The organism is Burkholderia pulmonis (assembly GCF_984667975.1).
Genome location: NZ_OZ480186.1, coordinates 114,110 through 342,364, shown reverse-complemented (window position 1 = coordinate 342,364; position 228,255 = coordinate 114,110). Strand labels below are relative to the sequence as shown.

The 228,255-nt window shown below is 66.1% G+C and carries 198 protein-coding genes, 8 tRNA genes, 3 rRNA genes, 1 pseudogene and 3 riboswitches (2 of these 213 only partly in view); of the genes and pseudogenes, 90 read left to right on the top strand and 120 right to left on the bottom strand.

What is annotated here, in order from left to right; genetic code table 11:
- The 27 genes from rplP to AC5LXK_RS01440 all read right to left on the bottom strand — a co-directional run.
- Positions 1–68, bottom strand: partial view of a 50S ribosomal protein L16 gene (gene rplP / locus AC5LXK_RS01570; protein ID WP_006752927.1) — the 5' portion only. Its footprint begins 349 nt before the window's first position; only the first 68 of its 417 coding nucleotides appear in the window; the start codon lies at positions 66–68; the stop codon falls past the left edge of the window.
- A 2-nt stretch (positions 69–70) separates the two neighbouring features.
- Entirely contained in the window at positions 71–871 is an 801-nt protein-coding gene (gene rpsC / locus AC5LXK_RS01565; protein ID WP_006482899.1) for a 30S ribosomal protein S3, read from the bottom strand.
- A gap of 11 nt (positions 872–882) precedes the next feature.
- Positions 883–1,212, bottom strand: a complete 330-nt coding sequence (rplV, locus tag AC5LXK_RS01560; protein ID WP_004199272.1) for a 50S ribosomal protein L22 — start codon at positions 1,210–1,212, stop codon at positions 883–885.
- Positions 1,213–1,224: 12 nt separating this feature from the next.
- Positions 1,225–1,500, bottom strand: coding sequence for a 30S ribosomal protein S19 (rpsS, locus tag AC5LXK_RS01555; RefSeq protein ID WP_004199273.1), 276 nt, complete (start codon positions 1,498–1,500; stop codon positions 1,225–1,227).
- 10 nt (positions 1,501–1,510) lie between these two features.
- A complete protein-coding gene (gene rplB, locus AC5LXK_RS01550) occupies positions 1,511–2,338 on the bottom strand; it encodes a 50S ribosomal protein L2 (protein ID WP_309286205.1) in 828 nt (275 codons plus the stop codon).
- A gap of 2 nt (positions 2,339–2,340) precedes the next feature.
- Positions 2,341–2,655, bottom strand: coding sequence for a 50S ribosomal protein L23 (gene rplW / locus AC5LXK_RS01545; protein WP_004199275.1), 315 nt, complete (start codon positions 2,653–2,655; stop codon positions 2,341–2,343).
- Complete coding sequence (rplD, locus tag AC5LXK_RS01540) at positions 2,652–3,272, bottom strand: 50S ribosomal protein L4 (protein ID WP_011350675.1); 621 nt, start codon at positions 3,270–3,272, stop codon at positions 2,652–2,654. The genes rplW and rplD overlap by 4 nt, the downstream gene beginning before the upstream one ends.
- Positions 3,272–3,922: a 50S ribosomal protein L3 gene (rplC, locus tag AC5LXK_RS01535; RefSeq protein ID WP_006482922.1), complete on the bottom strand. Its 651-nt coding sequence runs from the start codon at positions 3,920–3,922 to the stop codon at positions 3,272–3,274. The genes rplD and rplC overlap by 1 nt, the downstream gene beginning before the upstream one ends.
- Positions 3,923–4,099: 177 nt before the next feature.
- Positions 4,100–4,411: a 30S ribosomal protein S10 gene (gene rpsJ / locus AC5LXK_RS01530; protein WP_004199280.1), complete on the bottom strand. Its 312-nt coding sequence runs from the start codon at positions 4,409–4,411 to the stop codon at positions 4,100–4,102.
- A gap of 286 nt (positions 4,412–4,697) precedes the next feature.
- Complete coding sequence (tuf, locus tag AC5LXK_RS01525) at positions 4,698–5,888, bottom strand: elongation factor Tu (RefSeq protein WP_129513512.1); 1,191 nt, start codon at positions 5,886–5,888, stop codon at positions 4,698–4,700.
- A gap of 39 nt (positions 5,889–5,927) precedes the next feature.
- On the bottom strand, positions 5,928–8,030 hold the full coding sequence (gene fusA, locus AC5LXK_RS01520; protein ID WP_493390039.1) for an elongation factor G: 2,103 nt from the start codon (positions 8,028–8,030) through the stop codon (positions 5,928–5,930).
- A gap of 123 nt (positions 8,031–8,153) precedes the next feature.
- Complete coding sequence (rpsG, locus tag AC5LXK_RS01515) at positions 8,154–8,624, bottom strand: 30S ribosomal protein S7 (RefSeq protein ID WP_006477195.1); 471 nt, start codon at positions 8,622–8,624, stop codon at positions 8,154–8,156.
- Between the two features lie 172 nt (positions 8,625–8,796).
- Positions 8,797–9,177, bottom strand: a complete 381-nt coding sequence (gene rpsL / locus AC5LXK_RS01510; RefSeq protein WP_006400662.1) for a 30S ribosomal protein S12 — start codon at positions 9,175–9,177, stop codon at positions 8,797–8,799.
- A 227-nt stretch (positions 9,178–9,404) separates the two neighbouring features.
- Positions 9,405–11,252, bottom strand: a complete 1,848-nt coding sequence (gene recQ / locus AC5LXK_RS01505; RefSeq protein ID WP_493390038.1) for a DNA helicase RecQ — start codon at positions 11,250–11,252, stop codon at positions 9,405–9,407.
- Between the two features lie 234 nt (positions 11,253–11,486).
- Positions 11,487–15,728 (bottom strand): DNA-directed RNA polymerase subunit beta', encoded by a 4,242-nt coding sequence (rpoC, locus tag AC5LXK_RS01500; RefSeq protein ID WP_493390037.1) that lies wholly within the window; start codon positions 15,726–15,728, stop codon positions 11,487–11,489.
- A 21-nt stretch (positions 15,729–15,749) separates the two neighbouring features.
- Positions 15,750–19,856, bottom strand: coding sequence for a DNA-directed RNA polymerase subunit beta (rpoB, locus tag AC5LXK_RS01495; protein WP_493390036.1), 4,107 nt, complete (start codon positions 19,854–19,856; stop codon positions 15,750–15,752).
- 381 nt (positions 19,857–20,237) lie between these two features.
- Positions 20,238–20,612: a 50S ribosomal protein L7/L12 gene (gene rplL, locus AC5LXK_RS01490; RefSeq protein ID WP_006477198.1), complete on the bottom strand. Its 375-nt coding sequence runs from the start codon at positions 20,610–20,612 to the stop codon at positions 20,238–20,240.
- 63 nt (positions 20,613–20,675) lie between these two features.
- Positions 20,676–21,173: a 50S ribosomal protein L10 gene (rplJ, locus tag AC5LXK_RS01485; RefSeq protein ID WP_011546647.1), complete on the bottom strand. Its 498-nt coding sequence runs from the start codon at positions 21,171–21,173 to the stop codon at positions 20,676–20,678.
- Between the two features lie 308 nt (positions 21,174–21,481).
- Positions 21,482–22,177, bottom strand: a complete 696-nt coding sequence (rplA, locus tag AC5LXK_RS01480) for a 50S ribosomal protein L1 (protein WP_124456905.1) — start codon at positions 22,175–22,177, stop codon at positions 21,482–21,484.
- Entirely contained in the window at positions 22,178–22,609 is a 432-nt protein-coding gene (gene rplK / locus AC5LXK_RS01475; RefSeq protein WP_006477201.1) for a 50S ribosomal protein L11, read from the bottom strand.
- A gap of 142 nt (positions 22,610–22,751) precedes the next feature.
- A complete protein-coding gene (gene nusG, locus AC5LXK_RS01470; protein WP_006400672.1) occupies positions 22,752–23,309 on the bottom strand; it encodes a transcription termination/antitermination protein NusG in 558 nt (185 codons plus the stop codon).
- Between the two features lies 1 nt (position 23,310).
- Positions 23,311–23,691: a preprotein translocase subunit SecE gene (secE, locus tag AC5LXK_RS01465; protein ID WP_006482892.1), complete on the bottom strand. Its 381-nt coding sequence runs from the start codon at positions 23,689–23,691 to the stop codon at positions 23,311–23,313.
- A 42-nt stretch (positions 23,692–23,733) separates the two neighbouring features.
- Positions 23,734–23,809: transfer RNA gene (locus AC5LXK_RS01460), tRNA-Trp, on the bottom strand.
- A gap of 59 nt (positions 23,810–23,868) precedes the next feature.
- Complete coding sequence (gene tuf, locus AC5LXK_RS01455; protein WP_129513512.1) at positions 23,869–25,059, bottom strand: elongation factor Tu; 1,191 nt, start codon at positions 25,057–25,059, stop codon at positions 23,869–23,871.
- 66 nt (positions 25,060–25,125) lie between these two features.
- Positions 25,126–25,200, bottom strand: a tRNA-Thr gene (locus tag AC5LXK_RS01450).
- Positions 25,201–25,224: 24 nt separating this feature from the next.
- A tRNA-Gly gene (locus tag AC5LXK_RS01445) sits at positions 25,225–25,298 on the bottom strand.
- Positions 25,299–25,341: 43 nt separating this feature from the next.
- Positions 25,342–25,427, bottom strand: a tRNA-Tyr gene (locus tag AC5LXK_RS01440).
- 544 nt (positions 25,428–25,971) lie between these two features.
- Between AC5LXK_RS01440 and AC5LXK_RS01435 the strand changes: the two genes are divergently transcribed.
- Positions 25,972–26,922: a hypothetical protein gene (locus AC5LXK_RS01435; RefSeq protein ID WP_493390035.1), complete on the top strand. Its 951-nt coding sequence runs from the start codon at positions 25,972–25,974 to the stop codon at positions 26,920–26,922.
- A 790-nt stretch (positions 26,923–27,712) separates the two neighbouring features.
- Here the strand turns inward: AC5LXK_RS01435 and rrf are convergent.
- From rrf to AC5LXK_RS01405, 6 genes are all read right to left on the bottom strand, one after another.
- Positions 27,713–27,825, bottom strand: a 5S ribosomal RNA gene (gene rrf, locus AC5LXK_RS01430).
- 188 nt (positions 27,826–28,013) lie between these two features.
- Positions 28,014–30,895 (bottom strand): 23S ribosomal RNA (locus AC5LXK_RS01425).
- A 303-nt stretch (positions 30,896–31,198) separates the two neighbouring features.
- A tRNA-Ala gene (locus AC5LXK_RS01420) sits at positions 31,199–31,274 on the bottom strand.
- 87 nt (positions 31,275–31,361) lie between these two features.
- Positions 31,362–31,438, bottom strand: a tRNA-Ile gene (locus AC5LXK_RS01415).
- Positions 31,439–31,500: 62 nt separating this feature from the next.
- A 16S ribosomal RNA gene (locus AC5LXK_RS01410) occupies positions 31,501–33,033 on the bottom strand.
- Together the 16S, 23S and 5S rRNA genes with 2 tRNA genes alongside form the textbook arrangement of a ribosomal RNA operon.
- Before the next feature lie 567 nt (positions 33,034–33,600).
- Entirely contained in the window at positions 33,601–34,866 is a 1,266-nt protein-coding gene (locus AC5LXK_RS01405) for an SGNH/GDSL hydrolase family protein (protein WP_493390034.1), read from the bottom strand.
- Between the two features lie 200 nt (positions 34,867–35,066).
- Between AC5LXK_RS01405 and paaA the strand changes: the two genes are divergently transcribed.
- The 8 genes from paaA (at position 35,067) to AC5LXK_RS01365 (ending at position 41,337) form a co-directional block, all read left to right on the top strand.
- Positions 35,067–36,065 (top strand): 1,2-phenylacetyl-CoA epoxidase subunit PaaA, encoded by a 999-nt coding sequence (paaA, locus tag AC5LXK_RS01400; protein WP_493390033.1) that lies wholly within the window; start codon positions 35,067–35,069, stop codon positions 36,063–36,065.
- A gap of 36 nt (positions 36,066–36,101) precedes the next feature.
- A complete protein-coding gene (gene paaB / locus AC5LXK_RS01395; RefSeq protein ID WP_034188015.1) occupies positions 36,102–36,386 on the top strand; it encodes a 1,2-phenylacetyl-CoA epoxidase subunit PaaB in 285 nt (94 codons plus the stop codon).
- Between the two features lie 10 nt (positions 36,387–36,396).
- Complete coding sequence (paaC, locus tag AC5LXK_RS01390) at positions 36,397–37,200, top strand: 1,2-phenylacetyl-CoA epoxidase subunit PaaC (RefSeq protein ID WP_493390032.1); 804 nt, start codon at positions 36,397–36,399, stop codon at positions 37,198–37,200.
- A 25-nt stretch (positions 37,201–37,225) separates the two neighbouring features.
- On the top strand, positions 37,226–37,789 hold the full coding sequence (paaD, locus tag AC5LXK_RS01385) for a 1,2-phenylacetyl-CoA epoxidase subunit PaaD (protein WP_493390031.1): 564 nt from the start codon (positions 37,226–37,228) through the stop codon (positions 37,787–37,789).
- A gap of 2 nt (positions 37,790–37,791) precedes the next feature.
- Positions 37,792–38,880, top strand: a complete 1,089-nt coding sequence (paaE, locus tag AC5LXK_RS01380) for a 1,2-phenylacetyl-CoA epoxidase subunit PaaE (RefSeq protein WP_493390030.1) — start codon at positions 37,792–37,794, stop codon at positions 38,878–38,880.
- Positions 38,881–39,008: 128 nt separating this feature from the next.
- Complete coding sequence (locus AC5LXK_RS01375) at positions 39,009–39,833, top strand: DUF1835 domain-containing protein (RefSeq protein WP_493390029.1); 825 nt, start codon at positions 39,009–39,011, stop codon at positions 39,831–39,833.
- A 16-nt stretch (positions 39,834–39,849) separates the two neighbouring features.
- Complete coding sequence (locus AC5LXK_RS01370) at positions 39,850–40,455, top strand: TetR/AcrR family transcriptional regulator (protein ID WP_174382527.1); 606 nt, start codon at positions 39,850–39,852, stop codon at positions 40,453–40,455.
- A gap of 234 nt (positions 40,456–40,689) precedes the next feature.
- Positions 40,690–41,337, top strand: a complete 648-nt coding sequence (locus AC5LXK_RS01365; RefSeq protein WP_493390028.1) for a GNAT family N-acetyltransferase — start codon at positions 40,690–40,692, stop codon at positions 41,335–41,337.
- Positions 41,338–41,394: 57 nt separating this feature from the next.
- Here the strand turns inward: AC5LXK_RS01365 and AC5LXK_RS01360 are convergent, their stop codons facing one another.
- Complete coding sequence (locus tag AC5LXK_RS01360) at positions 41,395–41,919, bottom strand: Lrp/AsnC family transcriptional regulator (RefSeq protein WP_059528294.1); 525 nt, start codon at positions 41,917–41,919, stop codon at positions 41,395–41,397.
- A gap of 214 nt (positions 41,920–42,133) precedes the next feature.
- On the opposite strand from AC5LXK_RS01360, the gene hppD reads away from it, so the two are divergent.
- Positions 42,134–43,231: a 4-hydroxyphenylpyruvate dioxygenase gene (gene hppD, locus AC5LXK_RS01355; protein ID WP_493390027.1), complete on the top strand. Its 1,098-nt coding sequence runs from the start codon at positions 42,134–42,136 to the stop codon at positions 43,229–43,231.
- Between the two features lie 132 nt (positions 43,232–43,363).
- Here hppD and AC5LXK_RS01350 read toward each other — a convergent pair whose 3' ends face one another.
- Positions 43,364–43,558: a hypothetical protein gene (locus AC5LXK_RS01350; protein ID WP_493390026.1), complete on the bottom strand. Its 195-nt coding sequence runs from the start codon at positions 43,556–43,558 to the stop codon at positions 43,364–43,366.
- A 331-nt stretch (positions 43,559–43,889) separates the two neighbouring features.
- Between AC5LXK_RS01350 and AC5LXK_RS01345 the strand changes: the two genes are divergently transcribed.
- The gene (locus tag AC5LXK_RS01345) at positions 43,890–47,480 is read left to right on the top strand and encodes an indolepyruvate ferredoxin oxidoreductase family protein (protein WP_493390025.1); all 3,591 of its coding nucleotides are present in this window, start codon (positions 43,890–43,892) and stop codon (positions 47,478–47,480) included.
- Between the two features lie 145 nt (positions 47,481–47,625).
- On the opposite strand, the gene AC5LXK_RS01340 is transcribed toward AC5LXK_RS01345, so the two are convergent.
- Positions 47,626–49,896: an NADP-dependent malic enzyme gene (locus tag AC5LXK_RS01340; RefSeq protein ID WP_493390024.1), complete on the bottom strand. Its 2,271-nt coding sequence runs from the start codon at positions 49,894–49,896 to the stop codon at positions 47,626–47,628.
- Positions 49,897–50,356: 460 nt separating this feature from the next.
- Between AC5LXK_RS01340 and AC5LXK_RS01335 the strand changes: the two genes are divergently transcribed.
- The 7 genes from AC5LXK_RS01335 (at position 50,357) to AC5LXK_RS01305 (ending at position 57,833) form a co-directional block, all read left to right on the top strand.
- On the top strand, positions 50,357–51,043 hold the full coding sequence (locus AC5LXK_RS01335) for an orotate phosphoribosyltransferase (protein WP_011546659.1): 687 nt from the start codon (positions 50,357–50,359) through the stop codon (positions 51,041–51,043).
- A 241-nt stretch (positions 51,044–51,284) separates the two neighbouring features.
- Positions 51,285–51,881: a YbhB/YbcL family Raf kinase inhibitor-like protein gene (locus AC5LXK_RS01330; RefSeq protein WP_493390023.1), complete on the top strand. Its 597-nt coding sequence runs from the start codon at positions 51,285–51,287 to the stop codon at positions 51,879–51,881.
- 183 nt (positions 51,882–52,064) lie between these two features.
- Entirely contained in the window at positions 52,065–52,637 is a 573-nt protein-coding gene (locus AC5LXK_RS01325; protein ID WP_493390022.1) for a flavodoxin family protein, read from the top strand.
- Positions 52,638–52,791: 154 nt separating this feature from the next.
- Positions 52,792–53,742, top strand: coding sequence for an N-acetyl-gamma-glutamyl-phosphate reductase (gene argC / locus AC5LXK_RS01320; RefSeq protein ID WP_493390021.1), 951 nt, complete (start codon positions 52,792–52,794; stop codon positions 53,740–53,742).
- Between the two features lie 435 nt (positions 53,743–54,177).
- Positions 54,178–55,599 (top strand): DUF2957 domain-containing protein, encoded by a 1,422-nt coding sequence (locus tag AC5LXK_RS01315; RefSeq protein ID WP_493390020.1) that lies wholly within the window; start codon positions 54,178–54,180, stop codon positions 55,597–55,599.
- A 140-nt stretch (positions 55,600–55,739) separates the two neighbouring features.
- Positions 55,740–56,981 (top strand): DUF2957 domain-containing protein, encoded by a 1,242-nt coding sequence (locus AC5LXK_RS01310; RefSeq protein WP_493390019.1) that lies wholly within the window; start codon positions 55,740–55,742, stop codon positions 56,979–56,981.
- Positions 56,982–56,999: 18 nt separating this feature from the next.
- On the top strand, positions 57,000–57,833 hold the full coding sequence (locus AC5LXK_RS01305) for an OmpW/AlkL family protein (RefSeq protein WP_493390018.1): 834 nt from the start codon (positions 57,000–57,002) through the stop codon (positions 57,831–57,833).
- Positions 57,834–58,017: 184 nt separating this feature from the next.
- Here AC5LXK_RS01305 and AC5LXK_RS01300 read toward each other — a convergent pair whose 3' ends face one another.
- Positions 58,018–58,947 (bottom strand): LysR family transcriptional regulator, encoded by a 930-nt coding sequence (locus tag AC5LXK_RS01300; RefSeq protein WP_493390017.1) that lies wholly within the window; start codon positions 58,945–58,947, stop codon positions 58,018–58,020.
- 97 nt (positions 58,948–59,044) lie between these two features.
- Here AC5LXK_RS01300 and AC5LXK_RS01295 point away from each other — a divergent pair, with 97 nt between their 5' ends.
- Positions 59,045–60,328: an MFS transporter gene (locus tag AC5LXK_RS01295; protein ID WP_493390016.1), complete on the top strand. Its 1,284-nt coding sequence runs from the start codon at positions 59,045–59,047 to the stop codon at positions 60,326–60,328.
- 89 nt (positions 60,329–60,417) lie between these two features.
- Here the strand turns inward: AC5LXK_RS01295 and AC5LXK_RS01290 are convergent, their stop codons facing one another.
- The 3 genes from AC5LXK_RS01290 to AC5LXK_RS01280 all read right to left on the bottom strand — a co-directional run bounded on the left by AC5LXK_RS01290 (position 60,418) and on the right by AC5LXK_RS01280 (position 62,412).
- Positions 60,418–61,059: a LysE family translocator gene (locus tag AC5LXK_RS01290; RefSeq protein ID WP_175846883.1), complete on the bottom strand. Its 642-nt coding sequence runs from the start codon at positions 61,057–61,059 to the stop codon at positions 60,418–60,420.
- Positions 61,060–61,131: 72 nt separating this feature from the next.
- Positions 61,132–62,118 carry an NAD(P)-dependent oxidoreductase gene (locus tag AC5LXK_RS01285; RefSeq protein ID WP_493390015.1) on the bottom strand — a complete coding sequence of 329 codons (987 nt, stop codon included), beginning with the start codon at positions 62,116–62,118 and terminating at the stop codon, positions 61,132–61,134.
- Between the two features lie 60 nt (positions 62,119–62,178).
- Positions 62,179–62,412 (bottom strand): hypothetical protein, encoded by a 234-nt coding sequence (locus AC5LXK_RS01280; protein WP_493390014.1) that lies wholly within the window; start codon positions 62,410–62,412, stop codon positions 62,179–62,181.
- A gap of 345 nt (positions 62,413–62,757) precedes the next feature.
- On the opposite strand from AC5LXK_RS01280, the gene AC5LXK_RS01275 reads away from it, so the two are divergent.
- The 4 genes from AC5LXK_RS01275 to AC5LXK_RS01260 are packed head-to-tail and all read left to right on the top strand — an operon-like array spanning position 62,758 to position 67,016.
- Complete coding sequence (locus tag AC5LXK_RS01275; protein ID WP_493390013.1) at positions 62,758–63,963, top strand: efflux RND transporter periplasmic adaptor subunit; 1,206 nt, start codon at positions 62,758–62,760, stop codon at positions 63,961–63,963.
- Positions 63,964–63,970: 7 nt separating this feature from the next.
- A complete protein-coding gene (locus tag AC5LXK_RS01270; RefSeq protein ID WP_241301981.1) occupies positions 63,971–64,669 on the top strand; it encodes an ABC transporter ATP-binding protein in 699 nt (232 codons plus the stop codon).
- 21 nt (positions 64,670–64,690) lie between these two features.
- A complete protein-coding gene (locus tag AC5LXK_RS01265) occupies positions 64,691–65,845 on the top strand; it encodes an ABC transporter permease (protein ID WP_493390012.1) in 1,155 nt (384 codons plus the stop codon).
- 4 nt (positions 65,846–65,849) lie between these two features.
- Positions 65,850–67,016, top strand: a complete 1,167-nt coding sequence (locus AC5LXK_RS01260; protein WP_493390011.1) for an ABC transporter permease — start codon at positions 65,850–65,852, stop codon at positions 67,014–67,016.
- 13 nt (positions 67,017–67,029) lie between these two features.
- Here AC5LXK_RS01260 and AC5LXK_RS01255 read toward each other — a convergent pair whose 3' ends face one another.
- From AC5LXK_RS01255 to AC5LXK_RS01245, 3 genes are all read right to left on the bottom strand, one after another.
- Entirely contained in the window at positions 67,030–68,361 is a 1,332-nt protein-coding gene (locus tag AC5LXK_RS01255) for a carotenoid oxygenase family protein (protein WP_493390010.1), read from the bottom strand.
- 13 nt (positions 68,362–68,374) lie between these two features.
- Complete coding sequence (locus AC5LXK_RS01250; protein ID WP_493390009.1) at positions 68,375–69,001, bottom strand: DUF2239 family protein; 627 nt, start codon at positions 68,999–69,001, stop codon at positions 68,375–68,377.
- Positions 69,002–69,124: 123 nt separating this feature from the next.
- Positions 69,125–69,856 (bottom strand): glutathione S-transferase family protein, encoded by a 732-nt coding sequence (locus tag AC5LXK_RS01245; RefSeq protein WP_493390008.1) that lies wholly within the window; start codon positions 69,854–69,856, stop codon positions 69,125–69,127.
- A gap of 40 nt (positions 69,857–69,896) precedes the next feature.
- On the opposite strand from AC5LXK_RS01245, the gene AC5LXK_RS01240 reads away from it, so the two are divergent.
- The 4 genes from AC5LXK_RS01240 to AC5LXK_RS01225 all read left to right on the top strand — a co-directional run bounded on the left by AC5LXK_RS01240 (position 69,897) and on the right by AC5LXK_RS01225 (position 74,322).
- Positions 69,897–70,871 (top strand): LysR family transcriptional regulator, encoded by a 975-nt coding sequence (locus tag AC5LXK_RS01240; RefSeq protein WP_493390007.1) that lies wholly within the window; start codon positions 69,897–69,899, stop codon positions 70,869–70,871.
- A 212-nt stretch (positions 70,872–71,083) separates the two neighbouring features.
- Positions 71,084–72,424: an MFS transporter gene (locus tag AC5LXK_RS01235; protein ID WP_493390006.1), complete on the top strand. Its 1,341-nt coding sequence runs from the start codon at positions 71,084–71,086 to the stop codon at positions 72,422–72,424.
- 62 nt (positions 72,425–72,486) lie between these two features.
- A complete protein-coding gene (locus AC5LXK_RS01230) occupies positions 72,487–73,884 on the top strand; it encodes an enolase C-terminal domain-like protein (RefSeq protein WP_493390005.1) in 1,398 nt (465 codons plus the stop codon).
- Positions 73,885–74,010: 126 nt separating this feature from the next.
- Positions 74,011–74,322 (top strand): hypothetical protein, encoded by a 312-nt coding sequence (locus AC5LXK_RS01225; protein ID WP_493390004.1) that lies wholly within the window; start codon positions 74,011–74,013, stop codon positions 74,320–74,322.
- A gap of 36 nt (positions 74,323–74,358) precedes the next feature.
- Here the strand turns inward: AC5LXK_RS01225 and AC5LXK_RS01220 are convergent.
- From AC5LXK_RS01220 to AC5LXK_RS01155, 14 genes and pseudogenes are all read right to left on the bottom strand, one after another.
- A pseudogene (locus tag AC5LXK_RS01220) lies at positions 74,359–74,451 on the bottom strand (PAAR domain-containing protein); the annotation flags it as partial.
- 9 nt (positions 74,452–74,460) lie between these two features.
- Positions 74,461–75,927, bottom strand: coding sequence for a virulence factor (locus tag AC5LXK_RS01215; RefSeq protein WP_493390003.1), 1,467 nt, complete (start codon positions 75,925–75,927; stop codon positions 74,461–74,463).
- The gene (locus AC5LXK_RS01210; protein ID WP_493391169.1) at positions 75,924–78,107 is read right to left on the bottom strand and encodes a T6SS effector phospholipase Tle3 domain-containing protein; all 2,184 of its coding nucleotides are present in this window, start codon (positions 78,105–78,107) and stop codon (positions 75,924–75,926) included. Before AC5LXK_RS01210 ends, AC5LXK_RS01215 begins: the two co-directional genes overlap by 4 nt.
- A 198-nt stretch (positions 78,108–78,305) precedes the next feature.
- Positions 78,306–81,098: a type VI secretion system Vgr family protein gene (locus AC5LXK_RS01205; protein ID WP_493390002.1), complete on the bottom strand. Its 2,793-nt coding sequence runs from the start codon at positions 81,096–81,098 to the stop codon at positions 78,306–78,308.
- 689 nt (positions 81,099–81,787) lie between these two features.
- Complete coding sequence (locus AC5LXK_RS01200; protein WP_493390001.1) at positions 81,788–83,392, bottom strand: type I restriction-modification system subunit M; 1,605 nt, start codon at positions 83,390–83,392, stop codon at positions 81,788–81,790.
- Positions 83,389–84,483: an AAA family ATPase gene (locus AC5LXK_RS01195; RefSeq protein ID WP_493390000.1), complete on the bottom strand. Its 1,095-nt coding sequence runs from the start codon at positions 84,481–84,483 to the stop codon at positions 83,389–83,391. The genes AC5LXK_RS01200 and AC5LXK_RS01195 overlap by 4 nt, the downstream gene beginning before the upstream one ends.
- Positions 84,480–85,736, bottom strand: coding sequence for a restriction endonuclease subunit S (locus AC5LXK_RS01190; RefSeq protein ID WP_493389999.1), 1,257 nt, complete (start codon positions 85,734–85,736; stop codon positions 84,480–84,482). The genes AC5LXK_RS01195 and AC5LXK_RS01190 overlap by 4 nt, the downstream gene beginning before the upstream one ends.
- 13 nt (positions 85,737–85,749) lie before the next feature.
- Positions 85,750–88,722: a type I restriction endonuclease subunit R gene (locus AC5LXK_RS01185; RefSeq protein ID WP_493389998.1), complete on the bottom strand. Its 2,973-nt coding sequence runs from the start codon at positions 88,720–88,722 to the stop codon at positions 85,750–85,752.
- Positions 88,723–89,978: 1,256 nt separating this feature from the next.
- On the bottom strand, positions 89,979–90,881 hold the full coding sequence (locus AC5LXK_RS01180; RefSeq protein ID WP_493389997.1) for a site-specific integrase: 903 nt from the start codon (positions 90,879–90,881) through the stop codon (positions 89,979–89,981).
- Between the two features lie 120 nt (positions 90,882–91,001).
- Positions 91,002–91,077 (bottom strand) — tRNA-Ala (locus tag AC5LXK_RS01175).
- Positions 91,078–91,143: 66 nt separating this feature from the next.
- Complete coding sequence (locus AC5LXK_RS01170; RefSeq protein WP_493389996.1) at positions 91,144–91,506, bottom strand: c-type cytochrome; 363 nt, start codon at positions 91,504–91,506, stop codon at positions 91,144–91,146.
- A complete protein-coding gene (locus AC5LXK_RS01165; protein WP_493389995.1) occupies positions 91,503–92,303 on the bottom strand; it encodes a BON domain-containing protein in 801 nt (266 codons plus the stop codon). Before AC5LXK_RS01165 ends, AC5LXK_RS01170 begins: the two co-directional genes overlap by 4 nt.
- A gap of 17 nt (positions 92,304–92,320) precedes the next feature.
- Entirely contained in the window at positions 92,321–92,905 is a 585-nt protein-coding gene (locus AC5LXK_RS01160; protein ID WP_493389994.1) for an SIS domain-containing protein, read from the bottom strand.
- 126 nt (positions 92,906–93,031) lie between these two features.
- The gene (locus AC5LXK_RS01155) at positions 93,032–93,460 is read right to left on the bottom strand and encodes a YraN family protein (protein WP_493391168.1); all 429 of its coding nucleotides are present in this window, start codon (positions 93,458–93,460) and stop codon (positions 93,032–93,034) included.
- A gap of 46 nt (positions 93,461–93,506) precedes the next feature.
- On the opposite strand from AC5LXK_RS01155, the gene rsmI reads away from it, so the two are divergent.
- Entirely contained in the window at positions 93,507–94,385 is an 879-nt protein-coding gene (gene rsmI, locus AC5LXK_RS01150) for a 16S rRNA (cytidine(1402)-2'-O)-methyltransferase (RefSeq protein ID WP_493389993.1), read from the top strand.
- 78 nt (positions 94,386–94,463) lie between these two features.
- On the opposite strand, the gene AC5LXK_RS01145 is transcribed toward rsmI, so the two are convergent.
- The gene (locus AC5LXK_RS01145; RefSeq protein ID WP_493389992.1) at positions 94,464–95,075 is read right to left on the bottom strand and encodes a septal ring lytic transglycosylase RlpA family protein; all 612 of its coding nucleotides are present in this window, start codon (positions 95,073–95,075) and stop codon (positions 94,464–94,466) included.
- 655 nt (positions 95,076–95,730) lie between these two features.
- On the opposite strand from AC5LXK_RS01145, the gene AC5LXK_RS01140 reads away from it, so the two are divergent.
- From AC5LXK_RS01140 to AC5LXK_RS01130, 3 genes are all read left to right on the top strand, one after another.
- The gene (locus tag AC5LXK_RS01140) at positions 95,731–96,375 is read left to right on the top strand and encodes an MBL fold metallo-hydrolase (protein ID WP_493389991.1); all 645 of its coding nucleotides are present in this window, start codon (positions 95,731–95,733) and stop codon (positions 96,373–96,375) included.
- A complete protein-coding gene (locus AC5LXK_RS01135; RefSeq protein WP_493389990.1) occupies positions 96,372–97,031 on the top strand; it encodes a 3'-5' exonuclease family protein in 660 nt (219 codons plus the stop codon). The genes AC5LXK_RS01140 and AC5LXK_RS01135 overlap by 4 nt, the downstream gene beginning before the upstream one ends.
- Before the next feature lie 79 nt (positions 97,032–97,110).
- The gene (locus AC5LXK_RS01130) at positions 97,111–97,581 is read left to right on the top strand and encodes an Lrp/AsnC family transcriptional regulator (protein ID WP_006477376.1); all 471 of its coding nucleotides are present in this window, start codon (positions 97,111–97,113) and stop codon (positions 97,579–97,581) included.
- Between the two features lie 48 nt (positions 97,582–97,629).
- On the opposite strand, the gene AC5LXK_RS01125 is transcribed toward AC5LXK_RS01130, so the two are convergent.
- The 3 genes from AC5LXK_RS01125 to AC5LXK_RS01115 all read right to left on the bottom strand — a co-directional run bounded on the left by AC5LXK_RS01125 (position 97,630) and on the right by AC5LXK_RS01115 (position 100,342).
- On the bottom strand, positions 97,630–98,787 hold the full coding sequence (locus AC5LXK_RS01125) for a cation diffusion facilitator family transporter (RefSeq protein ID WP_493389989.1): 1,158 nt from the start codon (positions 98,785–98,787) through the stop codon (positions 97,630–97,632).
- A gap of 241 nt (positions 98,788–99,028) precedes the next feature.
- Positions 99,029–99,322 carry an H-NS histone family protein gene (locus AC5LXK_RS01120; RefSeq protein WP_006491875.1) on the bottom strand — a complete coding sequence of 98 codons (294 nt, stop codon included), beginning with the start codon at positions 99,320–99,322 and terminating at the stop codon, positions 99,029–99,031.
- Between the two features lie 360 nt (positions 99,323–99,682).
- Positions 99,683–100,342, bottom strand: a complete 660-nt coding sequence (locus AC5LXK_RS01115) for a HugZ family pyridoxamine 5'-phosphate oxidase (RefSeq protein ID WP_493389988.1) — start codon at positions 100,340–100,342, stop codon at positions 99,683–99,685.
- Positions 100,343–100,529: 187 nt separating this feature from the next.
- Between AC5LXK_RS01115 and AC5LXK_RS01110 the strand changes: the two genes are divergently transcribed.
- Positions 100,530–101,747 (top strand): MFS transporter, encoded by a 1,218-nt coding sequence (locus AC5LXK_RS01110; protein WP_493389987.1) that lies wholly within the window; start codon positions 100,530–100,532, stop codon positions 101,745–101,747.
- 89 nt (positions 101,748–101,836) lie between these two features.
- On the opposite strand, the gene AC5LXK_RS01105 is transcribed toward AC5LXK_RS01110, so the two are convergent.
- Positions 101,837–102,979 carry a branched-chain amino acid ABC transporter substrate-binding protein gene (locus AC5LXK_RS01105; RefSeq protein WP_493389986.1) on the bottom strand — a complete coding sequence of 381 codons (1,143 nt, stop codon included), beginning with the start codon at positions 102,977–102,979 and terminating at the stop codon, positions 101,837–101,839.
- 419 nt (positions 102,980–103,398) lie between these two features.
- The gene (locus AC5LXK_RS01100) at positions 103,399–104,475 is read right to left on the bottom strand and encodes an NAD(P)H-dependent flavin oxidoreductase (protein ID WP_493389985.1); all 1,077 of its coding nucleotides are present in this window, start codon (positions 104,473–104,475) and stop codon (positions 103,399–103,401) included.
- A gap of 225 nt (positions 104,476–104,700) precedes the next feature.
- On the opposite strand from AC5LXK_RS01100, the gene AC5LXK_RS01095 reads away from it, so the two are divergent.
- Positions 104,701–105,393 (top strand): dienelactone hydrolase family protein, encoded by a 693-nt coding sequence (locus AC5LXK_RS01095; protein ID WP_493389984.1) that lies wholly within the window; start codon positions 104,701–104,703, stop codon positions 105,391–105,393.
- An 81-nt stretch (positions 105,394–105,474) separates the two neighbouring features.
- Complete coding sequence (locus AC5LXK_RS01090; RefSeq protein ID WP_493391167.1) at positions 105,475–106,953, top strand: amidase; 1,479 nt, start codon at positions 105,475–105,477, stop codon at positions 106,951–106,953.
- Positions 106,954–107,047: 94 nt separating this feature from the next.
- Here the strand turns inward: AC5LXK_RS01090 and metF are convergent, their stop codons facing one another.
- The 9 genes from metF to AC5LXK_RS01045 form a co-directional block, all read right to left on the bottom strand.
- Positions 107,048–107,878 (bottom strand): methylenetetrahydrofolate reductase [NAD(P)H], encoded by an 831-nt coding sequence (gene metF, locus AC5LXK_RS01085; RefSeq protein ID WP_493389983.1) that lies wholly within the window; start codon positions 107,876–107,878, stop codon positions 107,048–107,050.
- A gap of 34 nt (positions 107,879–107,912) precedes the next feature.
- Positions 107,913–108,266, bottom strand: coding sequence for a phage holin family protein (locus tag AC5LXK_RS01080; protein ID WP_006477367.1), 354 nt, complete (start codon positions 108,264–108,266; stop codon positions 107,913–107,915).
- Between the two features lie 98 nt (positions 108,267–108,364).
- On the bottom strand, positions 108,365–109,783 hold the full coding sequence (gene ahcY / locus AC5LXK_RS01075; protein ID WP_493389982.1) for an adenosylhomocysteinase: 1,419 nt from the start codon (positions 109,781–109,783) through the stop codon (positions 108,365–108,367).
- 32 nt (positions 109,784–109,815) lie between these two features.
- Positions 109,816–109,938: riboswitch (S-adenosyl-L-homocysteine riboswitch) on the bottom strand.
- Positions 109,939–110,036: 98 nt separating this feature from the next.
- Positions 110,037–110,771, bottom strand: coding sequence for an RNA polymerase sigma factor FliA (locus tag AC5LXK_RS01070; protein WP_493383202.1), 735 nt, complete (start codon positions 110,769–110,771; stop codon positions 110,037–110,039).
- Between the two features lie 18 nt (positions 110,772–110,789).
- Positions 110,790–111,608 carry a MinD/ParA family ATP-binding protein gene (locus AC5LXK_RS01065; RefSeq protein WP_493389981.1) on the bottom strand — a complete coding sequence of 273 codons (819 nt, stop codon included), beginning with the start codon at positions 111,606–111,608 and terminating at the stop codon, positions 110,790–110,792.
- Positions 111,601–113,352, bottom strand: coding sequence for a flagellar biosynthesis GTPase FlhF (gene flhF, locus AC5LXK_RS01060; RefSeq protein WP_493389980.1), 1,752 nt, complete (start codon positions 113,350–113,352; stop codon positions 111,601–111,603). The genes AC5LXK_RS01065 and flhF overlap by 8 nt, the downstream gene beginning before the upstream one ends.
- Positions 113,349–115,448: a flagellar biosynthesis protein FlhA gene (gene flhA, locus AC5LXK_RS01055; RefSeq protein WP_493389979.1), complete on the bottom strand. Its 2,100-nt coding sequence runs from the start codon at positions 115,446–115,448 to the stop codon at positions 113,349–113,351. The genes flhF and flhA overlap by 4 nt, the downstream gene beginning before the upstream one ends.
- Positions 115,445–116,644 carry a flagellar biosynthesis protein FlhB gene (flhB, locus tag AC5LXK_RS01050; protein WP_493389978.1) on the bottom strand — a complete coding sequence of 400 codons (1,200 nt, stop codon included), beginning with the start codon at positions 116,642–116,644 and terminating at the stop codon, positions 115,445–115,447. Before flhB ends, flhA begins: the two co-directional genes overlap by 4 nt.
- A 330-nt stretch (positions 116,645–116,974) precedes the next feature.
- Entirely contained in the window at positions 116,975–117,355 is a 381-nt protein-coding gene (locus AC5LXK_RS01045) for a DUF805 domain-containing protein (RefSeq protein ID WP_493389977.1), read from the bottom strand.
- A 378-nt stretch (positions 117,356–117,733) separates the two neighbouring features.
- Here AC5LXK_RS01045 and AC5LXK_RS01040 point away from each other — a divergent pair, with 378 nt between their 5' ends.
- On the top strand, positions 117,734–117,901 hold the full coding sequence (locus AC5LXK_RS01040) for a hypothetical protein (protein ID WP_493389976.1): 168 nt from the start codon (positions 117,734–117,736) through the stop codon (positions 117,899–117,901).
- Positions 117,902–117,906: 5 nt separating this feature from the next.
- Here the strand turns inward: AC5LXK_RS01040 and AC5LXK_RS01035 are convergent, their stop codons facing one another.
- The 16 genes from AC5LXK_RS01035 to flhD all read right to left on the bottom strand — a co-directional run bounded on the left by AC5LXK_RS01035 (position 117,907) and on the right by flhD (position 132,851).
- Positions 117,907–118,404 carry a VOC family protein gene (locus AC5LXK_RS01035; RefSeq protein ID WP_493389975.1) on the bottom strand — a complete coding sequence of 166 codons (498 nt, stop codon included), beginning with the start codon at positions 118,402–118,404 and terminating at the stop codon, positions 117,907–117,909.
- A 164-nt stretch (positions 118,405–118,568) separates the two neighbouring features.
- Positions 118,569–119,798: a DUF3443 family protein gene (locus AC5LXK_RS01030; RefSeq protein WP_493389974.1), complete on the bottom strand. Its 1,230-nt coding sequence runs from the start codon at positions 119,796–119,798 to the stop codon at positions 118,569–118,571.
- A 16-nt stretch (positions 119,799–119,814) separates the two neighbouring features.
- Positions 119,815–120,318, bottom strand: coding sequence for a DUF2844 domain-containing protein (locus tag AC5LXK_RS01025; RefSeq protein ID WP_493389973.1), 504 nt, complete (start codon positions 120,316–120,318; stop codon positions 119,815–119,817).
- Positions 120,319–120,566: 248 nt separating this feature from the next.
- On the bottom strand, positions 120,567–121,298 hold the full coding sequence (cheZ, locus tag AC5LXK_RS01020; RefSeq protein ID WP_493389972.1) for a protein phosphatase CheZ: 732 nt from the start codon (positions 121,296–121,298) through the stop codon (positions 120,567–120,569).
- A 1-nt stretch (position 121,299) separates the two neighbouring features.
- Positions 121,300–121,695: a chemotaxis response regulator CheY gene (gene cheY, locus AC5LXK_RS01015; protein ID WP_493389971.1), complete on the bottom strand. Its 396-nt coding sequence runs from the start codon at positions 121,693–121,695 to the stop codon at positions 121,300–121,302.
- Between the two features lie 67 nt (positions 121,696–121,762).
- Complete coding sequence (locus AC5LXK_RS01010) at positions 121,763–122,854, bottom strand: protein-glutamate methylesterase/protein-glutamine glutaminase (RefSeq protein ID WP_493389970.1); 1,092 nt, start codon at positions 122,852–122,854, stop codon at positions 121,763–121,765.
- On the bottom strand, positions 122,851–123,615 hold the full coding sequence (gene cheD, locus AC5LXK_RS01005; protein ID WP_493389969.1) for a chemoreceptor glutamine deamidase CheD: 765 nt from the start codon (positions 123,613–123,615) through the stop codon (positions 122,851–122,853). The genes AC5LXK_RS01010 and cheD overlap by 4 nt, the downstream gene beginning before the upstream one ends.
- A complete protein-coding gene (locus AC5LXK_RS01000) occupies positions 123,612–124,604 on the bottom strand; it encodes a CheR family methyltransferase (RefSeq protein ID WP_493389968.1) in 993 nt (330 codons plus the stop codon). The genes cheD and AC5LXK_RS01000 overlap by 4 nt, the downstream gene beginning before the upstream one ends.
- A gap of 3 nt (positions 124,605–124,607) precedes the next feature.
- Positions 124,608–126,548 carry a methyl-accepting chemotaxis protein gene (locus AC5LXK_RS00995; RefSeq protein WP_493389967.1) on the bottom strand — a complete coding sequence of 647 codons (1,941 nt, stop codon included), beginning with the start codon at positions 126,546–126,548 and terminating at the stop codon, positions 124,608–124,610.
- A gap of 37 nt (positions 126,549–126,585) precedes the next feature.
- A complete protein-coding gene (gene cheW, locus AC5LXK_RS00990) occupies positions 126,586–127,101 on the bottom strand; it encodes a chemotaxis protein CheW (protein ID WP_059232701.1) in 516 nt (171 codons plus the stop codon).
- A gap of 47 nt (positions 127,102–127,148) precedes the next feature.
- On the bottom strand, positions 127,149–129,374 hold the full coding sequence (cheA, locus tag AC5LXK_RS00985) for a chemotaxis protein CheA (RefSeq protein ID WP_493389966.1): 2,226 nt from the start codon (positions 129,372–129,374) through the stop codon (positions 127,149–127,151).
- 33 nt (positions 129,375–129,407) lie between these two features.
- The gene (locus tag AC5LXK_RS00980) at positions 129,408–129,785 is read right to left on the bottom strand and encodes a response regulator (protein ID WP_493389965.1); all 378 of its coding nucleotides are present in this window, start codon (positions 129,783–129,785) and stop codon (positions 129,408–129,410) included.
- Between the two features lie 29 nt (positions 129,786–129,814).
- Positions 129,815–130,834 (bottom strand): flagellar motor protein MotB, encoded by a 1,020-nt coding sequence (motB, locus tag AC5LXK_RS00975; protein ID WP_493389963.1) that lies wholly within the window; start codon positions 130,832–130,834, stop codon positions 129,815–129,817.
- A gap of 13 nt (positions 130,835–130,847) precedes the next feature.
- The gene (gene motA / locus AC5LXK_RS00970) at positions 130,848–131,708 is read right to left on the bottom strand and encodes a flagellar motor stator protein MotA (RefSeq protein ID WP_493389962.1); all 861 of its coding nucleotides are present in this window, start codon (positions 131,706–131,708) and stop codon (positions 130,848–130,850) included.
- Between the two features lie 174 nt (positions 131,709–131,882).
- A complete protein-coding gene (flhC, locus tag AC5LXK_RS00965) occupies positions 131,883–132,437 on the bottom strand; it encodes a flagellar transcriptional regulator FlhC (RefSeq protein ID WP_011350591.1) in 555 nt (184 codons plus the stop codon).
- Between the two features lie 93 nt (positions 132,438–132,530).
- Positions 132,531–132,851, bottom strand: a complete 321-nt coding sequence (flhD, locus tag AC5LXK_RS00960) for a flagellar transcriptional regulator FlhD (RefSeq protein WP_039346834.1) — start codon at positions 132,849–132,851, stop codon at positions 132,531–132,533.
- On the opposite strand from flhD, the gene AC5LXK_RS00955 reads away from it, so the two are divergent.
- Together AC5LXK_RS00955 and AC5LXK_RS00950 are read left to right on the top strand one after the other, a co-directional pair.
- On the top strand, positions 132,850–133,287 hold the full coding sequence (locus AC5LXK_RS00955; protein WP_493389961.1) for a hypothetical protein: 438 nt from the start codon (positions 132,850–132,852) through the stop codon (positions 133,285–133,287). The genes flhD and AC5LXK_RS00955 overlap by 2 nt on opposite strands.
- A gap of 228 nt (positions 133,288–133,515) precedes the next feature.
- Positions 133,516–134,580: a glycosyltransferase family 4 protein gene (locus AC5LXK_RS00950; protein ID WP_493389960.1), complete on the top strand. Its 1,065-nt coding sequence runs from the start codon at positions 133,516–133,518 to the stop codon at positions 134,578–134,580.
- Between the two features lie 103 nt (positions 134,581–134,683).
- Here AC5LXK_RS00950 and AC5LXK_RS00945 read toward each other — a convergent pair whose 3' ends face one another.
- Positions 134,684–134,980, bottom strand: coding sequence for an H-NS histone family protein (locus AC5LXK_RS00945; RefSeq protein WP_493389959.1), 297 nt, complete (start codon positions 134,978–134,980; stop codon positions 134,684–134,686).
- A gap of 299 nt (positions 134,981–135,279) precedes the next feature.
- Between AC5LXK_RS00945 and aqpZ the strand changes: the two genes are divergently transcribed.
- The gene (aqpZ, locus tag AC5LXK_RS00940; protein WP_493389958.1) at positions 135,280–136,020 is read left to right on the top strand and encodes an aquaporin Z; all 741 of its coding nucleotides are present in this window, start codon (positions 135,280–135,282) and stop codon (positions 136,018–136,020) included.
- Positions 136,021–136,153: 133 nt separating this feature from the next.
- Here the strand turns inward: aqpZ and AC5LXK_RS00935 are convergent, their stop codons facing one another.
- Positions 136,154–136,978 carry a Cof-type HAD-IIB family hydrolase gene (locus AC5LXK_RS00935; RefSeq protein ID WP_493389957.1) on the bottom strand — a complete coding sequence of 275 codons (825 nt, stop codon included), beginning with the start codon at positions 136,976–136,978 and terminating at the stop codon, positions 136,154–136,156.
- A gap of 137 nt (positions 136,979–137,115) precedes the next feature.
- Positions 137,116–137,997: a glucosamine kinase nucleotide-binding domain-containing protein gene (locus AC5LXK_RS00930; RefSeq protein ID WP_493389956.1), complete on the bottom strand. Its 882-nt coding sequence runs from the start codon at positions 137,995–137,997 to the stop codon at positions 137,116–137,118.
- A gap of 143 nt (positions 137,998–138,140) precedes the next feature.
- On the opposite strand from AC5LXK_RS00930, the gene AC5LXK_RS00925 reads away from it, so the two are divergent.
- Positions 138,141–138,743 carry a DNA-3-methyladenine glycosylase I gene (locus tag AC5LXK_RS00925; RefSeq protein WP_493389955.1) on the top strand — a complete coding sequence of 201 codons (603 nt, stop codon included), beginning with the start codon at positions 138,141–138,143 and terminating at the stop codon, positions 138,741–138,743.
- 62 nt (positions 138,744–138,805) lie between these two features.
- On the opposite strand, the gene AC5LXK_RS00920 is transcribed toward AC5LXK_RS00925, so the two are convergent.
- Positions 138,806–140,041, bottom strand: a complete 1,236-nt coding sequence (locus tag AC5LXK_RS00920; RefSeq protein WP_493389954.1) for a PepSY-associated TM helix domain-containing protein — start codon at positions 140,039–140,041, stop codon at positions 138,806–138,808.
- Positions 140,042–140,271: 230 nt separating this feature from the next.
- Here AC5LXK_RS00920 and AC5LXK_RS00915 point away from each other — a divergent pair, with 230 nt between their 5' ends.
- A complete protein-coding gene (locus AC5LXK_RS00915) occupies positions 140,272–142,395 on the top strand; it encodes a TonB-dependent siderophore receptor (RefSeq protein WP_493389953.1) in 2,124 nt (707 codons plus the stop codon).
- A 160-nt stretch (positions 142,396–142,555) separates the two neighbouring features.
- Here AC5LXK_RS00915 and rpsU read toward each other — a convergent pair whose 3' ends face one another.
- On the bottom strand, positions 142,556–142,768 hold the full coding sequence (gene rpsU / locus AC5LXK_RS00910; protein ID WP_006401410.1) for a 30S ribosomal protein S21: 213 nt from the start codon (positions 142,766–142,768) through the stop codon (positions 142,556–142,558).
- Between the two features lie 237 nt (positions 142,769–143,005).
- Positions 143,006–143,290, bottom strand: coding sequence for a hypothetical protein (locus tag AC5LXK_RS00905; RefSeq protein ID WP_493389952.1), 285 nt, complete (start codon positions 143,288–143,290; stop codon positions 143,006–143,008).
- On the opposite strand from AC5LXK_RS00905, the gene AC5LXK_RS00900 reads away from it, so the two are divergent.
- The 5 genes from AC5LXK_RS00900 (at position 143,289) to vioA (ending at position 150,203) form a co-directional block, all read left to right on the top strand.
- Positions 143,289–144,446, top strand: a complete 1,158-nt coding sequence (locus AC5LXK_RS00900) for a flagellin (RefSeq protein WP_493389950.1) — start codon at positions 143,289–143,291, stop codon at positions 144,444–144,446. The two genes, AC5LXK_RS00905 and AC5LXK_RS00900, sit on opposite strands and share 2 nt — an antisense overlap.
- A gap of 132 nt (positions 144,447–144,578) precedes the next feature.
- Positions 144,579–146,087: a flagellar filament capping protein FliD gene (gene fliD / locus AC5LXK_RS00895; protein ID WP_493389949.1), complete on the top strand. Its 1,509-nt coding sequence runs from the start codon at positions 144,579–144,581 to the stop codon at positions 146,085–146,087.
- 25 nt (positions 146,088–146,112) lie between these two features.
- On the top strand, positions 146,113–146,412 hold the full coding sequence (gene fliT / locus AC5LXK_RS00890; protein ID WP_493389948.1) for a flagellar protein FliT: 300 nt from the start codon (positions 146,113–146,115) through the stop codon (positions 146,410–146,412).
- A 250-nt stretch (positions 146,413–146,662) separates the two neighbouring features.
- Positions 146,663–149,032 carry an O-linked N-acetylglucosamine transferase, SPINDLY family protein gene (locus tag AC5LXK_RS00885; protein WP_493389947.1) on the top strand — a complete coding sequence of 790 codons (2,370 nt, stop codon included), beginning with the start codon at positions 146,663–146,665 and terminating at the stop codon, positions 149,030–149,032.
- A gap of 28 nt (positions 149,033–149,060) precedes the next feature.
- Positions 149,061–150,203, top strand: coding sequence for a dTDP-4-amino-4,6-dideoxy-D-glucose aminotransferase VioA (vioA, locus tag AC5LXK_RS00880; RefSeq protein ID WP_493389946.1), 1,143 nt, complete (start codon positions 149,061–149,063; stop codon positions 150,201–150,203).
- Between the two features lie 10 nt (positions 150,204–150,213).
- Here the strand turns inward: vioA and AC5LXK_RS00875 are convergent, their stop codons facing one another.
- The 4 genes from AC5LXK_RS00875 to AC5LXK_RS00860 all read right to left on the bottom strand — a co-directional run bounded on the left by AC5LXK_RS00875 (position 150,214) and on the right by AC5LXK_RS00860 (position 155,543).
- Complete coding sequence (locus tag AC5LXK_RS00875) at positions 150,214–150,876, bottom strand: acetyltransferase (RefSeq protein ID WP_493389945.1); 663 nt, start codon at positions 150,874–150,876, stop codon at positions 150,214–150,216.
- A 93-nt stretch (positions 150,877–150,969) separates the two neighbouring features.
- A complete protein-coding gene (locus AC5LXK_RS00870; RefSeq protein ID WP_493389943.1) occupies positions 150,970–152,910 on the bottom strand; it encodes a tetratricopeptide repeat protein in 1,941 nt (646 codons plus the stop codon).
- Between the two features lie 39 nt (positions 152,911–152,949).
- The gene (locus AC5LXK_RS00865; protein ID WP_493389942.1) at positions 152,950–153,693 is read right to left on the bottom strand and encodes an LbetaH domain-containing protein; all 744 of its coding nucleotides are present in this window, start codon (positions 153,691–153,693) and stop codon (positions 152,950–152,952) included.
- A 242-nt stretch (positions 153,694–153,935) separates the two neighbouring features.
- A complete protein-coding gene (locus AC5LXK_RS00860; RefSeq protein WP_493389941.1) occupies positions 153,936–155,543 on the bottom strand; it encodes a TIGR04222 domain-containing membrane protein in 1,608 nt (535 codons plus the stop codon).
- Between the two features lie 562 nt (positions 155,544–156,105).
- On the opposite strand from AC5LXK_RS00860, the gene AC5LXK_RS00855 reads away from it, so the two are divergent.
- The 20 genes from AC5LXK_RS00855 (at position 156,106) to AC5LXK_RS00760 (ending at position 171,585) form a co-directional block, all read left to right on the top strand.
- A complete protein-coding gene (locus tag AC5LXK_RS00855; protein ID WP_493389939.1) occupies positions 156,106–156,312 on the top strand; it encodes a tail protein X in 207 nt (68 codons plus the stop codon).
- A 16-nt stretch (positions 156,313–156,328) separates the two neighbouring features.
- On the top strand, positions 156,329–156,673 hold the full coding sequence (locus AC5LXK_RS00850) for a putative holin (RefSeq protein ID WP_493389938.1): 345 nt from the start codon (positions 156,329–156,331) through the stop codon (positions 156,671–156,673).
- Between the two features lies 1 nt (position 156,674).
- Positions 156,675–156,941: a phage holin family protein gene (locus tag AC5LXK_RS00845; RefSeq protein ID WP_493389937.1), complete on the top strand. Its 267-nt coding sequence runs from the start codon at positions 156,675–156,677 to the stop codon at positions 156,939–156,941.
- A gap of 3 nt (positions 156,942–156,944) precedes the next feature.
- Entirely contained in the window at positions 156,945–157,790 is an 846-nt protein-coding gene (locus AC5LXK_RS00840) for an N-acetylmuramidase domain-containing protein (protein ID WP_493389935.1), read from the top strand.
- Positions 157,787–158,227: an Rz-like lysis system protein LysB gene (gene lysB, locus AC5LXK_RS00835; RefSeq protein ID WP_493389934.1), complete on the top strand. Its 441-nt coding sequence runs from the start codon at positions 157,787–157,789 to the stop codon at positions 158,225–158,227. The genes AC5LXK_RS00840 and lysB overlap by 4 nt, the downstream gene beginning before the upstream one ends.
- Positions 158,109–158,351: an Rz1-like lysis system protein LysC gene (lysC, locus tag AC5LXK_RS00830; protein ID WP_493389933.1), complete on the top strand. Its 243-nt coding sequence runs from the start codon at positions 158,109–158,111 to the stop codon at positions 158,349–158,351. The genes lysB and lysC overlap by 119 nt, the downstream gene beginning before the upstream one ends.
- A complete protein-coding gene (locus AC5LXK_RS00825; RefSeq protein WP_493389932.1) occupies positions 158,344–158,793 on the top strand; it encodes a phage tail protein in 450 nt (149 codons plus the stop codon). Before lysC ends, AC5LXK_RS00825 begins: the two co-directional genes overlap by 8 nt.
- Positions 158,794–159,298: 505 nt before the next feature.
- The gene (locus AC5LXK_RS00820; RefSeq protein ID WP_493389931.1) at positions 159,299–159,985 is read left to right on the top strand and encodes a phage baseplate assembly protein V; all 687 of its coding nucleotides are present in this window, start codon (positions 159,299–159,301) and stop codon (positions 159,983–159,985) included.
- Positions 159,982–160,344: a GPW/gp25 family protein gene (locus tag AC5LXK_RS00815; RefSeq protein WP_493389930.1), complete on the top strand. Its 363-nt coding sequence runs from the start codon at positions 159,982–159,984 to the stop codon at positions 160,342–160,344. The genes AC5LXK_RS00820 and AC5LXK_RS00815 overlap by 4 nt, the downstream gene beginning before the upstream one ends.
- Complete coding sequence (locus AC5LXK_RS00810) at positions 160,341–161,255, top strand: baseplate J/gp47 family protein (protein WP_493389929.1); 915 nt, start codon at positions 160,341–160,343, stop codon at positions 161,253–161,255. Before AC5LXK_RS00815 ends, AC5LXK_RS00810 begins: the two co-directional genes overlap by 4 nt.
- Entirely contained in the window at positions 161,248–161,790 is a 543-nt protein-coding gene (locus tag AC5LXK_RS00805) for a phage tail protein I (protein ID WP_493389928.1), read from the top strand. The genes AC5LXK_RS00810 and AC5LXK_RS00805 overlap by 8 nt, the downstream gene beginning before the upstream one ends.
- A gap of 6 nt (positions 161,791–161,796) precedes the next feature.
- Positions 161,797–164,433 carry a phage tail protein gene (locus AC5LXK_RS00800; RefSeq protein ID WP_493389927.1) on the top strand — a complete coding sequence of 879 codons (2,637 nt, stop codon included), beginning with the start codon at positions 161,797–161,799 and terminating at the stop codon, positions 164,431–164,433.
- Between the two features lie 17 nt (positions 164,434–164,450).
- Positions 164,451–165,134 (top strand): tail fiber assembly protein, encoded by a 684-nt coding sequence (locus tag AC5LXK_RS00795; RefSeq protein ID WP_493389926.1) that lies wholly within the window; start codon positions 164,451–164,453, stop codon positions 165,132–165,134.
- 55 nt (positions 165,135–165,189) lie between these two features.
- Positions 165,190–166,362: a phage tail sheath protein gene (locus AC5LXK_RS00790; protein ID WP_493389925.1), complete on the top strand. Its 1,173-nt coding sequence runs from the start codon at positions 165,190–165,192 to the stop codon at positions 166,360–166,362.
- A 27-nt stretch (positions 166,363–166,389) separates the two neighbouring features.
- Positions 166,390–166,899: a phage major tail tube protein gene (locus tag AC5LXK_RS00785; RefSeq protein ID WP_493383157.1), complete on the top strand. Its 510-nt coding sequence runs from the start codon at positions 166,390–166,392 to the stop codon at positions 166,897–166,899.
- A gap of 83 nt (positions 166,900–166,982) precedes the next feature.
- Positions 166,983–167,354: a phage tail assembly protein gene (locus AC5LXK_RS00780; protein ID WP_493389924.1), complete on the top strand. Its 372-nt coding sequence runs from the start codon at positions 166,983–166,985 to the stop codon at positions 167,352–167,354.
- 8 nt (positions 167,355–167,362) lie between these two features.
- On the top strand, positions 167,363–167,476 hold the full coding sequence (locus tag AC5LXK_RS00775) for a GpE family phage tail protein (RefSeq protein WP_006484104.1): 114 nt from the start codon (positions 167,363–167,365) through the stop codon (positions 167,474–167,476).
- Between the two features lie 15 nt (positions 167,477–167,491).
- Entirely contained in the window at positions 167,492–170,062 is a 2,571-nt protein-coding gene (locus AC5LXK_RS00770; protein ID WP_493389923.1) for a phage tail tape measure protein, read from the top strand.
- A gap of 24 nt (positions 170,063–170,086) precedes the next feature.
- The gene (locus AC5LXK_RS00765) at positions 170,087–170,518 is read left to right on the top strand and encodes a phage tail protein (protein WP_493389922.1); all 432 of its coding nucleotides are present in this window, start codon (positions 170,087–170,089) and stop codon (positions 170,516–170,518) included.
- Complete coding sequence (locus AC5LXK_RS00760; RefSeq protein ID WP_493389921.1) at positions 170,515–171,585, top strand: phage late control D family protein; 1,071 nt, start codon at positions 170,515–170,517, stop codon at positions 171,583–171,585. The genes AC5LXK_RS00765 and AC5LXK_RS00760 overlap by 4 nt, the downstream gene beginning before the upstream one ends.
- Positions 171,586–171,769: 184 nt before the next feature.
- On the opposite strand, the gene AC5LXK_RS00755 is transcribed toward AC5LXK_RS00760, so the two are convergent.
- Together AC5LXK_RS00755 and AC5LXK_RS00750 are read right to left on the bottom strand one after the other, a co-directional pair.
- Positions 171,770–172,066: a hypothetical protein gene (locus AC5LXK_RS00755; protein ID WP_493389920.1), complete on the bottom strand. Its 297-nt coding sequence runs from the start codon at positions 172,064–172,066 to the stop codon at positions 171,770–171,772.
- A gap of 318 nt (positions 172,067–172,384) precedes the next feature.
- Positions 172,385–172,804: a transcriptional regulator gene (locus tag AC5LXK_RS00750; protein WP_493391166.1), complete on the bottom strand. Its 420-nt coding sequence runs from the start codon at positions 172,802–172,804 to the stop codon at positions 172,385–172,387.
- Positions 172,805–172,965: 161 nt separating this feature from the next.
- On the opposite strand from AC5LXK_RS00750, the gene AC5LXK_RS00745 reads away from it, so the two are divergent.
- The 5 genes from AC5LXK_RS00745 (at position 172,966) to AC5LXK_RS00725 (ending at position 177,171) form a co-directional block, all read left to right on the top strand.
- Positions 172,966–173,181 carry a hypothetical protein gene (locus AC5LXK_RS00745; protein WP_175846959.1) on the top strand — a complete coding sequence of 72 codons (216 nt, stop codon included), beginning with the start codon at positions 172,966–172,968 and terminating at the stop codon, positions 173,179–173,181.
- Positions 173,182–173,363: 182 nt separating this feature from the next.
- A complete protein-coding gene (locus AC5LXK_RS00740; protein WP_006485448.1) occupies positions 173,364–173,612 on the top strand; it encodes an Ogr/Delta-like zinc finger protein in 249 nt (82 codons plus the stop codon).
- A gap of 126 nt (positions 173,613–173,738) precedes the next feature.
- Positions 173,739–174,005 carry a hypothetical protein gene (locus AC5LXK_RS00735; protein ID WP_493391165.1) on the top strand — a complete coding sequence of 89 codons (267 nt, stop codon included), beginning with the start codon at positions 173,739–173,741 and terminating at the stop codon, positions 174,003–174,005.
- 5 nt (positions 174,006–174,010) lie between these two features.
- A complete protein-coding gene (locus tag AC5LXK_RS00730) occupies positions 174,011–176,803 on the top strand; it encodes a toprim domain-containing protein (protein WP_493391164.1) in 2,793 nt (930 codons plus the stop codon).
- A complete protein-coding gene (locus AC5LXK_RS00725; RefSeq protein ID WP_493389919.1) occupies positions 176,800–177,171 on the top strand; it encodes a hypothetical protein in 372 nt (123 codons plus the stop codon). The genes AC5LXK_RS00730 and AC5LXK_RS00725 overlap by 4 nt, the downstream gene beginning before the upstream one ends.
- Before the next feature lie 51 nt (positions 177,172–177,222).
- Here the strand turns inward: AC5LXK_RS00725 and AC5LXK_RS00720 are convergent, their stop codons facing one another.
- A complete protein-coding gene (locus AC5LXK_RS00720; protein WP_493391237.1) occupies positions 177,223–177,483 on the bottom strand; it encodes a hypothetical protein in 261 nt (86 codons plus the stop codon).
- Between AC5LXK_RS00720 and AC5LXK_RS00715 the strand changes: the two genes are divergently transcribed.
- Positions 177,376–177,630: a helix-turn-helix domain-containing protein gene (locus AC5LXK_RS00715; protein WP_493391163.1), complete on the top strand. Its 255-nt coding sequence runs from the start codon at positions 177,376–177,378 to the stop codon at positions 177,628–177,630. The genes AC5LXK_RS00720 and AC5LXK_RS00715 overlap by 108 nt on opposite strands.
- Positions 177,543–178,613: a tyrosine-type recombinase/integrase gene (locus tag AC5LXK_RS00710; protein WP_493391162.1), complete on the top strand. Its 1,071-nt coding sequence runs from the start codon at positions 177,543–177,545 to the stop codon at positions 178,611–178,613. Before AC5LXK_RS00715 ends, AC5LXK_RS00710 begins: the two co-directional genes overlap by 88 nt.
- A gap of 15 nt (positions 178,614–178,628) precedes the next feature.
- On the opposite strand, the gene AC5LXK_RS00705 is transcribed toward AC5LXK_RS00710, so the two are convergent.
- Positions 178,629–178,704: transfer RNA gene (locus tag AC5LXK_RS00705), tRNA-Arg, on the bottom strand.
- 251 nt (positions 178,705–178,955) lie between these two features.
- Between AC5LXK_RS00705 and AC5LXK_RS00700 the strand changes: the two genes are divergently transcribed.
- Positions 178,956–179,849 (top strand): c-type cytochrome, encoded by an 894-nt coding sequence (locus AC5LXK_RS00700; RefSeq protein WP_493389918.1) that lies wholly within the window; start codon positions 178,956–178,958, stop codon positions 179,847–179,849.
- 104 nt (positions 179,850–179,953) lie between these two features.
- Here the strand turns inward: AC5LXK_RS00700 and AC5LXK_RS00695 are convergent, their stop codons facing one another.
- On the bottom strand, positions 179,954–182,041 hold the full coding sequence (locus AC5LXK_RS00695) for a UvrD-helicase domain-containing protein (RefSeq protein WP_493389917.1): 2,088 nt from the start codon (positions 182,039–182,041) through the stop codon (positions 179,954–179,956).
- Positions 182,042–182,318: 277 nt separating this feature from the next.
- Between AC5LXK_RS00695 and AC5LXK_RS00690 the strand changes: the two genes are divergently transcribed.
- The 10 genes from AC5LXK_RS00690 to AC5LXK_RS00645 all read left to right on the top strand — a co-directional run bounded on the left by AC5LXK_RS00690 (position 182,319) and on the right by AC5LXK_RS00645 (position 195,887).
- Positions 182,319–183,026: an SGNH/GDSL hydrolase family protein gene (locus AC5LXK_RS00690; RefSeq protein ID WP_493389916.1), complete on the top strand. Its 708-nt coding sequence runs from the start codon at positions 182,319–182,321 to the stop codon at positions 183,024–183,026.
- Positions 183,027–183,262: 236 nt separating this feature from the next.
- Entirely contained in the window at positions 183,263–184,315 is a 1,053-nt protein-coding gene (locus AC5LXK_RS00685) for an oxidoreductase (RefSeq protein WP_493389915.1), read from the top strand.
- A gap of 201 nt (positions 184,316–184,516) precedes the next feature.
- Positions 184,517–184,879: a hypothetical protein gene (locus AC5LXK_RS00680; protein WP_493389914.1), complete on the top strand. Its 363-nt coding sequence runs from the start codon at positions 184,517–184,519 to the stop codon at positions 184,877–184,879.
- Positions 184,880–184,993: 114 nt separating this feature from the next.
- Positions 184,994–185,096: riboswitch (glycine riboswitch) on the top strand.
- 32 nt (positions 185,097–185,128) lie between these two features.
- A riboswitch (glycine riboswitch) is annotated at positions 185,129–185,262 on the top strand.
- Between the two features lie 83 nt (positions 185,263–185,345).
- Positions 185,346–186,464, top strand: a complete 1,119-nt coding sequence (gene gcvT, locus AC5LXK_RS00675; protein WP_493389913.1) for a glycine cleavage system aminomethyltransferase GcvT — start codon at positions 185,346–185,348, stop codon at positions 186,462–186,464.
- A 118-nt stretch (positions 186,465–186,582) separates the two neighbouring features.
- Positions 186,583–186,966, top strand: a complete 384-nt coding sequence (gene gcvH, locus AC5LXK_RS00670) for a glycine cleavage system protein GcvH (protein ID WP_493389912.1) — start codon at positions 186,583–186,585, stop codon at positions 186,964–186,966.
- A 148-nt stretch (positions 186,967–187,114) separates the two neighbouring features.
- Entirely contained in the window at positions 187,115–190,042 is a 2,928-nt protein-coding gene (gene gcvP / locus AC5LXK_RS00665) for an aminomethyl-transferring glycine dehydrogenase (RefSeq protein ID WP_493389911.1), read from the top strand.
- A gap of 151 nt (positions 190,043–190,193) precedes the next feature.
- On the top strand, positions 190,194–191,336 hold the full coding sequence (locus tag AC5LXK_RS00660; RefSeq protein ID WP_493389910.1) for an alginate lyase family protein: 1,143 nt from the start codon (positions 190,194–190,196) through the stop codon (positions 191,334–191,336).
- Between the two features lie 30 nt (positions 191,337–191,366).
- Positions 191,367–192,755 (top strand): L-serine ammonia-lyase, encoded by a 1,389-nt coding sequence (locus tag AC5LXK_RS00655; protein ID WP_493389909.1) that lies wholly within the window; start codon positions 191,367–191,369, stop codon positions 192,753–192,755.
- A gap of 337 nt (positions 192,756–193,092) precedes the next feature.
- Entirely contained in the window at positions 193,093–194,796 is a 1,704-nt protein-coding gene (locus tag AC5LXK_RS00650; RefSeq protein ID WP_493389908.1) for a thiamine pyrophosphate-binding protein, read from the top strand.
- Positions 194,793–195,887, top strand: coding sequence for a glycosyltransferase family protein (locus AC5LXK_RS00645; RefSeq protein WP_493389907.1), 1,095 nt, complete (start codon positions 194,793–194,795; stop codon positions 195,885–195,887). The genes AC5LXK_RS00650 and AC5LXK_RS00645 overlap by 4 nt, the downstream gene beginning before the upstream one ends.
- 94 nt (positions 195,888–195,981) lie before the next feature.
- Here the strand turns inward: AC5LXK_RS00645 and AC5LXK_RS00640 are convergent, their stop codons facing one another.
- The 3 genes from AC5LXK_RS00640 to exaC form a co-directional block, all read right to left on the bottom strand.
- On the bottom strand, positions 195,982–197,013 hold the full coding sequence (locus tag AC5LXK_RS00640; RefSeq protein ID WP_493389906.1) for a helix-turn-helix domain-containing protein: 1,032 nt from the start codon (positions 197,011–197,013) through the stop codon (positions 195,982–195,984).
- A gap of 212 nt (positions 197,014–197,225) precedes the next feature.
- A complete protein-coding gene (locus AC5LXK_RS00635) occupies positions 197,226–197,771 on the bottom strand; it encodes a hypothetical protein (RefSeq protein WP_493389905.1) in 546 nt (181 codons plus the stop codon).
- A 168-nt stretch (positions 197,772–197,939) separates the two neighbouring features.
- Positions 197,940–199,466: an acetaldehyde dehydrogenase ExaC gene (exaC, locus tag AC5LXK_RS00630; RefSeq protein WP_309291033.1), complete on the bottom strand. Its 1,527-nt coding sequence runs from the start codon at positions 199,464–199,466 to the stop codon at positions 197,940–197,942.
- A gap of 321 nt (positions 199,467–199,787) precedes the next feature.
- Here exaC and AC5LXK_RS00625 point away from each other — a divergent pair, with 321 nt between their 5' ends.
- A complete protein-coding gene (locus AC5LXK_RS00625; RefSeq protein ID WP_493389904.1) occupies positions 199,788–200,216 on the top strand; it encodes a pyridoxamine 5'-phosphate oxidase family protein in 429 nt (142 codons plus the stop codon).
- A gap of 108 nt (positions 200,217–200,324) precedes the next feature.
- Here the strand turns inward: AC5LXK_RS00625 and AC5LXK_RS00620 are convergent, their stop codons facing one another.
- Positions 200,325–201,938 carry an MFS transporter gene (locus tag AC5LXK_RS00620; RefSeq protein ID WP_493389903.1) on the bottom strand — a complete coding sequence of 538 codons (1,614 nt, stop codon included), beginning with the start codon at positions 201,936–201,938 and terminating at the stop codon, positions 200,325–200,327.
- 155 nt (positions 201,939–202,093) lie between these two features.
- On the opposite strand from AC5LXK_RS00620, the gene AC5LXK_RS00615 reads away from it, so the two are divergent.
- Positions 202,094–202,978 carry a LysR family transcriptional regulator gene (locus tag AC5LXK_RS00615; RefSeq protein WP_493389902.1) on the top strand — a complete coding sequence of 295 codons (885 nt, stop codon included), beginning with the start codon at positions 202,094–202,096 and terminating at the stop codon, positions 202,976–202,978.
- Here the strand turns inward: AC5LXK_RS00615 and eutC are convergent, their stop codons facing one another.
- From eutC to AC5LXK_RS00595, 4 genes are all read right to left on the bottom strand, one after another.
- The gene (gene eutC / locus AC5LXK_RS00610; protein WP_493389901.1) at positions 202,979–203,770 is read right to left on the bottom strand and encodes an ethanolamine ammonia-lyase subunit EutC; all 792 of its coding nucleotides are present in this window, start codon (positions 203,768–203,770) and stop codon (positions 202,979–202,981) included. It abuts the gene before it with no gap.
- On the bottom strand, positions 203,767–205,164 hold the full coding sequence (locus tag AC5LXK_RS00605) for an ethanolamine ammonia-lyase subunit EutB (protein WP_493389900.1): 1,398 nt from the start codon (positions 205,162–205,164) through the stop codon (positions 203,767–203,769). Before AC5LXK_RS00605 ends, eutC begins: the two co-directional genes overlap by 4 nt.
- Positions 205,165–205,270: 106 nt before the next feature.
- Positions 205,271–206,683, bottom strand: coding sequence for an ethanolamine permease (gene eat, locus AC5LXK_RS00600; RefSeq protein ID WP_493389899.1), 1,413 nt, complete (start codon positions 206,681–206,683; stop codon positions 205,271–205,273).
- A 185-nt stretch (positions 206,684–206,868) separates the two neighbouring features.
- Complete coding sequence (locus AC5LXK_RS00595; RefSeq protein WP_493389898.1) at positions 206,869–208,332, bottom strand: mechanosensitive ion channel; 1,464 nt, start codon at positions 208,330–208,332, stop codon at positions 206,869–206,871.
- Positions 208,333–208,607: 275 nt separating this feature from the next.
- Here AC5LXK_RS00595 and AC5LXK_RS00590 point away from each other — a divergent pair, with 275 nt between their 5' ends.
- Positions 208,608–209,486, top strand: coding sequence for an AraC family transcriptional regulator (locus AC5LXK_RS00590; protein ID WP_493389897.1), 879 nt, complete (start codon positions 208,608–208,610; stop codon positions 209,484–209,486).
- A gap of 83 nt (positions 209,487–209,569) precedes the next feature.
- Here the strand turns inward: AC5LXK_RS00590 and AC5LXK_RS00585 are convergent, their stop codons facing one another.
- Together AC5LXK_RS00585 and AC5LXK_RS00580 are read right to left on the bottom strand one after the other, a co-directional pair.
- Positions 209,570–209,944 carry a zinc ribbon domain-containing protein gene (locus AC5LXK_RS00585; protein WP_493389896.1) on the bottom strand — a complete coding sequence of 125 codons (375 nt, stop codon included), beginning with the start codon at positions 209,942–209,944 and terminating at the stop codon, positions 209,570–209,572.
- Positions 209,945–209,954: 10 nt separating this feature from the next.
- Positions 209,955–212,615: a heavy metal translocating P-type ATPase gene (locus AC5LXK_RS00580; protein ID WP_493389895.1), complete on the bottom strand. Its 2,661-nt coding sequence runs from the start codon at positions 212,613–212,615 to the stop codon at positions 209,955–209,957.
- An 83-nt stretch (positions 212,616–212,698) separates the two neighbouring features.
- Here AC5LXK_RS00580 and cadR point away from each other — a divergent pair, with 83 nt between their 5' ends.
- Both cadR and AC5LXK_RS00570 read left to right on the top strand, forming a co-directional pair.
- Positions 212,699–213,130 carry a Cd(II)/Pb(II)-responsive transcriptional regulator gene (gene cadR / locus AC5LXK_RS00575; RefSeq protein ID WP_493389894.1) on the top strand — a complete coding sequence of 144 codons (432 nt, stop codon included), beginning with the start codon at positions 212,699–212,701 and terminating at the stop codon, positions 213,128–213,130.
- A 68-nt stretch (positions 213,131–213,198) separates the two neighbouring features.
- Positions 213,199–213,771 carry a PadR family transcriptional regulator gene (locus AC5LXK_RS00570; RefSeq protein WP_493389893.1) on the top strand — a complete coding sequence of 191 codons (573 nt, stop codon included), beginning with the start codon at positions 213,199–213,201 and terminating at the stop codon, positions 213,769–213,771.
- Positions 213,772–213,816: 45 nt separating this feature from the next.
- On the opposite strand, the gene AC5LXK_RS00565 is transcribed toward AC5LXK_RS00570, so the two are convergent.
- From AC5LXK_RS00565 to AC5LXK_RS00550, 4 genes are all read right to left on the bottom strand, one after another.
- The gene (locus AC5LXK_RS00565; RefSeq protein ID WP_493389892.1) at positions 213,817–215,235 is read right to left on the bottom strand and encodes an FAD-binding oxidoreductase; all 1,419 of its coding nucleotides are present in this window, start codon (positions 215,233–215,235) and stop codon (positions 213,817–213,819) included.
- Between the two features lie 12 nt (positions 215,236–215,247).
- Positions 215,248–216,036 (bottom strand): ABC transporter substrate-binding protein, encoded by a 789-nt coding sequence (locus AC5LXK_RS00560; protein WP_493389891.1) that lies wholly within the window; start codon positions 216,034–216,036, stop codon positions 215,248–215,250.
- Between the two features lie 60 nt (positions 216,037–216,096).
- Positions 216,097–217,251, bottom strand: coding sequence for a pyridoxal phosphate-dependent aminotransferase (locus tag AC5LXK_RS00555; protein WP_493389890.1), 1,155 nt, complete (start codon positions 217,249–217,251; stop codon positions 216,097–216,099).
- Between the two features lie 209 nt (positions 217,252–217,460).
- Positions 217,461–218,129 carry a TetR/AcrR family transcriptional regulator gene (locus AC5LXK_RS00550; protein WP_493389889.1) on the bottom strand — a complete coding sequence of 223 codons (669 nt, stop codon included), beginning with the start codon at positions 218,127–218,129 and terminating at the stop codon, positions 217,461–217,463.
- Between the two features lie 120 nt (positions 218,130–218,249).
- Between AC5LXK_RS00550 and AC5LXK_RS00545 the strand changes: the two genes are divergently transcribed.
- A complete protein-coding gene (locus tag AC5LXK_RS00545; RefSeq protein ID WP_493389888.1) occupies positions 218,250–219,902 on the top strand; it encodes an acyl-CoA dehydrogenase family protein in 1,653 nt (550 codons plus the stop codon).
- Positions 219,903–219,937: 35 nt separating this feature from the next.
- Positions 219,938–221,446: a class I adenylate-forming enzyme family protein gene (locus AC5LXK_RS00540; RefSeq protein ID WP_493389887.1), complete on the top strand. Its 1,509-nt coding sequence runs from the start codon at positions 219,938–219,940 to the stop codon at positions 221,444–221,446.
- Positions 221,447–221,570: 124 nt separating this feature from the next.
- On the opposite strand, the gene AC5LXK_RS00535 is transcribed toward AC5LXK_RS00540, so the two are convergent.
- The 3 genes from AC5LXK_RS00535 to AC5LXK_RS00525 form a co-directional block, all read right to left on the bottom strand.
- A complete protein-coding gene (locus AC5LXK_RS00535) occupies positions 221,571–222,710 on the bottom strand; it encodes a branched-chain amino acid ABC transporter substrate-binding protein (RefSeq protein WP_493389886.1) in 1,140 nt (379 codons plus the stop codon).
- Between the two features lie 84 nt (positions 222,711–222,794).
- Complete coding sequence (gene putA / locus AC5LXK_RS00530) at positions 222,795–226,727, bottom strand: trifunctional transcriptional regulator/proline dehydrogenase/L-glutamate gamma-semialdehyde dehydrogenase (RefSeq protein WP_493389885.1); 3,933 nt, start codon at positions 226,725–226,727, stop codon at positions 222,795–222,797.
- A gap of 376 nt (positions 226,728–227,103) precedes the next feature.
- On the bottom strand, positions 227,104–228,255 hold the 3' portion of the coding sequence (locus tag AC5LXK_RS00525) for a primosomal protein N' (protein WP_493389884.1). Its footprint extends 1,110 nt past the window's final position; only the last 1,152 of its 2,262 coding nucleotides appear in the window; its start codon lies beyond the right edge, outside the window; it ends in the stop codon at positions 227,104–227,106.

The following is a 228,255-nucleotide window of genomic DNA, read 5'->3' as shown; positions in this document are numbered from 1 at the left end:
CGCGTCGCCTTGCCGGTGTTACGACCCTTCTGCTCTTTACGATACTTCCTGCGTTTCGGTTGCAGCATCGTTATTCTCCAGTCTTGCCGTCTTCGGGCTTGCCGGCGCCACGGCGCGGTGCGCCACGGCGAGCACCCGGAGCGCCGCCTTCGCCGTCACGGCGCGGACGACGGTCGCCCGGACGCGCATTGCGACGCGGACGCTTGTCTTCGGCTACTTCTTCCACCACCGGTGCGTCGTTGCGGCCGAGCGTATCGCCCTTGTAGACCCACACCTTGACGCCGATGATCCCGTAAGTCGTCTTCGCTTCCGAGGTCGCGTAGTCGATATCGGCACGCAGCGTGTGAAGGGGCACGCGACCTTCGCGATACCACTCCGTACGAGCGATTTCGATACCGTTCAGACGGCCAGCGCTCATGATCTTGATGCCTTGAGCACCCAGACGCATCGCGTTCTGCATCGCACGCTTCATCGCGCGACGGAACATGATCCGGCGCTCGAGCTGTTGCGTGATCGAGTCAGCGATCAGCTGAGCATCGGTTTCCGGCTTGCGGATTTCTTCGATGTTGACGTGGACCGGAACGCCCATGCGGCGTTGCAGTTCCGTCTTCAGCTGCTCGATATCCTCGCCCTTCTTGCCGATGACCACACCCGGACGCGAGCTGTAAATCGTGATGCGCGCGTTCTTCGCCGGACGCTCGATGACGACCCGACCGACCGAAGCGTTCTTCAGCTTCTTCTTCAGGTATTCACGAACACCGATGTCTTCCTGCAGCATCGCCGCGAAATTGTTGTTGTTCGCGTACCAACGCGAAGCCCAATTACGGCTGACAGCCAGGCGGAAGCCAGTCGGATGAATTTTCTGTCCCATCGTATGGCTCCTTAATTCCCGACCGTCACAGTGATGTGACAGGATTGCTTCTCGATGCGGTTACCGCGGCCCTTGGCGCGCGCGGTGAAACGCTTGAGCGATGCAGCCTTGTCGACGTAGATGCTCTTGATCTTGAGCTCGTCGATATCGGCGCCTTCGTTGTGCTCCGCATTCGCGATTGCCGACAGCACAACCTTCTTCACGATGCCAGCCGCTTTCTTCGGCGAGAACGTCAGAACGTTCAGCGCCTTGTCGACCGGCAAACCGCGGATCTGGTCAGCCACAAGGCGCGTTTTTTGCGCCGAGATGCGGGCACCGCGATGAATTGCTTTCACTTCCATCTTGATTGCCCCTTATTTCTTGGCCTTCTTGTCGGCTGCGTGACCCTTGAACGTACGGGTCAGTGCGAACTCGCCAAGCTTGTGGCCGACCATGTTTTCCGAGATGTACACCGGAACGTGTTGACGGCCGTTGTGAACAGCGATCGTCAGGCCGATGAAATCCGGCAGAATCGTCGAGCGACGCGACCAGGTCTTGATCGGCTTTTTGTCGCGCGAAGCTGCAGCCGCCTCAACTTTCTTCAGCAAATGGGCGTCGCAGAACGGACCTTTTTTAACAGAACGTGCCATTGCCTACTCCTTAACGCTTGTGACGGCGCTGGACGATCATCGTCGTCGTGCGCTTGTTGCTACGGGTGCGATAACCCTTAGCCGGCGTACCCCACGGGCTCACCGGATCGCGACCTGCAGCCGTCTTGCCCTCACCACCACCGTGCGGGTGATCAACCGGGTTCATCGCAACGCCACGCACCGTCGGGCGGATACCGCGCCAGCGGTTCGCGCCAGCCTTGCCGATCTGGCGCAGGCTATGCTCTTCGTTACCGACTTCACCGATCGTTGCACGGCACTCGATGTGCACGCGGCGGATTTCGCCCGAACGCAGACGAACCTGCGCGTAGACGCCTTCACGTGCCAGCAGCATGGCGGACGTGCCAGCCGAACGCGCCATTTGCGCGCCCTTGCCCGGCAGCATCTCGATGCAGTGGATCGTCGTACCGACCGGAATGTTGCGGATCGGCAGCGTGTTGCCTGCACGGATCGGCGCTTCCGAACCCGACATCAGCTGTTGGCCGACCGTCAGGCCCTTCGGGGCGATGATGTAGCGACGCTCGCCGTCTGCGTAGAGCACCAGCGCGATGTTCGCGCTACGGTTCGGGTCGTACTCGAGACGCTCGACCTTTGCCGGGATGCCATCCTTCGTGCGACGGAAATCGACGATACGATAGTGCTGCTTGTGACCACCACCCTTGTGACGCGTGGTGATACGACCGTTGTTGTTACGGCCGGCGGTCGAGCTCTGCGAGTCGAGCAGTGCCGCGTGCGGCTTGCCCTGGTGCAGGTTCTTGTTGACCACCTTGACCATCGCGCGGCGACCCGGCGATGTCGGCTTAACTTTAACGATTGCCATGATTACTTGGCCTCCGCTTCAAAGTTGATTTCCTGGCCGGGCTTCAGGCAAACGTACGCCTTCTTCACGTCCTTGCGGCGGCCCATCGAACGGCCAAAGCGCTTTTGCTTGCCCTTCTGAACCAGCACGTTGACGGAATCAACTTCAACCTTGAACAGCAGCTCGACAGCCGCCTTCACTTCCTGCTTCGTGGCATCCGGTGCGACTTCGAACACGACTTGCTCGTTCTTGTCGGCAACCAGCGTCGCCTTTTCCGAGATCACCGGTGCGAGCAGGACCTGCATCAAACGATGATCGTTCTTGCGAATCTCGCTCATGACAGCAACTCCTCGATCTGGGCGACCGCAGCCTTCGTGACCAGCACTTTCTTGAAGTAGATCAGCGACAGCGGGTCAGCGTAGCGCGGCTCGACAATTGCCACGTGCGGCAGGTTGCGCGATGCCAGGTACAGGTTTTCGTCAACCGTGTCGGTGATGATCAGCACGGAGTCGAGACCCATGGTCTTGAATTTTTCGGCCAGCAGCTTGGTCTTCGGCGCTTCGAGGATGATGTCCTCGACGACCGACAGACGGCCTTCACGGGCCAGCTGCGAGAAGATCGAGCAGAGACCTGCGCGATGCATCTTCTTGTTGACCTTGTGCGAGAAGTTTTCTTCCGGCGAATTCGGGAAGATACGACCACCGCCACGCCACAACGGGCTCGACGACATACCGGCACGAGCGCGGCCCGTACCCTTCTGACGCCACGGCTTCTTCGTCGTGTGCTTGACTTGCTCACGGTCCTTCTGTGCGCGGTTACCCTGGCGAGCATTCGCCTGGTAAGCGACGACGACCTGGTGGATCAGCGCTTCGTTGTAGTCACGACCGAACACGACGTCCGATGCGTTGACCACTGCACCTTCCTGACCATTTTCGTTCAGGAGCTTGAGTTCCATTATTTCGCCCCCTTGGTCTTGACGGCCGGCGTCACGAAGACCTTGCCGCCCTTCGCGCCCGGAATCGCACCCTTCACGAGCAGCAGCTTGCGCTCTGCGTCGATACGCGCGATCTCGAGGTTCTGCACCGTCACCGTCACGTCACCCATGTGACCCGTCATGCGTTTACCCGGGAAAACACGACCCGGATCCTGCGCCATACCGATCGAGCCCGGCACGTTGTGCGAGCGCGAGTTACCGTGCGTGGCACGGCCGGAGGAGAAGTTGTAACGCTTGATCGTACCGGCGTAGCCCTTACCGATCGACACGCCTTGCACGTCGACCTTCTGGCCCACTTCGAAAAGATCTGCACCGACCACGGCGCCATTCGACAGCTCAGCTGCCTTGGCCGCGTCAATGCGGAATTCCTTGAGGATTTCACCGGCTTCGACACCGGCTTTGGCGAGATGACCTGCCAGCGGCTTCGTCACGCGCGATGCACGACGGGAGCCGAATGCAACCTGCACGGCCGTGTAGCCGTCGGTTTCAACAGTCTTGATCTGCGTCACGCGGTTGTCCGACACGTCCAGCACGGTGACGGGAATCGAATCCCCTTCAGCCGTGAAGATACGGGTCATGCCAACCTTGCGACCTACGAGTCCAAGGCTCATCATTTTCTCCATTCCCGACTGCGATTGGTCGGGGCTGATTTACAAAATGCCAGGCACGCAAGGCCCAACTTTTTTACGCGAATACGCGAAAAGCCAAGCATTATAGCCCGACCTCACGTTTTCTGCAAGCAATCAAAGACTTAGCGCCACCCGGCAAGCCGACCGGCGCTGGAAGCCTTACTGCAGCTTGATTTCCACGTCGACGCCAGCCGGCAGGTCGAGCTTCATCAGCGCGTCAACGGTCTTGTCCGTCGGGTCGACGATGTCCATCAGGCGCTGGTGGGTGCGGATTTCGAGCTGATCGCGCGACGTCTTGTTGACGTGCGGCGAACGCAGGATGTCAAAACGCTGAATGCGCGTCGGCAGCGGCACCGGGCCACGGACGATTGCGCCAGTCCGCTTCGCGGTATCGACGATTTCGGCAGCCGATTGATCGATCAGACGATAGTCGAATGCCTTCAGGCGAATGCGGATTTTCTGTTGCTGCATGACAATTCCTTGAAAAGAGCGAGGCGATGTTGCATCGCCGAACACTAAAAGAACGTGAAACATGACACCTGCGGGGAGCGAAGCATCAGGTTCCGGACAGTACTTCTACTGCTAAGCCCGCGATTCTACACGAAATTCTGAAATCGTGGCGTGTGTTTCTCGACGCGCGCAACGCGCCGCCGGAAAAACAAAACCGGGCGCCAGCGCAAGCTGGACACCCGGTTTCGACGGTACAACTGCATACCGCGGAATCGCGGACCCCGTCGGGATCCGCGGATCGTCGAGCTTACTCGATGACCTTGGCGACGACGCCGGCGCCGACCGTACGGCCGCCTTCGCGGATTGCGAAGCGCAGACCTTCTTCCATCGCGATCGGAGCGATCAGCTTCACCGTGATCGACACGTTGTCGCCCGGCATCACCATTTCCTTGTCCTTCGGCAGCTCGATCGAGCCCGTCACGTCCGTCGTACGGAAGTAGAACTGCGGACGGTAGTTGTTGAAGAACGGCGTGTGACGGCCGCCTTCGTCCTTGCTCAGCACATACACTTCAGCCGTGAAGTGCGTGTGCGGCGTGATCGAACCCGGCTTCGCCAGAACCTGGCCACGCTCCACGTCTTCACGCTTCGTGCCGCGCAGCAGGATACCAACGTTGTCGCCTGCTTGACCTTGGTCCAGCAGCTTGCGGAACATTTCAACGCCCGTGCAGGTCGTCTTCACCGTCGGCTTGATACCGACGATTTCGATTTCTTCGCCGACCTTCACAACGCCACGCTCGATACGACCCGTCACCACCGTGCCGCGGCCCGAGATCGAGAACACGTCTTCCACCGGCATCAGGAACGCGCCGTCAACTGCACGCTCCGGCGTCGGGATGTACGTGTCCAGCGCGTCGGCCAGGCTCATGATCGCCACTTCGCCCAGCTCGCCCGTGTCGCCTTCCAGCGCCAGCTTCGCCGAACCCTTCACGATCGGCGTGTCGTCGCCCGGGAAGTCGTACTTCGACAGGAGTTCGCGAACTTCCATCTCGACCAGCTCGAGCAGTTCCGCGTCGTCCACCATGTCGCACTTGTTCAGGAACACGATGATGTACGGAACGCCAACCTGACGGGCCAGCAGGATGTGCTCACGCGTCTGCGGCATCGGGCCGTCAGCTGCCGAGCAAACCAGGATCGCGCCGTCCATCTGTGCCGCGCCCGTGATCATGTTCTTCACATAGTCAGCGTGGCCCGGGCAGTCGACGTGTGCGTAGTGGCGGTTAGCCGTTTCGTACTCGACGTGTGCCGTGTTGATCGTGATGCCGCGCGCCTTTTCTTCCGGTGCCGCGTCGATCTGGTCGTATGCCTTCGCTTCGCCGCCGAACTTCTTCGTCAGAACCGTCGTGATCGCTGCCGTCAGCGTCGTCTTGCCGTGGTCAACGTGACCAATCGTACCAACGTTCACGTGCGGCTTGGTCCGCTCGAATTTACCTTTTGCCATGATTCTCTTCTTTCAAAAATAATCGATTGTGATAACGAATTACTTCGTCTTCGCGCTGATGATCGCTTCTGCAACGTTCTTCGGAGCTTCAGCGTAGTGCTTGAACTCCATCGTGTACGTTGCGCGACCCTGCGTCAGCGAACGCAGCGACGTGGAATAGCCGAACATTTCCGACAGCGGCACTTCGGCGCGCACGATCTTGCCGCCGCCTACCATGTCGTCCATGCCCTGGATGATGCCGCGACGACCCGACAGGTCGCCCATGACGTTACCCATGAAGTCTTCCGGCGTTTCCACTTCCACGGCCATCATCGGCTCGAGCAGAACCGGATCAGCGCGGCGCATCGCTTCCTTGAACGCCATCGAACCAGCCATGCGGAACGCATTTTCGTTCGAGTCAACGTCGTGGTACGAACCGAACGTCAGCGTGACCTTCACGTCGACAACCGGGAAGCCTGCCAGCACGCCGCTCTTCAGCGTTTCCTGGATACCCTTGTCAACCGACGGGATGTATTCGCGCGGAATCACGCCGCCCTTGATCGCGTCGACGAACTCGTAGCCCTTGCCCAGTTCGCTGCGCTCGAGCGTGATGACCGCATGGCCATACTGACCACGACCACCCGACTGCTTGACGAACTTGCCTTCGACGTCCGCGGCCGACTTGCGAATCGTTTCGCGGTACGCAACCTGCGGCTTGCCGACGGTTGCTTCCACGCCGAATTCACGCTTCATCCGGTCGACCAGAATTTCGAGGTGGAGCTCGCCCATACCCGAAATGATCGTTTGACCCGATTCTTCGTCGGTCTGCACACGGAACGACGGATCTTCCTGAGCCAGACGGTTGAGCGCCAGGCCCATCTTTTCCTGGTCAGCCTTCGTCTTCGGCTCGACGGCCTGCGAAATCACCGGCTCCGGGAAAATCATGCGTTCGAGCACGATCGGGTGAGCCGGATCGCACAGCGTGTCGCCCGTGGTCGCTTCCTTCAGGCCGACCGCAGCAGCGATGTCGCCTGCGCGAACTTCCTTGATTTCTTCACGCTGGTTCGCGTGCATCTGCAGAATACGGCCGAGACGTTCCTTCTTGTCCTTGGTCGCATTGAGCAGCGTGTCGCCCGAATTGACGACGCCCGAGTAGACGCGGAAGAAGATCAGCTGGCCGACGAACGGGTCGGTCATGATCTTGAACGCGAGTGCCGCGAACTTCTCGTCGTCGGCAGCACGGCGTTCCGTCTTCTCGCCGTTTTCGAGTTCACCCGTAACCGGCGGGATATCGACCGGCGACGGCAGGAAATCGATCACGGCGTCGAGCATACGCTGCACGCCCTTGTTCTTGAACGCAGTACCGCACAGCATCGGCTGGATTTCGCACGCGATCGTACGGTCGCGCAGACCCTTGACGATCTCGGCTTCCGACAGCTCGCCTGCTTCCAGGTACTTGTTCATCAGGTCTTCGTTCGACTCTGCAGCCGCCTCGACCATCTTTTCACGCCATTCGTTGCACGTGTCGACGAGTTCCGCCGGGATGTCGACGTAGTCGAACTTGGTACCTTGCGACGCTTCGTCCCAAACGATCGCCTTCATCTTGATCAGATCGACGACGCCCTTGAAGCCTTCTTCCGCACCGATCGGCACCACGACCGGAACCGGGTTCGCCTTCAGGCGCAGACGGAGCTGGTCATAGACCTTGAAGAAGTTCGCGCCGGTACGGTCCATCTTGTTGACGAACGCGAGACGCGGCACCTTGTACTTGTTTGCCTGGCGCCACACCGTTTCCGACTGCGGCTGCACGCCGCCCACTGCGCAGTACACCATGCATGCGCCGTCGAGCACGCGCATCGAGCGTTCGACTTCAATCGTGAAGTCGACGTGGCCCGGGGTGTCGATGATGTTGATGCGGTGTTCCGGATAGTTGCCGCCCATGCCCTTCCAGAAGGCCGTGGTAGCAGCGGACGTGATCGTGATGCCACGCTCCTGTTCCTGCTCCATCCAGTCCATCGTGGCTGCGCCGTCGTGGACTTCACCGATCTTGTGGTTCACACCGGTGTAAAACAGAATGCGCTCGGTCGTCGTCGTTTTGCCGGCGTCGATGTGAGCGCTAATACCGATATTGCGGTAGCGCTCGATAGGAGTCTTGCGAGCCACTTTGATCCTCTACTGGGATGACGCGATGCAGCTCAGCTGCATCACGCTTCAACACAAACGGGCGAGGCGCCTGAAAAGCGCACCCGCCCGGAATTTATTTCCGCTAACAGCCCAGCCAGGCGCTTAGAAACGGAAATGCGAGAACGCGCGGTTGGCTTCTGCCATGCGGTGAACTTCGTCGCGCTTCTTCATCGCGCCGCCACGGCCTTCGGCCGCTTCGGAGAGTTCACCTGCCAGGCGCAGGGCCATCGACTTCTCGCTACGCTTCTTCGCAGCCTCACGCAGCCAGCGCATCGCCAATGCCATACGACGCGACGGGCGCACTTCGACCGGAACTTGATAGTTGGCACCACCAACGCGACGGCTCTTCACTTCGACCACCGGCTTCACGTTGTTGAGCGCAACCGTGAACACTTCCAGCGGGTCCTTGCCACCCTTGGTCTGGATTTGTTCGAATGCGCCATAAACGATGCGCTCTGCGACCGACTTCTTGCCGGACAGCATCAGCATGTTCATGAACTTGGCAACATCAACGTTACCGAACTTCGGATCCGGCAACACTTCCCGCTTGGGGACTTCGCGACGACGCGGCATGATTCTTCCTTTACTTGTTCAGTTGGAGCTGGTTCCAGCTCCGCGGCCACCAACAAACCCGATCACATCTTCACGACTAACCAGCTTGGCCGGGTGACCACTTACTCGACAGCACCGGCAATCCGGCACTCCCGCCTTGACCGCCCTATGGCGATCCCTGATCAAAAACTGCTTACTTGGCAGCCTTTGCACGCTTCGCGCCGTACTTCGAGCGCGCTTGCTTACGGTCCTTGACGCCCTGGGTATCCAGCGAGCCGCGAACCATGTGGTAACGCACACCCGGCAAGTCCTTCACACGGCCGCCGCGGATCAGCACAACCGAGTGTTCCTGCAGGTTGTGGCCTTCACCACCGATGTACGAAATCACTTCGAAGCCGTTCGTCAGACGAACCTTGGCGACCTTACGGAGTGCCGAGTTCGGCTTCTTCGGCGTCGTCGTGTACACACGGGTGCACACGCCGCGACGCTGGGGGCAGTCCTGCAGGGCCGGGCTCTTGCTCTTCGTCGTTTCCGACTGACGGCCTTTGCGAACCAGTTGGTTGATGGTTGGCATTGTTTATTCCTGAAATTGAACAAAATCTGCGCATCGATTTCGGGCAAAGCGAGAATCGGCGCACAGTTGACTTCCGAACCGGCGAATCGGGTGCGAGCTTTCGAACGCAACACGGCCCACCGAATACCGGAACCCAGCATCATATTCCGGAAATACCAACCAAGTCAACGGCTTGCGTGATTTGCCGGTCGATCGCGCGATTTACAGGAAGGGTCGGAACACCTGTGTCAGGCCGATTCGACGACGTCGATGATCTCGTCGCCGAAGCGCTCGAGCTTGCGTACGCCCATGCCGGGGATGTGGCGCAGGTCGTCAATCGACTCCGGCGCGTTGCGCGCGATTTCGGCCAGCGTCGCGTCGTGGAAGATCACGTAGGCCGGCACGCCGTCGGTCTTGGCCGTTTCCGCGCGCCATGCGCGCAGCGCATCCCAGCGTGCGCGCTCGCGCGTGCCCATGCCGGCCGTCGGGTCGACACGCGTGCCGCTGCGACTCGACGACTGGCGCGTGCGCTGCGGCGTCACGTAGCGGCGCAGCGTGACCTTCTCCTCGTTCTTCAGCACGGGCTTCGCGGCCTCGGTCAGCACGAGCGCGCCGAAGCCGCCATGATCGACGGCCAGGTAGCCGTACGCGACGAGCTGCCGGAAAATCGCGCGCCATTCGGGCTCGGACAGCGAGGCGCCGATCCCGAACGTCGTGAGCTGGTCGTGGCCGCGCTGCAACACCTTCTCGGTGCGCCCGCCGCGCAGGATCTCGATCAGGTGGCTCGAGCCGAAATTGAAGCCGCTCGCCCGCTGCGCGCGGAACACGCATGACAACGCCATCTGCGCCTCGCGCGTCGCGTCCCACGAATCAGGCGGCTCGATGCACGTATCGCAGTTGCCGCACGGCTGGCTCTCTTCGCCGAAGTAGTTCAGCAGCCGCACGCGGCGGCACGAGATCGTCTCGCACAGCCCGAGCAGCGCATCGAGCTTCGACGTCTGCACGCGCTTGTGCGCGTCGTCCGCATCGGACTCGTCGATCATCTTGCGCTGCTGGACGACGTCGCCGAGGCCGTACGCCATCCACGCATTCGCGGGCATCCCGTCGCGGCCCGCCCGGCCGGTTTCCTGGTAGTAGCCTTCGACGCTCTTCGGCAAATCGAGGTGCGCGACGAAGCGCACGTCGGGCTTGTCGATGCCCATGCCGAACGCGATCGTCGCGCACATCACGATGCCCTCTTCGCGCTGGAACATCTCCTGGTGCTTCTGCCGCACCTCGAACTCCATCCCCGCGTGATACGGCAGCGCGCGCACGCCCTGCGCCTTCAGCCACTCGGCGGTTTCCTCGACCTTGCGGCGCGACAGGCAATAGACGACGCCCGCGTCGGTCGTGCCGTCGGCATTCGTATGCTCGGCGCGGATGAAGTCGAGCAGCTGCGAGCGCGCGTTGTCCTTCTCGACGATTCGGTAGCGGATGTTCGGGCGGTCGAAGCTCGACACGAACACGCGCGCATCGTCGAGCGCGAGACGATGGATGATCTCGTCGCGCGTGATCGCGTCGGCCGTGGCCGTCAGCGCGACGCGCGGTACCGCCGGGAAGCGTTCGTGCAACACGGACAGCTGAATGTATTCCGGACGGAAATCGTGCCCCCATTGCGACACGCAGTGCGCTTCGTCGATCGCGAACAGGCCGATCTTCGCGCGCTCGAGCAAGTCGAGGAAACGCCCCGTCATCAGGCGCTCCGGCGCGACGTACAGCAGGTCGATTTCGCCTTCGCGCAGCGCGCGCTCGGTGGCCGCGGCCTCGGCGCCCGACAGCGTCGAATTCAGGTAGGCCGCACGCACGCCGACTTCGCGCAGCGCGGCGACCTGGTCCTGCATCAGCGCGATAAGCGGCGACACGACGATGCCGGCGCCCTGCCCGGCCTCGCGGCGCAGCAGCGCGGGAATCTGGTAGCACAGCGACTTGCCGCCGCCCGTGGGCATCAGCACGAGACAATCGCCGCCGCCGGCGACGTGCTCGACGATCTCGCCCTGCTGGCCGCGAAAGGCGGGATAACCGAAGACTTCGTCGAGGATTTCGAGGGCGCGGGACATGAATGAGAACTGGGACGGCTAAACGATGACCGCAATTTTAACAACCCGCTCGCGCGACGCGTGGCGAATCGTGCGTTGTTGGCCATTCGGTCAGGGTTCGTTCGCGTGCATCACGGGCCTGCCGCGGCAATGCGCAGGCCCGTGATGCACGTGAACGACGGGTGAAAAAAAACCGCCCGGCAGAACCGGGCGGTTTCGGTGACAGCAAGGCAAGGCGGCTTGCGCCGCCCGCCCTTACTCCGCTGCCGGGTGTTGCGGCTCTTCTGCCGGCGCGCTCGGCGTGCCGAAGTCGAATGCCTCTTCCGCTGCGATCTGGTCGAAACGCTCGCGATCCGACGATTCCTTCGCCTTGCGTGCCTTGTGGAACGCGAGACCCGTACCAGCCGGAATCAGACGGCCGACGATCACGTTTTCCTTCAGGCCACGCAGATCGTCGCGCTTGCCCATGATCGCCGCTTCGGTCAGCACGCGGGTCGTTTCCTGGAACGATGCCGCGGAGATGAACGAGTCGGTCGACAGCGATGCCTTCGTGATACCGAGCAGCACGTTGTCGTACGAAGCAGGACGTTTGCCCTCGGCGACCATGCGATCGTTCTCGTCCAGCATGTCGGAACGCTCGACCTGTTCGCCCGGGATGAAGCGCGTATCACCGTTGTCGGTGATCTGCACACGACGCAGCATCTGGCGAACGATCACCTCGATGTGCTTGTCGTTGATCTTCACGCCCTGCAGACGGTACACGTCCTGCACTTCGTCGACGATGTAGCGCGACAGCGCCTCGATACCCTGCAGACGCAGGATGTCGTGCGGATCGGCCGGACCGTCCACGATCATTTCGCCCTTGTTGACGACCTGTGCATCGTGAACCAGAACCTGCTTTTCCTTCGCGATCAGGAACTCGTGCTGGTTGCCCTCGAGGTCCGTGATGACGAGACGCTGCTTGCCCTTCGTGTCCTTACCGAACGACGTCGTACCGGTGACTTCCGCGAGAATGCCGGCATCCTTCGGCGAACGCGCTTCGAACAGTTCCGCCACCCGCGGCAGACCGCCGGTAATGTCACGCGTCTTCTGCGCTTCGGTCGGGATACGTGCGAGCACTTCACCGACCTGCACCTGCTGGCCATCCTTCACGGTGATCAGTGCGCCGACCTGGAAGCCGATCTGCACTGCGTGCTCCGTGCCCGGAATCTTCACTTCTTCGCCGTTCGCGTCGAGCAGCTTCACCTGCGGACGCACGCTCTTCGAAGCCTGCGAACCACGGCGCTTCACGTCGATCACGACCAGCGTCGACAGGCCGGTCACGTCGTCGATCTGCTTCGCGACGGTCACGCCTTCCTCGACGTTCTCGAACTTCACCGTACCACCGTACTCGGTGATGATCGGACGCGTCAGCGGATCCCACGTGGCGAGCTGCGTGCCTGCCTTGATCGTCACGCCGTCGAGCTGCAGCAGCGTCGCGCCGTACGGCACTTTGTGACGCTCGCGCTCGCGACCGAAGTCGTCGGTGATCATCGCTTCGCCCGAACGGGAAATGACGATCTGCTCGCCCTTCGCGTTCGTCACGTAGCGCATCGTCGCCGTGAAGCGCACGATACCGTTGCTCTTCGCTTCGACCGACGAGGCCACTGCCGCACGCGACGCCGCACCACCGATGTGGAACGTACGCATCGTCAGCTGCGTGCCCGGCTCACCGATCGACTGTGCCGCGATCACGCCGACTGCTTCGCCGACGTTCACGAGCGAGCCGCGGCCGAGGTCGCGGCCGTAGCAGGCTGCACACAGGCCGTAACGCGTTTCGCAGGTCAGCGGCGTGCGCACGCGCACTTCGTCGATGCCGAGGCGTTCGATTTCCTCGACCGCCGTTTCGTCGAGCAGCGTGCCCGATTCGTACACCGTTTCCTGCGTTTCCGGGTTCACGACGTCCGCGACCGCAACGCGGCCGAGGATACGGTCACGCAGCGCTTCGACGACTTCACCGCCTTCGACGAGTGCCTTCATCGCGACGCCGTTCGACGTGCCGCAATCGTCTTCCACCACGACCAGATCCTGCGTGACGTCGACGAGACGACGCGTCAGGTAACCCGAGTTCGCGGTCTTCAGTGCCGTATCAGCCAGACCCTTACGTGCACCGTGGGTCGAGATGAAGTACTGCAACACGTTCAGACCTTCGCGGAAGTTCGCGGTAATCGGCGTCTCGATAATCGAGCCGTCCGGCTTCGCCATCAGGCCCCGCATACCGGCCAGCTGACGAATCTGAACCGCCGAACCCCGGGCGCCCGAGTCGGCCATCATGTAGATCGAGTTGAACGATTCCTGGCGCGTTTCCTTGCCGTCGCGGTCCGTCACCGGCTCCGTCGACAGCTGCTCCATCATCGCCTTGCCGACCGCTTCCGACGTTGCCGACCAGATGTCGACCACGTTGTTGTAGCGTTCCTGCGCGGTGACGAGACCCGACATGTACTGGCGGTCGTACTCCTTCACCTTCTTCGCGGCGTCACCGACGATCGTTTCCTTCTGCGGCGGCACGAGCATGTCGTCCACGCAGATCGAAATGCCGGCACGCGTCGCGAGACGGAAACCCGACTGCATCAGCTGGTCGGCAAACACGACCGTCGCGCGCAGACCGCACTTGCGGAATGCCGTGTTGATCAGGCGCGAGATTTCCTTCTTCTTCAGCGGCTTGTTCAGCACCGAGAACGGCAGGCCGTGCGGCAGGATCTCCGACAGGATCGCGCGACCGACCGTCGTTGCGTACAGCGAGATCTTCGGCACGAATTCCGGCGCGCCTTCCGACGTGTCTTCGTTGCGGACCATTTCGGTGATCCGCACGTTGACGCGCGACGCCAGCTCGACTTCCTTGTTCTCGTACGCGCGGATCGCTTCCGACACGCCGGTGAACGACAGGCCTTCGCCCTTCGCGTTGACGGCTTCGCGGGTCGCGTAGTACAGACCCAGCACGATATCCTGCGACGGCACGATCGACGGATCGCCGTTGGCCGGGAACAGCACGTTGTTCGACGCCAGCATCAGCGTACGCGCTTCCATCTGCGCTTCGAGCGACAGCGGCACGTGAACGGCCATCTGGTCACCGTCGAAGTCGGCGTTGAACGCCGCGCAGACGAGCGGGTGCAGCTGAATCGCCTTGCCTTCGATCAGCACCGGCTCGAACGCCTGGATACCGAGACGGTGCAGCGTCGGCGCACGGTTCAGCATCACCGGGTGCTCGCGGATCACCTCTTCGAGGATGTCCCACACCACCGGCGTCTGGTTCTCGACTTCCTTCTTCGCAGCCTTGATGGTCGTCGCGACGCCCATCACTTCCAGCTTGTTGAAGATGAACGGCTTGAACAGCTCGAGCGCCATCAGCTTCGGCAGACCGCACTGGTGCAGCTTCAGCGTCGGGCCGACCACGATGACCGAACGGCCCGAGTAGTCGACGCGCTTGCCCAGCAGGTTCTGACGGAAACGACCGCCCTTGCCCTTGATCATGTCGGCGAGCGACTTCAGCGGACGCTTGTTCGCACCCGTCATCGCCTTGCCGCGACGACCGTTGTCGAGCAGCGAGTCGACGGCTTCCTGCAGCATCCGCTTTTCGTTGCGGACGATGATTTCAGGCGCCTTCAGCTCGAGCAGACGCTTCAACCGGTTGTTACGGTTGATCACGCGGCGATACAGGTCGTTCAGGTCCGACGTCGCGAAACGGCCGCCGTCCAGCGGCACCAGCGGACGCAGTTCCGGCGGCAGCACCGGCAGCACTTCGAGAATCATCCACTCGGGCTTGATGCCCGAACGCTGGAATGCCTCGAGGACCTTCAGGCGCTTCGCGTACTTCTTGATCTTCGCTTCCGAGCCGGTGTTCTTCAGCTCGGTGCGCAGCGTCTCGACCTGCTCGTCGATGTTGATCGCACGCAGCAGTTCACGCACGCCTTCCGCGCCCATCTCGGCACGGAATTCGTCGCCGTATTCCTCGACCTTGTTGTAGTAATCCTCTTCGGTCATGATCTGCCGCGCCTTCAGCGGCGTCATGCCCGGTTCGATCACCACATAGGCTTCGAAGTACAGCACGCGTTCGATGTCGCGCAGCGTCATGTCGAGCACCATGCCCAGACGCGACGGCAGCGACTTCAGGAACCAGATGTGCGCGACCGGCGAGGCCAGTTCGATGTGGCCCATCCGTTCGCGACGCACCTTCGCCAGCGTCACTTCGACGCCGCACTTCTCGCAGATCACGCCGCGGTGCTTCAGACGCTTGTACTTGCCGCACAGGCACTCGTAGTCCTTGATCGGCCCGAAGATCTTCGCGCAGAAGAGACCATCGCGTTCCGGCTTGAACGTACGGTAGTTGATGGTCTCCGGCTTCTTCACTTCGCCGAACGACCACGAACGGATCTTGTCCGGCGAGGCCAGACCGATCTTGATCGCGTCGAAAACTTCTTCCTGTTGGACTTGCTTGAATAGATCGAGCAGAGCTTTCATTGCTTTCTCTCCGTAGTCCGATTAATTGCGGTCGAGATCGATATCGATACCGAGCGAGCGGATTTCCTTCACGAGCACGTTGAAGGATTCCGGCATGCCTGCATCGATCACGTGATCGCCCTTGACGAGGTTTTCGTACACCTTCGTCCGGCCGTTCACGTCGTCCGACTTCACCGTCAGCATTTCCTGCAGCACGTAGGACGCGCCGTACGCTTCGAGTGCCCACACTTCCATTTCACCGAAACGCTGGCCACCGAACTGCGCCTTACCACCCAGCGGCTGCTGCGTGACGAGCGAGTACGGGCCGGTCGAACGCGCGTGCATCTTGTCGTCGACCAAGTGGTGCAGCTTCAGGTAGTGCATGTAGCCGAGCGTCACGCGACGTTCGAACATTTCACCCGTGCGGCCGTCGTACAGACGGACCTGGTTCTTCGACGGGTTCATGCCGAGCTGTTCAGCGATGTCGTCCGGGAACGCGAGGTCGAGCATCTTGCCCATTTCTTCCTCGGTTGCACCGTCGAACACCGGCGTCGCGAACGGCACACCTTCGCGCAGGTTCTTCGCGAGTTCGAGGATCTCGTCGTCGGTGAAGCTTTCCAGATCTTCCTGGCGGCCCGAGTCGTTGTAGATCTTCGTCAGGAACACGCGCATTTCCTCGATCTTCGCCTGACGCTGCAGCATTTCGCCGATACGCCAGCCGAGACCCTTCGCGGCCCAGCCGAGGTGCACTTCCAGAACCTGACCCACGTTCATCCGCGACGGCACGCCGAGCGGGTTCAGCACGACGTCTGCCGGACGGCCGTCGGCCATGTACGGCATGTCTTCGATCGGGACGATCTTCGACACGACACCCTTGTTACCGTGACGGCCTGCCATCTTGTCGCCAGGCTGCAGACGGCGCTTCACCGCGAGGTACACCTTGACCATCTTCAGCACGCCCGGCGGCAGTTCGTCGCCTTGCGTGAGCTTCTTGCGCTTCTCTTCGAACGCGAGGTCGAACTGGTGACGCTTCTCTTCGATCGAGTTCTTGATCGCTTCGAGCTGCGCCGCTGCTTCGTCGTCCGCCAGGCGGATGTCGAACCAGTGGTAGTGGTCGAGGTCTTCCAGGTAAGCCTGGTCGATCTTCGTGCCCTTCGCGAGCTTCTTCGGACCGCCGTTCGCGACCTTGCCCACGAGCATGCGTGCGAGACGCTGGAACGCGTCGCCTTCCACGATGCGCAGCTGGTCGTTCAGGTCGAGACGGTAGCGCTTCAGTTCGTCGTCGATGATCTGTTGCGCACGCTTGTCGCGCTGGATGCCTTCACGCGTGAACACCTGGACGTCGATCACGGTACCGCTCATGCCCGACGGCACGCGCAGCGACGTGTCCTTCACGTCCGAAGCCTTCTCGCCGAAGATCGCGCGCAGCAGCTTCTCTTCCGGCGTGAGCTGGGTCTCGCCCTTCGGCGTGACCTTGCCGACCATCACGTCGCCCGCTTCGACTTCGGCACCGATGTACACGATGCCCGATTCGTCGAGACGGCCGAGCTGGACTTCCGCCAGGTTCGAGATGTCGCGCGTGATTTCTTCCGGCCCGAGCTTCGTGTCGCGTGCAACGACGTTCAGCTCTTCGATGTGGATCGACGTGTAGCGATCGTCGGCCACGACCTTCTCCGAGATCAGGATCGAATCCTCGAAGTTGTAGCCGTTCCACGGCATGAACGCGATCAGCATGTTCTGGCCGAGCGCGAGCTCGCCCAGGTCCGTCGAGGCGCCGTCGGCCAGCACGTCGCCGCGCGAGACCTTGTCGCCCATCTTCACGATCGGACGCTGGTTGATGTTCGTGTTCTGGTTCGAACGCGTGTACTTGATCAGGTTGTAGATGTCGACACCGACTTCACCTGCGACCGCTTCGTCGTCGTTCACGCGAATCACGATACGGCCTGCGTCGACGTAGTCGACGACGCCGCCACGGAACGCCTGAACCGTCGTACCCGAGTCGACCGCGCAGGTGCGCTCGATACCCGTACCGACGACCGGCTTTTCCGGACGCAGACACGGCACGGCCTGACGCTGCATGTTCGAACCCATCAGTGCACGGTTCGCGTCATCGTGCTCGAGGAACGGAATCAGCGAGGCTGCAACCGACACGATCTGCGACGGCGCGACGTCCATGTACTGGATACGATCCGGCGTGACCATCATCGTTTCGCCGGCTTCACGCGACGACACGAGTTCGTCGATCAGCTGGCCGTTCTCGTCGATCGCGGCGTTGGCCTGCGCGATCATGTAGCGGCCTTCTTCGATCGCCGACAGGTAGTCGATCTGGTCGGTCACCTTGCTGTCCACGACCTTGCGGTACGGCGTCTCGAGGAAGCCGTATTCGTTCAGGTGCGCGTACAGTGCGAGCGAGTTGATCAGGCCGATGTTCGGACCTTCCGGCGTTTCGATCGGGCACACACGGCCATAGTGGGTCGGGTGCACGTCGCGAACTTCGAAGCCTGCGCGTTCACGCGTCAGACCGCCCGGGCCCAGTGCGGAAACACGGCGCTTGTGCGTGATTTCCGACAGCGGGTTGGTCTGGTCCATGAACTGCGACAGCTGCGACGAACCGAAGAACTCGCGAATCGCCGACGAAATCGGCTTCGAGTTGATCAGGTCGTGCGGCATCAGGTTTTCGCTTTCGGCCTGGCCGAGGCGTTCCTTGACTGCACGCTCGACACGCACGAGACCTGCGCGGAACTGGTTTTCCGCCAGTTCGCCGACGCAACGCACGCGACGGTTGCCGAGGTGGTCGATGTCGTCCACTTCGCCCTTGCCGTTGCGCAGCTCGACCAGGATCTTGATCGTCGCGAGGATGTCGTCGTCCTGCAGCGTCATCGGGCCGGTGATCTCGTCACGGCTGACACGGCGGTTGAACTTCATACGGCCGACCTTCGACAGGTCGTACGCTTCTTCGCTGTAGAACAGACGGTTGAACAGCGCCTCGACCGCTTCTTCGGTCGGCGGCTCGCCCGGACGCATCATGCGGTAGATCGCGATGCGCGCGGCCGTACGATCGGTCGTTTCGTCGACACGCAGCGTCGACGAGATGTACGGGCCCTGGTCCAGGTCGTTCGTGTAGAGCGTCTGGATGTCCTTGATGCCCGCTTCGCGCAGCTTCTCGAGCACGCTTTCCGTGACTTCGTCGTTCGCGCTCGCGATCACTTCGCCGGTGTCGCCGTCGACGACGTTCTTCGCCAGCACGCGGCCGAGCAGATAGTCTTCCGGCACCGAGATGAACTTGGTCTTCGCGGCTTCGAGGTCGCGAATGTGCTTCGCGTTGATCCGCTTGTCCTTCTGGACGATGACCTTGCCATCACGATCCGTGATGTCGAAACGCGCGACTTCACCACGCAGGCGCTCGGGCACGAACTCGAGTTGCGCGCCTTCGTCCATCAGCGTGAAGTTGTCGAACACGAAGAAGTTCGCGAGGATCTGTTCCGGCGTCAGGCCGATGGCCTTCAGCAGGATCGTGACCGGCATCTTGCGGCGACGGTCGACGCGGAAGTACAGGATGTCCTTCGGGTCGAATTCGAAGTCGAGCCACGAGCCGCGGTACGGAATGATCCGTGCCGAGAACAGCAGCTTGCCCGAGCTGTGCGTCTTGCCCTTGTCGTGTTCGAAGAACACGCCCGGCGAACGGTGCAGCTGCGAGACGATGACACGCTCGGTGCCGTTGATGACGAACGAGCCCGTCGGCGTCATGAGCGGCATTTCGCCCATGTACACTTCCTGCTCCTTCACTTCCTTGACGACCGGCTTGTTCGGCGATTCCTTGTCGAGGATGACAAGGCGGACCTTCGCGCGCAGTGCGGAGCAGTACGTCAGGCCTCGCTGCTGGCATTCCTTGATGTTGAATGCCGGCGAGGACAGCGCATAGCTCACGAACTCGAGGCGCGCGAAACCGTTGTGCGAAACAATGGGAAATACCGACGTGAACGCGGCCTGCAAACCTTCAGGCTTGCGTTGCGTTGCGAGCACATCGGCTTGCAGAAACGTGCTGAATGATTCAAGCTGGGTAGCCAGCAAGAACGGAACTTGGTGAACGATGGGGCGCTTCGCGAAACTCTTGCGAATGCGCTTCTTCTCGGTGAAGGAATATTGCATACGATCTCCGAATCACGGCGGGTGCTATCGAGGCGGAATACCTGGACGTTTCAAACCCGAGTGTTCACCGACTGAGACCCGATGGCCGTTCGACGGCTTGAACGAGCCGAGAAGCTTGGTGGTTGGCCGCTACCAACCGCTGGCTGACGGCAGCGGATGCCTGTGTTGCCCGCTACCCGACCAAACTTGCCTTCTGCAGTCGCTTCAGAAGACAAAGAGAACCGCCAATCTCGAGTGATCCATCACAACGATCAGGCGGTTTTCTTTGGCTTCTGGGGCCGATTATTCGGGCTCCCGAATGAGTGCCAGAATAACGTCCCCACAAAGCACAAAAAGGCCGGCGGTGAAAATACCGCCAGCCTTCCCACAGCGCGTCGAAACTTACTTGACTTCGACCTTCGCGCCTGCTTCTTCCAGCTTCTTCTTGGCTTCTTCTGCAGCAGCCTTGTCGACGCCTTCCTTGACCGGCTTCGGTGCACCGTCAACCAGATCCTTCGCTTCCTTCAGGCCCAGGCCCGTCAGTTCGCGAACGGCCTTGATGACCGAAACCTTGTTGGCGCCGGCTTCAGCCAGGACGACCGTGAATTCGGTCTTCTCTTCTGCAGCAGCAGCAGCGCCGCCGCCTGCCGGGCCAGCGACTGCCACTGCAGCTGCCGACACGCCAAACTTCTCTTCGAACGCCTTGACCAGTTCGTTCAGTTCCAGAACGGTCATCCCTTCGACTGCTGCCAGGATGTCTTCTTTTGCGATTGCCATTTGAAATACTCCTAAATTGAATTCGGATACAGCCAGCGATCAATAACGCTGATGCACGTTCGCTTACGCAGCTTCCGCTTGCTTCTTCTCGGCCAGCGCGGCGAGAGCACGCGCGAAGCCCGAAACAGGCGATTGCATAACGAACAGCAGCTTCGAGAGCAGTTCTTCGCGGCTCGGGATGCTTGCCAGCGCTTGCACGCCAGCCTTGTCCATCACCTTGCCATCGAACGAACCAGCCTTGATGACCAACTTTTCATTGCTCTTGCTGAAGTCGTTGACGACCTTAGCAGCAGCAATTGCATCTTCCGAGATGCCGTAGATCAGCGGACCAGTCATCTGCTCTGCCAGCGGAGCAAACGGCGTACCTTCAACAGCGCGACGCGCCAGCGTGTTCTTCAACACGCGCAGGTAAACCTGTTGCTCACGCGCTTTCGCGCGCAGCTTGGTCAGATCGCCAACCGCAATTCCACGATACTCAGCCAGCACAACGGTCTGAGCCTTCGCGACTTGCGCGGAAACTTCAGCGACGACGGCTTGCTTGTCTTCTCTATTAAGCGGCACGGTTAGCCTCCAGAAACGATACGTTCGGCGCGGCCGGCATGGCCGAAACCTCACGTACCTCGTTCAACAACGGCGTCCGACCTCGTTAGGAGTATTTCCACCTCACGCCGCGAATCGCTTCACGGCCTGCGGCTTCACCACTGCAAAACTTTTTCGGGTTCGCCATCTGCGTTGGCTTGAATTAAGGGATCACCTGACTGCTGTGGCCCACCAACGGTCTTTGATAACCGGTTGCCCGCCATGCTGCACGAACAACCGCCCAAAGCCCATGTAGGCCGCTTCGCGAACGAAGCGGCCCGAATACTTGCTTACGCAGCCAGCGTAGCCTGGTCGACACGCACGCCGACGCCCATCGTGCTCGACAGTGCGATCTTGCGCAGGTACACGCCCTTGCTCGTTGCCGGCTTGGCCTTCTGCAGCGCTTCGATCAGCGCCGACAGGTTCGAACGCAGTGCGGTCGGTTCGAACGATGCACGGCCGATGGTCGCGTGGATGATACCGGCCTTGTCGACACGGAATTGCACCTGACCAGCCTTCGCGTTCTTGACGGCGGTTGCGACGTCCGGCGTGACCGTACCGACCTTCGGGTTCGGCATCAGGCCGCGCGGGCCGAGGATCTGGCCGAGCGTACCGACGATACGCATCGTGTCCGGCGAAGCGATCACGATGTCGAAGTCCATCTGGCCAGCCTTGATCTGCTCAGCCAGGTCTTCCATACCGACGATTTCCGCGCCTGCTGCACGTGCTTGCTCGGCCTTCTCGCCTTGCGCGAACACGGCAACGCGAACCGACTTGCCCGTACCGGCCGGCAGAACGACCGAACCACGAACGACCTGGTCCGACTTCTTTGCATCGATGCCGAGCTGGACTGCGACGTCGATCGACTCGTCGAACTTCGCGCTCGCGCATTCCTTCACGAGGCTCAGTGCGTCTTCGATCGCGTACAGCTTCTGACGATCAACCTTGGCGGCAAATGCCTGACGGCGCTTGGAGATCTTAGCCATTTACACGCCCTCCACGGTGATGCCCATCGAACGTGCGCTACCAGCGATGGTGCGAACGGCTGCGTCCAGATCAGCTGCCGTAAGGTCCGGCATCTTGGTCTTTGCGATTTCTTCGGCTTGAGCGCGCGTGATCGAACCGACCTTGTCGGTGTGCGGCTTGCTCGAGCCCTTGTCCACCTTCGCCGCCTTCTTGATCAGGACGGTTGCCGGCGGCGTCTTCATCACGAACGTGAAGCTCTTGTCAGCGAATGCCGTGATGACCACCGGCACCGGCAGACCCGGCTCCATGCCTTGAGTCTGCGCGTTGAACGCCTTGCAGAACTCCATGATGTTCAGGCCGCGCTGGCCCAGTGCCGGACCGACCGGCGGCGACGGGTTGGCTTTACCTGCAGGGATCTGCAGCTTGATAAAGCCGATAATCTTCTTTGCCATTTGTAAACCTCATTGGAACGCCGGAAGAGGCGTTCGGTGAGTGATAACGCGCTTTCGCCGCTGGCTACTGACGCTCCTCAACGGCCATAACGCGGGCCGCAAGCGCGAAGGTGGGCAGCCGAGGCTGCCCACCGAATCGGGATCAAACTTTTTCGACCTGGCCGAACTCGAGCTCGACCGGGGTGGATCGGCCAAAGATGGTGACCGATACACGCACGCGCGATTTTTCGTAGTTGACTTCTTCGACGGTGCCGTTGAAGTCCGTGAACGGGCCTTCCTTGACACGCACCATCTCGCCGACTTCGAACAGGGTCTTCGGGCGCGGCTTTTCGACGCCTTCCTGCATCTGCGACATGATCTTCTCGACTTCCTTCGGGGAAATCGGGGTCGGGCGGTTACGTGCGCCGCCGACGAAACCGGTGACCTTCGCAGTGTTCTTCACGAGGTGCCACGTTTCGTCCGTCATTTCCATTTCCACCAGCACGTAGCCGGGGAAGAAACGACGCTCGGTCACAGCCTTGTGGCCGCCTTTGACTTCGACCACTTCTTCGGTCGGGACCAGGATCTGACCGAATTTGTCCTGCATGCCAGCACGTTCGATGCGCTCCTGAAGCGCACGTTGCACGCTCTTCTCCATACCGGAGTAGGCGTGCACGACGTACCAACGTTTTCCGCTCGGGGATGCCGGAGTATCGCTCATATCATTTCCAACCCAGAATCGCCGAGAAAATCACCCATTCGATCGATTTATCACTCAACCAGAGGAAAATCGCCATCACGAGCACGAAACCGAACACGACGAGTGTGGTTTGCGTTGCTTCTTTGCGGGTGGGCCAAACGACCTTCCGGACTTCCTTGTACGAATCCTTGGCAAATGCGATGAGGCTCTTGCCAGGTGCGGACATCAGCCCGACGGCCACGCCGGCGATGATACCTACCGCCAACGCGGCACCGCGGACATACCACTGCTGATTGGCCAGCCAGAAGAAGCCCACGAATCCGGCCAAGACCAACAATACGCCCAGGGCCAGCATCAGCTTATCGCCGGAGGTATTTACAGTTTCGACGGATGGATTCGCCATAACACCTTAAAACAAATGCCACGTAGGACACGTGGCTATTTTTGGCAGGGGCAGAGGGAATCGAACCCCCAACCTTCGGTTTTGGAGACCGACGCTCTGCCAGTTGAGCTATACCCCTAAACCATGCTGGGGCCGGCTGATGCCAGCCCCAAAACTGTCGATCAACGAATAACTGGCTTACTCGATGACCTTGGCGACGACGCCGGCGCCGACCGTACGGCCGCCTTCGCGGATTGCGAAGCGCAGACCTTCTTCCATCGCGATCGGAGCGATCAGCTTCACCGTGATCGACACGTTGTCGCCCGGCATCACCATTTCCTTGTCCTTCGGCAGCTCGATCGAGCCCGTCACGTCCGTCGTACGGAAGTAGAACTGCGGACGGTAGTTGTTGAAGAACGGCGTGTGGCGGCCGCCTTCGTCCTTGCTCAGCACGTACACTTCAGCCGTGAAGTGCGTGTGCGGCGTGATCGAACCCGGCTTCGCCAGAACCTGGCCACGCTCCACGTCTTCACGCTTCGTGCCGCGCAGCAGGATACCAACGTTGTCGCCTGCTTGACCTTGGTCCAGCAGCTTGCGGAACATTTCAACGCCCGTGCAGGTCGTCTTCACCGTCGGCTTGATACCGACGATTTCGATTTCTTCGCCGACCTTCACAACGCCACGCTCGATACGACCCGTCACCACCGTGCCGCGGCCCGAGATCGAGAACACGTCTTCCACCGGCATCAGGAACGCGCCGTCAACTGCACGCTCCGGCGTCGGGATGTACGTGTCCAGCGCGTCGGCCAGGCTCATGATCGCCACTTCGCCCAGCTCGCCCGTGTCGCCTTCCAGCGCCAGCTTCGCCGAACCCTTCACGATCGGCGTGTCGTCGCCCGGGAAGTCGTACTTCGACAGGAGTTCGCGAACTTCCATCTCGACCAGCTCGAGCAGTTCCGCGTCGTCCACCATGTCGCACTTGTTCAGGAACACGATGATGTACGGAACGCCAACCTGACGGGCCAGCAGGATGTGCTCACGCGTCTGCGGCATCGGGCCGTCAGCTGCCGAGCAAACCAGGATCGCGCCGTCCATCTGTGCCGCGCCCGTGATCATGTTCTTCACATAGTCAGCGTGGCCCGGGCAGTCGACGTGTGCGTAGTGGCGGTTAGCCGTTTCGTACTCGACGTGTGCCGTGTTGATCGTGATGCCGCGCGCCTTTTCTTCCGGTGCCGCGTCGATCTGGTCGTATGCCTTCGCTTCGCCGCCGAACTTCTTCGTCAGAACCGTCGTGATCGCTGCCGTCAGCGTCGTCTTGCCGTGGTCAACGTGACCAATCGTACCAACGTTCACGTGCGGCTTGGTCCGCTCGAATTTACCCTTGGCCATTTTCGACTCCCAAAAGGAATTTCACAGGTTGCGCCGCGCGCAAACAAGACACTGACTTTTTACTGCTGGTGCCCATGGGCAGGATCGAACTGCCGACCTCTCCCTTACCAAGGGAGTGCTCTACCACTGAGCCACATGGGCGCTTAACGCTTCAACTTAGCGGTCTGGAGCGGGTGAAGGGAATCGAACCCTCGTCGTAAGCTTGGAAGGCTTCTGCTCTACCATTGAGCTACACCCGCACGGGCCACTAACGATTCCTTACCGCTCACTGCGCTGATATCTTGGTGGAGGAGGTTGGATTCGAACCAACGTAGGCGTAAGCCAACAGATTTACAGTCTGCCCCCTTTAGCCACTCGGGCACCCCTCCGTAGAGAACTGACGATTATGGGGGTGCATCGCACTCGTGTCAAGCACATCCGGAAGATTATTTTCACTTTCTTCCCGACACCTGCCTCACTACCGATCCCCCGCCCCTGCCCGGCTAAGGCAAGCACGAGATGTTACCGACCGGCACCACATCTTCGTCAGACTCCGTTTTCAACGTCGATCTGCATCTGCGCTGAAAACGAAAGACCGCCATCATACGACCTCTTTCGCACAATGCCAAGCGGGTAGGCGCAAAATTTCCGCAAATTTCGTGCCGGGCAGCTTCGCCGATCTCGCTTCGGTGGCTCGCAGGATGTCCAGCGCTGCTTCGCGACGAGCGACAGAGGCCCGGATCCGGTGCTGGGAGCTACCGCTGCGATTCGCGGCACATGCAGGACACGGATTTCGTTCGGCCCACGGCGGCGGCTCCCCGGGGCCGGCCTGGCGACCGCTATCGAATGGCGCGCGGGCTCCCTCTTTCGACGACATCTCCGGGAGGCGCGATACCATCCCGAGTTGCCCACCCGCCTCCAGTACGAAGCCCCATGCGCCTGCTCATTTTTTTTGTGACCTTGTTCCTGGCGCCGATCGCGCACGCCGACGCGCCAGCAGACGCCTGGTGCCACTCGAGCCTGCTCGCGAAGATCCGTCAGCAAGCCCTGGCCGACAGCCACGCCGAAGGCCGCTCGAAGACGGCCTCGGCGCTCGCGGCATATGACCGGTTGAAGCCGGCGCTCGACGCCGGATGCCTGAGCGCGGCGCACGCCGGCTCGCCGACGGCATGGCCGGTGAATCAGGACGCAATCGCCTATGCGTGGTTGCTCAACGATGCCTCCGCCTACCTTGTCACGGCCGGCGACGACGCCCCGCAAAATGAATCCGGGAATTCGGCATGCGTTGATGTGCTGCAGCCATTGCTCGGCGACGATATGCGTCCTCGCCCGGAGCTACCCCGCAACCTTCGCACCGCTACCGCGGCGAACGCCCTGCAGTGCAGCGCCCATTGCATCGCTCCGTCGTGCCGGCCGATCAACGTCAGCATCTGGTCGGCGTATCGCAGTGAATCGTCCAGGTACATGCGGCATACCCGTTGCCCGTACGATGCCCGCCTCGTTCAGCTGAACACCAGCGTCTGCGTAGGGTTCGATGCCGGTGCATTCGCCGCGCCTCATACGGCCGAAGACGCTGGAAAGCTGACATGCGACGCCAAAGCCTCGACGTCCGACACACGTTGCCCGGCAATGCTCGTGCTGACCCGGGACCAAGGCAGGAACACGACACGCCGGTTTCCTGCGGCCAGCAACTCCGCGCTCGGCGATCCAAGTACGGCATGTGCAGTGAGCTCGACCGGCGTCGACGCAGGCGGTACGCAATTCGCGCTGACGGGCGAAGGACGAGACTGCTTCGGCGGTACCGCGTATTCGCTCATCGAGGAAATCTACACGTTGCGCGACGGCCAACCGGTGCTCGTCAGAAGGAACAGCGCCGATTTCTGACGCAATCCTCCTGCAGTACGGAGACGCCCTTCGGCGATACCGGCATCGGACCGCCCTGCGCAGGGTAGGCTCTCCCCCCGTCGACTGATCCGATTCCATGCAAGATAGGACCACTTGAGTCGGGAACGGCGCAGGATGACGACATAGCGCTTTCGAGGCATAGTTCAGTCGCGTCGTCGGCAACGGTCGTTCGCGTTGCGAGACGCGAACACCAAAGCACGGATGTTTCGCATGCGGCGCGCGGCTGTTGCGGACAGCGCACGATGATCGGAAGGCGCTCGATATGCGCGCTGCAGCCGTGGAATGCGAGTCGCGATCTTGCCTGATGATGCGATCAGTACACCTACGATCGGAACAAGATAAGCGATCCAGAAATGGCGGGCCGGCGCCTGGCGCTGAACAAATTTCCGAGGAGAGCGCCGAGAAGTTGCCGGGCGGCGACCGCCCGGTTGACGACCCGATCTCGGTCGCGACGATCCGCAACCGCAGGTAGAGGGAGAAGGACACCGACTTCTGCAGCACCTGCGCCAGTGTGCGAGCAACGGGCATGCAGAGCCTCTTTTACGCCGAGCCCATGAAAGCGAACCTGGGTGGGCCGGCGTGGTCCGCGGAAAAGCATGCACTGAATTTCAGTGGTGTCGGGTGACCGGGAATCGCTCCGGAACGGAGCTTGAATCGACGTCCCCAACGCCGCAGCGGTGGTCACATTGTGCCTGGCCACCGCGCACGCATTTCCTTTGCACCAATGCAAAAACCCCCGCCTTTCGGGCGGGGGTTTCTGGCTTAGGGAGCCTGACGATTACCTACTTTCACACGGGAATCCGCACTATCATCGGCGTAGAGTCGTTTCACGGTCCTGTTCGGGATGGGAAGGGGTGGGACCGACTCGCTATGGTCATCAGGCAAAGAGGGATGTTGTGCTGACTTCGCAGCACAACCAATCTTGGAAGAAGCAGTAATTTGGTTGGGTTGTGAGGTTGTATCTCACACATATGCGGTACTTCAACCGCAGTACATCGAGCGCCTTGCACTCGATGCTCGACATTCGTACAGCGCTGAAGCGCTAACGACTGTCGAGACAGACTTGTTATAGGATCAAGCCTTACGGGCAATTAGTATCAGTTAGCTGAACGCATTACTGCGCTTACACACCTGACCTATCAACGTCCTGGTCTCGAACGACCCTTCAAGGGGATCTAGTCCCCAGGGATATCTCATCTTAAGGCGAGTTTCCCGCTTAGATGCTTTCAGCGGTTATCTCTTCCGAACATAGCTACCCGGCGATGCCACTGGCGTGACAACCGGTACACCAGAGGTTCGTCCACTCCGGTCCTCTCGTACTAGGAGCAGCCCCCTTCAAATATCCAACGCCCACGGCAGATAGGGACCAAACTGTCTCACGACGTTTTAAACCCAGCTCACGTACCTCTTTAAATGGCGAACAGCCATACCCTTGGGACCGGCTACAGCCCCAGGATGAGATGAGCCGACATCGAGGTGCCAAACACCGCCGTCGATATGAACTCTTGGGCGGTATCAGCCTGTTATCCCCAGAGTACCTTTTATCCGTTGAGCGATGGCCCTTCCATACAGAACCACCGGATCACTATGACCTGCTTTCGCACCTGCTCGACTTGTCGGTCTCGCAGTTAAGCACGCTTATGCCATTGCACTATCAGCACGATTTCCGACCGTACCTAGCGTACCTTCGTACTCCTCCGTTACGCTTTGGGAGGAGACCGCCCCAGTCAAACTGCCTACCATGCACTGTCCCCGACCCGGATCACGGGCCAAGGTTAGAACCTCAAACAAACCAGGGTGGTATTTCAAGGACGGCTCCACCGAAACTAGCGTTCCGGTTTCATAGCCTCCCACCTATCCTACACAGATCGGTTCAAAGTCCAATGCAAAGCTACAGTAAAGGTTCATGGGGTCTTTCCGTCTAGCCGCGGGTAGATTGCATCATCACAAACACTTCAACTTCGCTGAGTCTCGGGAGGAGACAGTGTGGCCATCGTTACGCCATTCGTGCAGGTCGGAACTTACCCGACAAGGAATTTCGCTACCTTAGGACCGTTATAGTTACGGCCGCCGTTTACCGGGACTTCAATCAAGAGCTTGCACCCCATCATTTAATCTTCCGGCACCGGGCAGGCGTCACACCCTATACGTCCACTTTCGTGTTTGCAGAGTGCTGTGTTTTTATTAAACAGTCGCAGCCACCAGTTTATTGCAACCCCTTCACCCTCTGCCCGCAGGGGCATCAAGCTACAAGGGCGTACCTTATCCCGAAGTTACGGTACCAATTTGCCGAGTTCCTTCTCCCGAGTTCTCTCAAGCGCCTTAGAATACTCATCTCGCCCACCTGTGTCGGTTTGCGGTACGGTCATTGTTAAACTGAAGCTTAGAGGCTTTTCTTGGAACCACTTCCAATTGCTTCGCTCCCTAAGGAGCTCGCGCCACACCCTTGAATTCCGCGCCCGGATTTGCCTAAGCGCCTTCTCCAATGCAGCGACCGGGACTTCCAACACCCGGACAACCTTCCGCGATCCGTCCCCCCATCGCATTTAACAATGGTGCAGGAATATTGACCTGCTTCCCATCAGCTACGCATTTCTGCCTCGCCTTAGGGGCCGACTCACCCTACGCCGATGAACGTTGCGTAGGAAACCTTGGGCTTACGGCGAGGGGGCCTTTCACCCCCTTTATCGCTACTCATGTCAGCATTCGCACTTCCGATACCTCCAGCACGCTTTTCAACGCACCTTCGCAGGCTTACGGAACGCTCTCCTACCATGCGTGCAAAGCACGCATCCGCAGCTTCGGTATATAGCTTAGCCCCGTTACATCTTCCGCGCAGGACGACTCGATCAGTGAGCTATTACGCTTTCTTTAAAGGATGGCTGCTTCTAAGCCAACCTCCTGACTGTTTTAGCCTTCCCACTTCGTTTCCCACTTAGCTATATTTGGGGACCTTAGCTGGCGGTCTGGGTTGTTTCCCTCTTGACACCGGACGTTAGCACCCGATGTCTGTCTCCCGTGATTGCACTCTTCGGTATTCGGAGTTTGCTATGGCGGGGTAATCTGCAATAGACCCCCCAACCATGACAGTGCTCTACCCCCGAAGGTGAGACACGAGGCACTACCTAAATAGTTTTCGGAGAGAACCAGCTATTTCCAAGTTTGTTTAGCCTTTCACCCCTATCCACAGCTCATCCCCTAACTTTTCAACGTTAGTGGGTTCGGACCTCCAGTACGTGTTACCGCACCTTCATCCTGGCCATGGATAGATCACTTGGTTTCGGGTCTACGCCCAGCAACTGAACGCCCTATTCGGACTCGCTTTCGCTACGCCTGCCCTATACGGTTAAGCTTGCTACTGAACGTAAGTCGCTGACCCATTATACAAAAGGTACGCCGTCACCCCTTTCGAGGCTCCGACTGTTTGTATGCATGCGGTTTCAGGATCTATTTCACTCCCCTCCCGGGGTTCTTTTCACCTTTCCCTCACGGTACTGGTTCACTATCGGTCGATCACGAGTATTTAGCCTTGGAGGATGGTCCCCCCATCTTCAGACAGGATTTCACGTGTCCCGCCCTACTTGTCGCACACCTAGTTCTTTCATACTGTTTTCGCCTACGGGGCTATCACCCGCTATGGCCGCACTTTCCAGAGCGTTCGGCTAACAATACAAATAAAGAGTACAAGGCTCATCCCATTTCGCTCGCCACTACTTTGGGAATCTCGGTTGATTTCTTTTCCTGCGGTTACTTAGATGTTTCAGTTCACCGCGTTCGCTTCACATGGCCTATGTATTCAGCCATGGATACTCCAAAAGGAGTGGGTTTCCCCATTCGGACATCTACGGATCAAAGCTTGTTTGCCAGCTCCCCGTAGCTTTTCGCAGGCTACCGCGTCCTTCATCGCCTGTGATCGCCAAGGCATCCACCACATGCACTTGTTCGCTTGACCCTATAACGAGTCTGTCTCATCTTTCGACGTTACAGTCGCTACAGGTTGAGTTCTCGCATTTGTGCCGTATTCCAATTGAGTCAAACATTAAGTTCGAATCATCTTGAGATACATCGATACAATCACAACCCGGATAGTTTCCACGTCCATCTCATAGACGCTTCCGCTATCCAAATTACTTACTTCTTCCAGATTGTTAAAGAACGACAGCCGATATGGTGTTACTCATATCACTCTGACTGGCTCAATCGCCAATGACAAAGACTCGAACATCGCTTCGTTCGAACGCTTGTCATTGAAGATTGGTGGAGGCAGACGGGATCGAACCGACGACCCCCTGCTTGCAAAGCAGGTGCTCTCCCAGCTGAGCTATGCCCCCATGTACAGGTTTCCTCAGGATTCCAGCCTGTCGGTTCAGGATGCTCGCAAACGCCAAGGCGCTCGCAACCACCAACACGTCAGACAATGGTGGGTCTGGTTGGATTCGAACCAACGACCCCCGCCTTATCAAGACGGTGCTCTAACCGACTGAGCTACAGACCCCTGAGTCTGTCTTTAATTTACAGCCGATAAGCGTGAGCGCTCAACTTTGCGAGAAGCTCTAGAAAGGAGGTGATCCAGCCGCACCTTCCGATACGGCTACCTTGTTACGACTTCACCCCAGTCATGAATCCTACCGTGGTGACCGTCCTCCTTGCGGTTAGACTAGCCACTTCTGGTAAAACCCACTCCCATGGTGTGACGGGCGGTGTGTACAAGACCCGGGAACGTATTCACCGCGGCATGCTGATCCGCGATTACTAGCGATTCCAGCTTCATGCACTCGAGTTGCAGAGTGCAATCCGGACTACGATCGGTTTTCTGGGATTAGCTCCCCCTCGCGGGTTGGCAACCCTCTGTTCCGACCATTGTATGACGTGTGAAGCCCTACCCATAAGGGCCATGAGGACTTGACGTCATCCCCACCTTCCTCCGGTTTGTCACCGGCAGTCTCCTTAGAGTGCTCTTGCGTAGCAACTAAGGACAAGGGTTGCGCTCGTTGCGGGACTTAACCCAACATCTCACGACACGAGCTGACGACAGCCATGCAGCACCTGTGTATCGGTTCTCTTTCGAGCACTTCCACCTCTCAGCGGAATTCCGACCATGTCAAGGGTAGGTAAGGTTTTTCGCGTTGCATCGAATTAATCCACATCATCCACCGCTTGTGCGGGTCCCCGTCAATTCCTTTGAGTTTTAATCTTGCGACCGTACTCCCCAGGCGGTCAACTTCACGCGTTAGCTACGTTACTAAGGAAATGAATCCCCAACAACTAGTTGACATCGTTTAGGGCGTGGACTACCAGGGTATCTAATCCTGTTTGCTCCCCACGCTTTCGTGCATGAGCGTCAGTATTGGCCCAGGGGGCTGCCTTCGCCATCGGTATTCCTCCACATCTCTACGCATTTCACTGCTACACGTGGAATTCTACCCCCCTCTGCCATACTCTAGCTTGCCAGTCACCAATGCAGTTCCCAGGTTGAGCCCGGGGATTTCACATCGGTCTTAACAAACCGCCTGCGCACGCTTTACGCCCAGTAATTCCGATTAACGCTCGCACCCTACGTATTACCGCGGCTGCTGGCACGTAGTTAGCCGGTGCTTATTCTTCCGGTACCGTCATCCCCCGACCGTATTAGGGCCAAGGATTTCTTTCCGGACAAAAGTGCTTTACAACCCGAAGGCCTTCTTCACACACGCGGCATTGCTGGATCAGGCTTTCGCCCATTGTCCAAAATTCCCCACTGCTGCCTCCCGTAGGAGTCTGGGCCGTGTCTCAGTCCCAGTGTGGCTGGTCGTCCTCTCAGACCAGCTACTGATCGTCGCCTTGGTAGGCCTTTACCCCACCAACTAGCTAATCAGCCATCGGCCAACCCTATAGCGCGAGGCCCGAAGGTCCCCCGCTTTCATCCGTAGATCGTATGCGGTATTAATCCGGCTTTCGCCGGGCTATCCCCCACTACAGGACATGTTCCGATGTATTACTCACCCGTTCGCCACTCGCCACCAGGTGCAAGCACCCGTGCTGCCGTTCGACTTGCATGTGTAAGGCATGCCGCCAGCGTTCAATCTGAGCCAGGATCAAACTCTTCAGTTTAAACCTGTTACTGTTTTCGGTTCAGTTAAGAACCGGTCGCTCACTCAAAGCTGACAGGAATATGAATCACTTCATAAACCTGACTTACTTTAGTGTGAGACTCTTGATACTTTCGCTATCTGATCCGAGGATCAGCTCGCTTCCATCAAGCGCCCACACTTATCGGCTGTTAATTTTTAAAGAGCATTTCTGCGAGAAACCTCGTGCTTCTCAGCAGCGCCGCGTTTTCAGCAGCAGAGAAGCGAGATTATGAACCGTGTTTCGCAGCTCGTCAACAACTTTTTACACTACATCGTTGCGACTGCGGGGTTCAACTTCCGTACCGCCGAGGCCGCTACCACCAAGCCCCAACAGCACTGCTTCCCTTCCCTCCCGCGCTGCGTTTCCGTTAGCGCGAAAGAGGCGTGATTCTAAGCATCCGTCCGCGTCTCCGCAAGCCCCTTTGTGAAGAAAGTTTGAAAAAACCCTCGTGCGCTGACGCGCACGAGGGCTTGGGGCTCGGCGAACCGTGTAGCGCCACTGACCTTCGGGCTGCGGATAACGCCTCCCTCTATATATAGAGGCGCTTCACTTGCCGCCAGCGGCAGCCTGCAGTTGCTCGACCGGCACCGCATCGGCCATTGCCGTGTAACCGGCGTCGCTCGGATGGATACCGTCGCCGCTGTCATATCGGCGCTGCAGCACGCTCGGGCGCGCCGGATCGCGCAGCACCGCATCGAAGTCGACCACGCCGTCGAACCCGCCGCCGCTCCGGATCCACCGGTTCACCTCGAGCCGGATCGCCTCGCGGCCGGCCGGCAATGCAGCCGGCGTGAGCGTCGCGCCGAACACCTTCACGCCCTGGCGGTGCGCCGCCTCGATCAGCCGGCGATAGCCGTCGATCAGCGACGCAGCCGTCACCTGCGTATGCGGGTGGTCGCAATCGAGCCCCGCGCGCGGCGGCATCGCAGCGAAGTTGATGTCGTTGATCCCGATCAGCACGACCGCCGCCTTCACGCCCGAACGCGACAGCGCGTCCCGCTCGAACCGCGACGCCAGCGACGTGCCGTAACACGCGGAGTCGCTGAGCAGCCGGTTCCCGCTGATGCCGAGATTCACGACGCCGACCGAATCGGTGCCCGACGCCGTCAGCCGGCGTGCGAGCGCATCCGGCCAGCGGCGGTTCCGGTTGACGCTGGAGCGCAGCCCGTCGGTGATCGAATCACCGATCGCGGCGACGCTGGCACGCGCGGGGCCGGCTTCGACAGCCAGCTCGGTCACCCACGCATACTGGGTAAACCGGGTACGGAACGCGGCGGCGCCCGGATCGCTCACGTGATCGCCCGGCGTGGACACGTAGTTGAACTGGTTCGACACGCGGTGCCATACCGTCATCCGCTGGTTCGGTCCCATCTGAAGACTGATCGCGTACGGTTGCGCCGCCGTCACACCGATCGCCACCGGATCGCTTTCGAGCTCCTGGCCCGGCGCGAGCGTGACCGACACCTTGCCACCGAACCGGACCGGCACCGCTGCCCCGCCGACGAGCCCCGCGCCTTCGCCCGCGCGCGCGAGGCTCGCGGCGTCGATGACCAGCGGCGCGCGACCGTATGCATTGCTCACGCGAATCCGCGCGGCGCGGCCCGACACGGTCGGATAGACGATCTGGCGCACGGTCCGCCCGGCCACGTCGGGCGCGCGATAGAGCGGCGGCGGTGCGGCGAGGTCGGGAATCGGCTGCAGTGCGGTCGCCCACGCCGCAACCCATCCGGCCGGCGCGGCCGACGCCGCGAGCGGCGACACGAGAACGGCCGCACCCAGCACGGCCGCGGCGAAACTGCTTCGGAATGACATCGGCAAAATCCTCATCGGAAAGCGGGCATTGTGCCGCAGAAGACGCGAGACTCACGTGCAGAACCCCGCTTGCGCCGTCCGATCGCCCCCCCGGCTTCCCTCGTTTACCCGAGTCCCGCCGCAAATCCACAAGAAATTTATTAACCGACCGGTCGGTTGGTTTATACTTCGCACACATTCAACCGGACGAGAGCCTCGCCATGTACACGCAATCCCTCGACATCCCCGGCAACGTCGCGCCGCTCGACGCCGCAGCCGAGTCGCCCGAGCAGGCGCGGTTCGATGCGGTGATGGCAGTCGACGGCAAGATCGAACCGCAGGACTGGATGCCCGATGCGTATCGCAAGACGCTGGTGCGCCAGATCTCGCAGCACGCGCATTCGGAAATCGTCGGCATGCTGCCGGAAGGCAACTGGATCTCGCGCGCGCCGAGCCTGAAGCGCAAGGCGATCCTGCTCGCGAAGGTCCAGGACGAAGCCGGCCACGGCCTCTATCTTTATAGCGCGGCCGAAACGCTCGGCGTGTCGCGCGATTCGCTGATCGATGCACTGCATGCCGGCAAGGCGAAGTACTCGAGCATCTTCAACTACCCGACGCCGACCTGGGCCGACGTCGGCGTGATCGGCTGGCTCGTCGACGGCGCCGCGATCATGAACCAGATCCCGCTGTGCCGCTGCACGTACGGCCCGTACGCGCGCGCGATGATCCGCGTGTGCAAGGAAGAGTCGTTCCACCAGCGCCAGGGTTTCGATGCGCTGCTGTCGATGATGAAGGGCACCGACGCGCAGCGCACGATGGTTCAGCAGGCCGTGGACCGCTGGTGGTGGCCGGTGCTGATGATGTTCGGCCCGAGCGACGCCGATTCGGTCCACAGCAGCCAGTCCGCGAAATGGGGCATCAAGCGGATCTCGAACGACGACCTGCGGCAGAAGTTCGTCGACGCGACGGTCGACCAGGCGAAGGTGCTCGGCGTGACGCTGCCCGACCCCGACCTGAAATGGAACGAAGCGCGCGGCCACCACGACTACGGCACGATCGACTGGGACGAATTCTGGCGCGTGGTCAACGGCGACGGCCCGTGCAACAAGGAACGCCTCGCGACCCGCGTGAAAGCACACGATGACGGCGCATGGGTGCGCGAAGCCGCGCTCGCGCACGAAGCGAAGCGCCAGGCCCGCGCCGAACAGCACGCCGCCTGAGCGGCAAGACTCGAATTCAGGAATCAGGAGAAAGTGATGAACAAGGAATGGCCGATCTGGGAAGTGTTCGTGCGCAGCAAGCAGGGCCTCGACCACAAGCATTGCGGCAGCCTGCACGCCGCCGACGCGACGATGGCGCTGCGCATGGCGCGCGACGTGTACACGCGCCGCCAGGAAGGCGTGAGCATCTGGGTGGTGCCGTCGTCGGCGATCACCGCATCTGACCCGAACGAGAAGGCCGAACTGTTCGAACCGGCGGGCGACAAGATCTACCGTCACCCGACGTTCTACACGCTGCCCGACGAAGTCAACCACATGTAACGCCCGCGCCATGACGATCACGCCCGAACACCTCTCCTACGTGCTGCGCCTCGCGGACAACGCGCTGATCCTCGGTCAGCGCAACGCCGAATGGTGCGGCCACGGCCCGATCCTCGAGGAAGACATCGCGCTCACCAACATGAGCCTCGACCTCATCGGCCAGGCGCGCATGCTGTATACGCATGCAGCCGAGCTCGAGCGCCAGCTCACCGGCGCGACGAAGACCGAGGACGACTACGCGTACTTCCGTACCGAGCGCGAATTCGCGAACTTCACGCTCGCCGAGCTGCCGCACTACGGCCCGGTCGCCGGCACCGCGCACGCCGACAAGGACTATGCGGTGACGATCGTGCGCAACTTCCTGTACGCGGCGCTGATGCTGCACGTGTGGAGCGCACTGGAAACGTCGACCGACACGCAGCTCGCCGCGATCGCCGCGAAATCGGTGAAGGAAACCCGCTATCACGTGCAGCACGCACGCGAATGGCTCGTGCGCCTCGGCGACGGCACCGACGCATCGCACCGCCGCGCGCAGGACGCGCTCGACTACCTGATGCCGTACACACGCGAATTCTTCGCCGCCGATGCGATCGACGACGCGATCGCCGCACCGGGCATCGGCCCGGCACCGGCCGCGATCGAAGCCGCGTGGCGCGCGGACGTGGACGACGCGCTCGCCGAGGCGACGCTCACGCCGCCGGCGCCCGTGAAGCACGTGACGACCGGCAAGCAGGGCGAGCACTCGGAGCACATGGGCTTCCTGCTCGCCGAAATGCAGAGCCTCGCGCGCCAGCATCCCGGCGCGACCTGGTAACCGGCCACCACCACGGAGCCCGACGATGTCCGTCCAGACTGCCGCCCCTGCCCATCCCGAATCCGCCGCGCGCCACGACGATCCGCTGCTCGCCCGCGCATGGGACGTGCTGGAAGCCGTGCCCGATCCGGAGATCCCGGTCGTGTCGATCCGCGAGCTCGGCATCCTGCGCGACGTCCGCCGCGCGGACGACGGCCAGCTCGAAGTCGTGATCACGCCGACCTACTCGGGCTGCCCGGCCATGTCGCAGATCGCCGAGGACATCGCCGCCGCGCTGCAGGCCGCCGACCTTCCGCCGCACCGGATCGAGACGGTGCTCGCCCCCGCGTGGACGACCGACTGGATCACGCAGGAAGCACGCGACAAGCTGCGTGCGTACGGCATCGCGCCGCCGGTCGGCCAGTGCGGCAGCGCCGCGCCGCGGGAGAACGTCGTGCGTTTCGTGCCGCGACCGGTCGCGGCGCCGGCGTGCCCGCGCTGCGGCTCCGCCCGCACCGAGCGTCTCGCGCAATTCGCATCCACGGCCTGCAAGGCGCTGTATCGCTGCGTCGACTGCCGCGAACCCTTCGACTACTTCAAACCTTATTGATCATGGCGACCCCGCAATTTCACCCGCTGCGTATCCGCGACGTGCGACCCGAGACCGCCGACGCCGTCACCGTCTCCTTCGACGTGCCGCCCGAGCTGCGCGACGCGTACCGCTTCACGCAGGGCCAGTTCGTCACGCTGAAGACCCACATCGACGGCGAGGAAACGCGCCGCTCGTATTCGATCTGCGTCGGCACGACGGACTACGACCGCGACGGCGAACTGCGCATCGGCATCAAGCGCGTGCGCGGCGGCCGCTTCTCGAACTTCGCGTTCGATTCGCTCAAGCCCGGCCACACGATCGACGTGATGACGCCGGACGGCCGCTTCTTCACGCACCTGAACGCCGACCACGGCAAGCAGTACGTCGCGTTTTCCGGCGGCTCGGGGATCACGCCGGTGCTCGCGATCGTGAAGACGACGCTCGAACTCGAGCCGCGCAGCACGTTCACGCTGATCTACGGCAACCGCAGCGTCGACGCGATCATGTTCGCGGAGGAGCTCGAGGACCTGAAGAACCGCTACATGAACCGCTTCGTCCTCTATCACGTCCTGTCGGACGACCTGCAGGACGTCGAGCTGTTCAACGGCGTGCTCGACCAGGCGAAATGTGCGGAATTCCTCGGCACGCTGACGCCGGCCGATGCAATCGACGAGGCGTTCATCTGCGGCCCCGCGCCGATGATGGACGCGGCCGAAGCCGCGCTGAAAGCAGCCAGCGTGCCGCAGGCGAAGGTGCATGTCGAGCGCTTCGGCACGCCGCTGCCGCAGGCCGGCGCACCGATCGTCGAGATCACCGACCAGACGCCGGCAGCCGACCTCGAAATCGTGCTCGACGGCAAGAAGCGCAAGCTGCGCCTGCCGTACGAAGGCGTGAGCCTGCTCGACGTCGGCCTGCGCGCGGGGCTCGCGCTGCCCTATGCGTGCAAGGGCGGCGTGTGCTGCACGTGCCGTGCGAAGGTGATCGAGGGCGAAGTTCGGATGGAAAAGAACTACACGCTCGAGGAGCACGAAGTGAAGGACGGTTTCGTGCTCACATGCCAGTGCCACCCGATCAGCGACAAGGTTGTCGTGAGCTTCGACGAACGTTGAGCGGCATCGCGTCGCGGTGCCGGACGGTTTCTCGCCGTCACACATCTCGCTTACACTAGGGGCCGCCGGCCGGCTGGACATCGCAACGTCCGCCCGGCCGGCGGTTTTCTTTTGTTGACGACAGGCCGATGAGTACCATTCATGTGATTCAGGGCGGCACCGCCGCCGCGTCGCTGCGCGAGGCCCTTGCGCAAGCCGGACGCGACGAGCACGTCGTCGGATTGCTCGACGATCTCGGCGTCGGGCCGCTCAAGGGCGCCGACGAGACGCCCGATACGCGCGCCGCCTTCTGGCAGCACGTGCTCGGCGACCAGATTCCCGACTGGAACGCGGAAATCGAGGGCGAATTCGCGCGCCTCGACGCGCTCGCGATGGATACGGGCCAGGTGGTCGTGTGGCACGCGCCGAGCGTCGGCGACAAGCTGCTGCTGCGCCGGGTCGCGTATCACCTGCGCAACGTGCCGCAGCGCCTGAACGAGGTGCGGCTGTCGGCCGCCGACCTCGACACCGCACAGCGCGCATCGCTGTCGCGCACCGACCAGGCGTGCTCGACCGGGATGTTCTCGCCCGCGGAACTGGCTCGCAAGCGCCCGGTGGCCGCGCCGATCTCGGTGCTGCGCATCGGCCGCCTCGCACTCGAATGGCAGGAGGCGAAGCACCTGAACGCCGAACTGCGTTACTGGGTCAGCAACACGATCAAGAGCGGCCACTACGCCGATCTCGACGCGCTGATCGTCGCGCGCGCGGAAGCCGACTGGCTGCCCGCGCAGCGCCTCGTCGGCACCATCATGGCCACCGCCGACCGCGGCGGGCTGTTCGTCAGCGATTCGATCGCCTGGTGGCGTTGCCGCGAACTCGCGGCGGCCGGCCGGCTCGAGCTGCAGGACGACGCGCCCGACGCCCTCTCTTCCACGCAGGTGCGCGCAGCCCCCGCGGCGGCCGCGCACCGCTAATCTTCCGCATTCGACCATGGCCCGTACCCGAGCGCCCGACCACGAATCCCAGCGCGAGCAGATCCTCGATCTGGCCGCCGAGAAATTCGCGCAGACGAGCTACCCGAGCACGTCGATGTCCGATCTCGCGACCGCGAGCGGCACGTCGAAGGCACGGCTCTATCACTACTACGAGAGCAAGGAAGCGATCCTGTTCGACCTGCTCGACCGCTACACGAAACGGCTGATGCTGATCATCGCCGAGGTCGAAGGCGCGAGCCAGCGGCGCGGCCTCGGCGAGCGCGACGCGTTCGCCGAGCTCGTGCGCGCGTTCCTCGCCGAGTACGAGACGTCGCACAGCCGTCACGTCGCGCTGCTCAACGACGTGAAGTATCTCGAGGACGCGCAGCGCGAAATCGTGCTCGACCGCCAGCGCGACATCGTCGCGGCGTTCACGCGGCAGCTCGCGCGCGCGTACCCGGACCGCATCTCGAAGGAAAACCAGACATCCGTGACGATGATGGTGTTCGGGATGATCAACTGGACCTTCACGTGGCTGAAGCCGGGCGGCCGCCTCGGCTACCGCGACTTCGCCGAGCAGGTGATCGACCTGATCGAGCGCGGGCTGTCGACAGCGGCCTGATTGCCGCGTAGCAGCATGCGTTGCGCGACGGGCACACTGCGGCCGTCCGCCGCGCATTTCATATGATGAATTTTAAATCCGTTAATAATCAAATAGATAGATCGTGAACTAAGCGGATTTAGAATTCCCCCTCAATGTGAGATACGGGTTTTCCCCAATCTGAAAGGCTTCAGTCGGGTAAAATGCTGTTGCATTGCACAACCCGCTGTACGGTCACACATTGAGGAACCCACGATGAACACGCAATTCAACGGCACGGCCGATGTCGTCGGCAACGCCGGTAGTGCGCCGGTTCTCGTCAGGGAACTGGCTTCCAAAGACCGTGAGCAGATGCTCACCCACTTTCTCTCGCTCGACGAAGAGGACCGCCTGCTGCGCTTCGGCCAGATGGTGCCCGACCACGTGATCGAGAGCTATGTCCGCGCGATCGACTTCGGTCGCGATACCGTGTTCGGCGTGTTCGACCACGACCTCGAATTGATCGGCGTCGGCCATCTGGCCTACCTGCCGGCCGAGGGCGACAAGCGCACGGCCGAATTCGGCGTGTCGGTGCTCGAAAGCGCACGCGGCCGCGGCGTCGGCTCGAAGCTGTTCGAGCGCGCGGCGATCCGCAGCCGCAACACGCGCGTGACGATGCTGTACATGCATTGCCTGTCGCGTAACGCGACGATGATGCACATCGCGAAGAAGTCCGGCATGCGGATCGAGTACGCGTACGGCGAAGCCGATGCGTACCTGTCGCTGCCGCCGGCAGACCACTCGACGATCATCGCCGAGATGCTGCAGGAACAGGCCGCGGTGTTCGACTACGCGATGAAACGCCAGGCGCGCCGCACGACCAAGTTCATCGAATCGCTGATGCCCGCCGCGCTGACGGCGTGACATCGGCCAGCCGGGCGGCGCCCATGGCGCGCCCGGCCCCCTCCCTTCCCCGCCCCGCTAGCGCACCGACCGAATCGGCAGCGCGGTCGTCTCCTTGAAGCATTCCAGCGAAAAGCTCGTCTTCACGTCGATCACCGACGGGTGATGCAGCAAGTGCTCCTGCACGAAGCGGGAGAAATGCGCCATGTCCTCGACCTGCACGCGCAGCAGGTAATCCATGTCCCCCGTCATCGCGTGACACGCGACCACTTCCGGCCAGGTCTGCACGGCCGCGCGGAACAGTTCGGCATGGGTCGCGCCCGCGCGCGCCGACGTCTCGTCGACCCGCACCGGCGCGAGGCCGCCGCGCTTCTCGAGCCGCACGCTCACGTACGCGAGCAGGTCGAGCCCGAGCTTCTGCGGATTCAGCAGCGCGACATAGCCGGTGATCACGCCGATCTCCTCGAGCCGCCGGATCCGCCGCAGGCACGGGCTCGGCGACAGGTTCACGCGCTCGGCGATCTCCTGGTTCGACAGGCGCCCGTTCTCCTGGAGAATCGCGAGAATTCGCCGGTCGATGGCATCCAATTCGGCTTGCGCCATCTTCTGCCCTCCAATGATTATTTCAAGACTGGAAATTGCGCCATCGTAGAAGCAGGCGATTAAGTTCGCAAGTTTCCGCTCGCGGCCGCCCGCTACACTCTGTCGCATGTATCGACTCGCTGCGCACGCGCGTTGCGTGCACCGCCGTCGACATCGAACCAGGCCACGCAGGCGTACGTCGCCCCGGCCGATCGCCCCGCACAGGAGACACCACATGCAGATCCCCAACTGGGACAACCCCGTCGGCACCGACGGCTTCGAATTCATCGAATACACGGCACCGGACCCGAAAGCGCTCGGACAACTGTTCGAACGGATGGGTTTCACCGCGATCGCACGTCACCGCCACAAGGACGTGACGGTGTACCGCCAGGGCGACATCAACTTCATCATCAACGCCGAACCCGACTCGTTCGCGCAACGCTTCGCGCGCCTGCACGGCCCGTCGATCTGCGCGATCGCGTTCCGCGTGCAGGACGCCGCGAAGGCATACCAGCGCGCGCTCGACCTCGGCGCCTGGGGATTCGACAACAAGACGGGCCCGATGGAGCTGAACATCCCGGCGATCAAGGGCATCGGCGATTCGCTGATCTACTTCGTCGACCGCTGGCGCGGCAAGAACGGCGCGCAGCCGGGCGCGATCGGCGACATCAGCATCTACGACGTCGACTTCGAGCCGATCGCCGGCGCGAACCCGAACCCGGTCGGCCACGGCCTCACGTATATCGACCACCTGACGCACAACGTGCACCGCGGCCGCATGCAGGAATGGGCCGAGTTCTACGAGCGCCTGTTCAACTTCCGCGAAGTGCGTTACTTCGACATCGAAGGCAAGGTGACGGGCGTGAAGTCGAAGGCGATGACGTCGCCGTGCGGCAAGATCCGCATCCCGATCAACGAGGAAGGCTCGGAAACGGCCGGCCAGATCCAGGAATACCTCGACGCGTACCACGGCGAAGGGATCCAGCACATCGCGCTCGGCGCGAGCGACATCTACCAGGCGGTCGACGGCCTGCGCGGCAAGAAAGTGAAGCTGCTCGACACGATCGACACGTATTACGAACTGGTCGACCGCCGCGTGCCGAACCACGGCGAATCGCTGGACGAGCTGAAGAAGCGCAAGATCCTGATCGACGGCGCGCAAGACGACCTGCTGCTGCAGATCTTCACCGAGAACCAGATCGGGCCGATCTTCTTCGAGATCATCCAGCGCAAGGGCAACCAGGGCTTCGGCGAAGGCAACTTCAAGGCGCTGTTCGAATCGATCGAGCTCGACCAGATCCGCCGTGGCGTCGTGCAGGACAAGGCCTGACGCATCCGGCAAGCGGCGGCCCCGGGCAACCGGGCCGGCCGCACGATCCGGCGGCGCAAAGAAAAAGGGCGGGAATCTTTCGATTCCCGCCCTTTTTGCATTCCGGCGCAGCCCGCAGGCCGCGCGAGCGGATCAACGCGCATCCGCCTTCGACTCGACGGCACGCTCGGCCGTCGGCTGTGCGGCTGCGTCGTCAGCCGACACGATCTGACGCATCTGCGCGCCGGCTGCCGCCAGTGCACTCGCGCCTTGCGCGTGCACCGGGCCGGTCATCGCGAAAAACGCGGCGGACACGATCAGGAAACTCTGGATATGACGTGTGTTCATTGCACCTCCTGTAAAACTGCCGGCGCCTCCCCGATTGCGTCGAAACGAACCCCACGCGACCGGGCACCTCCGGCAGGCCGACAAGATTAACGGCATTTGCCCGCAGATGAACGCGGCTTTACATGCTTTTACATGATGTAACGCATCATCGCGCCCTGTTTCCTGTTGCGCCGCCGCAATTCGCCCCGGATTCCAACCGATGGGCGGCGGGTTTGCCCCAGTGCTACCATCGCTTAAAACCGGCCAATATGCCGGCCACTGCCGACGCGTCCACAAGACGCCAGAAGCAGTCGAGTTTTGGTGATCCCAAACTGGGTGGAGGAGACAGTTAATGAATGCCCCGCTAGACGCAGGCCAACGCGCGTCGCTGGAAGCCGCGCTGAAGTCCGTCACGCTAGATGACAAATACACACTGGAACGCGGTCGCGCGTACATGAGCGGCATCCAGGCCCTCGTGCGCCTGCCGATGCTCCAGCAGGAACGCGACCGCGCCGCCGGTCTCAATACGGCCGGCTTCATCTCCGGCTACCGCGGCTCGCCGCTCGGCGGCCTCGATCTGTCGCTCTGGAAAGCCAAGCAGCACCTGGCCGCCCACCAGATCGTATTCCAGCCCGGCCTCAACGAAGATCTCGCCGCCACCGCCGTGTGGGGCTCGCAGCAGGTGAACCTGTACCCCGGCGCGAAGCACGACGGTGTGTTCGGCATGTGGTACGGCAAGGGCCCGGGCGTCGATCGCACCGGCGACGTCTTCAAGCACGCGAACTCGGCCGGCTCGTCGCAGCACGGCGGCGTGCTGGTGCTCGCCGGCGACGACCACGCGGCGAAATCGTCGACGCTCGCGCACCAGTCGGAACACATCTTCAAGGCCTGCGGGCTGCCCGTGCTGTTCCCGTCCAACGTGCAGGAGTATCTCGATTTCGGCCTGCACGGCTGGGCGATGAGCCGTTATTCGGGCCTGTGGGTGGCGCTCAAGTGCGTGACGGACGTCGTCGAATCGTCGGCATCGGTCGACATCGACCCGCATCGCACCGAGATCGTGCTGCCGACCGACTTCATCGTGCCGGACGGCGGGCTGAACATCCGCTGGCCCGACCCGCCGCTCGTGCAGGAAGCGCGGCTGCTCGACTACAAGTGGTACGCGGCGCTCGCCTATGTGCGCGCGAACAAGCTCGACCGGATCGAGATCGATTCGCCGAACGCGCGCTTCGGGATCATGACGGGCGGCAAGGCGTACCTCGACGTACGCCAGGCGCTGACCGACCTCGGCCTCGACGACGACACCTGCGCGCGGATCGGCATCCGGCTCTACAAGGTCGGCTGCGTGTGGCCGCTCGAAGCGCAGGGCGCGCAAGCCTTCGCGCGGGGCCTCGACGAAATCCTGGTCGTCGAGGAAAAGCGCCAGATCCTCGAATACGCGATCAAGGAAGAGCTGTACAACTGGCCGGACGGCCAGCGGCCGCGCGTGTTCGGCAAGTTCGACGAAAAGGACGGCGCCGGCGGCGAATGGTCGGTGCCGATGGGCAACTGGTTGCTGCCCGCGCACTACGAGCTGTCGCCCGCGATCATCGCGAAGGCGATCGCGACGCGCCTCGAGAAGTTCGAGCTGCCGTCCGACGTGCGCGCACGCATCGCCGCGCGGCTCGCGGTGATCAACGCGAAGGAAATGGCGCTCGCGAAGCCGCACGTGCAGACCGAGCGCAAGCCGTGGTTCTGCTCGGGCTGCCCGCACAACACGTCGACCAACGTGCCGGAAGGCTCGCGCGCGATCGCCGGCATCGGCTGTCACTACATGACCGTGTGGATGGACCGCAGCACGAGCACCTTCAGCCAGATGGGCGGCGAAGGCGTGCCATGGATCGGCCAGGCGCCGTTCACGGACGAGAAGCACGTGTTCGCGAACCTCGGCGACGGCACCTACTTCCACTCGGGCCTGCTGGCCGTGCGCGCGGCGATCTCGTCGAAGGCGAACATCACCTACAAGATCCTCTACAACGACGCCGTCGCGATGACGGGCGGCCAGCCGGTCGACGGCGTGCTGACGGTGCCGCAGATCACGCACCAGCTCGCGTCCGAAGGCGCGAAGAAGATCGTGATCGTCACCGACGAGCCGGAGAAGTACGACAGCCAGAAAGCGCTGCTCGCGCCGGGCGTGACGATTCATCACCGCGACCAGCTCGACGACATGCAGCGCGAACTGCGCGAGATCGAAGGCACGACGATCCTGATCTACGACCAGACCTGCGCGACCGAAAAACGCCGCCGCCGCAAACGCGGCACGTACCCGGACCCGGCCAAGCGCGTCGTGATCAACGACGCGGTGTGCGAAGGCTGCGGCGACTGCTCGGTGCAGTCGAACTGCCTGTCGGTCGAACCGCTGGAAACCGAATTCGGCACGAAGCGCCAGATCAACCAGTCGAGCTGCAACAAGGACTTCTCGTGCGTGAAGGGCTTCTGCCCGAGCTTCGTCACGGTCGAGGGCGGTCAGTTGAAGAAGCCGAAGGCCGTATCGGTCGACGGCAGCGCGCTGCCGCCGGTTCCGGAACCGACGCTGCCCGACATCGACCGCGCGTACGGCGTGCTCGTGACGGGGGTCGGCGGCACGGGTGTCGTGACGATCGGCGCGCTGCTCGGGATGGCCGCGCATCTGGAAAACAAGGGCGTGACCGTGCTCGACGTCACCGGCCTCGCGCAGAAGGGCGGCGCCGTGATGAGCCACGTGCAGATCTCGCACGCGCCGACCGACATCCACGCGACGCGGATCGCGATGGGCGAAGCCGACCTCGTGATCGGCTGCGACGCGCTCGTCACGGCCGGCGACGAGTGCACGTCGCGGATGCGGCACGACACGACGCGCGTGGTCGTCAACAGCGCGCAGACGCCGACCGCCGAGTTCATCAAGAACCCGAACTGGTCGTTCCCGGGCCTGTCCGCGGAGAATGACATCCGCGCGGCGGCCGGCGAAGCGGTCGACTTCATCGACGCGAACCGCTTCGCGGTCGCGCTGCTCGGCGACGCGATCTACACGAACCCGTTCGTGCTCGGCTACGCATGGCAGAAAGGCTGGCTGCCGCTCACGCTCGCGTCGCTCGAACGCGCGATCGAGCTGAACGCGGTATCGGTCGAGAAGAACCGTGCGGCCTTCGACTGGGGGCGCCGCGCCGCGTACGACCTGGCCAGCGTGAAGCAGGCCGCGGCCGGCGATGCACGCCCCGCGCAAGGCGCCACGGTGATCGCGCTGCACACGAAGAAAGCCGTCGACGCACTGATCGCGAAGCGCGTGGAATTCCTCACCGCGTACCAGAACGCCGCGTACGCGTCGCGCTATGCGGCGTTCGTCGACAAGGTGCGCGCCGCCGAGCGCGCACTGGCCGACGGCGACACGGTGCAGGAACAGCTGACCGAAGCGGTCGCGCGCAACCTGTTCAAGCTGATGGCGTACAAGGACGAATACGAGGTCGCGCGGCTGCAGTCCGACCCCGCGTTCCTCGCGCGCCTGACCGCGCAGTTCGAAGGCGACTGGAAACTGAAATTCCACCTCGCGCCGCCGCTGTTCGCGAAGACGGACGCCCACGGCCATCTCGTGAAGAAGGCGTACGGCCCGTGGATGATGTTGGCATTCCGGCTGCTCGCGAAGGCGAAGTTCCTGCGCGGCACGGGGCTCGACCCGTTCGGCCGCACCGAGGAGCGCCGCACCGAACGCGCGCTGATCGGCGAGTACGAAGCGCTGATCGGCGAGGTGACGGCCAAGCTGAACGCGGCCAACCGCCCGCTCGCGCTCGAGCTCGCGGCGCTGCCGGACGGCATTCGCGGCTACGGCCACGTGAAGGAGAACAACCTGCGCGCGGTACGGCAGAAGTGGGACACGCTGCTCGCGAAGTGGCGTTCGCCGGCAGGTGGCCAGTCGCACCAGCAGGTCGCGTAACGGCAGTACATGGCAAGGCGTCCGCGGTCAGGACGCCCGCCCGCACCGCCCGTTCGGTCCGCACGAAAAAAAACGCCACGGAACGCAGGTTCCGTGGCGTTTTTCATGGCGCCGCGCGTCAAGCGCGGCACACGCGGGCGTGGACTTACTTCGTGTTCACGTTCGCGGCGGCAACGGCCGTCATGTTGATGATCCGGCGCACGGTCGCGGCCGGGGTCAGGATGTGGGCCGGCTTCGCTGCGCCGAGCAGGAACGGGCCGACCGTCACGCCTTCGCCGCCGACCATCTTCAGCAGGTTGTACGCGATGTTCGCCGCTTCGACGTTCGGCATGATCAGCAGGTTCGCTTCGCCCGTCAGCGTCGTGCCGGGGAACGCCTGCTTGCGGATCATTTCCGACAGCGCCGCGTCGCCGTGCATTTCACCGTCGACTTCCAGGTTCGGTGCACGTTCGGCGATCAGCTTGCGGGCCTCGGCCATCCGGCGCGACGACGCCGACGGCGCGCTGCCGAAGTTCGAGTTCGACAGCAGCGCGGCCTTCGGCGCAATGCCGAAGCGCTCGATCTCGGCCGCGGCCTGGATCGTCATGTCGGCGAGCTGTTCGGCGCTCGGCAGCTCGTTCACGTACGTGTCGCACACGAACAGGTTGCGGCCCGGCAGCATCAGCAGGTTCATCGCGGCGAAGTGCTCGGCGCCCTTCGCGCGGCCCAGCACCTGCTCGATGAACTTCAGGTGGCTGTGGAACGTGTCGATCATCCCGCAGATCATCCCGTCCGCGTCGCCCAGGTGGACGAGCATCGCGCCGATCAGCGTGTTGAACTTGCGCATCGCGGCCTTCGCGACTTCCGGCGTCACGCCGTCGCGCGCGCCGATTTCCTGATACGCCTGCCAGTAGCGGTGGTAGCGCGCATCGTCTTCCGGATCGACGATCTCGAAATCGACGCCGGCCTTCAGCTTCGAGCCGATCTTCTGCAGGCGCATGTCGACGACCGACGGACGGCCGACGATGATCGGCTTCGCGATCTTTTCCTGCAGCACGAACTGCGCGGCACGCAGCACGCGCTCGTCCTCGCCCTCGGCGAACACGATGCGGGCCTGCTTCTTCTTCGCGGTCGCGAACACCGGGCGCATCACCATGCCGGTGCGGTAGACGGTCGCGCCGAGCTGCTCGCGGTACGCGTCCATGTCCTGGATCGGGCGCGTGGCGACGCCCGAATCCATCGCGGCCTGCGCGACGGCCGGCGCGATCTTGATGATCAGGCGCGGATCGAACGGCTTCGGGATCAGGTAGTCCGGCCCGAATTCGAGCGAGTGGCCTTCATAGGCCTTCGCGACTTCCTCGCTCTGGTCGGTTTCCTGGGCCAGCTCCGCGATCGCGCGCACGCACGCGAGCTTCATTTCTTCCGTGATCGTCGTCGCGCCGACGTCGAGCGCGCCGCGGAAGATGAACGGGAAGCACAGCACGTTGTTGACCTGGTTCGGGTAGTCCGAACGGCCGGTCGCGACGATCGCGTCCGGACGCACGGCCTTCGCGTCTTCCGGGCGGATTTCCGGTTCCGGGTTCGCGAGCGCCAGGATCAGCGGCTTGTCGCCCATCGTCTTGACCATGTCCTGCTTCAGCACGCCCGCGCTCGAGCAGCCGAGGAACACGTCCGCGCCGACGATTGCGTCAGCGAGCGTGCGCGCGTCGGTGGTCGCCGCGTAGCGCTGCTTCGACGGGTCGAGGTTGCCGCGCCCTTCGTAGATCACGCCCTTCGAATCGGTGACGAGGATGTTCGACTTCGTCAGGCCGAGGTTCACCAGCAGGTCCAGACACGCGATGGCCGCGGCGCCGGCGCCCGAGCACACGAGCTTCACTTCGGACAGCTTCTTGCCGACGACCTTCAGGCCGTTCAGGATCGCGGCCGACGCGATGATCGCGGTGCCGTGCTGGTCATCGTGGAAGACGGGGATCTTCATGCGCTCGCGCAGCTTCTGCTCGATGTAGAAGCATTCCGGCGCCTTGATGTCCTCGAGGTTGATGCCGCCGAGCGTCGGCTCGAGCATCGCGATCGCCTCGACGAGCTTGTCGGGGTCGGACTCCGACAGTTCGATGTCGAACACGTCGATGCCCGCGAATTTCTTGAAGAGGCAGCCCTTGCCTTCCATCACCGGCTTCGCGGCCAGCGGACCGATGTTACCGAGGCCCAGCACGGCCGTGCCGTTCGTGATGACGCCGACGAGGTTGCCGCGCGACGTGTACTTCTGCGCGTCGAGCGGATCGGCGTGGATCGCCTCGCACGCGGCCGCGACGCCCGGCGAATACGCGAGCGACAGATCGAGCTGGTTCGACAGCGGCTTGGTCGGGGTGACCGAAATCTTGCCGGGTTTCGGGTTCAGGTGATAAGCGAGAGCGGCCTGCTTCAGTTGTTCGTCCATGATTGACCTGCGAGAGACATGCGAAATATTGACGGCTCAGTACACAGCACCTTCGGCCGCGTCTGCTTGAATCGAGGGGATGGTCGACTGCGAGACGGCACGCGGCGCGCCGGGTCGGCACGCCATCGAACCTTGGCGGGTGGCAAGAGGAAAGTACAAAGTACTGAACGATTTCTAAGGGTCGCCTAGTGTACACCCCCTAAATGACGTCCGTTGCTGCAGCGCCGCATCTCCGGCATCAGCACGGATGCGGTCCGCCCCCGTTTGTTTCGCCGGTGGTGAGCGGCGCGGCGAACCTGCGCGAATTCCGCCGAAAACCGGCCTGAATCGGGTAAAATAGCGGGCTACGCGCGCAGCGATGCGATTGGCCCTCCGATCGCGCCCCGGCCCCTCGGGCAGGTTCCCCTTGCTGCGCCACCGGGCCCGCGCCCGCTCCTCGCTCAACACCCAAGGAATGCCCATGACAGGCTACGATCGTCAGTCGATCTCGGATACGACCGCCAAAATCCTGCTCGAAGTGCAGGCGGTGCACTTCAACGCCGAAAAACCGTTCATCTTCACGTCCGGCTGGGCAAGCCCCGTCTATATCGACTGCCGCAAGCTGATCTCGTATCCGCGCGTGCGCCGTGCGCTGATGGAAATGGCTGAAACGACGATCACGCGCGACATCGGCTTCGAGCAGATCGACGCGGTGGCGGGCGGCGAGACGGCCGGCATCCCGTTCGCGGCCTGGATCGCGGACCGCATGATGGTGCCGATGCAGTACGTGCGCAAGAAGCCGAAGGGTTTCGGCCGCAACGCGCAGATCGAAGGCCATCTGGAAGAAGGCTCGCGCGTGCTGCTGGTGGAAGACCTGACGACCGACAGCCGCAGCAAGATCAACTTCGTCAACGCGCTGCGCACCGCCGGCGCGACGGTGAACCACTGCTTCGTGCTGTTCCACTACGACATCTTCAAGGAAAGCGTGTCGGTCCTGAAGGACATCGACGTGGACCTGCATGCGCTGGCCACGTGGTGGGACGTGCTGCGCGTCGCGAAGGCATCGGGCTACTTCGAGACGAAGACGCTCGACGAAGTCGAGAAATTCCTGCACGCGCCGGCCGAGTGGTCGGCTGCACACGGTGGCGCAACGGCCCCGAAGGAATGACGCCGCGCCGGCGCGCATGCCGGCGCCCTGGCTGAAAAAGCCGCCCGCTTCATTGCGGGCGGCTTTTTTTTCGTGCTTCGCCCCGCACGATGACCGATCGCAATCGTGCGTGGCGGTGTGCGTCGCTCATCGAACCCTAATGCTAGACTTGATCCATCGCCGCCATCAGCTGCGCGGGCAACGCACAACGCCAACAATGCCGGGAGCATCGACCCGGCCCTCGTGACGGGAGAAGCGCCATATGCGTGTGGATCGCCGGATCACTCCGCCTGCGCCATCGGGTCGCCCGTCTCCGTTCATCCGCTTCGCCCTCCTCTGCGCCGCCGTCTTCGCGGCGCTGCCCGCGCAGGCGGAAGGCCCGTTCACCGTGACGAGCGACGACCTGACGCCCGGCGCCCGCGTGCGGGCCGCGAACGTGTTCGACCGCGGCGACTGCAAGGGCGCGAACCGCTCGCCGCAGCTCACGTGGCACAACCCGCCGCCCGGCACGCGCGGCTATGCGGTCACGCTCTTCGATCCCGACGCGCCCGGGCATGGCTGGTGGCACTGGGCCGTCGCAGGCATCCCGGCCACCGTCACGAGCCTGCCGGCCGACGCGAGCGCCTCCGGCTTCCTGCGCCGCCTCGGCGCGAGCGAGGCGCGCAACGACTTCGGGATCGACGGCTACGGCGGCCCCTGCCCGCCGCCCGGCAAGCCGCATCGCTACGTGATCACCGTCTACGCGCTGAAAGGCACCGACCTGCGCGTGTCGCAGGGCCGCCCCGCACCGATGTTCGAGCACGAGATCGACACGCTCGCGATCGGCACCGCGCAAATCACGGTCACTTACGGGCAGTAGCGGACGTCGCGCATTCCAGTGCGGCGCACGCATGCGTTTTCCCGTCATTTCGGCTTGCTAGACTCGGCGTCACCGGTCGCGGCATCCCCCGCCGCGCATCCGTCGCGCCGCCCCCCCGCCGGCGACGCGTGACGCGGCGAGCCTGCGGTCCCGCCGTTCCTGTTCCTTTCCGGAGAACGCTTCATGTCGAACATCGTCATCGTCTATCACAGCGGCTACGGTCACACGCAGAAACTGGCCGAGGCCGTGCATGCCGGCGCGCAGGACGCCGGCGCGAACGTGCGCCTGATCGCCGTCGGCGACCTCGACGACGCGGGCTGGGACGCGCTCGACGCGGCCGACGCGATCGTCTTCGGCGCACCGACCTACATGGGCGGCCCGTCGGCCCAGTTCAAGCAATTCGCCGATGCCACGTCGAAAGCGTGGTTCACGCAGAAATGGAAGGACAAGATCGCCGCGGGCTTCACGAACTCGGCGACGATGAACGGCGACAAGTTCTCGACGATTCAATATTTCGTCACGCTGGCGATGCAGCACGGGATGGTGTGGGTCGGTACGAGCCTGATGCCGGCCAACTCGAAGGCCGCCACGCGCAACGACATCAACTACCTCGGCGGCTCCACGGGCCTGCTCGCGCAGTCGCCAGCGGATTCGACGCCCGACGAAGGCCCGCTGCCCGGCGACCTCGAGACCGGCAAGGCATTCGGCCGGCGCGTCGCGGAAGCCGCCGCACGCTGGGACGCCGGCGCCCGCTGAGCATGCCCCGGCGCCCGTGTCGACGGGCGTCAAAGGGTCACAAGACGGCCCGCCGGCCGTCTTTTTTCACCCCGCGCGCTGCAGGGTCGCCGGATGACGTCTTAAAATGGCGGTTTCAGGGCGCGGGCCCCGTTTCATTCAGTGAGAGCGCGAAATGAGCACCAAAGTTTTTGTCGACGGCCAGGAAGGCACGACCGGCCTCAAGATCTTCGAATACCTGTCGGCACGCAGCGACATCGAGATCCTGCGCATCGATGAAGCGAAGCGCAAGGATGTCGACGAGCGCCGTCGCCTGATCAACGCGTCGGACGTCACGTTCCTGTGCCTGCCGGATGTCGCGTCGCGCGAATCCGCATCGCTCGTCGAGAACCCGAACACGATACTGATCGACGCGAGCACCGCGTTCCGCACCAGCGCCGACTGGGCCTACGGCCTGCCGGAACTGACCCGCGCACAGCGCGAGAAGATTCGTACGTCGAAGCGCATCGCCGTGCCCGGCTGCCACGCGTCGGCGTTCGTGCTCGCGATGCGTCCGCTCGTCGATGCGGGCATCGTCGCGCCGACGTTCGCCGCACACAGCTACTCGATCACCGGCTACAGCGGCGGCGGCAAGTCGATGATCGCCGACTACGAGAATGCGGCGCCGGGCGGCAAGCTCGCGAGCCCGCGCCCGTATGCGCTCGGCCTCGCACACAAGCACCTGCCGGAAATGGCCGCGCACACGGGCCTCGCGAACGCGCCGATCTTCACGCCGATCGTCGGACCGTTCCTGAAGGGCCTCGCGGTGACGACCTACTTCACGCCCGAGCAGCTCGCGAAACGCGCGACGCCGCAGGACGTGCAGCGCGTGTTCGCCGAGTACTACGCGGACGAGGCGTTCGTGCGCGTAGCGCCGTTCGATGCGGATGCGAACCTCGACGGCGGCTTCTTCGACGTGCAGGCGAACAACGACACGAACCGCGTCGACCTGTTCGTGTTCGGCAACGCGGAGCGCTTCGTCACGGTCGCGCGCCTCGACAACCTCGGCAAGGGCGCATCGGGCGCCGCGATCCAGTGCATGAACCTCAGCATCGGCGCAGCCGAAGACGCGGGTCTCAAACGCTGATTCAGCATCGCATGCAATGCAAAGCCGGCCACTGGCCGGCTTTTTATTTACCCGCATCAGGCAATATATAAAAAACGTTGCGCCGCGCATTTACAAATATTTACAAGCTTTCCGTTGCGCGATTACCAGTGAATTAATCCCACCCCCTCTTTATCCAGTCAATCCCCAATAGGGATAAACCGGATACCGCCGCTTTAAACGCTGCCGTTATACGCAGGAAGGCGTTTTGAAAGCGTGCCGGACGTCGCGGATCCCCCACTCCAGCAGCTTTTGGCGGCCCCTCGCGCGTTTAAATTCTTACCAAATAGCCTGTCAGGGAAGGATTCAAAACACGTCTCGCGTTTCAATCGCCTTTTTTAGACGGGTTCATCAATTGACAGCAAAAATCAAGGCGGCGACATTAGCTCGCACAATTAAACGATTGGAGACAGCGGCATGTCGCACGCCTTATCGAAGGGGGTGGCAACGGCCTTTGCCATTGCCCCTTTCCTGGTTGCATGTGGTGGGGGGGACGGCGGCGCACCCGCGCCGATCAATACGCCCCAATGTTCCGGATCGAGTTGCGGCACGCAAGGGCCGCCGCCTTCGCAGCCCGTCAACGGCTCGCTGTGCCCGGCCAACGCCGACATCGTGAAGAGCACGTATCTCGGCGGTGCAGGTAGCGGCGAGATCGTCAGCGTCAACATCGACGCGGTCGCGATGACGTACACGCTCAAGTGGCTCGAATCGCCGATTCCGCTCGCAACCGGCACGGTCACGCCGAGCCGCGCCGGCACGACGATCACCGGCAACGTTATCCATCCGCCGACCGGCACGCTGCCGACCGCCGAGCAGACGCGCTGCGCGTTCGTGCTCACGCCGGGCACGGGCCCCGCGGCGAACGGCTCGACCTATTCGACGGCCGCCGACTTCAACCCGGCGAACCCGCCGATGCTGCTCGTCGGCATGGGCGTCGCCGGTGGCGGCATTCCGGGTGCGACGGTTCAGTACAACGGGTTGACGATCATCCCGGGCGTGATCCAGAACGTCGGCCAGGTACCGAACCGCCACTTCGATTTCTACCCGTTCCTCGGCTTCTCGAACACGACGACGGATATCTCGAAGCTGCCGGGCACGTACAACGCGCTGCTCTATCACCTCGTGCCGTCGGGCAACTACGCGACGAAGGGCGTCAATTCGAACGAAACGTTCGATGCGAACGGTGCATGCACGTCAACGGCCTCCGGCGGCTGCCTGACGACCGGCAACGCGTGGACGGCAAACACCGCGAACGGCGGCTACTTCGACAGCGCGAAGGCGCCGCAGATCCTGCCGCAGACGCAGTTGCCGCTGATCGGCGCGACCGGCAAGTCGGCGACCGCACACATGGTGATCGGCCAGCTCAACGGCGCGACGGTCCCGGTGATCGTGCGCACGGGCAACGTGAACCTCGGTACGGCGCCGCTGCACACCGACGCGCAGGTCGACGACGAATCGGGCATCGCGGTGCTCGGCGCGGCGACGGCGATCCAGTCGGGCGCGATCGACGGCGGCTACGCGGGCGCGGACTCGAACTTCAAGTACACGGCTGCGCTGATCCGCGGCAGCAACGCGTCGTTCATCAACCCGACCACGCAGGCCGAGGAAGACGGCTTCACGCTCGACTACGGTCAGGCAACGCCGGGCCTGCTGAACGCGACGACGACACCGCCGAGCGGCGCGACCTACCCGTCCGCATCGGGCGTGGTGATCGCGACGGGCGGGCTGTACGCGGCGCTGATCCAGGGCACGGTGAATGGCGGCGTCACGTCGACGTCGGCAAATTCGACGACGTCGTCGACACCGTACTTCGGCGTGGGCGCGCAGATCAGCAAGTAGCGGACGAGGACGCGGCGGCGGTCAGCCCGCCGTCGCGGAACGCACGACGCGCGCGGCACGGCGCAGGCAGGACGAGCACAACCAACAGAAGCGGCCGACAGGGAGCTGGCCGCCGCACAAGACAAATCTGGAGGAGCAACATGAAGCGCAACCTCATTCTGGCGGCGGCCCTTGCCGCCCCCCTTCTTTCCGCCTGCGGCGGCGGCGACGACAATCCGCCCCCGCTCGTCGAAGACCGGCTCTGCCCTGCCTCGCTCGACTACACCACCGTATTTACGGGCGGCGCGGGCAGCGGCGAACTCGCGAAGGTCCAGCTCGACACGACCAAGATGACCTGGCAGGTGACGTACGTCGAATCGCCGGTGCCGCAAACGACCGGCACCGTCACGCCGACCCGCGCGGGCACCGTCGACAGCGGCACGCTCACGCAGGAAACGCTGCTGCCGACCACCAAACTGAACCAGTGCGCGTACCGCCTGAACGGCGCGAGCCTCGACCCGACGCGCCCGGCGCGGATCTTTGTCGGCATGGGTGTCGCGGGCGGCACGATCCCCGGCAAGGAAATCCAGTTCAACGGCGTGCTCGGCCAGGCCGCGGTGCCCGATACGAAATTCCCGTACTACCCGTTCATCGGCTTCTCGTCGATCGAAACCAATATCGCGAACGTCGCGGGCACGTACAGCCATGTCGGCTTCGGCGAAGTGCCGTCGCAGAACTTCGCGCCCGCGTCGATCGACGCGAAGGTGACGATCAACGCGGACGGCTCGTGGACCAAGTGCGACACGACCGGCCAGTTCGCCGGCGGCGCATGCACGCAGCAGGGCTCGAACTTCGTGCTGTCGGCGGACGGCAGCGGCGCATTCCAGTCGAACAACTACCAGAGCCAGCTGAAGCCGACGCTGTCGTCGACGCCGCAGGGCAAGGGCTTCATGATCGTCGGCAAGCTGCGCAACCAGCTCGTGCCGATCCTCGTGCGCACGGGTGTCGCGAACCCGAATCCGACTCCCGACAGCAACGGCGTGCCCGGCCTCACCGCCGATGACGAATCGAGCATCTCGATCCTCGCGCCGCAGACGGCGGTCTCGGTAGGCTCGCAGAACGGCGAGTACATCGGCGTCGACAGCCAGTTCGACTACCGGACCACCGCGCTGATCAACAACCAGGCCACGCTGCTCGATCCGTTCAACGCGTCGCAGGCATCGCTCGCGACCGCGCTCAACCTCGACTACACGCAGGCGGTGCCGGGCACGGTCACGACGACCCACGTGGGCGCGAGCAGCACGACGCCGACCGGCAAGTTCATCTTCACGGGTGGCGTGTTCGGGTTCCTCGACAACGCCGGATCGACGCCGTATTTCACGATCGGCGCATTCGTCCAGTAAGCGGAGGGGAAAGCCGTGATGAAGAAAACCCTTCTCTGCGCGGCGGCCGGCGCCGCCGCGCTGGCGCCGCTCGCTGCGTACGCGCAGAGCGCCGGCAGCAACGTCGTCACGCTGGGCTGGTTCCACGTCATGCCGCAGCAGAGCAGCACGCCGATGACGACCAACGTCGCGCCGACGCCGATCAACACGCCGCTGCGGCTGCCGCCGTCGTTCACGTCGCCGGGCACCGGGCTGCGCACGAGCGGCGCCGACACCGTCGGCCTGACGATCAGCCACTTCCTGACCGACCACATCGCGGTCACGTCGGTGGCCGGCGTGCCGCCGGTGTTCAAGGTGTCGGGCCAGGGCACGATCACGCCGCCGGGACCTGCCGGCGCGCTCGGCACGCAGAACATCGGGCTGGGATCGGTCAACCCGATCGTGAAGAGCGTGCGGCAGTGGAGCCCGGCGGTGATCCTGCAGTACTACTTCGGGCAGGCGACCGCGAAGTTCCGGCCGTTCCTCGGCCTCGGCGTGTCGTACAACTGGTTCAGCGACCTGCAGCTCAACACGAACTTCATCAAGCAGACGCAGGACAACCTCGGCGCGATCCTCGCGGCGGGCGCGGGCAAGCCGGGTACGACATCGGTGGAAGCGAAGGCATCGTCGTCCTGGCAGCCGGTGTTCAACGCGGGTCTGCAGTACAACATGACGGAACATTTCGGGCTGATCGCGTCGGTCACGTACATCCCGCTGAAGACGACGTCGACGGTGACGATCAAGGCAGCCGACGGTTCGGTGCTCGCCGAGTCGAAATCGGACCTGAAGGCCGACCCGATCATCAGCTACGTCGGGATGACGTACAAGTTCTGACGCCGGCCGCAGCCGGCGAATGGATAGCCGCGACAAAATCGCAGGCAAAAAAAAGCCCGCCTAAGAGGCGGGCTGAATCCATATCAGAGGAGACATGGAGGAGACAGGTGCAACTATAGCGAATCGGTTTCCGCAATGCAACATTTCCGTAGAGAAAATAAGGATTTTCCCTCGAATGTCGCCTCTAGTTTGTTATTGCGGTATCTGACCCCTTCCCGTTCTCCCTGTCGAGCACCTCGCCCAGCGCGTCGCGCAGCAGTGCGACGGGCCGCACCAGCCGGCCCGGCAGCGTGCCGTGCACGATCCACACGTTGATCCGCGTTTCCAGCCCCGCCGTTTCCACGACCCTCAGCGCATCGCGATGCGCGCTGCGCGCCAGCGCGTTCGGCGGCGCGATGCCGATACCGGCGCCGCGCGCGACGAGCGACAGCTGCAGCTCCGAGCCGAATGCCTCGACCGCGACATCGAACGGCAACCCGGCCGCCCCGAGCGCGCGGCTCAGCGCCGAACGCATCCCGCAGCCATCCTGGCTCAGCACCCACGGAAAACGCGCCAGCATGTCGAGCGACAACGGGCCGTCCGGCAGCGGAAAGTCGCGCGCGGCGACGAGCACCGTCGGCTGGGTGGCGAGCAGCGTCGCCGTGAACGTGTCGGGCAGCATCGCGGTCGCCGGCACCATCACCGCCGCGACGTCGAGCGCGCCGCGCTCGATGCCCTGCATCAGCGCCGGCGACCAGCCGGCCGTCACGCGCAGCGTGAGGCGCGGAAACGCGTCGCGCAGCCGGTCGATCGGCCGCTCGAGCGCCAGCTCGGACAGGAACGGCGGGACGCCGATTCGCAGCTCGCCCGACGGCTCGCTGTCCGGCGCGCCCGCCGCCATCAGCTCGTCGACCGCGCCCAGCACGTTGCGCGCGAGCGCGTAGACATCGCGCCCGGCGGCGGTCGGCTTCAACGGCTTGCTCTGCCGTTCGAGCAGCGGCAGGCCGAGCAGCGTTTCGAGGTTCTGCACGCGCCGCGTCAGGCCCGGTTGCGTCAGATGGAGCTTCGCGGCCGCGGCGACCATCGACCCGCTGTCGACCACCGCGACGAACGCCAGGAGATCACGCGTATTCAAAACAAACTCGCATAATCATGTTAGACATATTTCAATTGTCGCATAAACATCAGACACCTACGATGGGAATTCCTTCGACCCATCTCCCAGGCTTCCGATGAACTGCCCTGCCACCCGCTGCCCCGCCTCCGCTCCCCCGTCCGTCGCCGCGCCGCCCGCGCTGAGCACCGGGATGACGCTGTTCTTCGCCGCGACGGTCGGCGTGATCGTGATGGACCTGTTCGCCGCGCAACCGCTGACGGGCCCGATCAGCGCGGACCTGCACCTGCCGCCCGGGCTCGCCGGCCTCGTCGCGATGCTGCCGCAGCTCGGCTACGCGGCCGGGCTCGTGCTGCTCGTGCCGCTGGTCGACCTGCTCGAGAACCGCCGCCTGATCGTCGCGACGCTCGTCGCCTGCGCGGCCGCGCTCGCCCTGCCCGCATTCACGCGGTCAGGCACCGTATTCCTGCTGGCGACGCTGGTGGCCGGCGCCGCGTCGAGCGTGATCCAGATGCTCGTGCCGATGGCTGCGTCGATGGCGCCCGAGGCGCAACGCGGCCGCGCGGTCGGCAACGTGATGAGCGGGCTGATGCTCGGGATCCTGCTGTCGCGGCCGCTGGCGAGCCTGATCGCGGGCTCGGCCGGCTGGCGCGCGTTCTACCTGCTGGCCGCGCTCGCGAACGCGGCGATCGCCGTCGTGCTCGCGCTGCGCCTGCCGGCGCGCACGCCGTCGATCACGGCCGGCTACCGCGCGCTGCTCGCGTCGATGGGGCGCCTGCTCGCCGACGAGCCGGTGCTGCGCCGGCATGCGCTGTCCGCCGCCCTCGCGATGGCCGCGTTCAGCGCGTTCTGGACCGCCGTCGGGCTGCGGCTCACGCAGGCGCCGTTCGGGCTCGACCTGCACGGGATCGCGCTGTTCGCGTTCGCCGGCGCCAGCGGGGCGATCGTCACGCCGCTGGCCGGCCGCGCCGGCGATCGCGGCCACGGCCCCACCGCGCAGCGGATCGCACACGGCACGATGCTCGCCGCGCTCGTCGTGCTCGGGATCGCGGGCGCCGGCTGGTTCGGCTTCGATGCGCATGCGCATCGCGGCATCGCACTCGCGCTTTTGGCCGGCGGTGCAGCGCTGCTCGACGCGGGCGTCATCGTCGACCAGACGATCGGCCGCCGCGAGATCAACCTGCTGAACCCGGCCGCGCGCGGACGCCTGAACGGGCTGTTCGTCGGACTGTTCTTCGTCGGCGGCTCACTCGGCGCGGTGCTCGCAGGCAGTGCATGGGCATGGGGCGGATGGAGCGCGGTATGCGGCGTCGGGTTCGCGTTCGCCGGCGCAGCCGCCGTGTTCGGGATGACGGCCGGACGCGGGATCGGCGCCGCGACGCTGACGCGCCCGCGGGCATGAACGGCCGGGTCGCGACGCAGCCGCCAAAAGCCGAACGCCCCGCCCTCTTGCGAGGGACGGGGCGTTCGGTGTGCCGGAATCAGCGAAAATCAGTGACGGACCAGCGCCATCATTGCGCCGAAGCCGACGAACAGCCCGCCCGTCAGCCGGTTGAACACCTTCGCGACGCTCTGGCTCTTCAGCGTCGCGCCGATGCGCGTGCCGAACGACGCGTAGACGAGATACCAGCTCACCTCGATCACCGCGAACGTGACGACGAGGATGCCGAACTGCGGCAGCGTCGGCTCGGCCGCGTTGATGAACTGCGGCAGCAGCGCGGCCGCGAACAGGATCGCCTTCGGGTTGCTGCCTGCCACCAGGAATCCATTGCGGAACAACGTCCAGCGCGACGCCGGCGCCGCCTGGCGCGCGACGGTGTCGACGTCGGCGGCCGGCGTGTCGTCGTCGACGCGTGCGCGCCACGCCTTCACGCCGAGATAAACGAGGTAGGCGGCGCCCGCGAAGCGCAGCGTGTTGAACATCGCCGGCCAGGCCTCGAGCACCGCGCCCAGGCCCGCCGCCGAGACCGACAGCATCAGCACCAGCGCGCTCAGGCAGCCGGCCATCGTCGATGACGAACGCCGCAGCCCGTGCCGCGCGCCGTGCGTCATCACGAGCAGCATGTTCGGGCCCGGAATCGCCGACACGACGAACACCGTCGCCACGAAAAGCCACCACGTATGCAAATTCATGACCGCCTCTGCCTGATATGTAGGGAAAACGAAACGCTGATTATGCCGCGAGCGCGGCGCTTCTGTCGCGGATCAGCGGCCGGCGCGGCGCAGCGCGACCTCGCCGAGCACCGCGAAATCCTGGTCGCCGCCGCCGTGCGCGAGCGCGTCGAGCAGGCTGTCGCGCACGACGCTCGCCACCGGCAGCGGCACCGACGTCGCGTCGCCGGCCTCCAGCGCGAGGCGAACATCCTTCAGCCCGAGGCGCGCCTTGAAGCGCGCAGGCTCGTAGCGCCGCTCGGCGATCATCGCGCCGTAGCCTTCGTAGACCGGCCCCGGAAACACGCTGCTGGTGATCACGTCGAGGAAGTCGCGCATCGCGACGCCATGCGCGCCCAGCAGCGCCGACGCCTCGCCGAGCGTCTCGATCGCCGACGCGAGCGTGAAGTTCGCCGCGATCTTCGCGACGTTCGCGTGCTGCGGCAGCGAACCGAACCGCCAGGTCTTCTGGCCGATCGCGTCGAACAGCGGCTGCACACGGTCGATCGCCTCGGCCGGGCCGCCCGCCATGATCGTCAGGCGCGCGGCCGCCGCGACGTCGGGCCGCCCCATCACCGGCGCGGCGACGTAGTCGATGCCGCGCGACGCATGCGCGTGCGCGAGCGATTCGGCGAGTGCGACCGATACCGTCGCCATGTTCACGTGGATCAGCCCGCGCGGCGCCTGCGCGAGCAGCGCATCGTCGAACACGGCACGCGCGGCCGCGTCGTCGCCGAGCATCGAGAACACCGCGTCGCCGCGAAACGCGTCGGCCGGCGTGTCGACGATCTGCGCACCGAACGCCGCGAGCGGCTCGGCACGTTCGCGCGAGCGGTTCCAGACCCGCACCGTGTGGCCCGCCTTCAGCAGGTTCGTCGCGATCGCCTGCCCCATTTCGCCCAGCCCGATAAACCCGAGATCCATTGCCCGCTCCTTCGCTCCGTGAAGCCGCGAGTTAAACACAGATGCCGGCCGCCTGCAGCGCCTGCCGCCGGGCGCCGCCCGGCGAACGCGACGCCTGAAAAAAACAAAACCCCGCATGCCGAAACATGCGGGGTTTCGCGACTCGCGGCCGGCAGCGCCGGCCCCGGGGCGAAGCGCTTAGTTTGCTGCGCCCGAGTCGTTCGTGCCGGCTGCCGAAGCGGCAGCGGCCTTCGCCTTGCCCTTGGCCGAACCGTGGTGCTTCAGCGCGTGCTTCGGCTTGCTGTGATCCTTCTTGGCCGGTGCCGGAGCGGCGGCCGACGTGTCCGCTGCCGGCGCGGACGCCTGTGCGAATACCGAAACCGATGCGAGAGCGAATGCTGCGGCGATGATCGAAGCGAGCGTCTTCTTCATTGTTCTTCCTTTAGCGGAGAAAAAATCAAACGTACCGGTAAGTAAAGATGCGAGGCATTCGCACCGGAGCCCCAGGCCGCAAGGCCGACTTTCGCCGATCCGTCGCGACAAAACCTGACGCACTGGTTCCATAACGCGCCGGCTTCGCGGCAAGTTGACACGTTGCTTGCGTCCTCGGGTTTCCCCGAGGGCGAGCGTGCGTTCCGGTCCCGGCGGCCGCGGCGGCGGCACGGCAAACCGGCTCGCGCGCCATCGGGGCGGCGCTTATACTGGCGTCCATCCGTCCCCTCCCCGGAACCGGATCGCGGCCGGTCGCCAGACCGCCGCCGTCGCGAGGCGCTCAAATTGCCCGATCACAATCTGGACAAACTGAAAATCGACCGGCGTCCGACCGCACCGGCACCCCGCCGGCGCCGGTGGGTCCGCTATGCCGCCGCCGCCGCGATCCTCGTCGTCGCGATCGTCGCCGGCCTCGCGCTCACCGGCCGGCCGACCGTCGACACGACGTCCGTCACGTCCGCCTATCCGTACCAGAACGACACGCAGCTCAATGCGACCGGCTACGTCGTGCCGCAGCGCAAGGCCGCGGTCGCGTCGAAGGGCCAGGGGCGCGTCGAATGGCTCGGCGTGCTCGAAGGCACACGCGTCAAGAAGGACGAGATCATCGCGCGCCTGGAAAGCCGCGACGTCGAGGCATCGCTGTTGCAGGCGCGCGCGCAGGTGAAGGTGGCACGCGCGAACCTCGGGGTCGAACAGGCCGAGCTGAAGGATGCCGGGATCGCGCTGCGCCGCACGGCCGCGCTCGCGCCGCGCGGCGCCGTGCCGGCCGCGCAGCTCGACACCGACACGGCCCGCCTGAACAAGGCGCGCGCGTCGGTCAGCAGCGACGAGGCCGCGATCGCGTCGGCCGAAGCGAACGCGCAGGCCGCACAGGTCGCGGTCGACCAGACGGTGATCCGCGCGCCGTTCGACGGCATCGTGCTCGCGAAGCATGCGAACGTCGGCGACAACATCACGCCGTTCTCGTCCGCGTCGGACAGCAAGGGGGCGGTCGTGACGATCGCCGACATGGACACGCTCGAGGTCGAGGCCGACGTCGCCGAATCGAACATCGCGCAGATCCGCGCCGAGCAGCCGTGCGAGATCCAGCTCGACGCGCTGCCCGACATGCGCTTCGCGGGCCGCGTGTCGCGCATCGTGCCGACCGTCGACCGCTCGAAGGCGACCGTGCTCGTGAAGATCCGCTTCGTCGACCGCGACGAGCGCGTGCTGCCCGACATGAGCGCGAAGATCGCGTTCCTGTCGAAACCCGTGACGCCGCAGGACCGGCAGCCCGTGACGGCCGTGCAGGCGAGCGCGGTCGTCGAGCGCGACGGACGGCCGGTCGTGTTCGTCGTGAAGGACGACGCCGTGCACGCGGCAGCCGTGACGCGCGGCATGCGGATCGGCGAGCTGGTGGCGATCCGCGGCGTGAAACCCGGCGACACCGTCGTGCTCGCACCGGGCGCGAAGCTGAAGGACGGCGCGAAAGTGACCGTCGCGAAGAAGTGACGCGCGCGTGAACGACGCACCGCCGCCCCTCGTCGAGATCAGCCACGTCGCGAAGTCGTACCGGCGCGGCAACCAGATCGTGCCCGTGCTGACCGACATCACGCTCGACATCGGCGAAGGCGATTTCGTCGCGCTGATGGGGCCGTCGGGCTCCGGCAAGAGCACGCTGTTGAACCTCGTGGCCGGTATCGACCGGCCCGACAGCGGCGAGCTGCGCGTGGGCGGCCTCGACATCTCGCAGCTCGCCGAGGCGCAGCTCGCCGAATGGCGCGCGGCCAACGTCGGCTTCATCTTCCAGTTCTACAACCTGATGCCCGTGCTCACCGCGTTCGAGAACGTCGAGCTGCCGCTGATGCTCACGCACCTGTCGCGCCGCGAGCGGCGCGAGCGCGTCGAGCTCGTGCTCGACATGGTGAACCTCGGCGACCGGACGAGCCATTACCCGTCCGAGCTGTCGGGCGGCCAGCAGCAGCGCGTCGCGATCGCGCGCGCGCTGATCACCGACCCCGTGCTGATCGTCGCCGACGAGCCGACCGGCGACCTCGACCGCGCGTCGGCCACCGACGTGCTCGCGATGCTGCAGCGGATGAACGCCGAGCTCGGCAAGACGATCATCATGGTGACGCACGATGCGCACGCGGCCGGCGCCGCGCAGTCGCTCGTGCATCTGGAAAAAGGGGAATTGATCGATGGGCACGCCGGCTGACCGGCGGCGGGAGCACGCGCGATGTACGTGCTGAAGCTGATCGCACGCAACGCGCTTCGGCACCGGCTGCGCACGCTGCTGACCGTGCTCGGGCTGACCATCGCCGTGCTCGCGTTCGGGCTGCTGCACACCGTGATCGACGCGTGGTACGCGGGCGCGGCCGCCGCGTCCAGCGGGCGGCTCGTCACGCGCAACGCGATCTCGCTGGTGTTTCCGCTGCCCGTCAGCTACGAGAACCGGATCCGCGGCGTCGACGGCGTGACGGCGGTGGTCCGCTCGAACTGGTTCGGCGGCATCTACCGCGACCCGAAGAACTTCTTCGCGAGCTTCGCGGTGTCGGACAACTATCTCGACCTGTATCCGGAATTCGTCATTCCGGCCCAGCAGCGCGCCGACTACAACCGCGACCGCCGCGGCTGCCTCGTCGGCCGCCAGCTCGCGCAACAGTTCGGCTTCAAGATCGGCGACGTGATCCCGCTCAAGGGCACGATCTATCCCGGCACGTGGGATTTCGTCGTGCGCGGGATCCTCGACGGCCGCGACGACTCGACGATCACGCGCCAGATGGTGTTCCACTGGGACTACCTGAACGAGACGGTGCGCAAGCGCACGCCGAAGCAGGCCGACCAGGTCGGCGTGTTCGTGCTCGGTGTCGCGAACCCCGACGACGGCGCATCGATCGCGCGCAACGTCGACGCGGTGTTCAAGAATTCGCTCGCCGAAACGCTGACCGAGACCGAGCAGGCGTTCCAGCTCGGTTTCGTCGCGATGTCGAACCAGATCATCGCGGCGATCCGTGTCGTGTCTTATGTCGTCATCCTGATCATCATGGCCGTGATGGCGAACGCGATGGCGATGAGCGCGCGCGAGCGCACGTCCGAATATGCGACGCTGAAGGCGCTCGGCTTCGGCCCCGGCTTCCTCGCGCTGATCGTGTTCGGCGAATCGGTGGTGATCGCGGTGGCGGGCGGCGGGATCGGGATCCTCGCGACGTCGCCCGCCGCGAGCCTGTTCAAGCAGGCGGCCGGCAGCATCTTCCCGGTGTTCAAGGTCTCGACCGAGACGGTCGTGCTGCAGGCCGCGTGCTCGGTCGCAGTCGGCTTTGCGGCCGCGATCGTGCCGGCGTGGCAGGCCGCGCGCGTACGCGTCGTCGAAGGCCTGCGGGCGATCGGGTAGGCCCATGGCGATCCCGCTCACCTACATCGCGCGCAACCTGTGGACCCGGCGGCTCACCACCGTGCTCACCGCCGGCGGCATGGCGCTCGTGATCTTCGTGTTCGCGACGGTGCAGATGCTCGACGCGGGGCTCACGCAGACGCTCGTGTCGACCGGCGAACCCGACAACGTGGTGGTGATCCGCAAGGGCGCCGAAACCGAGATCCAGAGTTCGATCGACCACCAGCAGGCCAACGCGCTCGAGATGCACCCGGCCGTCGCGCTCGGCCCCGACGGCCGCCCGCTCGTGTCGAGGGAAGCCGTCGTGCTGATCTCGCTCGTGAAGACGTCGACCGGCAGGCCGTCGAACGTCGTGATCCGCGGCGTGTCGCCGGCCGGGCTCGCGCTGCGCCCGCACGTGAAGCTCGTGGCCGGCCGGATGTTCGCGCCCGGCTCGTCGGAGATCATCGTCGGCAGTGCGATCGCGAAAGGCTTCAGCGGCACGCAGCTCGGCGACAGCCTGCATTTCGCGCAGCGCGACTGGACCGTCGTCGGCATCTTCGACGCGGGCGGCAGCGGCTTCGATTCGGAAATCTGGGGCGACGTCGACCAGCTGATGCAATCGTTCCGGCGCACCAGCTATTCGTCGATGGTGCTGCGCATCCCGAGCGCCGACGGCTTCGCGCGCTTCAAGGCCGACATCGACGTCGATCCGCGGCTGACCGACGAGGCGAAGCGCGAACAGACCTTCTACGGCGACCAGTCGAAGGCGCTGTCGACGTTCATCAACATCCTCGGCATCACGCTGTCGACGATCTTCTCGATCGCCGCGATGATCGGCGCGATGATCACGATGTATGCGTCGGTCGCGAACCGCGTGGCCGAGATCGGCACGCTGCGCGCGCTCGGCTTCAAGCGCATGAACGTGCTCGCCGCGTTCCTGCTGGAAGCGCTGCTGCTCGGCTTCGTCGGCGGCGTCGCGGGGCTCGCGTGCGCGTCGCTGATGCAGTTCGCGTCGTTCTCGACGACCAACTTCCAGACCTTCTCGGACCTGTCGTTCCGTTTCGTGCTGACGCCCGCGATCGTCGTGAAGACGCTGCTGTTCTCGCTCGTGATGGGGCTCGTCGGCGGGTTCCTGCCGGCGATGCGCGCCGCGCGTCTGAAGATCGTCGACGCGCTACGCGCGCGGTGACGCGCGCCGCCGCTCAGCGCTCGCGCGGCACCCACGCGCCGTGGAACCCGGCCGGCACGCGGCGCGGCAGATGCACGGTCGCGACCGGCCCCGCGTCGATCGCACGCGCATCGAGGATCACGACGTCGCTCGTATCCGTCGCCGCGCGATAGACCATCACCAGCAGCCAGCCGTCGTCCTCGTCGGTACCGCCCGGGCGCGGCACGAACACCGGCTCGCCGTTCTGGTCGCCGGCCGGCACCGCGTAGCGCGTCGTCGTGCCGCGCAGGTGGTCGAAGCGCATCACGCCGCGCATTTCCGCGTTGTTCGGCTGCTCGACCGCATACAGGTAGCGGTAGCGGCGCCCGGTCAGGCTTTCGTTGATGCGCGGCAGCTCGATGCCGCCGTCGGCGAGCGGCCCTTCGTCGATCAGCCCGTTGGCCGTGTCGATCACGTAGCGCCACAGCTCGCCCACCGGGTTGTCGGCGAAGCGGCCCGTGCGCGGGTCGAGCCGCAGGAACGACGGATAGCGCACCGCATCGAGCACGATGCACGACGCGTCGCAGTCGTACGCGTTCACGACGTGCATGATGAAGCACGGCTCGACGCCGAACCAGCGCACTTTTCCGCCGTGGCGCGGCATCACGCCGATGCGCGCGGGCCGGTCGTCGTGCCAGCGCAGCGGCATCCGGTGGCCCAGCTTCGGCAGCGCGAAGTCGTAGCCGACATTCAGGTCGAACAGCAGGCTGCGGGTTTCGGTGATCGCGAAGTCGTGCATCATCGACGGCGCGCCCAGGTCGATCTCGAGGTCGACGCGCGGCACGCCCTGCGCATCGGCGACGCCGTAACGCAGCCACGGCGCACGCCAGTCCGCGCGAAACGCGATCAGCTCGCCCGTCACCGGATCGACCTTCGGATGCGCGGTCATCCCGCCACCCAGGCCCGCGTGCCGCGCCGGCACGCCGAGCGAATCGAGCCCGGCCGTGATCGCGAACGGCGCACCGCCCTCCGACAGCGCGAGCAATTCACCCGCATGCCGCAGCACGCTCACGTTCGGATTGGTGTCGGGCAGATGCGGCGCCTGCCCGGGCGCATGCACGGCGGCCCAGCGCTGCGTGCGCGCCCAGCGGTTCCGGTAGCCGGCCACGCGGCCGTCGTCGAACGCGATCGCGTGCAGCATCGCGGCTTCCGGCCACCACGACAGCATGTCGTTGCCTTCGAAGCGGCCACCCGGCGGATTCGGGCCGTTGCGCAGCAACGTGCCGTCGAGCTCGCGCGGAAGGGTGCCGCTCACGCGCAGGTCGACGATGTCGACTTCGTCGGCGACCGGCGCGATCGCGCCGCGATTCAGATCGAATACGGTCATCGCATCGGCTCCGTCAGCAGTCTTCGGTGGACGGCGGCAGGTCGCCGCGCGCCAGCGCGAGCGCATGGTCGCGCACGTCGTCCGGCCAGCCGGCGACCAGCCCGGCCAGCCGCGCCGGATCGTTCGCATACAGCGCCCGTGCAGCTTCCTCGAAACCGGGCAGGTCGCCCGCCATCGCCGACATGAAGTGGTAGGCACGGGTTTGCGCGTCGCGGTGCCGGTTGGCTGCCGCCTGCGTGCGCCGCGCGTCCTCGACGAGCTTGCGCAGCGCGACCGACGCGCCGCCCGGCTGCGCGCCGAGCCATTCCCAGTGACGCGGGAGCAGCGTGACCTCGCGCGACACGACGCCGAGCTTCGGCCGGCCGCGGCCGCGCTGTTCGCCGGCGCCGGCCGCCTCGCCGGCGACTGCGGACGCGTCGGCCGACGGCGGCGCATAGCGCGCACGGATATCGTCCGCCGTGCCGCGCAGGTCGAGGTCGATCGAGCGGCCCGTCGCATCGTCGAAGATCAGGATCGTGCCGGCCATCGCGTCGCCGGCAGCCTGCCGGACCGCGAGCGCAACCGCCGCGAGCGGGCCCGACGCGAGCCGCCGGTGGCCGTCGAAGGCCGTGTACGAAGGAAGAAACGTGGAAGTCGTCATCGTGGTCGCCCGCGGGCAGAAATCGGAATGACGCTATTTTTATCCGGGTATTAATTGGATGTCAATATTATCCGGGTAAAAATATTGTGCACGGACTCCGCCTTCGGGCAACCGCAATGCCGGTCAGATCGCTCGGGCCGGAACCGCGATGCCGCGCGCGCTTGCCAGCGCGTCGTCGAGCGACACATGCCCTTCGAACGCCAGCGACGCCGGCAGCGGCAGCTCTTTCTCGATCGCGTGCGCGAACGCCACGCCCGCATCGTCGGCGAGCCGCGCGCGCAGCGCGGCGATGCGCGGGAACGCATCGCGCTCGAACACCGCGTGATAGTCGGCCCAGCGGGCGATCCCGGAGAAGTAGGCATCGGCCAGCGTGCGCCGCGCGCCCAGCAGCCACGGGCCTTCGCCGTGCTCGAGCAGCGCCTCGAGCTGCCGGTGCGCCTTCAGCACCTTGCCGCGGCCGTACGCCTGCAGCGCCGCCTTCTCGGCACCGTCGGTATCGTGTTCGTACACGTACCAGAGCGCGCCGAACGCATTGAAGAACGTCGTGTTCAGCCACGCCAGCATCCGGTTCAGCCGGTCGAAATCCGCGCTGCCCTGGCGAAACGCAAGGCCGCTGTCGAGCGCCTGCGCGCCGATGTGGCCGAGGATCGCGAGGCTTTCGGTCAGTACGTCGCCGTTCGCGGTGACGAACGCCGGCGTCTCGGCGACGGGGTTCAGCGCGAGGTACGCGTCGCTCGTCGCGACGCTCGGCATCGGGATGCGCGACAGCCGGTACGGGTGACCGATCCATTCGAGCGCAACGATCGAGCCGAACGAGCAGCCAGCGGGAATGCCGTAGAGAAGGATGGGGGACATCGGAGGATTCCGCAGAAGTTGAACGAGCGATCATGCTCCCATGGCGAACGATGGCGCAGTAGCCGCTAGAATTGAAACCCGTCGTTTCTTCACGTGGACGCTGAAAGTGAACCTGAACGATCTCTACCTGTTCGTGCAAGCAGTCGACGCCGGCAGCATGTCGGCGGCCGCGCGCCGGCTCGGCCTGCCGAAATCGACGGTCAGCAAGCGCGTTGCCGAGCTCGAGCGCACGCTCGGCGCGCGACTCGTGCATCGCACGTCGCGCAGCTTCCGGCTCACACCGGTCGGCGCCGAATTCTTCGAGCATGCGCGCGCGGCCGTGATCGAGGCCGACAGCGCGCGCGACGCCGTGCTGCGGCAGGCCGCCGAACCGGTCGGCATCGTACGGATCACGAGCTCGGTGCCGGTCGCACAGCATATCCTCGCGCCCTGCCTGCCGGCGCTGGCGCTCGCGCACCCGAAGCTGCTGCTGCAGATTCATGCGAGCGACCGCCTCGTCGACATCGCGCAGGAAGGCTTCGACATCGCGGTGCGCAGCCATTTCGCGCCGTTGCCCGACTCCGCGCTGGTGCAACGGCCGCTCGCGGCATCGCCGATCATCGCCGTGGCGTCGCCGGCCTATCTCGCGCGTGCCGGCGTACTGGACACGCCCGCCGATCTCGCGCGACACGACGGGCTCCACCCGGGCCAGCAGCCGTGGCGGCTGCAGCGCGGCGGCGACACCGTCGACGTGGCGCCGCACATCCGCCTGCAGGCCGATGAATCGACGCTGCTGCTGCAGGCCGCGACGGCCGGGCTCGGCATCGCCTGTCTGCCCGACTGGATCGCCGGCGCCGCGCTCGCATCCGGGGCGCTCGTGCGCGTGCTGCCCGGCTGGCACGCCGGCACCGTCACGACGACGCTGCTGATGCCGCATCGGCGCGGCCAGTTGCCCGGCGTGCGCGCCGCCGTCGAGTTTCTCGTGCAGCACGTGGCACGCCATCACGGCGCCGGCGCGAACGACGCGCGGGCCTGACCGATCGACGCATCGATCGATTCAAATGCTGAATCGATCAAGTCAGCAATTGGCATGAAAGCGCAAATTTCGACATGACAGAATGGCCCGGACGCCCCGCCTGCATCGGCGTCCGGTGCCCGCCCTCGAACCGGCGGCGCCCGCACCCATCACGCGCGCACCGACGCGCGTGCCGCACGAGGGCGCCTTCCGCCCTTCGGAGGAGACAAGTCATGAATCCGCTTCAAGCGCTGCCCGCCTCCGCGTCGGCGACGGCCCGCCGCACCCGCGTGCGCTGGCTCGTGCTCGCCGTGCTGTTCGCGGTCACGACGATCAATTACGCGGATCGCGCGGCGATCGCGATCGCGGGCCCGGCCCTCGCCCGCTCGCTGCACCTGAACCATGTGCAGATCGGCTTCATCTTCTCGGCGTTCGGCTGGTCGTACGTGGTCGCGCAGTTGCCGGGCGGCTGGCTGCTCGACCGCTTCGGATCGCGCGTTGTCTACGCATTCAGCATCTTCTTCTGGTCGCTGTTCACGCTGCTGCAGGGCACGATTGGTTTCTTCGGCGGGGCGGCCGCATTCGCGTTGCTGTTCGGGCTGCGCTTCCTGGTCGGTGCGGCCGAGGCACCGTCGTTTCCCGCCAACAGCCGGATCGTGTCCACCTGGTTCCCGGCACCCGAGCGCGGCACGGCGTCGGCGATCTTCAACGCCGCGCAGTACGCGGCGACCGTCGTGTTCGCGCCGCTGATGGGCTGGCTCGTGCATTCGTTCGGCTGGCAGTCGGTGTTCGCGGTGATGGGCGTGCTCGGCTTCGCGTTCGTGCTGGTGTGGAACCGCACGATGTACGACCCGAAGGTGCATCCGCGCATCAACCGCGCGGAACTCGACTACCTCACCGAAGGCGGCGCGCTCGTCAACATCGACCAGGCGACCGGCGCGCGCGACGACGGCCCGTCGATGCGGCACGTGAAGGCGCTGCTGAGGAACCGGATGCTGGTCGGCGTGTACATCGCGCAGTACTGCATCAACGCGCTCACCTATTTCTTCATCACGTGGTTCCCCGTCTATCTCGTGCAGGCACGCGGGATGTCGATCCTCAACGCAGGTCTCGTCGCGTCGATCCCGGCCGTGTGCGGGTTCCTCGGCGGGATTCTCGGCGGTGTCGTGTCCGACGCGCTGCTCAAGCAGGGCCGCTCGCTGTCGGTCGCGCGCAAGGTGCCGATCGTGTTCGGGATGCTGCTGTCGATGTCGATGATAGTCTGCAACTACACCGATTCGCACGTGCTCGTCGTGCTGTTCATGGCGCTGTCGTTCTTCGGCAAGGGGCTAGGCGCGCTCGGCTGGGCCGTCAACGCCGACACCGCGCCGCGCCAGATCGCGGGGCTGAGCGGCGCGCTGCTCAACACATGCGGCAACCTCTCCAGCATCACGACGCCGATCGCGATCGGCTATATCGTCGACCGCAGCGGCTCGTTCAACGGCGCGCTCGTCTATGTCGTCGCGCACGCGCTCGTCGCCGTGATCTGCTACCTGTTCGTCGTCGGCGAGATTCGCCGCGTCGAGCTTCAATGAACGGCGCGGGCCGCGCCGGCGCGTCCGGCGGCCCGCGCGCCACCGGAACCAGGAGCGAACCGATGTCCGAACCCAGCCGCGCCGGCACGCCGCGCGTCACACGCATGCAGGTGATTCCCGTCGCCGGCCGCGACAGCATGCTGCTCAACCTGTGCGGCGCGCATGCGCCTTACTTCACGCGCAACCTCGTGATCCTCGACGACAGCAGCGGGCACACGGGTGTCGGCGAAGTGCCGGGCGGCGAAGGCATCCGCCACGCGCTCGAGCGCATGACGGATCTCGTGGTCGGGCAGTCGATCGGGCGCTATCAGGCAACGCTCAACGCAGTGCGCGCGGCGCTGTCGGGCACGGGTGCGGGCGCGGGCCGCACGATCCGGCACGAAGTGACGTCGGCCGGTGAGGCGGCGGTGCTGCGCCAGCCGCACGAGATCAACCTGCGGCTCGACAACGTGATCACCGCGATCGAGGCCGCGCTGCTCGATCTGCTCGGCCAGCACCTCGACGTGCCGGTCGCGGCGCTGCTCGGCGAAGGCCAGCAGCGCGACGCGGTGCCGATGCTCGCGTACCTGTTCTACATCGGCGACCGGCGCCGCACCGACCTGCCGTATCGCGACGAGACGCACGCAACGGACGCGTGGTTCCGGCTGCGCAACGAAGCGGCGCTCACGCCGGCCGACATCGCGCGGCAGGCCGAAGCCGCGGTCGAACGCTACGGGTTCGCCGATTTCAAGCTGAAGGGCGGCGTGATGGCCGGTGCGGACGAAATGGAAGCGATCGCCGCGATCAAGGCGCGCTTCCCCGATTCCCGCACGACGCTCGACCCGAACGGCGCGTGGTCGCTCGACGAGGCCGTCGCGCTATGCCGCGGGCAAGGCCACCTGCTCGCGTATGCGGAAGATCCGTGCGGGCCGGAAGGCGGCTATTCGGGCCGCGAGGTGATGGCCGAATTCCGCCGCGCGACGGGAATCCCGACCGCGACCAACATGATCGCGACCGACTGGCGGCAGATGGATCACGCGGTGCGCCTGCAGGCGGTCGACATCCCGCTCGCCGATCCGCATTTCTGGACGATGCAGGGCTCGGTGCGGCTCGCGCAGCTGTGCCGCGACTGGGGGCTCACGTGGGGCTCGCATTCGAACAACCACTTCGACGTGTCGCTCGCGATGTTCACGCATGCGGCCGCGGCCGCGCCCGGCACGATCACCGCGATCGACACGCACTGGATCTGGCAGGAAGGCGATGCCCGGCTCACGCGCGAGCCGCTCGCGATCGTCGGCGGCAAGGTGGCCGTGCCGGAACGGCCGGGGCTCGGGATCGAGATCGACATGGCGCAGGTCGCGGCCGCACATGCGCTGTACAACGAGGTGGGCGGCACCGCGCGCGATGACGCGGTCGCGATGCGCTACCTGGTGCCGGGGTGGACGTACGATCCGAAGCGGCCGAGTTTCGGGCGCGGGTGATAGGGCGGCAGGCGGCGGGCGATTGTTGCCAAACGCGGAAAACGCCCGCATCCTGCCGGCTGCCTGAACCGGCCCGCACGGCGGACGGTCGGGCGGCCCCGTCCACCCGAAGGAAAAGCGCTCGTCATGACGTCTCCCAACCCGACACCGTGGCAGATCATCGTCTTCGTCCTGTATTCGGTGCTGTGCCTGCCCGCGAGCATGACCGTTGCGGGTTATGCCGCGACCCGGATCACGCAGAACGTATCGAATTTCGAAGGCGGTGCAGGCTACGCGGCGCTCTTGTGGATCATCATCCTGACCTGCGTGTTCTACGGGCTATCGATCGCCCTCTTCGCGCTGCTGCGCAAGAGGATCGCGATTCTCGCGGCCATCACGGTGGCGTTCGCCGTGTTGTCGGTGCCGGCGATCAGGTTGATCTACGAGTTGGCGACCTGATCGCGGGCTGTCGTCGCAATACGCTGGTGGGCACCCAACCGCACGCGCCATGACTTCGCTGTTCGCCGCGCCGGTTTCCACACGGCCGCCATGGCTGTGCACGTCACCTACCCGAATGATGCCGCGCATGCATGCTCCTCAGTACGAGTAACCCTGGATGCCGTAGTTCGTGTCGTGGCGACGCCCCCACCACGGAAGATAAGCGTTGTTCTCGCCACGTGCGCGGAACCAGTCGCCGTCCGGGTTGACCGGCGTGAGCTTCGACGGCGGCAGCACGACGACGGCAGTCGGGTGGGCAGCGTCCGTCGTACCGGCGACCAGCGCATTGCCGCCGAAGTGGTTGATCCGGCCGATCGCGAGTGCAACGTCCGTCAGCGCCGTGCCCGCGCCCATGTCGCCGAGCAGCGCTGGCGTGTTGAAAACCTGCTTCGTATAGTCGAATTCCGGCAGCGTTTCCGTGAGCGTCTGCGACAGCGAGGCCAGCCGCGCTGATGCGGTGTCGCTGCCCTTGCCTGCGTCATGCACGATGAACTGGATGCTTGCCGGGTCGACGTTTGCATTGTGAGCTGCCTGCGCAATCGTCGCCTTCCATGCCTGGACCGCGCGCGTCGTGCCCGCCTTCGCCTCGTAGTCACTCACCTTGCCCGTTGCCGCCTTGCCGATCCAGGCAAGCGGCTCGCGCTCGGTCTTCAGATCCGGACCGGCCAGAAACAGCACGGCGAGGTTCTCATTCATCTGCTCGTCTTTGGGCGGAAAGCTCGGGGCGTCCCAGTTCATTACCCATACGCTTTCCTGCGGATGCGCCTGCAGATAGTCGAGTGCGGCGTTCAGCGACGTAAAGCCAGCGTTGGCACCGCCGACGTGGGTCTGGATGTCCGGCGGCGTATCCTTGCTCCACAGGTCGGGGAAAGATTTGCTTCCAATTGAAAAAGCCGTGATTATTTCATCGCTAAGGTGCGCGCGAGCTTCTTTCGGAGAAAGCCGTGCGGGGATCGCAAACTCGATCCTGACTCCCGCCAACTCCCGCCAGTGCTTCTTATCAGATGGCTGGACTGTATAAAAATAATGCCCATTCATCGCATATTTGTCATGAAGCAACCCAATAAACGTATCAATGTATTTCTCATAGAATCCATCGAAACTCTCCCGGCCGTTGTTGCCATCCGCGACAATCGCAACAGGCTTAACCGAAGAAAAATTCTTTGGATCCGTTCTAACCATATCGTCATTCTTGTTCGGCTTGACTAGCCCCATGGTCCACAACAGTTGCCATTCCGTCGGATAGTCACGGCGCTGCAGGGGATTGAGCCATTCCAGTCCCACGACCTGAGCGAGAAATGATTTCTCATGGACCGGCATCGACGGTGCAGGCGTAAAAGTGGGCTGCGCAGCTTCCGCAGTTGACGCTGACCACGCGGATGCAAAAGCGAAAACTGCAACTCCCGCCAATGCCGGCAATCCGATCCATCGAGTCATTTCCTCTCCCATACTTCGCGTCTGCGTGCCGTGATTGAATGCTTCAACCGCAACGATACTAATAACAAATAATGCACCAAGCAATGCCAACGCCAAACGACGTGACCGGGAAGTAAATAGTGATCTCATACCCCCCTCCCGATACCAAGTATCGCGCTGCCCTGGCGTGTATCATCTATTGAATCTGGCAGCGTCGCCTCCTGATCTGTTACAACCCAATCAACAAGCGACTCTTTTTTCATCGTACCCAATTCAAAATACTCAGAATAATCTTTATTGGGATTACCTTTTTCCAATTGTTTGCCAAATCGCCAATCAGCCTCGATCCTGAAATCGTTCAACTGTTGCTGGGAGATTCGACAGATGCCGATCGCGACATCGTAAGTCAGTGCCAACCTGGCATGCTTCGGATTGGTCATGATCGTCGAATGGTTCGTCGGGTTATTCACCGCCGCATCGAGGATGTGCACAACCTGCTTGTTATGCCACTTCTGATACCCGTCGGGCACTTGCGCGTTGGGACCAGTCTCTCCGACGACCACACCGTCCTTGACCCAGTCCGGATCATTGTCATGACGTGCCGCCATGCGCGCGATTGCACGATCCTCGTAGCGTTGCGACGCCTCGCTGTCCGCATCGCCCTTGGGTGCCATCTCGGCCGCATGCTTGCCTTTGGCTTTATACGTGTCGTACGGATCAGTCGTATTGATGCTGGTTTTGCCCTTGTTACGCGCAGCCGCCACCGGATCGTTGTCCTCGTTGAAATCACTTTCCGCATTGCCATCCTTCACGCGCACGACCGCCCCATAGCGAATCGCCTGCGGGAAGAACGGTTCCGGCAGACCAGGGGCATCACAAATCACGTGCCAGCCCTTCTGCGTCTTGCCGCATTTCTTTGGCGGCTCGGCATTGACGCGCATCATTCCGAACGCCGATGTCGCCATCGTTACGATATACAGCACGGGGGCAAACGCTATGGTGCCGACTTTACCGTACCAGTTCGGGTTGCCCCGCAGTGCCTTGACCAGGTTGTATTTAGCCGGGGGCGACGTCGGAAAAAAGAACAGGTCCGACGAGCCCTTGCCATAACGCCAATCGTCCTTCCACGTGTCGTAGGTCACGGGCTCCGCCTGACCGACCTGAAAATTGGTTGCAAAGACACGTTGCGTGAAAAGGCTCGAACCCTTGACAAGTTCAACCTCGTCCGGATGCAATCCTCGCCAGCCCATGCCCTGGACCGGAGCGGCGGAAATCACCTGGTCATGCGGGCATGAATACAGCGTGACGCGACCGTAGGTGTGGTTCTGAACCCCGTACTGTTTCCGGTCATTGTCCGGATCGTAAGCAGGCTTGCCGTCTTCGCCGGGCTTCATGTTTGCCATCGTCATCCGGATATCGAGCGGGTCGCGCTTGTCCTCGGCATCCTTGCTCTGCGCAATCAGTTCGAAGAAAGCTTTCAGGGTCTTCGCCCGCGCCTGCGATTCCACGCGCCCACGGTTGCCCTGCGCGTCCTTGTCGTTGCGTTCGGTCCAGTCTTCCATAAAAGGCGAGTTGTCGCCTTCGATAGATCCGACGATCCCGTAGGGCGGATTGGCCAGCACATAAGTGTCGGCCACGCACCTCACGCCCGCATCCTCCGACAGCCGGTCCCCGAGGAACGCGGCGGCAATGCCGACCATGTTCCCCTGGCTATGACACACCACCGTGATGGGCACGTCCTTCTGTACCTTGCGGATGGAGCCGATGAGTTTTGCGAGACGCAACGCGCCCATTACGTTGTACACGCGCGGTGGCGTCTCGAAGAGCGGACGTTGTGTCGGATTGAGCCCCTGCACATTGATGAAGCCAAAGATCCGTGGATCGACACCAGCATTCCACAAATCCGGCAGGCTACCGCAGCCGTTCGCGAAAGGTCCGCCACCCCAGTAATTCTGTTCGTTCAGGAAGATCGATTCGCCGTAGCGTTTCAGTTCTGCTGCATTGGCTCTGTAGCCCCAACGGAAATGAATGACCGGCGAATAAGTGTTTGCGTCCGGCTGGAGATAGCTCTTCGACGTAAGCTTCGGGTTGATGAAGCCATCATCGGTCAGGCTCTTCATGTAGCGCATCGGACCCATCTGGCCGCCTTGCGGCCCGCAATGTGTCAAATACTCGTCCTCGCGTCCAAGCCGCTTGTTCAACCCTTCGCACAGACCTTCTTCACCGGGCCCGAACCACTCCCCCTCCGAGTTGACCCCGTGCACGAAAATCACGATGCCCGGCAACGGCATCTGCATGACGCACAGATAGTCCGATTGATTGAGCGTCATCACACCGTTGCCGTTTGCGACCAGGTAGCGATTCTGCGAATCGTCACCGCCAGCCGACGACGTCCCGCCTGCGGGCACTCGCGGATCGAGACCGCCACCGTCGCTCGCTGCGGCTTGCGTTGACGAGTTGTTTTCAGACGCAACCGGCTGAGCCGGTGCAGTATCGGCTGTTTCTGCCATAGTTATTTTTATCCCCGGTCAGATCTTGTTCTTGAAGAAATTCACGACGAACGGTTCGAACTGGTTGCTCTGGAGGGGAGCAAGCTTGCCCGCGGCATCGGACTGCCCCTTGATCACTTCGCCGGACGCTTTCGTGATTTCCGCCTGCACGCCCTCCACTGCCTGGCCGTCGGTCGCCCGCACGAGCTTCGGCACGCGCCCAAGCGGCGCATGATCGAACTTCGGCATGTCCGTGCTCATGCTCGCCGGCCCCTGCCACGTATGCCCCGCGGACTTCACCGTGAACGTGCCCGGGCACCCCAGCTCGATATCGCTGCCGTGCAGTTTCAGGTAGGCGCCGCCAGATGTCGTGAAGACCACCTCTTCGCTCGCCATGCCCGCGAGCTTGCCGCCGGCCGCCGTGAACTGAATGTTCTTCGCGGAATCGATCTGCGTGTCGTCGTTCTGGCTCTGCAGCGTCACCTTGCCCTGATTCGCGATCGCCGATACGCCATCGCTGTGCGCAAACATCGCGACGCCGCGGCCGCCGTGCAGCGTGATGTGCTGGCCGCTGGTCAACTGGACATGTTGCTGCGCGACCTGGTCGATGTTCTCGCCGGCGTACGTCACGTGGGTCTTCGGCGTGATCGCGACCGAGCCGGCCTGCGCACCGAACGCCATCAGCGCCTGCGATCCGGCCGCATCGCCAGTGCCGGCGCCAGTGCCCGACCCGCCGCTACCGCCACCAGGCGTCCAGCCCTTGAACGCCGCGGCGACGGCCTGCTGGCCCGCCGTGTCGCTCGCCTGACCGCCATGCTGACCGGCGTAGTCGCCCAGCGACTTGAACAACTCGGTGCACTCGCCGAGCAACCGCAGCAACTCGTCGCGATCGAGCTGACCACCGCTCGCCTGCGAGCGTGCGTAGGTCGTCAGCAGAATCCCCTGCGCGGCCCGCAGCGCGGCGGCCGCGTCGGTACGCAACTCCGCGCCCTCACCGCGGTCCTGGCCCTGGCCATCCTGACGCGGCTGTGTCAAATACCCCAGATTCAGTTGAGAATGCGCATGCTCGCTCGCCAACTGACTGGAAATCTGCCCCGGCGTATCGTCGAGACGCAGCTGGTTATACCGGTTCCCCTTGATTTCCTTGGTCTTGATCCCCGACACGTAGCGGTTGCCGGGCAGGTTGCCGACGTGGGTGAAGGCCGCCGGCGGATTCACGCCGTTGCTCAGCACGTTGATGATGACCAGCCTGTCCGGATCGCCGCCGAGGCTGCCGATCAGGACTTCCATCCCGACACGCGGCAGAAAGAGCGCACCGAAGCTTCCGCCAGCGAGACTCGCCCCGACACGGATCGGCGCACTGTCGCCGGCGTTGTCGTTCGTGCCCGCGCCCTGCGCATGCGCATGATCGGCCGGATCGAGACCGTGGATCCGCACACGTACGCGGCCGTCGGCATCGCAGAACACTTCCTCGCCTTTCTGACCGACGATCGTGCCGGTCAGCAGGTGCACGGGCGGCAGGTCGATCTTCGGATCGTATGCGGGTGCGAGCGGCACGCCGCGCCGCACGCAAGTGAAATGATTCTCGTAGCGCGTGTCAGGCTCGGTCACTGCAGCAGGCTGCTGCAATGGCGACGGATAGGCCAGGTGCCGGCTCGCGGCAAACAATGCCTGCACGCGGTCGGTCAGCCCCTTCGGCAGATTGTTCCAGACGTCGTGGTCGATCGACGAGATCACGAACTCCCGCTGGTCGGAGGGCTGCATGTCCCGTTCAGGGTCGCCGGTCAGTGTGATCCATGCGCCGACGGCAAGGTCGCGCACGCTGCTCACGCCGTCGTAGCGTTCGGCCTCGAACTGATGCGCGAGCATCCGGGCACGCGTGAGGCGCTCGTGATCGTTCCACGAATCGCCCGCATGCGGGATGTCGATCGCGACATCGGTCAGCAATTGCGCCAGATCGTTGCCGGCGTCGCCCTGATTGAGGCTCGTCGCGACCATCGACTCGTCGATACGCGCTTTCTTGTAATCCCACGACGGGCGGCCGACCTGGCCCGGCGCCAGGCGCTGATGCAGCGCGAACAGCGTGACAGTGTCGCGCTCCTCGGTCGCGGCGTCGCGCGGATGCAGCCGGACCGTACCGGCCGGTGCCTGGGGCAGCGACATCGGATCGTCGCAGCACACGAGCGTATGCGCGGGCGTGTCGTCTTGGCCGTTGCCCTCGCCCTTGCCGGAGCCGGCCTTGGCGAACACCGTGATGCCTTCGCGCCGCAACAGTCGACGCACGAACTTCGCATCCGATTCGTTGACCTGGCGGGTCAGCTCGCGCGCCGGATATCGATTGCGACTCAGGCCGGACAGGTCGAATTCGAACGCCGCCGCCAGCGCCGGGCTGCGCTGACGCCATTCGGTGAACAGCGTCGAGAGGATGTCGACGACGCTGCTCTGACGGAATACGCGGGAATTCGTGCGCTTGTCCATCAACGACAGCGCATCGCACACCGTCAGTTGGTACACGCAAAGCTCGCCGTCGCTCTGGCCGATCTGCACGTCCTGGATGATCGCGTTGACGAAGTGCAGCTGCCCCCGGTCGGTGACGAGCCGGATCGAGACAGGGACGCCGAGGAACAGCCGCGGCGGCAGGTTGTGGCGGGCCGACACGCAGGTCAGATGCCCGCGAATACCGGTCATCAACCCTTCGTGCACATGCGCGTGCTGCAGCGCAAGCAAGTGCCCCAGTGCGTCTTGCGCCTTGCCGAAATTCAAGGCGACCGGCCGACGGTTCCAGTCGACCACCCCGGATGCAAAGCTGCTTATTGTTTCGTTTATCGACACAGCCGTTCTCTCAATATTATTGTCGACCTGTTGGCTTCGGCTTTGCGACGCGCGTCATGTCCCGGTCACACTACCGATTTGTGACAGCGAGCATATCAAATTCACGGGAATATTTCGGCACCCTATGCGTATCCATGCCGTTTGCCGACACAATCTGACTAAAAATGACGGATTCCGGCATCGGGCAGGAGAGGCCCGGCCGCCGCCCGGGGCGGCCCGAGCGATTCGCGCGGAAGAACACGCGGTCGAAGAAGAAGTCGACGGGGCAATGTACACGCACGCCGATGTCAAGCAGAAAAGCAAAAAGCCGGCACGAGGCCGGCTTTTTGTTTGCGATGCACAAGGCTGTATGCCCTGGAGGAAGCACAACGCTGCACCTGATGCGGCATTACTCTTCCTGTCTCAAGACGATCGAGCCTTTCGAATTCCGTTGGTGGAGCGGAGGAGGATCGAACTCCCGACCTTCGCATTGCGAACGAGATTTCGATCCACCTAGGCCTACCTGATCAAAGTTCTTGATTCCGGAGAGCTTTTTGGATGACAAAAAACAAATTAAAAATCAATCAGTTACCAAATATCCTTGACCACATGAAAATTTCAGTAGATTCGAGTATGCGCTGGGATTTCGTATCGTACCGAAAAAGTCCGTAGCCGAGTGGAGCAGATTTGGAGCGGCGACCGATGGGTAATCACGGCAGCAAAGGCAGTCCCAGCTCCTTGAGAAATTTGTTGTGCTGCTTGGTGCCCATCTCGATCTTCTTATCCAGCGAAAGCAGTTCAGCATGCACCGCCGCGAGGTCGATCTCCTCCTCATCCTCCGCCGTACTCACATAGCGCGAAATGTTCAGATTGAAATCGTTCTTCTCGATTTCCTCCATCCCCACTCGCCGCGAGTAGCGTGCCTCTTCCTTTCGGAACTGATAGGTGGCGATGATCTTGTCGACGTGCTCGGGCAGCAAGCGATTCTGCTTGCCCTTGTCGAAGTACTCAGCTGCGTTGATGAATAGCACGTCATCCGGCTTCTTGCACTTCTTCAACACCAGAATGCACACTGGAATGCCGGTGGAGAAGAACAGATTGGCGGGCAAGCCGATCACCGTGTCGATGTGGCCGTCCTTGAGTAGCTTGGTACGGATGCGCGCCTCCGCGCCACCTCGGAACAGCACGCCATGCGGCAAGATGATAGCCATCACGCCGTCTTGCTTCAGGAAATGGAAGCCGTGCAGCAGGAAGGCAAAGTCCGCAGCCGACTTGGGTGCCAAGCCGTAATTCTTGAACCGTACGTCCTCGACCAGCGCTTCGGTGGGTTCCCACCGGTAGCTGAAAGGCGGGTTGGCCACTACCGCGTCGAACTTTGGCATCTTGGCCGGGTTAGTCTCACGCAGCATGTCCCATTCGTTGAGCAGGGTATCGCCATGGAAGATCTCGAACTCCGAATCCTTCACCCCATGCAGCAGCATGTTCATGCGCGCCAGGTTGTAGGTGGTAATGTTCTTCTCCTGGCCATAAATCTTGCCGATCCCGTGCGGCCCCATTCGGTGGCGCACGTTGAGCAGCAATGATCCTGAGCCGCAGGCGAAGTCCATCACACTGTCCATATGTTTGCGTTGGCCGGTGGCCGGCTCCTGTCCATCCAACGTGACGATGGCCGACAGAATGCTGGATATACGTTGAGGCGTGTAGAACTCGCCGGCCTTCTTACCGGAGCCCGCGGCAAACTGGCCGATCAGGTATTCATAGGCGTCGCCCAAGGTGTCGCTGTCAGTAGAAAACTCCTTCAGCCCCTTGGCAATTTCGCTAATGATTTTGCACAAGCGCGCATTGCGCTCGTCGTAATTTTTTCCGAGCTTGTCGGAGGCCAGATTTATCTCGGAAAATAGCCCCCGGAACGTGCTGGCGAAAGATTCGGTTTCAATGTATCCGAAACCTTGTTGAAGGGTATCCAGCAGATACTTGCTCTGCTCACGCGCCATCTGCGCGATGTTGCCCCACAAGTACTGCGGCTCAATCACATAATGCACCTTGCGACGCATCTGTTTCTCGAACTCGGGCACGTCCTCTAGATTGCCCTCATACCAAAGCTGCAACGGCGTGGAAACCGAGCCGTCAACTTGAGCGGGGTAGTCTGGCCCCAGTTCCTTTTGGGCAGCGACCTCGTAGTTGTCAGACAGATAGCGCAGGAACAGGAAGGCAAGCATGTAATCGCGGAAGTCGTCCGCATTCATCGCACCGCGCAATTGATCGGCGATGGTCCAGAGGGTCTTGCCCAGCTTCTGCTTTTCGAACTCAGTCATGGCTTGCCTGCTGCCTGCTCAGGGAATAAATCGGGGTTGAAAGGATAGCGGTTCAGGAAGTCGTGCAGAATCTTCCTAAAGTAGGTCTTGTTTTCGTCCAGCATCTGCTGGGGCTCGAAAAGCGAATAGCTGCCGTGACTCAGAATGTTGATCAGGCGGGTGTGTAGGATGCCGTCCGGGTCGTCGTCCTCTTGCTTGATGCAAGCCGAGAAGTTCTTGTGACCGTGAAAGCTCGCCGTCTTCTCCAAAATCGTGCGCAGCATATTGAAGTGGTGGGTGAACAGCCTGTCTTCCTGCGCGGCCTGATACAGCTCAGCTAGGGCCGCGACGTGATGAAAGAACGGCGTGTCCCCCGTTTCCTCCCGCAACACGTAGCCGTTACCAGTTGAGTTCTTGTTGATGAAATACCTCTTGGCATTCTTCAACTCGTTGCACAGGACATTGAAGAACAGCGTGTGGTGTGTCGAAAGGACGGTCTTGAGCTTGCTGTCGGGCCGTTTGAGCAGTTGCGCCAAGTGGTTGGCCACGGCAATGGCGTTGTGCTCATCCAGCGACGAAATCGGATCGTCAATGTAAACGTATTTGACCCACTGATAAGCCTCTGCGCCGTCCAAGACCAATTGCACGATAGCGAGAAAGAAGCACCATACGAAGATGTTCTCCTCGCCGCGCGACACCTTGATGTTGTCGATGACCTGTCCGTCCACCGTGCGCGAGAAGCGCACAACCCATTCCTGCGTATCGATGCGAAAATCGAAATCCGCGTAACGCTGCAGCAGCGGGCGAATCCGGTTGTCCATCTCTAGCTCAGCCAAGCCGGCAAAGAAGCGCGAAGCCGCATTGAGCGTGAGCCTACGGTCACTGTCACCGTCGAGGTCGTTGTCCCAGTGGAAAAGGTCTTCGGTGAAGGCGTTGAAGTAGAGCGTGTCGCGTGCATCACCCTGCTTACCGATGTCCTTGAACGTCATGGACAGCCGCGTCTTTCCAGTGCCGTTGTAGGCATAGAACAGGATAGTCTTCTTGTTCTCCAATTCCTTTCGCAGCTGCACGGCCAGTGCAGGCAGGTCGGCAAACGCCTCGCCTAGCTTCATTCGTGCACCTCATCGAGCACCGGGAACAACTGCTGAATGAGGCTCTCTTTGTGGGCTTTTAGTGCGTCAATCCTGCCACTTTGGGCTGCGATAAGGTCGTCGACGGAAGAGAGGCATTCAGCGACTCTTTCTTGCTCAGACGGAGAAGGACATCGCAATGTGACCTTTGCGAAATCATCGTAGTACAGGCGCAACCTGTCCTCGGTCAAACCTCTCGAATATGCAGTAAGAACTTGAAGCGTTTCTGGCAGCTTCAGGAGAAAATAGTAAAAAAAGGGATTCACGCCAACCTGCGGTTTCAGCACGATGTAGGCAGGGCTGACCATGCAATCTTCAGGTGCCACCCCCAACGCACCCTGCCACATTCGCATCATGTTGTATGCGATATCCCCCTTTCGTACTATCTTGTTTCCACTGGACTCGGCCATATCCTCGATCCGGCGGTCTAGCGAAGAACGTGGGACCATTCCGTCGGTCATGGTCACCGAATATATCGGGAGTCTTGATTCCCCTTTTTCAGTTCTGTTCGAAAAGAGCTGACCGGCAGTGATGGTGGCCCATGCGCCATCCTTCCGAAACTCCGGAAAGCGAAGGCGTGGCGCAGCTTCGCCCATACGAGGGAAAAGCTGCTGCATCAGGCCTTTTTTGTGAGCCTTGAGGGTGTCGAGCCTCTGTGCTTCTGCCACGATCAGCTTTTCGAGTGAGGACAGGCAGTCGGCGATTTTCCTCTGCTCTTCGTGCTCTACAGGAAGGGGAATGCCTCTAGATAGGAAGACGCTATTCGAAATTTGGATAGTATTCTTCGCGCCCTTGTGGACTATAGGCTCCAGAAACTTTTTTGCCCGCAGAGGAGACTCAAAGTAACAATCTATAAGTACCCCAATGTGCTGATTAATTGGCTCAAAAACTCCGTAGAGCGGCGAAACAATTACCTCATTATCTTTTTTGCTTTGTTTGACTACGCCATAGGGAAAGTCACCCGTAGGGCTTTTCGTATAAATGACGTCGTATGGTTGGACTCGATTGTAGTTTGAGGTGTCCGCTGCAGAAAAACTCCGCCCCAAGTGCTCCTTTTGGTTGACGACACCCTTATTCACGGAAACGGAGTGGACCTCACATCTGCCGTCATCTTTCAATCCGTGCTCAGTAAGGACACTGCCCAAACTTGCATCGCTCCAAGTTCCAGCTTCATGGAACTCGGGGAATCGCACCCGTGGCAGCAGCCTACCCTTTTGGTTGTTCCGTTGGCTCATTGCGCCGGTTCCTTTATTGCTCATATGCGCTCAGCCCCGAAATCTCGCGTCCATGTGTGAGTTTGTGCAGTAGCGGCGTCAGGTCTTCCACCAGCGCCAACTCTTTTTGTGTACGTGCCTTCCAGCCTAGGCCCAACGGGGCCATCAACTCGCTCAGTGCTTCGCCGTCGAAGATACGTCGGCGAAGGACCTCATCCACAAAGGCTTGCAGCGATTCAGGCTCCAGCCCATGCTTGACGGCGATTTGATTGAGCTCACGAGTCTTTTTCTCAGCTTTGAAACGTTCATAACCGGCGCGGATTTGCTTTTCGTCCAGCGCCTCGCCCACCGGTAGACCACGAATGTATTCGGCAATGTCCTCGCGCTCGTCGATGAACTTGGCGTCGGACTGGATCAGGCCGATAAGCTGCTCGCGGTTAAGGGTGAGCTTGCCGGGCTTCTCCTGCGTCATGCGGGCGATCAGCCCCATGATGTAGTCGTAGTCGATGACGGCGGAAGCGAAGAGCACAAACTCGAAATCAAGCTGCTGCACCTCGGGCAGTGCCCGATCTCCTTCTTTGTCCTGCTGCTCCTTGAGCCGCTTGGCAGTCTCCAGATACACGCCTTTGAAACCTTGCAGATGCTCCGGTGGCGTGATCTGGCTGATCTGCGTTCTTTGCTCCTCGCTAAGGTCGGTGTACTGATCGAGCTGAGTCTTGAAGCGCTGCACTTCCTTGAACAGATTGACAAACTGGCTGCGCGCGGCGTCGCCCCTGAGGTTAGCAACCTCTTCCGGTACATTGGCCAGCCCCTGCGATTGCATGAAATCGGCCAGCTTCTGGGTGGCCGTCTGCAGACTGTCGATTACCTTTGGTGCAGGATCCACTAGCCAGATCTCGCGCGGATTGTCGGTCTTCTCGCCGGAAAAGAGCGTAATAGCTTCTTCCACGGGCTTTTGCTGCTGACGGAAGTCCAGAATGTTGCCGTACGGCTTGCTGTCGTTGAGCACGCGGTTGGTACGGGAGAACGCCTGAATCAGCCCGTGATGCTTGAGGTTCTTGTCCACGTACAGGGTATTGAGGTACTTGGAGTCGAAGCCAGTGAGCAGCATGTCCACCACAATGGTGATGTCGATCTTCTGGGCGTGCGGCAGATCGGCATTGGCATATTGCTGATCCTTAATGCGTTTTTGCACGTCCTGATAGTACAGATCGAACTCACCGATACGGTGGTTGGTACCACAGCGAGCGTTGTAGTCGGCAATGATGCGGGTGAGTGCGGCTTTCTTGCCTTCGGGGTCCTCTTGGTTGTCTTCCTTTTCCTGCGGCAGATCCTCTTGAATCTGCTGCACGTCCCTGTCTCCCTCGGCGGGCGGGGAAAATACGCATGCCACGTTTAGCGGCTGGAAGGTGTCGTCTTCTTCCAGCCTCTTGGCCTGAAGCGTTTTGAAAGCCTCGAAATACTCAATGGCGTCGTTGATGCGGGCGGTAGCCAGAACGGCGTTGAACTTGCGCTCGTTTGTGGCGGCATCGTGCTTGGCGAGGATTGTCTCGATGACCTTGGCCTTGTCCAAGCCTTCGCCAGGCTTGGGCGGGTTCTTGCCCTCGGGCTTGAAGTAATCCACGTGGAAGCGCAGGACGTTGCGGTCTTCGATGGCGTGGGTGATCGTGTACTGGTGCAGGCAGCGCTGAAAGAGGTCGTCCGTGGTGCGGTAGCTGGCCTGCTGCCCCTCAACCTGTTGGTAGCTGGCGTTCCGTTCGAAGATGGGCGTGCCGGTGAAGCCGAACAACTGGGCGTTGGGAAAGAACTCCTTGATGGCCTTATGGTTCTCACCGAATTGCGAACGGTGGCATTCGTCGAAGATGAATACCATGCGTTGGTTACGCAGTTGCTCAAGGCGCTCCTTGTAGTTGCGCTTATTGGTGCCGTCGAGCGCCAGCCCCAGCTTCTGGATGGTTGTGACGATGACCTTGTCCGCCTTCTCATCAGACAGCAGTCGGCGCACCAGCGTTTCGGTGTTGGTGTTCTCTTCAACGCACCCTTCCTGGAAGCGGTTGAATTCCTCTCGGGTCTGGCGATCCAGATCTTTGCGGTCCACCACGAACAAGCATTTGTCGATGTCCGGGTTGTCCTTGAGCAGGGTAGAGGCCTTGAACGAGGTGAGCGTCTTGCCGCTGCCTGTGGTGTGCCAGATGTAGCCATTGCCGCAGTTCTGGTGGATACAGTCCACAATGGCCTTGACGGCATAGATTTGGTACGGCCGCATCATGAGCAGCTTTTGCTCGCTGGCCACCAACACCATATAGCGGCTGATCATCTGCCCCAAGGTGCACTTAGCCAGAAATTTCTCGGCAAAGCTGTCCAGTTGCGTGATCTTCTTGTTGTCCTCGCTCGCGAACTGGTAAACAGGCAAGAAGCGTTCGTCAGCATTGAAGCTGAAGTGACGCGCGTTGTTGTTGGCGAAGTACCAGGTATCGGTGCGGTTGCTGACGATGAAGAGTTGGACGAAGCACAGCAGCGTCTTGCCGTACCCGTTGCCAGGGGCGCTTTTATAATCGACAATCTGCTGCATGGCCCGGCGCGGACTGACGTCCAGGGTTTTCAGCTCGATTTGCACCACCGGTACACCATTGATAAGCAGCATCACATCGTACCGGTGATGGCTGTTATCGGTGTTGATACGCAACTGATTCACCACCTCGAAGTCGTTCTTGCACCAGTCGCGGATGTTGACAAGGGTGTAGTTCAGCGGCGTTCCATCGTCGCGCTCGAAGCTATTGATGCTGCGCAGCGTCTGGGCGGCGTTGAAAACGTCGGTGGTGATGATGCCGTCGAGCAAGCGCTGAAACTCGCTGTCGGTCAGCCGTACTCGATTGAGCGCCTCGAACTTCGTGCGAAAGTTGGCTTCCAGAGCGGCGCGGTCGCGGATATCGGGCCGGTAGCTATATTTGAGGTCGCCGAGCTTGGCGATCAGGTCCTGTTCGATCTGATTTTCTGTCGAGGTCATGAATTTGTTCCTGCCGTAGATGGCCCGTTGGTTTGGCGGACAGTCCGCCCCGGGTAGTTCATCGAAACCACGTCAGGCGCGCCCTTTGGCTGCTTCATTCACGCTCTCCTTGATCCAATTCGGATCAACGACTCGCAGCATTTTTGCTTCCACGTGTCGCAGACCTTGGATTATATCGGTACAGCCCGGTACAATCGGTGCAATCAGCGCTTTGGCTGTCGCTTAACGGCCAGCTTTTTCCCAGACTGCATGAGCAGACCGTCAGACCGGAAGTAGCCCCGGCTGACGTTTCCGGGCAGAGCCAGCGACAGAGCACTGATGCCTCTTTGAGGCCGTTCTGCCGGCGGAGCAGGCCCCGGCGGAACGAAGAAAAACCTGCGAGGAAAACCATCGAGAAATCAACGGATCGATGGCGAGTACCGACTCAATGTACAGATGCGCGCGCGGACGCTTCCCTGAGAGGATAGCTGCAAGACCGGAACGAACACACAGCGCCGCACACCGCGACATCTGCACATACCCCTGGGCGCGGGGGCACCGTTGACGAATACGTACGTTTCCTTTTGCCACCTGACCCGTACGGCAGGCGATGGGGCGATTGCAGAAGGCGTACGTCCATGCAACGCTCCAAACCTCTGTTCGCTGCCAGTCACGCTGGCACCTCGCTCGCATATCTATCGTCGCTGTATCCGCCCGCCCTGTCCGTCGCACAGGTAGCAGAGATCACCAGCGAAGCCCCCCAGACAATCCGTAACCGGCTGAGCGCCGGCACATACCCTGTCCCGTCGTTCAAAGTCGGCCGGAAGCGCGCTTTTCGCCTAGTTGATGTTGCGGCATTCATTGATCGGCAATGTGCCGATGACCCGTCTAATCCCTCCAATCGGCCAGTCCGACGAGGCCGACCGACAAAGGTCCAACAAGTAGCGAAACTGCAAGCGCCGACGAGCGCTCCCCAATCCGGCCCCTCAGCCGGGTTGGCAGGGGGTGCGCGATGAACGTAAAGGTTCAAATCGACCCGTCGGCATGGCAAGCCGGATTTGACGCCGGCGAAGCGGGTCGCCCGATGACTCCGTGCCCGCAGAATCTTGACCCGTTTTCGTACTTTTCTGGATGGATCGAGGGTGACGCCAAGAGGCAGGGGTTCAAGCATAGCCTTGGAGGTGCGGCATGAAGAGCCTCCAGGTAGCCCACGATACGCTTGAAGAGCGCCCGAGCGAAGAGCCCGTTACCTACGGTCGAGTCGCTTCAGCTCCGGCTCACGCAACGACGACGTCGCGGGAAGAACGGCTGATCAAGTTCGGCCTATCAATTGAGTCGGAACCACCCTGTGGCGACGATATGACCTTCACGCATGCCGTCTTTTGCCAAGTCGGTCTTCCACGCGCCAAGGTGTTGGGGCGAGAGTTTGTGCGGCAATCCGGTTCTGTTTGGCTTAACGTGCAGGCAGGGCTCCTCGATGAAGGCAACGGACCAGTGGTCCAGCCCATTCCGTATGGAGCGATGCCACGCCTCGCGCTCGCGTGGGTAGCCGTTTCAACGGCGAGCCAAATAATGGCAGGTAGCAAGTCCGAACCACTTGCCGCCACGACACGCTCCAACTCCCCGGCTTCCGTTTGACGAGCAGACTCCGTGTCGGTTTCGGGAGCAGCGATCCGGCGGGTGCGTGCATTGTTGGCGGGTGGCTTGCGCACCAGCTCGAGGGGATTGAGCAGACTTTCCATGCCCCATTCCTTCCGGGCAATGCTGAAGACATGGGAGAGGACAGCGAGGCGCCGCACCACGCTGGCTGGCTTCAGTGGAGGATTGGTCTGTTTCAACCAATCGTCCCTCAGTTTGGCAATGTCCGCGCTACGTACCGAAGCCATTGGCCTGGAAGCGATGACCGTGCTCTTCCACATGCGCAGCAGAGACGCCTCCTGCACGTAGCCCTTCTTGGAGGCGGCGATTTCGCGATCGTATCGATCGAGCGCTTCCGCGAGCGTGGTCGATTCCGCTTCGGCCCGGCTGACGAAGACGCCGCGATCGATCTCCGACTCGATCAGTCGAGCCCAAGCCTCTGCTTCAGCTCGCGTGTTGAACGTCTTGATCTGTACCGGGTAGCCCTTGCGGCGAACGCGAGCCTGCCACTGAAGATCGCCTCGACGGGTGATAGATGCCATTCACTGCTCCTTAAGTGTTGCGTCCAAGGCTTCGACAGCCCAAGTGGCGCAAAATTGGCGCAATAAATCGAATCTACCAAAGAAAAAGGGCCTAGCCATCGGCTAAGCCCTTGATTCTATTGGTGGAGCGGAGGAGGATCGAACTCCCGACCTTCGCATTGCGAACGCGACGCTCTCCCAGCTGAGCTACCGCCCCAACAGTCAATCATCATACACACGCATTTCCGCGCTTGGCAATAGGGGTTACGTCACCCCTGAAGCGTCACTTTGACGGTGCGCCGGCCAGCACCCATTCGACCACCGAACGGACATCGGCATCGCTCATCCGCGGATGCGCGGGCATCGGAATCGCGCCCCAGACACCCGAGCCGCCCTCCTTCACCTTCTTCGACAGTTTCGCGACGGCCTGCGGATCGGACTTGTAGCGGGCGGCGATTTCCTTGAACGACGGGCCGACGAGCTTGCGGTCGACTGCGTGGCAGCCCATGCAGGCGTTGCCGCGCGCAACCTTCAGGCCGTCGCCGACATCCGCATGGGCAACGCCCAGCGTGCCGGCCACGAGCGCCGCGGCCGCGGCGCCCTGTGCAACCCACCGTTTCATCTGCTTCATCTTCACGATCTTCATTGCACCGGCGCCTTCGGGTTGCCCGGATGCACGCTCGACGAATTCGAGATCGGTGCGGGTGACTGCAACGGCGTCGATTGCACCGACGCATCGGGCACCGCGCCGACCGTCGCGCTGTCCGCCGGTGCGGCGGCAGCCTGCGCGCCGGATGCGCCGCTCGCGGGCGATGCGTCCTGCAGCGCCTGCGCGTCCTGCGGCTTCACGTACTGGAACACCTTCACGACCTTCTCGACGCCCGGCACCTGGCTCGCGGCTTCCGCGCCGCGATTGCCTTCGTCCACCGTCACGAGGCCCATCAGGTAAAGATTGCCGCGCTCGCTGACGACCTTGTAGTAGTTCGCCGAGATACCCTTCGTCGCGATCAGCTCCGACTTCACGCGCCCTTCGAGGTACGAGTCGTTCGCGCGCGACGATAGCGACGATGCCGGCTCGACCGACAGCTCGTTGACGATGCCGTTCACGTTGTTGATGCCGCGCACGATTTCCTCGGCGCGCTGCTTCGACGCATCGTTCGGCACTTCGCCCGTCAGCAGCACGCGGCGGTTGTACACCGTCACGTTCACGTGCGACTGGTCGGGCAGCCCGTTGTTGATCTGCGTGAGCGACTTGACCTGGATCTCGCGATCCTCCGTCTGCGCGCCGAGCGTACGGCGATCGGTTGCGATCAGCGCGCCGCCGCCGGCCGCTGCGCCCACGACCCCGAGCACACAACCCTGCAGCGACACGGCGAGGCCCGCCGTCAGCGCGGCGAGCAGCGTGGTTCTGACGAGCGTCTGTTTGACGCGGCTTTGATTCATCGACGGCTCTCCTTCGTTCAATCCTCACCCAGCAGCATCGCGTCGATGCCGTCGCACAGGCAGTGGATGGTCAGCAGATGGACTTCGTGGATGCGTGCCGCACGAACGGCGTGCACGCTGATCGGAATATCGGTATCGGACAGCGCGGCCGCGACTGCCTGGCCGTTGCCGCCCGTCAGTGCGACGACGGTCATCTCGCGCTCGTGCGCCTCTTCGATCGCCGCCAGCACGCGCGACGACGCACCGCCCGAATCGAGCACCAGCAGGATGTCGCCGGTCTGGCCGAGCACGCGCACCTGCTGCGCGAACAGTTGCTCGGCGGCCATCGCCCCCATGAGACCGGCCTGCGACGCATCGGTGGCCAGCGCGATCGCGGGCAGGCCCGGACGCTCGCGCTCGAAACCGCCGACGAGCGACGCGGCGAGATACTGCGCGGCGGCGGCCGACAGGCCGTCACCGCACGCGATGATCTTGTTCCCGTTCGCCAGCGCGGCGAACATCGCATCGACCGCGGCTGCGATCGGCAACGACAGCGCGTCGGCCGCTTCGGCGTGAAGCGCGGCGCTGTCGTGGAATTGTTGCTGAATACGTTCGACTGACATCGATTCCTGGTGAACTGGGCGCGTGGCACATGTCGCGCGACATCGTGGGTGCGGCGAGTTTACCGTACTCCGGCACCCACTCCGGGGGTCCGGCAAGAACTCTTTACATCTCGTCACAGCTCGCGCCTACGCATCGTCGGTACGAAATGCGTCGCGCAGCCACGCGAGCCGCCCGGCCTCGAACGCGACGACGTCGAACCGGCACGCGGCACCGGCACCGTGTCGCGCCCAGAACTGCAGCGCCGCCGCGACCAGACGCCGCCGCTTGCGCCAGCCGACACTCGCGGCCGCGCCGCCGTGGCGGGTGCTGCGCCGCGCGCGCACTTCGACGAACACGAGCATGCCGTCGGGCTCGCGCATTACGAGATCGAGCTCGCCGCCTCGCATCGTTACGTTCGCGGCGACGAACCCGAGACCGCGTCGCTCGAGAAACTGCCGCGCCTGCTGCTCGAACGCCGCGCCGACCGGTTTGGATCGCGCCGCGCCGGAAAAGTTGTCGCCAGCGCGCGGCAAACCTCGTGCGCCATCCTGCCGTGCCGGCGCCGCGTGGCACAATGCCGTCCTTGTTCCGCTTGCGCCGCGATTGCGTGCATTGCCTGCCATGACTGCCCTCCTCGAACTCGCGCACACGCAGCACTATCCGGACGCCGCGCTCTACGTGGTCGCCACGCCGATCGGCAATACGGCCGACATCACGCTGCGCGCGCTGCACGTGCTCGGCCTCGCCGACCGCATCGCGGCCGAAGACACCCGCAACACGGGCCAGCTGCTCGCCCGCTACGGGATCTCGAAGCCGCTCCTCGCCGTACACGAGCACAACGAACGCGAAGCGGCGCAGCGCGTGATCGAACTGCTGCGCGGCGGCGAACGCGTGGCCTATGTGTCGGACGCCGGCACGCCCGGCATCTCGGACCCCGGCGCACGGCTCGTCGACGCGGTACGCGCCGCGAGCTTCGCGGTAATCCCGCTGCCGGGCGCGAGCGCGGCCGTGACCGCGCTGAGCGTGGCCGGCGACTGGGCCGGCGCGTTCACGTTCGCGGGCTTCCTGCCGCCGAAGGCCAGGCAGCGCGCGACCGCGCTGCAGGCGCTGGTGTCGCACCCGTATGCGCTGGTGTTCTACGAAGCCCCGCACCGGATCGCCGAAACCGTCGCCGCGCTCGCCGACGCGTTCGGCCCCGCGCGCCGGCTGCTGATTGCGCGCGAGCTCACCAAGCTACACGAGCAGCTGTTCCAGGGCACCCTGGCCGAAGGACAGACCTGGCTTGCCGGCGATGCGAATCGTCAGCGCGGCGAGTTCGTGCTGGTCGTCGAAGGTGCGCCGGCGTCGAGCGGCGAGGCCGACGACACCGCGCACGACGCGCTGCTCAGGCTGCTGCTGGAAGAAGTGCCGGTGAAGAGTGCGGCCAGGCTCGCGGCCGCGCTGACGGGCGCATCGCGCAACACGCTGTATGCGCGTGCGCTCGTGCTGAAGGAAGGCTGACGCGCGGGCCTGCCGCGCAGAAACGACAAAGGGCTGCCGAAAGGCAGCCCTTTGTGCATGAGCGGACGATCCGCCGCGTTACTTCGCCGAGATCGACGCGAACATTTCGTCGCGTGCCTCGCGCGCTTCCTGCGGCGACAGCCCTTCGATCTTCACGCGGCCCGTGCCGGCGTGCACGAGACCGATCACCTTGGCGGCGGCATACGACAGGTCGAGCACGCGGCCGCGCTTGAACGGCCCGCGATCGTTGACCTTCACGACGACCCACTTGCCGGTCGACGCGTTCGTCACCTTGATGTACGACGACAGCGGCAGCGTGCGGTGCGCGGCGGTGAACGCGTTCATGTTGAAGCGCTCGCCGTTCGCGGTGCGGCGGCCGTGGAAATCCCGCCCGTACCACGATGCGCGGCCGGTCTGGCGGAAATCGGACACATCCTTGCCGTCGATCGGCTCGGCGTCAGCCAGCGACGACTGCTTCGCGTCCTTGCTGTCGGCAGCCGGCATCGATGCCAGCGCGGAATCGAAACTGAGTTGCTGCTTGTCGTCGTCCGCCTTCGCGGCAGCGGCCGTCTTGTCGACCGCCTTCTTCTGGTTCGCGCTGCTGGTGGTCTGGCTGGGTGGCACCGCACAGCCCGTCAGCGCAAAAAACAATGCAATGGTCCCGAGTCGACTCGGAAAACGTAAATTCATCGACGTGTCGCCTTCTGGTTCGGGCCGCTACATCACAACGCTGCGTCACTACGCAGACACGCGGCCCGGACGGCAAATGCGTGCACGCCCCGCTCGGATGCGAGCAGGCGGCTAGCATGGGCGCGGCGTTCGTCTAGGCCGCAACCGTCCTGATTAGTTTTCACGTCTGGCGCAACCTGTCCCCAACAGCCTGACCAGACCCCACATGCCGCCATCGAACATGGCTTCACGTTCGCGCGCGTCGATACGACCAACGCACAGGAACGGCGGCACAGGCCTCATCCGGCGGCGCGGCAGCAGGGCCGCAGGCGGGCGCGCAGCACCCGGCCGGAGAAGACGTGAGCACCGAATGCTCGGTGCTGGATACACCGCCGGACTCCCCGGCGGCTGATGCTTGACGGTGAATCGGACGCCGCATTTAACGGGGCCGAAACACCAGCGAATTGCGTGAAATTCACGTGCAATGGGGCGCATTATACATAAATCAAAAGGTCACCCCGAAAAGCACCCCCGGCGGACCATTGATTCTCACTATGGCTGTAACAATCGACATGCTCCGGGAATGCCCTCATCCGCGCGCCGCGCCGTGCACCGCACGAACGGCAGGCCGCTCGCACGACCGGTACAATCGCTCCTTTTAGCAGCCGGTGCTCCCATGAAAGTCACGCTCATTCCGGTCACGCCGTTCCAGCAGAACTGCTCGCTGCTCGTCTGCGAAAAGACGGGCCGCGCCGCCGTCGTCGATCCGGGCGGCGATCTCGACCGGATCGAACAGGAAGTCGCGCGACAGAACGTGCAGGTCGAGAAGGTGCTGCTCACCCACGGGCACATCGATCACTGCGCGGGCGCGAAGACGCTCGCGACGCATTACGGCGTGCCGATCGAAGGGCCGCAGGAAGAGGAACGCTTCTGGATCGAGAAGCTGCCGATGCAGAGCGAACGCTTCGGCTTTCCCGCCGCCGACATCTTCGAGCCCGACCACTGGCTGAACGACGGCGATACCGTGCAGTTCGGCGACGAGACGCTCGAGGTCTACCACTGCCCGGGCCACACGCCCGGCCACGTCGTGTTCTTCAGCCGCGAACATCGCGTCGCGATCGTCGGCGACGTGCTGTTCGCCGGCTCGATCGGCCGGACCGATTTCCCGCGCGGCAATCACGAGGATCTCGTCCGTTCGATCAAGGAAAAGCTGTGGCCGCTCGGCGACGACGTCACGTTCGTGCCGGGCCACGGCCCCGTGTCGACGTTCGGCGACGAGCGCCGCACGAATCCGTTCGTGTCCGACAAGGTATTCGGATGAACCAGACCGCCATCCCGGAAATTTACGTCAGCACCGACGTCGAGGCCGACGGCCCGATCCCCGGCCCGCACTCGATGCTGAGCTTCGCGTCGGCCGCCTATACCGAGGACAAGCAACTGATCGCGACGTTCTCGGCGAACCTCGAGACGCTGCCCGGCGCGCAGGCACACCCGGTGCAGGAAGCCTGGTGGAAGACGGAACCCGAAGCATGGGCCGCGTGCCGGCGCGACCTGCAGGCGCCCGAAGCGGCGCTGCTCGCGTATGTCGACTGGGTCGAGGCGCTGCCCGGCAAGCCCGTGTTCGTCGCGATGCCGGCCGGTTTCGATTTCACGTTCATGTTCTGGTACATGATGCGCTTCGCGGGGCGCTGCCCGTTCTCGTGGTCCGCGCTCGACATCAAGACGCTCGCGTTCGCGATGACGGGCCTGCCGTACCGCAAGGCGATCAAGCCGCGCTTTCCGAAGCACTGGTTCGACGACCATCCGCATACGCACGTCGCGCTCGACGATGCGATCGAGCAAGGTGCGCTGTTCTGCAACATGCTCGCCGACCTGCGCCGGCAGCAGGCCGCGCTCGCCGGCCTCGCCGTATCGGACACCGATCGGTCGGAAAATGCGGCAGCGGGACAAAATCCCACGGATCCACGGGCAAATTAGCGAATCTCGCTCAGCTGCGCCACGCCAGATTGCCTTTCCTTCCCCGGCCCTCTACCATTCAGCATGTTGTTGCTGCCGCATGGAGGCGCAGGTGACGCTCGATTCCTTTTCGCAAAAAATCCTTCGCCTGTTGCAGCTCGACGCGCGCCGTTCCGTACAGGAAATCTCCGACCAGGTCGGCCTGTCGAGCACGCCGTGCTGGCGCCGCATCAAGGACATGGAACAGTCAGGCGTGATCCAGCGCTACACGGCGCTGCTCGATCGCGAGAAGCTCGGCCTGCACGTGTGCGCGCTCGCGCACGTGCACCTGACGCGCCACAACGAAGGCGGCGTCGAGCAGTTCGAACGCGAGATCGCGACCTGCCCGGAAGTCACCGAGTGCTACAGCACGACCGGTGAAGCCGATTACATCCTCAAGATCGTCGCGCCGGACATCAAGGCCTACGACGTGTTCCTGCACGAACGCATCTTCAAGATCCCGGCCGTATCGCAGGTGCGCACGAGCGTCGTGCTGCGCGAAATCAAGTTCGACACGCAACTGCCGCTGTAACGCGCGGGCCCGCACGGCCGGCCCGCGCTCGCGGTTGCCGGCCGCCGGTCATGGTTGCCCGGGCAGCGCGCGCGTGAAGCCGATCCGGCGCGCGCCGAACTCGCGCTTCAACGCGTCGACGTCGAGCCGGCCGGCCAGCGCCGCGTCGGTGTCGCGCGGATCGCTGGCGAGCGTCACGTCGATTTCGAGCCCCGTACTCAGGTAATGCAGGTTGACTGTCGCCGCATGCAGCCCACGCTGCGCGAGCGCGGCATCGAGCCGTGCCGCGATCTCGCCGCGCGGCGGCAGCGCGAGCGCCGGACGGCGCGCTGCGTCGTTCTCCGGGTCGACGTGGATCAGCGCATCGAGCACGCGCGGGTCGGACAGCACGCGCGCCCGCGCGGTCTCGGCGATGTAATGCCCTTCCGACACGGAGATCTTCGGATCGACGAGGATGTGCGCGTCGACGAGCGCGGCATCGCCCATCTTGCGGGTGCGCAGGTCGTGCACGTCGCGCACGCCGGGCGTCGCGGCGAGCAGCGCGCGAATCTCGGCCGTGTCGGCCGTATCGAGCGCGCGGTCGGAGAGGTCCTGCAATGCGTCATAGCCGAACGTCCAGCCCATGCGCGCGACCATGAAACCGACGATCGCCGCCGCGATCGGGTCGAGCAGCTTCACGCCGGCCAGGCTGCCGACGATGCCGATCGCGACCACGAGCGACGACGCGGCGTCCGAACGCGCATGCCATGCGTTCGCGACGAGCATCGCCGAGCGCACGCGCCGCGCCTCGCGCAGCATGTAGCGAAACAGCGCCTCTTTCGATACGAGCACCGTCAGCGCAACGAGCAGCGCGGAAAAATGGACGGCCGGAATGTTTTCGAGATTAACGAGTCGGTCGCCGGCACGCCAGAGCATGCCGATCCCGACCGCAATCAGGATCGCGCCGAGAAACAATGACGCGACCGTCTCGTAACGGCTATGGCCGTAATTGTGGTCGGCATCCGGCGATGCACCACTATGGCGATTCGCAACCAGGACGACAAAATCCGAGATCAAATCGGAAATCGAATGCACACCGTCAGCAATCAATGCCTGCGAATGCGCAATCGTGCCGACGACGATCTGAAATGTCGCCAGCACGACATTCAGCACAATACTGACGAGCGTGCTCTTGCGCGCAACCGCGTGCTTATCTGCGCTCTGCGCGTCGCCGGAAAACGTGGACATGAAATATGAGATATCGGTGTGCGATACGCAATTCTATCAAAGGCGCCCCGCAACCCCATCCAATACCCACAAATTCCTCATTTAAATCAATCGCTTATAAGAACGTGTCGCATTTTCATTCACATCGAATTCTTACATTTTCGTGACATTTCGATGTGCCTGCCGGCGCCCGGAAACAAAAAAGCCGCGCTCCTTGACGGACACGCGGCTCTTTTGAAGAGCAGACAACTTAAACAAACGTTTAAATCGCAAACTGTTCGCGGTTCTTGCCGGCGATCCAGCGCGGCGGCTTGCCGCGGCCCGACCACGTCGCGCCCGTTTCCGGATCACGGTATTTCGCGGCCACGCCTGCGCGCGGACGGCCAACCTTACCTGCCTTCGCGCGGCTGAGACCGAGTTCGGCGAGCGAAAAGCCATAGTCGGCGATTTTCTGCTTCACGTCATTCAGCACTTCAGCGTATTCACGCGACTTTGCTTCTTCGATTTGCTTCTCCAGCTTCTCCCGCTGGGCCAGCAGGTCCTTGTAAGAAGACATAGTTTCCCTTTCTATCTATCTGAACAATGGCGCCGGTCTGCAGCCAGCTCACCACTCATGAAATATATGTGCCTCGGATTTTCGAAGGCAGAGATTAGCACAAAAAAGATTTGATTGAAGCGAGATTCATGAAAATCCGGAGACCCATTGTAATTCGCCCATGTCATTTTGACCGGCTGCGGCCTTTTCTCAAATTTTTACGCGCGTACACAGAGATTAGGACATTAGCGATTGCCTATTAGGTCTATCAACATACGCAATTACCCTGTATTCGGGAAAATCAAAGCTTTCATCGGACGACAGTTTTGCAAAAACCACATGACGCAGTTTGCTAAACGGACTAATCACTGACCCGCGACGTCACGTCACATCCCGCGCACTGGCAATCAGCCGGTCGCGCAGCGTCTCGATATCGGCGGACGGCGCATCGAATGGCGTACGCACGCGGCGGCCGTCGCAACGCCAGTCGGCGCCGTGGCGATCGACCCCGAGCAGATCGAGCCCGTCGCGGCGCGCAGCACCCGTGTCGTATGCCGCCCACAGCGCCTGTTCGTCGCCGAACGCGAGCGGCGGCTGCGCATCGACGTCCGTGCCGTCGACCCAGCCCATCCGCCCGAAACCGCCGATGTAGCGCAACCGTTCGATATCGAGCGCCCAGAACCCGAAATCGCCGAGCGCGAGATAGCGCGCGGCGTCCGGTTCGTAGCGCACATAGCGCGCGGTGACATGCGGATCGTCGCCGAGCGGCACGAACCGGCCGAGCAGCGTCGCGCGCTCGGCATTCAGGACATCGCCGTCGGGCGCATCGACGACGAGGAAACCCGCCCGCGGATCGGCGGCGAGATTGCGCGTGTGTTCGGCCAGGCCGCTGACGAGGATCACCGGCCGGTGGCTTGCATCCGGTGCAAACGGCACGACCGTCGGGTACGGGAAACCCTGCGGTTCGCGCGCATGGGTGGCGAGCGTGCCGAGCGCGCAACGGTGCAGCAAATGCAGGGCAAGGGCGGGATCGATGTTCAAGAGGACTCCTGCGGTCGAAGGACGGTGCGTCGGGCATGCCGTCTGCGCTTCGATGTTACCTGCCGGCGCAGCACGCCGCGCGTCGGCCGAACGGCCGGGGTCCGGCAGGATCGTAAGCGGTTCGATAGAATCGGACGATTCCGGCGGGCGCCGCGTGCGTCCGTGCCTTTTCCTGACGAGCCTTCCCGTGTCCGAATCCTCTTCCCCCGAATCGTCGTCCCCGTTCGCCGCGCCGCCCGACGCGCATCGCGTGCTGCCGCTGCCGGCCCGCCAGCGGGCCCGCACCGCGTCGATGGCGCTGTTCTTCGTCGCCGGCATGATGTACGCGTCGTGGGGGGTGCATGTGCCGACCGTGCGCGACAAGTTCGCGCTGAGCCCGGGGCTGCTGTCGATCGCGCTGTTCGCGGTCGCCGGCGGCTCGATCGCCGCGATGCTGACCATCGCGCGCTGGATCGCACGCGTCGGCTCGCGCACCGCATGCCTCGCCGGCGGCCTCGTGATGTCCGCGTGCGCGGCGCTGATCCTCGTCGTGCCCGACTACTGGATGCTGCTCGCCGTGCTCGCGCTGTTCGGCTTCTCGATGGCGACGCTCGACGTCGCGATGAACGCCGAGGCCAGCGCGGTCGAGATCGCGCTCGGCAAACCGATCATGTCGTCGCTGCACGGGATGTTCAGCATCGGCGGGATGTCGGGCGCGGCGGCCGGCGGCGCGCTGTTGTCGGCCGGCATGGCGCCGGCCGTGCATCTCGCGCTCGCGGCGGCGGCGAGCGCCGCGGTGCTCGTGGCCGCCAGCCCGGCCGTGCTGCCGCATGTCCCGCATCACGAACACGCGCACGGCGGCGGCAACCGCTGGCGCTCGCCCGCACTGTGGATGCTCGGCGGCATCGCGCTGATCGCGTTGATCGCCGAAGGTGCGATGTACGACTGGGCAACGGTCTACATGCGCGACGTCGTCGCGGCGAGTCCCGCGCTCGCGAGCGCCGCGTATGCGGCGTTCTCCGGCGGGATGGCCATCGCGCGCTTCGCGGGCGATGCCGTGCGCGCCCGTTTCGGCGCACCGCAGCTCGTGTTCGCGAGCGCGTCGCTCGCCTGCGCGGGGATGATCGGCGCGCTGCTGCTGCCGAACCCCGTCGCCGTGCTGACCGGCTTCACGCTGATGGGCCTCGGCCTCGCCAACATGATGCCCGTACTGTTCGCCGCCGCCGCGCGCGTGAAAGGCATCCACGCGGCGGAAGGGCTCGCGCACGTGGCGGGACTCGCGTATTTCGGGTTGCTGTTCGGTCCGGTCGTGATCGGCGCGGTCGCGCAGGCCGCGAACCTGACGATCGGCCTGTCGGTCGTCGCGCTGTGCGCGGCGCTCGTCGCGGCCATCGCGCCGAAGGTGCTCGCCCACCTGAAGATCTGACGGCGCGGCGGCGCGCGCCGGCCAAAAAGAAAGCGCGCATGCGTGGCCGCATGCGCGCTTTCACCCCTTCTGTTGACCGCTTTTTTTCGTTACATCTTCACTTCGTCGAGCAGCGACTTCTTGCCGCCCTTGTAGTTGTACAGCGAGATCACGCCGTGCTGCAGGTCGCCCTTCGAGTCGAAGGTCGTCGTGCCGATCACGCCCGTGTAGTTCGTCGCCGGCATGGCCGCGAGGATCTTCGCCGGATCCGTCGAGTTCGCGCGCTTCATCGCATCGACGATGATGTACACGGCGTCATACGTGAACGGTGCGTAGATCTGGATCGGCTGGCCGAAGCGCTTCTCGTACTTCGCCTTGAACGCGGCGCCGCCCGGCATCTTCTCGAGCGAGGCACCGGCTTCCGAGCACACGACGTTGTCGGTCGCATCGCCGGCCAGGTCGGCCAGCTTTTCCGTGCACACGCCGTCGCCCGCGAAGATCTTCGCGCGCAGGCCGAGCTGCTTCGCCTGTTTCGCGAACGGGCCGCCGGTGGCGTCCATGCCGCCGTACATGATCGCGTCGGGGTTCTCGCCCTTGATCTTCGTCAGAATCGCGCGGAAGTCGACCGCCTTGTCGTTGGTCGCGTCATGCGACATCACCTTCAGGCCGAGCGCCTTCGCCTTCTTCTCGAACTCGTTCGCGAGACCCTGGCCGTATGCGGTCGAATCGTCGACCACCGCCACGCTCTTGATGCCCTTCGAGTGCGCGTAGTTCGCCAGTGCCGGACCCTGCTGCGCATCGGTCGCGACCACGCGATACGTGGTCTTGAAGCCTTGCTGCGTGTACGCCGGGTTGGTCGCCGACGGCGAGATCTGCACGATGCCCGCATCGCTGTAGATCTTCGAGGCCGGGATCGACGTGCCCGAGTTCAGGTGACCGACCACCGCGACGACCTTGTCGTCGACGAGCTTCTGCGCAACCTGCGTCGCCTGCCGCGGGTCGGCGGCGTCATCCTGCGCGTCGAGTTGCAGCGTGATCTTCTGGCCGCCGATCGTGAGACCCTTGGCGTTGATCTCCTCGACTGCGAGACGCGCGCCGTTTTCGTTGTCCTTGCCCAGGTGTGCAATGCCGCCCGTCAAGGGCGCGACGTGGCCGATCTTGACGACTTGATCGGCGAATGCGTTGCTTGCAGCTGCAACGCACAGCATCGCCGCGGCGGTGATCGGCAACAGCTTTTGCATCTTGATATTCATATAAGTCTCCAGTTTCGGTCCCAATAAACGCCATCGCCCGGTGCCCCGCTGCCATCCCTGTGTATGCAATCACTGGACGATTCGCCGGTTGCATCGTTCATGCACTTGGCCTCAAGCACGTGAAAACAGCCGCTTTTAGCAGCCGCCCGTCCGTACTTGCGCGCAAGTGTAGGTGATCAAATTAATTTGTGGGACTTTTTTGGGGTAGTGGTAACACTACTGATATGCGCACTTTGGAGCGACTACTCGAATATCGCCGCAAGCCCCGCCGGATAAGGGTTTCCGCTAATTCAGGGCGACCCGCTGAAAGGTCGTTTTAAAAGATTCCCGAGGCATTTCGATTCGGTATTTTGTGCCCGGGATCATTGAATGAAACGCGCGTGACATCACACGCGTTTCGTCGTCCGATATGAACAGTTTCAGGCGACTGCGCGCCATTCGGCATCGAGCGCCGCCACGAGCTGCGATGTCGTGAGCGCAGCGCCGCGCCGCCGCGCGAGCGGCGCGCCCTGCCCGGCCCACAGCGACAGGTAGTCGCCGTCGTTCGCGCGCGCGGCAGCCTGGCGCAGCGGCTGGGTCAGCGCGTTCTGCACCGGATACGGCGCGACGTCGGCCACGCGTTCGCCGAGCCGCGCCATCAGCGTGTTGCGCAACCCGCGCGCATGGCGGCCGGTGATCGCGCGCGTGACCTGCGTCGACGTATCGGCGCTCGCGAGCAGGCGCGCCTTCCAGTCCGCCGCAATCGCGCTTTCCGCACACGTGAGGAACGCGGTGCCGAGCTGGGCGCCCTGCGCGCCGAGCGCGAGCGCGGCCGCGATCCCGCGGCCGTCCATGATGCCGCCCGCAGCCAGCACGGGCAGGCCGGTCGCGTCGACGAGCTGCGGCACGAGCGCGAGCGTGCCGATCAGCGCATCGTCGGCGGAACCGATGAACGTGCCGCGATGGCCGCCCGCCTCGGCGCCCTGTGCGGACAGCGCGTCGGCGCCGGCCGCCTGCCATGCGAGCCCTTCGGCCACGTGCGTCGCGGTGCCGATCACATAGGTGCCGGCGGCTTTCAGGCGCGCGACGTCGGCCGCGTCGAGCACGCCGAACGTGAAGCTCGCGACCGGTACGCGCAGCGCGACGAGCGCATCGAGCTGCGCACGGAAATCGGGCGCGTAGCGGGCCGGCGCCGTGCCCGGCGGCAAGCCGAACGTCGCGTTCAGCGGATCGATCGCCGCCAGTGCGCGCGTGACGGTCGCCGCATCGGGCGCGGCGTCGGGCAGCACGAACAGGTTGACCGCGAACGGGCGATCGGTCGCCGCGCGAACGGCGTCGACTTCGGTCGCGAGGCGCTCGGGCGCGAAGGCGGCGGCGCCGAGACTGCCGAGCGCGCCGGCATTCGATGCGGCGGCGACCATCGCGGTCGTGGTCGCGCCGACCATCGGCGCCTGCACGAGCGGCAGACGCAGGCCGAAGCGTTCGGAAAAGGGCGTGGAAAACGGACGGGAAGACATGGCGAATCCTTCGATGACGATGCGCGAAAGCGCTTTGTAAAGGCCGACACATCGACTCTATCGAAGCGGCGCTGCGCCGAAAAATGAATAATCGAGATCGAAACGATCGCTGCACGAGAAGCAGGCACGCGCACTGCGTCGCCACACGATTGGTGGCACACTAGGCCGCCCTCTTCCACCCCGCGGGGCGCGCGTCGCGCACCCCGTTCGCCAGGAGTTCAGAACGTGACTGCCCAATGGATCGACATCCCGACCGGTAACGACAGCTTCGGCGGCTATCTCGCGCTGCCCAAGCGCGGCAAGGGCCCTGCCGTCATCATCATCCAGGAGATCTTCGGCGTGAACTCGCACATCCGCTCGGTCGCCGACCAGTACGCGGCCGACGGCTTCGTCGCGCTCGCGCCGGACGTGTTCTGGCGCACGCAGCCGCGTGTCGAGCTGACCTACGACGGCGCGGACCGCGACAAGGGCATCGAGCTGATGAAGAAGACCGACGTGGGGCTCGCGGTTGCCGACATCGGCGCGGCGGCCGACGCGTTGCGCGCACGCCCCGAAGTGGCCGGCAAGGTTGCCGCGATCGGTTACTGCTTCGGCGGCCAGCTCGCATACCGTGCGGCCGCGACCGGCAAGCTCGACGCAGCGGTGTCCTATTACGGCGGTGGCATCCAGAACGCGCTCGACCTCGCCGGCAAGGTCACGCAACCGATCCTGTTCCATTACGCGGAGAACGACCACGGGATCCCGCTCACGGCCGTCGACCAGGTGAAGGCCGCATTCGCCGGCCACGGCCACGCGTCCTTCCACGTGTACCCGGGCGCCGAGCACGGCTTCAACTGCCCGGACCGCGCGTCGTACCACCAGCGTGCATCGGCGCTCGCGCACGGCCGCACGCTGACGTTCCTCGCCGAGCACCTCTAAAACCGCCCGGCCGCGGGCCCGGCGCGCCGGGCCCGCGTTATGCTCCCATCATCGCCACGAGTCACAACGGGGGTGACTGCGATGCACTCGGACTATCTCGCGCATGACGCGATCGGCCTCGCCACGCTCGTGCGCGAACGCAAGGCGAGCCCGCGCGAACTGCTCGACGCCGCGATCGGCCAGGCCGAAGCGGTGAACAGCGCGATCAACGCGATCGTGCTGCAGGACTACGAAGCCGCGCGCCAGCGTGCGGCGGCCGCGCCCGAACCCGGCGCCGACGCGCCGTTCGCGGGCGTGCCGTATCTCGTCAAGGATCTCGGTGCGGCGGTAGCCGGGCTACCGCTGTCGATGGGCAGCCGGCATTACCGGTATTTCGTGCCGGCCGACGATTCGCCGGTGATCGCGCGCAGCCGCGCGGCGGGCCTCAACGTGTTCGGCAAGACCAACACGTCGGAGATCGGCCAGATGCCGTACACGGAACCCGAACTGTTCGGCGCATGCCGCAATCCGTGGAATCTCGATCACACGCCCGGCGGCTCGAGCGGTGGCGCGGCGGCGGCCGTCGCGGCCGGCATCGTGCCGCTCGCGCATGCGTCCGACGGCGGCGGCTCGATCCGCATTCCGGCGTCGTGCTGCGGGCTGTTCGGCCTGAAGCCGAGCCGCAACCCGGTGCTCGTCGACCTGCCGTCGAACGGCGAGCTCGTCGTCCAGCATGCGGTCTCGCGCAGCGTGCGCGACAGTGCGCTGCTGCTCGACGTGACGACCGGCCAGACGCTGCCGCCCGGCGCACCCGGCACGTTCCTCGGCGCGCTCGACACGCCGCCCGGCCCGCTGCGGATCGGCCTCGTGGTCGACCCGATGCTCGCGCCGGCGCTCGCCGACGACACGCGCGCGGCGCTCGACGACGCGGCCGCGCTGCTCGAATCGCTCGGCCACCACGTCGAACCGGCGACGCTGCACGTCGACTATGCGCGTGCGGGCGAGACTTTCCTCACGCTGTGGGCGACGATCGCCGAAGAGATGGTGCTCGGCGCGCGCGAACTGACCGGCCGCACGCCGCGGCGCGGCGAATTCGAGGCCGCGACGTGGGCGATGGCGGTGGTCGGCCGGCGCCTCGCGCGCACGCGCCTGCCCGACGTCCTCGAATGGCAGCGCCAGCTCACGGTGCAGGTTTCCGGGCTCGTGTCGCGTTACGACGCGATCCTGTGTGCGTCGCTCGCGGGGCCGCCGGTGAAGATCGGCGAACTGCAGCCGACGCCGTTCGAATCCGCGCAGATGAAGCTGCTCGCGGCGCTGCCGGTGAAGCCGCTGCTGAAGGAAATGCTCGCGAAATCGTCGGAAAAGGCGTTCGCGTGGGCCGGCTGCACCGAGCTGTTCAACCTGACCGGCCAGCCGGCGATGTCGGTACCGCTCTACTGGAATGCGCGCGGGCTGCCGATCGGCGTGCAGTTCGCCGCACGCCACGCCGACGAAGCGCTGCTGCTCCGGCTCGCGCGGCAACTCGAACAGGCGCGGCCGTGGTTCGACCGCCGCCCGCCGCTGATGCAGGCGCGGCGCTGACACGCACGGCCGCTTCCGCCACGCGTCACGGTCGAAAAAAAGCCCCGCCGGCAGAACCGGCGGGGCTTTTGCACATGCAGCCGCGTGACGGCGCCTACACGGCGAGCCGTTCGCAGATCGTCCGCGTCGCGGCCGCTGCGTTCAGCGTGTAGAAATGCAGCCCCGGCACGCCCGCGTCGATCAGGCGCTGGCACAGGCTCGTGACGACGTCCGCGCCGAACGCGCGGATCGACTCGCGATCGTCGCCGAAGCTCTCGAGCCGGCGTGCGACCCAGCGCGGCACTTCGGCGCCGCACATCTCGGAGAAGCGCATCAGCTGCGAGAAGTTCGTGATCGGCATGATGCCCGGCACGATCGGCACGTCCACGCCCAGCTTGCGCGCATCGTCGACGAAACGGAAATACGCGTCCGCGTTGAAGAAGTACTGCGTGATCGCGGAATTCGCGCCGGCTTTCACCTTGCGCGCGAAATTCTCGAGATCGGCCTTCGGCGAGCGCGATTGCGGGTGGTACTCCGGATAGCCGGCGACTTCGATGTGGAACCAGTCGCCATGCTCGGCGCGGATGAAGCTGACGAGCTCGGACGCATAGCGCAGCTCGCCGACCTCGCCCATCCCCGACGGCAGGTCGCCGCGCAGCGCGACGATGTGCCGGATGCCGTGCGAACGGTACTGGTCGAGAATCGCGCGCAGGTTGTCGCGCGACGAGCCGATGCACGACAGGTGCGGCGCGGCCTCGAGGCCGTCCTTCTGCATGTCGAGCACGGTATCGAGCGTGCCCTGCTGCGTCGAACCGCCGGCGCCGAACGTCACGGAGACGAATTTCGGCTTCAGCGGCAGCAGCTGCGCACGGGTCGCGCGCAGCTTGTCGACGCCGTCCGCCGTCTTCGGCGGGAAGAATTCAAACGAGAGTTCGATCGGTTTCATGATTCGATGGGGTTGGACCGGCGCCCGCCAGCCCTCAGCCGATGTCGCGCTGGCCGAAGATCAGGGCGGACAGCAGCCACGACACGATGCTGTACAGGATCGAACCGAAGAACGCGGACCAGAACCCCGACACCTCGAAGCCCTTCAGCAGCGACGACGCGAACCAGAAGCACAGCGCGTTCACGACGAGGATGAACACCCCGAGCGTGACGATCGTCACGGGCAGCGTCAGCAGGATCAGCACCGGGCGGATCACCGTGTTGATCAGCCCGAGCACGACCGCGATGATCAGCGCCGTGCCGAAGCTCTTGATGTGGATCGACGGCACGAGGTACGTGATGATCAGCAGCGCGAGCGCGTTGATGACCCAGGTGAGGATGACGCTCATGAAGTGCTCCGGTTCCGTTGTCGATCGGTACGATCAGTGGCCGCCGCCGTGCCGCGCGCCCCGCAGCGGGGCGCACACGGCACGGCGGCGGCGGTGCATCAGTAGCGGTAGTGGTTCGGCTTGAACGGGCCGTCCTTCTGCACGCCGATGTACGAAGCCTGCTCGTCCGACAGCACGGACAGGTTCGCGCCGATGCGCGCGAGGTGCAGGCGCGCCACCTTTTCATCGAGATGCTTCGGCAGCACGTACACCTTGTTCTCGTACTCGTTGCCGCGCACGAACAGCTCGATCTGCGCGAGCGTCTGGTTCGCGAACGAGTTCGACATCACGAACGACGGGTGGCCGGTCGCGCAGCCGAGGTTCACGAGGCGGCCTTCCGCCAGCAGGATCACGCGCTTGCCGTCCGGGAAGATGATGTGGTCGACCTGCGGCTTGATGTTTTCCCACTGGTACTGGCGCGTCGACGCAACGTCGATTTCCGAGTCGAAGTGACCGATGTTGCAGACGATCGCGTTGTGGCGCATCGCCTTCATGTGATCGTGGCCGATCACGTGGAAGTTGCCGGTTGCCGTCACGAAGATGTCGGCCTTGTCGGCCGCATATTCCATCGTCACGACGCGGTAGCCTTCCATCGCCGCCTGCAGTGCGCAGATCGGATCGATTTCGGTGACCCACACGGTCGCGCCGAGGCCGCGCAGCGACTGCGCGCAGCCCTTGCCCACGTCGCCGTAGCCCGCGACGACCGCGACCTTGCCCGCGATCATCACGTCGGTCGCGCGCTTGATGCCGTCGACGAGCGATTCACGGCAGCCGTACAGGTTGTCGAACTTCGACTTCGTGACCGAATCGTTCACGTTGAACGCCGGGAACGGCAGGCGGCCGTCCTTTTCCATCTGGTACAGGCGGTGCACGCCGGTCGTGGTTTCTTCGGTCACGCCCTTGATGTGCGCGAGGCGCTTCGAGTACCAGGTCGCGTCGATGTCGAGGTGCTTCGCGATCGACTTGTACAGCGCGACTTCTTCCTCGTTGGTCGGCTTTGAGATCACCGAACGGTCCTTCTCGGCCTTCGAGCCGAGGATCAGCAGCAGCGTCGCGTCGCCGCCGTCGTCCAGGATCATGTTCGCGAATTCGCCATTCGGCCATTCGAAGATGCGGTGCGAGAACTCCCAGTACTCGTCGAGCGACTCGCCCTTGAACGCGAACACCGGCGTGCCGGCCTCGACGATCGCGGCCGCAGCGTGATCCTGCGTCGAGAAGATGTTGCACGACGCCCAGCGGACATCCGCGCCGAGCGCCTTCAGCGTCTCGATCAGCACGCCCGTCTGGATCGTCATGTGCAGCGAACCGGCAATGCGCGCGCCCTTCAGCGGCTGCTCTGCCTTGTATTCGTCACGGATCTGCACGAGGCCCGGCATTTCGGTCTCGGCGATGTTCAGTTCCTTGCGGCCCCAGCCGGCCAGCGCCATGTCGGCGACGACGTAATCGTGGGAAGCCTTGGAATCGATAATGGCGTTCATCACGCCCTCCTTTCTAAAAAGTTTCTAGATTGGTGACGTGAGCGCCGTTCAGGAAGCGGAGCCGGCGCGAAACCACTTTCTCGCCGCACGGCTGCTTGGTGAAGCCTTCCGAGCCTGGCGGACGCAGATGGTCCGTCGCAACGCTCCTCGGAAAACGGAGGGGATTGTAGCAAATCGGCGCGCGGAATGCGCAAGCACCGCGCAGGGACGGCCCGGGCGCGCGGCGTCGGCGCGCGCGGCCGTCATGAAAGGGTCAGGACTCCGCGCCGACCCATGCCTGTTCGCGCAGCCGCGCGCGCAGCCGCGCGACGGCCTGGCTGTGCAGCTGGCACACGCGCGACTCGCTCACTTCGAGCACCGCGCCGATCTCGCGCAGATTCAGACCCCGTTCGTAGTACAGCGACATCAGCAGCTTCTCGCGCTCCGGCAGCCGCTCGATCGCCTCGACGAGCGCCTCGCGCAGGTGCTCGTCGAGCAGCGCCGACAGCGGATCGGCGTGATCGACGCGGTAACGGTCGAGGAACGGCTCGTCGTCGGCCGCACGGTCGAAATCCTCGTAATAGATGAGCTGGCTGCCGTGCAGGTCCTGCAGCATCCCCTGGTATTCGTCGAGCGGCATGTTCAGGTGTCCGGCGATCTCGGTCTCGCTCGCCGAGCGTCCGAGATGCTGCTCGACCTGGTGCACCGCGTGCTCGACCTCGCGCGACGTCTTGCGCAGGCTGCGCGGCAGCCAGTCGTTGCTGCGCAGCTCGTCGAGCATCGCGCCGCGGATGCGCTGCGTCGCGTAGGTCTCGAACTGCGCGCCCTGGTCTTCCTTGTAGCGGCCGGCCGCGTCCATCAGGCCGATCATGCCGGCCTGGATCAGGTCGTCGAGGTCGACGCTCGCCGGCATCTTCGCGACGAGCTGCAGCCCGAGGCGGCGCACGAGCGGCGCATATTGCGCGAGCACGTCGGCCTGGGACATCTTTCCTTGAGCGTTGTACATCATGGCTCTCTCCTTAGGCGCTCACGCGGCGTGTGCCGCGCCCGCCTCATACGACGGCTTGCCGCCCGCGTGGACGGCGCGGCCGGCACCCGAACGCGGGCGCATCGGCCAGTACAACAGGTCGGCGGCAATCTGCCGGTAGTCGCGCGCGGCCTGCGACGACGGGAACGCGTCGACCACCGCATGCATCAGTTCGCGCGCGTGCTCGACGAGCGGATCGGCGCTCACGCAGCCCGCGTCGGCGATCGACACGGTCAGGTAGCGGCTCGCGACGCCCGCGAGGTTGTCGAAAGCGGTCTTCGCGTCCGCATGGCTGCCGACGTGATTGGTCAGCACGCGGAACTGCGCGAACGCGTGCGCGAAATGCAGCCGCTTCATGCACGCGTACGCCTCGGTGATCGCCTGCGCGGCGACCCGCGTGACGACCAGCACGTCGTGCGCTTCGCGTGCGAGCGCCGAGAACGAACCGTCGGCGCCGAGCTGCGTGTCGACGAGCACGATGTCGGCCGGGCCGTCGATGAAGTCGCTCAGCTGCGCGTCGCTGTAGCCGGCGCGCGCGAGCCGCGCGGCCGCGCACAGGCCGAAACCGGCGGCCACCCGCGTGCGTTCGCCGTCGCGCAGCCAGGCGCCTGCCAGGGTCGCGCTGGCCGAGTGCACGTCGGCGCGCTCGTCGACGACAAGCACATCCTTGCCGAGCGACGCGAGCGCCGTCGCGAGGTTCACGACGGTGGACGTGCAGCCGACACCCGCCGGCCCGCCCGTCACCGCGACGATGCGCGACGCGCGCCCGGCCAGCAGGCGCCTCAGCCCTTCGGCCTGGTCGATGATCCGTTTATCCAAATCGCACCTCGTGCAGCTCGGCGGTGGAACGTGCGGTCAGTGCGGAAAGCAGCGTCGGCATGTCCTCGTCTTGCGGCACGAAGGGCGAGCCGTCGCGCGGCACACAGAACGCGCTCTTCAGCAGGAATTTGGTCGACGCGACGTACAGGTTCTCCGGCACCTTCTGGCCGGTCGACACGTAGTGAATCGGCAGCTTGTAGCGGATCACCGTGTCGAGCACGCCGCCGAGGTGGGTCGCCTCGTCGAGCTTCGTGAGGATGCAGCCGGCGAGGTCCGGATGCTCGCCCGCGCTGCGGTACGCCTGCACAACTTCGTTGAGCGTGTCGCCGTGGCTCGTCGCGTTGAGCAGCAGCAGGCGCTGCACCGGCGCGTTCGCGCCATGCAGCATCGCGATCTGGTCCGACACCGCGCGGTCGCGCTGGCTCATGCCGATCGTGTCGATCAGCACGATGTGCTTGTTGCGCAGCTCGGACAGCGCGAGCGCGAGATCGCCCGCATCCTTCACCGCGTGCACCGGCACGCCGAGGATCTTGCCGAAGATGCGCAGCTGTTCGTGGCCGCCGATCCGGTAGCTGTCGGTGGTCAGCAGCGCGACCTTGCTCGCGCCGAAGCGCATCACGCAGCGCGCGGCCAGCTTCGCGGTGGTCGTCGTCTTGCCGACGCCCGTCGGCCCCATCAGCGCGAACACGCCGCCGCGCTCCATCAGCGCATCCTCGCTGTCGAGCACCGGCAGGTTCGACGAGAGCACCGATTGCGCCCATTCGGCGGCCTGCTCGAAGGTCTGTGCGCCGTCGCCGGACGGCAGGTTGTCGACCAGCATCCGCACGAGCTGCGCGGAGAAGCCGGCCGCGAACAGGTGCTTCGTCAGCGCACCGTGCACGGCGCTGCGACGCTGGCGGTCGTGCCACATCAGGCTGTCGAACTGCTCTTCCATCATCCCGCGCAGTTCGCCGAGCTCTTGCATCACCGTGTCGTTGACGATCCGCTCGATGCGCGACTTCACCGCATCGGCCACCGCGGCGGCCGCGTCGGCGGACAGGCGCGTGCGCTCGGCCGTCTTGGCGGCGTACGCGGCGCCCGCGTCGGGGGCGCGGGTCGCGGCAGCCGGCATCCGGCGCTCGGCGTCACGCACGATGTCGCGCGCCCAGTCGGGCGGCGTCGCGCCGGCTGCGGCCTGCGGCGCGCTCGGCTGCGGCGCGGCAGGCGCCTGCGTACGCGCGACCAGTGCGTCACGCTGCTGCGTCAGGCGCTTCGCGTGCTCGACCAGCCACGGTGCGGGTTCGGAAGCAGCCGCCGGCGCACCGGTGGCCGGTGCGTTGAGGGCCTGCGCGGCGATCGACGGTGATGCCGTGGCCGGCGCATCCGCGTCGAACGGCGAAGCGTGTACATCCGCCTCGTCCGCGTCGGCGCTCGCGCCGAACACGGACGAGAACACGTCCGGCAGCCCGCCTTCACCCGCGGCATACGGATTGACGGCCGGACGGGCCGGCATGGCGCCCGGACGCGACACGATGCCCGGCACGGCCGCGGCCGGCACGGATTCCGGCAGGCGCGACGTGGCGAGGCGCGGGCGCGCGGCCGGCGGCGCCACCGCGGCCAGGTCCGAATCGGCGAGTGCAACGATTTCGACGCTGCCGTCATCGAGCGTGCGGTTCGACAGCACGACCGCGTCGGCGCCGAGCGCCTCGCGCACGAGACGAAGTGCGTCGCGGCTCGTTGCGCCGGTGAATTTGCGAATGTTCAAGCGGAACCCCCGATGACGTTAACAACTTTGATCGTGCGTGTGTCCGGCACTTCGGCATACGACAGCACTTTCAATTGCGGCAGGCTGCGGCGCAGGAAACGCGCGAGCATCGCGCGCAGCGCGTGCTGCACGAGCAGCACGGGCGGCAGCCCGAGATTCTGTTGACGCAGCATCGCTTGCTGCGTGCCGGTCAGAAGGTTGTGCGCGAGGCCGGGTTCGAGGCCCGGGTTCGCGCCGGTGGCGAGCGCCTGCGACAGCACGCGCTCCAGATTCGCGTCGAGGCCCATCACCTGCATTTCGCCGGCGCCCGGATACCACTGCTGCGTGATCGCGCGGCCGAGCGAGAGCCGCACCGCTGCCGTGATCTCGAACGCGTCGCCGCGGCCCGCATGCTCGGACACGGCCTCGAGGATCGTGCGCATGTCGCGGATCGGCACGCCTTCCTCGAGCAGGTTCTGCAGCACCTTCTGCAGTGTCGTCAGCGAGATCGTCTTCGGCACGAGGTCCTCGACGAGCGACGGCGCGTCCTTGCCGGTGCGCTCGACGAGCGCCTGCACTTCCTGACGGCCGAGCAGTTCGGCCGCGTGCTGGACGACGAGATGGTTCAGGTGCGTCGCGACCACCGTGCTCGCGTCGACCACCGTGTAGCCGTACACCTGCGCCTGCTCGCGCAGCGCGACGTCGATCCACACGGCCGGCAGCCCGAACGCGGGATCCTGCGTGACGGCGCCCGGCAGCGCGGCCGTCACCTGGCCGGGGTTGATCGCGAGCCACTGGCCCGGGAACACTTCGCCGACGCCGATCTCGACACCCTTCAGCGCGATCCGGTACGCGTTCGGCCGCAGTTCGAGGTTGTCGCGGATATGGATCACCGGCGGCAGGAAGCCGATTTCCTGCGCGAATTTCTTGCGGATGCTCTTGATGCGCTTGAGCAGCTCGCCGTCGCTGTTCTTGTCGACGAGCGGGATCAGCCGGTAGCCGACCTCGAGGCCGAGCGGGTCGATCAGCTGCACGTCGTCCCAGGTCGCTTCGTGGCTGTCGGACGGCAGCACGGCGGGCGGGGCGATGTCGGTCACGTCGCCGGCCGCCTTGCGGGCCGCCGCGCGCTTCGTCAGCGTGCGCGCCAGCCAGATCGCGCCGCCGCCGAGCGCGAGGAACGCGAAGTGCGGCATCCCGGGGATCAGCCCCATGATCACGATGATCACGCCGGTGATCACCAGCACGCGCGGGTTCGTGAACAGCTGGCCGGTGATCTGCGTGCCGATGTCCTCGTCGGTCGCGACGCGCGACACGATCACGCCGGCCGCGGTCGAGATCACGAGCGACGGGATCTGCGCGACGAGGCCGTCGCCGATCGTCAGCAGCGTGTAGTTCGTGCCGGCCGCCGCGAAGCTCATGTCGTGCTGGACCATCCCGACGATCAGCCCGCCGATCACGTTGATCGCCATGATGATCAGGCCGGCGATCGCATCGCCGCGCACGAACTTCGACGCGCCGTCCATCGACCCGTAGAACTCGGCTTCCTGCGACACGGACTGGCGGCGCTTGCGCGCCTGTTCCTCGTTGATGAGGCCCGCGTTCAGGTCGGCGTCGATCGCCATCTGCTTGCCGGGCATCGCGTCGAGCGTGAAGCGCGCGGACACTTCGGCAATCCGCCCCGCGCCCTTCGTGATCACCATGAAGTTGATGATCATCAGGATCACGAACACGACGATGCCGACCGCGAAGTTGCCGCCGACGAGGAAGTGGCCGAACGCCTCGATCACCTGGCCGGCCGCGTCCGGCCCGGTGTGGCCTTCGAGCAGCACGACGCGCGTCGATGCGACGTTCAGCGACAGGCGCAGGAGCGTCGAGAACAGCAGCACGCTCGGGAACGCCGCGAAGTCGAGCGGCTTCATCGTGTACATGCTGACGAGCAGCACCATCACGGAGAGCGCGATGTTGAACGTGAACAGCAGATCCAGCAGCATCGGCGGCAGCGGCAGGATCATCATCCCCAGGATCATGCAGATGAGGATCGGGCCCGCGAGCGTGCGCAGGTTCGTGCCTGCCAGCAGGTTCGGGCGCTTCGCGAGCAGGCCGGTCGGGGTGCTCATGCGGAGGCTCCTTGCTTGCCGAGGGTGTCCTCGGCTTCTTCACGTTCGTCTTCGGCGGCGACCGACGTGCCCTTGTCGAGTTCGGCCGGCACGTCGAGATCGACCGGCACCGCCGGGAACGCGCCGCCTTCCGAGCGGAAGCGCTTGAGCTGGTAGACCCACGCGAGCACTTCGGCGACGGCCGAGTACAGCGAACCGGGGATCTCGCGTTCGAGTTCGACGTTGTGATACAGCGCACGCGCGAGCGGCGGCGCCTCGAGCAGCGGCACGTTGTGTTCGGCCGCGAGTTCGCGGATGCGCGCGGCGACGAGGTTCACGCCCTTCGCGACGACCTTCGGCGCGCGCATCTCGCCGTCCGTGTATTGCAGCGCGACGGCGAAGTGCGTCGGGTTCGTGACGACCACGTCGGCCTTCGGCACGGCCGCCATCATCCGGCGGCGCGCGATCGCGCGCTGCTGCTGGCGGATCCGCCCCTTCACGTGCGGATCGCCTTCGTTCTCGCGATGCTCGCGCTTCACTTCTTCCTTCGTCATGCGCAACTTCTTGTTGTACTGCCAGATTTGGTAAGGCACATCGAGCGCGGCGACCACCAGCATCCCGGCGACCGTCGTGCCGCAGCACACGGCGACCAGGTGCAGCGCGTCCGGCAGCGCGGCGCCGAGCGGCTGCGTCGCGAGGCCGAGCAGTTCGTCCTTGCTGCGCCAGATCGCAATGCCGCCGACCACGCCGACCACCAGCGTCTTCGCGAGCGACATGCCGAGCTGGATCGGCCCCTGGATCGAGAAGATCCGGCCGAGGCCCGAGATCGGGTTCAGGCGGTCGAACTTCAGCTCGAACGTCTTTTGCGAAATCAGCCAGCCGCCGAGCGCCATCGGCGCGAGCAGTGCGGCGACACCGGTGAGCGCGAGGATCGGCAGCAGCGCGGCGAAGCCTTCGAGGCTCGCGCTGCCGGCCGCCGACAGCATCCGGTTCGTGTCGAACGCGGTCGCACGATCGAACGTGAACGCGCCGCGCAGCATCGCCTGCAGATGTCCGCCCGACGGGCCCGCGAGCAGCCACGCGCCATAGAACCCGGCCGCGAGCAGCGCGAACGAAGCCAGCTCGCGCGAACGCGCGACCTGCCCCTCCTCGCGCGCCTTCTCGCGGCGCCTGGGAGTGGCGGCTTCGGTCTTGTCGAGATCGCTCTCGTCTGCCACGGGGCCTCCAGTCGGGTACGGCGGAATGCCGCTTTCCAGTGACACCGATTATTCATGGAGGCGTCAAACGCCGATCGGTCGAGCAAAGCCGGGAAAGGGGGGTATTTCTGGGAATCGGGCGAGCCGTCGCGAACGAGGCTGGATCGGGCGCGGAGCGGTGTGCGGCGCGGCGGAAAAACCTACCGGTCGGCGCAATGGCGAGGAGTCAGCCGCTAACGGGACGGCGACGGCGTGAAGCGGGGGAACGGAGAAACGACAGGCGGGAAAGGTGGGGCAATCGGGAGATTCGGGCCCCGACGCGACGGCGTCGCGCGTCGGGGCAGGCGTCGGTCAGACCGCCGGAAGCGGATCCGCGCCGAAGCGGTTCGGGCCTGCCGTGCCGCGCGAGCACATCCACACGAGCAGCAGGATGCCGCCGACGATCGGGATCAGCGCGATCAGCAGGAACCAGCCCGAGCGCCCCGTATCGTGCAGGCGGCGAACGCTGACCGCGATGCCCGGGATGATCAGCGCGAGCGAAACCAGGAAAATCACGCCGAGCAACAGCAGCGTGATCAGGCCCGCATTGCGGCCGGCCGCGCCGATGATCTGGGCCACGATCGAAAGCACGACACTCAGCAGCGTGAAATACCAGTATTCGGCACGACGCGCACGGCCTTCGAAAGTCGCGTATTTATTGAGTACGGCACGCACGGCTTCGGAAAAATTCATCTTATTACCCTCCTGTTTTATATTGGCACCCCGGAAACAACGCCGGAATTATATGTTTGAATGTCGGCGGATTCCATCACTTTTCGTGGCCCACCGATACGCATACATGATTGCCGCACGCTCCGATACGGCACGGAAACGGCTGCAGCAGTGTATTTCGGCACCCGGGGTTTGCATGCCGCGTCATTTTAATAATCTTGAATATCTGACACAAACCACGCCCCCCCTATAATCCACCGCTTGATTACATCCGAATGAAATCACACATGAACGATAATCCGGGGAAGTATGCGGGATTCGATTAACCGACCAGCCGGAAATATGCCGGCGCACCGGTCTCGCTCCCTTTTTTATTACCGGTCCCGCCCGAATCGCACCATGCGCCGTCACCCGCTCGTTGCGTTGCTGTCGCTCGCCTGCGTACTGGCCGGCGGGCGCCCGGTTGCACCGGCCGACGCCGTGCGGATCGACAGCACCGCGTACGGCCCCGGCCACCGCTTCCTCGACCATACGACGTCGGTGCGCGCCGGCCGGCCACCGGCCTGAACGCCCTATCCGGCGGCAGCCCGTTGCAGCGCGGCGAGATCGAGCTTCTTCATCGTCATCACCTGCCCCATCACGCGCTCGGCGCGCACCGGGTCGCCCGACATCAGTTCGGCCATCTGGACGGGCACGACCTGCCACGACACGCCGAAGCGGTCGCGCAACCAGCCGCACTGCTGCGCGCGCTCGTCGCCGCCTTCGGACAGGCGCGCCCAGTAGCGGTCGATCTCGTCCTGGTCGCGGCAGTTGACGACGAACGACACGGCGGGCGTCATCTGGAACACGGGGCCGCCGTTCAGCGCGACGAACGCCTGCCCGTCGAGCTCGAACGCGACGGTCATCACCGCGCCCTCGGCGCTTCCGGACGCGTGCGCGCCGGCCTTGCCGTAGCGCGCGACGTGCACGATGCGCGCATTGTCGAACACCGACACGTAGAAACCGGCCGCCGCCTCGGCGTCGCGGTCGAACCACAGGAACGGCGTGATGCGCTGGATGCGCGAGCTCATGGCGGTGTCTCCTCGATGTCGTGCCGGCACACCGGTGCCGGTCTTACATCGTAGGCGCTGCACCGGCGCATGGCGGCAAGCCGGCCCGTCGCGCGCACACGGCGGCCGCATGAAAAAAGGGGGCGATCGCTCGCCCCCTCGTTCCTGCACTCAACCGTACCGCGTCAGAACGCGACGAAAGGCTGTGCGCCGCCGCTCGCGGTCTTGTCCATCCCGAAGTAGATCGTCGTGCCGTAGAACTGCGGCATGCCGATGTCGAGCCAGCTCGACGAACCGAACGGGCCCGCGATGTCGTTGAACGCGAACGTCGACGGGTTCGAGAACAGCGAATCCGCGTTCGCGACGGACATCGATACGGTGCCCGAAGTGCCGTTCTGACCGGTCAGCGTCGCCGAATAGGGGGTCGTCGCCGACGGGCAGTAGAACTCCGTGTTCCTCGAACAGACCGTCTGCGACGAATCGTTGAAGAAATACGCGTTCGAGCCCGTATCGAAGAACGCGGTCACGTTGCGCCCCTGGAACGTTGCGCTGACGTCGCCCGTCGTGGTCGACGTCATCACCGTTTTCCCGGTCAGGCTGGGCAGCCCGAACGTCAGCGTCCCCGTTGCGCTCGCCTGCCCGCTGCTCGAGATCGCTGGCATCTGCACGCTCACCCCGTTGTTGTCGGCGAAACGATGCACCGGGTTGGCGACCTGCTGCGCCAGCGGAACGAGCGCGACCGTGCAGTTCGCGTTGTTGCCGTTCGGGCATGCGTAGTAGTTGTTGCTCGACGACGTCGACGTCGCGCAGGTCGTCCCGCAGTCGTACGGCGCCGGCCCGATGCCGAGGATCCCGTTCGCGCCGAGCGCGCTCGCCGAGTTCGCCGACGCACCGCCGTTCGTGCACGAGCTCGGCACGTTCGTCGTACCGAGGTCGCCGATGATCTGCACGGGCAGCGAGGTCGCCTGCTCGGTACCGATCGACAGATCGACCGTGCGCACCGAGCCCCACGTGTAGCTCGACACGAACTTGCCGCATTCGGCAACCGGCGCGCCGCCGCTCGTCACCTGCGGCAGGTTGCCGAGCACACCCGACACCGCGGAGCCGACAAGCCGCAGCCCGTAGGACGCGGTATCGACGAGCACGTTGTTGACGATCTGGCAGTTCGACGTGCCCGGGGCGCAGACCTTCAGGCTGATGGTCGGGATGTTGATCACGTTTGCCACACCGGTGCCGACCGTGATGACGGCGGTGTTGCCGCTATTGCCGTCCGATCCGCTGTTGCCGTTGTTGCCCGAGTTGTTGTTGCTGCCGCCGCCGCCATCGCCGCCGCCGCATGCCGTCACGAGCACGGCCGTTGCGGCCGCGAGCCCCAGCACGCCCAGCCAGCGCTTGAATGTACGATGAATTCTCAAGATCGCTCTCCCGCTGTCACTGGATATCGGTGCCGGTCAGGCCGGCAGGCAGCGCCGAAGGCAGCCATGCCTGGCCCGAGAAGGCGCCCATGTGGCCGCCCGTCCGGATCACGAGGCCGCTCGTCTCGACCGCCACGGGCGCGCGCCAGCCGCGTGCCTTGTGTGCGGCCTGAACGCCGGCGGTGTACTGCGGGAAATAGCTGCCGAGCAGCGATGCGAGATCCGGCATCGTCGGCCCGCGCCATGCGAGGCCGAACACGCTGCCGGCGGCCGACGTGTATTCGTGGATGACGGTGCCCGATCCGAGCGTGATCTCGCGGACGGTATAGGCGGCGGTGCTCGCCTGCACGCCGTCCGCCGACCGCATCGCGCGCTGCAGCGCGCGTACGGTCGCGCCCTGATCGTCCGCCGGCGGCGACATCGGTGCGCCGCCCAGTTCGGCATGTGCGTGGACGGCCCACAGCACACCCATTGCAGCCGTCGCGTGCGCGACGGTCCAGCCCAAGCGTTTCAGCTTCACGTTCCCCCCCAAGGGACTGGCTTCGTTGCCGGCGGCGCCGCCGTCGGGCCCGCTCCGCCTGCCAACATTTGAATCGTACGAATGACGCTACGTTGCTGCTGACGCGTAGTATGCCTGCTGAGTGTGGCGGCGTGTCAATTCGACGCAGTATCACGCTGCGCCACGCATGCAGGGAAACGAGGAGGGGACGGGACCTGCACGCATCGGGAACCCCGCGGGACGGGGCGCGCCGATGCGTTGCGGCAGGGTCAGAAGCCGAGGCTCGCGAGCAGGTCGTCGACCTGCCCCTGGTCCTGGACCACGTCGGATTTGCCTTCCGGCGCGATCTGCGGGCCGTTCAGCAGCGACTCGGGGCTGCCGGTCGCGCTCATCTGCTCGGCCGCGAGCGCGGCCGCGGTGGCCGCGAACTGTTCGCGCCGCTCGGGTGCGATGTTCTCGACGAGCACGGTAAGCAGCTGCTGCTCGATCAGGTAGACCATGTCCATGATCTTCTTGATCACCTGCCCGGTCAGATCCTGGAAATCCTGCGCGAGCATGATCTCGAGCAGTTGCGCGCTGGTCGCCGACGTCGACTCGGGCAGCGTGCGCAGGAACGTGCGCGTATCGTCCATCAGCTCGCGCACTTCCGCGTGCTCGATCGGCGCCGCGTACCACTGCGCCCAGCGCGCGTCGAGCGCCTCGGCTTCGTTCTGGATACGCTCCTGCATCGGCTTCGCGATCTCGATCGCATTCAGCACGCGCACCGCGGCCTGCTCGGTCATCGTCGCGACGTAGCGCAGCCGGTCGCGCGCATCGGGCACGGCTTCAGCCGCGCGCTCGACATGCTTGTCGAGCCCGAGCTCGCGCATCGAATCGCGCAGCGTGCGCGTGACGTGGCCGATGCGGGCGAGAATGCGGTCGCTCGCGAAATCGGCGCCTTCTGGGTGGCTGTCGGCGCTGAACCCCGCGCCGGCGAGCGCCGCATGGATCGGCTCGTTCACGTCAGCTCCCGGCTTTCGCCATCTTGTCGATGATCTTGTTCAGCTTCTCGTCGAGCGTCGCGGCCGTGAACGGTTTCACGACGTAGCCGCTCGCACCGGCCTGTGCAGCTGCGATGATGTTCTCCTTCTTCGACTCGGCCGTGACCATCAGCACCGGCAGGTGCGTGAGCGTCGCGTCCCCGCGGATTTCCTTCAGCATCGCGAGGCCATCGAGGTTCGGCATGTTCCAGTCCGAGATCACGAAGTCGTAGCCGCCGCCGCGCAGCCGTGCGAGGCCGGCCAGGCCGTCCTCGGCCTCGTCGACGTTCGAATAGCCCAGTTCCTTGAGCAGGTTGCGGACGATCCGGCGCATCGTCGGGAAATCGTCCACCACCAGGATTTTCATGCTCTTGTCCATCGTCGTTCCTTTCCAGATTCGTTTCCGTCGGGACGCGTATCGTGGCACGCGCCCCGTGACATTCCATTCAAACGCGCTGCACGCGGTCGCCCATCGTCGCCAGGCGCGCCATCACGCGGCGGCTCATGTCGGCGAGCGGCGCAATCTCTTCCGCGCCGCCGAGCGCGATCGCCTCGCGCGGCATCCCGAACACGATGCAGCTTGCTTCGTCCTGCGCGAACGTATAAGCGCCCGCGCGTTTCATTTCCAGCAGGCCGGCCGCGCCGTCGCGACCCATCCCGGTGAGGATCACGCCGATCGCGTTCTTGCCCGCGTGCGTCGCCGCCGAGCGGAACAGCACGTCGACCGACGGGCGGTGCCGGTTCACCGGCGGCTCGTCCGACAGTTGCGCAATATAGTTCGCTCCGCTTCTTGCAAGCAACAGGTGCGCGTGGCCCGGCGCGATGTACGCATGGCCCGGCAGCACGCGCTCGCCGTGCTCGGCTTCCTTCACCGCGATCCGGCACAGGCCGTTCAGCCGCTGCGCGAACGACTTCGTGAAGCCCGGCGGCATGTGCTGCGCGATCAGCACGGCCGGCGCATCCGGCGGCAGCGGCGTCAGCACTTCGCGGATCGCCTCGGTGCCGCCCGTCGACGCGCCGATGATGATCAGCTTCTCGGTACTGACGAGCGGATTGTTGATCATCGGCGCGACTGCGTGGCTGTCCGCCGCGCGGGCGGCGGCCTGCGGCTGCGGCGCCTGGCGCACGCGCGCGCGCGACGCCGCGCGGATCTTGTCCGCGAGCTTTTCCGCGTAGTCGAGCATCCCGTCGCGAATCCCGACGCGCGGCTTCGTGACGAAGTCCACCGCGCCGAGTTCGAGCGCGCGCAGCGTGATTTCCGAGCCGCGCTCGGTCAGCGACGACACCATCACGACCGGCATCGGCCGCAGGCGCATCAGCTTCTCGAGGAAGTCGAGACCGTCCATGCGCGGCATTTCCACGTCGAGCGTGAGCACGTCGGGGTTGTGCTGCTTGATGAGCTCGCGCGCGACGAGCGGATCGGGCGCGGTCGCGCATACCGTCATGTCGGGCTGGCTGTTGATGATCTCGGTCATCAGGCTGCGAATCAGCGCCGAATCGTCGACGCACAATACTTTGATCTTCTGCACTGCGGTCATGCCTCCTGCTTTCTTGATAGGTTCGCCGCGTACGGGTTCGCCGCCCGCGCGCCGCCGGCACCGGCCGCGCCGCCACTGCCGGCCGGCGCCGCGCCGCGTGCGCCGAACAATTCGATGCGCGGGCGCGCCGGTTGCGGCGCCGCAGGCCGTTTCGCGGCGAACAGCTCGACGTGGGCACGCGGCCGCGCGGCGCGGGCCCGGTCGGCCTCGCGCGCGAGCGCGGCTTCGCGCTCGGTGACGCCCGGCACCTGCAGCCGCAGCTTCTTCACCATCGCACGCCCGCTGTGCGGCATGAACGCGACCTTGCGCGGGTGCACGCCCTGCAGGTCTTCCGCCGTGATGCGGATGCGTTCGAGCGCGAGATAGCGCCGCACGAAATCCGCGTTGCGATCGCCGATGTTGATCGTCGTCATCCCGGCCAGCACGGCCGCGCCGCCGAACACCTTCGCCTCGATGCGCTCGCGGCGCCCGCCGGCCTTGATCAGCTCGTTGATCAGCACTTCCATCGCATATGCGCCGTAGCGCATCGATTCCGACGCGGCCGCGCCCGGATCGGCGCCGTCGTCCGGCAGCATGAAGTGGTTCATCCCGCCGATGCCCGCGTACGGGTCGTGCAGGCACGCGGCGACGCACGAGCCGAGCACGGTCATCAGCACCATGTCCTCGGACGTCGTGTAGAACTCGTTCGGCAACAGCTTCACGCCGGGACGGCCGAAGTGGTTGTCGAAGTAGCGATTGGTCGCGATCGGCAGTGCACTCATCCGCGATCTCCATAGGCGGACGCGACGCCCGCGGCCCGCGCCCGCACGGGCGACGCCGTCGCGGCCGCCGCGGGTGCCGGCGCGACGCGCGGCCGCATGCCCTGCGCGGCGTCGCGCGTCAGTTCGTACACCGTCTGCCCGCGCAGCCGGAACGCCTGCGTCACATACGTGAAGTTTTCCGAATGGCCGGCGAACAGCAACCCGCCCGGCTTCACGAGCGGCTCGAAGCGCGACAGCACCTGCCCCTGCGTCGGCTTGTCGAAATAGATCATCACGTTGCGGCAGAAGATCGCGTCGAACGGCTTCGCGATCCCGTAGTCCGCATCGGTCAGGTTCAGCTGCTCGAAGCGGATCATCGCGCGCAGCTCGGGGCGCACCTTCACGCGACCGGCCTGCGGGCCCGTGCCCTTCAGGAAGAAGCGCTTCAATCGCTCCGGCGACAGGTGCTTGACCTGGTCGTACGTATAGATGCCGGCTTCCGCCTTCGCGAGCACCTGCGTGTCGAGATCGGTCGCAAGGATCGACGCGCCGCGCGCCGCCGATTCGCCGAGCGCCTCGATCAGCGCGATCGCGATCGAATACGGCTCCTCGCCGGTCGACGCCGCCGAACACCAGACCGACACCGGCGCCGGGCGCCCTTTCACGAAATCCGACAGGATCGGGAAATGGTGCGACTCGCGGAAGAACGCGGTCAGGTTGGTCGTCAGCGCGTTGGTGAATGCTTCCCACTCGACCGGATCGTCTTCCTGCTCGAGCAGGTCGAGGTAGTCGCGGAACGTGTCGAGGCCGCGTGCGCGCAGCCGCCGCGCGAGACGGCTGTAGGCCATGTCGCGCTTGTGCTCGGACAGCGAGATCCCCGCGCGTTGATGGATCAGCGCGCGGATGCGTGCGAAATCCGCGCCCGTGAACGCGAAATCGCGCCCCGCGTCGCCCGAGCGGGGCGAGGCATCCGGTGCATCGGGTCGAAACGGCGCGCGCGCGTGCGGCATGGTTTAGAAGGTCTCCCAGTCGTCGTCCGACGTGCCGGCTGCCGCCAGCGCCGGCTTCTCGCCGTTCAGCGCCGGACGCACGAGCGCGGGCTTCGCCGCCGGCTTGTCCGCGGGAGCGGCCGTCTTCGCGAGACGCGGGCCGTAGCCGCCCGCGGCGGTGCCGCGCGTCGACGGTGCATCCTTCTTCGTGCGTGCGGCGGTGTCGGCCGCGCGCTTCGGTTCCTGCGCCGCGTGCGACGCCGGCGCGGCACGGCGAGCCGGTTGGGCAGCCGCCTGCGGTGCCGGCAGCGCGGCGACCGGCGCCGCGTCGTAACGCGGTTCCGACGGCAGGGCCACCGGTTCGTGCGCGACCGGCCGCGCGACACTGCGCGCCGGTGCGAGCACGATGCCGCCCGCGACGCGCCAGCCCGACACGATCGCCTTCATCTGGCGCGTCTGCTCCTCGAGCGACGCGGCCGCGGCGGCCGCCTGCTCGACGAGCGCCGCGTTCTGCTGCGTGACCGAATCCATCTGGCCGACCGCGCGGTTGACCTGCTCGATGCCGGTCGACTGCTCGTCCGACGCGGCGCTGATCTCGCCCATGATGTCCGTCACGCGGCGCACGGCCTGCACGATCTCTTCCATCGTCGCGCCGGCGCGCGCCACGAGCGCCGACCCGCTGTCGACCTTCTCGGTCGAATCGCCGATCAGCTGCTTGATTTCCTTCGCGGCGCTCGCGCTGCGCTGCGCGAGCGAGCGCACTTCGCCCGCGACCACCGCGAAGCCGCGGCCCTGCTCGCCGGCCCGTGCGGCTTCGACCGCCGCGTTCAGCGCGAGGATGTTGGTCTGGAACGCGATGCCTTCGATCGTGCCGATGATGTCGACGACCTTGCCCGAGCTCGCCGCGATGTCCTGCATCGTCGTCACGACCTGGCCGACCACGTCGCCGCCCTGTGTCGCGATGTCCGACGCGTTCACCGCGAGCTGGCTCGCCTGCCGCGCGTTCTCCGCGTTCTGCCGCACGGTGCCCGTCAGCTGCTCCATGCTCGACGCGGTTTCCTGCAGCGACGCGGCCTGCTCCTCGGTGCGCTGCGACAGGTCGATGTTGCCGGTCGCGATCTCGCGCGCGCCGACGTCGATCGACTCGGTGCCGCGATGCACGGCCTGCACCATCGTCGTGACCGCGTCCTGCATCCGCTTGATGCCGCCGAACAGGCGGCCGATCTCGTTCGTGCTGAACACGTTCACCGGTTGCGTGAGGTCCCCGCCGGCGATGCGCTCGAAGTGCGAGATCGCGTCCTCGAGCGGCTTCACGATCAGCCCGCGCAGCGCGAAGCGGATCGCGATCACGACGACGAACGCGATCGCGATGCCGGCCGCGATCAGCGCGACCATCAGCGAGATCTGCGACTGCGTCGCCGCCTGGCGTTCTTCCGCGCGCTTCTGCAGCGACGCGATCACGGCCGATGCGGCCTGGTCGAACGCGACGAACATCGGGCTGATCTTGGTATCGGCGATCGCGTGGTATCCGGCCATGTCGCCGGCGCGCGCGGCCGTGAACTCGGGCTCGACGCCTTCCTTCACGATCGTCGTGTAGCGCGCGGTCAGCTCGTCGACGAGCCCCTGCTCGACGCCGAGCTTCGGCGTCGACTGGAACGCCTGCCAGTTCTGGTTCGACTTCTCGAACAACACCTGCGCGCGGTCGAGCACCTTGGCCGCTTCGGCCGTGTTGCCGCCTTCCGTCAGCGAACGGAAGCGGTCGAGCGACACGCGTGCACGCAGCAGGTACGACGACGTGTCGTCGAGCGTGTGGATCGCCGGCAGATCGACGTGCGCGATCTCGTCGAGCGAGCGGCTCGCGTGATTGAGCGCGTAGAGGCCGAGCCCGCCGACCGCGGCGGCCAGGCACACGAGGATGAGTCCGACCGCCGTGAGCGTCGTGCGGATCGACCAGTTATGCAACATTGCAGATTCTCCCGAAATTGCTGCGCGCGCGGCGCGCTTACCCGCCGAGCGTCTCGATCAGCGCCATTTCACGGCTCGACATCAGTTTCTCGATGTCCATCAGGATCAGCATCCGGCCGTCGACCGTGCCGAGGCCCGTCAGGTACTCGGTCGTCAGCGTTGCGCCGAATTCCGGCGCCGGCATGATCTGGTCGGTCTGCAGCGTCAGCACGTCCGACACGCCGTCGACCACCATCCCGACCACGCGGTTGGACACGTTCAGGATGATCACGACCGTCTGGTGGTCGTACTCGACGCGGCCCAGGTGGAACTTGATCCGCATGTCGACGATCGGCACGATGATCCCGCGCAGGTTGATCACGCCCTTGATGAACTCCGGCGCGTTCGCGATGCGCGTGACACTGTCGTAGCCGCGGATTTCCTGCACTTTCAGGATGTCGATCCCGTATTCCTCGTCGCCGAGCGTGAACACGAGGAATTCCTGGCCCGTCGCGTCGCCCTGCGCCGCGTCGCGGCGGCTGGTTGCCGCGTTCGCCGCGGCCGGATTGATCATTTGGACTTCAGCAGACACGTTTGCCCCCAATCGGTTGATGGCGAGAGTCAGAACATCGCGAGCTCGGCGCCGGCACGGGCGCCGTGCATCGCACGGGTTTCACGGTTCAGCGCCGCGACGTCGACGATCAGCGCGACGCTGCCGTCGCCGAGGATGGTCGCCGCCGAGATGCCATGGACCTTGCGGTAGTTGGTTTCGAGGTTCTTCACGACCACCTGCTGCTGGCCGACCAGTTCGTCGATCAGCATCGCGAAGCGGCGCCCCTCGGTTTCCATGATCGTGACGATCCCCTGCGTCGGGTCGGTGCGCGCGTCCTCGACCGAGAACACTTCATGCAGCGCGACCAGCGGCAGGTATTCGCCACGCACGCGCACCACGCGCTCGCCGTTGCCGACCGTGTAGATATCGTCGGTCGACGGCTGCAGCGACTCCATCACGAAGTTCAGCGGCAGGATGAAGATCTCGTTGCCGACCTTCACCGACATCCCGTCGAGGATCGCCAGCGTGAGCGGCAGCACGATCCGCGTGGTCGTGCCGCGGCCGGCCAGCGACGTGATTTCGACGTGGCCGCCCATCGACTGGATGTTGCGCTTCACGACGTCCATCCCGACGCCGCGGCCCGATACGTCGGTCACGGTCTCGGCGGTCGAGAAGCCCGGCGCGAAGATCAGCTGCCAGACTTCGTCGTCGCTGATGTTGTCGGACACCTGCATGCCCTGCTTCGCGGCCTTCGCGAGGATCCGTTCGCGGTTCAGGCCCGCGCCGTCGTCGCTCACCTCGATCACGATGTTGCCGCCGTGATGCGCGGCCGACAGCACCAGCTGGCCGACCGCGTCCTTGCCGGCGGCGACGCGCTTGTCGACGGTTTCGATCCCGTGGTCGAGGCTGTTGCGCACGAGGTGCGTGAGCGGATCGATGATGCGTTCGATCAGGCTCTTGTCGAGCTCGGTCGCCTGGCCGAACGTGACGAGCTCGACCTGCTTGCCGAGCTTGCCGGCGAGGTCGCGCACGAGACGCGGGAAGCGGCTGAACACGTAGTCCATCGGCATCATGCGGATCGACATCACCGCTTCCTGCAGGTCGCGCGCGTTGCGCTCGAGCTGCGCCATCCCGTTGAACAGGCGGTCGTGCAGCGCCGGATCGAACGCGCTCGCCGTTTCCGCGAGCATCGCCTGGGTGATCACGAGTTCGCCGACGAGGTTGATCAGCTGGTCGACCTTCTCGACGCCGACGCGGATCGAGCTGCCTTCGGCGCCCGCTGCAGCCGCGGCGGCCGGGCGCGCGCGCTTGTCGTCGTGATGCGCGGCAGCCGTCGCGGCGTGTTCGGCCGGCTGCGGCTGCGCGTGTTGCTGCGGCTGCGCGGCGGCGGCCGGCTCGGCCGGTGCGGGAACCGCTGCGGCCGGTTGCGGCGCGAACACCTCGACGCGCGCGGGCTGTGCGGCAGCGGCCGGTTCGGCAACTGCGGCCGCGGCTTCCTGCGCGGCGGCCGGTGCAGACGGCGCGGCCGGCGCCGTGCCGTGCGCGACGCGGATCTGGCTTTCGTCGATCACGAAGCAGCACACGGCGACGATGTCGTCGGACGGCACGTCCGACTCGACCCACAGCGACAGGTCGGCGCCCGCTTCCTCGCGGCCGACGATCCGGCCGAGGTTGCCGAGCTCTTCGGTCAGCAGCACCTGGTCCTTCGCGTCGACGCCCACCAGCGTGATCTTCAGGTGCGGGCCGCCGGCGTCGTCCGCCGGATGCGCGGCCGCGACGGCCTGCTCGATCACGTGATCGGGCGCACGATCGCCGCCGGCAATGGATTCGACGGCCGGTGCAACGGCAGCGGCGGCCGGCGCGACGGGCGCAGGTGCCGCGGCGGCAGCCGGCGCACCCGCGCCGCTTTCGGCCTTCAGCCGTTCGAGCTTCGCGCAGATCGTCGCGGCGGCGGCCGCGTCCGGTTCGGCGCTCGCGCGGTAGTCCACGAGCTGGTCGGACAGCACGTCCTTGGTCTCGAGGAACGCGTCGACCATTTCCTTGGTCAGCGTCAGCTCATGGTTGCGCGCGCGGTCGAGCAGCGATTCGAGGATGTGCGTCGTATCGGTCAGCGCGGAAAAGCCGAACGTCGCCGCGCCGCCCTTGATCGAATGCGCGGCGCGAAAGATCGCGGCCAGGTCTTCGGGGTCGGGCGAATCGACGTCGAGGTTCAGCAGCAGCTGCTCCATCTGGGCGAGCAGCTCGTCCGCTTCGTCGAAAAAGGTCTGGTAGAACTGAGTGATGTCGAGAGTCATGCCCGGTCACCGGTTGAATTCGTCGCGTTCATGTCAGGAGGCTGCCGGCTCGGACAGCGTCGCGACCAGGTCGACCAGCACGGAGGGGTCGATCGGCTTTTCGATCCAGCCGGTCGCGCCCGCGTCGCGCGCGGCGTCCTTGAAGGCATCGCTGCCTTCGGTCGTCAGCACGAGGATCGGCGTGTCCGCATACGCGGTCAGCTTGCGCAGCGCGGCGATCACCTCGAGCCCGTTCTTGCGCGGCATGTTCTGGTCGGTCAGCACCAGGTCGTACGGCGCGGTGGCGGCCATGTCGAAGCCGGCTTCGCCGTCCGGCGCCACCGTCACGTCGTAGCCTGCCTGTGCAAGCGTCGCCTGCAGCAGTGCACGCATGGTCGCGGAGTCGTCGATGGCGAGAATGGTTCGGATCATGTCTGTCTCGGAAGCTGGTCTTGTCGATGTCAGGGTTTCGGCACGGCGACGGCGGACGCCGCGAGCGCCGGGCGCACGGCCGGCGCGGCGCCGCCGAGCTGCTGCGCGAGCTGCTTCGAGCCGGCGGCATCGGCCGACAGCGTCGTGGTCGTCGTATCGTCGCGCATCAGCGCCTCTTCGGATTTGCGGTTCAGCACGATCACGCTGATCCGGCGGTTTTCCGGATCGAGCGGGTCGGCCTTGTTCAGGTTCTGCGTCGATGCGAGGCCGAGCACGCGCAGCACTTTCGCCTCGTCCATGCCGCCGGAGATCAGCTCGCGGCGCGACGCGTTCGCGCGGTCGGCCGACAGTTCCCAGTTGCTGTAGCCGCCCTCGCCGCCCGCGTACGGCACGGCGTCGGTATGGCCCTGGACGATGATCCGGTTCGGCACGTCGTTCAGCGTCTTGCCGATCTCGCGCAGGATGTCGCGCATGTACGGCTCGACGCGATCGCTCGACATCGCGAACATCGGCCGCTTCTGCGTATCGACGATCTCGATGCGCAGCCCCATCAGTGTCGAATCGATGCGGATCTGCTGCTTGAACTGGCGCAGCGTCGGGTTGGCCTCGATCGCGGCCATCAGCTTGATCTGCAGGTCGTGCAGGCGCGCCTGCTCGAGCCGGTCCTGCGCGCCCTGCGCCTGCGAGCGCGTGTTGTCGTCGCCGGCCTTCGAGACGCGATCGGCGAGCGGCGTCGTGCCGTCGGTACGGCGCAGCGTGCCGGCGTCGACGCTCGACAGGTCGCGGCCGCCGCCGTTGATGATGCTGGAATCCTGCGAATTGCGGTCGCCGCTGCCGAGAATCGCGGCCTTCAGCGGCGTGTTGAAGTATTCGGCGATCCCCTTCAGCTGCACCGGCGTGACCGAGCTCAGCAGCCACATCAGCAGGAAGAACGCCATCATCGCGGTCATGAAGTCCGCGTACGCGAGCTTCCAGGCGCCGCCGTGGTGGCCCTTCTTCGCCGGGGCCACCCGCTTGACGACGATCGCGCGATCCTTGCTCTTGCTCATCGGTCGCTCCGCGTCACTTCGCCTTCACGCGGCGGACATGCTCTTCGAGCTCGGAGAACGACGGCCGCTCGGTCGAGAACAGCACCTTGCGGCCGAACTCGACCGCAATCGCCGGCGCATAGCCGTTCAGCGTCGCGAGGATCGTCACCTTGATGCACTGGAACATCTTGGTCGACTCGGCAACGCGCTGCTCCGCGAGGCTCGCGAGCGGCCCGATCAACCCGTACGACAGCAGAATCCCGAGGAACGTGCCGACCAGCGCCTGCGCGATCATCGCGCCGAGCACCGCGGGCGGCTTGTCGGCCGAGGCCATCGTGTGCACGACGCCCATCACGGCCGCGACGATGCCGAACGCCGGCATCGCGTCGCCGACGCGCATCAGCGCGTGCGCCGGGCCTTCGCCTTCCGCGTGATGCGTCTCGATCTCCTCGTCCATCAGGCTCTCGATCTCGAACGCGTTCATGTTGCCGCCCACCATCAGGCGCAGGTAGTCGGTCAGGAACTCGACGATGTGTTGATCGGCGAGGATCTTCGGGTATTGCGTGAAGATCGGGCTCTTTTGCGGATCGTCGATGTCGGCCTCGAGCGTCAGCGTGCCTTCCTTGCGTGCCTTCGCGAGCAGCACGTAAAGAAGCGCCATCAGCTCCATATAGACATCCTTCGTGTATTTCGAGCCCTTGAAGAGCGTCGGCAGCACGCGCAGCGTCGCCTTGATGGTCTTGCCGCCGTTGCCGAGAATGAACGCGCCGACGCCGGCGCCCGCAATCATCAGGATCTCGACGGGCTGGATCAACGCGCCCAGATGCCCGCCTGCCAGCGCATAACCGCCGAAGACGGACAACAGCGTCACGAGAGTTCCCACGATAATCAGCACTGCCTGTCCCTCACGAAAGACCGGCGGGAAGACCGCCGTTAAGCAGGTTTACGGCAGTCGGCAGGAAAACTTTCGCGGCCGCCCGGCGGCGGCCCGACGGTGTTTACCAGCAATTCACGGACGATTCGCCCGGCACGCGGGCGCGGCCCGCGCCCCGCCCCTGCCCGGCGGCGCTCAGGCCGCGGCGGCAGCCAGTTCGGCGCGCGCGGCGGCGGCCTTGCGGGTCTTGCCCGCGCGTGACGGCGGCTGGCACAGGCCGCAGACGAAACCTTGATGCGGATCATGCGCATGCGCGACGAAGTGGCCGCCGCAGCGCGTGCACGGGGTCATCTGCAGCATCCCCGAATCGAAGAAGCGCACGAGCGTCCAGGCGCGCGTGAGGCTCAGCGCGGCCTCGTCGCCGGACAGGTTGACGTGCTCCTGATAGAGCCGGTACGCCTTCACGATCGACTGGATCGGCTCGCAGCGGCCGTGGTCCTGCATGAACCGGTAGATGTTGTAGAACAGCGACGAGTGGATGTTCGGCTGCCACGTCATGAACCAGTCGGTCGAGAACGGCAGCATCCCCTTCGGCGGCGACACGCCCTTCAGTTCCTTGTACAGCTTGATCAGACGGTCCCGCGACAGGCTCGTCTCCGCCTCCAGCAGCTGCAGCCGGGCGCCCAGTTCGATCAGTTCGATGGCGAGGGTGATTTCCTTCACCTCGATCACGACGCTTTTGCTTGCCATGGTGATAACCGTCCGCTTGACGTTGTTCGGATGAGTGGCCAATACGCTGCCCACCGGCGCGGCACGCCGGGACACAACGCAAGGCGGGATGGATCAGCGGACGCCTTCGACCTGCTGCCCGGCCATCAGGATGGCCGAGTGGGCGTGCGCGACGACATCGCTGCGGCCCTTGTCGGCAAGCGACGACAGCAGCGCGTGATCATCGAAGCGGAAGCGGCACAGCATCTGGTTCGACGCAGCCAGCTTCACGGTCTGTGCGAGCGTGAGGTTGGCGAGCAGGTCGGCGAGTTCCTGGGAAATGCCCATGCGGAACATGCCCATCGCCTTGTCTTCCCGCAGCAGTCGTTGCGCGAGGAGGAGGTACGACAGGTTGACCTCTTTGATCTCACTGAGCATTTCGCTGGTAGCGCTCATGATTCCCCCGTTAAAGAGCTTTGCTTTGGCCATTCGTGTTATGAAAACGTTTGCTCGATCGGAGCGCGTTTGGCGCTCGGTCGGCTCGTTTATAGTCTTACAGGGCGAATTTTGGCCAAACGGCATTTACGCCGGTATCAGCGAAGTGGCGTATGCCATGCAGGATTTGTCTGTAAACCGTGTAGGAATTTTTCCGACAAGGCGAATTGAAAGGCGCAATCGGAAAAACGGGTTGCAACGCGGATTCGGCTGCGATGGGCCCGATGGCCGCCGCGCGGTGGCGGAAGGCTTGCCGGCAAGGCTGCCGACAATCGGATCGGTAAAAATTATAGTGCTTTTTCACGATAGCGCAACAATAGTTGCTGCCATCTCCAATCACGATTCCTCGCCCTTTTTCTCGGGGTTTTCGCGTATTTCATCGTGTAACAAGCCTTAAGTGTTTGAAAAAACACTCGAACCCTTCAGTGCGATATCGATAATGGACTGCAATGGGCGGCGGCGCGAGCCGTGCCGGCCCGCCCCGCAGCTTGCCGTCCGGCGCCCCGCGCACCCCGCCCAGGGCCCGGCCACGTACCGCGAACCGCGTGCGTCGGCAAGTTCCGCAACCTTGTACGGGATCCGCACCGGCGCCGTCGCGCCCACGGATCGACACAGGAGAACACCCATGCGAATTGCCCAGATCGCGCCGCTTTACGAAGCCGTCCCGCCGAAACTCTACGGCGGCACCGAGCGTGTCGTGTCCTACCTCACCGAGGCGCTCGTCGAACTCGGCCACGACGTGACGCTGTTCGCCAGCGGCGACTCCGTCACGTCGGCCCGTCTCGAGGCGGCATGGCCGCGCGCCCTGCGGCTCGACCCGTCGATCCGCGATTCGATGGCGCCCCACATGCGGCTCCTCGAGCAGGTCGCCCGCGTCGCGCACGAATTCGACGTCCTGCACTTCCACCTCGACTACCTGCCGTTCCCGCTGATGTCGCGCCTCGACACGCCGTACGTGACGACGCTGCACGGCCGCCTCGACCTGCCGGAACTGCAGCCGGTGTTCGACGCGTTCCCGGACGCGCCGGTCGTGTCGATCTCGAACAACCAGCGCAAGCCGTTGCCGCAGGCCGCGTGGGCCGGCACCGTGTATCACGGGCTGCCCGACACGCTGCTCACGCCGCAGCCCGGCGTGAAGCCCGAATACCTCGCGTTCCTCGGCCGGATCTGCCCCGAAAAGCGGGTCGACACCGCGATCCGGATCGCCGCGCAAAGCGGGCTGCCGCTGAAAATCGCCGCGAAGGTCGACAAGGCCGACGCCGACTACTTCAAGGAAGTAATCGAGCCGCTGCTCGGCGAAGCGCACGTGGAATTCATCGGCGAGATCAACGAAGCGCAAAAGCCCGCGTTCCTGTCCGGCGCGAAAGCGCTGCTGTTCCCGATCGACTGGCCGGAGCCGTTCGGCCTGGTGATGATCGAGGCGATGGCTTGCGGTACGCCGGTCGTCGCGTTCAACCGCGGCTCGGTGCCGGAAGTGATCGAGGACGGCGTGACCGGCTTCATCGTCGAGGACGTGCAGGGCGCGGTCGGCGCGCTGCACCGGATCGACACGCTGTCGCGCACCGCGATCCGCCAGCGTTTCGACACGCGTTTCAGCTCGAAGGCAATGGCGCAGCGTTATGTCGAAACTTACGAATCGCTTTGTTCGGCAACCCGGCAACCGGCATTGCGCCGGGTCGCGGGCGCCTGACACGGAAATCCGCCCGGAAATATTCCGTAAAATCCGCGCCGAAATCGGCGCGCAAAGCAAAAGAGCCGCATCGCCGATGCGGCTCTTTCTATTTGGCTTTCAGTCATTCGATCAGGAAACGGTCGCGGTTTTTCCCGACGATCCAATTCGGCGGCTTGCCGCGCCCGCTCCAGGTTGCACCCGACTTCGGGTCGAGGTATTTCGGCGGTAGCGGCGCCTTCTTCGGCGGCCGTCCGCGCCGCGCCCGCTCCGCGAATCCCAGATCCTGGGCCGTCAGGCCGTATTCGGCAATCATTCGCTGGACGTCGGCAATCACCGCCGCCACTTCCTGGCGGCGCACGTCGTCCGCCTGGGCCTGCAGATCGGCGATCTGCGCCTTGAGTTTCGCGTATTGAGACATTTTTCGACTCCCTTTTCGATGATGCGGCCCCGGCGAATCCGGCCGGGACACCAACATCCGTTACGCCATCCGCACTACCGCCCTGCCCTTCGAAATAAATGCTGCCATCTTTAACCGAATCGTCTATATCGAGAATGCGGACTTATTCTAATAAAAGGCATTCGTCAGCCATTCAAATTTAACAATCGTTGACCCTCCCGAACCCGATTCATTTCCTATAATCCAGACCAATTTCGGGCGATGGAATAAATCCGTTGCGTCGTCCGATCGCCTTCAACCCATTTGATCGAGGTCCTTACATGAATCTTTCTCAGCGTCTCGCTGCAGAGGTATTCGGCACGTTCTGGCTGGTGCTCGGCGGGTGCGGAAGCGCCGTGCTGGCCGCCGCCTTTCCGGGCCTGGGCATCGGCTTTGCCGGCGTCGCACTTGCCTTTGGCCTGACCGTGCTGACGATGGCATTCGCAATCGGCCACATTTCGGGTTGCCACCTGAATCCGGCGGTGAGCGTCGGCCTGACGGTCGCCGGCCGCTTCCCGGCACGCGATCTCGCGCCGTACATCGTCGCTCAGGTCGTGGGCGCGACGCTCGGCGCATTCGTGCTGTACCTGATCGCAACGGGCAAGCCGGGCTTCGACGTCGTCGGCAGCGGCTTTGCGACGAACGGCTTCGGCGATCGTTCGCCCGGCCACTACGCGCTCGGCGCGGCGTTCATCTGCGAAGTCGTGATGACGGGCTTCTTCCTGTTCGTGATCCTCGGCGCAACCGACAAGCGCGCACCGGCCGGCTTCGCGCCGATCGCGATCGGCCTGTGCCTGACGCTGATTCACCTGATCTCGATTCCGGTCACCAACACGTCGGTGAACCCGGCGCGCTCGACCGGCCCGGCGCTGTTCGTCGGTGGTGACGCGATCGGCCAGCTCTGGCTGTTCTGGGTGGCGCCGATCATCGGCGCGGTACTCGCAGGGATCATCTACCCGCTGGTCGCCGGGCGTGACAACGCCGTCGACCTGCTGCCGGCATCGGCTCGCACAAGCGAATAAAACACTACGGGGTCAAGCGAGCAGAGCAGCGAGCCTCACGCTGTCCAAGAACATCGAGGCAAGTCATTTCGACGGGCGCCACTGGCGCCCGTTTTTCATTTCCGCTCGGGAAACGCGCCCCTGGGCCAGACGCTCAGGAAGCGGCGACGTTGTCCTCAAGCGAGAACAGCGTGCGCAGGTGACGGGCGACGCCCGCATCGAAGTTGTTGCCGATCCGCGGGATGTGCGGCAGCCGGGTGATGAGGTCGGGGTTCGCGTTGTTCATCATGAACGCATGGCCGGCGGTTTCGAGCAGGTCGATGTCGTTCATGTTGTCGCCGAACGCGATGCAGTGACCCGTGTCGACGCCGAGCCGCGCGAGCACCGTGCGCAGCGCACGGCCCTTCGACACGTTCGCGGTCATCACTTCGAGACAGTCGGGCAGCGAGTACGTGACGTACAGCGCATCGCCGAAACGCACGCGCATCTGCTCGGCGACGACCGCCAGATCGGCCGGCTCGCCGATGTACAGCACCTTCGCGATGTCGGCGCCGTCATGCGCGGCCATGTCGATCACGTCGTACCGGAAGCCCGAATCCTGATGGAATTCGAGCAGGTGCGGTGCATCGCGGTCGATCAGCCAGCCGTCGTTGGTGAACAGGTTGACGATCACGCGGCCGTGCGCGCCGGTGACGTCCGGCTGCACGAGGCCGCGGACGATCGCGGGATCGATGTCCTGCGCGTGGATCGTCGTGTCGTCCGGCGCGTGCACGCGCGCGCCGTTCGACGTGATCAGGTACGGCCGGATGCCGAGCACGTCGCGAATACCGGCGACGTCCGCATAGTGGCGCCCCGTCGCGATCACGAACTGCAGGCCGTCGCGGTCGAGCCGGCGGACGGTGTCGATCGTGTACGGATCGAGCTGGTGGTCGCTGTTCAGCAGGGTACCGTCGAGATCGGTGGCGATGACTTTGTACATGGGACGAGAGAATGGCGCTCAGGGCTCTGCGGAATCGCCATTTTAACGTCGTGCCCGGCAGTGCGCCGGGCGGTTTCCCGGCAAGCACCGCCCTCGATGCTGCTGCGACGCGCTACCCGCGCCGCCGGCGCCCGGTTTCAGCCGCCTTCCGCGGCCCGCAGCGCCTGCAGCGCGAGCCGCAGCGCGCCGTGCGCCGAATCGTCGAGCGGCTCGCGCAACCGTGCGGCATGGCGCGCCGGCACGGCCGGCGCGAGCGCGCTCGCGAGCCCGCCGCACAGTGCGACCGGCAGCGCCTGCTGCGGATCGAGCGCATCGATCATCTTGCCGATCTCGTCGCCGGCCTGTGCGATCAGCGCGCCGGCGACCGGATGCGCGCGGTGCGCGAACACGATCGGCGCGAGGCGCGCGTAGATCGTCTGGTTCGCATCGCACGACCACTGGACGAGCGCGTCGCGATCCTGTGCGCCGGTTTCCGCGAGCAGCGCGCCGGCGAACGCGTCGCGCGGCACGCGGCCGTCGAGCGCCTGTTGCGCGTACGCGAGCGCACGCACGCCGAGCCACGCGCCGCTCGCCTCGTCGCCGGACGGGAAGCCGAAGCCGCCGGCGATCCGGCACGTGCCGGCCGCATCGAGCGCCGCCGCGATGCTGCCGGTGCCGAGCGCGACGATGAGCCCCGGCGCGCCGCCGTGCGCGCCGACGACGGTCGTGTACGCGTCGCTCTCGATCGCGAGCGCGCCGAGCGGCGCCTGCGCGCGGAACGCCGCCAGCCACGCTGCGTTGTTGACGCCCGCGAGCCCGCAGCCGAGCGCGCACTGCGACCAGTCGAACGCGAAGCCGGCCTGCGTGAATGCGTCCGCGCACGCCGCGCCGATCGATGCCCATGCGCGCTCGATGCCGAGGCCGAGCCCCGACGGGCCGCCGCGCCCCTGCCCGAGCTCGCGCCCGTGCCGGTCGGCCAGCACCGCACGCGTGCCGGTGCCGCCGCCGTCGATGCCGATCGTAAAAAGTAATGCCGCCATGCCTTCATCCTGCTGATTCGAACAGGCGCCAAGCTTAACCGGATCGGCGCCGCGCGCCCATCTGCCGTTCGGCCGGCTATCCCGCAAAAAGGGCTTCCGCTATGCTGGCATGATCGAAATCGACACTGAAAACGAGGCAGACGATGTCGCAGCGGTGCAACTGGGTGAAGACGGAAGCGGACGCTCACTATCACGATACCGAATGGGGCGTGCCGTCGCACGACGATCGCCACCTGTTCGAAATGCTGATCCTGGAAGGCGCGCAGGCCGGGCTGTCGTGGTCGACGATCCTGAACAAGCGCACGGGCTACCGCGAGGCGTTCGCGGATTTCGACGTCGACGCCGTCGCGCGCTTCACGCCGAAGCGCATCGAGAAATTGCTGGAGAACCCCGGCATCGTGCGCAACCGCGCGAAGGTCGAATCGGCGGTGACCAACGCGCGCGCCGTGCAGCGCATCCGCGAGGAGCACGGGTCGCTCGCCGCGTTCCTGTGGTCGTTCGTCGGCAACACTCCGGTCCAGAATGCTTGGCAGTCGTACCGCGACGCACCCGCGTCGACCGAACAGTCCGACGCACTCAGCAAGGCGCTGAAGGCATACGGCTGCAAGTTCGTCGGCTCGACGATCTGTTATGCGCTGATGCAGGCGACCGGCATGGTCAACGATCACGAAACCGGCTGCCCGTGCCACGCGCAATGCGCGGCGCTCGGCGGCAAGCAGCCGGCACGGAAGCGCAAAGCCGGCTGAAGGCGCCGGTACACGCGGGGCGCCTGTCCTGCGCCGCCGCCCCGCCGCGCGCCAACGTCCGCTTACCGCGCAGCGCGCGACGCCTCCGGCACGACCGACCGCGCGCTCCGCGCGGCCCGCACGCGTGCGCTGCGCTTCTTTACCCAGATGCAGATTCCAGTCACGCTCAGCATCGCGATCACGATGCCGAGCACGCTCACCGCAACCCGTCCGGCAACCCCGGCGATCCGCCCCGAGTGCAGCGGAAACTGCGCCTGCATGAACAGGTCGCCGGCCGACCCGCGACCCGGCACCTGGGCCGCGACGGGCTGGCCGGTCACCGCGTTCCAGTACAGCCACGCATTGCCGAGCCCGACGTCGCCGTGGTCATTGCCGGGCGTGAAGAACCCGACCGCATAGGCATTCATCGCCGATGCGTACAGCAGCGCGCCAGGCGGTGCCGTGATCCCGGCGTCGCGCCCTGCCGCACGCGCGATCTCGACGATCCGCTCGCGCGGCAGTACCTGGCTGCCCGGCGGGGCCGGCGGGAAATGCTCGGGATTCGTGTACGGCGTCTCGGCGAGCGGCGACACCAGCGACACCAGCGGCCGCACGACCGGAACGGCGAGGTTCATCGAAATCGATGTAACCGCAACGACCAGCAGCAGCCCCCATACCCACACGGCGCCCGAGCGGTGCAGGTCGAACACGAGCGGATAGCCGCCGCGCCGCACGCGGAACGCGAACGACTTGCGCCAGCTTTTGAGGTTCGGGAACGCGAGCACGAGCGCGATCAGGCAGTCGATCGCCCACACGATGCCGACGACGCCCATCACCCAGAACCCGAAGTTGATCCCGCCGTACTCGGGCAGGAACAGCGAGTAATGCAGCCGGTAGATGAACGGCATCAGGTCGAGCCGCGCGAGCGACAGCGCGCCCCATTCGCGGCGCCCCTGCACCGCGCCGGTCGCCGGATCGACGGCGATCTGGCTGAAGTCGATTGCATACGGCTGGCCGGTCGCCGGATCGGTACGCGGCATCACGCCCGCCTGCAGCGTGTGCCCCGGTTCGACCGCGAGCGGCAGATAGGTCACCTGCACGCGCGGATCGGCGGCCTCGATGCGCGCCGCGAGTTCGAGCGGCGCAAGCGGCGCCGCGCCGCTGCGCGCGGTATAGAAATCCGGGTTCAGCGCCGCGTCGAGCTCGTGGTCCCACGCGATCAGCGCGCCGGTGAGCCCGGCGACGAACAGGAACAGCGCGATGGCGAGCCCGAACCAGCGATGCAGGCGGACGAGAAACGGTCGCAGGAACGCGTTCATCGCGGGCGCAGCGAAAGGAAAGCGGGCCGGCGCGTGCGGCGGCCCCGGTTCGACGGGATGCAGGTCATGTGATGTCAAATGCCGCGCAAGCGCCGTCCGGCCACGCCCAGGCGAGGCCGGATGCCCTTGTGCGCGGCATGGAATTGTTGCGCGTTCAGCGGGTTTTGATACGATGCGCGGCATTTTAACTCAATGCGAATGATTCTTACTTGCATTTTTACTCACTCGTCATGACCGTCCGCCTTGCCCGCCCTCCAGCCCGTCCACGCCGTGTGGCCGCCGCCCTCGCCTGTCTTGCCGCGTCGCTCGCGCACGCGGAGGATTCACCCGGCGACGCCGCGGTGCTGCCGGCCCTCGACATCACGGCCGCGCACGATTCGCCGCAACACCTGACCGACACCCTCTCGGCCGGCGCGCTCGGCACGCGCCGCCAGCTCGACACGCCGTTCTCGACGACGATCGTCACGCAGGAGGAGCTCGAGGCGCGCCAGCCGTACAAGCTCGGCGACGTGTTCGCGAACGACGCATCGGTGTCCGACAACAGTGGCGCGTACAGCGCATGGGCGAGCTACATGACCGTGCGCGGCATGCCGCTCGACTGGCAGAACGGCTACAAGATCGACGGGCTGCCGTTCGTCACGTACGGGATCACGATGCCGTACGAGCAGCTCGATCGCGTCGAACTCCTGAAGGGGCTCGGCGGGTTCCTGTACGGCTTCGTGACGCCCGGCGGCGTCGTCAACTACGTGACGAAGCAGCCGGGCGTCGAACCGGTGCGCAGCGTCGATATCGGCTACCGCAGCACCAACGTGTGGACCGAGCACGTCGATCTCGGCCAGCGCTTCGGGCCGAACGGCATGTTCGGCGCGCGGCTGAACGCGACGCACGAGGAAGGCAAGACGTACAACGACGGCAACATCCGCCGCGACAGCGTGTCGCTCGCGCTGCAGGCGAACCTGACGCGCGACCTGTCGGTGTCGTTCGGCGCGCTGTATCAGGAGCGCCGCACGACCGGCCAGACGCCGTCGATCTTCACCGGCAGCTACCCGGGCGGCGCGCTGCCCGCGACGATCAGCGGCGGATCGACGAACCTCGGCGGCAAGGACCAGTACCTGAACACGAACCTGCAGCTCTATACGGCCGGGCTGCAGTACCAGATCGCGCCCGACTGGCAGCTCGACGTTGCGTACAGCTACAGCAAGGCGACGCGCCGCCGCAACGAAAGCACGCTGTATCTGCAGGACGCGGCCGGCGACTACACCGACAGCCGCTACGTCGGGATGGAGGATCACCGCTTCAGCCAGTGGCGCGCGATGGTCGAGGGCAAGGTGCGCACGGGCCCGTTCAGCCATCAGATCGTACTCGGCGCGTCATGGCAGAAGCAGGCGAACGACTATTCGGCGAACAGCGTGTTCGTGCCGCTCGGCGCCGGCAACCTCTATGCGCCGAATCCATACCGCTACGACAGCCCGCACGGCTTCATCCAGTACCGGACGAGCGAGATCGTGCAGAAGTCGCTGTTCGCGAGCGATACCGTGCAGCTCACCCAGCGCTGGTCGGTGCTCGCAGGCGTGCGCTACATGAACTACGAGCAGCGCTCGTTCCAGGCGAGCGGCGCCGAGGATCCCGGCTATCGCCAGAACGGCGTGGTGACGCCGACTTTCGCGGTGATGTTCAAGCTCGCGCCGACGACCACTGCGTACGCCAGCTACGCCGAATCGCTCGAACCCGGCAGCCGCGTGAACGATGTCTACGCGAATGCGGGCCAGGTGCTCAAGCCGCTGCGCAGCAAGCAGTACGAGCTGGGGATCAAGAGCGAGCACGCGCGCTGGAGCGCGACGGCCGCGCTGTTCCGCATCGAGCGCAGCGCCGAATATGCGAATGCCGCGAACGTCTACGTGCAGGACGGCGAATCGATCATCCAGGGTATCGAGATCGGTACGCGCGCGAAATTAGGCGCGCACTGGAACGCGGGCGTCGACGCGATGCTGCTCGACGCGTGGTATGCAAACGGGATCGGCAACAACGGCAACCGGGTTGCGGGCGCGCCGCGCTTCGTGCTGGCCGGCGACATCGGCTATGCGGTGCCGGGCGTGCCGGGGCTGACACTCGGCGTCGACGCGAAATTCATCGGCGCGACGCCGCTGCGCGCGGCCGGCGGCCTCGACGCGCCGGGTTTTCTCGTCGTCAATGCGGGCGCGCGCTACCTGACGCGGGTCGGCCGCCACGACGTGACGCTGCGTGCGTCGATCGACAACGTGCTGAACCGCCGCTACTGGGAATACCAGTACGCGGACTACGTGAAGCCGGGCGACCCGCGCACGGTGAGCCTGAGCGCGAAAATCGACTTCTGAGCGCCGCGCCAGCGGACGCAAACCGCCGGCCATCGGCCGTATCGGCCTCATCTGCCACACCGCGGCGGCATCGGGATTTTCCCGGACGCCAAAAGCAAAACGGCGGAGCGGCCTCTTTCGAGGCACACTCCGCCGTTTCGCGGCGAACCGACAGACGCTCTTAGTGGAGCTTCTTCGGCAGCATCTGGCTGCGCAGGCGCTTGTGCAGGCGCTTGACGGCTGCTGCCTTCTTGCGCTTGCGGACTGCGGTCGGCTTTTCGTAGGACTGGCGCTCGCGCAGTTCAGCGATCAGGCCATTTTTTTCGATAGCACGGCGAAAGCGGCGAATCGCCACTTCGAACGGCTCGTTTTCTTTCAGAAGAATCGTCGTCATGTCGTTCCTAAATTGCTTAAACGGTCAAAAACGTAGCGGCCAAGCGCCACGCACCGGCCATCCGAGCGTCCCCCAACAACAGGCGAAACGAGCGGAAATACGGCCTCGGAGGCCGGAAAAGAGAGGCGGAAAGCACCGCGAGTACGCTTCACAAGCCGCGTGCAGCGCCGCGTTTGACTGCCAGCAGACATGCCGAAAACGGCAGAGGCTTGACAGAAATCTCAATTCAGCCCGCCATCATAGCAGGGAATCACAGACAAAACCACCCTTTTGTCGGTCGTGCGCGCACAGCGTTACGACTGCGTGTTCGGGCTGGTCTCTGCCCCCGTTAATCCGACATCGCGTCGCGCCCGTTTGAAATGACAAATATGGATAAAAAATCGGGCCGAATCTCAACGCGCCCCTCAAGTTTTGTTTTGGTGCGCCGAAATCCTGCTCTGAGGCGGCCAGCAATGAACGAGTGCTTCCGCCGACGCCAAAACGGCTTTCCAGGGCTTTCGGCTTAAACAGGAGAATTTCCATGCTCGGAATTAACAGCAACATCAACTCGCTGGTTGCACAGCAGAACCTCAACGGCTCGCAGAACGCCCTGTCGCAGGCAATCACGCGCCTGTCGTCGGGCAAGCGCATCAACAGCGCAGCGGACGATGCAGCAGGCCTCGCGATCTCGACCCGGATGCAGACGCAGATCAACGGTCTGAACCAGGGCGTGTCGAACGCCAACGACGGCGTGTCGATGATTCAAACGGCATCGAGCGCACTGTCGTCGCTGACGAACAGCCTGCAGCGTATCCGCCAGCTGGCCGTTCAGGCGTCGACGGGCACGATGTCCACGACCGACCAGGCAGCACTGCAACAGGAAGTTGCGCAGCAGATCCAGGAAGTGAACCGTATCGCGTCGCAAACGACGTACAACGGCACGAACATCCTGAACGGCAACGCAGGCATCGTGTCGTTCCAGGTCGGCGCAAACGTCGGCCAGACGATCTCGCTGGACCTGAGCCAAAGCATGTCGGCGGCACAGATCGGCGGCGGCGTCGTTCAGACGGGCCAGACGGTCGGCACAATCACGGGCCTGAGCCTCAACTCCAGCGGCGCATACACGTCGTCGGGCGCAACGATCACGGCCATCAACGTGACGTCGGACGGCAAGGGCGGCTTCACGTTCACCGACCAGAACGGTTCGACGCTGTCGAGCTCCGCAGCATCGGCAGTCTTCACGACGTCGGCAGGTACGGCGTCCAACGGCCAGTCCGTCACGCAGATCGCGATCAGCTCGGGCGCGACCAGCTCCAGCATGTCGGCAGCATCGCTCACCGCGATCTCGAACGCCGTTGCGCAGATCAACGCCGTCAACAAGCCGTCCACGGTGTCGAACCTCGACATCAGCACGGTCAGCGGCGCGAACGTCGCGATGGTGTCGATCGACAACGCACTGCAGACGGTGAACAACCTGCAGGCGGCACTCGGTGCGGCGCAAAACCGCTTCACGGCAATCGCCACGTCGCAGCAGGCAGAATCGACCGACCTGTCGTCGGCACAGTCGCAGATCACCGACGCGAACTTCGCGCAGGAAACCGCGAACATGTCGAAGAACCAGGTGCTGCAGCAAGCAGGCATCTCGGTGCTCGCACAGGCGAACTCGCTGCCGCAGCAGGTCCTGAAGCTCCTGCAGTAATCGCGTAGCAACCCACGGCCGGGCCCCGCGTAATGCGTGGCCCGGCCGCAAGCACTTGGCGCGCGGGGCCTTGCCCCGCAGCCGGGTCTTCATTCAGAATTCCACGGATCATCCGCCGCACGGAGCAATACGATGTCGACGATCAATTCCGCCGTCACCGCCGCCAACAGCTCGGCCAACAGCCAGCTGCAGCAGGCTGCCCAATCGATCATCAGTGGTTCGACCGGCAACTCGTCGATGGACGTCAACTCGCTCGTGACGGCACTCGTCAATGCCAAGACCGCCGGTCAGGCTGCCGCGCTCAGCGCGCAGCAAGGCAGCGACAACACCCAGATTTCCGCGTTCGGCGCCCTTTCGGCCGCGCTGAGCGCGCTGCAGGCCAGCCTCACGACACTGTCGAACGGCTCGCTGCAGAACACCTTCACCGCGACCGCGAGCGGCACCGGCGTCACCGCGACCGCGGGCGCCGGCGCCGTCGCCGGCAGCTATTCGCTCGGCGTCACGCAGATCGCGACGTCGCAGTCGCTGTCGTCGGCCGCGTTCGGCTCGTCGACGGCGCTCGGCACCGGCACGATGACGCTGTCGCTCGGCAGCCAGTCGTTCACGGTCGACGTGAACAGCACCAACAACACGCTGTCCGGCATCGCCGCCGCGATCAACAACACGGCCGGCAACCCGGGCATCGTCGCATCGGTCGTCAACGGCAGCGACGGCGCGCACCTCGTGCTCAGCTCGACGCCGACCGGCGCAGCGAACACGATCAGCGTCGCGCTCAGCAACGTCGCCGGCGACAACGGCCTGTCCAGCCTCGGCGTCACGTCGACGGCCAGCACGACGGGCGGCCAGTCGACGTTCACGTCCGCGAACAGCAGCGCCGCGTGGAAGCAAAGCAACGCCGCGCAGGACGCCGCGTTCTCGATCAACGGCATCGCCGGCACGAGCGCGAGCAACACCGTGACGAGCGCGATCACCGGCGTCACGCTGAACCTGACCAGCGCCGCCGTCAGCGCAACGCAGCCGCAAACGTTGACGGTCGCCGCCGACACGAAGACCCAGGCCGCCGCGATCAACAACTTCGCGACGCTCTACAACACGCTCGTCACGACGATGGGCTCGCTGTCGAGCTTCACGTCCGGCGCATCGTCGCAAGGCCCGCTGCTCGGCGACCCGACCCTGAACACGATCAGCAACGCACTCGCGTCGATCGTCGCGAGCGGCGTGAGCGGCAACGGCTCGACGGTCAACCTCGCGTCGATCGGCGTCACGCTGCAGGCCGACGGCACGCTGCAGGTCGACAATACGGCGCTCAACGGCGCGTTGCAGAGCAATCCGTCGGGCGTGGCGACCCTGTTCAACTCGACGAACGGGATCGGCCAGCAGCTCACGACCAACATCACGAACTACACGCAGACGAACGGGCTGATCTCCGTGCGCACCACGGCGCTCAGCAACGACCTGAAGAGCGTCTCGCAGCAGCAGACGAACCTGTCGAACTACGTCGCGCAGCTGACCAGCCAGTACCAGGCGCAGTTCACCGCGCTCAACACGCTGATGGCGACGATGAACAGCAACTCGCAATACCTGACGCAGTTGTTCGGCGGCACGAACAGCGCCGGCGCGATGTCGAACAACAAGAGCTGACCGCTAGCCGGACAGGAGAGTCCAGATGGAACAGACCGAACTGATTGCGCAGCTCGACGCGCTCACCGATGCGATCGAGCACGCGGCCACGATGGCCGACTGGGCCGAGGCGGTGCGCCTCGTCGATGTGCGCTGGACCCTCGTCGCATCGCTCGCGGCCGACCAGCCGCCCGCCGGCATCGCCGCGATCCGCCGCATGCAGGACAGCAACGACCGCATTTTCGCCGACGCGCAACGCGCGCAGCAGGAGCTGACCGACGAATACCGGGCGGCGATGGGCCGCGTGCAGGCCGTCGGCCAGTACCAGAGCATCGCGAACCGCTGATCCGTACCCGGCGCCGCCCGGCATCGGGCGCCAACCTGACAACAAGAACTACACGCTGAAGTGAGGGCGTGCTCGTTCGCCTCCGCCCGCCTCGTGCGGGCTTTTTTTTGCGCGCCGCCGGCCGCGCCTCCCGCGCCGCGGCCGCCCGGTCAATCGCCCAAACTGACCGGGCTTTTACCGTCACCTCGCGGCATCGCCGCAGCGGCACGCTACCGATAATGGTATCGACCGACTTTCCGCAGATTCCATCATGCTCCCCGAACCGTCCGCCCCCGCCACGCTCACGCCCGAACAGCAGCTTGCGCAGGACATTGCGCTCGTCATGGACAACGCGCTCGAGCGCCAGCGCAGCGGCGCCTTCGACGACGCGCAGGCGCTGTACGAGGCCATCCTCGATGCGGTGCCCGCGCACGGGGATGCGCACTACAACCTCGCGGTGCTGATGGTCGATACGGGCCGCCCGGCCGACGCCGTGCCGCATTTCGAAGCCGCCATCGGCGCGAACCCGGCCAACGGCTACTTCTGGGTCAGCTACATCCACGCACTGCATCGCAGCGGACAGACGTCCGCCGCGTGGATCGCCGTCGAGATCGCGCAGCAGCGCGGCATCCGCGGCCCCGCGCTCGAAGGGCTGATCGGGCAGATGGCCTCGCCCGACATCGTGCTTGCGACCGCGGCAGTGCCCGCCGCCCCGATCAGCATCGGAACGGCGATCGTCCTGGAAACCGCTGCCGCTGCCGCCGGCGCCGGGCGGAACGACGGCCCCGGGCGCAACGACGGCGGCAAGCCGGTCCGTCGCGCCAATCAGGCCCTGCTGCAAAAACACGCGGCCCTGTTCAACAAGAACAAGCATGCGGAAGCGTCCGCGCATGCGCGGCAACTGGTCGCCGACTACCCGGAAGACGGCGCCTGCTGGCGTGCGCTGGCCGCCTCGCATCACCGGGAAGGCCGTTTCGACGAGATGATCGCCGCCGGCTTTCGCACGGTCGAATTGCTGCCGGACGAAGTGCTCGTGCGCATCCTGCTCGCCGATACGTTGCGTGCCGTCCACCGGCTCGCGGAAGCCGACGCCCAATGCCGCCGCCTGCTCAAGCTCCAGCCCGATCACGCCGAGGGGCTGCGGATCCACGGGCTCGTGCTGTTCGGGATGCGCCGCGTCGAGGAAGCATTTGCGGCCTGCCGGCGTGCGGTCGAACTCGCACCGGGCGCAGCCGCGCCCATGAGCACGCTCGGCTTCGTGCTGCTCGAACAGGGCGCCACCGAGGAAGCGGTGAGCTGGCTGAAGCGCGCGATCGAAATCGATCCGACCGACAGCGTGACCCACAGCAGCATGCTGTTCTGCATCGCGCACAGCAGCGACTTCGAACCGCAGGCGCTCGTCGCCGAACACCGCAAGTTCGGCCAGCGCTATGACAACCACAAGCGCAAGCGCGCGGCCGTGTTCTCGAACTCGCGCGACCCTGCGCGCAAGCTGCAGATCGGCTTCGTGTCGGGCGACCTGTTCAGCCACGCAGTCGCCTCCTACGCGGTGCCCGTGATCGAGCAGCTCGCGACCGATCCCGGCATCGCGATGCACTTCTATCACAATCACTTCGAGGAAGATCACACGTCCGACCGCTTCAAGGCCCACGCGACGACCTGGCGCAACGTCGCCGGCATGAGCGACCAGGCTTTCCTCGAACGCGTGCGCAACGACCGCATCGACATCGTGATCGACCTGTCGGGCCATACGGGCCGCAACCGGCTCGTCGCGCTGGCGCAGCGCGCGGCGCCGGTGCAGGCATCGTGGATCGGCTATCCGGCCACGACCGGCCTCGCCGAGATGGACTACTACCTGACGGATCGCTTCGTCGCGCCGCACGGCGCATTCGACGACCAGTTCGTCGAGCAGATCGTGCGGCTGCCCGCGATCGCACCGTTCATGCCGCCGCCGAACTGCCCGCCCGTGAACGTGCTGCCGGCACTGCACAACGGCTACACGACATACGGCAGCTTCAACCGCCTGAACAAGCTGAGCCCGCACGTGATCGAGGTCTGGGCGCGCGTGCTGCATGCCGATCCGACCGCGCGCATGGCGCTCGGCGCGGTCAGCAACGACCGCGACGAGGCCGCGCTGACCGAATGGTTCGCCGCCGCGGGCATCGGTGTCGATCGCCTGACGTTCCACCGGCGCTCGAACATCCCGGTCTACATGCAGCAGCATCACAGCGTCGATCTTTGTCTCGACACGTTCCCTTATACGGGTTCGACGACCACGCTGAACGGGCTGTGGATGGGCGTGCCGACCGTGACGATCCCCGGCGCGACGATGGCCGGGCGCGGCAGCGCGGGCTGGCTGCAGCACGTCGGGCTCGACGCGTACATCGCGACGGGCGAGGACGATTTCGTCGCGAAGGCGCTCGCGCTCGGTCACGACATCGCCGCGCTGCAGACACTGCGCGCCGGCCTGCGCGAGCGTTGCGCACAATCGGCCGCGTTCCAGCCGGCCGTGGTCGCGGCCGGGCTGTCGTCGGCGCTGCGCACGATGTGGGCCCGCTGGTGCGCGAACGAGCCGGTGACCGCATTCGACACGCCGCTGTTCGAGGACACGGCCCCCGCACAGGCCGCGGCCGAGGCCTGAACGCCACGCCAGAACGAGAGAGACCACCATGACCGCCAGCCTGCCCGCGTCGTCCGTCGCGCAACTGCCGCACGAACGCATCTACGTCACGCAACCGCATCTGCCGCCGCTCGAGGAATTCATGCCGTACCTCGAGAAGATCTGGGAAAGTCGCACGCTGACCAACGGCGGCCCGTTCCACCAGCAGTTCGAGCGCGCGCTGTGCGAGTACCTCGACGTGCCGTATCTGTCGCTGTTCGCGAACGGCACCCTCGCGCTCGTCACCGCGCTGCAGGCGCTGCGCATCACCGGCGAGGTCATCACGACGCCGTACTCGTTCGTCGCGACCGCGCATTCGCTGCTGTGGAACGGTATCAAGCCGGTGTTCGTCGACGTCACGCCCGGCACGCTCAATCTCGATCCTGCCCGCATCGAGGCGGCAATCACGCCGCAGACCACCGCGATCATGCCCGTGCATTGCTACGGCAATCCGTGCGACGTCGACGCGATCCAGAAGATCGCCGACAACTACAACCTGCGCGTGATCTACGATGCCGCGCATGCATTCGGCGTGCGGAACGCCACCGGCAGCGTGCTCGCCCACGGCGACCTGTCGGTGCTGAGCTTCCACGCGACGAAGGTGTTCAACACGTTCGAGGGCGGCGCGATCATCTGCCCCGACGCAAAGACCAAGCAGCGGATCGATCACCTGAAGAACTTCGGTTTCGTCGACGAAGTCACGGTCGTCGCACCCGGCATCAACGGCAAGATGAGCGAAATCAACGCCGCGTTCGGGATGCTGCAGTTGCAGCACATCGACGGCGCACTCGCGCGTCGCCGCGAAATCGACGCGCTGTACCGCACGCTGCTGGCCGACGTGCGCGGTATCCGCTGCGTGCCGTTCGGCGGCCAGACCGTCGCGAACCACGCGTACTTCGCGATCCTCGTCGACGAAGACTATCCGCTCGACCGCGATGCGCTGTACCAGAAGCTGCGCGACTACGACGTGTTCGCGCGCCGCTACTTCCATCCGCTGATTTCGGAATTCCCGATGTATCGCGGGCTGCCGTCCGCGAACCGCGACAATCTCCCCGTCGCGACGGAGGCCGCCCGCAAGGTACTGTGCCTGCCGATCTACCCTGCGCTCACCGACGACATGGTCCGCCGCATCGTCGGGCTGATCGCCGCCTGACGCGCGGCGCCTACAGGTAACGCTCGCCGGCCGCGCGCGCGCGGATCCGGCGCGCCGGATTGCCGTACACGACCGTGTACGGCTCGACGTCGCGCAGCACGACCGCCCCCGCGCCGACGACGCCGTGCTCGCCGACCGAGATCCGGTGCCGCAGCATCGCGCCGAGGCCGATCGCCGCGCCGCGGCCAATCCGGCAGTTGCCGCCCGTGACGACGCCCGGCGCGAGGCTCGAGAAATCCTCCATCACGCCGTCATGGTCGAGCGATGCATTCGTGTTGACGATGCATCCTTCACCGATCGTGCAGCACGGGTTGATCACCGCGCCGGCCATCACGACCGTGCCCGCGCCGATCGTCGACGCCTTGCCGACGCGCGCGGCCGGATGCACGGCCGACACGCACCGCAGGCCCGGCACGAGCGCCGCGAGCGCGGCCGTCACGTTCTCGCGCGCGTGGTTGTCGCCGATGGCGACCAGCAGCCCGGCAATCCCGTGCGTGCCGACCAGATCCGGCAGATCGCGCTCGGCGCCCAGCACCGCGTAGCCGAGCGTCTCCTCGCCGCGGGGCCGGAACGAATCGATCAGCCCGGCGATCCGGTACCGGCCGGCCTGTTCGACGATGTCGATCACGACCTTGGCGTGACCGGACGAGCCGACGATGACGATGTTTTCCACGAGGGCCTCGATTGAACTGAAAAGCAGGGGCAGCCTGGCTGCGTTCCCCGCAGTATGCCGTGTCGCCGCACCCGCGCGGCGTACACCGTCACGTCAGACGGTACGCGCCGTGTCGTCCGCCGTCACGCGCCCGGCCGCGCAATGCGCGGCAAACGCCTCGCGCACGCGCTCGGCCAGCTGGATCCAGCTGTCGTCGCGGCCGCGCCGGAACAGCCGAACCGTGCCCGGATACCACGGCGAATCCTCGCGATCGTGCATCCAGCGCCAGTCCACGTCCTGATTCGGCAGCAGCACCCAGCAAGGCTTTCCGAGCGAGGCGGCCAGATGCGCGGTCGACGTGTCGACACACACCACGAGATCGAGTTGCGCGACGATCGCGGCCGTATCGGCGAAGTCGCCGATCTCCGAGCCCAGGTGCAGCAACGGCAGACCGCCCGGCGGCCAGCGCGCCTCGTCCTCGCCCTGCCCCTTCTGCAGGCTCACGAAATTCACGCCCGGCACGCTCCACAGCGGCGTCAGCAACGCCAGCGACGGCAGCGAGCGGTGCGCATCGTTGTGATGCTTCGGGTTGCCTTTCCACACGAGGCCGACGCGCGGGCCGGCCGGCAGCGCATCGAGCCGCGCGCCCCAGTGCGCGACGCGGGCCGGGTCGGGGACGAACCGCACCGGCGGCGGAATCGTGTCGAGCGTCGTGCCCGCGTGCATCGGCGCGCTCAGCAGGCTCGTCCAATAATCGAACTGCGCGGCCTGCGCCGTGGCCGTCTCGTGATCGAGCACCGCGTCGACGCCGTCGACCGTCGCCATCAGCCGATGCAGCGCGGGCTGGCAAGCAAAGACCACGCGCGCGGCCTGCCGAGCCCGAAACGTCGCGAAATAGCGGCTGAACTGCAGCATGTCGCCGAGGCCGTCTTCCTGCCAGACAAGCAGCGTCTTGCCGGCGAGCGACTCGCCCTGCCACTGCGCGCACCGCAGCACCTCGCGGGTCCGGCGATGCACGAAGGTCGACTGTTCGTAGCGGGATTCGTAGCGGCGCCAGCCTTCCTCGAACCGGCCGAGCCCGAGCAGCAGCGTCGCCAGCCCGAACCGCGCGTCGCCGTAGTCGGCGCGCAGCTCGAGCGCACGGCGGTACGCGCGTTCGGCGTCGTCGAGGCGGCCCGCGTGCGCGAAGGTCGTACCGAGGTTGTAGTGCACCTCGGCCATGCCCGGCGCGAGCGCGAGCGCGTCGGTAAACGCGGCGGCCGCTTCATCGTGGCGGCCCTGCGCACGCAGCACACAGCCCAGGTTGTTGCGCGGCTGCGGCAGGCCGGGACGGCAGCGGATCGCATCGCGATAGGCGACTTCCGCTTCGGACAGGCGATCGAGATTCTGCAGCGCGACGCCGAGGTTGTAATGCGCCTCCGGGTGGTCCGGACACAGCGCGAGCGCCTGCCGGCTGGCCGCTTCCGCTTCCGGCAACCGCTGCATGTCGACGAGGATCGCGCCGAGATTGGCGTGCGCGAACGCGTGGTCGGCGCGAACGGCGATCGCGAGCCGGTACGCGAGTTCCGCTTCCGCCTGCCGGCCGAGGATACGCAGCAGGTTGCCGAGATCGGTCAGCACATCGGGCGACTGCGGCTCGATCAGCAGCGCCTGCCCGTATGCGTGCTCGGCGTCGTCGAGGCGGCCGAGCGCTTCGAGCACCTTGCCGAACCGGTGATGGTGCGCCGCCTGCAACGGCGTGACGGACGCGAGCTGCTGGCGCAGGATCGCTTCGGCGTCGGCCAGGCGGCCCTGTGATACGAGCAGCGCACCCAGGCCGTCGTACGGCGGATCGAACGCCGGCATCGCGTCGATCGCGCGCCGCCACCCGGCCTCGGCGTCCGCCATCCGGTTCAGGCCGAGGGCGCACACGGCCGCGACATGCAGCACCGCAACGGCCGGCGCCGGCCGTTCGAGCAGCGGCGCAAGGCACGACAGCGCGTCGGCAAACTGCCCGCCCTGGCACAGGGTCGCGGCCTGTTGAACGCGCGCGGTTTCGTCTGAAGCAGGTGTCATGTCATGCGGCGATGCGCGACGCGCACCGCGAACGGGCGATCAGACGGCCGCCGGCTTGGCAGCCGGGCGCCCGGACTTGCCCTTGGCACGGTCCTTGGCCTCCTGGAGTGCGGCGAGCGTGTCGAGCGCGTGCCCTTCGTCGGCCTCGAGATCGACGAGAAACGCATCGTTGTGCTGCTTGATCCAGTCGAGCGGCATGTCCCACCACGCGAGCTGCAGCAGCCGTTCGCGCACTTTCTCCGTGAAGCGGAAGCGGATCAGGCGGGCCGGCGACCCTGCATAGATTCCATAGGCCTCGGTACGGAAGTTCGGCGGAATGACGGCCCGCGCGCCGATCACGCACCCGTTCTCGATCTGGCTGCCGCCGAGGAACAGCGCTTCGTCGCCGATCCAGACGTCGTTGTGGATCACGGTATCCGCGTACTGCGGCATCGACACATTGGTGAGGCCGTTTCCGTAGATGCTGAACAGGGTCGTGGAAATGGTCCGGACCTCGTGCTGACCGTTCAGCAGGAACCGCAGGCGCATGCCGCCCGCCACGTTGTTGCCGATCACGAGCTTCTGATGCCCCTGGTCGTACTTCGCGATCGACCCGACCCCGAGACTCGAACACCGGCCGATATGAAAAGTACCGACCTGCGCCTCTTCATCGAGCCAGTTACGGAAGAAATTGTTCGGAATCGCCGAAAAGGCGCCATCCCGGTATCCCAGCACGATGAATTGCTTCGCCCACGAATGGTCGGAAAGCACGCCAATACAATCGTCGGAGGTCGTAACGTTCATACGCGGTCGCAGGTTAGCCGGCGCAGCGGCTCGATGCCGAGACCGCCCGGGACAGGTTTGGGAAGCGACGCGGCACATCGGCCGCGATCGTGGACAATGCAGTATAGAAAGCGCGCGGGAACGATCGACAACGGATAAGAGCGGCGTTCTGACTTCTGTTCCACCGATCGGGCCGGTACGGTCACGCGCCCGCGTGCATCGGTCCCTCGGCATCGACGGCGCCACTCCGCGTCCGCCCGGCCTCAGTTGCTCGAACACCCGCCGCAACTGCTGGAGCTGCACGAGCTGGAACTGCACGAACTCGACGAACTGCAGCTCGACGACGAGCAACTGCTGTCGGACGAGTCGAACGACGTGCCGCCGCCCGCTTTCATCGCGGCGACCGACGACATCCGCGACGCGGCCAGCACCGTGCCCGAATACGCCGACCACGCGGTACCGGCCAGCGCGCCGGCGCCGAACAGCGCGGCGGTCCACAGCAACGGGTCAGGATCGTCGCGTTCGACATCGCGTGCCCCGCGCGACGCCTGCGCATCGCGTACCGGCTGCGCATCGCGCGCGGCCCGCGGATCGTGCGCAATCCGGCGCGCCAGCAGCGCGGCGCGCCCGGCCGCCGTCGCGCCGCCCCGTCCGAAGCCGGTCAACCGCCGTGCGACGAGCCGGTACGCGATCGCGAACACCGCCATGCAGATGACGAGCAGCAGCACGGGCCGCCCGCGGCTCAAGCCGACCGCCAGCTTCGCCGCACCGGTGCCGAGCACGAGCAGCACGATCGCGCGCGCGGCCATGCGCGACACCCGCAGCTCGCCGGGTGCCCAGAACCAGCCCTGCGCACGCATCCCGTCGACGACCTCCTGCGCATACTTCGCAAGCCGCTCGCGAAACACGCCGTAGCGGACGGTGCCGGACGGCTGCTCCCTGAGCCATGCGCAGTGGTCGTCGTGCCGGCCGGCCCGGTCCGGATCCACGATCTTCACGTATCCGCCCTGCCGGGGAACAGTCCACAGATCCACCGCGCCCGCATGCGCGAGCGACATCGTCACGACCTGTGAGACCCGTGCCTCGCCACCGGTGAGATAGGCGACTTCATCGGCGCTCAGGTCGGACGACGCCTTGCGCGTGCGCCGGCCCCAGCGACGGATGCGGAATTCGACGGCCTGGAGCGCGACGATCAGCAGCAACGCGACGACGCAGGCCGGCACGTAGAACGCGAGGAACTGCGGCCCCGTGTAATTCAGCACGTTGAGGTCCTGCGCCGAAGCGCAGGTCGCGGCAACGCTCGCGGCGGCCGCCGGCCACACGAATTTCGGCAGCAGGTTGCGCCACGCGCGGCGCGGCGTCGCCGTGGCCCGCCCGTCCGCCTGCGGGGCCCCCGCATCGACCGGCCGGTCGGCGGGACGCGGCCAGATCGATTCCGGCGGCTCGCTGCCGAACAGCCGGCGATAGCTGTCGAGCGTGTCGCGATAGCGTTGCGCATAGACAGCGGCCTCGTCCGGCACGCCCGTGCCGGGCATGTGGTGCAGCCGCGCGCGCAGCACATCGGCGCAGAAGACATCCCAGTATTCGAGCGTGTATTGCAGATGGAAATGCCACGCGGCGTCGACCGCGACCGACGGCGTGACCGGATGCCCGGCCGCCTGCGCGAGAAACGCGAAGCGCTTGTATTCGTCGATCACGGCCAGCGCATGGTCGTGCGACCAGCCTTCGGCTTCGGCAACGCGCCGGCTGTACGGCAGCGGCGCGTCCGGATCGTCGGGGGAATACGCATGCAGACGCGCGAGCAGCGCCTGCTGCGCATCGGTCAGCGCGCGGGCATCGACTGCGGTCGAGGAGGTCGGGATGGCAGCCATCTGAAGTCGGCGCGATGCACGGACGGCCGCCGCGATCGACGCTTGGAGTTGTCGTTGCGGGCGATTCTCGCACAACGGCCCGTGCGCCGGCACGCCCGTGCCGAACCGTCACGCGACGGCAACGGGCCGGCTGGGATCGAACCAGCAACCCCTGCCTTCGGAGTTTTACCTACGCGTGCCCGCCCCTTGCCCGGCAAGGCCCTGCAAGCTACGGCGGCGGCAAAACCAAGGCTGCACAAGCTCAATCAAGGCCGCCCCGGTTCATCCAGGCTGCAATTCCGCTGCACGGCACGCAGGGCACCCGCCCGCGAACACCACGCGCCACGCCGTGAAGCGTAAGGCGCGACGTGCGTCACGACACGCACCGCGCTGCGTGTCCGGGCAGGCCACGCACGCGCCTCGTTGAGCCCCGCCCCGCGAAGCTCGACCATGAGAACCCTCTTCACCGCCTCACGGCTCGAGACCTCGCCATGGCAAGCAACACGATTTCGACACGCCTTTGCGGCGCACCGGCCGGCATCGCCGCCGGCAACCAGCCCCTCGCGCCCCGGAGGGTCCAGCCATGATCGCGCGCGCATTGCAGGGCGACACGGTCGACGCGCTGTGCTGGCGCCACTACGGCCGGACCGACGGCACCGTCGAGACCGTGTTCGAGGCCAACACCGGGCTCGCCAGTCTCGGCGTCGTGTTGCCCGCCGGCACGCCCGTCTACCTGCCGCCGTTCGACACCGTGGCGAGCGCACGGCCGTTGCTGCAACTGTTTGACTGACCCTGGAATCGCCTTCATGGCCGAACCGAACCTCACCACCGCCGCCATGCTGTCCGCCGCGATCGGCGTCGCCGGCCTCGCGCCCGGCATCGACGGCAACGCGCTGATCGGCGCGTTCACGGGCGCCGCGCTCGTGGTCGTCACCTCGAAGGAGATCGGCGTCGCGCGACGTGCCGCCTACCTGCTGATCTCGCTCGTGATGGGCTATCTCGCCGCGCCGGAAATCGTCGGCGCCACGCCGATCCACTCGACCGGCGTCGCCGCGTTCTTCGCGGCCGCCCTCGTGATCACCGTCACGCTGCAGCTGATCGAGCGGATCAAGACGATGGACCTGCTCGCGCTGTTCCGCAAAGGGGGATGACATGCATCTCCCGTTCGCACTGGTCGCACTCTCCGCCCACGTCGCGGTGCTCGTGCGGGTGCTCACCTATCGACGCAACGGCGCGCGGCACCGGCGCCACGCATCGTGGTTCGCGTGGCTCCTCGTCGCCGTCACCGGCGGCGCGTCGATCGAGTTGCTGCTGCACACCGGATCCGTCGGCTTCTTCGACGCGGCCACGTCGGTATTCCTGGCGATGTTCGTCTGCGGCTCGCGCGGCAACGTCGCACGCCTCCTGAGGAGCGAATGAATCATGAAAACCCGTCGACTCGGCGACCACGGTGACGACGTGGGCCTGCTGCAACGCAGACTGATCCGCGCCGGCTATGCGGTGCAGGTCACGCACCTCTATGACGCGGCGACCGAAGCCGCCGTCATCGCGCTGCAACGCAAGACCGGCCTCGTCGACGACGGCATCGCCGGCCCGAAGACCTACGCCGCGCTCGCGACCGGCGTGCGCGATCCGAAACACCTGGCGCTGGCCGATCTCGAACGCGCCGCGCGCACGCTCGACGTGCCGCTCGCATGCATTCGCGCGGTCAACGAGGTCGAGTCGCGCGGCGCCGGCTTCCTGACCGACGGCCGGCCCGTCATCCTGTTCGAACGTCATGTGTTCTGGAAGCGGCTGCAGGCGCGCGGCATCGACCCTTCGCCGTTCGCGGCCCGGCAGCCGGACATCGTGTCGCGCACGCGCGGCGGCTATCGCGGCGGTGCCGCGGAATACACGCGCGTCGCCGCGGCCGAGTCGATCGATGCCGGCGCCGCGTGGGAATCCGCGAGCTGGGGATCGTTCCAGGTGATGGGCTATCACTGGGAACGCCTCGGCTATGCGGGCATCGACGAATTCGTCGCCTGCATGGAAACCGGCGAAGCGCAGCACCTCGACGCATTCGTCCGCTACATCGCGGCCGACGACGCGCTGCGCCGCGCCCTCGCCACACGCCAGTGGGCCGCATTCGCCCGCGCGTACAACGGGCCCGACTACGCGGCGAACCTCTATGACGTCAGGCTCGCGCGTGCGTTCGACCGCTATGCATCGCAAGCAGCCGCGCCGGCGCAGACCGCCCCCGGGCCGGCCGACGCCGCACGCGTCGCATGAACGGGCTCGCCGCGAAGTGCGCCCTCTGCATCGTCGCACTCGGCGCGTGCGCGGCCGCGGCGCTGTACCTGCATGCGTTGCGCGCGGACCTGGCGACCGCGCAGCAGCAGCGCATCGATGCGCAACAGGCGCTCGCCGCGCGCGACGGCGTCATCGCGCGCCTGCAGCAGGATGCTGCCGCACGCGCGCAGCAGCAGGCGCGGCTCGACCGCTCGCGCACCGCGATCGCATCGAAGCTCGACGCCATTCGACTTGAAAACCGGAGATTGACCGATGAAAACGCCGCGCTTCGCGCCTGGGCTGACACTCCTTTGCCTGATGTCGTTGTCCGCCTGCAAGCCAGTCCCGCTCTCGCCGGCGCCGACGATTACGTCGAATACGTGCCAGACGGTGACGCCGTGCACGCTGCCGATGCTCGCGCCCCGCACCAACGGTGAGCTCGACGGCGCGCTCACGCTCGTCAAGGCGGCCTGGGCAACGTGCGCGGCGACCGTCGACATGATCGCGGCATGCCAGGCCGGCACGCCCACCCCCGACCATGGAGCGCATCCGCATGATTAAGCCCGACAGCCTGCGGCGTGCCCTCGTCGCCGCCATCCCGTCGCTCGCCGCCGAGCCGGGTGCGCTGGCCGTGCTCGTCGAGCAAGGATCGATCGCGACGACCGGCACACTGACGCCGTCGTTCGAATACCGGTACACGGCTCACGTACTCGCGACGAATTTCGCCGGCGACACCGATCCGGTGTTCGTCGCGCTGGTCGAATGGGTGCGCGCGAACCAGCCGGATCTCGTGACGAACCCGGCCACGCGCGCCAGCGGCATCACCTTCGAGGTGGGCGTACGCGACCAGGCGGCGGTCGACCTGTCGATCCGGCTGGCGCTGACGGAAAGCGTCGCCGTGACGACCGGGCCGGACGGCCGGCACGTGATTGCGCATGTCGACGACACGCGGGTCGATCCGGCCGACACCCTGACCTGGGTCGCGCTGCCGCAGATCCGATGAGTCCGGCGGGCGCCGGCCCGCCTTCCCGCAACACACCGCATCGAATCCGCGCGGCCGGGCGAACGCATCGCCGGTGGCCGCTGCGGCAACCGCGCGCGCCCTCCAGTCACGTCGTCCGCAATGACGGCACGGCACGCCGCGATCACCACGCCGATCATCCGGTCGCGCCTCCCCTGCGATTCAGTTCGCGTCGACGGCGCGTCCGCTTTCGATCGCCCCGTCCACTCCAGCGTCGCCATGCGGCGCCCGCCCTGGCCATCCGCCAGCACTTCCCGGCAACGCGATTCGTCGAGCAGCCCGCCATCCCCCTCCGTTCCCGCTTCGATCGGCGCACGCACTCCCGCCTCGCGGCAGCCTCGCCGGCGCGCACGACTCCATCCTTACGCCGACCGGTGCTGCGATTGTCGACGCGCGGCAGCGTGCCGACATCCGGCGCGTGCTGTCGTCGTCGCGACGACGCAGGCGATCGCTCGCGCCGCGATCGCCCCGCCGGCACCATGAATGCATGGACGCAAATGAAATTCAACGGCAGGCACGCAACGCGGTGCGCAAGGGAACGATCCTCGCGGTCGACCATGCGGCCGCGTTGTGCCGCGTCTCGGTCGGCGACGCCGATTCCGATGGCAACGGACTGCAGACCAACTGGATTCCGTGGGTCGCCGGCACGGCCGGCACGACCCGCGACTGGCTGCCGCCGACACCCGGCGAACAGGTCGTGCTGCTCTGCCCGATGGGCGACCCGGCGCAAGGCGTCGCGCTGCGCGGCGTCTATTCGAACGCCGCACCGGCGCCGGCCTCGAGCCCGGAGACCCATGCGCGCGTCTATCCGGACGGCGCAAGCATCACGTACGACCACGCCGCGCATGCGCTCACGGCCGAGTTGCCGGCCGGCGCGACCCTGCGCGTCGTCGCGCCGGGATCGGTCGTCGTCCAGACCCGGGATGCAACCGTGCAGGCCGAGCGCATCACGTTCGACGCGCCGCAGACGACCTGCACCGGTGCGATGACGGTCAAGGGGCCGTTCGCGTTCGAATCGGGCATGACCGGCACGGGCGGCGCCGGCGGCGGCGCCACGATGCAGATCGACGGCGCGGCCACCTTTACCCGCGAAGTGACATCCCAGGGCATCAGCCTCCCGCATCACACGCATCGCGAACAGGGCGATGGACAACTCGTGAGCGCACCGCAATGAAAGGCATGAACGCGAACACCGGCCGCTCGATCTCGGGCCTGGACCATTTCTACCAGTCGATCGGCAGGATCGTGACGACGCCGCTCGCGTCGTGCGTGAAGCGCCGCACGTTCGGCTCCGAGCTGCCCGACCTGATCGACGCGCCGGGCAACGGCACCGTGCGCACGCGGCTGTATGCGGCCGTCGCGACGGCGCTCATGCGCTGGGAACCGCGCCTGACGCTCACCCGCGTCGTGCTCGCCGCGGACGACGCGAACGCGGCCGCCGGCGCGCTCTATCTCGACATCGAAGGCTGGACCACCGAAAGCGGCACCGCCGTGTCGACCCGCGTGCCGGTCGCGAACGGGAGCGCGGCATGAGCGTGACGCCGATCGACCTCTCCCAGCTGCCGTCGCCCGACGTCGTCGAATCGATCGACTACGAGACGTTGCTCGCCGCGCGCAAGGCACGGCTCGTGTCGCTCTACCCGGCTGCCGAACAGGCCGACATCGCAGCGACGCTCGCGCTCGAATCGGAGCCGCTCGTCAAGCTCCTGCAGGAAAGCGCGTACCGCGAGATCGTGCTGCGGCAGCGCGTGAACGACGCCGCGCGTGCGGTGATGCTCGCGTATGCGGTCGGCACGGACCTCGATCACCTGGCGGCGCTGTTCGGCATCCGGCGCCTGACGCTCTCGCCCGCCGATCCCGAACACGACCTCGCGGCGGTGATGGAAAGCGACGCCGACCTGCGCGCCCGCACGCAGCTCGCGCCGCAGAGCTTCTCCGTCGCCGGCCCCGAAGGCGCATACGTCTCGCACGCACGCAATGCGGACGGACGGGTGCTCGACGCATCGGCGATCAGCCCGGCCCCGTGCGAAGTCCTCGTCACGGTGCTGGCGCGCGATGGCGACGGCACCGCGGCCCCGGCGTTGATCGACGCCGTGGCGGCGGCGCTGCAGGCCGACGACGTGCGGCCGCTCACCGACAAGGTCGCGGTGCGCGGCGCCGACATCCTGCGCTACCAGGTCCGCGCGCGGCTGGTGTTCTTCGCCGGCCCGGATCGCGCGGTGGCGCTCGCGCAGGCCAACCGGGCGATGAAGCAGTACACCGAATCGATGCACCGCCTCGGGATGGAGGTCACGCTCGACGGGATCTACGCGGCCGCCCGCGCGGCCGGCGTGCAGAAGGTGATCCTCGAAAGCCCGCTCACCGGCCTGCCCGCGACCAAGCAGCAGGCGCCCTACTGCACGGGGATCGAGCTGATCGACGGCGGGGTGTACAGCAATGATTGACATCCTGCCGCCGAATGCGACGCGGCTCGAGCGCCGGCTCGCCGCGACGAACGCCCGCATCGATGGCGTACCGACGCCGCTCGCGACGCTGATGAGCCCCGACGCCATCCGGTCCGACCTGCTGCCGTGGCTCGCCTGGCACCTCGGCGTCGATGCGTGGAAGGACTACTGGCCCGAGTACGTGAAGCGTGCGCGCGTCGGCCAGGCGATTCCGATCGCCCGTCGCAAGGGCACCGCGGCTTCGGTGCGCGAGGTCGTCGCGGCGTTCGGCGGAAACATCGTCCTGCGTGAATGGTTCGAGCAGCAACCGCCGGGCCCGCCCGGCACGTTCGACCTCGTGATGACGGTCAGCGGCCAGGAAGGCCAGCCGCCGACCGCCGAATACGTCGCCGACATCCTCGCGGAAATCGACCGGACCAAGCCGGTCCGGGCGCACTACACGTTCACGCAGGGCTTCGCGCTGCGGGGCCGGCAACGAATCGGCGCCGCCGCGCGCGTGGCGGTCTACCGCCGTTTGAATCTCACCGACAACTGATCGCACATGGCAACCCAGATCCTCATCACCGACGCCGGCCGCGCAGCGCTCGTCTCCCCCGGCAACGGCGGCACCAGCGGCCACCTGGTCACGACAATCGGTCTCGCGAATGCGCCCTTTGTCGCCGACAAGAGCCTCACGAAGCTGCCGAACGAGCTCAAGCGCATCACGACGTTCGGCGGCGCCAACATCGCGCCGGACACGATTCATGCAACGCTGAAAGACGACACCGCGGACCAGTACTCGCTGTACGGGTTCGGCCTCTACCTCGAGAACGGCGTGCTGCTGGCGGCCTATGGCCAGGCGACGCCGATCATGGAGAAGTCGCCGGCCGCGCTGCTGCTGCTGTCGACCGACCTGCAGTTCGCGACGATCGACGCGACCCAGCTCGTGTTCGGCGACGCGTCGTTCCTCAATCCGCCGGCAACCACCGAGCGGCAAGGCGTGGTCGAGCTGGCGACGCAGGCGGAAGTGAACGCGGGTAGCGACGACGCGCGCGCCGTCACGCCGAAGACGGCCGCGTCGCGATATGCGGCATTAACCGGCGCGAAGTTCACCGGCCCGATCGTCACCGAATTCGATGCGGGCCCGGACGCCGCGCATGTGTCGATCCGTCCGCCGACGGGCAAGAACGGCCGCGAAAGCCGCATGCGCCTTTACGGCACGTTCAGCGGTACCAACACCGATAGCGGATCCCGCCTCGTCGCGACGATGCGCTCGGGTTTCGACAACGGCGCCTGGGGGCGCGAGTACGTCGATCTGTGGCTTAACCGGGCCGTCAACGACGCCGAGACCGACGCGAACCAGGCGCGTGCATTGCGAATCGCCTACGGCGGCCGCGTGCTGGTGGGCGACGTCCGGAACGACGACGGGAATTCGCGCCTGCGTGTCGGCGGCGATATCGCTGCCGAAGGCACGAGCTATGCGAAGAACGCGTCGCTCGACGGCGGCGCCGGCAACTTCTCGACACTGTTTTTCTCCGACGGCGGCAAATTCCGCTGGTCGATGTTCAAGCGCGACGGCGCGGCAACCGGCGGGAACAACGGCAACGACTTCGGCATGAACGCGTTCGCCGACGACGGCGTTGCGCAGTTCCCCGTGTTTCGCGTCAGCCGCGGCACGCAGGTGTTCTCGCTCGCGAAGCGCCTGCTCGTCGGCGATATCGGCGATGACGGCCGCAACGCGATTCAGGCAGCGGGAAGCGCCACGTTCAACGGCGGCGTGACGTCGCGCGAGATGGACGCCGGTGGCGGCCATTTTCGGGCGATCGCCAACAACTTCGGCGCGTTCCTGCGCAATGACGGAGCGGACGTTTACCTGCTGTCGACGAACAAGGGTGATCCGGAAGGCATGTGCAACGCTTTCCGCCCGTTTTCGTGGTCGCTTTCCGACGGGATCGTTCGCATCAACGACAGTGGCTCGCTAACCAATGTCGGTGGCGATCTCGCTGTCGGGAGATATACGGACGAAGGGCGCGTCAGGGTCGGCCCCATCGATGGCTACTTTTATGCCAACGCCAAGACGATCGGCTGGTGGAGCTCGAACGATTCGTTCCAGTATTTCCTCGAAGATCGCACCTTCCGCGTAAACGGCAAGCCGGTCTGGCACACCGGAAACCTGACACCGCTCGACCGCGCGAAGGGCGGCAACATGGCGGGCGATATCTGGTTCGATCCGGGCAAGCGCTTGTTCCTGTCCGAAGGCAGCGTGCAGGCACCGTCGCTCACCTTCATCAACGACGGCACGCCGGACACTGGCCTGTACCACATCAACGACGGGTCGTTCGGCGTCACGTGCAACGCGGTGTCGCAGGTTTCGTTCACGCCGGGCGGGACCACCTTCCAGACGCCCGTGCGAGGTCCCACGCCCGCGCTAGGCGACCGATCGACTGCGCTCGCGACAACCGAATGGGTGCTGGCCGCGTTGTCGACGACCGCTATCGGCCAGATCGTCTTCGAACCGCGCTCGTCGGCGCGCACGGGGTTCCTCAAAGCCAACGGCGTGCTCGTCAATCGCGCCGACTACCCCGCACTGTGGGCGTACGCGCAGGCCAGCGGCGCGCTGGTGACGGAGGATGAATGGCAGAAGGCCCTCTGGGGCAGCTTCTCGACTGGCGACGGCTCCACAACGTTCCGCCTTCCGGAACTGCGGGGCGAAGTCATCCGGTGCTGGGACGACGCCCGCGGCGTCGACACCAAGCGAATCCTCGGCTCGTGGCAGGACAGCGCGAACCGCTCGCACGGTCACGGCGCGAGCGCGGCCGAAGCAGGCGACCACACGCACTCCGCATGGACCGATTCACAGGGTTGGCACGGCCACCACGGCTGGACCGCCGGCGTAGGTGATCACCAGCACGTGTCGCCGTGGGGCGAGAACCCGAGCTATCACCCGCCGTGGGGAACATGGGGCGCGGCCAACAACCACGGCTCCGGCAGCAGCGACAACGACAACGTGTGGGGGATGACGAGCCCGGCCGGCGGTCACAGCCACGAATTCAACACGGAAGGCGCCGGCAACCACGGCCACAACGTCGGCATCGGCGGCGCCGGCAATCACAGCCACGCCATCACCGTCAACGCGGACGGCGGGAACGAAGCACGGCCGCGCAATATCGCGCTGCTCGCGATGATCCGCGCTTACTAACTCTCGGACTTCAACCTATGTTGATTCACCACTACAACTCACAGACCGGCGAATACCTGAGCAGCAGCCAGCCCGACGCCGATCCGCGCAACGCCGAACGCTGGCTCGTGCCGTCATGGGCGACGTTCGACGAGCCGCCGGCGCGCACGCCGACGACCTGGCCGTTCTACCGCAACGGCGCGTGGACGCTGCTGCCCGACTTCCGCGGCCGGATCTGCTATCGCACCGATACGGGCGAAGCAGTCGAAATCGCGACCGCCGGCAAGACGCCCGACGAGCTCGGCCTGACGACCGACGCGCAGCCGTCGCCTCGCCATGCATGGATCAACGGTGCGTGGGTCATCCCCGCCGCGCTGCTCGAGCGCGAGAAACGCGACGCCGCGATGGCCGAATTCGAGCGCCGGCTGGAAGCCGCACGCAAGGCCAACGCCGGCAAGGCCGATGCCTACGCGGCAGGCCTGCTCGACGACGAAGGCATCTACTACTTCAAGGCCTGGTCGGCCTACCAGATGGCGCTCGTATCGGTCGTCCAGGCCGACACGTTCCCCGATGCGGTGACGTGGCCGGCAACGCCGGCGCCGTACGTACCGCCTCCGCCGCCCCCGCCGCCGGCCGAGCCGAGCGAACCCGCCGCGCCGGTTACCGAACCCGCAGCCCCGATCGCCGAACCCGCAGCTCCGGTCGCGGACCCCGCGACCTGATCCGCACGGGATTCCTCCCGTTCTCTTTCATCTGCCTACACAGGAGCCACACACCATGCCGCAGGATTATCACCACGGCGTACGCGTCATCGAAATCAACGAGGGCTCGCGCCCGATCCGCACCGTGTCGACGGCCGTCGTCGGCATCGTCTGCACGGCGTCCGACGCCGACGCCACCGCATTCCCGCTCGACACGCCCGTCCTTCTGACCAACGTCGTTGCCGCACTCGGCAAGGCCGGCACCAAAGGCACGCTGCGCCGCACGCTCGATGCGATCGGCCGGCAGACCAAGCCCGTCACGATCGTCGTGCGCGTCGCGGAAGGCAAGGACGCCGCCGAAACGGCGACCAACGTGATCGGCACCGTCACCGCCGACGGCAAGTACACCGGGATGAAGGCGCTGCTCGGCGCGCAGGCGCGCTTCGGCGTGAAGCCGCGCATCCTCGCGACGCCGGGCCTCGACACGCAACCGGTCGCCGCCGCACTGGCGTCGATCGCGCAGTCGCTGCGCGCGTTCGCGTATGTCTCCGCCAACGGCGCGAAGACGAAGGAAGAAGCCGTCACCTATCGCAAGCAGTTCAGCCAGCGCGAGCTGATGGTGGTCTGGCCGGACTTCCTCGCGTGGGACGACACGACCAACAAGACCGTCGTCGTGCCGGCCACCGCGTACGCGGCCGGCCTGCGCGCGAAGATCGACAACGACACGGGCTGGCACAAGACGCTGTCGAACGTCGGCGTGAACGGCGTCACCGGCATCAGCGCCGACGTGTCGTGGGACCTGCAGGATCCGGCGACGGACGCGGGCTTCCTGAACGAACAGGACGTGACGACGCTCGTGAACCGCAACGGCTTCCGCTTCTGGGGCTCGCGCACGTGCTCGGACGATCCGCTGTTCGCGTTCGAGAACTACACGCGCACCGCGCAGGTCATCGCCGATTCGATCGCCGAAGCTCAGATGGCCATCATCGACGGCCCGCTCAACCCGTCGCTGCCGCGCGACATCATCGAAACGATCAACGCCAAGTTCCGCGAATGGATCTCGCAGGGCTACCTGATCGGCGGCTCGGCCTGGTACGACCCGGAGCCGAACACGACCGACGTGCTGAAGTCCGGCAAGGCGTATCTCGACTACGAATACACGCCGGTTCCGCCGCTCGAAAACCTGATGCTGCGCCAGCGCATCACCGACCGTTACCTCGCCGATTTCGCCGCGCGCGTGAGCGCGTAACGACGGCCTTACCAGGAGTCAAAAACAATGGGTATGCCTCGCAAACTCAAGGGATTCAACCTGTTCCAGAACGGCGAGAACTTCGTCGGCCAGGTTGTCGAAGTCACGCTGCCGAAGCTCACGCGCAAGATGGAGGACTACCAGGGCGGCGGCATGAGCGGTCCGATCAAGATCGACTTCGGGCAGGAAGGGATCCAGCTCGAATGGACTTGCGGCGGCTTCATGCGCTCGGTGCTCGGCCAGTACGCGATCACGAAACACGACGGCGTGCTGCTGCGCTTCGCCGGCGGCTATCAATCCGAGGATTCGACCAGCGTCGACGCGATCGAGATCGTGATCCGCGGCCGTCATAGCGAAATCGATCCGGGCACCGCGAAGTCGAAGGAAGACACCGCGTTCAAGGTCACGACGGTCGCCAGCTACTACAAGCTGTCCGTGAACGGCCAGGACGTGATCGAGATCGACTTCGTCAACATGATCGAGAAGGTCAACGGCAACGACCTGTTCGCGGCGCTGCGCAACGCGATCGGCCTGTAATCCGCCGCCCGGCCGGTGATGCCGGCCGGGCCGGCTTCCGCATTTCCTCCCGACAGATCACACACATGACCACCACGAATCCAATGCAATCCGACGCCGCCGTGAACGACCTGCAGGCCGACGCGCCCGCCGTGGACGCCGGCGCGGCACCCGAACAGGACGATCCGGCCACCCACACGCTCGACACGCCGCTCGTGCGCGGCAGCCAGACGATCACGTCGATCACGCTGCGCAAGCCGAAATCGGGCGAACTGCGCGGCGTATCGCTGTCCGACCTCGTCAGCCTCGACGTGGCCGCGCTGTCGAAGGTGCTGCCGCGCATCAGCTCGCCGATGCTGACGGAAGCCGATGTCGCCAACATCGACCCGGCCGACCTCGTGCAACTGGGGGGCATCTTCGCCGGTTTTTTGATGCCGAAGGCCGTGAAATCCCGACTGGCCTCCCAGACCGCATAGAAGACCCGATGGCGGACATCGCGACGGTGTTCGGCTGGACACCGCCCGTGATGGACGCCTTCAGCCTGGCCGAGCTGATGGACTGGCGCGAGCGCGCGCGAGTGCGCGCCGGCGCCCAATGAGCGAAACGATCGACGATGGACAACACCACGAAACTGCGCGTCATGTTCGACATGGTCGACAACATGACGAAGCCCCTGCAAATGATGCTGACCGGCAACCAGGGGCTGGCCGACTCGCTGCGGGCAACCCGCCGCGAGCTGGACGACATGGCGAAGACGCAGAAGCGCATCAGCGAGTTTCGCGACCTGCGCAGCGGTGTGGCGAGAACGGCGACCGACCTCAAGGCGGCGAAGATGCGCGCCGGCGAACTGCGCGTGTCGCTGCGTGAATTCGGTCCGCCGTCGCGCCAGATGATCGACGACTTCGCCAGGGTGCAACGCACGGCGACGGATCTGACAGCCACGCAAGGCAGGCAGGTCTCGCGCATTCGCGAACTGCGTACCCAGCTCGTCGGCGCGGGCATCGACACGCGCCATCTCGACCAGCACGAATTCGCGCTGGCCACGAACAGCGCGCGACGCAAGTCGAAGATGACGGCGGACGTGCGCTCGTTCGACGACGCACGCCGCACGCGCGCCGAAGCCAGGCGCGCGAAGATCGACGCGCTGGGCAGCGTCGGCAAGAAGTGGGCGGATGGCGGCAAGGAGGTCAAGGGCGTCGGCAAGAGCATGTTCGGCATGCTGTCCCAACCGCTCGACGTCGCGAAGCAGGCCGAACGCGAAACGTTGCGCATTCGGGCGCAAGGCGGCTCGGCCGACGCCGTGAAGTTCGCTCGCGCGCAGCAGGTCGACGGCCAGTCGGTCGTCGACAACCTGGCGACGATGCGCGAATCACTGTCGGCGTTCGGCGGCAACGAGGAGCACGCGCGCGTGGCGATGCCGATGCTCGCGAGCATGAAAGCGGCGAACCAGGCGCTGTTCGGCAAGGACGAAGCGAAGGCGAACATCGACAAGTTCATGGGCATGCAGAAGGTCATCGACCTGCGCGGCGGCACGAAGAGCAAAACCGCGTTCGAGGCCGAAGCGAACATCGTGCAGAAGATGCAAACGGCGACCGGCGGCAAGGTCAGCGGCGACGAGTGGAACAAGTTCGCCGAATCGGGCGGCGGCGCCGCCAAGAAGCTGCGCACGGACGCGTTCTACTACCAGATGCAGCCGCTCATCGAGAAGCTCGGCGGCAAGGCGGCCGGCGAGGGCCTCGCGTCGCTGTCCGGCAGCGTCTTCGACGGCAAGATGACTGCGCCCGCCATCCGGCACTTGACGTCGCTCAGCCTGGTCGATCCGAAGCAGGTCGTGCATGCGAAGAACGGCGCGAGCCGCGGGCTCAAGCCGGGGGCGCTGGCCGGCAGCGACATGCTGCAGGCATCGCCGCTCGAATGGCTCGAAAAGGTGCTGTTGCCGAAGCTCGCCGCCAAGGGCATCACCAAACCGGACAAGATCAAGGCCGAGCTGGCGAAGCTGTTCCCCGACAAGGCCGCGGCGAATCTGCTCACGACGATGTACGACCAGCGCGAGCAGATCCACGACACCGAAAAGCAGAGCGCCGCCGCCGACGGCGTCACCGGCATGCGGGCGAAGGCCGCCGATTCGACCGCGGGCCGCGAGCTCGTCGTGCTCGCGCAGCTGCGCGACCTGAAGCTCGAGATCGGCGAGAAGATCACGCCGGTCTACAACGCGGCGCTGGACGTCACGGCCAACGTGCTCGGAAAGATCGTGAAGTTCGTGCGCGAGCACGGCACGGCCACCCGCATCCTCGTCACGACCTTCGCGGCGCTGGGTGGGGTACTCACCGTTGCCGGCACGCTGGCGAGCGTGTTCGGCGGCATCCTGGGTTCGGTCAATGTCCTCCGCTTCGCGGCGTCGATGGCGGGCGCGTTCAGGATCGTCGGGCAGGCATTGATGATGCTCGGCCGGCTGGCGATGGCGAACCCGCTGCTGGCCGTGATCTCGCTGATCGCGATGGCCGCCCTCTACGTCTGGCAGAACTGGGACACGCTCGGCCCGAAATTCATCGCGCTGTGGGAAGCGATCAAGGGCGCATTCGGTGCGGCCAGCGACTGGATCGCCGCGAAATGGGACGCTACCGTCGAGTGGGTGAAAAACGCGCTCGGCAGCATTCGCGACTGGTTCGGCGACGTCAGCACGCATTTCCAGGAAATCGGCTCGAACCTGGTTTCCGCGCTCGTCGACGGCATCACGAACCGCCTCGGCGCGCTGAAGGACTCGATCGGCGGCCTGGGCAGTTCGGCGATCGGCTGGCTCAAGGAAAAACTCGGCATGCAGTCGTCAACCATGCCCGACGGCAGTGCCGACGGCGGGGCCGCCGGCACGCCGTCACGCATGCCGCGAACCGCTGCCGCGCTCACGACCGCCGCCGCGCTGGTCGGCCCGCCCGCGTTTGCCGCGAGCCCCGCGATCGCCGCTGCCGCGCCGCTCGAGCGCTACAACGTGTCGCTCGACTACCGCCCGCCGCTCACGGCGCCGGCCGCCGTGGCAAGCGCCGCGCCGCCGGCCGGCCCCGTCACCATCAACATCGCGCCGCCGCCGGGCGTCGACGCGGCCGAGATCGCCCGCATGGTGCGCGCCGAGCTCGAACGCGCCGAACGCGCAAAGGCGTCGCGCACCACGTCGCGCCTGTCCGATTGATTGTCCGCTGGAGGAAACCCGCCCATGATGATGTCGCTCGACCAGTTCGTTTTCAGCCTGGCGACCACGCCTTACCAGGAGCTCCAGCGCCAGCGCAACTGGAAGCACCGCACCAGCTCGCGCATCGGCGTGCGCGACGCGAGCCAGTTCACCGGCGCCGGCGATGACACGATCACCCTCACCGGCATCGTCGCACCCGACAACGGCATCGGCGAGATCGCGTCGATCGAGGCGCTCGCACGCATGGGCGACGCCGGCGACGCGTACGTGCTCGTCGACGGCAACGGCAACGTGTACGGCGCATACGTCATCGACAGCCTCAACGAAACGGCCACGTATCACACGAAGGAAGGCATTGCGCGCAAGATCGCGTTCACGCTGTCGCTGAAGCGCGTCGACGACGGCGTGCTCGCCGAAGCGCAGCAGGACGACGACAGCGGAGCGGCCGAGCAATGAGCACGCTGGAACGCAAACCGGGCGACGCGCAGGCCCGCGCAGGCCGTGTGCAGCCGCAGGCCGACTATCGCATCACGCTCGACGGCCGCGACCTGTCGCGCCTGATCGCGCCCAACCTGATCAGCCTGTCGCTGTCGGAATCGCGCGCGGACGAAGCCGACATGCTCGACCTGGTGCTCGACGACGCGCAGGGCACCTTCGCGATTCCGAAGCGCGGCGCCAGCATCAAGGTGTCGATCGGATGGGTCGGCGAGCCGCTCGTCGACAAGGGCGCGTTCACGGTCGACGAAGTCGAGCACGGCGGTGCACCGGACGTCATCACGATCCGCGCGCGCTCGGCATCGATGACGAACGACATGCACGAGCGCCGGGAGAAAAGCTGGCACCGGCAGACGCTCGGCGCGATCGTGCGCACCATCGCCGCGCGCTACGGGCTCACGGCCGCCGTCGACGCGACGCTCGCCGCGACGCGGATCGACCATGTCGACCAGACGCAGGAGTCCGACATGTCGTTCCTGACGCGCCTCGCCAGGCGCTATGACGCGGTGATGACCGTGAAGGACAAGCACCTGCTGTTCACGCCGATCGGCAGCGGCAAGACGGCCAGCGGCAAGACGCTCGACGTGCTGGCCATCACGCGTGCAAGCGGCGACCAGCATCGCTATCACGTCGCGCAACGCGACAGCTACACGTCGGTGCGCGCGCATTACCACTCGAACGGCAGTGCGAAGCGGCTGTCGGTGGTCGTCGGCGATGCAAAAGGCAAGAACGCCAAGGTGCTGCCGGAGGACTACGCGACCGAGGCCGAGGCGCGCGCGGCCGCGCAGGCCGACTATGCGCGCACGCAGCGCGGCCAGTCGACGCTGAGCTACACGCTCGCACTCGGTCGGCCCGAGCTGTTTCCCGAGATGCCCGTCACCGTGACGGGGTTCAAGCCGGACATCGACGACACGCCGTGGCTCGTGAAGAAAGCGACGCATACGATCGGCGAAGGCGGGTTCACGACCGCGCTCGAACTCGAGGTGCGCGACGCGCCGAAGAAAAAGCCGCGCTCCGGCAAGCACTGACCGGCAGGCCGGCGGCCGACGCGTCGCCATGCGCGACGCGCGATCGCACGTCGTCGATCGCGGTCACGGTCGCGCATTCAGGATGTCGGCGGGATGAGGGGAGAGGCAATGCGCAGGATGCGCGGCCCGGGTTCGCTGCTGCGGCCGGAGCGGATGCCGGCCTGCGGGGATCGGGGGTGGCGGTTCAGCTCGATTGCTGGCGACCGCCGAGTGTCATGCGCACGTCGCGCGTGTCGCCGCATTGCTGCAACGTGGCACGCGCATCGCGCAGATTGGCCATCGCCTGCAGCGCGGCCTCGAGCACCTGCCCGACCGACAGCATCGCGCTGTCGATCGCTGCGTGCGCATCGGCCCGCTCGTCGTCGGTCAGGTCCGAACGATATCGCGGCGGGCCCATCGTCAATCCACGCGCGTCCGCGCGATGGTCGGCGTGCGCCGACGCGCCGATCGTCCCGTTGTCGTGCTTCCTGTTGGTGTCCATTTTTCCGGTCTCCGCAAACTCAGTCATCCACCGGGGGCCGCCTGACACGGCGGGTCGCCTCGGAACGCCCCGCCGCCAGCTCACCGGCTTTCAGAATGCTAAACCAATACTGTATGGATATACAGTGTTTCGTCCGATTTTATCCGATGCCCTCGTGCGGTGCGCCGAGGGCGCGTCCGTGGCTCGGAGAACGGGAAGAGGCGCGGCCGCGCCGCCGCACACGCAACGGATCGGATCGAGTCGGGAACGGGTTGCGCGTGTCGTGTCGCGCCGGCCATGCGCGCCGGGGGTGGTGCGGGACACCGCCCCGCCGGCGCGTTACTTCTTCGACTGCTTCGTTGCGCGCTCGGCCTTCAGCCGTTCGATCTCGGCCATCGCGCGATCGACGTTTTCCGCCGTGCGCTGATCCAGCGCCGCGCGGCGCTTCTCCGGCAGGCGCTTCGCGCGCCGCGGCGCCGTGGCCTGCACCATCGCGCCCGTGCCGATGCAGGTCGCGAGGAACGCGTGCAGCGAGGCCTTGCCGGCTTCGTTGAGCTGCCGGTACATCGCGAGCACGTCGGCTTCGTCCGCGTCGACGGCGCCGGCCGCCGGCGCCGCTGCGCCTGCCGCACCCCGTTCGCCCGTCAGCACGTAGCCGATATCGACGCCGATCGCGCGAACGGCCAGCAGATAGGTCGCGTCGGGAGCGCGCTCATCCGACTCGTACGCCGATTGCGAGCGTCTCGCGACACCGCCCACGGTCGCAAACTCGTCCTGGCTGAGCCCGATCCGCAAGCGCTCGTCCCGCAAGCGACTCCCGATTTGTGTCATAAATTACCCATTAACATTGACGCGCCGTTTTTTGCTCATTAGACTAGCCTCACCGTAACGCAAGACTAACTCCGCAAAGTATACCGACCATGACCACTTCCAAAGGCCCACGCCGTTCGCCGCGCGGCACGATGTCGGACAAGCCCGTCTACGTGGGGCTGACGCCCGTCGAGCGCGGCGAGCTCGAGCAGCTCGCCGCGCAGCGCAACCGCTCGATCTCGAGCATGGCGCGCGAACTGATCCGCATCGGCGCCAGCCATCTGCGCGCGATCGCGGCGCCCCGTTCCCGCAGCGCGCGCCATTGAGCCGGAACGCCTTCATGTCCCCCGCGTTCGAATGCCCCCGATCGTCCGTGCCCGCAGCGTCAATTGTGAGCCGCGCGAGCGCCCGCATCCATCCGCCGATCGGCCAACGCTGCAGCCTGGCCGCCCTGCACGCCCCGCGACCGGCCCGGCCGTGCGCGGTCTCCCGCCCGGAGTGAGCCCTCATGCGAATCCTGAACCGCTGCCCGCACTGCCGCACGCGCGCCACCGCACGCAGCAGCCGTGAAATGTCGCTGACCTTCCGCGAAATCACGTTCCAGTGCTCGAATCCGGAGTGCGGCCACACGTACGTCGTCAACATGGAGTTCGCGCGCACGCTGTCGCCGTCCGCGATCCCGAACCTGTCGTTGCAGTTGCCGCTCTCGCCGCACGTGCGCGAACGCCTCGCCGCGCAGCTCGAGCTGCCCGTCTGACGCCTTAACCGGCCCCCTCTTCGCTTCCCTCGCATCGTGCCTGACCGGCGCGAGGGATCGCTTTTGCCATTGAAAGGATTCCTCATGATCTCGAACCGCGCGAACCGCGGCCCGGAGGCACCCGGCATGAACCGCCACGCCGAACCCGCACCGCACGACGTCGCGCTCCGGGCCGCGATCGCGGCAGCGGCCGACACGCTGTGCTTCGATCACGCGCCCGACAGCGTCGCGCGTCAGTACACGCTCGGGCGCTTCGTGTCGGCGCTCGCCGATCGCCTCGCGCTCGGTTTCCCGCAATCCGCCGCCGCGCTGCGCGCGCTCGCCGCGTCGCCGGCCACGGCGGGCAATCCCGCGGCGCAGCCCGCGCAACCGCAACCCGAACGGCAGCAATGACGAAGATGGCTTCGATCGACGAACTGAAACGACACATCGACCTGCACGACCTTGCGGGCCGTCTCGGCCTGAAGCGCGGCCGCGGCGGCGACCGCGCGCTCTATCATTCGCCGCAGCACGCGGACCGCAGCCCGTCGCTGTCGATCTATGCGAACCACCCGAAGTACGGCACCGGCTGGCGCGACCACAGCGCCGATGCCGGCGGCTCCTGCATCGACCTGGTGATCCACGCGCGCGGCGGCACCGTCGCCGACGCCGTCCGCTATCTCCACGACGCGTACGGCCTCCCGTCCGAGCGGCCGGCGCCGGCAGAGCGCCGCGAGAAATCGACCGTCGAGTACATCGCCGACCGGTGCACGGCCGAGCGCGAGCGCGTACGCGACTACCTCGCCGGCCGCGGCATTGCCGCCGCGGCGATCGATGCGGCACTCGCCGCGCGCACCCTCGGCTTCAATGCGTGGGCGAGCCCGAAGATCGCCGCCGGCGAGGTTGGCCACGGCGGCCCCGCCGCCGCGTTCGTGGTACGCGCGCCGGGCGATGCACGCGTCGTCGCGGTCGACATGCGCTACGTCGATCCCGCGCTCAACGGCGGCGTCAAGACGCAGACCCAGGGCGACAAGGCCGGTTACGCGTGGACCGCCGACGCCCGCCGGCTCGACCGCGCGAAGCGCGTGTTCATCGTCGAGAGCGCGATCAATGCGCTGTCGGTCGACACCTGCGCACTGCCCGGCACGGCCGCCCTCGCGCTGCGCGGCCTCGCGAACGTCGAGCGCATCGATTTCACGTTCCTGCGCGGCAAGCAGGTCACGATCTGCCTGGACAACGACGAACCGTTCGCGGATGGCCACCCGCGCGCCGGGCAGCGCCCCGGCCCGGAGGCCGCGTGGGCCCTCCACGAACGGCTGACGGCGCTCGACATCAGCGCCGTGCTGGTCGACCAGTCGGACTGGCTCGCGGATCTGGCGGACGGCGCCACCGCGCGCACGCCGATCAACGATGTGAACGACTACCTGCAACTGCGCGGCCCGGCCGACCTGGCGCGCGCGCTCGACCAGATCGAGCCGTGGCTGGTCGCGGGCCTGCCCGGCGACGCGTCTCGCCGCGGCCGGCCGCGCCTCTTCCTGCCGTCGCACGACTTCGCGCAGTACTGGCGGTTTCGCGTGCGGCCGGATTTCACGAGCTACATCACCAAGATGGACCGCAACGAGGAATCGGGCATCGACACGCCCGTGATGACGGACCTGTGCGGCTTTCGCATCGCCGGCATCAGCCGCGTGGCCGTCGCGAGCGCCACCTCGACGATGACGGGCGACGCCGACCAGGCGCCCACCGTCTACTTCGCGGTGTCGGTGCAGGCGCCGCGGCACGGCGCGCAGCTGATCCGCCGCGTAATGCTCGACGACCAGCTGCACAACGTCGACCAGTGGGGCAAGTTCGGCCCGATCTGGGCGCCGGCGCCGTTCAAGCGGATGGTGAACATCCTCGAACGCGGCGCCGACCTGGGCGCGCGCCGCGCCGCGAACTTCGTCGGGCTCGCGTGGCGCGACGGCCGGCTGATCGTCAACGAAGGCCCCGACTGCTACTTCACGGAAGCGGACAAGCAGTGCCCGTATCACAACCTGACGTTCCCGGGCGGCCCGGTGAGCGACGCGCGCCGCGTGATCGCGGCCTACCAGACGACGTTCCGGCAGAACGCCGCGACGATCCCGCTCGTATGGGCGCTCGGCGGCCACCTGAAGGCGCTGCTCGGCTTCTGGCCGCACCTCACGATCCAGGCGAACAAGGGCGCGGGCAAGTCGACGCTCATCAAGCGGCTCGAGCGCTCGCTCGCGTTCACGATGTTCTCGGGGCAGTCGCTGCAGACCGAATTCCGGCTGCTGACCAGCATCAGCCACACGAGCCACCCGGTCGGCTGGGAAGAGCTGTCGGCCCGCCGGCAGGACGTGATCGACAAGGCGGTCGGGCTGCTGCAGGAAAACTATCAGTACACGGTGACGCGGCGCGGCACCGACATGACCGAATACCTGCTGTGCGCGCCCGTGATGCTCGCCGGCGAGGACGTGCCGGTGCGCAGCCTGCTCGGCAAGCTCGTGCGCACGACGCTCACCGGCAAGCGCGGGCCGCTGCTGCCCGACGACCTGCCGCGCTTCCCGGTCCGGCAATGGCTCGAATTCCTGACCGGGCTCGACCGGCGCGCGGCGCTGGATCAATACGCGACGCTGCGCGACAAGGCGCTCGCCGGCTGCCGCGCAAGCGGCGAGGACGACGGCGCGCGACGCATGGCCGGCAACTACGCGGCCATCGGGCTCGCCTGGCGTTACCTGTGCGAATTCGCCGGCATGGACCCGAGCGAAGGCGATTTCGCGCGCGACCTGATCACCGAGATGAACGGCCACGTCGCCGAGACGAGCGCGGACCGCGAACCGTGGGTCTGGATCATGGAAACGGTGCTGTCGGAGATCGACGGCGGCAACTACAAGCATCCGTACACGTTCGACACCGTCGACGGCGAGTTCTGCCTGCTGCTGCGCACCGGGCACGTGATGGATCACCTCGCGCACACGAGCGCGCTGCGCGACAAGTGGAACGGCCTGCCCGTGAAATCCGACCGCGTGTTCAAGGCGCAGCTCAAGCATGCCGGCGTCGTGGTCGGCGAGAAGGAAGTCGAACGTCGTATCTACATGCGCCGCGTGCCGTATCTGACGCCGGTCTCGCTCGAGCGCCTGGCCGCATTCGGCCTGCACGTGTCGGTGCGCGAGGACCTGGCGACCGACGCGCTGCAAGGCGGCCGCGCATGAGCCGCGATCGGGCAATCCGGCTGGAGGACTCCGGATCCCGCGGGGAGCGGGCAGGCAGCGCACACGAGTCGTGGATCTCGCCGGTCGATACTCGCAAGTCCTTGATTGTCGAGGGAACTGCCGCCTTGCGTTGCACGGCCATCGCCACGAGTCGCGCCGCTTTTGCCATGAGTCCGGCCGACCCGCGGGCCGCGGCGCCCTCCTTTTTCTCTCTCTTCAAAGCATTGAAAGAAAAGAAGAAAGAGTACGTGGAAGCCGCAGCAACCGGCCGCCGTCGCGCGCCACGAGTCGGGCGCGCCCTGCCATCGGTCGCGAGCGATGCGGCCGTTTCGCGCCACGGGTTCGGCGCGGCCGCCATGCGTGAATGATGGCAACCGATGGCAAACAAATCTCTTGAACATCAACGTGTTATGCGCACTTCACACGCAATCCACCATTCCACGCGTTGCGCTGCGTGCCGGCCCGGCGCGCAGCCTGCCGACGACGCGACCACGGCGACCGTCGACTTGCCCGGCGCCGCGGCCCTGCTCGGCGCGCATCCCGAGACGGTGCGCCTGAAGGCCCGGGCCGGCATGCTGCCCGGCCGCAAGGTCGGCAAGCGCTGGATCTTTTCCATCATGGCCCTGCAGCGCTACCTCGCCGGGGAGTGGCTCCCGCGCGCCGCGCAGGTCGATCAGCAACAGGAAGCTCGCCCATGTCGCTCTACAAACGAACCACCAGCCCGAACTGGCAATACAAGCTGTACCCCCCTGGCGGCGGAACGCCGATACAGGGAAGCACTGGCACCCGCGACAAAGCGCAGGCCCAGGAATTCCACGACCGGCTGAAGGTCGACCTGTGGAACCAGGCGCGACTCGGGACGAAGCCGCGCCATGCGTGGAACGACGCGGTCGTCCGGTACGTCGGCGAGCGCTCGGGCCTGGCGAGCCTGGAGACATCGAAGATCCACCTGCGCTGGCTCGACCGGCACCTGTCCGGCGTCGCGCTGGCCGATATCGACCGGAGCCGCGTCGACGCGATCGCGCTCGCCAAGCGTCGCGAGCCGCGCACGGTGCGCACGCGCCACGGTGTCGTCGAGACCGACCGGCCCGTCAGCGACGCCACCGTGCGCCGCGTGATCGGCGTGCTGAAAGCCGTCCTGAACGCGGCCGTCGAATGGGAATGGCTGGCGCGCGCGCCGGTCACGAAACGCGCGAAGGCTGTGCCGAAACGGATCCGCTGGCTGACGCCGACCGAAGCGGAGCGGCTGCTCGCCGAGCTGCCCGCGCACCTCGCCGACATGGCGCGTTTCAGTCTCGAGACCGGCTTGCGCCGCGCCAACGTGACCGGGCTGCAGTGGTCGCAGGTCGACCTCGCGCGGCGCGTCGCCTGGATCCATCCCGATCAGGCCAAGGCCAGGAAGGCGATCACGGTGCCGCTGTCGGACACCGCGATCGCCGTGCTGCGGCGCCAGCGCACGCGCCCGCGGGCACCGGAGTGCACGGACAGCGTGTTCGTCTATCGCGGCAGGCCCGTCCATCAGACGGCCACGGCCGCCTGGGCCAAGGCGCTTCAGCGCGCCGGCCTGCGCGACTTCCGCTGGCACGACCTGCGCCACACCTGGGCGAGCTGGCACGTGCAGCGCGGCACGCCGCTGCAGGTGTTGAAGGAGCTGGGCGGATGGGAAACGATGGAAATGGTGCAGCGGTACGCGCACCTGTCGGCCGATCATCTGGCGCAATGGGTCGCGCCGCTGACGGCCGAGCCGATGCCGATCCCGGCTGCAATCCAGCTGCAACGGTGCTGCACGACGAAGGGAGAAAACCGCTGAGAGCCTTACTAGGCTTGGCGCGCCCGGCTGGGATCGAACCAGCAACCCCTGCCTTCGGAGGGCAGTACTCTATCCATTGAGCTACGGGCGCGTGAGACAGTGAAGCGACCCCATATACAGGCCGCCCACGATTGGCAAGACGGCAAGGATACCCGGTTTCCCATGAAGCGTCCACCTTGCCCGCCGAATCGCCGCCGGGGCGCGCCGCGTGCGGGTAAACACGCGCCATCGCACCGCTCGCCGTGATGTAAACGTTCCGTCTATAATCGTCCGTGCTTCATTGGACTGCCATTTTGCCGTTGCACCGCGCTCACAATTCCTATTAATGGAGACGAGGCAAGCATGAGCGAAGCATCCCACGAATCTCCCGTCAAAACCCCCGGGCAACTGATTGCCGTCATCATCGCGTCGTTCGCGATTCCGATCGTCCTGATCGTCCTGTTGGCCAACTATGCGAACCATGCGTTCCGCTCCGGCGCCGGCACGGATGCACTATCCGACGCTCAGGTCGCCACGCGTATCGCGCCCCTCGCGCAGGTCGACGTGAAGGACGCCAACGCGCCCCGCACGTACAAGACCGGCGAGGAAGTCTACAAGGCCGTCTGCGTGACCTGTCACGGCACGGGCGCCGCCGGCGCACCGAAGTTCGGCAACAAGGACGACTGGGCACCGCGCATCTCGCAAGGCTTCGACACGCTGCTGAAGACGGCCCTCGCCGGCAAGGGTGCGATGCCGCCGCGCGGCGGCACGAGCCCCGACGACGTCAGCGACTATGAAATCGCCCGCGCGATCGTCTACATGGCGAACAACGACGGCGCGAACTTCCCCGAACCGGCCGCACCGGCCGCCAACGCGGCGCAGCCCGCCAGCGGCGCGGCAGGCGCATCGGGCTCGGCCGACGCCGCAAGCGCGCAGATCGCCGCCGCGCAGGCCGCGATCGCCGCGATTCCGAAACCCGGCGAAGCACCCGCGGCCGCACCGGCCGGCGCCGATTCGGCCGGGGCCGGCAAGGCACTGTACTCGTCGACCTGCGTGGCCTGCCACGGCACCGGCGTGCTCGGCGCGCCGAAGTTCGGCAACAAGGACGACTGGGCGCCGCGCCTGAAGGACTCGATGGATACGGTCTACAACTACGCACTGCACGGCAAGGGTGCGATGCCGCCGAAGGGCGGGTCGAACGCGTCGGACGCCGACGTGAAGGCGGCCGTCGACTACATGGTCAACGCGGCGAAGTAACCCGCGCCGGTCATCCGTAAAAAAACCCCCGCGGCGCATGCGCACCGCGGGGGTTTTGTTTTGCCGGTCCGCCGGACCATCGTGCTCGCGGCGCCGCCGCCGCGTCACTTCTGCAGCAACGCCTTCAGGCTCGCGAGCCGGTCCTTCGGCGACATCGGCGCTTCTTCCGGCGTCGGCGGCGGCGCTTCGTCGAGCCCCATCTCCGGGATGAAGCGCGACGGTTCGCACACGACCGTCTCTCGCGCCCGCTTGCGCTTCTTGCACCAGTTCAGGTGCAGGCTGCGCTGCGCACGCGTGATCGCGACGTACATCAGCCGGCGCTCCTCCTCGATCCGCTCGTTGTCGACCGGGCCGTCGTCCTCGCTGCCGCCGCGGTGCGGCATGATGCCTTCCTCGACGCCGACCAGGAACACGTGCGGATACTCGAGCCCCTTCGACGCGTGGACGGTCGACAGCCGCACGGCGTCCGGATCCTCGTCCTTGCCTTCGAGCATCGACATCAGCGCGACCGTCTGGATCAGGCCGAGCAGGTTCTTGCCCGTATCGGCGAGCCCGTCCGCGTTGTGGAAGCCTTCGGCCTCGCCGTCGACGGCCGCCGTCTCGGGCTTCGTGCCCTTGCGCTTCAGCCATTCGAGGAATTCGAGCACGTTCTGCCACTTCGACTGCGCCTGCCGCTCGTCGAACGCGTCGTACAGGTACGCCTCGTAGTGGATCGCCTCCATCATGTCGTCGAGCACGACGGTCGCGGGGTCCTTGTCCGCGCGCTCGGTCAGGCGCTGGATGAAGTCGCAGAACATCCGCAGCGGCTCGACCTGGCGTGCCGACAGCCGCGCCTCGATCCCGCCCATGTATACGGCCTCGAACAGCGACACCTTCGCCTGCCCCGCGAACGAGCCGAGCGCCTCGAGCGTCGTGTTGCCGATCCCGCGGCGCGGTGTCGTGACCGCGCGGATGAATGCGGGATCGTCGTCGGCGTTCGCGATCAGCCGCAGATACGCGCACAGATCCTTGATCTCGGCCTTGTCGAAGAACGACTGGCCGCCCGACAGCACGTACGGAATCCGCTCGCGCCGCAGCACCTGCTCGAAGATGCGCGCCTGGAAGTTGCCGCGGTACAGGATCGCGTAGTCGCGGAACTGCGCGCGCCGCTCGAACTTGTGCGCGGACAGCCGGAACACGACCGATTCGGCCTCGTGCTCCTCGTCGTTGCACGGCGTGACGGTGATCGAATCGCCCATCCCGTGCTCGGACCACAGCTTCTTCTCGAACAGCTTCGGGTTGTTCGCGATCACGTTGTTCGCGGCGGTCAGGATCCGCACCGTCGACCGGTAATTCTGCTCGAGCTTGACCACGTGCAGCTTCGGGAAATCCTTGCCGAGCTGCGCGAGGTTCTCGAGCGTCGCGCCCCGCCAGCCATAGATCGCCTGGTCGTCGTCGCCGACCGCCGTGAACGCCGCGCGCGGGCCCGCGAGCTGCTTCAGCAGCTCGTACTGGCACGCGTTGGTGTCCTGGTACTCGTCGATCAGCAGGTAGCGCAGCTTGTTCTGCCAGCGGTCGCGCACCTGCTCGTTCTTCGCGAACAGCTCGGCCGGCAGGCGGATCAGGTCGTCGAAGTCGACCGCCTGGTATGCATGCAGCGTCGCGACGTAGTTGCGGTAGACGATCGCCGCCTGGTGCTCGTCCTCGTTGGCCGCGATCGCCATCGCCTCGTCGGGCATGATCAGGCCGTTCTTCCACAGCGAGATGATGCTCTGGATCTTGCGGATCAGCCCCTTGTCGGTCGTGCCGAGCTGCTCCTGAACCATCCCGAAGCAGTCGTCCGAATCCATGATCGAGAACTGCGGCTTCAGCCCGACGTGCTCGGCCTCCTGGCGCAGGATCTGCACGCCGAGCGAGTGGAACGTGCAGACGGTGAGCTGGTTGACGGGCACCTTGCGGCCTTCCTTGCCGGGCGTGGTGAGCGTCTTGCCCTCGAGCAGCTTCGACACGCGCTCGCGCATTTCGGCGGCCGCCTTGTTCGTGAACGTGACGGCCGCGATGTGGCGCGGCTCGAAGCCTTTCGCTTCGATCAGGTGCGCGATCTTCTGCGTGATCACGCGGGTCTTGCCGCTGCCCGCGCCGGCGAGCACGAGACAGGGACCGTCGAGGTAGCGCACCGCTTCGTTCTGAGCGGGATTGAGGCCTGCTGACATGATGGCGGATGGTGTTGCGGTTGACGGCGGAGCGCCGGGAGGATGCCGTGCGCGGCGGGCTGGCGAAGCAGGCGGACACGCGGGCAGGACGCGCATGTTAACACGTCGGCGACGCGTATTTCGCGAGCGCCGCCGGACGGGGCCGCGCAGGCCGACCGGCCGGGCACACCCTGTCCGTCCGGCCAATCCGGCCCCGTTCGCACACCGATCGGCCACAATAGGCATACCTCGGCGCCGCCCGCGCCGGCCCGACTGAACCCGCCACCGGATCGACCTCATGGGATACCCGTTCGCCACTGCCGCCCTCGGCCCGCTGCTGTTCGTGCAGGGGCGCTACGTACGCCGCGTCACGCCGCGGCTGCCCGAAGCGGCCGGCCCGCGCGACGGCGTGGCCGGCAACGGCCCGCCGCTGCGCGTGCTCGTGGTCGGCGATTCGGCCGCCGCGGGCGTCGGCGTCGGCACCCAGCGCGACGCGCTGTCCGGGCAACTGGCGAACGCGCTGGCGGCCACGCACCGCGTGAGCTGGAAGCTGCTCGCCCGCACGGGCCTGACCACGCGGGAGCTCGTCGACTGGCTCGCCGCCGAGCCGGCCGAGCCGTTCGACGTGGCCGTCACGTCGCTCGGCGTGAACGACGTGACGGGCGGCGTGCCGCCCGCACGCTGGCTGGCGCAGCAGGCCGAGCTGGTCCGGCTGCTCGCCGCGCGGTTCCGGGTCGGGCACGCGATCCTGTCGGCGGTGCCGCCGATGGAGCGCTTTCCGGCGCTGCCGCAGCCGCTCGCGTGGTACCTCGGGCTGCGTGCGAAGCGGCTCAACGCGGCGCTCGCCGGCTGGGCCGGCACGCAGCCGCACTGCACGTTCCTGCGGGTCGACCTGCCGCTCGAGCGCCACCTGATGGCCGCCGACGGCTTCCATCCCGGCGAATCCGCATGCGCGGCGTGGGCCACGCAGGTCGCGGCCGCCGTGCGGCAGCGGGCGGACCGATGACACGGCTCGACGGCCGCACCGGCCGTTCGTCGCGTATCCGGGCAGGCGGCCGTACCGGGCGCGATGCGCGGGTCCTCGCGCGCAAAATGCCGCCGCTCCTTGCGCAAGCGCCGCGTCGCGTCGCGCGTTTCGCCCGACGCGCCTGTGCAAGCGGCGGCGCCATGCCAAAATAGCCGGTCGTCTTCGCGCCGTTCCGGCGCGCCATCCTTTAGTTTCCTTCGCAACCAGGGATTGCCATGTCGTCATTGCTCAGGATTGGTTTGATGGGTTTCGGTTTCGCCGGCGCGACATTCCACGCGCCCGTGATCGCCACGAGCGGCCGCACCGAGGTCGCCGCGATCGCGACGGGCCAGCCCGATCGCGCGCAGGCCGCGTATCCGGGCGCGCGCGTCGTACCCGACCTCGACACGCTGCTCGGCCTCGACGACATCGAGTGCGTGGTGATCGCCACGCCGAACGACACGCACTTCACGCTCGCGCGCCAGGTGCTCGAAGCCGGCCGCCACGTGGTCGTCGACAAGCCGGTCACGCTCACCGCCGACGAGGCGCTCGCGCTCGCGCGGCTCGCCAACGCGCGCAGCCGGCTGTTCGCGCCGTTCCACAACCGCCGCTGGGACGGCGATTTCCTCACCGTGCGCGACATCGTCAAATCCGGCGAGCTCGGCCGCCTCACGTACTTCGCGTCGCACTTCGACCGCTTCCGGCCGACGCCGCGCACGCGCTGGCGCGAAGAACCGGCCCGCGGCGGCGGCCTGCTGCTCGACCTCGGTCCGCACCTGATCGACCAGGCGCTCGCGCTGTTCGGCCTGCCGGACACCGTCGCCGCGACCGTCAAGACGCGCCGCGACAACGGCACCGCACCCGATTTCGCGCACCTGCTGCTCGGCTATCCGGACAAGGACGTCGCGCTGCATGCAAGCGCGCTGTCGGCGATCGAGCCCGCCCGCTTCACGCTGCACGGCACGCGGGGCAGCTACCAGAAATTCGGGCTCGACACGCAGGAAGACCAGCTCAAGGCCGGCCTCACCGCGGACGACGTCGAATTCGGCGGCGGCAACCCGCCCGGCCTGCTGCGCGTGCTCGACGGCGACGTCGAGGTCGAGCGTCCGGTGCCGACGCTCGACGGCCAGTACGCGGAGTTCTACCGCGCGCTCGCCGCGTCGATCCGCGACGGCGCGCCGTTCCCGGTCACCGCGCAGGACGCCGTCGACGTGATGACGATCATCGAGCTCGCCGCGCAGAGCGAGCACGACGGCCGCCGGCTCCCGTTCGTGCGCCGCACCGTATGATGACCGGCGGCCGGGTCGGTGCCGGCCCGGCCGCCGCCGACGTCCCGCACCGCTTGACGGCAGCGGCCCCGCGCCGGCCGTCACGCGGGCACGATCCCGAACATTCCGTTACAAATGGTGCGGGAACGAAAGTCAGCGGTCGCCCGGTCTGAAGCGTTTCTCAAAAAGTCGATCCGACACCAATCCGTCAGGAGAATGTTGATGCAACGGTTGATTCGCGCAGCAGCGTGCTGCGTCCTGGTTTCCTCGCTTGCGGCCTGTATCGTGCAGCCGCAGCAGCCGGTCCGCCCGGCGCCCCCGCCGCGGCCGAACCCGCAGGTCGTCGCGAACGAGCGGATGCAGCAGATCCAGGGCCGGATCGACAACCTGCACCGCCGCATCGACGCGCGCGTGAACGGCGGCTACTACCCGCCGCCGTACGGCGCGCAGCTTCATCACCGCCTCGACGTGATCCGCCAGGAAGCGAGCGACATGTCCGCGCAGCATTCCGGCGGCCTGTCCGGCGACGAGCAGCGCGTGCTGAACCAGGAACTCGACACGGCCGCGCGCGCGATCGGCGAGTAACGCGCCGGCACCCGCCGGCGCGGAGAAAAGCGGCGGCACCGGCTGCCGCCGCTTGTCGCGAAGCGACATTCTTTTGCCCAAATTGACAAGGCCCACCCGCTCGCGTACAGTCGCCCGCACGCGTCGGGAGAGCGTGTGACCGGGTGGTTTCGACACCGGTTGCGCCGCCGAAGGGGCACACCCGCAAACTCTCAGGCAAAAGGACCGACCGCGTCGGGGAATCCCGTCCGCGCATTGCGCGGGCCACTCTCCCCGCACTCTGGAGAGCGGCAGTAGCCCGCAGCGCATTGGCTGCGCGGGCAAGCTGCCCACCGAAGGGGCGCGCGTTCGCCGGGCTTTGCCCGCAGCGCAATCTCTCAGGTATCGAGGACAGAGGGGCATGTACCGGATCGCTTGAGGCCATCGGCCGCGGCGGTCGGCACATGGCCGTTCTGATCCGCGCGCAAGCGCCTTGCCTGAGGCCTCGATGACTGCACTGAATCACACCCCGCTCAACGCCGCGCACCGCGCGCTCAATGCCCGCATGGTCGACTTCGGCGGCTGGGACATGCCCGTCAACTACGGCTCGCAGATCGAAGAACACGCAGCCGTGCGCACCGACGCCGGCATGTTCGACGTGTCGCACATGTGCGTGGTCGACTTCACCGGCAGCCGCGTGCGCGCATTCTTCGAGCATGCGATCGCGAACAACGTCGGCAAGCTCAAGACGCCCGGCAAGGCACTCTACTCGTGCCTGCTCAACCCGCAGGGCGGCGTCATCGACGACCTGATCGTCTATTACTTCACCGAAGAATTCTTCCGCGTGGTCGTCAACGCCGGCACCGCCGAGAAAGACATCGCGTGGTTCAACCAATTGAACGAGCAAGGCGGCTTCGGCGTCACGATCACGCCGCGCCGCGATTTCGCGATCGTCGCCGTACAGGGCCCGAACGCCCGCGAAAAGGTCTGGACGACCGTACCCGCCGCACGTGCCGCCACCAGCGAGCTGAAGCCGTTCAACGCCGCACAGGTCGCCGCCACGCCGTTCGGCGATCTCACCGTCGCGCGCACCGGCTACACCGGTGAGGACGGTTTCGAAGTGATCGTCCCCGCCGTGCACGTCGAAGCGCTGTGGAATGCGCTGCAGCAAAACGGCGTGCGCCCGTGCGGGCTCGGCGCGCGCGACACGCTGCGCCTTGAGGCCGGCATGAACCTGTACGGCCAGGACATGGACGACACCGTCTCCCCGCTCGACGCGGGCCTCGCATGGACGATCGACCTCACCGCGCCGCGCGACTTCGTCGGCCGCGCCGCACTGGAAGCGAACGGCACGCGCGCCGCATTCGTCGGCCTGATCCTGCAGAAGGAAAACGGCAAGGCGGGCGGCGTGCTGCGCGCGCACCAGAAGGTCGTCACGCCGCACGGCGAAGGCGAGATCACGAGCGGCACGTTCTCGCCGTCGATGCAGGAATCGATCGCGTTCGCGCGCGTGCCGGCCGCCGTCCAGATCGGCGACCTGATCCAGGTGCAAATTCGAGACAAGAATCTTCCCGCGCGCGTGGTAAAACTGCCGTTCGTGCGCAACGGCAAGGTCCTCGCTGCGTAACGGCCGGGAGGCCCGCCTCCCGGGAAGCCGGGAAATGGCGCCCGGCGCAACACCACACCCGGCGCGCCCCGACGGCGCGCCAGCAAAACGAACAAACCCTTTTAATCAGGAGCATCCGATGAGCAACGTCCCGGTCGAGCTGAAATACACCGACGAACACGAGTGGATCCGTGCCGAGGCAGACGGCACGCTGACGGTCGGCATCACCGATCATGCACAGAGCACGCTTGGCGACATCGTGTTTCTCGAGTTGCCGGCAGTCGGCAAGCAGGTGAAGGCAGGCGACGCCATCGGCGTCGTCGAGTCGGTGAAGGCAGCATCCGACATCTACTCGCCGGTATCGGGCGAGATCGTCGCAATCAACCAGGACGCATCCGACACCCCGGAAGACGTCAACAGCGAGCCGTACGACGCGTGGCTGTTCAAGATCAAGCTCGCAGCCGGTGCCAACACCGACAACCTGCTCAGCGCCGACGCTTACAAGAAGCTGATCGGCGACTGATTTTCACCCTCGTACCGCGCGGGGCCGGTCAGCCGCCCTGTCTCGCGCGCAGCCGGAGCGAGCGCCCACGCGCACGCTCCGGCCGATTGCCAAGCATGCGGCCCGGGCAGACGCCGAACGGCACGCTCCGGGTCGATCTAGGAACGCCATGAAGCTCGAACACCCGGACCGCCTGATGAACCGCACGCCCCTCTCGCTCGCCGCGCTCGAAACGCACGACGCGTTCGCCGAACGCCACATCGGCCCCGACGCCGCCAGCCAGCAGGCCATGCTCGACACGCTCGGCTTTGCGTCGCGCGCCGCCCTGATGGACGCCGTGATCCCGGCCTCGATCCGCCGCGCCGAAACGCTGCCGCTTGGCCCGTTCGCGCAGCCGAAGAGCGAGGCGGAAGCGCTCGCCGCACTGCGGGTTCTCGCGGACAAGAACCAGGTGTTCCGCTCGTATATCGGCCAGGGTTACCACGACACGCACACGCCGGCCGTGATCCTGCGCAACGTGCTCGAAAACCCGGCGTGGTACACGGCCTATACGCCGTACCAGCCTGAAATTTCCCAGGGCCGCCTCGAGGCGCTCCTGAACTTCCAGCAGATGGTCGCCGACCTGACGGGCCTCGCGATCTCGAACGCATCACTGCTCGACGAGGCCACCGCCGCGGCCGAAGCGATGACGCTGCTGCAACGTACCGGCAAGCCGACGTCGAACGTGTTCTACGTGGCCGACGACGTGCTGCCGCAGACGCTCGAAGTGATCCGCACCCGCGCGCTGCCGGTCGGCATCGAGGTCAAGACGGGCCCGGCCGCCGATGCCGCGCAGGCAAACGCGTTCGGCGTGCTGCTGCAATACCCGGGCGTGAACGGCGACGTGCGCGACTACCGCGCGCTCACCGAAGCGATCCACGCGGCCGGCGGCCACGTGGTCGTCGCGGCCGACCTGCTCGCACTCACCGTGCTGACGCCGCCCGGCGAATGGGGCGCGGACGTCGCGATCGGCAACACGCAGCGCTTCGGCGTGCCGATGGGCTTCGGCGGCCCGCACGCCGCGTATCTCGCGGTGCGTGACGAATTCAAGCGCCAGATGCCGGGCCGCCTCGTCGGCGTGACGGTCGACGCGCAGGGCAAGCCCGCGCTGCGCCTCGCGCTGCAGACCCGCGAACAGCACATCCGCCGCGAGAAGGCGACGTCGAACGTGTGTACCGCGCAGGCGCTGCTCGCGATCATGGCCAGCATGTACGCGGTCTACCACGGCCCGCACGGGCTGAAGACGATCGCGCTGCGCGTGAACCGCATCGCGGCGCTGCTCGCCGCCGGCGTGAAGCAGCTCGGCTTCGCGACCGCCAACGACACGTTCTTCGACACGCTGACGATCGACACCGGCGCGCGCACCGCGCAGGTCCATGAATTCGCGAAGGCCAAGCGCATCAACCTGCGCCGCGTGAGCGACACGCAAGTCGGCGCATCGGTCGACGAAACGACGACGCGCGACGACCTCGCCGACCTGCTCGCCGTGTTCGCGCAGGCCGCGGGCGGCACCGCTCCGGCCGTCGACGCGCTGGACGCGGGCCTCGCCGGCGTTGCCGCGCTGCCGGCCGGCCTCGAGCGCACGAGCGCGTACCTGACGCACCACGTGTTCAACCGCCACCATTCCGAAACCGAAATGCTGCGCTACCTGCGCAGCCTGTCGGACAAGGATCTCGCGCTCGACCGCTCGATGATCCCGCTCGGCTCGTGCACGATGAAGCTGAACGCGACGTCGGAAATGCTGCCCGTCACGTGGCCCGAGTTCGGCGGCATCCATCCGTTCGCACCGGCCGAGCAGACCGTCGGCTACCGCGAGATGATCGACCAGCTCGAGCAGATGCTCGTCGCGGCCACCGGCTACGCGGCCGTGTCGCTGCAGCCGAACGCCGGCTCGCAGGGCGAGTACGCGGGCCTGCTGATCATCCACGCGTACCACGCATCGCGCGGCGAAGCGCATCGCGACGTGTGCCTGATCCCGGCATCCGCGCACGGCACGAACCCGGCGTCCGCGCAAATGGCCGGCATGAAGGTCGTGGTCGTCGCGTGCGACGCACAGGGCAACGTCGACATCGCCGACCTGAAGGCGAAGGCCGACGAGCATGCGAAGGACCTCGCGGCGATCATGATCACGTATCCGTCGACGCACGGCGTGTTCGAGCAGAACGTCCGCGAGATCTGCGAGATCGTCCATGCGCACGGCGGCCAGGTGTACGTCGACGGCGCGAACATGAACGCGATGGTCGGCCTGACCGCGCCGGGCCAGTTCGGCGGCGACGTGTCGCACCTGAACCTGCACAAGACCTTCTGCATCCCGCACGGCGGCGGCGGCCCGGGCGTCGGCCCGGTCGCGGTCGGCGCGCACCTCGCGAAGTTCCTGCCGAACCAGCGTTCGACCGGCTACGCCCGCGCGGAAGACGGCATCGGCGCCGTGTCGGCCGCGCCGTACGGCTCCGCGTCGATCCTGCCGATCTCGTGGATGTACATCGCGATGATGGGCGCGAAGAACCTGACCGCCGCGACGGAAACCGCGATCCTCAACGCGAACTACATCGCGAAGCGCCTCGCGCCGCACTACCCGGTGCTGTATTCGGGCCCGGGCGGGCTGGTCGCGCACGAGTGCATTCTCGACCTGCGTCCGCTCAAGGAAACGAGCGGCATCAGCGTCGACGACGTCGCGAAGCGCCTGATGGACTACGGCTTCCACGCGCCGACGATGAGCTTCCCGGTGCCGGGCACGCTGATGGTCGAGCCGACCGAATCGGAATCGCAGGAAGAACTCGACCGCTTCATCGCTGCGATGATCGCGATCCGCGAGGAAATCCGCGCGGTCGAGGATGGCCGCGCCGATCGCGACGACAACCCGCTGCGTCACGCACCGCACACGGCGGCCGTCGTCACCGCGAACGAATGGCCGCACGCGTACTCGCGCGAGCAAGCTGCGTACCCGGTCGCATCGCTCGGCACGAACAAGTACTGGCCGCCGGTCGGCCGCGCGGACAACGCGTACGGCGACCGCAACCTGTTCTGCTCGTGCGTGCCGATGTCGGAATACGCATAACGCAGGCCAGGCCCGGAGCCGCCCGATGGTGACCGCACCGCACGCAACCCGGGGTTGCGTGCGGTTTTTGCATTCGCCGGGCGAACCGGTTCACGTTCCCCCGCCAATCCGGCTAACATCACACGCGATCCAGCCAATGAAGGAGTTCCGCATGGTGCGTCCGATGTTTCCGGGCCATGGTGCAACACAAAGGCGGCCGCGCACGCGCGCAGGCCGGTTCATGCCGATGCTCGTCGCCTCGCTGTCGCTTGCCGCCGCCGGTCTCGGCGCGTCCGACAACGCGCGCGCAGCGATGAATTTCTGCGCGGCGCCGGCACTGCAGGCGAGCGAGACGACGCAGGGCGAGCCGGGCGTGCAGGCGCTGATCCGCAGCGTCGACGCGCGCATCGGCGAGCAGCCGAAGGCGATGGCGCGCGTGCACACCGAGGGCACGCTGCCGCACGAAGGCATCTACGACCAGAGCGCGGCGGCGCTGAAGGATCTCGACCTGATGCGCGACGCGGCGCTCGCGTGGCGCGTGACGAACGCGCCGCGCTACCTGCAGCTTGTCGACCGCTTCCTGTCCGCGTGGGTCGCGACCTACCAGCCGAGCTTCAACCCGATCGACGAAACGCGCTTCGACAGCCTGATCGTCGCGTACGACATGACCGCGAGCGCGCTGCCGGTGAAGACCCGCAACGCGACGGCCGCGTTCATCGCGAAGCTCGGCGCCGGCTATGTCGCCCAGGTCGATGCGCAGAAGCGCCCGCTCACCGGCACGTGGCGCAACAACTGGCAGAGCCACCGGATCAAGCTGATCGCACTGTCCGCGTTCACGCTCGGCGACCGCAAGATGATGAACGCCGCGCAGCGGCTGTTCGTCGAGCATCTCGCCGACAACATCGGCCCGGACGGCAAGACGTGGGACTTCGAGGAACGCGATGCGCTGCATTACGCGGTCTACGACCTGCAGCCGCTGGTGACGGCCGCGCTCGCCGCGCGCCGCTTCAACCGCAACTGGCTGCGCGAACGCGGCGCGAACGGCGCGACGCTCGCGGCCGCGCTCGACTGGCTCGTGCCGTACGCGCTCGGCGAAAAGACGCACGAGGAATTCGTGAATTCGCCGGTGCCGTTCGACGCGAAGCGCCGCGAGGCCGGCCTGCCGGGTTACACGGGGCAGTGGGACCCGAAAAACGCCACCGAACTCTTTCATCTGGCCGCGCGGCTCGACGGGCGCTATGCCCGCGTCGCGCAGCAGCTTTCCCCAACACCGCCCGCATGGCTCGCCGCGTGCCTGCCATTGCAGGCGCGCTAGCACTATTCTTATAGCAAGGCAGGTATCGAAATGGCAGTCAGCGTGTTTGACCTCTTCAAGATCGGCATCGGTCCGTCCAGTTCGCACACGGTCGGGCCGATGCGCGCGGCGCTGATGTTCGTCCAGGGCCTCGAGCGCGACGGCATGCTCGACGCGACGGCCCACGTGAAGGTCGAGCTGTACGGCTCGCTCGGCGCCACCGGCAAGGGCCACGGCACCGACCGCGGCGTGATGCTCGGCCTGCTCGGCGACGCGCCGGACACCGTCGATCCCGACACGATCGACGCGCGGCTGGAAGACATCCGCAAGTCGAAGAAGCTCGCGCTGCTCGGCACGCATCCGGTGCCGTTCGTGCTGAAGGAGAACATCGCGTTCTACCGCCAGGCGCTGCCCGAGCATCCGAACGGCATGAAGCTGCGCGCGTCCGACGCGAACGGCGCGGTGCTGGTCGAGCGCACGTACCTGTCGGTCGGCGGCGGCTTCGTCGTGACGGCCGGCGCACCGAACACGAAGGTGTTGAGCGCGGCCGAGCAGATGACGCACCCGTTCCGCACCGGCGCCGAGCTGCTCGCGCTGACCGCATCGACCGGCAAGTCGATCGCGCAGCTGATGTGGGACAACGAGCGCGCATGGCACACCGAGGAAGAAACGCGCGACGGGCTGCTGAAGATCTGGGCCGTGATGCAGTCGTGCGTGTCGCGCGGTTGCGGGATCGGCAACCCGGATGCCGACGGCAACCTGCCGGGCCCGTTCCAGGTCAAGCGCCGCGCGCCGCAGTTGTACCGCACGCTGACGGGCAGCCCGGAGCGCGCGCTGCAGGATCCGCTGTCGATGATCGACTGGATCAACCTGTACGCGATCGCGGTCAACGAGGAAAACGCCGCCGGTGGCCGTGTCGTCACCGCGCCGACCAACGGTGCGGCCGGCATCATCCCGGCCGTGCTGCACTACTACACGCGCTTCACGCCCGGTGCGAACGAACAGGGCGTGATCGACTTCCTGCTGACGGCCGCCGCGATCGGCATTCTTTACAAGCTCAACGCGTCGATCTCGGGCGCCGAAGTCGGCTGCCAGGGCGAAGTGGGCGTCGCGTGCTCGATGGCGGCCGGCGCGCTCGCGGCCGTGCTCGGCGGCACGCCGCAGCAGGTCGAGAACGCGGCCGAAATCGGGATGGAACACAACCTCGGCCTCACCTGCGACCCGGTCGGCGGGATGGTGCAGATCCCGTGCATCGAGCGCAACGCGATGGCGTCGGTGAAGGCCGTCAACGCGGCGCGCATGGCGCTGCGCGGCGACGGCTCGCACTACGTGTCGCTCGACTCCGTGATCAAGACGATGCGCGAGACGGGTGCCGACATGAAGACGAAGTACAAGGAAACGTCGCGCGGCGGGCTCGCGGTCAACATCGTCGAGTGCTGATGCCGGATCCGATGGTCACGTAGGACGAATCGATATCCTGCGTGACCACCATGTGTGTACATCGTGCACCCTCCGGGTATCGATTCTCATGTGAGCGCCGCCATGCCGGTCGTTCAACTCCGGGCACTGCCCCGCCTGCGCCCGGGTGAGCCGGCGGCGATTCGCGCTCGACATCCATAGCGCTCACTTTCCACCATCGGGCGCATCCGCACAAGCTGGCCGTTCGGCCAGCCGAAGTCCCGACGCACGCCCCGCACCACCCGGCGTTCCGACACTTTTCAGCGCCCGCCCAACGGGCGTAAGCTGTACGTCCCGCTACCCAGGGAGACGGCAGCCCATGTCGCATTCCAAGGAACTCGAGCCGCGCGCCACCACCGGTGCGCGACTGCTCGTCGATGCGTTGCTCGCCAATCACGTCGAACGCGTGTTCTGCGTGCCGGGCGAGAGCTTCCTCGCCGTACTCGATGCGCTGGCGGACGACACCGCGCGCATCCAGACGGTCGTCTGCCGCCACGAGGCGGCCGCCGCGAACATGGCCGAAGCGGTCGGCAAGCTGACCGGCCGTCCCGGCATCGCCTTCGTCACGCGCGGGCCCGGCGCGACCCATGCGTCGATCGGCGTGCACACCGCGTTCCAGGATTCGACGCCGATGATCCTGTTCGTCGGCCAGTGCGCCCGCGAGCACCTCGACCGCGAAGCCTTCCAGGAAATCGACTACCGCCGGATGTTCGGCCAGATGGCGAAGTGGGTCGCGCAGATCGACGACCCGCGCCGCATCCCCGAATACCTGAGCCACGCGTTCCACGTCGCGACGTCGGGCCGCCCCGGCCCGGTCGTGCTCGCGCTGCCGGAGGACGTGCTGTCCGAAGCATGCGCGGCGCAGCCCGTCGTGCCGGCCGCGAAACGCGTCGCCGCCGCGCCGTCGGCTGCGCAGCTCGACGAGCTGCGCGAGCGGCTCGCCCGCGCGGAACGGCCGTTCGCGATCGTCGGCGGCAGCGGCTGGACGCCCGACGCCTGCGCGAACCTGCGCACCTTCGTCGAGCGCTGGCAGTTGCCGGTCGCCTGCGCGTTCCGCTTTCAGGACACGATCGACAACGCGCACTCGAACTACGCGGGCGACGTCGGGCTCGGGATCAACCCCGCACTCGCGAAGCGCATCCGCGACGCCGACCTGCTGCTCGTGATCGGGCCGCGCCTCGGCGAAGCGACGACCGCCGGCTACACACTGCTCGACATCCCGAAGACGCGCCAGACGCTGATCCACGTGCACCAGGGCGCGGACGAACTCGGCCGCGTGTATGCGGCCGACCTGCCGATCGTGTCGGGGATGCCCGAGATCGCCGCACCGCTCGCCGCGCTCGAGCCGCCCGAGCGTCCGGCATGGGCCGGCGCGGCCGCCGACGCGCATCGCGCGTACCGCGAATGGCATGCGCCGCTGCCGATGCCCGGCGACGTGCAGCTCGGCGACGTGATGGTGCAGCTGCGCGAGCGCCTGCCGCACGATGCGATCCTGACCAACGGCGCCGGGAACTATGCGATCTGGCTGCATCGCCACTTCGCGTACCGGCACTACCGGTCGCAGCTCGCACCGACGAGCGGCGCGATGGGCTACGGGCTGCCGGCCGCGCTCGCCGCGAAGTCGCTGTACCCGGCGCGCGCGGTCGTCGCGCTTGCGGGTGACGGCTGCTTCATGATGGCCGGCAACGAGCTTGCGACCGCGATGCAATACGGGTTGAACATCGTCGCGATCGTCGTCAACAACGGCCATTTCGGCACGATCCGCATGCATCAGGAGCGCAATTACCCGGGCCGCGTGCACGGCACGGGGCTCACGAACCCCGATTTCGCCGCGTATGCGCGTGCGTTCGGCGCGCATGGCGAGACGGTCGAACGCACAGCCGATTTCGCACCCGCGCTCGAACGCGCGCTGACCTGCGGGCTGCCCGCGGTGATCGAGATCCGCATCCCGCAGGACGCCAGCACGCCGGCCGCGACGCTCGAGCAGATCCGCGAGCAGGGCCGTCGCGCACGCGGCGCATGACGGTGGCGACGCACGCGGCGCCGACCGTCGCCGCGCTGTCGCACGACGACGCGCTCGCGTGCCCCGGCACGCTGCTCGCGCCCGACGGCACGCTCGTCGCGCCGTACGACCTCGAGTCCGGCAACCTGCGTGCCGACGGCCACGTACCGGCCGCCGCCGCGCTCGGCCTGCTTCACGCCGCACACCGGCCGTTCCGGCTCGACTACGACGAGGCGCGGCACGTGCACGTGATCAACGGGATGGGCGTCACGCTCGGCGATTCGGTGATCGGCCTGACGGCCCTCGCCGCGCTGCGGTCGGCACACGCGGGCCTGCGCTTCACGCTGCACCGGCCGGCCCGCACGCCGCGCTACGTCGACGCGCTGTATGCGCTCGCGGCCGACGTCGTCGCGCCGTCGCGCACGCTGCCCTGCCCCGTCGACGCGCTGCCCGCCGATGCGCGATGCATCGACGTCGGCAACCACCTGTACTGGCCCGCGTTCGCGCGGCTGCCGATGATCGATTTCTTCCTGGATGCGCTCGGCGTCGACCCGGGCACCGTGCCCGCCGTCGCGAAGCGCAACCGCTGGCTCGCGCGGCTGCCGCTGCCCGAATTGCCGGCGGCATGGCGACGACCGTACGTGCTGTTCTGCCCGAACGCGACCACTGCGGTGCGCAGCGTACCGCCGGCACTGCGCGCGGCGTTCGTGGAAAGGCTCGTGCAGCGCTACGGGCTGCCGGTGGCCGGCTTCGGGCCGGTCGCGCACCCCGCTTACGTCGACGTGAGCAGCGACGCGACCGACACCGCGCGCTTCATCGCATGGGTCAAGGGCGCCAGCCTGCTGTTCGCGCCGGACACGGCGGCGCTGCACCTCGCCGACGGCTTCGACGTGCCGACGCTCGCGTGCTTCACGACGATCGGACCGGCGCTGCGCGTGCGCGACTATCCGCATTGCGTGCCGGTCGCGCTCGACCTGCCGGTCCAACTGCACGGACTGCATCGCAGCGAGCAACCGGACGATCTGGCTGCCGTCGAGGCGGCTTATCGCGCAATCGACTGGGACGCGCTCGCGTGGCCCGCACCGCGCGACGCGGCGGCGACGGCCAACTGATCAAACCCGGCGCGGCCGGCGGCAACGCGATCGAACAGGTCGCCGCACACGCACGCCCCCCGCGCCGACGCGGCATCGCCCCCGGCTTCCCGGCTCACCCCTCCGCGACCATTGCCGCGCGATCGCGCAGCGTCTCCGACGGCCGCTTGCCGAACAGCCGCCGGTAATCGGTCGCGAACTGGCTCAGATGCCAGAAGCCCCACGCCTCCGCGACGTCCTGCACCGAGCCGGCCGCGCGCCCGCACAGGTCGCGCCGCGCGCCGTTCAGCCGCAGCGTGCGCAAATAGGTCGCCGGCGCCATTCCCAGCACGTCCTGGAAACAGTACTGCAGCGTGCGCCGGCTCACGTGCAGCTGCTCGCACAGCTCCGGCACGCCGACCGGGCGCGTGCGGTGCGCAAGCACGTAGTCGCGCGCCTGTTCGACGATCCAGCGGCGCATGGACGGCGCGCGGCCGGCATCGTCGTCGGCCGGTTGCGCGCACGCATCGAACAGCGCGGCCAGCACCTCGGCCTGCAGGTCGTCGCGCTGCGCATCGGGCAGCGGCCCGGCCGCCACCGCGCCGTCGAGCCGGCGGCCGAGCAGCGCGCACAGGCGCGCGAGCCGCGCATCGCCGACCTGCATCACGCGCTGCGTGAACAGCCGCTCGTCGAGCGCGCGCCGCTCGACCTCCTCCGCATAGCGGCGCAGCACGTCGCCGCGCACGACGACGCCGTAGATCGAGAACTGCGCGGGCGTCACGAGTTCGAATTCGACATTGCCGGGCCGGAACGCGAGCGCGCCGGGCCCGATGCGGCACGCGTCGACGCGCGCGGTGCCGTCGCACACGAGCGGGATGCCGAACCAGTACGCATCGCCGCGCACCTCGCACGCCTGGCGCAGCAGGTGGCTCGTCGATTCGCGAAACAGTTTCATCGTGTCGAGCGGCAGCTCGGTCAGCGTGCCGACGAAGCGGCCGGCCGCGAGCTGGTCGTAGGTCTGCCGCCAGCCGATCAGGTTGCGCGCCTGCTCGTCCGCATCGTGCGCGACGCTGACGACGGCCTGCCCGGCGAGCGCGTCGTCGCCCTGCGCGTTGCGCCGCGTGTCTTCGGCGGTCGGTTCTTCCCTGCACGCCACGTGTTGATCCATCGTGTCCTCCCTCACCTGCGCGGAACCGCGCCTGTCACGCAAGTCCCGTGCCGAATCGCCCGGCCCGGCGAACCGGCCGCCATTCCACGCTGCGCGGCCGGCGTGCGCCATGCGGGCGCACCCGAAGGCAGCGCGCCCCGCACGCCACCGGTGCGATCCGCGCCGCGACCGCGCCTGTGCGCCGCCACCGGCCGACGGATACCGGATACCGGCTACCCGGCGGGCTTCAGCCGCACGACCCGCGTGCCGCAGTTGCCATACGCCTGCGCGACCGCCAGCTCGACGATCGCGCTGCCAACCGTCCACGGCGCGACATCCGCTTCCGGCAGATCGCCGCGCAACGTGGCGCGACCGTTGATCCGGTAGCGGATCCCGCGCACGAAATCGACGAACAGCAACCCGACACCGCTGCCGTCGCACGCGGTTGCGTCGATCCGGTCACCGTTGCCGTCATGCACGGGCAACGCGAACCGCAGCGTCTTCGTATCGATCACGCGCACCACCGGCAGCAGATCGCCGTTCGCGTCCCGCCGGCTCTGCACGATGTCGCAGGTCACGACGGCACGCGCACCGCATCCCACGCCGACGAACATGAACGGCTGCGACTCGATGAATTGCCGCACGCCGACGCTCAGGCGCGTCGTCACGACGTCGCTCATCCGCTCGGCTTCGTCGGCGACACCGAAGCGGTGCTGCGCGTCGAGCTCGCCCGCATGGAAAACGGGGTGACGGGGAAAGGATCGGGGCTGTTCAGCCATGCTGGTGGGGGTCGCACGCATCGGCGTACCGCGCCGCCGCGAGCCCGCGGCTGCCGGTATCGTTTCCGGCGCGGGCCGCAAGAAACGCGGCCGGCGCCGAACGTCCATATCGAAACGGGCGAAGCATCGCGACCGACCGGCCCCGGCGCTTCGCCCCCGCTTCGGCGATCAGAAGAACCCGAGCGCCTCGGCCTGGTAGCTGACCAGCAGGCACTTCGTCTGCTGATAGTTCGACAGCGCCATCTTGTGCGTCTCGCGGCCGATCCCCGACTGCTTGTAGCCGCCGAACGCCGCATGCGCGGGGTACAGGTGGTAGCAGTTGGTCCACACGCGGCCGGCCTCGACCTCGCGGCCCATCCGGTACGCACGCGTGCCGTTGCGCGTCCACACGCCCGCACCGAGCCCGTAGAACGTGTCGTTCGCGAGTTCGATCGCGTCCTGCTCGTCCTTGAACGTCATCACCGACGCAACCGGCCCGAAGATCTCCTCCTGGAACACGCGCATCTTGTTGTTGCCGAGCAGCATCGTCGGCTTCACGTAGTAGCCCGTGCCGAGTTCGGCGGCCGGTGCCGTGCGCTCGCCGCCCGTCAGGCATTGCGCGCCTTCGCCGCGGCCGATGTCGATGTACGACAGGATCTTGTCGAGCTGCTGCTGCGACGCCTGCGCACCGATCATCGTCTGCAGGTCGAGCGGGTGGCCGGCCTTGATGCGCTCGACGCGCGCGACGGCCTTCTCGATGAAGCGTTCGTAGATCGATTCCTGGATCAGGATCCGCGACGGGCACGTGCACACTTCGCCCTGGTTCAGCGCGAACATCGCGAGCCCTTCGAGCGCCTTGTCGAGGAACGCGTCGTCCTGGTCGAGCACGTCGGCGAAGAAGATGTTCGGGCTCTTGCCGCCCAGTTCGACCGTCGACGGGATCAGGCTGTCGGCCGCCGCGCGCAGGATGTGCTTGCCGACCGGCGTCGAGCCCGTGAACGCGATCTTCGCGATCCGCTTGCTGGTCGCGAGCGCTTCGCCCGCTTCCTTGCCGAAGCCGTTCACGATGTTGATCGTGCCGGCCGGGAACAGGTCGCCGATCAGCTCCATCAGCACCAGCACCGACGCGGGCGTCTGCTCGGCCGGCTTCATCACGACGCAGCAGCCGGCCGCGAGCGCCGGTGCGAGCTTCCATGCGGCCATCAGCAGCGGGAAGTTCCACGGGATGATCTGGCCGACGACGCCGAGCGGCTCGTGGAAGTGGTACGCGACGGTGTTGTCGTCGATTTCGGAGATGCCGCCTTCCTGCGCGCGGATGCAGCCCGCGAAATAGCGGAAGTGGTCGATCGCGAGCGGCAGGTCGGCCGCCATCGTCTCGCGCAGCGGCTTGCCGTTGTCGATCGTCTCGGCCACGGCCAGCAGCTTCAGGTTCTTTTCCATCCGCTCGGCGGCCGCGAGCAGCAGGTTCGCGCGCTCGGCCACGGACGTCTTGCCCCACTTGCGGCGCGCGGCATGCGCGGCGTCGAGCGCCAGCTCGATGTCGTCGGCACCCGAGCGCGGCACGCGGCAGAACGGCTGACCGTTGATCGGCGACACGTTCTCGAAATACTCGCCCTTCACCGGCGCCACCCACTTGCCGCCGATGTAGTTGTCGTATTGCTGACGATACGGGTATTCGACGTCGAGGCCCAGTTGCTTCAGGTCAAACGGGTTCATACATGTCTCCTGTTCATCGTGCTTGTGTGATTACAGCGCCGGTTGGACTGCGCTGCCCCCGTTTACGCAACATGCGTGCCAAACGGAAAAGGCGCCCGTCGATCGCGGCCGACCCGCGTACGCACCGTACGGTGCTCATGCGCGCAGCACGACGGGTGTGCCGATTCTGAACACCGCGATTGCGCAACGGCGCGGCCGGTGTTCGAAATTTCCACAGTGCGCAGCGGCGCGTTGCACGCGGATGCAGGCCGCGCCGCGTGGCATGTCGCTTGCGTGCCAATCGCGGATCGACACGCCACGGCGCTTGCGCCGACCGACACCATGAACGATCGCGGCCCACTGACCGACGACGCCATCGCGTTCATCCGCGAGCAGGCCTTCCTGATCGTCGCGACGGCCGACGCCGCCGGCAACGGCGATTGCTCGTACCGCGGCCGCCAGCCGCGCGCCGACGGCTCGTTCGAGCCGCTCGTCGAGATCCCCGACCGCCGCACGCTGGTGCTGCCCGACTTCGCGGGCAACAACCTGTTCAACACGATCGGCAACCTGCTCGTGAATCCGTCCATCGCCCTGCTGTTCGTCGATTTCGTGCGCCAGACGACGTGGCTCGTGCAGGGCCGCGCGACGCTCGACGAGGATGCGTCACGCCGCGCACACGTGTGGCCCGATGCGTTGCGCTATCTGGTGATCGACGTGGAACGGGCGCAGGTGCGGGCGGATGCGGCGCTGCCTCCGCTCGTGCTGGCGTGATGCATCACGCGTGATTCGATAACGGCGAACTACGTGGAACGCGGGCGCACCGGCCGCGATGACCGACGCGCCCGCGCGCGATGACGCGACAACGCGACGACGCCACGCTCAACGCCCGTGCGTCTCCGCACAAGCCGGCTCGATCCGGCGGCGCGCCCGCGCATCGGCATGCGCGTGCCCGTCCGGTTCGCTGCCCGCTTCTGCGGCAGCCGGACGCCCGCCGAGAAACACGAACACCACCGCCGCGCACAGCACCGTGACGACGGCCAGCCCGGTCAGCAGCCGGTCGAACGCATGCGTGTAGCTCGCGACCAACGCTGCATGCCCGACACCCGGCAACGCGGCGGCCGCCCCCGCGAGATCGCCGGTCGCGAGCCGCGCGGCCGCGCGCAGCGTCGCGTCCGGCGTGGCGGCAGCGCCGGCCGCCTGCGCGAGCCCGGTCTGCGCGAGCGCGGCCAGCACCGCGCCGGCGATCGCGAGCGCGATCCCCTCGCCGGCCACCCGCGTCGTGCTGAAAATGCCCGTCGCCATTCCCGCGCGCTCCTTCGGCACGACGCTCACCGACAGCCCGTCCATCAGCCCCCACGGCATGCCGGCACCGACGCCGATCGCAAGCATCGGCGCGATCGCCGCCGGCCCCGCGCCGCCGCGCAGCGCGATGCCGAGCCACACGAGCCCGGCCGCCGCGACGAGAAGCCCGAGCCCCGAGATCATGCCGGCCGACAGCCGGCGCGTGAGCGTCGCCGCGACGAGCGGCACGACCAGCATCGGCGCGGAGATCGCGAGCATCAGCCAGCCGGCGTCGATCTCGCTGAAGCCGTCGATGCCGATGAAGCGCAGCGGCAACACGACGAGCAGCACGATGTAGCAGCAACAGGTGGAGATCGGCAGCACCTGCACGCCGACGAAGCGCGCGATGCGGAACAGCGACAGGTCGAGCATCGGCCGCGCGACACGTGTCTCGATCATCACGAACGCGCCCGCGCCGAGCGCCGCGCCGGCCAGCAGCACGATCACGAGCGCACTCGACCAGCCGCGCGCGGGCGCTTCGATCACGCCGAACGTGAACAGCGTCAGCGCGGCGGTGAACGCGGCCGTGCCGGGCCAGTCGAGCCCCGTCGCGTGCGGGTCGCGCGACTCGTGCATGCGCGGCAGCCCGATGACGAGCGACAGCACGCCGGCCACCGCGCTCGTCACGAAGATCGCACGCCAGCCGTAGTGCCCGATCAGGCCGCCGGCGAGCACCGGCCCGAACGCGAGCCCGATGCCAAAGGTCGTGCCGAGCAGGCTGAATGCACGCGTGCGCGCCGCGCCGTCGAACTCCTGCGCGAGCGCGGCCGTGCCGCCGGCGAGCGCCGCGGCCGCCGCGAGCCCTTGTGCGGCACGCAACAGGTCGACCGCGAGGATCGACGGCGCGAACGCGAGCGCGACCGACATCAGCGTGAAGCCGCCGACGCCGATCGCGAACAGGCGCTTGCGGCCGAACTGGTCGGCCAGCGCGCCCGACGCCATCAGGAAGCTGCCGAACGCGAGCATGAACGCGTTCGTGATCCAGTTCATCGCGACCGGGCTGCCATGCAGGTCGCGGCCGATCGCCGGCGTCGCGACCGCGCCGCCGGAAAACGACAGCGGCAGCGCGACGGCGGCCATGCAGACGGCGGCCAGCACCCATGCGCGCCGGCGTGCCGACCGGGCCGAAACGGCTGATACAGGGTGATCCATCATCGCTCCTCGAAAAGCCGGCGCGGATGCGCCGTCAGAGCGACAGAAGATAAATCCGATTCAATCCGCGAAAAACCACGCGAAGTTCCACATATAACGGACTAAAATTCCGCAATCACGTCAGCCACGTGCATCGCTGCACGCCCTTCGATTCGATGGAAAACCTCACCGGCATCGTCGCGTTCGTCCGCACCGCCGAAGCGCTGAGCTTCGTCGCGGCGGGCCGCACGCTCGGCATCTCGGCATCGGCGGTCGGCAAGACGATCGCGAAGCTCGAACAGTCGCTCGGCGTGCGGCTGTTCAACCGCACGACGCGGCGCGTCACGCTGACCGAAGAGGGGCGGCACTTCTACGAGCGCTGCCAGCAGATCCTCGAGGATTTCCGCGATGCGGAGGCGACCGTGACGGCGTCCGCGCAGCGCCCGCGCGGCAAGCTGCGCGTGAGCCTGCCGGTGATCGGCTACCGTTTCCTGCTGCCCGTGCTGCCCGAATTCCGGCAGCGCTACCCGGACGTCGAGCTCGATCTCGATTTCAACGACCGGATGGTCGACGTCGTCGAAGGCGGTTTCGATGCGGTGATCCGCAGCGGCCCGCTGTCGGATTCGAGCCTGATGTCGCGGCGGCTGGGCCCGTTCGCGTTCGTGCTGTGCGCGACGCCCGCGTATCTCGCGCAGGCCGGCACGCCGCGGACGCCGCACGATCTCGAAGCGCACGACTGCGTGCGCTACTGCTTCCCGACCACCGGCAAGCTGCAGGACTGGGCGCTCGCGGCCGACGACGGCACGCCGCTGAAGCTGCGCACCGCGATGACCTGCAACAACATGGAAGCGCTGCGCGGCACCGTGCTCTCAGGGCTCGGCATCGGCTACATGCCCGACTTCCTCGCGCGCGACGCGCTCGAACACGGCGCGCTCGTCACCGTGCTCGACGACTACCGGATCGCGCCGGGGCAGTTCTCGATCGTGTGGCCGTCGAGCCGGCAGCTGTCGCCGAAGCTGCGCGTGTTCGTCGATTTCCTGTGCGAGCGGCTGTTCAGGTAATCACGCGGCCCCGATCCGCTCGGCTTCGGCCGGCGGCAACAGCGCATCGCTGTCGTCCTTCAGCCCGACGCCCGTCAGCCCGAGCCGGCGCGCGTGCGTCATCAGGTAGTGCAGCTTGTGCGCGGCGGCCGCGTGCGGCAGCCCTTCGGGCCGCACGTTCGAGATGCAGTTGCGCAGCGCATCGTGGCAGCCGACCTTCGGCGCCCACGTCAGGTACACGCCGAGGCTGTCCGGCGAGCTGAGCCCCGGCCGTTCGCCGATCAGCATCGCGACGACCTTCGCACGCAGCAGCTCGCCGATCTCGTCGCCGAGCGCGACGCGCGCCTGCGTCGCGACCACCACCGGGCCGATCCGCCAGCCGTCCGCGTCGAGCCGCGGCCGCACGGCCTGCAACAGCGGCAATGCCTGCTTCGCAGCGGCGAACGCCGACAGTCCGTCGCCGACCACGAACACGACATCGGGTGCATCGGCAAGCGCCTCACCGTGACTGGCCAGCAGCGCACGCCCTTCATCCGACAGCTTGCGGCCGAGATCGGGCCGGCGCAGGTAATGCTGGCGATCGGGCGCCGCGCTCTGCACGCCGAGCGTCGCGAAGCCGGCCGCGTCGAGCTCGCGGCGCAGCGCATCCGTATCGAGCGGCTGGTGCACCGCGTCGCGCGCCTGCGCGTGCGACAGGTTGAACGCGAGCAGCGGCGCGGTCGGCAGGCTGTTGCCCGCGCGGCCGAGCGCGATCCGCGCGTTCGTGAACGACTTCAGCTGCGCCCACGGGTTCTTCTCGACGGCGTCGCTCATCCCGAAATCCCCATCCAGTCGTTCGCGCCCGCGAGCAGCGGCACGCGCGACGTCGCCGCGCGCAGCGCGCCGTGCGCGTCGGCGATCTCCATCGTCTCCAGCCACTCCTCGAATTCCGGCGCGCGGCGCAGCCCGAGCACCTCGCGCACGTAGAGCTGGTCGTGAAACGACGTGCTCTGGTAGTTCAGCATCACGTCGTCCGCGCCCGGAATCCCCATGATGAAGTTGATGCCGGCCGCCCCCAGCAGCGTCAGCAGCGTGTCCATGTCGTCCTGGTCGGCTTCCGCGTGATTCGTGTAGCAGATGTCGCAGCCCATCGGCACGCCGAGCAGCTTCCCGCAGAAGTGATCCTCGAGCCCCGCGCGGATGATCTGCTTGCCGTCGTACAGGTATTCCGGCCCGATGAAGCCGACCACCGTATTGACGAGGAACGGATCGAACTTGCGCGCGACCGCATACGCGCGCACCTCGCAGGTCTGCTGGTCGACGCTGAAGTGCGCGTTCGCCGACAGCGCGCTGCCCTGGCCCGTCTCGAAGTACATCAGGTTGTTGCCGACGGTGCCGCGCTGCAGCGACAACGCGGCCTCGTGCGCTTCGCCGAGCAGCGCGAGAGAAATCCCGAAGCTCGCGTTCGCCTTCTCGGTGCCCGCGATCGACTGGAACACCAGGTCGACCGGCGCGCCCTTCTCGATCGCCGCGATCGTGTTGGTCACGTGCGTGAGCACGCACGACTGCGTCGGCACGCCGTAGCGTTCGCGGAACCCGTCGATCATCGCGAGCAGCTTCACGATCGCCGCGAGGCTGTCGGTGGCCGGGTTGATGCCGATCATCGCGTCGCCGCAGCCGTACATCAGCCCGTCGAGCATCGACGCGGCGATGCCTTTCACGTCGTCGGTCGGATGGTTCGGCTGCAGCCGCACCGACATCCGGCCCGCGAGCCCGACCGTGTTGCGAAAGCGCGTGACGACGCGGCGCTTGCGCGCAGCCGCGATCAGGTCCTGGTTGCGCATCAGCTTCGACACGGCCGCGACCATCTCGGGCGTGAGGCCCGGCGCGATCCGTTCGAGCGCCGCGCCGTCGGCCGCGGGCGACAGCAGCCAGTTGCGGAAATCGCCGACGGTGAGGTGCGAGATTTCCGCGAACGCCTGCGCGTCGTGATCGTCGATGATGAGGCGCGTGACCTCGTCGTCTTCATACGGGATCACCGCTTCGTTCAGGAACGCCTTCAGCGGCACGCCCGCGAGCGCGATCTTCGCGGCGACGCGCTCCTCCTCGCTCGCCGCCGCGACGCCGGCGAGCTGGTCGCCGGAACGCAGCGGGCTCGCCTTCGCGAGCAGCGTTTTCAGGTCCGCGAAGCGGTACGTGCGCGGACCGATCGTCTCCGTATAGGACATCGTGCGAGCCTCCTTGCCCATCCTTGCCAAAAGCCGACGGCGCGCCCGTTCGACGGGGCGCGCCGGATGCCGTCAGAAACGGCCTGCCACTTTCTCCTTCGGCCGCTCACTCCTCCAGCAGCGCGTCCCCCGGTGCGCTCGCACGCTGCGAACGCGTTGCCAGGAAGTACGCGTAGCCGAGCGCGAGGAAACCGACGAACACCAGCGCGACCAGCCCGTTGAAGTAGATCATCGTCCCGAGACAGATGAACGCCGCCAGGATCGCGAATGCCGGGAAGATCGGGTACAGCGGCGCGCGGAACGGCCGTGCCATGTTCGGCTGCGAGCGGCGCAGCTTGAACAGCGACGCCATGCTCACGATATACATCACGATCGCACCGAATACCGACATCGTCACGATATTCGCGGTGAGCGTCTGCCCGCCGAACTGGATCAGCTCGTCGCTGTAGATCGCCGCGATGCCGACCACGCCGCCCGCGAGGATCGCGCGGTAAGGCGTCCTGAAGCGCGGGTGCACCTTCGCGAGCCACTCGGGCAGGTAGCCTTCGCGGGCCAGCGCGAAGATCTGGCGCGAATAACCGAGGATGATTCCGTGGAACGACGCGACGAGCCCGAACAGCCCGAGCCACACGAGCATGTGCATCCAGCCGCTGTTCGCGCCGACGATGTACTTCATCGCCTGCGGCAGCGGGTCGTTGATGTTCGCGAGCTTGGTCCAGTCGCCTGCCCCGCCGGCGAACACCATCACGCCGATCGCGAGCGCAACGAGGGTCAGGATCCCGGCCACGTACGCGATCGGAATCGAGCGCTTCGGGTTCTTCGCTTCCTCGGCGGCCATCGCGACGCCTTCGATCGCGAGGAAGAACCAGATCGCGAACGGGATCGCCGCGAACATCCCGTGGAACGCGCCCACGCTGAAATGATCGGCGCCCGACCAGCCGCCCTTCATGAAGTTGCTCCACGCGAAGCCCGGCGACACGACGCCCATGAACACCAGCAGCTCGAAGATCGCGAGCAGCGTGACGACGAGCTCGAAGGTCGCCGCGATCTGCACGCCGACGATGTTCAGCGCCATGAACACGAGATATGCGCCCATTGCCGCGTTTTTCGGTTCGAGCCCGGGGAACTGCACGTGCAGGTACGCGCCGATCGCAAGCGCGATCGCGGGCGGCGCGAACACGAACTCGACGAGCGTCGCGGCGCCGGCGAGATAGCCGCCGGTCGGGCCGAAGGCGCGGCGCGCATACGCGAACGGGCCGCCCGCATGCGGGATCGACGTCGTCAGCTCGGTGAAACTGAAGATGAAGGTCGTGTACATCGCCGCGACGAACAGCGCGGTGACGACGAAGCCCAGCGTACCGGCGCTCGCCCAGCCGTAACTCCAGCCGAAGTATTCGCCGGAAATCACGAGGCCGACCGCGATGCCCCACAGTTGCCAGGTCCCGAGCGTCTGCTGCAGCGCGGGCTGGCCGGACGACTTGGCGCCGGCGGCGGGCCGGCCATTCGACTCTGCTTTCATCGGACTCTCCTCAAAGGCGCCCGGCCTGCCGGCCAGCGCGACTGAGAATCGATGCTAGAGAGTCATTAAACGACGTGTTATCGAAATTCGGCAAAGATCGCGGCTGACGTTTCGCTTGCGGAAACGCCGGCCGCGTTCGTTGCGGCAGCGATCCGGCCGCACGCGGCAGGCCGGATCGCCCTTGCTCACTGGCCGCCGCCGCGCTGGTTGAACCAGCGCTCGAGCAGCTTGCCGGCCGCTTCCCGGCCGCCGAGGCCGAACGACAGCGCCACGGCCACCGCGATCGCGCCGAGCACGAGGCCGAACGCGAGCTGGACGATTTCGTTCGCGATGCCCATCGCGCGCAGCCCCATCGCGAACACGAGGCCGAGGATCGCGAATTGCGCGATGCGCGCGAACAGCACGCTGTGCTCGCGGTCGGCCTGCTCGATCACGCGGCGCGCGAGGCCCGCGAGCCACACGCCGATCACGAGGATCACGCCGCCCGTCAGCACGTGGCCGCCGAACTCGATGAACAGCGTGACGACGTCGCGCACCTGCGAGAAACCGAGGCGGTTCGCGGCTTCGACCGACGCGAACAGCATCGCGAAGAACACGATCAGCCGTGCGACCAGCACCGACGGCTGCAGGATCCCCGAGAACACGCGCTCGACGCCGAGCACGGCCGGCAGCCCGTCCACGCCGGCGGCTTCCAGCAGCTTCTGCGCGAGCGATGCGACGAAGCGCGCGAAGTAGAACGTGACGAGCACGATCACGATCGCCGCGACGATGTCCGGCACCGCGCCGAGGAACTGGTTCAGCATGTTGGTCGCGGGAATCGAGATCGCGTCGATCTTCAGCGCGTCGAGCGCGGAGATCAGCGTCGGCACGAACACGAACACGTAGACGATCGTGCCGATCAGGCTCGACACGCGCACGGGCGTCGGGCTGTCGAGGCCCTGCGTGAGGCGGTCGGCGCCGGCGGCGACCAGCAGGTTCGTCACGAGGCCGCGCAGCACGCGCGCGACAACCCAGCCGACGAAGCCGATCACCGCGGCCGCGAACAGGTTCGGCACGATCGCGAGCAGCTTGTCGACCATCCCCTGCACGGGCGACAGCAGGCCCGACAGCGCGAACGACGCGAGGATCGCCGGCAGGAACATCAGGATCACGAGCCAGAACAGCACGTCGCCGAGATAGCCGCTCATCGGCTGCATGCCGGCGCCTTCGGACAGCTTGTCGTCGATCTTGCTGGCCTTCAGCGCGCGGTTCGCGAGGCTGCGCAGCAGCGACGCGATCAGCCACGCGATCAGCGTCAACGCCGCGCCGCCGATCAGGTTCGGCAAGTAGTTGACGATGTGCGTGACGAGCAGCGAGAACGGATTGGAGACCGCGTACAGGTTGAGCACGTTGAAGATGCCCACCGCGGTGACGAGCAGCACGAGCCAGAACAGCCCGCCGGCGACGATGCGCTCGACGCACGCACCCTGGCCGGTGCTGTCGGTGATCCGCTGATCGACCTTCAGCGCCCTGAGCAGGCGCAGCGCGCCGGCCCGCACCACGACCGCGATCAGCCAGCCGATCACCAGGATGCCGATCGCGCCGGCGATCTTTGGCAGGTACCCGCCTAGCGTGCTCTGCAGCGACGTGATGAAGCTGGAAGCATCCATTTCTTCTTCTCCCGAAAACGTGGTGTTGCGATTGAACATCGACGAACTACCTGCGTACTTCGAAAAGCGTGCTGCCCCGCCCGAGCAACTTACCCGAGAAAAATGACGCGATCACCCGATTTCACCGTCTTTAACTTTAGTCATTGATCGCAGGGGGACAAGACCCCATTTCGTTGAAATAAAAAAGGGACGGATGAATGACGGCTACGCATTTCCGCAAGATTTGTTCATTCGGGCCGTGCTACCGTGGCGTCGGTTCTTGCCCGGACGCGTCGATGACAGCCGAAACGAAACCCGACAAACCCGCGTGGATCCGTTATGCGGCGAGCGTGGCGCGCGTTCACGAGTACATCCGCGCGCATCTCGACGGCCCGCTCGACCTGAACCGGCTCGCCGAAGTCGCGTGCCTGTCGCCGTATCACTGGCAGCGCGTCTACCGCGCGCTGTACGGCGAGTCGATCGTGCTGACGGTGCGGCGGATGCGGATCGTGCGGGCGTCCGAGGATCTCGTGTGTTCGGCCCGGCCGATCGACGAGATCGCACGGCGCGCGGGCTACGGTTCGACGCTCGCGTTCGCGCGGGCGTTTCGCGATACCTATGGCGTGCCGCCCGCGCAGCACCGGCGCACGGGCACCCACCGGCCGGTTTATCCACTACAGAGAGGAGAGGAAGACATGTTCAAGCATGAGGTCGAGATCCGGCGCCTGCCGGAACTGCGCGGTTACGCGGTGGCGCATACCGGCGCGTACCTGAAGGTCGGCGATGCGTTCGGGCAGATCGGCGCGTGGGTCGGGCAGCACGGGCTGATCGGCCCGGGCGCGAAGATGATCGGCATCTTTTACGACGATCCGGACACGACGCCCGAAGCGCAGTTGCGCGCGAAAGCGTGCTTCATGCCGGCCGACGGCGCGCCGGACATCGCGCCCGTGCCGCCGGTGGAGCGCGCCACGGTGGCCGGCGGCGAATACGCGGTGCTGCTGCATACGGGGCCGTATGCGGACCTGAAGACGGCCTACCAGTGGCTCTACGGCGACTGGCTGCGTCACTCGGGCCGCGAAGCCGCCGACGCGCCGCCGTTCGAGCTGTACCTCAACACGCCGATGGACGCGGCGCCGGCCGACCTGCGCACCGAGATTCACCTGCCGCTGCGCTGAGCGACGGGGCGAGGGCACGGCCGTGAAACGAAACGCGCCGGCCGGCAGTCATGCGCGGCCGGCGCGAATCGCAGGCAGAGCCGTCAGGTGGCCTGCGTCCCGCACCCGGGACAGAAACGCACGTCGGCCGCCAGCGCCGTGTGGCAGCGGCTGCAGGCCCGGCCGCGTTGTGCCGCGCCGCACTGCGTGCAGAACCGCGCATCGGCCGCATTGAGCGCGCCGCAGCCCGCGCACGCGAGCTGGCTCAGCGGCACGTTGCCGCCTTGCCCGCCGGCATCGGCCGGCGCCTGCCAGCCCCAGCCGTGGCGATCGCGGCCGCGCGCATCGTGGCCGCCGCCGTGCTCGTCCCGGCGCGACCCGCCGTGGTGCCCGCCACCGTGGCCACCGTTTCCGCTATTGCCATGCCCGCCGCCATGGCCACCGCCGTGGCCGCCCAGGATCCGTTTCAGGAAGCTCATCGCCTGCTCCTCAACGCTTGGCCTGTGCGCCGCCGAACGCCCCGGAGGACGACAGCAGCCGCAAGCCGTTGGCCACGACGATCAGGCTCGCGCCCGCGTCGGCGAAGACCGCCATCCACATCGTGCCGAGCCCCGCGACCGTGAGGCCGAGGAACACGACCTTCACGCCGAGCGCGAAGCCGATGTTCTGCACCAGCACGCGGTGCGTCGCGCGCGACAGCCGCACGAATGCCGGGATCTTGCGCAGGTCGTCGTCCATCAGCGCGACGTCGGCCGTCTCGATCGCGGTATCGGTGCCCATCGCGCCCATCGCGAAACCGATGTCCGCACGCGCGAGCGCCGGGGCGTCGTTGATCCCGTCGCCGACCATCCCGACCGCGCCCGCGCCGCCGGCCGACAGCTCCTCGACCGCCGCGAGCTTGTCTTCCGGCAACTGGTTGCCGCGCGCGTCGTCGATACCGGCCTGCTTCGCGATCGCCTGCGCGGTGTGCGGGTTGTCGCCCGTCAGCATCGCGGTGCGGATGCCGAGCGCATGCAGATCGGCGATCGCTTCACGGCTCGTGTCCTTGATCGTGTCGGCCACCGCGAAAATGCCGAGCACGCGCGCTTCGTCGACCAGCACCACGACGCTCTTGCCCTGCCGCTCCAGCGCGTCGAGCTTCGCTTCGAGTACCGTCGAGCAGCGCTCGAGCTCCTCGACGAGCCGGTGGTTGCCGAGCCAGTAGCGCGTGCCGTCGATCGTGCCGCGCACGCCGCGCCCGACGATCGCTTCGAAGTCCTGCACGTCGGCGAATGCCGTCGTGCCGGCCTCGCGCGCCGCGGCCGCGATCGCCTGCGACACCGGGTGATCGGAGCGCGCCGCGAGGCTCGCGCCGAGATGCCGCACGCGGGTTGCATCGGCATCGTCCGCATGCACGTCGAAGTCGGTCTGCACCGGCTTGCCGTGCGTGATCGTGCCGGTCTTGTCGAGCGCGAGCCATGCGAGCTTGCGCCCTTCCTCCAGATACACGCCGCCCTTCACGAGAATCCCGCGTCGCGCGGCAGCCGCGAGGCCCGACACGATCGTCACCGGCGTCGAGATCACCAGTGCGCACGGGCACGCGATCACGAGCAGCACGAGCGCACGGTAGATCCAGTCGTGCCACGCGCCGCCCATCACGAGCGGCGGCACCACCGCGACCAGCAGCGCGACCGCGAACACGATCGGCGTGTAGACGCGTGCGAACTGGTCGACGAAGCGTTGCGTCGGTGCCTTCGCGCCCTGGGCTTCCTCGACCGCGTGGATGATCCGCGCGAGCGTCGAGTTCGCCGCGACGGCCGTCACGCGGTATTCGAACGAACCCGATTCGTTGATCGTGCCCGCGTACACGGCATCGCCGGTCGCCTTTTCGACGGGCAGGCTCTCGCCGGTGATCGGCGCCTGGTTGACCGTCGAGCGGCCCGCGACGACTTCGCCGTCCAGCCCGATCCGCTCGCCAGGCTTCACGCGGACAACCGCGCCGAGCACGACCTGTGCGGCCTCGATCGTGCTCCATGAACCGTCGGCCTGCTGCACCGTCGCGGTGTCAGGTGCGAGCTGCATCAGGCCCTGGATCGCATTGCGCGCGCGGTCGAGCGACTTCGCCTCGATCAGCTCGGCAATCGTGAACAGCACCATCACCATCGCGGCTTCCGGCCACTGGCCGATCGCCATCGCGCCCGTCACCGCAATGCTCATCAGCGCGTTGATGTTCAGGTTGCCGTTGCGGATCGCGATCCAGCCCTTCTTGTACGTGGTGAGCCCGCACGCGAGCACCGCGACCAGCGCGAGCACTGCCGACAGCCACACCGGCAACCCGGCCCAGGTCGCCCCTTCGGACGCGATCGCGGCAACGCCGGCGAGCGCCAGCGGCCACCACGGCTTCGCGGGCGCGTCGGCGACACGCGCGGCCGGTGCGCCGGCCGCCGCGGCCTCGGGCGTCATCCCGAGCGAGCGGATCGCGCTTTCGATCGCCGGCTGCGCGCCGGGCACGTGATCGACGGTCAGCATCCGCTGCATCAGGTTGAATTCGAGCGCCGACACTTCGCCCATCCCGCCGAGCTTCTTGCGGATCAGCGTTTCCTCGGTCGGGCAGTCCATCTGCATGATCCGGAACGCCGAGCGCACGTGGCCCGACGCAGTCGCCTGCGCAACCGGCAGCGGGGCGAACGTCAGCGCGGCAGGCGCGCAGCAGTCGCCGGCCGCGTGGTCGTGGTCGTGGTCGTGGTCGTGGTCGTGGTCGTGGTCGTGGTCGTGGTCGTGGTCGTGGTCGTGGTCGTGACCGGCATGGTCATGCGCGCCGTGGTCGTGCGCTGCGTGGTCGTGCGAGCACGCCGCACCATGCACGTGCGCATCGCCGTGCGAATGATCGTGGTCGTGGTCATGACCGGCATGACCCGCGTTGCCGTGCGCAGCATGGTCGTGCGAGCACGCGGCGCCATGCACATGCGCGTCGCCGTGAGAATGCGCGTGATCGTGGTCATGGTCGTGGTCGTGGCCGCGCGATGCGGCCTCGCCGTGCGCGCGCTCGCCGGCCGCCGGCGCCGCGTCGGCAACGGTCGCCGTCTGCGTGTCGTGCGCGTCGGCGCAGCACGTATCGGCGCCGCCGGCATGACGGTGTCGTGGGTCGTGGGTACGCTGGGCGTCGGTCATGACAACCTCCTTTGTGGCTTGACGGTGTAGAGTTAACACCCTGAAGCCACTACAAGGTCAACCCCTTACACCGGAGAAAGGTCATGAAGATCGGCGAACTGGCCAAAGCGGCCCGCTGCACGCCCGAGACGATCCGTTTCTATGAGAAAGAGGGTCTGATGCCGGATGCGGAGCGCACCGACTCGAACTACCGCAACTACACCGACGTGCACGTCGAACGGCTGCGCTTCATCCGCAACTGCCGCGCGCTCGACATGGCGCACGGCGAGATCCGCGCGCTGCTGCAGCTCACCGACACGCCGGCCGATCCCTGCGATTCGATCAACACGCTGCTGGACGAACACATCGGGCACGTCGATGCGCGCCTCGCGGAACTCACGCATCTGCGCGACCAGCTCACCGAATTGCGCCGCCAGTGCGTCGGCGAACATTCGGTCGAGGATTGCGGGATCGTGCATGGCCTCGTGACGATGGAAACCGTCGCGCCGGCCGCGAAGCGCTCGCACCTCGGCTGAAACCCTTGCGGAACATGATAGTCTAGTTAATACTAGTTATATACAAACTAGATATTAACGAACTATTTATGTCCGCAAGCCGTCCATCCCCGCTCGCGCTGGCCGTCCTCGCGACGCTCACCGAAACGCCGATGCATCCGTACGGGATGCTGCAGCAACTGAAGGCCCGCGGATACGACGAAGTCGTCAACGTGCGGCAGCGCACGAGCCTCTACCAGGCGATCGACCGGCTGCTGCGCGACGGGCTGATCGCCGTGCACGACACCGAGCGCGACGGCGCGTTTCCGGAGCGCACGCTGTATGCGCTGACCGAAGCCGGGCACACGGCAGGGCAGGCATGGCTGCATGCATTGCTCGCGGAACCCGCGCGTGAATTTCCGGTGTTCGGTGCCGGTCTCGCGTTCCTGCCGCTGCTCGACGCCGAAGATGCTCGCCACCAGCTCGAGCTACGGATTGCGCGGCTCGATGCCGAACGCGAACGGCTGGAAACGCTGCGCGCCACCGCACAGGCCGACCAGGTGCCGCGCCTGTTCCTGCTGCAGAACGAACATGCGCTGGTGCTGCTCAATGCGGAGCTCGACTGGGCACGCAGCGTTGTCGAACACCTGAAGATCGGCGCGCTGCGCTGGGTGGACGGCTGACGCGTCACGCAGCCCGATTCCCGTGAACCACGGGAATCGAAGCCGTCAAAGCACCTTGCCGGGATTCAGGATGCCGCGCGGGTCCAGCGCGGACTTCAAGCACCGCATCAGCCCGATTTCCGCATCGCTGCGCGTGTGTGCGAGATAAGGACGCTTGAGCACGCCGATTCCGTGCTCTGCCGACACCGAGCCGCCCATGTCGCGCACCACCGCGTACACGGCGTGATCGAGCGTCTCCGCATCCGCGTCGGTCATCCCGGCCAGCGACACGCCGATATGCACGTTGCCGTCGCCGACATGGCCGAAGAACAGGCACGTGACCTCCGGCCAGTGCACCCGCAATGCCGCTTCGCAGCGCTCGGCGAACGCGCCGAGCTCACCGGTCGGCAAGCTCACGTCGAAGTTGACGAGATGCGGCAGCGCATCGATCGCAAGGCCTTCGCGCAACGTCCACAGGTCGCGCGCCTGCCGCTCCGACGTCGCGAGCACCGCATCGTCCACGAGCCCTGTGTCGAACCCCGCAGCCAACCCCGTTTCCAGCGCCTGATGCGCATCGCCGCCCGGTGCGCTCGTCGCGCACTCGATCAGTACAACGAACCCGCCGTCGCCGGTGAACGGTGCCGAGACACCCGGCGTATGACGCGCGACGTAGTCGTAGAACGCCGGCCACATCGCCTCGAAGCTGACGACTTCCGGCAGCGTGCGCACGCGGTTCCACAGCGCGACCACCGCGTCGTAGTCGCGTACGCGGCACAGCGCGGTCGCCGGCGCCGCGAGCAGCGGGTGCAGCCGCAGCACCGCACGCGTGACGACGCCGAGCGTCCCCTCGCTGCCGATGAACAGCTGTTTCAGGTCATAGCCTGCGTTGTTCTTCAGCATCCGGTTCATCGACGACACGACCGTGCCGTCCGCGAGCACCGCCTCGAGCCCGAGCACCTGTTCGCGCATCATCCCGTAGCGGATCGCGCGCGTGCCGCCCGCATTGGTCGCGAGCATCCCGCCGATCTGGCACGAACCGCGCGCGCCGAGATCGACGCCGAACGTGAAGCCCGCCGCTTCCGCGGCTTCCTGCACCGTCTGCAGCGGCGTGCCGGCGCGCACGGTCATCGTGCCGGCCGCCGCGTCGAGCGCCTCGATGCCGGTGCAGCGTTCCATCGACAGCACGACTTCACCGCCAAGCGCGACCGCGCCGCGCGCAAGCCCCGTGAGCCCGCCTTGCGGCACGACCGGCTGGCCGAGCCGCGCGCACAGCGCGAGCGTGCGCGACACGTCGTCGACGCTGCGCGGGCGCACCAGCGCGCGCGGCCGTACGCCGGCCGGCTCGTTGTACGCGGTGAAGTAACGCGGATCGATGTCGGCCGCGCGCGTGACGAGCGCGTCGCCCAGCTCGGCCACGAGCACGGCTTCGAAGGCATCGCCCGACAGCGGCGCACCGTCCGCGACCACCGTATCCCGGTTCTGCATCGCGCGGCCCGCTTACTTCGCCGAAATGTCGATATCGCCGAAGTACTTCAGGCCGAGCGACTTCACCGTGCCGTCCGCCTTCAGCTTGTCGATCGCCGCATCGAGCTTCGCCTTCAGCGCGTCGTCGCCCTTGCGCAGGCCGAACGCGATGCCGCTGCCGAGGATCTTGTCGTCGTGCACCGGCTGGCCGACGAACGAGAAGCCCTTGCCGTCCGGGCGCGACAGGAAGCCGCGCTGGCCGGACGGCGCGAGCACGAGCGTCGCGTCGAGACGACCCGATACCAGATCCGCATACGCCTGGTTCTGGTCCTGGTACGCGACGATCGCGACACCGGCCGGTTCCCAGTGCGCCTTCGCGAAGGTTTCCTGGATCGATGCCTGCAACACGCCGACGCGCTTGCCCTTCAGCGATTCGGGCGTCGGCAGCAGGCCGCTGCCGGTGCGCGCGATCAGCTGGGTCGGCACGCGATAGATGATCGTCGTGAAGTCGATCGCCTGGCGCCGCTGCTCGGTCGCGTTCATCGCCGAGTTGATCGCGTCGAACTTGCGGCCCTTCAGCGCCGGAATCAGCCCGTCGAACGACGTCTCGACCCATTTGCACGACAGCTTCGCCGTCCGGCAGACGGCATTGCCGACGTCGATGTCGAAGCCCTGCAGGTCGCCGTTCGGCGCTTTCGATTCGAACGGCGGGTATTGCGCTTCAAGGCCGAAACGCAGCGTCTGCGCGTCGGCGAGCGCCGCGCCGGAGCCGATCGCGCATGCGAGTGCGAACGCGAGTTTCAGGGTGGCCGTGTGCTTCATCGTGATCTCCAGTGTCTGGTCGATGCGACGCCCCGTCGCCGGGTGCCCGTCGCCGGTTTCTTACAGCGAACGCAGCCGCCGCGCGCCTTCGACCAGCGTCGCGTCGTCCTTCGAAAAACTGAGCCGGATCACGCCGGCGTCGGTGCCGTCGGTATAGAACGCCGACAGCGGGATCGTCGCGACACGTGCGTCGCGGATCAGGCGCAGCACGAAGTCGCTGTCGCTTTCGTCCGAGAAGTGGCGGAAGCGCGCGAGCATGAAGAACGAGCCTTCGCTCGGCAACAGCTCGAAACGCGAATCGGCCAGCTCGCGCGCGAGCAGGTCGCGCTTGGCCTGGTAGAACGCCGACAGGCCGAGATAGCTGTCCGGCCGCGCGAGGATCTCCGCGAACGCGACCTGCATCGGCGTGTCGGCCGCGAACACCATGAACTGGTGCACCTTGCGGATCTCGTCCATCAGCTCGGCCGGCGCGATGCAGTGGCCGACCCGCCAGCCGGTCACGTGGAACGACTTGCCGAACGACGACACGATCACGCTGCGCTCGGCCAGCTCGCGATGCCGCGCCACGCTCTGGTGCTGCGCGCCGTCGAACACGACGTGCTCGTAGACCTCGTCGGACAGCACCACGATGCCCGTGTCGCGCGTGAGCTGCGCGAGCCGCTCGAGATCGTCGGCGGAGAACACGGTCGCGGTCGGGTTGTGCGGCGTGTTGACGATGATCATCCGCGTGCGCGGCGTGATGGCCGCGGCCACCTCGTCCCAGTTCACGCGGAAATGCTCGGGTGACAGCTTGATCGCGACCGGCGTCGCGCCCTGCAGCCGCACGATCGGCGCATAGCTGTCGAACGACGGCTCGAAATAGATCACCTCGTCGCCCGGATGCACCAGCGCGCTGATCGCCGCATAGAGCCCTTCGCTCGCGCTCGCGATCACCGTGATCTCGGTCGCCGGGTCGTAGCGTGCGCCGTACAGCGCCTCGGTCTTCTCGGCGAGCCGCTCGCGCAGCGCCATCACGCCGGCCATCGGCGCGTACTGGTTGTGCCCGTCGCGCATCGCACGCGCGACGCCTTCGACGAGCGCCGGATCGGGCGCGAAATTCGGCGCGCCCTGCGACAGGTTCAACGCATCGTGTTGAGCAGCCAGTTGGCCGATCACCGTGAAGATCGTCGTCCCGACGTCGGGCAGTTTCGAACGGGGCGCGGTGGCGCTTCGCATGACTCCTCCTTCTGATGTCCTTCGGGGCGGGCCCGCGCCGCGCGCGGCCCCGCATCTGCCGCATGATTTAGCCCCAGCCAATATCGGCGGACAATCGAAAGTTCGTCATGGAGTCCATGCATTTTTCTCATGGCTCGCACCGGGAAGCACACAGCGGCAAGGTTGCTGCGCCGCCCGACATGCGAATCAGGCATTTCCCCTAGGGAACGCTACGCATCCGCCGCCGCCAGGTAGGCGAGCAGCACGGCGCGCAGTTCGCGGCGCTGCGCGGCGAAATCGAGCGCGGGTCCGAGCGTCAGCAATGCCTGCGACAGGCCGCCGTAGCAGATCGTGTGGGCCATCCGCGCGAGCCCGTCGAGCCGCGCGGCCGGCGGCGGATCGGCCGCAGCGGCCAGCGCGTCGCGCCACAGCGCGACATACGCGTCGTAGTGCCGGCGATAGGCGGCGAGCGGCGATACCTGCCGCTCCAGCACGAACAGCGCGCCCCACAGCGCCGCGTCGGCGGCGATCGCGTCGACCTGCAGGTCGACGAGTGCGGCGGCCAGTTCGGCCCGTGGCGCGCCGCGCAGCCGCTCGACCCGGTCGCGCAGCCGGTCGGCCAGCGCCTGCACGCGGCGGTGGATGCAGAGCGCCGCGAGGCTCTGCTTGTCGCCGAAATACTCGTAGAAGGTGCCGATGCTGACGCCCGCGACGGCCGCGATCTCGCGGATCGTCGCCTTCGCATAGCCGCGCTCGAGCAAAAGCTGAACGAACGCCTGCTGCAACGCGTCGGAACTCGCCTGCGCGCGCGACTGGCGCGGCCGGCGGCGCAAGGCGGGCGCGGGTTGCGCCGCCGGCTGGCCCGGCGGCGCCGGAACCTGAACATGTCGCGGCGGCATATTTGCTACTCTGAATTCAGCAGGGAATACGTTTTACCGGGAGCCGGAACCCGCGCCGAAGCGCCGTCCGTGCGGCATGACGCCGGCTGCCCGCGACGCATGAGACCGGAGACAAACCCGATGACCGAATCGACTCACGCCGTCACGAACCAGTTCGACGAACTCGTCGACTATAACCTCTTCGCGACGGATCTCGCGCTGCGCGACGCGCTCGCCCGGGCAGGCGCCGACTGGGCCGTGCCGCGGCTCGACGCGTACGGCGCGCGGCTCGGCAGCGCCGACACCGCGCGGCTCGCCGACGCGGCAAACCACCATACGCCGGAACTGAACGCGTTCGACCGGCGCGGCCGGCGCATCGACCGCGTCGACTTCCATCCCGCATGGCACACGCTGCTCGGCCAGTACCGTCACGAAGGCTTCGTGTCGCTCGCCTTCCGCGAGTCGCGCCGCGGCCGCTGGGCCGCGACGGCCGCCGGCTTCTACCTGCACGGCCAGATCGAGGCCGGCACGCTGTGCCCGGCGACGATGACGCAGGCCGCGATCCCCGTGCTGCAGAAGGAACCGGCGCTGTGGGACCTGCTGCGCGACAAGCTCTACAGCGACGACTACGATCCGCGCGACGTGCCGGTTGCCGACAAGCGCGCGATCTGGTTCGGCATGGGGATGACCGAGAAACAGGGCGGCTCCGACGTGCGCGCGAACACGACGCTCGCCACGCCGGTCGGCGCGGGCGGCCGCGGCGGCGAATACCGGCTGCGCGGCCACAAGTGGTTCTTCTCCGCGCCGATGTGCGATGCGCACCTCGTCGTCGCGCGCACCGAAGCCGGCAGCCCGTCGTGCTTCTACGTGCCGCGCTGGCGGCCGGACGGCACGAAGAACGCGGTCGAGATCCAGCGGCTAAAGAACAAGGTCGGCAACCGCAGCAACTCGAGCAGCGAAATCGAGCTGAACGACGCGTGGGGGATCATGCTCGGCGACGAAGGCCGCGGCATTCCGACCATCATCGAGATGGCCACCTACACGCGGCTGAACTGCGTGCTCGGCAGCGCGGCGATGCTGCGCCAGGGCGTCGTGCAGGCGATCGCGTACACGCGCCAGCGCCACGCGTTCGGCCGCGCACTCGCCGAGCAGCCGCTGATGCGCACCGTGCTCGCCGATCTCGCGCTCGAAAGCGAAGCGGCGCTGTCGCTCTCGATGCGTCTCGCCGATGCGTTCGAGCGCGACGACTCGCCGTGCGAACGCGCATGGAAGCGGATCGTCACGCCCGCCGCGAAATTCTGGGTCTGCAAGCGCGCGGTCGAGTTGACCGGCGAGGTGATGGAAGTGTTCGGCGGCAACGGCTACGTCGACGACGGCCCGATAGCAAGGTTGTTCCGCGAGGCGCCCGTCAATTCGATCTGGGAAGGTTCAGGCAACGTGATGTGCCTCGACGTGCTGCGCGCGATATCGCGCGAGCCCGATGCGGCCGCCGCGCTGTTCGACGAACTCGCCGATCTCGGCGCCGGCGAACCGCGTATCCGCGCGGCGCTCGACACGCTGCGCGCGATGCTCGCGGCACCGGCCGACACGCTCGAAGCATCGGGCCGCGTGATCGCGCAGCGGCTCGCGCTCGTCGCGCAGGCGTGCCTGCTGCGTCGCGATGCGCCGGCGGCCGTCGCCGACGCGTTCGTCGCGACACGGCTTGCCGCGCCCGACTGGGGCCGTATCGCGGGCGGCTTCGATCCGCACGCGATCGACGTCGCCGCGCTGCTGCAGCGCGCGTACCCGGCCTGAACCGCACCGCCCCACTCGCCCCGCCCGGAGCCCCGATGAACCTCGTCGCCGCCCTCGACCGCGCCGCCCGTGCGACGCCCGACAAGCCGTTCCTCGTCAGCGAATCCGCGACGATCACCTATGCCGCCGCGCGCGAGCGCTCGCACCGCGCGGCCGCCGTGCTGAGCGCGCTCGGCGTCGCGGCCGGCGACCGCGTCGCCGCGATGTGCTTCAACACGCCGGCCTTCGTCGACCTGATGTTCGGCGCATGGCGGCTCGGCGCGGCGTTCGTGCCGATCAACCACAAGCTGCAGGCGCCCGAGGTCGATTACGTGCTCGAACACAGCCGCAGCAAGGCGCTGCTGTTCGATGTGGCGCTCGCGCCGGTGATCGAGCGCATCGTGCATCCCGCGCGGCGGCTCGTGACCGAGGGCGAACTCGACGGCGTGCCGAACTTCGACACGATGTGCGCGACGATGGATGGCCTCGCGGGCATCGAGCCGGCCGACGGCGACATCGCGCAGATCCTCTACACGTCCGGCACGACCGGCCGCCCGAAAGGCTGCGTGCACAGTCATCGCACCGTGACGCTCGCGGCGCTGCAGGCCGCGCTCGCGACCGGCATCGGCCGCAACGAGCGCACGCTGATGGCGATGCCGATCTGGCATTCGTCGCCGCTGAACAACTGGTTCGGCGGCACGCTGTACGCGGGCGGCACCGTCGTGCTGCTGCGCGAATACCATCCGCTGCGCTTCCTGCAGGCCGTCGAGCGCGAACGCGTGACGATGTATTTCGGCGCGCCGGTGTCGTACACGCTGCCGCTCGACACGATCGACGGCTTCGCGGCGTTCGACCTGTCGAGCGTGCGCGCCTGGCTGTACGGCGGCGGCCCGATCGGCGTCGCGCAGGCCGAACGGCTCGCGCACGCGTATCGCAGCCACGCGTTCTTCCAGGTGTACGGGATGACCGAAACGGGCCCCGCCGGCACGACGCTGTATCCGGACGAGCAGATCGCGAAGGCCGGCTCGATCGGCCGCCAGGGCGGCCCGGGGGTCGACCTGCGCGTCGTGCGAATGGACGGCATCGACGCGCAGCCGGGCGAGACCGGCGAGATCTGGCTGAAGACCGACTGCATGATGCTCGGCTATCTCGACGACGCGGCCGCGACGCGCGCCGCGTTCGCGCCGGACGGCTGGTATCGCACCGGCGACATCGCGCGGATCGATCAGGATGGCTATCTGTTCATCGTCGACCGCCTGAAGGACATGATCGTCACCGGCGGCGAGAACGTCTATTCGAAGGAAGTGGAGGACGTGCTCGCCGCGCACCCCGACATTGCGGAGGCGGCCGTCGTCGGCGTCCCGCATCCCGACTGGGGCGAGACGGTCGTCGCGCACGTCGTGCTGCGCGCGAACGCGGCGCCCGACGCGGATGCGCTGCGTGCGTTCTGCGGCGAGCGGCTCGCCGCGTACAAGATTCCACGCGAATTCACGTTCGCGCAGGCGCTGCCGCGCACGCCGACCGGCAAGCTGCAGAAATTCCTGCTGCGCGTGCGCAGGGACTGACGACCGCGCGCGCCGATAAAAAAAAGCCACCGGGCCGTCGGGCCCGGTGGCTTTTTCACATGCTCGATCGGCCGGGCAGCGACCTTCGCCGCCGCCCGCGCGTCACGACATCACGACAGGCTGCTTACTTGCCGCCGATGCTCTTCAGCGGCTTCCACTCGCCCTTCTCGACCTTGTACATCGTGATGCCGCCGTTCTTCAGGTCGCCCTTCGCGTCATACGCGACGTGCGTCGACGTCACGCCGGCCATGTCGGTCTTCGCCAGCACCGGCAGGTACTTCGCCGGATCGGTCGAATCGGCCTTCTTCATCGCGTTCAGCATCGCCATCGCGCCGTCGTACGCGTACGGCGAGTACGTCTGCACTTCTTCGCCGAAGCGCTTCTTGTACTTGTCGGCGTACGCCTTGCCGCCCGGCATTTCTTCCAGCGGGAGGCCGGCCAGCGATGCGATCGTGCCTTCGGCCGCGGGGCCCGCGATCTTCAGGAACGTCGGCGTCTTCACCATTTCGCCGCTCATCAGCGGTGCGGTGATGCCGAGCGTCTTCATCTGCTTGACCATCGGCGCTGCCTGCGAATCCGCGCCGCCGTAGTAGACGAGGTCCGGCTTCGTCGACTTGATCTTGGTCAGGATCGCCTTGAAGTCGACGGCCTTGTCGTTCGTGAATTCGCGGTCGACGATCGTCGCGCCGCCGGCCTTCGCAGCCTTCTCGAACTGGTCGGCGAGACCCTGGCCGTATGCCGTGCGGTCATCGACGATCGCGATCTTCTTCAGGCCGAGATCCTTCGACGCGAACGTGCCGGCCACCGAGCCCTGCTGCGTGTCGGACGTCATCATGCGGAAGGTCGTCTTGTAACCTTGCTGCGTGTATTCCGGTGCCGTCGCCATCGCGATTTCCGGAATGCCCGCGTTCGCGTAGATGCGCGAAGCCGGGATCGTCGTGCCCGAGTTGAAGTGGCCGAGCATGCCCTTGATGCCGTCGTCGACCAGCTTCTGCGCGACCGTCGTACCCGTGCGCGGGTCAGCCTGGTCGTCCTGCGTGTCGAGCACGAACTTCACGGCCTTGCCGCCGATCTTCGGGTTCGTCGCGTTGAAATCTTCCAGCGCGAGCACGATCCCGTTCTGCATATCCTTGCCGTAGTGCGCCTGCGCGCCCGTCATCGGCCCTGCGTAACCGATCTTCACGTCATCCGCATGGGCCGTCCCCGCCAGCGACATGACAGCGACGAACGTCGCGCCTGCCACCTTTTTCATCGTGTGTTGCATAGCATCTCCTTGGTACCAGGGTAAATGGAGCGGCTTCGGGATCGCCTTGCCGCTTCCTTTGTTTGATCCGAACGGCAAGGATGATCAGCCGATCGTCATCAAATTCGCATTGCCGCCCGCCGCCGCCGTGTTCACGCTCACCGAGCGCTCCGTCAGCAGCCGCTCCAGCGCGTAGTCTTCCGCGTCGCCGTTCTCGAACGCGCCCACCGACACGCCCTGCACCGACACGATCGGGCCCGGCCGCTGCGCGACGTCCTTCACGAGCGTCTGCAGTTCGTCGCTGTCGCCTTCGAACAGCACCGCGTCGAACGGCGCGTCGGCCTGCTTGCGCACGGCCGCATGCGTCTTCAGCGACGCCGGCAGCGCGGCGACCAGCGCCTCGCCCGCCGCGCCGGCGAACAGCGCGCGGTTGCCGGTGGCCAGCACCGCCGCGAACTGCGCACGCGCACCGCCCGGCGTTGCCGCGACACACAGCACCGTACCGCGCGGGCCGAGTGTATACGTGTTTCGCTCACCCGTCGGCCCGCTCAGCACGGCGGTCGCGCCGGCCGGCACCTGGGCCAGATAGCCGTCGCAACGCGCGGCCAGCGCCGGCTCGCGCTGCTCGATCAGCCAGTCGCGCAACGTCGTGAGCGCCGCCGCCGGGTTGCTGCGCGCGTCGCCGTCGGCCGCGCCATCCGCGATCAGCGACTGCGCGAGCGAGCGCGGCAGGCCCGACGGACGCGTCGCGAGCAGGCGCTGCAGGTACAGCGCGCCACCGGCCTTCGGGCCCGTGCCCGACAGCCCTTCGCCGCCGAACGGCTGCACGCCGACCACCGCGCCGATCACGTTGCGGTTCACGTAGATGTTGCCCACGTGCGCGTTCGAGATCACGTGCGCGATCGTCTCGTCGATCCGCGTGTGGATGCCGAGCGTCAGCCCGTAACCGGTCGCGCGGATCTGCTCGAGCAGCTTGTCGAGCTGGCTGCGGCGGTAGCGCACCACGTGCAGCACGGGGCCGAACACTTCACGCTTCAGCTCGTCGACGGTGCCGATCTCGATCAGCGTCGGCGGCACGAACGTGCCGTGCGTGCAGGCCTCGGGCGCCGGCAGCTGCGTCACGGCGTGGCCCTTGTCCTTCATCGTCGCGACGTGCGTGTCGATCGTCTGCTTCGCTTCGGCGTCGATCACCGGGCCGACGTCCGTCGACAGCCGGTCGGGGTTGCCGAGCGCCAGCTCGTGCATCGCGCCCTTCAGCATCGTCAGCGTGCGGTCCGCGACATCGTCCTGCAGACACAGAACGCGCAGCGCCGAACACCGTTGACCGGCCGAGTCGAACGACGACTGCATCACGTCCGCGACCACCTGCTCCGCGAGCGCCGACGAATCGACGATCATCGCGTTCTGGCCGCCCGTTTCGGCGATCAGCGGAATCGGCTTGCCATCCGGGTCGAGGCGCGCGGACAGCGTCTTGTTGATCAGGCGCGCGACTTCGGTCGAGCCCGTGAACATCACCGCACGCGTGCGCGGATCGGCGACCAGCGCCGCGCCGACGGTCTCGCCGTCGCCCGGCAGCAGTTGCACCGCGCCGGCCGGCACGCCGGCCTCGCGCAGCAGGCGCACGGCCTGCGCGGCAATCAGCGGCGTCTGTTCGGCCGGCTTCGCGAGCACCGTGTTGCCGGCGGCGAGCGCAGCAGCAACCTGGCCCATGAAGATCGCGAGCGGGAAGTTCCACGGGCTGATACAGACCACGGGGCCGAGCGGACGGTGCGTGTCGTTCGAGAATTCGTCGCGGATCTGCGCCGCGTAGTAGCGCAGGAAGTCGACCGCTTCGCGGATTTCGGCGATCGCGTTCGGCAGCGACTTGCCGGCTTCGCGCACGATCAGGCCCATCAGCGTGTGCATCTGCGCTTCGAGCAGGTCGGCTGCGCGCACCAGGCAATCGGCGCGTGCGTCGACCGGCGTCGCCTGCCAGATCGGCGCGGCGGCCACCGCATGCGCGAGCGCCGCGCTCACGTGTTCGGCCGTCGCTTCGCTGACCGTGCCGACCAGGTCGCGCTGGTCGGCCGGGTTGCGCACGTCGCGGGCCGGCGCATCGGCGAGCGTGTCGTCGTCGAGCATCGGCGCCGCGCGCCACGGGAAGTGCGCGCTCGCGAGCAGCGCGGACGACAGCGATGCGAGACGATGCTCGTTCGACAGGTCGAGGCCCATCGAGTTGGGACGCTCGTCGCCGTACAGGTTGCGCGGCAGCGGGATCTTCGCGTGCGGCGCGCCGAGCGGCACGACCTTCATCGCTTCGTCGGCCGGATCGGCGACCAGCTCCTTCACCGACACGGTCTTGTCCGCGATGCGGTTCACGAACGACGTGTTCGCGCCGTTCTCGAGCAGGCGGCGCACGAGGTACGCGAGCAGCGTCTCGTGCGTGCCGACCGGTGCGTACACGCGGCACGGACGGTTCAGCTTGTCGCGGCCCGTGACTTCCTCGTACAGCGGCTCGCCCATCCCGTGCAGGCACTGGAATTCATACTGGCCCGGGTAGTAGTTCTGGCCCGCGAGCTGATAGATCGCGGCGAGCGTGTACGCGTTGTGCGTCGCGAACTGCGGATACACGGCGTCCGGCGCCGCGAGCAGCTTCTTCGCGCACGCAAGGTACGACACGTCCGTGTAGATCTTGCGCGTGTAGACCGGATAGCCTTCGAGGCCGTCGACCTGCGCACGCTTGATTTCGGTATCCCAGTACGCGCCCTTCACGAGGCGGATCATCAGGCGGTGACGGCTGCGGCGCGCGAGATCGATCAGGTAGTCGATCACGAACGGGCAGCGCTTCTGGTAGCCCTGCACGACGAAGCCGATGCCGTTCCAGCCCGCGAGATCCGGATCGAAGCACAGCGCCTCGAGCAGGTCGAGCGACAGTTCGAGGCGGTCGGCCTCTTCCGCGTCGATGTTCAGGCCGATGTCGTAGCGGCGCGCGAGCAGCGCGAGTGCGCGCACGCGCGGCAGCAGCTCGCTCATCGTGCGGTCCTGCTGCGAGCGCGAGTAGCGCGCGTGCAGCGCCGACAGCTTGATCGAGATGCCCGGGCCTTCGTAGATGCCGCGGCCGCCGGCCGCCTTGCCGATCGCGTGGATCGCCTGCTCGTACGACGCGTAGTAGCGCTGCGCGTCCTCTTCGGTCGTCGCCGCTTCGCCGAGCATGTCGTACGAGTAGCGGAAGCCGCGCGCTTCGTACTTGCGGCTGTTCGCGAGCGCTTCGGAAATCGTCTCGCCGGTGACGAACTGCTCGCCCATCAGGCGCATCGCCATGTCGACGCCCTTGCGGATCAGCGGCTCGCCGCCGCGGCCGATCAGGCGCGTGAGTGCCGACGACAGGCCGGCTTCGCTGTTGGTCGTCACGAGCTTGCCGGTGATCATCAGCCCCCAGGTCGCCGCGTTCACGAACAGCGACGGCGCGTGGCCGACGTGCGAGCGCCAGTCGCCCTTGCTGATCTTGTCGCGAATCAGCGCGTCGCGCGTCGCGCGGTCGGGAATGCGCAGCAGCGCTTCGGCGAGGCACATCAGCGCAACGCCTTCCTGGCTCGACAGCGAGAACTCGTGGATCAGCCCTTCGACGCCGCCGCCCGAGCTCTTCTCGCGCAGCGCCTCGACGAGCTTCGTCGCGAGCGCCTGCACGTCTCCCTGCAGGTTCGCGGGCAGGCGCGCCTGGCCGAGCAGGAACGGCACGCATTCCGGTTCCGGGCGACGGTAAGCGGCCGTGATCGCCGCGCGCAACACCGATTGCGGCTGCACGTTCTGCGCGAACTCGAGGAACGGATGCGGCGAGTTGTCGTCGTCGCCATCCGCCGCCTGACCGTCGGCGAGCTCCGTCACGCCGCTGTGGCCCGACAGCTCGGGCGGCAGCTGGCCGTGCTCGATCCGCTCGAGATACGCGAAGATCGCCTGCTTGATCAGCCAGTGGGGAGTACGCTCGAGACGCGCGGCGGCATCCTTGAGGCGCGAGCGGAGAAGGTCGTCGACTTTGACGCCGAGAGTCGTGCTTGCCATGGTGGGTTCGTGCGCCGGTGCGAGCCCGGCAATGTAGTGTAAGAGGATGCGCGAAATCCTACGGCACGCAATAAAAAGGTGCAACCAAATTACAAGATAGGTTGCACCTGCAAGTTAGCCAATATAATCAGCCACTTATGTGGTTGCAACCTAGGGGTTGCCCGTGGTCGGCGGATCGGTGTTTTCCCTGATCGGGCCGATTCGGCAGGCGTGTGCAACCTTCGGCGCGCGCGGAAGCGGTCGAAAACGGTTGCACTGGGTAACGCGGCACGGTGCGGCGCCCGGTTCGGGCGCGCGACGGGAGACGGTTCGGGGTCGCCCGGTGGCCCGGGCCGCGGTGCAGCAGCACCCCGCGCGGCGGTCGCGCGGGAGTCGGTCAGATATCGAGCGGATCGACCTCGACACTCCACCGCAGCACGCCCTTCAGCGCGCGCAGCTCCGGCTGCCAGGCACGCAACGCATGCTGCAGCGCCGCCCGCGACGCACTCTCGAGCAGCAGTTGCGCACGATGGACGTTCGCGACCTTGACGATCGTCATCGGCACCGCGTCGTACACGGTCACGCGATCCGCGCCCGGCAGCCCCGGCAACGCGGCTGCCGCCTGCAGCAGGAACGCGAGCGCGGCATCGAGCGTGCGCCCTTCGGCGCGCAGCAGCGCCTGGTAGACGAACGGCGGCAGGTGCGCGTCGCGACGCTCGCCGAGCGTCGAATTCGCAAAGCCGACGTAATCCTGGCGGCCGAGCGCGTGGTACAGCGCGTGACGCGGGTAGCGCGTCTGCACGAGCACCTCGCCCGGCAGCCCGGCACGGCCCGCGCGGCCGCTCACCTGCATCAGCTGCGCGAACAGGCGCTCGCTCGCGCGGAAGTCGTGCGAGAACAGCGCGGTGTCGGCGTTGAGCACGCCGACGAGCGACACGCGCTGGAAGTCGTGTCCCTTCGCGATCATCTGCGTGCCGACCAGGATGTCGACCTCGCCCGCATGCACGTCGGAAAAGAGCGCCTGCGCACTGCCCTTGCGGCGTGTGCTGTCCGCGTCGATCCGCAGCACGCGCGCGCCCGGCACGGCCTCGGCGAGCGCCTCCTCGATGCGCTGCGTGCCGCGCCCGAGCGGCGCGATGTCGACGTTCCCGCACTCCGGGCACGACCGTGGAATGCGCGATTCCCAGCCGCAGTGATGGCAGCGCAGCGCATGCTCGGGCTTGTGCAGCACGACGTACGCGCTGCAGCGCGGGCAGCCGGCCACCCAGCCGCATGCGTCGCACGCGAGCTGCGGGGCATAGCCGCGCCGGTTCAGGAACACGAGGCTCTGCTCGCCGCGTTCGAGCCGCGCCTTCAGCGCCGCGACGAGCGGCCCGGACAGTCCGCCCATCGACGCGCGCCCGCGCCGCCGCTCCTCTTCGAGATCGATCAGCCGCACCGTCGGCAGCGTCGCGTCGGCCACCGCGCGGCGCGACAGCGTGAGCCGCGTGTAGCGCCCCTGGTCGGCCTGCCACCAGCTTTCGAGCGACGGCGTGGCCGAGCCGAGCAC

Bases quoted from the DNA above. Each gene is read 5' to 3' on its own strand.
- AC5LXK_RS00820 (WP_493389931.1), top strand. From the start codon at position 159,299: ATGGACGCAAATGAAATTCAACGGCAGGCACGCAACGCGGTGCGCAAG.
- AC5LXK_RS01125 (WP_493389989.1), bottom strand. From the start codon at position 98,787: ATGTCCACGTTTTCCGGCGACGCGCAGAGCGCAGATAAGCACGCGGTT.
- gcvT (WP_493389913.1), top strand. From the start codon at position 185,346: ATGACTGCACTGAATCACACCCCGCTCAACGCCGCGCACCGCGCGCTC.
- AC5LXK_RS00785 (WP_493383157.1), top strand. From the start codon at position 166,390: ATGGGTATGCCTCGCAAACTCAAGGGATTCAACCTGTTCCAGAACGGC.
- tuf (WP_129513512.1), bottom strand. From the start codon at position 5,888: ATGGCAAAAGGTAAATTCGAGCGGACCAAGCCGCACGTGAACGTTGGT.
- AC5LXK_RS01010 (WP_493389970.1), bottom strand. From the start codon at position 122,854: ATGACCGCAGTGCAGAAGATCAAAGTATTGTGCGTCGACGATTCGGCG.
- AC5LXK_RS01370 (WP_174382527.1), top strand. From the start codon at position 39,850: ATGGCCCGTACCCGAGCGCCCGACCACGAATCCCAGCGCGAGCAGATC.
- AC5LXK_RS00745 (WP_175846959.1), top strand. From the start codon at position 172,966: ATGACCACTTCCAAAGGCCCACGCCGTTCGCCGCGCGGCACGATGTCG.
- tuf (WP_129513512.1), bottom strand. From the start codon at position 25,059: ATGGCCAAGGGTAAATTCGAGCGGACCAAGCCGCACGTGAACGTTGGT.
- AC5LXK_RS01335 (WP_011546659.1), top strand. From the start codon at position 50,357: ATGACAGGCTACGATCGTCAGTCGATCTCGGATACGACCGCCAAAATC.
- eutC (WP_493389901.1), bottom strand. From the start codon at position 203,770: ATGAGCGACGCCGTCGAGAAGAACCCGTGGGCGCAGCTGAAGTCGTTC.
- AC5LXK_RS01140 (WP_493389991.1), top strand. From the start codon at position 95,731: ATGAAAGTCACGCTCATTCCGGTCACGCCGTTCCAGCAGAACTGCTCG.
- AC5LXK_RS00980 (WP_493389965.1), bottom strand. From the start codon at position 129,785: ATGATCCGAACCATTCTCGCCATCGACGACTCCGCGACCATGCGTGCA.
- AC5LXK_RS01210 (WP_493391169.1), bottom strand. From the start codon at position 78,107: ATGACGCTCAATCAATCGGACTATCTGTGCGTCATGCAGATGCCGTTG.
- AC5LXK_RS01190 (WP_493389999.1), bottom strand. From the start codon at position 85,736: ATGAGCCAACGGAACAACCAAAAGGGTAGGCTGCTGCCACGGGTGCGA.
- rplC (WP_006482922.1), bottom strand. From the start codon at position 3,922: ATGAGCCTTGGACTCGTAGGTCGCAAGGTTGGCATGACCCGTATCTTC.
- AC5LXK_RS01070 (WP_493383202.1), bottom strand. From the start codon at position 110,771: ATGATGTACAACGCTCAAGGAAAGATGTCCCAGGCCGACGTGCTCGCG.
- fliT (WP_493389948.1), top strand. From the start codon at position 146,113: ATGGAACAGACCGAACTGATTGCGCAGCTCGACGCGCTCACCGATGCG.
- AC5LXK_RS00850 (WP_493389938.1), top strand. From the start codon at position 156,329: ATGGCCGAACCGAACCTCACCACCGCCGCCATGCTGTCCGCCGCGATC.
- AC5LXK_RS01260 (WP_493390011.1), top strand. From the start codon at position 65,850: ATGGCGATCCCGCTCACCTACATCGCGCGCAACCTGTGGACCCGGCGG.
- AC5LXK_RS01200 (WP_493390001.1), bottom strand. From the start codon at position 83,392: ATGACTGAGTTCGAAAAGCAGAAGCTGGGCAAGACCCTCTGGACCATC.
- AC5LXK_RS01350 (WP_493390026.1), bottom strand. From the start codon at position 43,558: ATGAACACACGTCATATCCAGAGTTTCCTGATCGTGTCCGCCGCGTTT.
- AC5LXK_RS01035 (WP_493389975.1), bottom strand. From the start codon at position 118,404: ATGAGCTCGCGCATCCAGCGCATCACGCCGTTCCTGTGGTTCGACCGC.
- AC5LXK_RS00925 (WP_493389955.1), top strand. From the start codon at position 138,141: ATGTCGCAGCGGTGCAACTGGGTGAAGACGGAAGCGGACGCTCACTAT.
- eat (WP_493389899.1), bottom strand. From the start codon at position 206,683: ATGAAAGCAGAGTCGAATGGCCGGCCCGCCGCCGGCGCCAAGTCGTCC.
- rpsS (WP_004199273.1), bottom strand. From the start codon at position 1,500: ATGGCACGTTCTGTTAAAAAAGGTCCGTTCTGCGACGCCCATTTGCTG.
- AC5LXK_RS00620 (WP_493389903.1), bottom strand. From the start codon at position 201,938: ATGGATCACCCTGTATCAGCCGTTTCGGCCCGGTCGGCACGCCGGCGC.
- AC5LXK_RS00560 (WP_493389891.1), bottom strand. From the start codon at position 216,036: ATGAAGCACACGGCCACCCTGAAACTCGCGTTCGCACTCGCATGCGCG.
- AC5LXK_RS01100 (WP_493389985.1), bottom strand. From the start codon at position 104,475: ATGTCTTCCCGTCCGTTTTCCACGCCCTTTTCCGAACGCTTCGGCCTG.
- flhC (WP_011350591.1), bottom strand. From the start codon at position 132,437: ATGGCAAGCAAAAGCGTCGTGATCGAGGTGAAGGAAATCACCCTCGCC.
- gcvP (WP_493389911.1), top strand. From the start codon at position 187,115: ATGAAGCTCGAACACCCGGACCGCCTGATGAACCGCACGCCCCTCTCG.
- rpsG (WP_006477195.1), bottom strand. From the start codon at position 8,624: ATGCCGCGTCGTCGCGAAGTCCCCAAGCGGGAAGTGTTGCCGGATCCG.
- AC5LXK_RS00790 (WP_493389925.1), top strand. From the start codon at position 165,190: ATGCCGCAGGATTATCACCACGGCGTACGCGTCATCGAAATCAACGAG.
- AC5LXK_RS01245 (WP_493390008.1), bottom strand. From the start codon at position 69,856: ATGTCCCCCATCCTTCTCTACGGCATTCCCGCTGGCTGCTCGTTCGGC.
- AC5LXK_RS00905 (WP_493389952.1), bottom strand. From the start codon at position 143,290: ATGGAAATTCTCCTGTTTAAGCCGAAAGCCCTGGAAAGCCGTTTTGGC.
- AC5LXK_RS00550 (WP_493389889.1), bottom strand. From the start codon at position 218,129: ATGCCGCCGCGACATGTTCAGGTTCCGGCGCCGCCGGGCCAGCCGGCG.
- AC5LXK_RS00615 (WP_493389902.1), top strand. From the start codon at position 202,094: ATGGAAAACCTCACCGGCATCGTCGCGTTCGTCCGCACCGCCGAAGCG.
- rsmI (WP_493389993.1), top strand. From the start codon at position 93,507: ATGACTGCCCTCCTCGAACTCGCGCACACGCAGCACTATCCGGACGCC.
- AC5LXK_RS01375 (WP_493390029.1), top strand. From the start codon at position 39,009: ATGAGTACCATTCATGTGATTCAGGGCGGCACCGCCGCCGCGTCGCTG.
- AC5LXK_RS00625 (WP_493389904.1), top strand. From the start codon at position 199,788: ATGAACGATCGCGGCCCACTGACCGACGACGCCATCGCGTTCATCCGC.
- AC5LXK_RS00760 (WP_493389921.1), top strand. From the start codon at position 170,515: ATGAGCACGCTGGAACGCAAACCGGGCGACGCGCAGGCCCGCGCAGGC.
- rplW (WP_004199275.1), bottom strand. From the start codon at position 2,655: ATGAGCGAGATTCGCAAGAACGATCATCGTTTGATGCAGGTCCTGCTC.
- AC5LXK_RS00995 (WP_493389967.1), bottom strand. From the start codon at position 126,548: ATGTTGCATAACTGGTCGATCCGCACGACGCTCACGGCGGTCGGACTC.
- AC5LXK_RS00685 (WP_493389915.1), top strand. From the start codon at position 183,263: ATGTCGTCATTGCTCAGGATTGGTTTGATGGGTTTCGGTTTCGCCGGC.
- AC5LXK_RS00915 (WP_493389953.1), top strand. From the start codon at position 140,272: ATGACCGTCCGCCTTGCCCGCCCTCCAGCCCGTCCACGCCGTGTGGCC.
- rplA (WP_124456905.1), bottom strand. From the start codon at position 22,177: ATGGCTAAGATCTCCAAGCGCCGTCAGGCATTTGCCGCCAAGGTTGAT.
- AC5LXK_RS00635 (WP_493389905.1), bottom strand. From the start codon at position 197,771: ATGGCTGAACAGCCCCGATCCTTTCCCCGTCACCCCGTTTTCCATGCG.
- vioA (WP_493389946.1), top strand. From the start codon at position 149,061: ATGACCGCCAGCCTGCCCGCGTCGTCCGTCGCGCAACTGCCGCACGAA.
- AC5LXK_RS00955 (WP_493389961.1), top strand. From the start codon at position 132,850: ATGATTCCCCCGTTAAAGAGCTTTGCTTTGGCCATTCGTGTTATGAAA.
- AC5LXK_RS00950 (WP_493389960.1), top strand. From the start codon at position 133,516: ATGCGAATTGCCCAGATCGCGCCGCTTTACGAAGCCGTCCCGCCGAAA.
- AC5LXK_RS00580 (WP_493389895.1), bottom strand. From the start codon at position 212,615: ATGACCGACGCCCAGCGTACCCACGACCCACGACACCGTCATGCCGGC.
- AC5LXK_RS00650 (WP_493389908.1), top strand. From the start codon at position 193,093: ATGTCGCATTCCAAGGAACTCGAGCCGCGCGCCACCACCGGTGCGCGA.
- AC5LXK_RS01225 (WP_493390004.1), top strand. From the start codon at position 74,011: ATGACGTCTCCCAACCCGACACCGTGGCAGATCATCGTCTTCGTCCTG.
- fliD (WP_493389949.1), top strand. From the start codon at position 144,579: ATGTCGACGATCAATTCCGCCGTCACCGCCGCCAACAGCTCGGCCAAC.
- AC5LXK_RS01325 (WP_493390022.1), top strand. From the start codon at position 52,065: ATGTCGAACATCGTCATCGTCTATCACAGCGGCTACGGTCACACGCAG.
- AC5LXK_RS00590 (WP_493389897.1), top strand. From the start codon at position 208,608: ATGACAGCCGAAACGAAACCCGACAAACCCGCGTGGATCCGTTATGCG.
- AC5LXK_RS00945 (WP_493389959.1), bottom strand. From the start codon at position 134,980: ATGTCTCAATACGCGAAACTCAAGGCGCAGATCGCCGATCTGCAGGCC.
- AC5LXK_RS00765 (WP_493389922.1), top strand. From the start codon at position 170,087: ATGATGATGTCGCTCGACCAGTTCGTTTTCAGCCTGGCGACCACGCCT.
- AC5LXK_RS00595 (WP_493389898.1), bottom strand. From the start codon at position 208,332: ATGGATGCTTCCAGCTTCATCACGTCGCTGCAGAGCACGCTAGGCGGG.
- AC5LXK_RS01040 (WP_493389976.1), top strand. From the start codon at position 117,734: ATGCGCCGTCACCCGCTCGTTGCGTTGCTGTCGCTCGCCTGCGTACTG.
- AC5LXK_RS00740 (WP_006485448.1), top strand. From the start codon at position 173,364: ATGCGAATCCTGAACCGCTGCCCGCACTGCCGCACGCGCGCCACCGCA.
- AC5LXK_RS01185 (WP_493389998.1), bottom strand. From the start codon at position 88,722: ATGACCTCGACAGAAAATCAGATCGAACAGGACCTGATCGCCAAGCTC.
- AC5LXK_RS01215 (WP_493390003.1), bottom strand. From the start codon at position 75,927: ATGAGATCACTATTTACTTCCCGGTCACGTCGTTTGGCGTTGGCATTG.
- cheW (WP_059232701.1), bottom strand. From the start codon at position 127,101: ATGATCAATCCGGCCGCGGCGAACGCGGCAACCAGCCGCCGCGACGCG.
- AC5LXK_RS01130 (WP_006477376.1), top strand. From the start codon at position 97,111: ATGGAGGCGCAGGTGACGCTCGATTCCTTTTCGCAAAAAATCCTTCGC.
- AC5LXK_RS01330 (WP_493390023.1), top strand. From the start codon at position 51,285: ATGCGTGTGGATCGCCGGATCACTCCGCCTGCGCCATCGGGTCGCCCG.
- AC5LXK_RS00690 (WP_493389916.1), top strand. From the start codon at position 182,319: ATGGGATACCCGTTCGCCACTGCCGCCCTCGGCCCGCTGCTGTTCGTG.
- AC5LXK_RS00935 (WP_493389957.1), bottom strand. From the start codon at position 136,978: ATGTACAAAGTCATCGCCACCGATCTCGACGGTACCCTGCTGAACAGC.
- AC5LXK_RS00695 (WP_493389917.1), bottom strand. From the start codon at position 182,041: ATGTCAGCAGGCCTCAATCCCGCTCAGAACGAAGCGGTGCGCTACCTC.
- AC5LXK_RS01045 (WP_493389977.1), bottom strand. From the start codon at position 117,355: ATGAATTTTTCCGAAGCCGTGCGTGCCGTACTCAATAAATACGCGACT.
- AC5LXK_RS00680 (WP_493389914.1), top strand. From the start codon at position 184,517: ATGCAACGGTTGATTCGCGCAGCAGCGTGCTGCGTCCTGGTTTCCTCG.
- AC5LXK_RS01305 (WP_493390018.1), top strand. From the start codon at position 57,000: ATGAAGAAAACCCTTCTCTGCGCGGCGGCCGGCGCCGCCGCGCTGGCG.
- rpoC (WP_493390037.1), bottom strand. From the start codon at position 15,728: ATGAAAGCTCTGCTCGATCTATTCAAGCAAGTCCAACAGGAAGAAGTT.
- AC5LXK_RS01000 (WP_493389968.1), bottom strand. From the start codon at position 124,604: ATGCCGCACGCGCGCGCGCCGTTTCGACCCGATGCACCGGATGCCTCG.
- AC5LXK_RS01345 (WP_493390025.1), top strand. From the start codon at position 43,890: ATGAATGCCCCGCTAGACGCAGGCCAACGCGCGTCGCTGGAAGCCGCG.
- AC5LXK_RS00870 (WP_493389943.1), bottom strand. From the start codon at position 152,910: ATGACACCTGCTTCAGACGAAACCGCGCGCGTTCAACAGGCCGCGACC.
- paaC (WP_493390032.1), top strand. From the start codon at position 36,397: ATGACGATCACGCCCGAACACCTCTCCTACGTGCTGCGCCTCGCGGAC.
- AC5LXK_RS01280 (WP_493390014.1), bottom strand. From the start codon at position 62,412: ATGAAGAAGACGCTCGCTTCGATCATCGCCGCAGCATTCGCTCTCGCA.
- AC5LXK_RS01135 (WP_493389990.1), top strand. From the start codon at position 96,372: ATGAACCAGACCGCCATCCCGGAAATTTACGTCAGCACCGACGTCGAG.
- AC5LXK_RS00700 (WP_493389918.1), top strand. From the start codon at position 178,956: ATGAGCGAAGCATCCCACGAATCTCCCGTCAAAACCCCCGGGCAACTG.
- AC5LXK_RS00735 (WP_493391165.1), top strand. From the start codon at position 173,739: ATGAACCGCCACGCCGAACCCGCACCGCACGACGTCGCGCTCCGGGCC.
- AC5LXK_RS01250 (WP_493390009.1), bottom strand. From the start codon at position 69,001: ATGACGACTTCCACGTTTCTTCCTTCGTACACGGCCTTCGACGGCCAC.
- paaA (WP_493390033.1), top strand. From the start codon at position 35,067: ATGTACACGCAATCCCTCGACATCCCCGGCAACGTCGCGCCGCTCGAC.
- rpoB (WP_493390036.1), bottom strand. From the start codon at position 19,856: ATGCAATATTCCTTCACCGAGAAGAAGCGCATTCGCAAGAGTTTCGCG.
- rpsJ (WP_004199280.1), bottom strand. From the start codon at position 4,411: ATGCAGCAACAGAAAATCCGCATTCGCCTGAAGGCATTCGACTATCGT.
- AC5LXK_RS01340 (WP_493390024.1), bottom strand. From the start codon at position 49,896: ATGGACGAACAACTGAAGCAGGCCGCTCTCGCTTATCACCTGAACCCG.
- AC5LXK_RS01240 (WP_493390007.1), top strand. From the start codon at position 69,897: ATGGCGAACGATGGCGCAGTAGCCGCTAGAATTGAAACCCGTCGTTTC.
- AC5LXK_RS01180 (WP_493389997.1), bottom strand. From the start codon at position 90,881: ATGGCATCTATCACCCGTCGAGGCGATCTTCAGTGGCAGGCTCGCGTT.
- AC5LXK_RS00565 (WP_493389892.1), bottom strand. From the start codon at position 215,235: ATGCAGAACCGGGATACGGTGGTCGCGGACGGTGCGCCGCTGTCGGGC.
- AC5LXK_RS01145 (WP_493389992.1), bottom strand. From the start codon at position 95,075: ATGAATTTACGTTTTCCGAGTCGACTCGGGACCATTGCATTGTTTTTT.
- AC5LXK_RS01120 (WP_006491875.1), bottom strand. From the start codon at position 99,322: ATGTCTTCTTACAAGGACCTGCTGGCCCAGCGGGAGAAGCTGGAGAAG.
- gcvH (WP_493389912.1), top strand. From the start codon at position 186,583: ATGAGCAACGTCCCGGTCGAGCTGAAATACACCGACGAACACGAGTGG.
- AC5LXK_RS00900 (WP_493389950.1), top strand. From the start codon at position 143,289: ATGCTCGGAATTAACAGCAACATCAACTCGCTGGTTGCACAGCAGAAC.
- AC5LXK_RS01230 (WP_493390005.1), top strand. From the start codon at position 72,487: ATGTCCGAACCCAGCCGCGCCGGCACGCCGCGCGTCACACGCATGCAG.
- AC5LXK_RS00805 (WP_493389928.1), top strand. From the start codon at position 161,248: ATGATTGACATCCTGCCGCCGAATGCGACGCGGCTCGAGCGCCGGCTC.
- AC5LXK_RS00535 (WP_493389886.1), bottom strand. From the start codon at position 222,710: ATGCAACACACGATGAAAAAGGTGGCAGGCGCGACGTTCGTCGCTGTC.
- AC5LXK_RS01235 (WP_493390006.1), top strand. From the start codon at position 71,084: ATGAATCCGCTTCAAGCGCTGCCCGCCTCCGCGTCGGCGACGGCCCGC.
- rpsC (WP_006482899.1), bottom strand. From the start codon at position 871: ATGGGACAGAAAATTCATCCGACTGGCTTCCGCCTGGCTGTCAGCCGT.
- AC5LXK_RS01170 (WP_493389996.1), bottom strand. From the start codon at position 91,506: ATGAAGATCGTGAAGATGAAGCAGATGAAACGGTGGGTTGCACAGGGC.
- AC5LXK_RS00715 (WP_493391163.1), top strand. From the start codon at position 177,376: ATGCTGCCCGGCCGCAAGGTCGGCAAGCGCTGGATCTTTTCCATCATG.
- nusG (WP_006400672.1), bottom strand. From the start codon at position 23,309: ATGAGCGATACTCCGGCATCCCCGAGCGGAAAACGTTGGTACGTCGTG.
- cheA (WP_493389966.1), bottom strand. From the start codon at position 129,374: ATGACTCTCGACATCACTCAGTTCTACCAGACCTTTTTCGACGAAGCG.
- AC5LXK_RS00775 (WP_006484104.1), top strand. From the start codon at position 167,363: ATGGCGGACATCGCGACGGTGTTCGGCTGGACACCGCCCGTGATGGAC.
- AC5LXK_RS01435 (WP_493390035.1), top strand. From the start codon at position 25,972: ATGCGCCTGCTCATTTTTTTTGTGACCTTGTTCCTGGCGCCGATCGCG.
- AC5LXK_RS01105 (WP_493389986.1), bottom strand. From the start codon at position 102,979: ATGAATATCAAGATGCAAAAGCTGTTGCCGATCACCGCCGCGGCGATG.
- cadR (WP_493389894.1), top strand. From the start codon at position 212,699: ATGAAGATCGGCGAACTGGCCAAAGCGGCCCGCTGCACGCCCGAGACG.
- AC5LXK_RS00660 (WP_493389910.1), top strand. From the start codon at position 190,194: ATGGTGCGTCCGATGTTTCCGGGCCATGGTGCAACACAAAGGCGGCCG.
- AC5LXK_RS01310 (WP_493390019.1), top strand. From the start codon at position 55,740: ATGAAGCGCAACCTCATTCTGGCGGCGGCCCTTGCCGCCCCCCTTCTT.
- cheY (WP_493389971.1), bottom strand. From the start codon at position 121,695: ATGGACAAGAGCATGAAAATCCTGGTGGTGGACGATTTCCCGACGATG.
- metF (WP_493389983.1), bottom strand. From the start codon at position 107,878: ATGAAACCGATCGAACTCTCGTTTGAATTCTTCCCGCCGAAGACGGCG.
- AC5LXK_RS00920 (WP_493389954.1), bottom strand. From the start codon at position 140,041: ATGAACGCGTTCCTGCGACCGTTTCTCGTCCGCCTGCATCGCTGGTTC.
- AC5LXK_RS00930 (WP_493389956.1), bottom strand. From the start codon at position 137,997: ATGGCGGCATTACTTTTTACGATCGGCATCGACGGCGGCGGCACCGGC.
- AC5LXK_RS00800 (WP_493389927.1), top strand. From the start codon at position 161,797: ATGGCAACCCAGATCCTCATCACCGACGCCGGCCGCGCAGCGCTCGTC.
- lysC (WP_493389933.1), top strand. From the start codon at position 158,109: ATGTCGTTGTCCGCCTGCAAGCCAGTCCCGCTCTCGCCGGCGCCGACG.
- AC5LXK_RS00730 (WP_493391164.1), top strand. From the start codon at position 174,011: ATGGCTTCGATCGACGAACTGAAACGACACATCGACCTGCACGACCTT.
- AC5LXK_RS00825 (WP_493389932.1), top strand. From the start codon at position 158,344: ATGATTAAGCCCGACAGCCTGCGGCGTGCCCTCGTCGCCGCCATCCCG.
- ahcY (WP_493389982.1), bottom strand. From the start codon at position 109,783: ATGAACGCCATTATCGATTCCAAGGCTTCCCACGATTACGTCGTCGCC.
- flhA (WP_493389979.1), bottom strand. From the start codon at position 115,448: ATGAGCACCCCGACCGGCCTGCTCGCGAAGCGCCCGAACCTGCTGGCA.
- motB (WP_493389963.1), bottom strand. From the start codon at position 130,834: ATGAGCAAGAGCAAGGATCGCGCGATCGTCGTCAAGCGGGTGGCCCCG.
- AC5LXK_RS00780 (WP_493389924.1), top strand. From the start codon at position 166,983: ATGCAATCCGACGCCGCCGTGAACGACCTGCAGGCCGACGCGCCCGCC.
- AC5LXK_RS00555 (WP_493389890.1), bottom strand. From the start codon at position 217,251: ATGCGAAGCGCCACCGCGCCCCGTTCGAAACTGCCCGACGTCGGGACG.
- AC5LXK_RS00755 (WP_493389920.1), bottom strand. From the start codon at position 172,066: ATGGACACCAACAGGAAGCACGACAACGGGACGATCGGCGCGTCGGCG.
- AC5LXK_RS00570 (WP_493389893.1), top strand. From the start codon at position 213,199: ATGTCCGCAAGCCGTCCATCCCCGCTCGCGCTGGCCGTCCTCGCGACG.
- cheD (WP_493389969.1), bottom strand. From the start codon at position 123,615: ATGAGTGCACTGCCGATCGCGACCAATCGCTACTTCGACAACCACTTC.
- AC5LXK_RS00655 (WP_493389909.1), top strand. From the start codon at position 191,367: ATGGCAGTCAGCGTGTTTGACCTCTTCAAGATCGGCATCGGTCCGTCC.
- rplL (WP_006477198.1), bottom strand. From the start codon at position 20,612: ATGGCAATCGCAAAAGAAGACATCCTGGCAGCAGTCGAAGGGATGACC.
- lysB (WP_493389934.1), top strand. From the start codon at position 157,787: ATGAACGGGCTCGCCGCGAAGTGCGCCCTCTGCATCGTCGCACTCGGC.
- rpsU (WP_006401410.1), bottom strand. From the start codon at position 142,768: ATGACGACGATTCTTCTGAAAGAAAACGAGCCGTTCGAAGTGGCGATT.
- rplV (WP_004199272.1), bottom strand. From the start codon at position 1,212: ATGGAAGTGAAAGCAATTCATCGCGGTGCCCGCATCTCGGCGCAAAAA.
- AC5LXK_RS00865 (WP_493389942.1), bottom strand. From the start codon at position 153,693: ATGAACGTTACGACCTCCGACGATTGTATTGGCGTGCTTTCCGACCAT.
- AC5LXK_RS01295 (WP_493390016.1), top strand. From the start codon at position 59,045: ATGAACTGCCCTGCCACCCGCTGCCCCGCCTCCGCTCCCCCGTCCGTC.
- AC5LXK_RS00605 (WP_493389900.1), bottom strand. From the start codon at position 205,164: ATGTCCTATACGGAGACGATCGGTCCGCGCACGTACCGCTTCGCGGAC.
- AC5LXK_RS00845 (WP_493389937.1), top strand. From the start codon at position 156,675: ATGCATCTCCCGTTCGCACTGGTCGCACTCTCCGCCCACGTCGCGGTG.
- rplD (WP_011350675.1), bottom strand. From the start codon at position 3,272: ATGGAACTCAAGCTCCTGAACGAAAATGGTCAGGAAGGTGCAGTGGTC.
- AC5LXK_RS01285 (WP_493390015.1), bottom strand. From the start codon at position 62,118: ATGCGGGGTTTTGTTTTTTTCAGGCGTCGCGTTCGCCGGGCGGCGCCC.
- AC5LXK_RS01290 (WP_175846883.1), bottom strand. From the start codon at position 61,059: ATGAATTTGCATACGTGGTGGCTTTTCGTGGCGACGGTGTTCGTCGTG.
- AC5LXK_RS01165 (WP_493389995.1), bottom strand. From the start codon at position 92,303: ATGAATCAAAGCCGCGTCAAACAGACGCTCGTCAGAACCACGCTGCTC.
- recQ (WP_493390038.1), bottom strand. From the start codon at position 11,252: ATGTCCCGCGCCCTCGAAATCCTCGACGAAGTCTTCGGTTATCCCGCC.
- AC5LXK_RS01080 (WP_006477367.1), bottom strand. From the start codon at position 108,266: ATGAGCGTCATCCTCACCTGGGTCATCAACGCGCTCGCGCTGCTGATC.
- exaC (WP_309291033.1), bottom strand. From the start codon at position 199,466: ATGAACCCGTTTGACCTGAAGCAACTGGGCCTCGACGTCGAATACCCG.
- AC5LXK_RS00725 (WP_493389919.1), top strand. From the start codon at position 176,800: ATGAGCCGCGATCGGGCAATCCGGCTGGAGGACTCCGGATCCCGCGGG.
- aqpZ (WP_493389958.1), top strand. From the start codon at position 135,280: ATGAATCTTTCTCAGCGTCTCGCTGCAGAGGTATTCGGCACGTTCTGG.
- AC5LXK_RS01360 (WP_059528294.1), bottom strand. From the start codon at position 41,919: ATGGCGCAAGCCGAATTGGATGCCATCGACCGGCGAATTCTCGCGATT.
- AC5LXK_RS00840 (WP_493389935.1), top strand. From the start codon at position 156,945: ATGAAAACCCGTCGACTCGGCGACCACGGTGACGACGTGGGCCTGCTG.
- AC5LXK_RS00885 (WP_493389947.1), top strand. From the start codon at position 146,663: ATGCTCCCCGAACCGTCCGCCCCCGCCACGCTCACGCCCGAACAGCAG.
- AC5LXK_RS01090 (WP_493391167.1), top strand. From the start codon at position 105,475: ATGCACTCGGACTATCTCGCGCATGACGCGATCGGCCTCGCCACGCTC.
- AC5LXK_RS00795 (WP_493389926.1), top strand. From the start codon at position 164,451: ATGTTGATTCACCACTACAACTCACAGACCGGCGAATACCTGAGCAGC.
- rpsL (WP_006400662.1), bottom strand. From the start codon at position 9,177: ATGCCAACCATCAACCAACTGGTTCGCAAAGGCCGTCAGTCGGAAACG.
- AC5LXK_RS01315 (WP_493390020.1), top strand. From the start codon at position 54,178: ATGTCGCACGCCTTATCGAAGGGGGTGGCAACGGCCTTTGCCATTGCC.
- AC5LXK_RS00645 (WP_493389907.1), top strand. From the start codon at position 194,793: ATGACGGTGGCGACGCACGCGGCGCCGACCGTCGCCGCGCTGTCGCAC.
- AC5LXK_RS00770 (WP_493389923.1), top strand. From the start codon at position 167,492: ATGGACAACACCACGAAACTGCGCGTCATGTTCGACATGGTCGACAAC.
- AC5LXK_RS00810 (WP_493389929.1), top strand. From the start codon at position 160,341: ATGAGCGTGACGCCGATCGACCTCTCCCAGCTGCCGTCGCCCGACGTC.
- AC5LXK_RS00540 (WP_493389887.1), top strand. From the start codon at position 219,938: ATGAACCTCGTCGCCGCCCTCGACCGCGCCGCCCGTGCGACGCCCGAC.
- hppD (WP_493390027.1), top strand. From the start codon at position 42,134: ATGCAGATCCCCAACTGGGACAACCCCGTCGGCACCGACGGCTTCGAA.
- rplB (WP_309286205.1), bottom strand. From the start codon at position 2,338: ATGGCAATCGTTAAAGTTAAGCCGACATCGCCGGGTCGCCGCGCGATG.
- rplK (WP_006477201.1), bottom strand. From the start codon at position 22,609: ATGGCAAAGAAGATTATCGGCTTTATCAAGCTGCAGATCCCTGCAGGT.
- flhD (WP_039346834.1), bottom strand. From the start codon at position 132,851: ATGAGCGCTACCAGCGAAATGCTCAGTGAGATCAAAGAGGTCAACCTG.
- AC5LXK_RS00585 (WP_493389896.1), bottom strand. From the start codon at position 209,944: ATGAGCTTCCTGAAACGGATCCTGGGCGGCCACGGCGGTGGCCATGGC.
- AC5LXK_RS01160 (WP_493389994.1), bottom strand. From the start codon at position 92,905: ATGTCAGTCGAACGTATTCAGCAACAATTCCACGACAGCGCCGCGCTT.
- paaB (WP_034188015.1), top strand. From the start codon at position 36,102: ATGAACAAGGAATGGCCGATCTGGGAAGTGTTCGTGCGCAGCAAGCAG.
- AC5LXK_RS00860 (WP_493389941.1), bottom strand. From the start codon at position 155,543: ATGGCTGCCATCCCGACCTCCTCGACCGCAGTCGATGCCCGCGCGCTG.
- AC5LXK_RS00855 (WP_493389939.1), top strand. From the start codon at position 156,106: ATGATCGCGCGCGCATTGCAGGGCGACACGGTCGACGCGCTGTGCTGG.
- argC (WP_493390021.1), top strand. From the start codon at position 52,792: ATGAGCACCAAAGTTTTTGTCGACGGCCAGGAAGGCACGACCGGCCTC.
- AC5LXK_RS00815 (WP_493389930.1), top strand. From the start codon at position 159,982: ATGAAAGGCATGAACGCGAACACCGGCCGCTCGATCTCGGGCCTGGAC.
- AC5LXK_RS01365 (WP_493390028.1), top strand. From the start codon at position 40,690: ATGAACACGCAATTCAACGGCACGGCCGATGTCGTCGGCAACGCCGGT.
- AC5LXK_RS01265 (WP_493390012.1), top strand. From the start codon at position 64,691: ATGTACGTGCTGAAGCTGATCGCACGCAACGCGCTTCGGCACCGGCTG.
- paaD (WP_493390031.1), top strand. From the start codon at position 37,226: ATGTCCGTCCAGACTGCCGCCCCTGCCCATCCCGAATCCGCCGCGCGC.
- paaE (WP_493390030.1), top strand. From the start codon at position 37,792: ATGGCGACCCCGCAATTTCACCCGCTGCGTATCCGCGACGTGCGACCC.
- AC5LXK_RS01195 (WP_493390000.1), bottom strand. From the start codon at position 84,483: ATGAAGCTAGGCGAGGCGTTTGCCGACCTGCCTGCACTGGCCGTGCAG.
- AC5LXK_RS00545 (WP_493389888.1), top strand. From the start codon at position 218,250: ATGACCGAATCGACTCACGCCGTCACGAACCAGTTCGACGAACTCGTC.
- secE (WP_006482892.1), bottom strand. From the start codon at position 23,691: ATGGCGAATCCATCCGTCGAAACTGTAAATACCTCCGGCGATAAGCTG.
- AC5LXK_RS01255 (WP_493390010.1), bottom strand. From the start codon at position 68,361: ATGACCGTATTCGATCTGAATCGCGGCGCGATCGCGCCGGTCGCCGAC.
- AC5LXK_RS00640 (WP_493389906.1), bottom strand. From the start codon at position 197,013: ATGGATCAACACGTGGCGTGCAGGGAAGAACCGACCGCCGAAGACACG.
- AC5LXK_RS01405 (WP_493390034.1), bottom strand. From the start codon at position 34,866: ATGTCATTCCGAAGCAGTTTCGCCGCGGCCGTGCTGGGTGCGGCCGTT.
- putA (WP_493389885.1), bottom strand. From the start codon at position 226,727: ATGGCAAGCACGACTCTCGGCGTCAAAGTCGACGACCTTCTCCGCTCG.